This window comes from Anaerolineales bacterium (assembly GCA_003105035.1).
Taxonomy (GTDB): Bacteria; Chloroflexota; Anaerolineae; order Anaerolineales; family UBA4823; genus FEB-25.
In genome coordinates this window covers 1-197736 of sequence record PQAL01000038.1, presented here as the reverse complement: position 1 = coordinate 197736, position 197736 = coordinate 1, and the positions used below count along the sequence as shown (strand labels likewise).

Sequence of the window (197736 nt, the reverse complement as noted above, 5' to 3'; positions counted from 1 at the left end):
AGCTCATCCTGACCCAAAGAGAAATAATCATGGTCAGCTTCGAGATAGTCTCCACAGTAGACGATGTGATCGCCACCAAAATGTTGTGGGGAGATGAAATTGGTATGCTCCACCAGGGCCAGGAAAGGAAAGCCAGCCGATTTGGGCAAATTAAACCAATAGTATCCCTGTTCAGAGAGCTGGTGTTTGATGGATAAGGTCATGACCACGGCGCCCATCGATTTGAGCTCGAGCAGGCCCTTGAGATAGCTGGGGGGAAGGTTGGGGGCAAGTTGGGCGAGCAGGTTGGGTGAAGTAGTCACCAGGCATTGATCATAGGTTAGCTGCTGACCAGCGATGGAAAGCTCAATGCCGCCATTCAATGCAGGGTGGATGGCTGAAACCGGAGACTCAAGCTGGATGGATACTCCCGACTCAGTGAGCCTGGAAGCAAAGCGGTCTGCAAAAGCTTGAAAGCCACCCTGGAACGTGCCCAGGCGGGTGGTACGAGCTTTCAGGCGGGCCCACATCCAGGCCATGTTGACCTGCCTGGCGTAGAGCTCACCGAACTTACCGATCATAAGCGGCTCCCACATGAGCTCATAAACCCGATCGCCTGCCCACTGGCGCATCCAGGCGTCGACTGTATATTTTTCCAGGGTTTTCCAGTTATTGTTCAGGCGCAGGAACAGCCCAACCAATCCAAAACGCGCTTTATTCAAGCCCCAACCCAGCCCAGGGAATAGAATGGCAGAGGTGATCGAATCGAAGGGATAGAATTTCCCCTGATAAAACATCACCGTGTATGGACGAGGGAAGATCACCTGATCACTCCAGCCCAGTTCATTGATCAGTCCTAACATGTGCCGATCAGAGGCGAACCAGTGATGGTAAAACTGCTCGACAGACCACTCCCAATGAGGTTCCTTGAAACCACCTGCCAACCCACCAACCGTTGGGGAGGTTTCGTAAACCGTTACCTGGTGCCCGTGGCGGACCAGGTCGTAAGCGGCGGATAAGCCTCCAAAGCCGGCACCCAGGATGGCGATGCGTTTCATGATCGATCCGTCCCTTCGGCCGGTAGTGGTTTATCCTTGATGTGCATCGCTTCTGACCAGGATATCCCCTCCCGAACCATGTAGTACAAGCCCAAGGCAGTAACCGGGAACCACAAGGCAAAATGAAGCACAAAAGTATAGCTGGCAGCAATCTCACGCGGGATGTTGTAAGCCTGCAAAACCGCAATACCAGGCAAATCGAAAGTGCCGAGATAGCCAGGTGCAGATGGAATCGTGGTGGCCAGGTTGACGACACCATTCATCAGCATCAGGGCGAAGAAGCTAACCGAAAAACTGAATGCATGCATCACGAACCAATACTTCACCGTCTCCAGCAACCAGATCAGAAGGGAGGTAAAAAAGATCATCAACACATCAAATGGAGAGCGGAGTGATTTCAATCCTTCCAGGAAGCGGCGGATCACTCCCAGCGTCTTCTCACGGTAACGGGCAGGTATCCCATGGCTCACCAACCAGGTCACCAGGCGGTCGGTTGGAGCAGGAAACATGGCGGCGACCAGGAAGACGACCAGCGCTCCAAAAAAGGCCACACTTCCCCAGATAGCTAACTGTTGAATACCAAATTTAACCCCGGCAATTTCGATAGCAACACTGGTCACACGTGATAATTCCGCCAGGTTCACGAAGATAAAGGCCAGCATGACAATCCCGTCAAACATGCGCTCGATGATAATGGTGGCGAGTGAAGCAGATATGGCCACGTTTTCATCGCGCTTGAGGACCACGGCGCGGATAACTTCACCTGCCCGGGCTGGGAAGATATTATTGCCGGCGTATCCCATGGTGGTGATGGGAAACAAGGTCTTAGTGCTTATGGGTTTAATCGGACGCAGTAGATAATGCCAGCGCCATGAGCGGACCCACAGGGCAAGAAAATATACTGCAACGCCTGGGATGAGCCACCAGTAATTCGCCTGTACCAGTACCAGCCATAGCTGAGGATAATCAATTTTACTTAAGACCAAGTAGAGGAAAAGTGCACTGATGGCGATGCCGAACCAAAACTGCCAGCGTTTCATGGCTCTCATTCTACCATAACGATATTCACAGGCATCATAAAGGCGGAATGATGCCTGGCAGGAGGTAGTGTGCTCAGGGTAATACCCTGAAGCAATTGATGCCGTCTCCTGATGCTCCTAATAACTGTGGATTAGAGCGGTCGGGATTATAATCTTTGGCATGAAATTTAAGTTTGGGATCATTGCCATCCTGCTGATCGTGGTCATAGCAGCCGTGTTAGCAATTTATGCCTGGAACACGAAGCCAGAATTGGTGCAGACATATCCAATGGGCGGGGACGCCAATGCCCCGGCGACCACAGGCATCCGTTTGGTGTTTTCAAGACCGATGGTGGATCAATCGGTCATTGAGCGCCTGAAAATCTCCCCGGCCACCTCGGGTGGCTATACCTGGGATGGAACCAGCCTGAACTTCACCCCTGACCAGGCCTGGCCGTCTGGTGAGGTGGTTACGGTGACACTGGAGGCGGGCAGCCGGGGCGCCAGCTGGATTACATTCCCCATGGGTGGCAAAACCTGGTCATTTACGATCGGCGAATCCATGCTGGCTTATTTATGGCCGGCAGACAAGCCAGCAGATATTTATGCGCTCACTCCTTCCACAGGGAAGATTACCCGCTATACTCACGATATGGCGGTGCTTGATTTCAGCTTGAGTAATGATGGGCTGCTAATCTATTTCAGTGCCAGTAATGCTCAGGAGGGTGCTGACATCTACAAAATCGATCGCACTAAGGTTGAGAGCTCAGGCAGTGATACATATCAACCCCAGCAGGTGTTGATTTGTGGAGAAGCGCAGTGCAGGTACCCGGTAATCTCGGCAGACAAACAATACCTGGCGTACGAGTATATTCAGCCTGAGGCATCTGTCGCCAGTGGTCCAGCCCAGATATGGATGCTCAACCTGGCAAGTGCAGAACCCTCCGCACTTGGGCTGGAGGGGCATGAGACCGTGCAACCAACCTGGTCGTCCACGGGCTGGCTGGCATATTATGATAGCACTGCCAGTGGGTATGAATTTATCGAAATTTCCTCCATGAAGAGGACTTTGCTCTCCAACCTGACAGGCCAGCCTGGGGAGTGGAGCCCGGCAGGAAATGTCTACCTGGCACCTGAGGTATATTACTACCAAGCGCCGGAAAACACCGAACGGGGAACCAGCCAACTGCGAAGTTACCAGGTGCTGGGCGGCACTAGTGAAGATATCTCCAAGTCGGTGATCGTGGAAGACACGGATGGTGTATATTCACCGGATGGAAGCATGATCGCCTTTGCCCGAAAATTCCTGGATGCAGCCCAATGGACGCTGGGGCGACAGCTATGGATTATGAACCCGGATGGATCGAATGCCCATGCCATCAGCGACGAGCCGGATTATAACCATTACGACATTGCATGGAGCCAGGATGGAACCAGGCTGGCTTACGTACGCTTTGATGAGTCAAGGGTATTCAACCCACCCGAACTATGGATGGTGAATGTGGATGGTAGCAACCCAATACAGCTCGTGATTGGAGGCTATAGCCCGGTATGGATCCCTTGATTCCAATTGGAGAAATGACTTCAGATTTTGAACTGCGTGATGGATCCGGAAATGGATACTCGAAGGCTGGCATGCAAGGGCATATTGTGGTGCTGAATTTCTGGTCAGCAGAGTGCGATTGGTGCCGGCGGGTGGATTATGAATTGGTGAGCAGGCTCAATCAATGGGACCACCAGGTGGTGGTCTGGTGGATTGCCTCAAATGCTCATGAAGGGCTCGATTTGATCACCCAGACTGCTGTGGAGAGACGAATACCCTGTGTCTTGGTCGATGCGGACCATAGAGTGGCAGACCTTTATGGGGCAGAGACCACACCTCATTTTTTTATCATCGATGGCGAGGGGAGGCTGCGATATCAGGGTGCATGGGATGACATCACCTTCAGGCAACGCAATGCCACCCGTAACCATGTATCCGAAGCGATCGACGCATTGCTTACCAACCGGCAGATTGAAATACCCCAAACGCCTGCTTATGGATGCACCATCGTGAGATACAGTGCCTAAGGGGTCAGCTGGCGTCGCCACGAGCAAGCTTTTCCTGTGGCAAAAGGCTGTTATAAATTAGCGAAAATTGCGGGGTGGGGATTTTGTGGTGCTGAGCCAGGCGTACTACAGTACCGACTTGTGCTTCCAGTTCGGATGGGCGGGCATTAAGGATATCGCGTTGAAGCGATGAGATAGCCTCGGGCTGGATGCGGTCAAGAGAATCAATCACATTGGTAACACTATCCGCTGGCAGGGGGATACCGTGAGCGATCGCCACAGCGTAGCATTCCTGTACCGCATCAATAAACATCTGGCGGGTACCCTGTTGAGCACGAAAGATCCCCACTGGTACCCTGGTAACCGCACCGATGCCGCTGAAGGCTGAGATAAACAGGAATTTTTGCCATAAGGCAAGTTGGATATCAGCGGGGATTTCTGCTTCCACACCCGCATGTTCAAAGACTTCTAAAAGGTCTTGTGCACGGGCACTCAGGTGGTTGTCCAGCTCGGCGAAGGCGACCCAGGGGTGGCCCCCGGTGTGGTGTATCTGACCTGGACCTGCTACATGGCTGAAAATCCCGCACAAACCACCCAGGACATGCTCACGACCAAGTATCTCGGCCAATTGGGAAGGTGCATCGATCCCATTTTGCAGCGGCACGATAAAGGTATCGCGCTGGAGGAATGGCAAGATGAGTTTGGCTGCACCAGGGAGTTGCCAGGCTTTGACACACAGCAAGATAACATCTGGATCGGCGACTTCGATCAAGTTGTCGGTTGCATTGATTGGGTGAATGACGAAATTACCCAGGGTGCTTTCAACCTTGAGACCGTGATCAAGCATGGTGCGCAAGTGATCACCGCGGGCGATGAAGGTCACTTTTTCACCGGCAAGGGCCAGACGGCCTCCGAAGTACCCCCCTACCCCACCTGTCCCGAAAATGAGGATGTGCATACCTGCCTCCTGGGTCACTCTAAGATGATTTTACCTTACCAGTATGATAGGAGGATGAAAGTATCAATGTGCCACAAGTCCATTAAAATCGGGTAGAATCATTTGGAACCATCAATTGCCAATGAACGTCTATAGTCATTGAGGTTAATGGATCAGGGAAGCCTGCATCCAAGTATTGTGAGGAGATATACATGAGTGAAAAAGATTCACCCCAAAAGGTAATCGAGGCACACCGCAAACGGCAGCAAATGCGGCAGGGCACTCCGATGGCCATCATGATAGGGGCAGCTATCCTACTCATTGCAGGGGCAGCAGCGTTGATCTTCTGGCTGTTGGGAGGTAACTCACCTTTACGAGGACCCACACCTACACCGACCTTGACCAATACTCCCACGGCGACCAATACAGCCACACCCATGCCAGCCACCGACACCCCAACAATCACACCAACTTCACAGCCAACTAATACAGCCACCCCTACCATCACACCTACACCATCTGGACCATTCGAATATACGGTCCAACAAGGCGACACATTGGATAGCATTGCAACGCGTTTTGGGACGAATATCCCAACCTTGCTGATCCTCAATCCGAATATCACTGCCCCAGGGTATGTCATTTTTGTAGGACAGAAGATCCTGGTACCGCCCCCCAACATGCAGGCACCTACACCTACCGAAGTTTCAACTTTAGTCCCCCCAGGCACGATCATCACCTATATGGTAAAGCTGGGAGATACGCTAGGCGCAATAGCACAGACATTCCGAAGCACGGTAGATGCGATCGTCAAAGAAAACAATTTAGCCAATGCCAATGATATCTCAGCAGGTGATGTGCTAAAGATCCCGGTTAATATCGCCACCCCAGTCCCAACCGCAACGGTGGGCACGGTCTATCCTACAGTGAACGTCCCAACGAACACACCCAATCCAGCGACAGCCACACCTTAAGAGATAAATCCATTAAAAGTTGAACCACAGCAAGATGCTTTGTCTTGCTGTGGTTTTGTTTCTCCGGATGGATGTAATTCGTTTTATAGTCTCAATGAAATCCAGAGTTTGGAGTCAAATATAATAGGTTGCGTTCTACAAATCGCATCAATCCAGCCATTCGACGATGGTGGCTTCACCCTGGCCGACTCCAACACACAGGGTAGCCAGGCCATAATACGGACGCTTCTCCGAAGGCGCCCGGCGGCGCATTTCATGAAGAAGCGTGGTCAGGATGCGGGCACCGGAGCAACCCAAGGGGTGGCCCAGGGCAATGGCTCCGCCATTGACATTGGTCAGGTCGCGGGGCAACCCGAGCTCCTTGATCACCGCCAGTGATTGGACGGCGAAGGCTTCGTTCAGCTCAACCAGGCGGATGTCGGAAAGGATGAGATCGGCCCGTTCGAGAGCCTTGCGCACAGCACCGACAGGCCCGAGGCCCATGATCCGGGGAGGCACCCCGGCGGCTGCTGAAGCGATGAGGCGTGCTATGGGTTTCAATCCAAGCTGAGCTGCCTTCGCATCACTCATCAGGAGCACGGCAGCAGCACCGTCGTTCAGACCGGATGAATTCCCGGCGGTGACCGTGCCATCCTTACGGAAGGCGGGGCGTAAGCGGGATAATGATTCYAGGGTGGTATCGCGGCGCGGGCGCTCATCGGTGGTTACGAGGATTGGTTCACCCTTCTTCTGCGGAATGGACACTGGAACGATCTCCTCAGCAAATTTCCCTGAATCGATAGCAGCAATTGCGCGTTGGTGGCTGGCCAGGGCGAAAGCATCTTGCTGCTCACGGGTGATTTCCGGCATCATCTGGGCAATATTCTCTGCGGTTTCACCCATCGATTCGGTGCCAAACAGCTCCTGCATTTTCGGGTTCGGGTAACGCCAGCCCAGGGCAGTGTCCCAGGCAGTCAGGTTGCCGAAGGAAAAAGATTGTTCGGCTTTGGGAAGCGAATAGGGGGCGCGCGACATGCTTTCAACACCACCAGCGATGAACACGTCTCCTTCACCTGCACGGATAGCCCGAGCAGCCTGATTTACGGCGTTTAGCCCGGAGGCGCACAGGCGGTTAAAGGTGACTGCAGCAACCTCTACCGGAATACCTGCCAATAATGTAGTCATGCGGGCTACATTGCGGTTGTCTTCACCAGCCTGGTTCGCACAGCCAAGGTAGACCTCCTCGATCAGCGCTGGATCAAGTTTGTTGCGAGTGATGATAGCTTTTAATACATGAGCTGCCAGATCATCCGGGCGAATGGGCGACAAAACACCACCCAAAGAGCCGATCGGGGTGCGGATTGCGTCGATAATCACAGGGGAAGGCATGGAAGATCTCCTCTTTTTTGCATGGTTTAGCACGGAAACGGACATCATGATTTTACCATCTCAGCGAACAAAGGATAAACAGGCAACAGGTAGTTAAGCACTAGCTGGATTCCCTTTCAGGCTTGCATATTGGCGAGTTTTCCGGTATCCTTAGTGCATCTCAAGTGTTATTTTTTTGAGGAGAGAATAATGCAGGAACGCAGAAAATACCCACGCAAGGACTTGCTATTATTTGCCCATGTTTATGATTCCAAGAGTGAGAAGATTATCGGCACCTTGTTAAATCTCACGCTGGAGGGAGCCATGGTGTTGAGTGAAGACCGCATTGCGGCAAATAACACCATGGAGCTGCATATCAAACTGCCTGATAATTTTGTTGAAAAAAATGAGCTGGTGTTCACAGCCAGCAGCCGTTGGTGTGGGCCGGATATCAACCCAGAGTTCTTTGATGTGGGGTATCAATTTGCGAATGTCAGTGAAGAGGATGCCAAGATCATCCAAACCATCATCGAAAAATACGGATTTAAGGACTAGCCAGGGACTAGCCAGGGACTAGCTTCGGACTAGCCAGGGACCAAACAGGGAGTACCCATTACCCTGCGGGTAACCAGCCCGCAGGTTTTTATTTAAACAGCCGAATGTTCCAAGTCTAGCAACCAGGCTTTTAATTTTATGCCTCCAGGGCCACCATAGCCATGGAGGGATCCATCGGAGCCGAGCACGCGGTGGCAAGGGATAACCAATGGGATGGGGTTAGTGGCTTCAACCCGGCCGACCGCCCGGGCTGCCTTAGGTTTGCCAACCTGAACAGCCAGATCCTTATAAGTCAGCGTTTGCCCATAAGGTATCTGAGCGGTGAGCTGAAGGACCCGGCATTGAAAACTGGTCAGGCTAGCCAGATCGAGGGGTATGGTGAACTGGCGGCGAGTACCCTGCAGATATTCGGATAGCTGCTGGAGGGCGGAAGAAGTACGTGAATCGTCATAGATTACCGGTGCAGCATGAGTCGTGCTTACCAGGTTGATAAATTCAGCCACTGACATGTCCCACTCGACCCGGACAAGGCCGTGTGTCGTAACAGCTATCCATAAAGGACCGATGGGGGAGGATGAAAGTTTGCCGATAGCAATGGTTGAGAGCAAATTGCTAACTGATTGAGCTTCAGGCATTAGAATTTCTACACCGAAAAGTGATCAAACATTAATAATTCGTCACCATGTCGATCAGGCCGCGCTCACGGGCGACATGCTCACAATAGCGGAACAGATAGTAGGAGGCGATCCCAAAGGCAACGGTTAGAATGATGAGGATGCCAACGATCTGCCAGTTGCTTAAATTCTGGAAGGTCGGAAATGCCTCAGCTACTGACCCGACTAGGGAACGGCGTAAGATTTCAAGCCAGTAAGTGATAGGGTTGAGGTAGCCAACCCAACGAATCCAGGCGGGTAAGACTGATAGGGGGAAGATAGCACCGCTGAACAGGAAAAGCGCTCCAGCGACCGCATCGCCAATGAACCAAACATGCTGGACAATCAGCAAGCTGATCCCGGCGAGGATCAAGCCCATCATCGCCAGCATGAGAATACCGATGGCTATCGAACCAACAAAGAGCGGCCAATTCACTTCGGCCAGCACAATATTGACATGTAAGAAAAGCACGCCGATAAAAATGGTGATGAAAACCGAAATGGATCCGACCAGGAACTTTGCGACCCCGCGACCCATAAGATAGGCGCGCATATTGATCGGAGCAATATACATGTACTTGAGGGTCTTATAGTGCTCACGGTCGTCCAACACTGCCCAAGAGATGCCGGTCATCACAGAAGCCACATAGATATAAAAGGCATTGCCCAGGTAAATGTAAGTAAATTGGGGCGAAGCAAAGTTACCGCTGGTGATGACACTGTACATTACCACCAGGATAGCCGCACCGGCCAGAGGTTTAATAATTGAGTATATAGCGAAGAGGAAAGGGTCGGTCCAATTAGACTCGATCTGCCAGCCCAACCAGGCGGCGATGCGGAAGGAACGGGCTAAATTTAGCATTCCCTTGCTTGTATTTTGCATATCAGCTGACTGCATAGAAAACCTCGATGTTTGTTAGCGCCGGTTTTCGGTGAGACGCCCTTCCCGGATGGCCAATTTTTCCATATAGGACAGCATCAGGCGGGCGGCGATTACAAACACAACACACAAGATACACAAGATGATGATCTCGACCTTGACAGATAGAAAGCCCAGTGAAGGTCCACTGGCAAAGACCAGCTGGCGCATGGCATCCATCCCCAAGGTGAGAGGGATAAATGAGGCCGCCGCGGAGATCCAAAAGCCAAAGTTCTTGATGGGAAAATAAAAACCAGAGAACAGGAACACCGGCTCCTGGGCCAGGTTGGAGATATGCCAGGCCTCGCGGCTGAGCAGCAGGTAGAGAGAGGCAGCCATCATGCCAAGGCCATACAGGGCAACCATGGTAAGGAAAAACACGGCAAAAAGCTGAGCGAAGCTGCTGACTGAATAGCTAACCTTGAATAAAAAGCTTCCCACAACAATGATCACGAATGCGCGCAGGGTGGTAGCCAGCAAGCCTCCCAACGCCATGCCAAGCAGAATGGCCATCATCGAAGCGGGGCTGATGATATACAAGGCCAGGTTGCCCTGTTCCTTTTCCCAATAAAGCTGGCTGGACATGCTCCACAAGACATTCATCCAAAAGGCGATCATCGCTCCACCGACAACGACAAACCCGACGTAATCTTCTGGGGCGCCAATGGCGCGGTACACAAATACATAGGCAAACACGGAAAGGAGGGGCATGAAGATATCGAAGAACAGCCATGACTTTTCACGCTGCTGGCCAATGAGCCGCGGGTAAGCTCGCGCATAAACTGTCTGAAGATACAACCTCCACCCGTGATTTTTCTGCAGGCGTGTATTCAGGAACAGGTCGAGGTTATCCTGCTTGCTAAGGGTAAGCGGGGCAGGGGCAGAATTATCCTTCATCAGAGACGTCCTTCTGCTCGACTTCTTCCATACTTGCGCCGACCAGCTGCACAAAGACATCCTCCAGGGAGGGCTCGTTCTTTTTCAGATTCAGCAGCTGAATATTTGCGGAATTCAGGGTATTCACCACACCAGCCAGCGCTTGTTCCTCTTCCAAAATGAGATCGAGCGCATCACAACCTTCCTGTGGGCGGTGAACGGCGTTGCGTACCCCGGGGAGAGCCTGGAATTGGGCAGCACCCAGATTGCCGTTGAACGGAGTGACTTCCAGGTGGAAGATAGCCTCGCGTTGCAGCTGGCGCTTAAGGTTTTCAGGGGTGTCACAAGCCAGCACACGTCCTTGATTGATGATAGCCACCCGGTCGCATAGCTCATCAGCCTCCACCATGTAGTGGGTGGTTAGCATCAAGGTGCGCGTTGGATTATTATCCACCCAGGAGCGGATGAAATGGCGCACCTCACGCGAGGCACCTACGTCCAAACCAAGGGTGGGTTCATCCAGGAAGAGCACATCCGGGTCGGTCATGAAACCACGCACGATGTTCATTTTCTGGCGCAGGCCGGTGGACAGATCGGAGGATTTGGCATTCATGCGATCAGCGAGGCCAACAACCTCGAGCAAGCGTTTGATATTCTGATTGGCAACCTCGGAGGACAGGCCGTAAAATTGAGAGAACATCCATAAATTCTCACGCACAGTCAACAGGCCATAACCGGACGTTTCACCACCGGAAACCATATTGATACGCGGGCGGACCTTGTCGGGTTCTTCAGCTACATCGAAACCTGACACCCAGGCACGACCAGTGGTGGGCGCGAGCAACGTGGTGAGGATCTTGATCAGGGTGGTCTTGCCGGCGCCATTGGGACCGAGCAAAGCATGGCAGGTACCGCGGCGGATGCGGAAGGACAGATCGTCGACGACCGTCACGCCGCCGTAGACCTTGCGCAACCGGTCGACGACCAGGACATCGTCCGCAGCGGCGGCGCCGGGATTGGGCAGGGCGTTCATCGAGGTCAGAAAGCAAAAGGCCTGCCGCAGGGCAGGCCTTTGCAGTCTAGCGGGGGACGACCGTCAGCTGGCGTCGTCTTCGGCCGGCGCCGCTGCCGTCTGCGGGCGATCGACGAGTTCGACGAACGCCATCGGCGCGTTGTCGCCGACGCGGAAGCCCATCTTCAGGATGCGCGTGTAGCCGCCGTTGCGCGCCTTGTAGCGCGGGCCGATCTCGCTGAAGAGCTTGACGACGATCTCGCGGTCGCGCAGGCGATTGAACGCCAGGCGCTTGTTGGCGACCGTCGGCTCGCGCCCGAGCGTGATCAGCGGCTCGACGACGCGGCGCAGTTCCTTNNCCGGCGCCATTGGGACCGAGCAAGCCAAACAGCTCACCAGGCTGGATCTCAAGGTTGACGTCAGTGAGGGCGACCAGCGAGCGGGGTTCTGATTTCTTGCCACCGCGGATCTTATAGGTGCGACCAAGGTTTTCAGTGCGAATTGTCAGATCCATAAACTCTCTTCTCAGCTTTCAAGAATGTTGGTAAAGCGTAGGGTAATCGTAGGTTATCCGTCAAGCAGGATACAATAGAATTTGATATGATGTTAGCTGTAGGGCGATTTCTCTTCTTCTCCTCCTTTTAAAGAGAGCCGGCAGTGGCGTACCCGGCTCTCGTTTATTTAAGAGGAATCAGTCTTGCCATCTCCTTCAGATAAGTTTAGCTGGTAGCAGATCATCTGGTGAGAGTCTTTGAATCCTAACTCCCGGTACATTTTCAATACTTCCAGTTTATCGCCCCACGATTCCATCTCGATCAGAGCCTGCCCATGCTCACGCAGCCAGCGTATCCCGGTGAGGACCAAAGCCCGGTACAGGTCAAGCCGACGATGCTGCGGAACCACCCCTGGGGCATCGATATAACCGGTAGGCATGCCATTCTTTTTGGTACGCCCAGGAGAAGCCTCAACGCGGCCGATACCGACCACGCGGCCTTTTTCGGAGAAAACCAGGAAGATCCCATCCGGTACGAAATCTGGTAACCAGGCAGACATCTGCTCTTTGGTGACTTCCTGGTGTCCCCAAAGAGGGATATAGGCTAGATTCATGGCCTCGGTGAGGGTCGTGAGATTGTTCACTTCCGAGTAGGGCTTCATTGTATATCCGTAGGGCCAAATCACGGGGGGTAATTTAACATCTCCAGCGAGACGCAATTCGGTATAGGCACCCATGGCGGTAAATCTGTGCTTCTTCAGGAAACCTTGGGCGGATGGGTGTTTGGCACTGGCATAGATCTCAAGCGACCTGCCCCCGAGCTGGAGAGCACGTTGTTTAACCATGGAAAGCAGACCGGAACCAACCCCCTTGTGGCGCCAATCAGGATGAACGACGATGTTAGCGCTGACTGAAGACGATTGAGAGCCTGCTCGAAGCAGGGCAGATCCGATCATAAAGGAACCATCACCAGGTTCATCGACAACCCAGCGATCTTTAAGTGGATCGTGCCCAGGCAGGCTCAATTGCTGCGTCAGGATAGCCTCGCTGACCTGATTACCTTCCTGGTCAGTGTTTTCAATGGCAGCATAAAGTGACACGAGCCTGGGGATATCCCGGTTGGGTGCAAATGAACGGTATTCGAATTGGTCCTGCGACATACATATCCTCGATGTGATAACAGGTTCTCAATCACCGCTGTCAGGCCGAAAGCCTATGGTGAAACCCTGAAATACAAGCTAAAAGTTCGTTTCAACAGCATCCTGGTGTCCAACGGCTTGTTATTGTACCACCTTCCCGATACCTGAATGATAGGCGAGGCAGTGTAGTAAATGAATGATAAGGATTAGCAAGATAGGTCGAGAATCTCACTGTAGCGAAAGCAATCGGTGGTGTGATCATTCACTAAACCGACGGCCTGCATGTGGGCATAACAGATTGTTGGCCCCACGAACTTGAATCCGCGGTGGAGCAGATCTTTGCTCATCCGGCGGGATATTTCCGTCTCGGCGGGTATCTCATGGCCGGATGTCCAATTGTTGACAATCGGTTTACCGCCAACGAACTGCCATAAATAGGCATCAAAGCTGCCAAATTCCTGAGTGATCTTAATGAATGCCTGAGCATTCCGTATGGCAGCATTGATCTTGAGGCGATTGCGGATGATACCCGGATCAGCCAGGAGATCGGCTACTTTGCGTACATCATAGGTGGCAATTTTATATGGATCAAACCCATCGAAAGCCCGCAGATAATTCGGCCGCTTTTTTAGGATGGTGTACCAGCTGAGACCAGCTTGAGCACCTTCTAAGATCAGGAACTCAAATAATAACCGATCATCATGGACTGGCACACCCCATTCCCGATCATGGTAGTCCAGATAGAGTTGGTCGGATGTATCGGCCCAAAAACAGCGTGTTGGCATTGTTTCAACTCCTCGATAGAATTGTTCGGATGATCGCCTGCCGACGATCTACGCAGGGTTCTTCTGGTTTGGCCTGGCCGGCCAGTTTTTCAAGGATGGGATGCGCGTATTTAAGCTCACTTCTGGCCAATGGCTCGCTTAACTCGGAAAGCATCAGCAGGGTGTAGTGATAAGGAAAACCGCGCCAACGACCCTTCCCATCACGCTGAGCTTTCAAATGTTCCAAAAACTGGCTTAACCGTTCATTGGCTTCTGGAGTGTCCTGGACGATCATATAGCGCATGTAAGCGACTGTTAGAGCACGACATTCTCCTGAGGAACAGAACCTGCTGTAGCACATCCTGCTCATACGTTGATTCGCCAATTGGGTCGATTTATGGGAGGCTTCATTCTCCACGGCTAACAGGACAAGCAGCCTGGTGGCTTCGATAAGCGGCAGGTGGCGGGAGGCCAGCTCGGTGTGCAGGGTCTCCCCGGTAAACATGCGGATTTGGTCCTTGGGCTCGGCAGCAAACGGGATGAAAAATCCAGAATTTGACCCGGATAGGATCTGGCGGTTGATAAGCATTGCCGCCAGGTCCTTGCGGAGGGGCACCGGGATGGGCTTACCATAGAAGAATTCCTCTGAACATGCATCGATGGTTGCGTTCAGGCTGATTGGATGGATAAGACTCATCATTCTCCCCCTTATCTGTTCAAATCGGATATCTCATTATCGGGCGGGTCGCTGAGCGGCGTGCTACCTCAGTAAAGCCAGCCTGCTGAAATGTGGAATAAAGACCGGTGTAAACGAACACATCCGGTGCTTTGCCTTCCTTTGGGTCGACAGGATAGCCTTCGACTATGCTGGCTCCACCCCTAGCCGCATAATCAACCGCTGCTTTTAATAATAAGACGGTCAGACCCTGCCGACGGTGGGTGCGGTTTACGAAAAAACACACAACGGACCACACCGGCAGGTCATCCACGGGTTTCAAGATGCGGGAACGTGCCAGCACCGGGAACTCATCGCGCGGGGCGATTGAGCACCACCCAATGGGCTCATCCTCAACATAAGCCAGGAGGCCGGGATTTTTCCCGGAAGCAACCAGCGATTTTAATTCCTGGCGGTTCACCTCACCTTGCTGAGCCGAAAATTGCTGCCGTGAGAGGCGCCAATACATACACCAGCAGCCACCGCAGGCACCCCGCGGCCCAAATAATTTTTCAAGATCAGGCCAACGTTCAGGGGTGAGAGGATGGATGGTCGTCATGCTACTACCCCTCTTTCAAAAAAGCCAGGACGAGCTCATTGAATTTAGCGGGTTGCTCGAGCGGAATCATGTGAGCTGCGTGGGGTATACCCACCATGCGAGCCTGGGGAATCTGACACTCCAGCTCGGCGGCAGCAGCCTTGGCCCCGGTGCTATCATATTCACCGATCAGGACCAGTGTAGGTTGACGGATCTCACCAAGGCGGGCGTATGCCGGTGGGAAGAGAGGAATGGGGGTAGCCTGTCCATCCTGGCGAGAGAAGTTCGATCGAACGGTGTTTCGAACATAGGCGCGGATTTTTTCTGCAGCTCGCCCAACAGGTTGGGAGGGGCCATCAGCCCAGACATGCGCTTCAAGCTCGGCAAGCTCATCAAAAGCTTTTTTCTGCCAAAGGTCATCCATGCGGATAAAGAGCTCGTTTTCATGTTGAGCTTCTTCGCTGTCATCAGGCTGGAATTCGAATCCGCTGATACCGGCTGCAACTGGCACCAATGCTGAAACACGCTCAGGATGCTCAATGGTAAAGTCAATGGCGATCTGACCTCCACGCGAAACACCAATAATGCTGGCCTGATCTACCCCAAGGTGCGAGAACAAATCCAAGATGTCCTGGCGATTGGAGTACTCAGTATTCTCGGTGCGCGACCTGCCGTAACCGCGCGTATCATAGCGGATCACTCGGTACGATCGGCTGAATAAATCGAACTGACCATCCCACATCTTGAGATCGGCAACACCTGCATGAATTAACAGTACCGGCTGGCCTGAGCCAGCGACTTCATAATACAACTCTCCGTGATTAACCGGAGCATAACCGGAAGTAAAGTTGTTTTGTTCCATCATTTGAACCTCTAAAAAATAAATAGAAACAATATAGTTCTGATCTTGGTCAGATTGAGTAAGAACGGTGAAGGCGTTTCGATTTTCACCTCTGGACTGAGCGGAGCGCGGAGGCAATCACCAGAAATGGAAGAGAGAACTTCAGGATAGACTTGTTGCAGCGAGATGCCCGCTTGAATCAACTATCGTCATCATCCGATTCATCAGCCTCCCAATCGAAGTCTTCATCTTCTTCATCGAAATCATCCTCGTCTTCGTCGTACTCGCTCTCATCCTCATCAAGGTCAGCGTCCTCGTCTTCGTCAATTCCCTCTTCCTCGATGTACTCGTCATTTTCTTCATCTTCTTCGAGTTCTTCGTCTTCATCCATTCTTGAATTCCCATCCTCCTCGCTAAGTTCGCCTTCCTCATCATTATCCTGATCAGCATCCAGGTCGCCCTCGTCATCTTCAGAGTTTTCCTCTTCAGCGCGGTCCTCATCCCTATTATCCTGGGTTAAGGCTATTTTTATTCGAGTTGAGGATAAAAGATTGAATCCATTATCCTGGAGGAGTGTGCCTAAAACGAGGCGGGGTGACTTAGTTTCACGACCGGTGAGAGAGGCTGCACCGGAGAAGACGGATAGTATTTCCAGCTGGCTAAAAGCCTGGTTTTGGTTTGATAATGGTAAAACAGGCGCAGCCTGAGGATTCAGGTGGATGCCCATCTCTTGATAGCTGTTCACTTTCAATGTTAGGCTGTTCATAAACGTGTTCGACACATCATTATTATTATACCGAAGGGCTCAGTGGATCAGTAAAGAACCAGCTCCGGGATGAAGGCAAAAGCATCGTGGATCAAGTCGCGATAAGTTACCTTAACTGTCGACAGAAGGACCTTCCCAGGCATAGCGCTTCAGATCAACGCGATCGTGCTCGTCAAATTCGACCCCTTCCGCTTCGAGCAGCTCACGCTGCAGATTGCCCCCGACGCCCGGGCGCAGACTCACTTTGCCCTTGGAATTGATCACCCGCTGCCATGGAACATCTTCAGGACAATTCGCCATCGCACCACCAACCCAGCGAGCTCCGAAAGCCAGGTAAGACTTGGGATCCATCCCGGGTGGTGGTGGAAGGAAGGAAGCTATCTGCCCATAAGTTGATACCTTTCCAAGGGGGATTATCCGAACCAGCTTCCAAACCTGGTGATTGAATTCATCCCGCCTGGGTGGAGAGACATAACGTTGAGACTGGTGAATAGCTGAAGGTGACATAAAATCCATCCTTTCGCCCTATTCTCAATGATACCAGAACACATGTTCTAGGTCAAGGCCTGATAATGATCATTAATATAAGATCCAATTCATAAATGTCCGGCAATTTCAATATACAGCTTAGATGAATCAATCCTAAAAGAGATACATTCCATAATACATGAATAATGTACGCAGAAATATATAATAATGTTCACCCCTCCCGAAATGACCGACGTTTTGATATAGGTTACAATTGTCACAATCCGATAAACCAGACCTAGAGATCAAACCTATGGCATCAGACACCCCTGCAAGCTACCGCAACATGGTCATATATGAAATCTACGTGCGAAACCATGGAGTAAACGGCACGTTTCGAGACATTGAAAAGGATCTGCCCCGCTTGCATACGCTAGGCGTGGATGTGTTATGGTTCATGCCTATCCACCCGATTGGAGTGGTGAACAAGAAGGGCAGCCTGGGATGCCCCTACTCGATCCGCGATTACCATGAGGTCAACCCTGAATATGGCACGAAAGAGGATTTTACTCAACTGATCGAGCAAGCCCATGGACGGGGTATGAAAGTGATGATCGATGTGGTATATAACCACACAGCACACGATTCAATCCTGGTAAAAGAGCACCCAGAATACTTCCACCAGGATGAGAACGGACATCCCACCACCACGGTGCCGGAATGGAGCGATGTGATCGACCTGAAACACCCCAACCCACTGCTGGCTGATTACCTGATCGAGTCACTGAAAGGTTGGGTGAAATCAGGCGTGGATGGTTTTCGATGTGACGTGGCCAGCCTGGTGCCAATCGAATTCTGGATCAGAGCTCGCGAGGAAGTTGCCAAGGTGAAACCGAACATCATCTGGCTGGCAGAATCGGTGCACGCAAGCTTTGTAGGTGCCAGGCGGCAGAATGGATTGACAGGTCTATCCGATAGCGAGCTCTACACTGCCTTCGATATTACCTATGATTACGATATCTGGCCCATTTGGCAACTGGCTGTGCAAGGTAAGGTGCCGGTGAGGCGCTATGTGGAAATGTTGCGCTACCAGGACTGTATCTTCCCGGTTACCTATGTAAAAATGCGCTGCGTGGAAAACCACGACCAGGCACGCATCATGCGCATGGCCCCCAGCAAGAACCAGGCTATGGCCTGGACAGCGTTTGAAGCGTTCAACAAGGGACCCTTCCTGATCTATGGTGGGGAAGAGTCGGGCACCAAACATACTCCCTCCCTGTTTGATATTGACAAAATTGATTGGTCTGATTACTCCATGCAGCCTTTCCTGAGCCGATTAGCCAAGCTTAAAAAGGATCCAGCCCAGGTGGAAGGCAGGTTTGTGGTGATCCAGGCAGACCCGGCGATCCAGGCAGTGTGGGAATACCCTGAGAAAAACCTATACGGGATATTCAACACCAGTGGAAAAACAGGCTATATTATGGTCAGCCTGCCGGATGGTACATACCGCGACCTGCTAAATGATGGCCAGGTGACTGTGCGGGGCGGGAAAATACTGCTACCGGAAACAGCTGCGATCGTCCGCTGTCCTGAGAAGATGCTCCTGCGCCCGGCGTACAGCGAGCTGCTCGATTACATTTTTTCCGGGCGATAGCCCTTGAATTATTGCTTACCACCGTGAGAGCGCAGGACGGCCGCCAGCTAGTCCTGTGCTTTTTCTAATGCCATGGCAAGTGGGGTTTTACCCTTATATTTTGGGTTAGGGTTGGCACCATGCTCCAGCAGCCACTCAGCCATTTGAGGCTGGTTGAACATTACGGCCGCATGCAGAGGAGTGATACCACCAGGTGAGGCTGTATTTAAGTCCGCCCCGTGCTGCAACAGGTATTCGGCGACTTCTAGATGGGCGTGAATGACCGGAAAATACATCAGGGGGATACCATACGCACCTCGAGAATTCACAAGATCTGGATCTTCCTTCAAGAAGTAATCCATACAATCCAGGTGACCAAGCATGGCAGCAGTACAGATATCATAGTCGGCACCGTGGTGAACCAATAAGTTGACAATCTCTACCTGCCCAGTCTGGGCTGCAGCCTGGATAGCTGTTTCAGTCCAACTGGCACTGGCGCTGAGGATGGATGGGTACTTGTCAAGCAGCTCCCTGACTACGGTAATATTGCCGTGGGCATTTCCGCCAAACTGGTCAATGGTTTACTGGGATGGCGCAATGGTGATGTGCATACATTTCCTCAAATATTCAAACCAGCGATATTAGACCATAATAGTCGGCTATAACAAGGGTTTGGCGAATAAACATTAATAATCGACCCGAACGGCATTTCGGGGAGGTGGCATGCTAAAATAAGGCTCGTATTCAGCTTAAAAATCGAACATTATGGAGAGGTCTATGGCATCAAGAAAACTGAGAACCATTACGGCAGAGGACCTGTACCTTTTCAATACTGTCAGCGAGGTACGCATCTCACCTGATGGGCAGCATGTGGTCTATACGGTTCAGCGCGTGGAGCGAAAGACCGAAAAGAAATTCACCAACCTGTGGGTAGTGCCGACCCTTGGGGGCAAAGCCTGGCAATTCACCACCGGTGACCAGCACGATGGGAGTGGCAGATGGTCACCGGATGGGAAACGGATAGCCTTCCTATCAGACCGGGGCGACAAGGAGAAACCGGCACAGATCTACCTGATCCCATTCACGGGTGGAGAAGCCAACCGCCTGACCCAGATCGAGGGTGAGATTGAGGCAATGAGCTGGTCTCCAGACGGTAAACATATTTTGTGTACGGTCCGCAAGAAAGATGCTGAAGCAGTTGAGCGAGAAAAAGATGAACAAAAGAAAAAACTTGGGGTTGTCGCCAGGCACTACGATCGCCTTTTTTATAAGCTGGATGGGTATGGCTACCTGCCCCACGAACGAACCCACGTATGGGTTGTGGATGCGCTCACTGGCAAAGCCAGGCAGCTCACCGAAAGCGCGGTATATGACGAGTTTCACCCCACCTGGTCGCCAGACGGGAAATGGATCGCCTTCACTTCAAACCGGAGCGAGAACCCTGACCTGACTCCTGAGCGGACCGACCTGTATGTTATGCCACGCTCCGGCGGAGACTTCAGGAAGATTGAAACACCTATTGGTGACAAATACCTGCCCTCCTTTTCACCCGATGGGAAGTGGATCGCCTACCTGGGCGTGGAAGGGGAAGGGTTATCGTATAAAAATGTCAGCCTTTGGGTGGTGGCAACCGATGGCTTAAGCGCAGCCCGAAACCTGACCGAGAAGTATGATATTCATGCTGACTCAAGCTCAATCAACGATGTGGGAAGCCCAGAGACCATGCCTCCCACCTGGTCGAAGGATGGAAAGCGCCTGTATTTTAATGCGGTGTTGCATGGAAGCGCCAAGCTGGCATCCATCTCGGTGACCGGAAAGGATCTGCGGGATGAGATCGGAGAAGGTGGGGTGGTTGGCTCATTTTCCTTCGATAAAGCACAACGCACTCTGGCTTATTTCTACGGACGGGTCAATGACCCGGTACAGATTTTCGGGCGGGATATGGTGAGTGGTAAGGAACGCCAGCTCACCCAATTGAACCGCAAGCTTCTGGATGGAATCGACCTAGGGCAGGTAGAAGAGGTGTGGTTCAAAGGACCAGATAGCAACGATCTGCAAGCCTGGATCTTGAAGCCACCTGGCTTCGACCCCACCAAAAGATACCCGTCGATCATGGAGATCCATGGAGGGCCACTTACCCAGTACGGCAAGTTCTTCATGCACGAGTTTTATTACCTGGCGGCCCACGGTTATGTGGTGTACTTCACCAACCCGCGTGGCGGGCGGGGCTATGGAGAGGCGCATGCCAAGGGTATCTACGGCGATTGGGGTGGGGTTGATTACGCCGACCTGATGGCGTGGGCGGATTATATGGAAAAACAACCCTATATCGACCCGCAGCGCATGGGGGTGACGGGAGGCAGCTATGGGGGTTACATGACGGTGTGGATCATCGGCCACACTCAGCGATTCAAGGCAGCTGTTACCCAACGCTGCGTGAGCAACTTCGTTTCCATGTGGGGCAGTAGTGATCTAAACTGGGCATTCCAAATGGAGCTGAACAATAAGCCACCCTTTGAAGATTTACAAAATTACTGGGCACACTCACCCATTGCCCATATTGGGAATGCCCGGACACCCACGCTGGTGCTGCACAACGAGTTTGACCTGCGCTGCCCGATCGAGCAGGGTGAGCAGGTTTTCGTGGCATTGAAGACGATGGGGGTAGATACCGAAATGGTACGCTTCCCAGATGAGTTCCACGGGCTTTCGCGCGCCGGTCGGACAGACCGGCGGATTGCCAGGTTGAACCACATCCTGCGCTGGTTCGACAAACACCTGAAAGGGTAAAGAAAAACGAGGCTGTCTGTGATATTTTTCAGACAGCCTCGTTTGCGATTATGCGATTGGGCGGATTCCATCCGCTGATACACAACACAGTTCAGCAGGTTGGTAGATGGTCCAACTGCAGTAACAAAAAGAAGGGGCTGCCCGAATTACTGAATGGGCAGCCCCTTCTTGTAATTGATACGCTTATTCATTTATGGCAGGTACCCCGGCAACGAGCCGGGCCGCCCGCACCGCGCGCAGGATAGCCTGGGCGAAGACCTCGGCAGCGTAGGCTCCAACGATGTTGACATCCACATTGTGATCTCCCGTGGCGATGGCGAAGATGGTGTCGCCATCCACCATGGTATGCGCAGGGCGGATCGTGCGGGCCAGGCCATCGTGAGCCATCTGGGCGACTTTATTGATCTCTTCCTTGTCCAGCCTGGCATTGGTGGCGACGACACCGATCACGGTGTTGCCGCGGCTACCAAAGCCGAGGGCAGTACGCCCAATCAGGGTTTTCATCACCTGCAGGGTGTCAGCAAAATATCCAGGGGCGCCGATATGGAGGGGGCCAACGTCCTTTGAGCGAGCACCAGCGATAATCTGCCCACTGGTGGGATCGATCACATCGCCAAACGCATTCACTGCAGCGATCGCTCCAACAATCACACCGGCGCCGATCTCCATGCTAAAGGTACCGATGCCAGATTTCATGCATTGCGCAGGGCCGAGGATCTTACCAACAGTGGCACCTGTGCCGGCTCCCACATTGCCCTCCGCGGGAGGCTCAGCCGAGGCATTCTGGCAAGCCAGATAACCCATGGAAGCATCGGGTCGGATGTCAGATCGACCGATCCCGAGATCAAATAAGATAGCAGCCGGGACGATGGGGACTTTGACGATCCTGGTATCGAAGCCAACCCCCCTTTCCTCAAGATAGCGCATGACACCTGTGGCAGCTTCCAGGCCAAAGGCGGAGCCACCCGCCAGGACGACACCATGGACTTTGGAGACCAAATGCATGGGGTGCAAGGCATCGACCTCGCGTGTGCCTGGGGCACCGCCGCGCTGGTCCACACCTCCCACAGCTCCCTTTTCACACAAGATGACGGTACAACCGGTGAGGGCTTCGTCGTTTTGAGCGTGCCCGACGATAACGCCGGGCACATCGGTAATGGTATTGTTTAATTTCATGAATCCCTCCTATACATTAAAAAATATTATAACAGGAGGTTCAGGTTGGGATGGTTATTTTAACAGCTTGACTATCTCGGCGATAAGCCTATCCGCAACTTCTGCTTTACTCATCAGCGGCAGCTCGACTGACTGCCCGCCAGCCATCAGGAGGGTCACCTGGTTCGTGTCCACGCTGAAGCCGGAGGTGGAACTGCTGACATCATTGGCAACGATCATATCAAGGCGTTTGGCCTTAAGTTTGGTGGTGGCATTCGCCAGCATGTCCTGGGTTTCAGCGGCGAATCCGACAATGATTTTAGGGCTACCTGTCTGCTCACGCAACTTAGCCACCTCGAGCAGGATATCGGCTGTCCGTTCGAGCTCGAGGGAAGGCATGCCAGAATCCTTTTTGATCTTCTGGGTGGCTTTCCAGGCTGGGCGGTAATCAGCGACGGCAGCTGCCATGACCAGGATATCAGCCTTCTGACAAGCTTTGATCACTGCAGCTTCCATTTCGGCCGCACTGGTCACCTGAATGAGCTGCGCCCCTTGGGGTGCGAGCAAGGAAACCGGGGTAGAGACCAGGGTGACCTGAGCGCCGGCATCCAGGGCGGCCTGGGCAAGGGCGTAACCTTGTTTGCCTGAGGAACGATTGGTAAGCAAGCGGACAGGATCAACGGGTTCCTGTGTGCCTCCTGCTGTAATGACCACACAGCGGCCTTGAAGAGGTCCATGACGGGTGAGCAGGAAGCGGATGTGCCCGAGCAAGGTTGCCGGCTCAGACATGCGCCCGCGGGCTTCGAGGCCCGAAGCCAGGTGCCCCACATCGGGACCGATGATGACCGCTCCCCGGCTGCGTAAAACTTCGAGGTTTGCCCGGGTAGCGGGGTGGTTGAGCATCCCGCCATCCATCGCAGGGGCAACCAGGAAAGGCCGGTCGGTGCTGCCAGGGCCGAATGAGAGCCCAGCCAGGACAAGTAGATTGTCGGCGAGGCCGTTGGCCAGCCTGGCGATGGTATTGGCAGTGGCAGGCGCGATGACGAACATGTCGGCAGAGTGCCCGAGGCCGACATGCAGCACATGAGCTTCTGCCCCCCACAAGGCTTTGTCGGTGAAGACTGGGCGACCAGTTACGGATTGAAAGGTGAGAGGGGTGATGAACTCGAGGGCAGATCGGGTGAGGATTACATCCACAAGGGCGCCTGCCTGGGTTAATTTACTGGCCAGGTCGGCAGCCTTATAGGCAGCGATCGAACCCGTGACACCCAGCAGGATATTCTTTTGAGCTAAGTATTTTTCTGACATATGAAATTCCTGCCACATCCCGAATGATGTATCCGGGATGTGGCGGACAGACATTTATATTTTCACTCTCCTGCAAAATCTTACGGCAGGGGAGTGTTTTGCCAACTATTTACCCAGGCGCTTACGGAACGCTTCTGTAAGAGCCGGGATGATGGCATACAGGTCACCTACGACGCCATAACGGGCCAGCTTAAAGATGGGAGCTTCAGGGTCGCGATTGATAGCCACGATGACCTTACTGGTGCGCATGCCAGCTTGATGCTGGATAGCACCGGAGATACCGCATGCGACGTACAGATCGGGGGAGACAACCTTGCCGGTTTGACCGACCTGGTGTGAATAAGGGATGTATCCCGCATCCACCGCGGCACGGCTGGCGCCAACAGCTGCGTGGAGAACCTGGGCGAGATCTTCGATGAGCTTAAAGCCTTGCTGAGCTTTCCAAATTTCAGCCTGCTTTTCATCCAACCCAGCTGGTGGGGTGAGGGCAGGGTTGTTTGAGACACCACGACCGCCTGAAACGATCACAGAGGCATCCGACAGGCTGACACCAGCTTCGCCGGCGGCATACGATTCCACCTTGCTGGGGATATCGGCTTCACTGAGGACGGGACTGACCCGCGTGATCGTGCCTGTTTGCGAGGTATCGGGAGGCAGCTTGGCAAACGCCCTGCCGCGCAAGGTGACCAGCTGTGGACGGGTGAGGCAGGTAACCAGGCTCAATAGCTTACCGGCGTAAATGGGGCGGGTGGCGAGCAAAGCTCCATCTTTGACTTCCAGGGCGGTCACATCGGGCAGGACGCCAGTATTCAAATCGATGGCAGACATGGCTGCCAGCTCGCGCCCGCGGGTGGTGGTGGGGAAGAGAATCACCTCGGGCGCGGATTCTCCGGCCAGTTTAGCCAACAAAGCGGTATAAGGCTCGGGGCGATAATCGTCCAGGGTAGCATCATCCGCCAGCAGGACCTCATCGGCGCCGTAATGGAAGGCTTCCATTGCAACGGGTTCGACACCTTTTCCAAAAACCAGGGCGGTGACGCCTCCGCCGAGCTGACCGGCCAGGTTTTTAGCCTCCCCGACAGCTTCCCAGGAAGTGGGTAGGGCATTCCCTTTATATTGGTCAATGTATACCCAGATCTTGTTCATAGGATCTTCTCCGCCATGATCTTATCAGCCAGTGATTCAGCGATCTCCTGCGGGCTGCTGCCGGTGATCATTTCTGTGGTGATCTGGCGTTGAGGTGGGTTAAAGATCTCGGGCCAGCTGATATTCGCCTTGAGGCCGCTGAGCCCAAGGTCGGCTAACGACCAGATCGGGATGACCGCCCGGGAGGCTTTTCGGATACCCATGAAAGACGGGTAGCGTGGTTCGCCAAAATCCTTAACGATGCTGAGGACGGCGGGTAGCTTAGCACTCACTGTCAGGCGGCCTTCTTCAGCACTACGCAGGACCTGGATGGTGCGTGCGGCGGGATCAACATTGGCGATCACGGCCACAAGCGTCAATGCAGGCCAACCCAGCAAGCGAGCTGTCTGTGCAGCCGCAAGGCCAGTATCGGTATCAATCGCCTGCCGACCAAGGAAAGCTAGATCGACATCGCCGATCTTTTTGATGGCGCCTGCAAGGACACGCGCAGTTACCTGGCTGTCCATCTGGGCAAGCGCTTCATCTGAAATCAGGATGGCATCTGAGCAGCCCATAGCCAGGGCATGTTTGAGGGCTTCCTTGGAGTTCTCGCCTCCGATGCTGACTGCTACGACGCTGCCGTTGTGGGCTTCCGCCTGTTGAAGAGCAGCCTCTACCGCATACTCATCCCAAGGATTGATGACGAGGGGTGAATCACCCCAATTCGCCTTGCCATCCACCGCGGTGAGCTTGGCAGCTGAATCTGGAACTTGTTTTACGCAAACTGCAATTTTCAAGTCTGACCTCCTTTCGATGTTTGCATTATCTTCGTAAAATAGGTAGAGAGGATATCAATCGGATTAATTATGACTTATGATTCATTATACAGTGAAATGAAAGAAATATCACAATCCAACAGGTTCATTAAGATACTGTAGCTATATTATAATATGAGCAACGGGATGAAAATTTTGAGAGGAGGTCACGATGAACAAGGTCATTAGCTTCCTTACGGGTGCGATTTTAGGCGGGCTGGTCGGTGCTACGATTGCCATCCTGATGGCACCCAGCTCAGGAATCGAATTACGGGGGCAGATCCAGGAACGGTCGATCGAGCTACGGGATGAAATTAAATCAGTTGCCCAGGAGCGTCGAGCTGAACTGGAAAGAGAGCTGGAATCACTGAGAGCGCCTTCCAGAAAACAGCAAGGCTAACGAGCTGGCACGCAAAGAGGTATACCTGCAATTAGCTGGCTGTAGGGATTTTAGTAATTAAGGCGTTTCCGGATATGAGCTATCCGGGAAAAAACTAATAGAATTTTTCAATTAAATAAAAGTGGGGCTGTTCGCTTGCGTGAACAGCCCCACTTTTATTGATAATACTATCAGGGTTGGGTGATAGTATAACGATAAGGTGCACTCTGGCGTGTGAAACGTGTAGTCCCACTGACAACCAGCACGATATGATCCACGTCACCGCCAATGGTGAAGGGTATATTGGCGGTAATATCAGGCTGAAGGGGGATGTTTTTAACAGTAGCGGTGTGGCCCATGGTGATGAGAGCCAGGGAATAGGTTTGTGGGAGGATATTTTCGATGCGAGTCCAGCCTTCGGGCTGCCAGCCAGCCTCACAGTCTTCAAAATCAGTCTGGTAGCCGATCTCGGGGATCGAGATATCATCCAACAGGAAGCCCTCACCCGTTAAATTCGAGTCGGTGATATATTCAAAGCGGAGAGAAACTTTTTTTCCAGCGTATTGTGATAAATCGACCTGCTCCTGGATCCAATGAGGAGATGAACCGAAACCACTGGCACCGGTATACCCCCATCCATAACTATTGCCCTGGGGATTGGTAGATGAGCCGGAAGGTGTGGTCAGAATTTGCCAGTGCTCACCATCGGTAGAGGCTTCAAGGTAGACGTAATCCCAGCCATCTTCTATATCAAACCAGGTCCAATAGGATAAGGTCAAGGGACCGGTCTCAGCTGTGAAATCGAAGGTGTGTGTCAGCCTGGTATCGGATTCGTCTGTCTTATCGGACCAGAAAGCGTAGCGGCCTGAATGGGGATCCTGGGGAAGCAGGGGAGTCTGGATTGAGCCTTCAAAATGCAGGGTATAGCTACCCGGGCAGGTGACACGGATATAATCCACGCCATATTGATGGACATCGCGGGTATAACTCTCGCCTGGGCAGGAGCGAATATCATCGGTAGGGCCAGCTGGAGGTGTTCCACGGAAGCTGGTGTAGGCATAACGGCCATCACCAACCGCGGAGTCCATTAGGTAATTCGTGACAGCCCAATCGCGGAAGAAGTCATCGGCAGAAATGGGCAACCCGGTCAGGGGATCGTTGGCTTGGATGTGTTGAAGGCTGGTCTCCACGCTGTCAAGGTCGTTTTCCTGGTTGGCGACCAAGGCTTGGGTGGCTGTTTCACCAAAGCGATCGAGGAAATAAGTCATGAACAAAAAACTTGCCCCATAATGAGGCGTGGTATCTTCGATGGCATCATCCGGCCAATTGGTTAGCTGTAGATCGGTCTGGCTCGTGTACAGGGCATCAAACCCACCAGAGTAGTACTGGTTGAGCAGTACGGCAAGTTCAGAAAAACCTTCATTGATCCAAGATGATTCATTCCGATCCTGGTACCAGTGGATCATGTGTTGAAATTCATGGGCGAGAACACCAAAGGTATACTGATCATCCAGGGGGGAGTTATCGGCATTAACCATAAAGATCTCATGAGCATTGGAATACTCATTGACCTGGGGAGGATATTCATCGGACGACGAAAAATAACCGGCATTTTCATCACCGAGCTCACGAGCATAAAGGATATAGATATGCGGGTCACCATCTATCCCGGTGGTCCATTCACTGCCAAAGAAGGCTCGGTTGGTAGGGTATATCCGATCCTCAAATGCATTTGCCAGGGCTTTCAGGTCACGCTCACGGTATCTAACACCATTTTCGATCCAAAAATAAGCATGATCGGTGACATAGCGTAAGGTGGCACTGACCTTAAAATTGTCCGACTCATCGTTCCCCACCCAGAATTCCTGTTGGTCACCAACAGAAAAGAAACCAGGAGGGGGTGTGGAGGTAGTTGATAAATCATCCAAACCTAGCAAGCGATGGGCGAGATCGGCTGGGTCATTGATGGGGATCGAAGCAATCTTGAGGGCATCACGGGTTTCGGTGGTGACGCTAACAGGTCGTGAATCCACATGCGGAGCAGGGGTATTGCCTGGATTTTGAGAACCTTGAGGGATTTCCTGTAATCCAGTTGTCGGCTGTGGCTGTATTGGGGACGGACGAACAACTAACGGCGTCGAGGTTGGTAAGCTATCTTCAACCGGGAATGATGTAATATCGAAGTGGTAAGTGGGGGCGATGGAAATATACCGTGCAATACCGATCAAGCTGGCTGTCAGGCAGAAAATTGACACACACCCGAGGACAATCACAACAATAATACACGCTATCCAACCATTCTTGGGCATATTTATCCTATTAGACTTTGAGGAGGCTGCGGGCATTATAATTCAAAATGTGGTATGTCTACAAGGTGGGCAATTTTAAGCAAGCCGGTCAGTGGTTGTCCATCCTCAATGATTAAAAAAAACATGGGTGCCCGTCGAGGCACCCATGCACTGAAGGTGATTAAAAACGACCTCAGGGGTTGAACAAGAGGTCGAACGGTTGGGTATAGATGGTTTCGATATAATTCGCCAGTGATCTTGTAACGGATACCCGCCACCAGTAGGTTCCCTGAGAGATGTGGTTGCCATTATCCAACGTGCCGTCCCACATGTAGCTGGTGGAGGCCAGCAAGCTGGATGTCCAAACGGGTTGCTCGCTGCCAGATGGACCTACTTCAACATGGTATGCGCCTCCATTGCTATACAGAGACCAGGAAAACTGGAGTGGATTGGACGAGCTGATGACGGATGCAGAATATGCTGCTCCATCGACAGGTGCCTGTAAGCCGAAAAGCATATCGTTGAGATCGATACTAAGCTCAAGGTCGGGGATGTTGATGGGGTTGGCACCTATGGGAAGCGTGCCTTCAACGCGTGCCATAGAAGCGATATCCGTAAGGGAAACGAGGCTGGGATTTTGTGATTGTTTAAAGACGATGCTGAAGTTTGTCCCTGGTGCAAGGGTGACGAACATATAATGCCCACCTAAACCAGTGGTGGTTTGGCGGGGAGCGGCATCATCGGTAAAGACAAGGATCACACTCGGTAGTGGTGTGGCATTTTGAATTACTCGTCCGGTGACGCCCACCTCACCGGGTGCGAAGGTGGATGTGGCTGTAGCAGGTGTTCCAGTTGCCAATGTAGGGGTGGAGGGAGTGCGGCTCGTGGTGGGGTTAACCGTGGTGGAGACAATCGGACGAAAAGTTGGCGAAACAAGTGCTGGCGGGTAGGGTTGTGTGCCTTCCGGCAGTGGAAATGAAGAGGGCACAAAAGTGACCGGAGCTTCAGTTGGGGCAGGTAGCTGAGTGTAGGCAGCGCCAGGGGTAACAAAGGCAGCGAGGGGTGTGTAGGAGGTCTGACGGGTGGGCGGAATGGGGGTTGGGGTCAGATTCAGGCCCGAGGAGATGGTTTGGGTGGGCGAAGATGTGCTGATCAAGGCGGAGAATGGTAGCGGTGCAAGAGGATTCTGCAGGAGAAAAAATGAGAAGGCAGCCAGGAGCAACACTACTGCAGCCAGAGCAAGGAGCAAGAGCTGATTGGTAGTCAGGTTCTTGAGCATTTTTATCAGTTAATCTTCATGAACGGCGCGGGCCAGCATACTTATTGGACCTCAGGGCGTTGGCAACAAGTGAGATAAGCAGTTTTACACCCATGAGTCCATAATAAAACCAGTTGAACAGGAAGAAATAATCGCTGGCAAGATTCTTTCTGTAATATAGATAATAGGAGCGGTGCCACTCAAATATTGATTTGTAAGGTTGGGCGCGCGAACCACCCTGACCGCCAAAGTGAATGATCTGAGCCACTGGCAGGTAGACCACCTTCCAGCCAGCTTTCTTCACCTGGAAACAATAATCCGCATCCTCCTGGTAGGCAAAAAAAACCTCATCCAAGAAGCCGACCTGATCCAACACTGATCGCCTGATCAACATACAGGACCCAGAGATGCCATCCACTTCGTGGATCTCGTCTTCGTCAAGGTAGTTTAGCAAATACCCGCCAAAAAACTTACTGCGCGGAAAGAGAGCAGACAACCCTGAAAAATAGCTGAATGCAGCCCATGGGCGAGATACCCCGCGTTTACAAGCTTTTTGCAAGGTGCCGTCTCGATTAAGCACCTTTGGACCGCAGATACCCACCTCGGGGTGTGTTTCCATGTAGTCAACCAAGGCGTTTATGGCTCCGGGGAGGACAATCGTGTCGGGGTTGAGCAGGAGCATATACCTGCCCTGGCTGACCTGTAGCGCCTGGTTGACCGGACGGGTGAAACCCAGGTTGCGGGAATTCTTGACGAGCCTGGCAGCTGGAAATTCAACTGCCAGCATATCCAGCGTGTCATCTGTGGAGGCATTGTCGACGACGATGACTTCAGCAGTGAGTCTTTTATTCGCATCCGGCGTATCTACAGAGTGTTGGCTGCTTTCGTCTGAGCTGGTTTCCAACCAGGATAACCCAGGCTGCGCGCGGATCGAAACCAGACAGGACCGCAGGTATGCAGAAGCGTTGAGGGTAGGGATACAAATTGAAAGGTCGATCATCACTGAGGTAGGATGGCTATTTTCACCCGGCTTGAGTGGCTCTAATACAGGTCGAGGGCAGGTTTCAAGGCGTGGCTATTCACGCGGAGTAATCCAGGATAGCCTGCACGATACGCCCAGCAGCCTGGCCATCACCGTAAGGGTTGATCGCCTGAGCCATTTCCGTGTATGCAAGCGGGTCATCGAATAAACGGCAAGCCTGAAAGACAATCTCTGCTTGATCGGTGCCAACCAGGCGGACCGTGCCAGCTTTAACCCCCTCAGGACGTTCGGTGACTGCCCGCATGACCAGCACCGGGGTACCGAATGCCGGAGCTTCCTCCTGCAAACCACCCGAATCGGTCAGTACCAGGCTGGCATGCCGCATCAGCTGGACCATGGGGAGGTAATCGAGGGGGTCGAGCAGAATGATATTGGGAATGCCATCCAGAAGGCGGTGGACCGGTTGCTGTACGTTCGGGTTGAGGTGCACGGGGTAAACAATGCGGATACCATCCCCATAGCGGATGGAGAGCTGGCTGAGGCTCCGGCAGATATTCTCAAGGGGTTCGCCGAAGTTTTCACGCCGGTGGGCTGTCACCAGGATCAGGCGGGGAGAACCGGCCTGGTTTTTCACCAGTGGTTCGGAGGCTTGATATGGGATGCCAATGTGCTGGAAAAGGCTGAGCACAGCTGGTGTGGGTGCCAGGCGGGAGACCGACTGCAAGGCATCGATCACCGGGTTGCCGGTGACAACCACGTGAGCAGAGGGGATGTTCTCATTGATTAGATTCTGGCGAGCCCAATCGGTGGGTGCGAAGTGCAGGTCGGTGACCACGCTAGCCAGACGGCGGTTAATCTCTTCGGGGAAGGGCTGCCACTTATCATTGGTACGCAAACCGGCTTCCACATGGCCGACGCGGATCCGTCGGTAATAGGCAGCCAGGGCTGCAGCCATGACGGTGGTGGTGTCACCCTGGACCAGGATCCAATCGGGCTGCAGACTGGTCAGCACAGGGTCGATGTGGGTGAAGATCTCAGCAGTCAATGAGGCCAGGCTCTGGTCGGGTTGCATCAGGTTAAGGTCGACATCGGGATGGATATTAAACAATCCCAGCACCTGGTCGAGCATCTGGCGGTGTTGGGCGGTGACGCATACCAATGGCTCGATACCCCTAGTGCGTGCCAGAGCCTGCACCACGGGAGCCATTTTCACCGCTTCGGGGCGGGTGCCGAAGACCGACAGGACTTTTAAGCTCATAGGCTCTCCATGGCGAGTTTTAACGCCAGGCGCCAGTCTGGCAACTGAAAACCAAAAGTATTGAGGAAATTGTCACAATTTAAGGCGGAAAATGATGGTCGGGTTGCTGGCGTGGGGAACTCTGAAGTCAGGGCTGGTGAGATTTCATGGATGGTAAGTCGCTCAGGGTGCGGATATTGGCTGAGCACCTGCTGCCCCCATTCGAGCCGGCTGCAATAACCTGCTCCAGCTAGGTGGTACAAACCACGGTGATCTGAGATGTACCCAAGCGGGTCTGTATGGCCTTGAGCGATAAGCTGGCTAGTGGCTTCAGCCAGCATGCGTGCCCAGGTCGGTCCGCTGACCTGATCGGTCACCAGGCGCAGCGGGGGTTTCCCTTGAGCCCATTGTAAGACCTTGGTCACGAAGCTGTCGCGGCGCAGGCTGTATACCCAGCTGGTGCGCAAGATGAGATATGCCCCACCAACCTGCTGGATAGCCTGCTCACCGGCGAGCTTGGTCTGACCATAGACACCCAATGGATGCGGTTGATCGCTTTCCAGGTAAGGCGACCCTTTCAGACCATCAAAGACGTAATCGGTAGAATAGTGAATCAATGCAGAGTTAATGTTGCGTGCTTCCTCAGCCAGAGCGCCAGGTGCGGCAGAGTTAATGAGGTGTGCCTGCTCGGGTTCTGATTCAGCGCGATCCACGGCAGTGTAGGCGGTGGCATTGATTATCAGCTGAGGCCCGCAGGAGTGGATGAGCTGGTGGAGACTCTTGAGATCAGCCAGGTCGATAGCTGGATAGTCGCAGGCATTGAGCTCACCTAACGGTGATAGGCTGCGTTCCAATTCCCAGCCCAGCTGGCCGGTGTTTCCGAGCAGAAGAATGCGTATAGTCATTTTATAGAGGTTGTTTATGGTGCTCTGCCGGGGATTTACTGCTGATGAAAGGGAAGCTCATCCTCCAAGAGCTGGAGCAGGTAACGGCCGTACTGGTTCGTGTCCATGGAGTGTGCCTGGCGTTGAAGCTCACTGGCATTGATGAAACCCAGCCGGTAAGCAATTTCCTCCGGGCAGGAGATCATCATCCCCTGGCGATCCTGGACGGTCTGAACAAAATTACTGGCCTGTAAAAGAGCTTCATGGGTGCCGGCATCCAACCAGGCCACACCGCGACCAAGCACATCCACGCGCAGCTGGCCGCGTGATAGATATATCATGTTAAGGTCGGTGATCTCAATCTCACCGCGGGGCGAAGGGGTGAGGCTGGCAGCCAGGTCACAGACCTGCGAGTCATAAAAATACATGCCAGGGACGGCATAATGTGAGCGAGGCTGAGAGGGTTTTTCCTCAATACTGAGGGCCAGGCCATTGGCATCGAATTCGACCACGCCGTAGCGTTCAGGGTCACGCACGGGATAGGCAAAAATCAGGGCGCCTTCCAAGAGCTGTGCAGACGTGCGTAATTGTGCTGGCAGGCCATGACCGAAGAAAATGTTATCACCCAGGATCAAGCAGACTGGCTCGCCGGCAATGAACTCCCTGCCTACCAGGAAGGCATCCGCAAGACCGCGTGGCTCGGCCTGCGTGGTATAAGAAAACTGCAAACCCAGGTGTGAGCCATCCCTGAGCAGGCTGCGGAAGGCAGGCAGGGCGTCGGGTGTGCTGATGACCAGGATTTCACGTATCCCGGCTAGCATCAGCATGGACAGCGGATAGTAAACCATGGGTTTATCGTAGACAGGCAGGAGCTGCTTGCTGACCCCGATGGTGAGTGGATACAAACGTGTGCCCTTACCGCCTGACAGGATGATGCCTTTCATGCACGCCTCCTCAATTTACTGCCGTTTGTCGTAATTACGCTCCAGCCACTGCTGATAATCTTGCTGCTGGCGGATGGCTGACACCCATTCGGGATTAGCCAGATACCATTTAATAGTCTTCTGCAAGCCGCTGCCGAGGGATTCCCTGGGTTGCCAGCCCAATTCGGTTTTTATTTTGCTGATATCCAGGGCATAGCGACGGTCATGCCCCGGACGGTCGGGCACGAAACGCATCAACATTGAATGTGGCACGGAGGGTGAATCAGGCACCAGCTCGTCCATGGCAGCACACAGGTGATTGACCACCTCCAGGTTGGTCGGCTGGGAGCCAGCCGCAATATTGTACGTTTGCCCGAGGCTTCCATGACGCAGCACCTTCCAAATGGCTTCACAGTGATCCTCAACATACAACCAATCGCGAATCTGAGCACCATCACCGTAAATGGGCAAAGGTATGCCGTCCAGGGCGTTGAGGATCATCAGCGGGATGAGCTTCTCAGGGAACTGATAGGGACCATAGTTGTTGGTGCAATGGGTTATGGAATAGGGCAGGCCATAGGTGTGACCGAAGGCGCGCACGTAATGGTCTGCGGCAGCCTTGGAGGCGGAGTAGGGTGAGCTGGGTGAATAGGGGGTTCCCTCCGTCCAGGCAGACTCACTGGGCTTGAGTGTGCCGAATACTTCATCAGTGGAGATTTGGTGAAAGCGTAGCTCAGCATGCGGGATGGCTTTCTCTTGCAGCCAGTAGGCGCGAGCGGCTTCCAGCAAGGTGAAGGTGCCGATAACATTCGTCCGCAGAAAATGCTCTGGGTACAAGATCGAGCGGTCAACGTGCGTCTCAGCAGCGAAGTTTACCACCGTGTCAACCTTGAAGAAGTGGAAAAGGTGATCGACGAGTGCACGGTCGCAGATATCGCCGCGGAAAAAGGTGTGCCGCTCGGGAGCAGGCAGATCCTTGAGGTTCTCCTGGCTACCGGCATAAGAGAGCAGGTCCAGGTTGATCACCTGAATCTCTGGTTCGGCTTTAAGCAAGTAGCGAACGAAGTTCGAACCGATGAACCCCGCACCACCGGTGACAAGGATATTTTTCATCGTATCTCCTGTAGGTATACTTCCGCTTCTGAGAGAGGTTTGCCCTGCCGATCCTTGGCTGAGAGAACTGGTTGTTCACCGGCTGGGATTGGCCAGGTGATATTCAGGTCAGGGTCGTTCCAGAGTAAGGTGCGCTCCCATTCGGGGGCATAATAATCGGTGGCTTTATAGACTACTTCGGCCCACTCGCTCTGGACGTAAAAACCATGGGCAAAGCCGGGTGGGATCCACAGCTCGGATTTGTTCCTGGCAGTCAGCTCGATCCCGACCCACTGCCCGAAAGTAGGCGACCATTTTCGAAGATCGACAGCTACGTCGTAGATCTCGCCTGCCACGACACGCATGATCTTGCCCTGCGCCTGGCGAATCTGATAATGCAAGCCGCGCAACGTTCCATGCTGTGAGCCAGAATGGTTATCCTGCACGTAGATGAATGGCAAACCGGCAGCACCGAAACGCTGCGCCTGGTAGGTTTCAAAGAAGAAGCCGCGCTCATCGCCGAAAACCTTGGGTGTGATGAGGACGATATCTGGGATCGTAGTAGGTTCAAACTGCATGCTATTCATACTCCGAATGGGATGTGTGCAATTGTAATCTTAATTTCGATTCGATCTGACTTAGAAGGTGAGGATTTTTCGCAGCTTCACCCGCAAACGCAGGGGCAACCAGGCATACAATGTACGCCGGGCCAGCCAGCGAGCCTGGAGCAGCGATGGACGACGGCCACATTCGCGCTGGTACACGCGTATCATTTCCGGATAGCAGCGGTCATCGATGGTGAGCGATTTACCCCCACCGTGCAGGCGGAAATTCGCCCACAGCCCGGGTGTGTAGATCAGGGGACCGAGCTTACTCAAGCGGACCCACAGGTCATAGTCCATGGCGAAGTGGAACGACTCATCCAGTGGGGCGACCTGCTTCCAGGCAGATGCCCTGAAGAAGGTTGTCTGCTGGGGGATGTGGACCGAACCACGCAAGAGCCTAGCCAAGTCGGTCTGGTGGGAAGGGAATTGCCCGATCACCTGGCCTTGCTCATCGATCAGGTTGGCATCGGCATAAACCAATGGAGCTTCAGGATGAGCCTGCAGGTAGGCGACCGCCCTGGCTACTGCACCGTGTAAATAGGTGTCATCTGAATTGAGCCAGGCGAAGATCTCGCCACGGGCGTGACTGAAACCCTTGTTGATGGCCTCCGTTTGACCGCGGTCCTTTTCGGAGACCCACCAGGCCAGCTGGTTAGCGTAGCGCTGGATAACCTCAAGCGAGCCATCCGTTGAGCCACCATCCACAATGAGGTACTCCAGGTTGGGGTAATCCTGGGTCAGTACTGAGCGGATGGTCTCTTCTATGAAGCGGCCCTGGTTGTAGGATGGGGTAAGGATGGAAACGAGGGGCAGTTCAGGCACAGGGATTAGCGCGCTCCTGAAGAGTCGGCATTGACCAGGGTTACTCCCTGCATATCCACCCGCAGGGCCTGACCGTGGTGCTGGAAGCGGCGGCGGGTGCTGCGGTAAGCCAGGAAAAGCTTGCCCAAGCCAATAGCATTACCAGCAGCCTGGACCAGCTTGTACCATACGCGCAGGACAGCCTTCGGAGAATAGCGCCAACCCTGCCGGAAATGGGCCAGAGCCTGGCGGGATTCACCAGCATCGATCAGACGTTTGGCAGCAAATATGTGCAAGCCGGCGTAGATACTGGAACGTTGTTGGTTGAATAGGTGTTGCACCGCAGGATCAGCTTCTTGCGATTGGACGAAGTGGAAAGCTTCATCCACAAAGCGGGCAGCCTGGGCGATCGTCTTGGCATCCGAATGGGTACGTTCGACGGCCCAGGTCTCATTAACATGCAGGATCGGGAACCTGGCGGCGATCTTCACCCACAGGGTATGGTCAAGGATGAGATGATAATCAGCGGGTAGGTAACCAGCCATTTCCAACGCTTCTCGGCGCATGAAGACCGTTGGCTGGAGAAGGACGTTGAATGACAGCAAATCCACCGCATTGTACTGGGGATAGGCATGCCAATCAAGGACATTAAGGCTGGCATCGACCATGACTCCATCGGCATAGACCATGCCAATTTCGGGATGTGACAGCATGGCCTGCATGGCCTGGCTGATGGTATCGGGACGGAAATAAAGGTCGTCGGAATTTAACCAGGCGATAATCTGCCCTTGCGCCTGGTGGAAACCTTTGTTGATCGCTTCGGCCTGACCATGATCAGGCTCGGATACCCACCAGGCGAAGTGACTGCCATAACGCTCGATGATTGCGCGGCTGCCATCCTGCGAGGCCCCATCCACCAGCAGGTACTCGAAATTAGGATAATCCTGGCAGAGGACGGATTGGATGGTTTGTTCGAGGTAAAGTGCCTGGTTGTAGGACGGAGTGATGATCGATACCAGGGGGAGTTGCTGAGCGATCAATGCGGGGCAGCTTCCTTGGGCTGGGTCAAATCGAAAATGAGATAACCATCCCCTTCGCCATATACGGGATAATGCTCATACAGGTAGGATTTAAGCATGGGCAGGGCATTGAAGTCGTTCATCATGGTGACCACGAAATAATCCTGCCCATTGGCGGTGTTTTCGAATAGGGTTTGAAATTCTGCCTGGGGGTCAGAAGTGCTGCTAAGAGCTTGCTCATCAGCTGCGGTAGGTAACCAGGGGGTGACGTGGCGCCAGCCATAATAGGCTATGCGGTATCCCTGCTCATGAGTCAGGCCGATCAGGTCACCTTCCTTAGGAAGCGCTTCACCAAGCCTCTGCCAGGCGATGGCTTCAGCCCGGTAGTTCTTTCCATATAAAATTGAGCGCCCGATCCAGGCGGAATACCCGATCGAACATACGAGTATGGCGACTACCGCCCAAGAGGCAGCATGACCGCGTTGCGTGATGCGATCGAAGATCAAGGCGGCGATAGGGGCAAGAGATAAGGCAATGGCAGGGATGAGTGGAATGGAATAGTATTCGTGGGTGGTGATATGGTAGGAGAAAGCCATGCCATACAGGAAGTAACCCAGCCATAAAGCCAGGGGGATAATGCGGGCTTTCTTAGGTAGCAACCAGACGCCTACGAAGCTGATGATTGCCACCCCGAGATCCACTAGGCCACCGGTAAAGATGATCCAGCGGATATAGAAGGAAGGCTGGATCCAATTCTTAAGCAGACCTATGCTGAACGACAGCCAAAAACTCGAGCTATCAGGAATGACGAACAGATAGTAAATAGCTGGAGGAATAATCAGCAAGCCAATCATCGTCCAAACCTGCGGGTGGGTAAGGGCCTTCTTGAAACCAAGGCTCGCCAGTACCACGCCAACCAGCATCAAGAGGATGGGGAAAACCGCGGGGAGCTTAATATAAGCTGCCAGCCCTGCCAGCAAGCCGGTGAGGATGGCCCACTTCCAGCTGGGGGATTCACCCCAGCGGTACAGGGTGTAAGCCACCCACAGGGTGAGCATCACCATGATCAGGTCGGGCTGGAAGATGCGGCTGAAGATGACACTCCATGGCAGGAAGTAATAGAAGATAAGTGGGGCGATGGCAGCCAGGGCGGAGGTCATGCGACGTGCCAGGAGATACAGGGCAAGGCCACCCGACACCCAGAACAGGATGGCGTATAGGCGGGCGATCCACAAATGCTCTCCACCCGCGACCAAGTAGATGAGTGCTACCAGCCCTTCGAAGACAGAGGGCTCGCGAGGATCCATGGTGTTGGCAAGGTAAACTGCCTGAGCACGTTGAGCAGGGTCAGCGGAGGGGAGCAGCTGGTAATAGATGGAGCGGGCGATGATAGCCCCGCGCAGCTGGCGTTGGGGGAAGATATCCAACGGCGGGTCGGTCAGGTCGAGTAGGCGTAATCCCGTGCCAAGGATGAAGATGCTAACAACACAGATGTAAACCCAAATTAGTGTGCGCTGATTATTACTTTGCTGCTTATTTTCTTCTTGCATTTAATGAAAAGCCTCCGCAATTAATAGATCCAGGCTAATTATTTTGATATATTCACAAAAATGGTACTAGGCTATTCTTCATCAACGATGATTTTATTAAAACCGTACGTTTAAGTACCTAAAAGCCCTGCAATCTGCACCAGTGTCACGGGAGTAATTAATAACTGAACGTAGAGCCAATAAAAAGCAGGGGAGAAGAGATGTAATATAGAAATAGGTATTGAACTCTCTGATATGGGTTTATTATGGCGAAGGAATATCCCAACCCGGCAAATCTGCAGTGATGGTATGGACACCATAATATCCGGCAGCGCATATGTTATACCAGTAATTGGGGTCTTCACTTAGATCGCCAACCGATGGAATAATATGGTCAATTTTGATAACTTCTACATCAGAGACATTATTTTCCTTTGCTACCCTGATTGCCTGGTCTCGTTCATCCCAGAAAGATGCCCAGCGTTGATAGGTTGGAACCTCGCTAAAGATCTTGCTAGCAGTGTAAATAGGATATTGACACATAATTCCCAATATCAATACCATACTGTAACGAACAATCCTAGACAGTTGTTGAGATACAGTCAAAGATTGCTGGATAATCAAGCCGAATAGAATACCAAGCGTAATAATTGAAAGCACCATTATGTTTCGAGAGCCGATCAATGCTCGTGCTTCAGGATACGCAGATTGCGCATAAGCGCTCGGAGCAGCAGAAAACACAATTAACACAAAGCAAACAACAGGAACCAGGATGATGACAGTTATCCAGGCTGTTTTTTTTATTTGGATAGATGGCGACAGGTGCGTAAAAAATATATAGGAAATCCCAATCGAAAAGATGAATAATATTCCAATAGAAACAGGCAGATTAATAAGGGATTCAATGATAAAGCTTATCGCTGATTTGATCGAAATTGTGAAGAGCGATAGAAGATCGGCTTGAGATGTCCGGCTTAATCGTTCAACATTAGAAGGAGAAACAGCTAAAACCAGCATTGCAAGAATTGACGAAATCAATGCGGTTCCGATTACATACAGGGCACTTTTTACATGTGATTTATATCGGTTTTGTAAAAATATTACACCAACCAACATCAGGATCAGATAGCCTATCTGAAAAGCAGTTGCTGTTTCTGAAAATCCGCCTGATACAAAGGCTAATAAAAATATTATCCCCAGCATCAATGGATTGTACTTGTCCTTTCGAATACTATTAAGAATTATCGCAATTAGAAGGGTATTTGTAATTAATGGTGCCAGATATGGGAGCATTCCTGAACGCCAATATAAGCTTTGGGATATGCTAGGAGCCTGGTACAAGGTAAAAAAAATAACCAATTCGGCAATTAAAATGACCTCTATTGAATATAGAGATATCGCACTAAAACGGACAATACTATTCAAGGCAAGCATCACCACCAAGAACCAGAGTAACATTGAAACCGCTGGTAATATTCCATTCATATAAGGACCAAAAAGTCCGCTCAGGTCGGAGAAAAAGGTCGAAGAATAACGATTTCCGTTATATGCCTGTGGAACAAAATATGAAACCCATTGTGTTTTCCAAAATCCAATGCGAGTAAGCGATTCACCATAACAGTAATCATCCCCGCTATAGCGCATAAACATACCGTTTATCATGAATGCTACCAGAGGAACTGCGAAAGCAATACAAACGAAGCTCACCCCAAGCAAATATATTTTTGAAACGTTTCGAGTTTGAGTCCGCACTTTTAACTGTTATTTCTCTATTTGAATAATGTGTCGAAACTAATTTTTGGGAAGACAGTCAGCTTGCCACCCACGGTAGCATCCACAACACGCCGGCCGGCTTGAGTATAAGCCTGGCGGGCTAACGTGTAAGCCCTTTCCGATCCAGCCAGGTCGGGCAGCTGCCACTTGAAGCCCTTCCCGAAGTAGCTGGCGGAGAAGTGATTCGGGTCATCGCCATCGGATACGATGGCCAGGTTAGCGGGACCCTGGGTGACAAAATTGTGGTCCACACCGACCAGGATCACCTCGGTGAAACCCATGTGGAAAGCCAGCTGCAGGGCAACGTAAGTGACGGTGAAGCCCTCGAATATCCGGCCGGTGAGATTCGGGCAGAAGTCTTCCTGGCCGGTAAAGTCGGTATCCAGGTAGGTGAGCTGTGGATCCGGCTTGAACCAATGGCGAGCACGCCAGGTGATGAACCGGCTCAGGTTAAGGGATTGCATTTCATTGGCACATTGCTCGAGTACCAGGTCATTGACCGAGACCAGGTAGGTAGTGGGGAAGCCCAGCTCGGGAAAGAGCAGGTAAATGCGGTTCAAGCCAAAGGTGACTTCACCCTTTAGGCGGCTCATATCGGTCTGGCGCAGGCTAGGTCCGTTGCCGATAATAAAACAACGCTGGCCGGTATGGCTGTTCTCAAGCCGCTCCAGCTGGTGGCGGCTGGCACGCCAGCGACCATCCAGGGTGCGTGCAAGGTTATGGCGACCGCGGTTGTGCCACCACCAATACAGATCAGAGCCCATGCCCCAGATGGGGGCAGGAGTGATCTTCTTAAGCGATTGGCGGATGCTCATGGCAGGCTCACTCGGTGCTCAGACGGGCAGTCGCGCCACCGTCCACGATCATGGCTTGCCCGGTCATGAAGGAGCTCTGGGTATGATCAGCCAGGAAGTAGATGGCGTGAGCAATCTCCTGGGGTGTGCCAATGCGGCCATTGACTGTCTTGCGCGCCAGGTTGTCGAGGCGGGTCTGAATATCGGAACCCTCGACGTGGTCGCGCACCAGCCCAGCCCGCAGCATGGGTGTATCCACTGCGCCAGGCAGGATGGCATTGACACGGATGTTATCGGGGGCGAACTCGATGGCCATGGCGCGGGTGAGCGCCAGAAGACCACCCTTGCTGGCGGCATAAGCGGCAATATTAGCAGAGGTGGCTACGGCATGCACCGAAGATACGTTGACAATCGCACCTCCACCCGCAGCTTTAAACAGAGGGAAGGCAAGCTTGGCACTCAGGAAAACTGATCGTAAATTGGACGCCATCACGGCATCCCATTCTTCAACGCTGGTGTGGATGATGGGCTTAGCCACCTGCACGGCCGCATTGTTGACCAGGGCATTCAGGTAACCTGTATGGGCATGCACCTGGCTGAAGATCGTCTCGAGGTTGCTGCCGACGGATATATCAGATTGGATGAAGAAACCCTCCGCCGGGAAATCCTCCCCGAACGAAGAGCGGTCAACGCCTATCACGCGCCAACCCTGGGAAGCGAAGTGGTGGACCGTGGCGCGACCGATCCCACCAGCTGCGCCGGTGATCAGCACGGTGTGCGTGGACGGCTGGGTAATGTCAGATACAGGATTTTGCATGGGAACACATCCTATGGTAATGGGATTCCAAGACCTTCAAGCAGGTTGTCAATCGTATTTTGATGCACCTTTTCCCACGCCTTGGGGCTGGAATTAGAATTGTGCGAGCCCAGGAGCACGTTATCCATCTTGGTCAATGGGCTATCTGACGGCAGGGGTTCGACTTCGTAAACATCCAGGGCAGCACCTGCCAGCTTGCCTGACCGTAGAGCTTCGATCAGGGCAGGTTCATCGATGACCGGACCGCGCGAGGTGTTGATGAGCACAGCGGAAGGATTGATGTGGGTGAGGGTTTGGGCGTTGATCAGGTGGTAGCTGGTGGGGTTGAGGTCGCAGTTCAGGCTGACGAAATCAGCCTGAGAAAGCAGGTCTGGCAGGGAAGTCATCTCCACCTCGTTTTTATTGAGGAAAACAGAATCGATAGGAATGATATCGTTGGCAAGGATACGCATGCCAAAAGCGCGGGCACGGCGGATCACGGCTTTACCGATCTTGCCAACCCCGACCACGCCAAGAGTGCGTTCACTGAGCGAGTAGCCGGGGATTTTTTCCCATTGGCCAGCCTTGATGGCCCGGTCCATCCAGGGGAAATGGCGAGCGAAGGTGAGTATGTAACCCAAGACGGTATCGGCAACCGGCAGGGTGAAGGCGTTGGGAGTGTTGCATACCCGGATGCCGAGCTGCTCAGCCGCCTGGCGGTCGATTGAATCGATGCCGGTGCCCCACTTTGAAATAACCTTGAGGCGGGGTGCACAGGCTTCTAGAACACGGGAGGTGTACTTGTCGTCGCCGCAGATGGTACCGTCGAATTGGCCAGCGAACGCAAGCAGCTCAGCTTCACTCAGGCGCTCATGCACCTTGGGGACGATCAGCTGCAACCCGCGATCCTCCAACAACGGGCGGAAGCGCGGCAGGATCGGGATCAAATACGGAGCAGTAACTAATATCGTGAAGCCAGGCTTATGCATTTCTCACCTGTGCCTGTTGCAATAAAAATGCGGTGATGGCAAAATCAAGCTCCTCGTCGATATCCCAGGCTTCAGCAGCATCGATCTCGAACATCAGAGGGCGTTCCCCGATGCGGTTCAGGCGATTCGATAGTATGCTGCGGCTGAAGATATAAAGGCAGGAGTTCTCTTCATACACTGGGGGTAAATCCTGGGTTTGCAGGAGGATGGCAGGGTTGTGATTGATGGCCCGCCCAAGCTGGTCCCACAGGCGGACCTGTCGGCGGGTGACCGAGAAGAGCGAATCGTACTCTGGTGAGTGCGCCAATAGTGACTGGACAGCGCGCGAGAGCGTGGCAGGCTGCAACAAAGGGTTGGTGGAATGGGTTTGCAGGTAAAAATCGGCTTCCGCCCGGGAAGTGTCATACAGGAGGATTTCATTCATCGAAACCGCATCGCCACGAAGGTGCTCGGGGCGCTCCAAGACTACCACGGATGGGAAATGCTGTTTTAGCCCTTCCATGATTGGCGGGCTGTCGGTATCGACCACCACCTGAGCAATCTCCGGGCAAGCAAGCAGCGAACCGATAATGTGGTGGAAAAGGGGCATGCCAGCCAGGGGGCGGAAGTTCTTGCCAGGCACGCGCTGCGAATGGTGGCGCATGGGAACCAGGGCGATGATTTTCGGCATCTTACTTCTCCTCAGCAGGGTTATTTATATTCGAGGTATAGGGGATGGGTGCCACCTGGCGGCTGAGGCTGGCAGGTGGAAAACCGGTCATGCGGGGATAATAAAAAGTCTGGCGGAGCTGCCAGGTGAGCGGACCTGATTGCCGGTAGCCTCTGTAGGTGCCCCAGAACTGCATCCAACGGAACCAGCAGATTTCAGCAAAGTGAGAAGCCAATTTTTTCTGGTGGGCCGCCTGGCGGGCATCGCTGGTGATGTTGGTGACCAGGTTGTGCGCCAGGTTCCACAGGTTATAACGTTCCTGGGGGAATAGACGTTTAAAAGCCATGGCTTCACGACGGTAGCGGTTATAGACGGCAGTGGGGGTTTCGTCGTGGATATGTACCACCTCGGCCTCGGCTGTATAACTGATGGCATGCCCTTGCGCCATAATTTGGTGTGCCCAAGCCAGGTCTTCCAGTCCGGGTAAGGTTTCATCATAGTGATGGCTCTGCCAGACTGAGCGCCGGATGGCTGCGTTGGCGTTGTTGCAAAAGGGGTAGGGTTGGTGCGGTTGGGAATGCTCGGGGTACCAGTGATGAAAGATTTGCTGCTCGGAGAATTTGTTGCATGCATTACCGCGCTGTTTACCGTACGTCAGCGCTACCTGAGGGTCGGTGAAGGGTTTCAGCAGGCATTCCAGCCAATCGGGATAGACGGGGTAGATATGGGCACTGGCAATCACGATGTATTCCCCGTGCGACTCGCTGATACCACGGTTCAGTGAATAACCGAAGGTGAATTCGTCGGGTTGGATGTGTACCACCTGCACCGGGTAAGCAGCGGCGATTTCAAGGGTGTGGTCGGTGGAGCCGGAATCGACCAGGATCGTCTCAACGTCCTGGATCGACTGGTGGGCGATGCCATCTAATAATTTACCGATGTGCTGCTCTTCATTGCAGGCACGAATGACAATGGAGACAGTCATATCCGTATCGCGAGGTTATTTAATCTTACAGACGCCAACAGGCTGGTACTGGGGGTCCCATTTACCCCACGGCATACCATTATTACCTGAGGTGAAGTAGAAGCTTGCCAGATTATCACGCAGTTCTGAGCAGCTTATTAATGCGCTCATAAGCGCATCATAGTCAGCATAATTGGTAGGCATGGATGTAGGTAGGTCGAAATAATTACACAGACTGGTAGCGGTGTAGCACCAACCCTTGGATGGCTCGTGAAACCAGTCCTGGTCTCGTGCCGCTCCCAGTGTAGCTAATATGATTCCGCCAGGTTTGAGCACGCGAAAAAGCTCAATAACTACCTTTGACAACCCGGAAGGTGAATTATGCTCCAGGGCAGATACAGCGACCACTGCATCGATCGAGTTTTCCGGTATGAGCGGCATACTGGATAAATCCTGGGTATAGATGACCACCTTGCCTAGCTCACTTTTTGGCAGGACGCTTTTTACCACCCCTGCGCTGCTGCGGATTAGTGTGACAGCCTTGTTTTTTGTGCTCTGTGCGGCCTTGAAATTCTTCCTTGCCACTCTAACGGGAGAAGCCAGGTCAACCTCTGTCAATCCACTCACTGGATAACGAGCGCGGAATCGCAGGGATAACTCAGCTCGGCTTGAGCGATCGACGCTGATGACTTCCGCTCCCTGACCTGCCAGGTACCATTGCAGCAGACCCTCACCTGCCCCTGCGTCCAGGACGCGTTTTCCACGCACATCACCCAGCTTCTCAAGTATCCAGGTCCAATCCAGCAAGTAATGCCAACCCAGGCCAATCCCGAGGGAGCGAGCCAGACGCTTCAATGCCTCAACTTGCTGCTGGTGCTCATCTAGTAGGGTGACCGGGAGGATGTGGATCTCGTCAGTCAGGGGAGAGCCGAGTTTCTGCTTAATTGGCGAATCCATCAATGTCATTTTCCAACAGGAAATTTTTGTCGCGCAGAATTCCATCCAGCAGGGTGCGAATGGTTGGTGAAGCCAAACCGGATAGTTTTTGAAGCGGAAATTTGCGCAAATGGACAAACCCCGGCAGGGAATCGGCCTCAAGGTAATCCCCGAATGGCAACGATGAGCGGTAGAGCTGAAAATACAAGAAGCGGCGGGCGTTGCGTTTGAATTCAGTTGGGACAGAGATCGCCTCAGCAACCAGAAATTCAGAGAGCTGCTGCTGGAACTGTGCCTGGGTAGTGGGGAAGAAGACCGTGGGAAGCTGGGTGAAGCGGGCACGTCCGGCACACAGCACCGGTGTGCCAATGATGGAAGCTTCCAGGCCGATGGTGGAGTTGTACACCATCACGAATTTTGAGCGCTGGATCAGCTCGTACGAGCTGAGGGGCTGGGTGGAGTCAATAAAAATGAGATTGGATAACGCATCCGCATGGCATGCTGCGACCCACTGGTTGACGCTTTCCTGGCTGGCCTTCCCAGGGCGGACCTCGTCGGGGTGGGCGCGCAACACGAACAAAGTCTCTGGGTGGGCACGGACAGCTTCCAAGACCAGGTCAAGCCAGGCGAACATGTGAGGAAAGACGATATTGGAGTGGGGCTGGCTGGTATCGAAGATGACATTGGTAAAGACGGGAACAATCTGTTTAAACCCTGAAGCTTTTTTGAGAAAATCTTCGTCAAGGCCTTTCATCTCTGGCCAGAAGCGCACACCTGCCATGCTGAATGCACCCTGGAAGCGCTGGGAGAGGTAGGCATCCAGGCGCTCATTCTGAGTCTCGCTCAGTTCAAAGTCATCCGCTACGTGCAACGGGTAAGCTGTGGCTTCACCGGTGGTAAAAAAGGCACTGAAGGGTTGTAAGCCCACTTCATGCGTGATGCTACGGATACCATGCTGCAGGGCGACCCAACGGGCAGTGGCTTCAGGGAAAAACTGGCCGTTAAACAGTATCACCGCCTGGGGATTGGTTTGAGCAAGCAGGAGGGAGAACCTTTGAGCGAGGTGATAAGCGGAAAGGATGTATTGGCGGTAAAGAAAGCGGGTTGGCTCATCATCCAGCAGGTGGTGACGGCGCAGCACCCAGCGGATGGAGGGGAGCACCAGCTGACCGAGGGGGATGAACGCTAGAACAGGGCCAGTCTCTTGCGCAGCTGGTGGCAGCGGCGTTGAGAAGCCCATCAATCCTTCCAGTGGGAGACTGCTGATTGAGTCACTTAGCTTGCTATCTTCCTGGAAGGAAAATGGGACCGCCAAGATCGTGGAATATAGCCAGCGTGATTGGGAGATGCACGCTTTACAGGGAGGAAGCTTATCGAAATCATTCCGGTCAGTGCCCAAGACACAACGGCTCATGCCCGCCTGGCAGACGAACTGAACCACCGGTACTTTCTGGAGGCGAAGTGCCCAGGAAGTAAGCAAGGAAAAACCAGCGTTAAGGCTGACTCCCACCAGGCGGGTGGAAGCGTTGAAGAAGATGACCGGTTTTGCCTGAGGATCAGGTTTACCAGCTTTACTGACCTGGGTAGCAAAGCGATGCACCTGAACATTATGGCTCAGGCGCCTGAAGCGTTCGCTTATAATCTTGCTGATCTGTTCAATTTTGGGCATGAGTGAAAAAGACTGGTGGGAGTGACTACCAGGTTTAAATTACCTGATATTATTCGAGTGATAATTAGTGCCAGGTTAGCAATTAAACCAAACGAAATGCTAGTCCTTCACCCTGCGCAACCTGCGTAAGGAGGGCACCTCGCTGTCATAGACCCGTTTGACCCCATCACCCATGGATTGCTCGGTGACGCGGATGTATTTCACCAGGCGTTCCATGCCACCCGGCTCGACCGAGGCAGCCTGGTCGCTGCCCCACATGGCACGATCGAGGGTGATATGACGCTCGACCAGGCAAGCGCCCATGGAAACTGCCACTACGGTGGGGATCAGGCCAACTTCATGGCCAGAATAACCGATGGGACAATTAAATGTCTTTGTAAGGGTGCGGATCATCTTTAGATTAAGCTCAGCCGGGTCGCAGGGGTAGGTGCTGGTAGCATGGGTGATGAGCAATTTATCTTCCCCCAATGTTTTCACTGCTGCTCTGATCTGCTGCATGGTCGACATGCCGGTAGATAAGATGACGGGTGCGCCTGTTTCGCGTACATGCAGGAGCAAGCCCTTATCCGTCAGGGAGGCGGAGGGAATCTTGAAACAGACGGGATTGAACTGCTTGAGGAAATCCACTGAAGGCTCATCCCACACCGAAGCGAACCAGGGAATGTTCTTCTGCCTGCAATAACGGTCGATCTCCTGGTATTCGTTTAACCCAAACTCGAGCTTATAGCGGTAATCCAGGTAAGAGATATACCCCCAGGGGGTCTCGCGCATATGCTGCTGCTGGTCGGGAGGCACGCACAATTCAGGAGTGCGTTTCTGCAGCTTGATGGCATCCACACCGGTTTTAACCGCCACGTCAATCAATGATTTAGCGATTTCGAGGCTGCCATTATGGTTGATGCCGATTTCAGCGACGATGTAGGTTGGATGCCCTTCCCCGACTTTTCGATTTCCGATAATAAGTTCACTTGCCATGATGTTTTACCTTTCTATATAAACAAATCATCTATTGTTAAGGAAGAAGGTAACTATACCTGCCGCAGGTCATTTAATATGCGATCACATAACTCCCGTACCGCGCCTGCTCCACCTGGCGTGGTAAGCACAAGATCGGCATGGGGGATGACATCAGGATGTGCATCGGCAACGACCACCGCACAACCAACTAGCGGGAAACACGGCAGGTCGTTGACATCATTGCCGAGATACACCACGTGGGCCGGGTCTACCTGGCGTTCGTGAAGTACCTGTTGCAGGGTGGTTGCTTTATCCGACAGCCCCTGGATGAACGGTAAGTTTAGCTTGCGGCAGCGAGCAGCTACCACCGGGTTGGGCTCAGTAGAGAGCACAATCATCGGAATGCCCGCTCTGTGCATCAGCGAGATACCCATGCCGTCGCGGCGGTTGGCAACTACCGTTTCATGCCCAGTCTGGTCGACCCACACCCGATCATCCGTCATCACACCGTCAAAATCTAAGACCAGCAAGTCTACCGGCTTGGGTAAGGGGCGCCGGCCATGGCCTGGATGAACCATGGGCAGCTGGGCCTGGGTGATGATCCACTCCGCACGCTGCCAATCACGCTGGGTATCGATGTCGACCGCGTAGCGCGGGTCAATTAGCAACGGGTAGATTACTTCACCGCTGAGGGAATTCTTTTTCAGGATGGTTGCAAGACGGATGGCGTCGATATGGCCAGTTTGCCAGAAGGTTTGGGGCAACTCCTGGCGAGGGGCATTGAATGGCTCAGGCACACCTGGCAGGCTGAGCAGGGGTGTCATGTGGCCTACATCATTGATCTGCCACATCTTGAAGGGATTCTGACCGGATGGAATAACGCCGCGCACCGAATCGGAATGGGGGTGATCCAGCAGGATCTGCACAGCCTGGTCGACAATCTCGGGCGGGCGGATGGGAGAGGTGGGGCGCAGCTGCACCAGGATATCCGGCTGGTAGGATTCATTCTCTGACAGCCACTCCAGAGCATGGGTGAAGACGGGCAGGTCGGTAGTGCCATCGAGGGCAAACTCAGGCGGGCGCAGGAAGGGTGCCTCAGCCCCATAGTGCTGGGCGATGCGAGCGATCTCCTCATCGTCGGTGGAGACGATGGTGCGGGTGACCAGCTGACTGTGAAGCGCAGTGGCGATGGAGTAAGCCAAAAGCGGGTAACCGGCGAGCAGCTTAATATTTTTACGCGGGATGCTCTTTGAGCCACCTCGAGCAGGAATTAGGACTAGGATTTCCATGGGATTCTCACTGATACCGGGCTACCAGGCAGTCCAGCCGCCATCGACCACCAAGTTGGAGCCGGTCATATATGAGGAGGCCTCCGAAGCCAGGAAAAGCAAAGCGCCGTTCATCTCATCTTTATTTGCCATGCGGCCCATGACTGCCCGGGCTGTATAGGCTTTCAAAAAGGTCTCATCGTGAGCGTTGAAAATGCCACCTGGTGTGAGGGCATTAACGCGGATATCTGTTCCGGCATAGTAGGCTGCAAGATAGCGGGTGAGCCCCAATACACCGGCTTTGGTGACTGAGTAATATACCGGCTTGAACAAGGTCTGTCGGCCATCGCGCTGGTAGATGCGCTGGTCGGGAGCGACCAGGCCGTAAGTGGAGCAGATATTGATGATGGAACCCTGTTTGCCCTGGGATAGCATGGGCTTGACCGCCGCCTGGCAGCACAGAAACATGCCAGTCAGGTTGACGTCTACGCCGGCTTTCCACTGCTCCAGGGGGTATTCTTCAAATGCGCCAGAAACTGCCCCCTGTTTCGCCATCTCGTCCAGTGCTGCAGAGTCGAACTTGGGATCGAGAGCAGCCGAATTTACGAGGATATCCAGCCGACCGAAGCTGGCCAGGGTTTCCTCCACCAGGTTCTGAACCGACTCGGGCTGGGTAACATCGGTGGCTACACCCAGGCAATGATAGCCAGCCTCGATTAATTGAGTGGCCAGGGCATTAACCGCACTGGCATTAATATCAGTAACTACCACGCGGGCACCCGCTTCCGCCAACGTGCGGCAGAATTCCCTGCCGAGCAGGCCAGGTCCACCGGTGACAACCGCAACTTTGCCGGTCAGGTCGAACTTGTGCATGATACTGTCTTGTTTCATAGGGTTTCCACTATCTCGGTTATTGGTGGGAAGGATTGATTATCTATTACGCACTCAGAAGGTTGAGTCAGGCTTATTCAAAGTTGACCAGCTGCTCCTGCAGGGCAGCCAGGGCCAGGCGGAGTGCCACTTTGCCATCTTTCAGTGTGCACAGCGGCTGGGCTCTACCGTGGATCATATCCTGGAAGTTACGCAGCTCATCCAGGAACATGCTGTTACGCTCAAAACCTTCGGGGGGGTAGAATTCCTGCGTGGCGACGGCATTGTTGTTCATGGTAACTTTGCCCATGCGGACAATCCCATCGGCATTGTCCCAGCGGAGCGTGCCCAGTGAGCCGATGATTTCCAGGGTATGGGAGGCTGGGCGTTGAAGGTAATCCAGGTGGAGGCTGCCAATCGTGCCATTTTTGAAGCGCAAGGCGATCTCGGCGGAATCTTCTACGGGGAGCTGTAAACCCTGGCGGCTGGTGAAGGCAAACACGGATGCAACTTCTCCCAACAACCAGCTTAAATAATCCAGTGGATGCGACAGGGTGAGCACCACACCTCCACCCAGCTCTGCTCGGGCTGCATACCCCTGGGTGTGATCTTCCCAGGGGTGCCAACCGGGTAGATACTCTCCCCAGCTGGCGCGAACCGATAAGGGTATGCCAATCGTCCCTTCATCCAGGAGCTTTTTCATTGTACGAAGGCCAGGATGGAAGCGGAACTGGAACCCAACCAGCACCTGGCAATGGTTATCCTGGACAGCCTGCTCCAGATTGTCGAGGCGAGCTAATGAATGTGAAATGGGCTTTTCGATCAGCAAGTGGCAGCCATACTGGGCAGCCGGGATGGCGACCTCCAGGTGCATGGCGGTGGGATTGGCGATGATGACCGCATTAGGCTGGTGAGCCAGTGCGGCGCGCAGGTCGCTTTCGACAGGAAAGCCTTGCAGCTCATCGTCTGGTAGGGTGGAGTGGTGGGTATGGTAAATGACAATATCGCGCTCGTCCAGTGTTAGGAGGTTGCGAAAGTGTCGTCGACCAATCGAGCCAAAACCGGCAATCAGGTATCTCATGAGTTAATCAGCAGATGAAGACGATTATACATCCCGAGGGCCAGGCGCCTGACGAGCGGGAATTTTAGCAGACGGCTTGCTAACCCAGTGGGAGGTTTCGATACTTGCCCAGCCTGGGTAGCTAACCCCAGGCGCTGCGCTTCACCGGCGTTTTCAGTGCTGATCACATTCCCCAACAGGCGAGTGACCGGGTTCATGGTGCTCAAGCGCAGGTAGCCACGCTGGTCTACAGCATTTTCAAGCTCAACCATGCGGCCCATCAAATTGGTGTCCCAGCCTGGAAGTATGCTGAGCATGAGCTGGCGCGGGGCGATAAACTGGTGGTGCCCAGCCGAAGCCAGCGTGGTCAGGCCTTTGTAGGTGAGCCTGATATCCTGCAGACCGCTAACCTCCTGTTGGTATGACTCGGCTGTGCGACCCATGTTAGCGATGTAATGCTGTTCCAGCTCAGGCGGGATGAGGAAGCCGCGCTCAACCTGCACGTCAGGCTGCGTGGCAAAAGCTTCGATAGTCTGAGTGGCATAACGCAGGTGGGAGCGGATGTAAAAACCGGTCACCAGGCCAACCTGAGGGTAAGTTTCCATGATTTTTAGGTGGCTTTCCAGCCAACCTGGCAGGAAGAACACATCGTCATCGCTGTAGGCCACGATCTCCCCTGGAGCAGCCCGAAAGATGACCTGCAGGGCGCTGATCTTGCCGATATTCTCGCTGGATAGGATCAGGAAAGTTATTTGTCCGCTGTCGCGCAGCTGGCAAAGATAGCTAACAAGCTCAGGGCAACTACCGTTATCAAAAACGATCAAATCATATGGCTTTGGGGTGTTGGCAATCAGACTGTCCAGGCTCAGGCGGGTGACCGCCAGGCGCTCAGCAAAATAACCAGCCTGGTTAGGCAGGTAGGTCAGCATGGCCAGGGTGATTCGGGAAGGGCTGTACTGGCTTTGTTGACCACGATTCGGGTTGATACCAATTCTGGGCATAATTGACTCTTGGTTATTCCACTGGCAACCAGGCCTGGTAAGGGAAGATGCGTTGGACCAACCTACGCCTAAAAAATCCCCATTGGCGGCGCAGGTGGACATAGTGTTCTGGTTTAAGCTTGTAAGTGGATACCGGGCTGGGGATTGCCAGCAGTGTGATATATAAAGGGAGTTGTTTTGAGCGCGGCTGACCATGCTTGCGAAGCGCTGCCACCCGGTAACCAGCTTTTTCAACCACCTGTTTCAGGGTATGCGGACTGTAGGAGACCAGGTGGGCTACTTCAAAGCTGTCATGGGCGTACAGGTTAGGGACTTCCAGGAGAAGCCAGCCGTCTTGCTCAAGCCGGTGTAGACGGAGGTCAGCCAGGTAACCCACGGGGTCGGGCAGATGTTCCAATACATGCATCATGCTGACCAGTGAAAATGGCGGCGACCCTGCCTGTTTAAGCTCATCCAGTGAGGTGAATACTTCCAGCCCGGCCAGTTGCGCATACTGGCGGTACATATCGCCGGGTTCGATTCCCCAGGCACTGGCATGAAAGTATGCCGAGAATTTTTGCAGCAGCAACCCGCTCGAGCAACCAATGTCGAGCAGGCGTGAAGCCGATTTGATATGCGGCTGGATGAATTCCAGGGTCACCTCTGCCCGCTGCGATTGGACCTTGAGGTCTTTGGTGTTGGGCCCTTCCTGGCCCTGATAGAGCAGGCGGTACTCAGCCTGGTAAAAGGCCTGGCTTTCAGCTTCATCCATACGAGGGGACTGGTAAACCAGTCCACAGGACTGGCAGATCACGTTGATCACTCTATAGCCGCGAAAGTGGCGTTCATCGAAGGGTGAATGAGTGGCTGATCCACACAAGGGGCAATGCTGGACGATTTCAGGCATGAGTTGGATGTGAGTGGCTGAGCTTGTAGGCCAGGCGACCGCGAAATTCTTTCCAGGCTTTCACCGGATGAAAGACGGCAAAGCTGATATCTGCCAGGAAGCGCGAGTGCAGCTCAAGCAGGGGATAAGTCTCGACCTGGCGAAGCAACTTACGGCCACGCAGGGGAATACGCTTCAGCTGGCCATCCTGGAGACTATAGTCGGCATCTTCCAGGTGGAAGATGGAGCGCCGGCCACCTGCCAGGCGGGTATTCTCCGATGATTCGGGCAGGCGATAATGGGGCTGGCCGTTGGGGAGATGCGAATAATCATGATCCTGGTGGATCACCGGGATGGAGGCTGTAGCATCGACAACGGGCATATGTTGCAGGCGGGCGTTGTAGATCATCCAGTTATCCCACCCGGCCCGGCCGATTGAAAAGGAAGGCAGGTCAGTAAAGCACGTGCGCGGGAAAATGAAATAATCGCTGCCAGCAGGTGGGTGCAGCCGGCCCCGTCGCTGCAATTCATCCTGCAATTGAACCTCCCAACCGGCGTTGAACTCGAGTGGCTGCTGCACGTCCAGATCATAGCGCTGGCCGACGATGAGGAACTGTTTGGCCTGGCAGTATACCTGCCGGGCAATGTCCAGGATTTGCGGGGTGAGCAGGACGTCGGCATTGACATAGGCCAATAACGGTGAGGTGCTGGCTTGGCGTGCCAGCGAAAAGATCGAGCTGACCAGAGGGGTGCCTAATTGATTGCGGGTAACATTTGGCAGGTGCAGGAGGCCTGCTTCGGCAGCAAACTCAGCCATCCCCGGCTCATCACCGACCAGGAGCACGTCCACCTCATCCCCAAGGTGCAGCCAGGATTGGATGGCATTACGCTGGATCAGGCTGATATGCGGTTCGGTGAAAGGCTTGGGGGCTGTGAAGATAGTGAGGAAGGGATCAGTGGAGGGCATATGGCCGGCTAGTATCGCGCAGTACGCTGGTCAACATCAAAGGCGGTATTGTGGGCTACGCCGGCATTAATCATCGCCAGCTCAGGTTCAGCTTTCAGGAGGGCTAATACATCCTGCCAGCCGAAGACCTGGTAAGCTCCATAGTTGGCGTACACCTGTCGGACGAACTCCAGGTCGGCGGGGGTATCGACTGTCCAGCGTAAACTGCCCAGATCGGGTGCGTGGTTAAGCAGGGCCACCTTTGAGCCGTGTGGCGTCTGGCCGCTGTCTACATACCACTCCGACTGTTTTGATGAATCAGACAGGGGAAAGACCACGCCTTCATACATAGATGGCATCACGTGCTCACGATGGTAAGGCTGGTCAGCTTGATGCCAAGCTTTTTCAAGGGCTGTGAAGGAACACACCTCCACGTCCAGGCCGATGGGAATCGTCCGCTTCCAGGGAGGTGGCAGGCGGTTGGCAGCGAAATCGAAAGCGTGCTGCTTGGTAAGCGGGCCAGCCAGCGGTTGTGATAATTCTGCACCCCAAAAAGCTTTCACGGTCAGGTCGAGCACGTCGGGATCGATCAATGGGCAATCAGCGGTCAGGCGAATGATGACATCGGCGTGGTACTGACGGGCTGCCTGATAATACCGGTCGAGCACATCCGGCAGGCTGCCGCGGAAACAAGAGATGCCCAGGCGATGACAAAATTGAGCCAGCTCGTCATCGGATGGATCAAGCGTAGTGGCGACGACGATCCCATCGACCAGGCGAGCGCGCATGCTGCGTTCAATGACATGCTGGAGCATGGGACGGCCAGCAATATCTTTGAGGACCTTACCTGGCAAGCGGGACGAGGACATACGGGCCTGGATGATGGCGATTTTATGCATGGTTGGGTAGGGTGAATGATTATTGAAGGCAGCTTATGCTAGAGCCAGCTGGTAAGCTTTCTCAAGCTGGGGGAAGTTCTTTTGCCAGTCAGCCCGCTCTTCAGCCAGCTGGCGGGCTTTACGTCCCATCTCTGGTAGGCGCTGGCGTTGCTCGACGGCCAACAATATGGCAGAAGCTAAGGCCTCAGCATCTCCATCAGGGAACAGCCAACCGTTCTCCCCTGGGATGACCCACTCACGGTTGCCTGGGATATCGGGGACGATGGCAGGGGTTCCGGTGGCGAAGGCTTCCAGCAGCGAGATAGACGTGCCATCGCTGTGGGAAGCGCTGATATATAGGTCGGCCTGGTGATAATAGGCGGGCAAATCAGAATGGGGCGCCTGGCCAGGGAAGGTGACCTGATTAAAAGCCGCTCCCACCAGCAAGATCTGGCGGATGGGGGCATATTGTGATCCACCTCCCAGCAAAGTGAGCTGGAGATCGTGACGCTTTTTCAGCGCCAGGCTGAAGGCACGGGCAATCACATCGATGCCGTAGATTGGCTCCCATGAACGGGTGGAAAGCAGCTTGAACGGTGATCTGTTTGGGTTTTCACGCGGTTGAAAGGTGAAGTGCTGCAAATCGATGCCCCAGGGGAAGGTGACAATGCGTTTGGGCTGCATGCCATATGAAATTGCCAGATTACGGATAGTGTCACAATCGCCCACGAAAGCATCGCTGCGGTGAAGGGTATACCTGGTGGCCCATTTCAAAGCAATATTTAATTTCGCATCGTGGAGCAGGTCATAGCCCCACGACATGCTAACCAGTGGATGAAACCCGGCCAGGGCTGCCAGGAAGGCTGCACGCTGAATAGGGCCGGCATGAATCAGATCCGGCTTGACCTGGCGAATCACCCGGCGCAGGTCATTGAGCAGGTGCAGCCCATCACCTAATTTTGCGGGCTTTTTCCCGCCGGCCCATTCCACCGCCTCAATCCCAGGCGGCAGTGGGCGGTATTCCAACACAGGTCCGCTTCCTTCCAGGCGCAAGAAAAAAACCTTATGCTCGGTCTTTGACAGGGCAGTCAGGAAGCGATGGTCGTGGGTGGTGTAATCCCGTGAGAAATAGAGGACACGAGCCAAAGTTATTCAACCGTTTGCTACAGGATCAATCACCCAGATCGGTCCAGCGGATTTCTTTCCCCAGAGGGAAGTCAACCAACGCCCGCTTGCCGGTCACGAGGGTGATCTGGTCGGGTGTGATCGCCCCGGGGGTGGCGGGGCGCAAGACATCAATCATCTCACGCGTAAAGGTCTCGCCAGCCTTGACTTCTCGGGCAGCACGTAAGCAGCGCCTCTGGATGACGGCTGTTTCATGCTCATTGCCTGCCACGAACTTATCGGAGCTTCCCAGGCAACGCTCAAGCAGGCGGGTCTCCTCTACCATGTAGGCCCATTTTTGCGGGTTCATGGCGAACTTATGGTCCGGGCCCTGTCGGTCGTTGGAGTCGGTGAAGTGGCGCTCGATGACGCGCGCCCCCAGGGTGACTGCACCCAGCACAGGGGCAAGGGCGTGAGTATGGTCCGACAGACCCAGAATAACCTGCGGGAATATCGTGGCATACGTCTTTAGCACATTCAAGTGCAGGTGGTCATAATTAGAAGGCCTGGCAGTGTAATTGGTGTTGCACTGCATCAGCACCAGCTGGGGATTAATCTTCAATATTGCATGCACCGCCCGCTGCACCTCACCGATATCAGAAGCCCCGGTAGCCACGAAGAAAGGCTTGCCTTTGGAAGCCATGCGCTCGAGGGCCTCGATCCAATCAATCTCACCTGAACCAGCCTTGTACATCTGCACGTACTGGTCGAGCATGTCGATGGCTTCGAAATCGTAGGGGGCAGAGAAGAATTCTATACCTGCTTCGTCACAGGCCTGCTTGAGGATGGGTGTCCATTCGAAGGGGATGGAAGCTTCGCGATATACCTGGAAAACAGACTTTTTCCAAGCCGCCTGGTGAGAAACCTGGCCATCCATGTGGGTGAAACCGTAATCCGAGACGATCTTGGGAGCACGGAAATTCTGGAACTTGGCCGCATCAGCACCCACCTCTTTGGCGAGGTGGATGAGCATCCTGGCCCTGTCCAGATCGCCATCATGGTTGGCGGCAATATCGGCGATGAAATAGGTTGGATGGTCCGAACCGATGGTATGGGAACCGATTGTGATTTCCATAGTAGCTCCAATCAGTAAAATAAAACAAGCTCACAAAGACAGGGTATGCAAGTGCTGTGGATAACCCTGTTGATAAAGTGTGTAAAATCTATCCAAGCCTGTGGAAACCTGGGGGAGGGAATGTCCCAGAGCTGCAGCCACCCTGGCTGAGCTAAGTGACAGGTTGGGCGAGCGGGCGGCTTTGAGGCCGGATTTGAAAACAGAGGTGGGATTGATCAGGTGGCTGTCGAGGTCGAAGCGGTGGGCCAGACGAACGCCAAAATCATACTTGCTGAGCGATTCTGAGCTGACTACATGGTAGAGGCCACTCAGGCGTTTTTCAAACATGTGGGTGAATATATCTGCCATGTCATTAGCCAGGAGCGGGCAGAAACATATGTCGGTGAAGCCCATCACCTGTTTTCCCTGGCTCAGGTTATTGAAGAAAAACTCAGCCAGGCTACGATTGCCGGGGAGTGACCAGCCAAACAGGTTCACCCTGGCAATCATTGCAGCGGGGTTCACCTCAGCGACAGCCTGCTCACCTTCCAGCTTGGTGCGGGAATAGACACCTACCGGTGAGGGCACATCCAACTCGGAATAATTCCCGCGCAGGCCATCGAACACCGCGTCGGTGGAGATGTGCAATAGCTGTGCTCCGCCCCTGGCGACATGACTTGCCAGTTTACGGGGGAGCTCGCTATTCAGCTGTTGCGCCAGGAGGGGGTCAGTCTCGCAGGCATCTAGATTTGCCAGTGCGGCGCAGTGAATGACCCAATCAGGTTGTGTATCATCCAGCAGGCGTTCCACTGCGCCAGGGGCTAGGAGGTCAGTCTGGAGCACCGTGAAGGCATCGGTTTTGAGGGGATGTTGGCTAACCGTGCCAAAAACGGTGTGCCGGTGGGCGATTTCCATTGCCAGGTTGAGACCCAGCAGACCACTGGCCCCGGTGATGAGAATGCGCATGTCACCTATTCTTCTACATAGCCATTTACCTGGCGCCCTTCAAACGGAGCGACCATCTCACGAATCTGATTGACGGTTAACCACTGCGGGTTGTTATCACTGCCAAAGCGGAAGCCCGCTGGCAGGCTTGAGCCTTCGGATTGCCAATCATGCCCAAACCAGGCGTTCGGGCTGGGCTGGACAATGTACATATCCTGCATCTCTACGGCCGAGCGTGACTCATCTTCAGAGATGAGTACCTCGTGCAGCTTCTCGCCCGGACGGATACCCACAACCTCCAGGCTGGTGCCCGGAGCAATCGCGTTAGCCAGATCGACGATCTTCATGCTGGGGATTTTTGGGACGAATACTTCACCGCCATGCATCTTTTCGATGCAGAGAATAACGAAGCGAACTCCCTGCTCGAGGGTCAGCCAGAAGCGGGTCATGCGCTCATCGGTGACGGTGAGCTTACCGGCGGAACGCTGCTGCAGGAAGATGGGTACCACACTGCCGCGCGAGCCGACCACATTGCCGTAGCGCACACAGCTGAAACGCGTGGCCATGCCCCCGGCATAGGAATTGCTCTGGATAATCAGCTTTTCAGCAGCCAGCTTGGTCGCGCCATACAGATTCACCGGATTGACGGCTTTGTCGGTGCTGAGGGCCAGGACTTTCTTTACGCCAGCATCAAGGGCCGCCTCGACCACATTGCTGCTGCCCAGGATGTTGGTTTTGATGGCTTCCATGGGGTTATACTCGCAGGCTGGCACCTGTTTGAGGGCGGCGGCATGCACGACGATATCCACCCCATGCATGGCTCGCCGCAGGCGCTCCACATCACGCACGTCGCCTATGAAATATCGCAGGGAAGGGTGATCAAGGCCTGCAACGCGCATCTCATGCTGCTTGAGCTCATCCCGGCTGAAGACGATCAGCTTGCTGGGATGGTATTCTGCCAACATGGCTTGCACGAATTTTTTCCCAAAAGACCCGGTACCACCGGTGACGAGGACGACTTGTTCGGACCAGTTCATGTGATCTCCGTAAATAGCTTGCTCAACGAACTCATTATTTTCTCAGCTCGACCAACGGGTATTGCCCGTTGCGGCCCAGGAAGTGGGGGAAAACTTCTTCTAGCCAGTAAATCAACCTTAGCCAGGTTTTTCCACCCGATTTTGCATGGATAAAGGTGCGCAGGAAACGCACGTTCACGCTCCGCCAACACCAGATCGAAATGGGCATCAGGCTGCCGACCTCTTTTTGAAGCCAGGCCGCGTTCTCTTTACGCACGAAGGTGCCGCGTCCGGGCAGGGTTTCAGACTTGCCTGTTGAAGGTTGCTGGCTGACAGGGGCATTCGATTGGCGCTTAAATCTAGCGTATAGTCGTTCGTATAGGCGGATCCAGAAGTTAAAAAGCACGGTGAGAGGTGGATTGTCCCAGCCGTTGACAATTACACCCTTTCCGTTTTCAGCCAGGGTGCGGTGCAGCTCTTGATACCCCTGCACGTGTTCCTGGGCAGGCAGGTGGTGCAAGGTGTGGAGAGATACCAGCCCATCTAAGCAACCTGATTTAAAAGGCAGGTTGGCGATATCACAAACGACGAACAAGCCATGTGCCTTGATGCGTTTACGCGCTTCTTGCAGAGCGACAAAGGAAATGTCGGCACACACCCGGTACTGGTAGCCCTTGGAATATTCCAGGTACTCGGGATATTGAATAGGACCTGAACCCGCATCCATCAGATAGCGCCCACGGAGGTTCAGGTGGCGCAGCACACGTAGATGACACTTGTGGATGTACTCCTGCGAGACGGGGCGCAGATCTTCATACGAGGCATTCTGGTAAAAACCGTCACTCTCGGTCTGCCAACCTACCCGGTCGTAAAACTCGCGTACCTGATGCTTGACTTCGGTGTCAGACAGCATAGCTCACCAATGGATAGGCTTTCCGACGAGATAACTGAAGGTCTTCTGGAATCCGGAGAAGCCCTCACTGCTCAACAGGCGGGAAAATGGCCAGGTCTCGATATCCTGCCAGAAATGGACGAGATGCCAAGGGAAGGGCTGCGGGTAATCAAAGAAAAACCGATAGGCGTATCTCCAGGCTTGATCGACCTGTTGCTGGGAGAGGCGATATTGGCCAGGATCGGTTAAGACATTGGATAAGAGATCAAAATAGGCTTCCCAGCTGAGCGGGTCAAGGGTGAAACCTTTGAGGCGATAATGGGTGTTCCCGACCACGATCACCGGCACTCCACTCATGGCCATTTCCATGCCGACCGTGGTGGTATAGACCAGCCCCAGGTCGGCGATTTCCACGATATCGTATGTGTTCACCCTGGCATCCGCGGGAACGAGGTGAATATTCTCGGGGATGGACGGCAAGGCTTTGTGGACCACATCGGCAACGGAAGGGCCATGGGTGATGAGCTCACCGGGGTGGATACGCACCACCAGCTGGGCGTCGGGATGGGAAGCGAAGTAGCCCACGGTACGCTGCAGCCATTCGGTCATCGAATCGCTGAACACCTGGCGGCCCAGGGTGAGGCTATCACCCAGCACGTTGGTCGCCAGAAGTACGATGGGGCGTTCGTCCAAGTGTAAAGCCTGGCGCACCTTAGCGCCGCCCTCAGAAGGCACACCCTGCCAGCGGCGGGCAAAATTTTCCCATAGGCTGGCGCGTTGGCGAGCGGCAAACAGCTTGCGGACCTGCTCCAGCTCATCTTCGGAGAGGGCATCCGCATGGCGGCTCTGCCATAATTTAATTGTATCCTGGCGCATGACCTCGGCGTCTTGCGCCAGCCAGATACGCTCGCGTTGCTCACCGAATTCGTAAGTTACCGTGGGAATACCCAGGTAGTGGGCAACTTGAAACAAAACGCCGAACTCAAGGATGGTGCCGTTGGGCAGGATGATGACATCAGGGTTGTGGCGGCGCAGGTAGGAATAGGCTGCAATCGCAGCAGCCTTGTTGCGCTGGTAACGGAGCTTATACAGGTTGCTCTCTAGGCTGACATCCTCCACTTGCAGGGTGTATTGCGTATCGCGTAACGAGACCAGCTTGATTACTTGCTGCAGGGGTTCAGGGATGCGGGATTTGCCAGACTGGTTTAGCAGCGGCAGGACCTTAAGCAATGGTGAAGCTTTCGTCAGCACATTCTCAGCATAAACATTCTGGCGGCGCAGGTTGAAGGCGTCGATGGGCTCCTGCCAGCGGGCATAGGGGAGATATGATAACGTCACCGAATGACCGAGACCCGCCAGAGCCAGGCCCAGAGCAGTGGCATGCTCAAGCCAATAGCGCAGGGTGGCAAAGATAAATATACGCTTATTCCCATATGCTTGCTGGGAGTGGCTCTTGGAATTGTAAAGCTGGGAACCCAAAACCTGCCCACACCACTCCGGTATAGCAGCTTCGAGGCGGTCGAGGGTAAACTCGGGAGTAACCGGCTTGCCAGGCTGGCGCAGATACCAATATGCCTCAGCGGTGAGGGGCACGGTTCCGAGCAGACCTTTGAGAGCTTGTTTGCTGACCAGTTTCATAGACGCTCGATCACCCAATCCAGGGCTGGGCGGACTGGACCCATACGTGGCTCAGGCCAGTGCTTGCCAGGCGCGCCGGTGGCATCCACGGTGAAGGCCAACCCGTGATCGTCCCAGAAATAGCGCTTGATGCGGAAGCTGCTGGCATTGACAGCCAATACGTAACGACCTTCATTCAAGGTGTCAGCCGGGATGGTGCAGCGGCTGAGATAATGCCCTGCCGGGCGTACGCCGAGCTTTTCAAATTGACCAGGGTCGTCCAGGTCGAAGGAAGTGAAGACATATTCCCCACGCATGGTTAGCAGGTAGATGCCCACACGTAAGCCGGTGATGGGCTGGTCAAGGTGGTATTCGACCTCGACCGTAAAAGGCTCGGTTGAACGTAACGTATCCACCACCCTGGCGTTCTGGTCGCGCAAGCGAAGGGCGAAGGGTACAAATGGGGCGGCATCAGCGGGGATCTCTGCTGCTGTCCACACGCGCTCGCCGGTACCACTGAAGCCAGCTGACATATAGTAATCCACTGCCTGGGGGGTCGGGGCGTGATAGGTCAATTGACCCTTATCCAAAACCATCGTTTCTTCAGTCAGGCGTAGGACGGCGGACATGTTGTGGCTGACGAACAGCACCGTCCGGCCTGCCTGGGCGACATCACTCATCTTACCCATGCACTTACGCTGAAATTCTGCATCACCAACGGCCAGCACTTCATCGACCACCAGGATTTCAGGCTCCAGGTGGGCAGCCACAGCGAAAGCCAAGCGCAGGTACATGCCACTCGAATAGCGTTTCACCGGGGTGTCTATGAATTGCTCCACTTCAGAGAACGAGACAATCTCATCGAATTTGCGGTCAATTTCCAGCCGTTTCATGCCCAAGATGGCACCATTCAGGTAGATGTTCTCGCGGCCGGTCAGCTCTGGGTGGAAACCGGTGCCAACTTCTAACAGAGAACCCACCCGCCCATGGATCTCGGCGCTGCCTTCAGTAGGTTCGGTAACGCGCGAAAGAATTTTCAGCAAGGTACTCTTCCCGGCGCCATTGCGCCCGACGATGCCAAGCACCTTGCCACGCGGCACTTCGAAGCTGACATTACGCAACGCCCAGATCGAGCCCGATTCAGCAGAAGTGGACGTGACCGCTTTGCCGCGTTTCAAACGCTGGATGGGTGCATTTACCCCGGCAACGATTGAATCGCGCAAAGTTTTGTAGCGCTCGGGGGCAGTGCCGATGCGGTAGCGCTTTCCCAGGTCTTCCACGCGGATGGCAATATCATGCATGGCAGACACGTCCAAAATGGTGTGAGATCAAGAATGCGTTAGATCTCATCAGCGAAGGTCCGTTCCATGTTGCGGAAGTAAAACAACCCACTGACCAGGATCAGCAGTCCCACCCCAGCTGAGATGGCACAGATCTGCCAGGGCAGGCTTTGGATGCCCAGCAGGCTCCAGCGGAAACCCTCCACCACACTGGTGAGCGGGTTCAGGGCATACAGTACCTGCCATTTGCTGGAGATGGCGGAGGCAGAATAAACGATGGGGGTCAGGAAAAACCAGATTTGGGTCAGGAAGGGCAGGATATGCCCCACGTCACGGTAAATCACGTTCATCGCAGAGAACCACAAGCTGACCCCAAGCGTGACCAGGACGGCCAGGATGACGAAGAGAGGGAAGGTCAGCAGGGCAGGAGTGACCTGGTAGTTATATCCGGCATTTGGGGCAATTGTATATACCAGGATGATCACGATATAAACGACCAGGCCGATCCCAAAATCCACCAGGCCAGCCAGTACAGATGCCACCGGGATGGTGAGGCGCGGGAAATATATCTTGGTTATCATGTTGCGGTTAGTAACCAGAGAGCGGCCAGCGTCATTCATGGCCTTGGAGAACAAACCCCAGGGGAGCAGGGCAGCATAATTGAATATCGGATAAGGCACGCCTTCTGATGAAAAACCAGCTGCATTGGAGAAAATCAGGGTGAAAACGATCATCTGGATGACTGGCTGGATGACCGCCCAAGCTGCCCCCAGCACGGTTTGCTTATAGCGCACCAGGATATCGCGCCAGCTGAGGAAGAGTACCAGTTCGCGGTAAACCCATAGATCCTTTATATTTAAAGCGGCCAGGCCGCGCGTGGGGCGCAGGAAAGTCACTTCGGGGTTTGCTTTCGAGAGCTGGTCGGTGGTCATGATGAGCAGACTAAGCTTTGCGGTTTTGGCGGTACCACTCGATTGTCTGGCGTAAGCCCTGCTCGAAGGGTGTGTGTGCACGCCAGCCGAAGTAATCAGCCGCACGGGAAGTATCCAAGGCGCGGCGCGGTTGGCCGTTCGGCTTGGAAGTGTCCCACACCAGACGGCCTTCATAGCTGGTGAGGCGGGCAATCTGCTGGGCCAGGTCCTTGATGCTGACCTCCTGGCCGGAGCCGATGTTGACTGGCTCACTGCCGTTATAGAACTCGGCGGCGGTCAGGATGCCATCGGCGGCATCACCGGCATAGAGGAATTCACGAGTGGGCGAGCCATCTCCCCATAAGACGACTTCCTTTTGGCCGTGCTCCTGAGCTTCGAGACACTTGCGGATTAGCGCGGGAATGACATGCGAAGTTTCAAGGTTGAAGTTATCCCTTGGGCCGTAGAGATTTACAGGCAGCAAGTAGATGGCATTGAAGCCATATTGCTGACGGTAAGCTTGGGCCTGGACGAGCAGCATTTTCTTGGCCAGCCCATACGGAGCATTGGTTTCCTCGGGGTATCCTTCCCATAGGTTGGCTTCCTGGAAGGGAACTGGGGTGAACTTTGGGTAGGCGCACACCGTGCCAATGGCGACGAATTTACTCACCCCACGCTTCCAGGCTTCGTGCATCAGCTGCACGCCCATCATCAGGTTGATGTAGAAGAAATCGGCTGGGCGCGCCCGGTTGGCACCGATACCACCCGCCAGGGCTGCCAGGTGAATGATGATATCCGGATGGCTGACATCCAGCATTCGCTGGATATCCTGGGAGTTGACCAGATCATATTCCTCGATGAGCGGAATATACACATCCGTAGCGCCGCGGCGAGCCAGGCCTTCCTGGATGAACGATCCCAAGAAGCCTGCTCCACCGGTGACGCAGATGCGTTTAGCTTGCCAGAATTTTGGATTAGATTTTACTTCCATCGTTTCTCCTTGCAGAACCCTCACTGGACGATAAATTGGGCATTACGATAGCGAGAATCGTGAGGGTTGCTGATCAGCCCGGTGCGGACGGCATGCAGCACCTCGCGAATGCCATCATCCGGGGTGAGGCGGGTTTGGAAACCCAGGTCGTGTTGAATTTTCTCAAAGGAGACGGTAATATCTCTCATGTCTCCGCCGAAAGTCATATCTTTATATGTGACCACCGTTTCGGGCATACGTTTCAACACCAGCTCGACGATTTGGTCCTTGGTGTAATTGCCACTTTCAGAGCCCAGGTTATAGATCTGGCAACGCACCCTGTCTTCCGGGGCTTGCAAACCGAGGATGAAGCCGCGCACTGCATCATGAATATGGACGAAGGACCTTGAATAACCACGCTGATAGATGAGCAGCTCACGTTTGGTCCAGGCTTCGAGCACAAATTGGTTAATAATCAGATCAAAGCGTGGACGGGGTGAGAGACCGTAGAGGGTGGCCAGGCGATAGATTAATGGCGTGCAGGTGGTGCTGCCTTGAGCGAGGAGGAAGCGTTCCGCAGCGATCTTGGTTTCGGCGTAGAGTGATTGAGGAGTGAGGGTTGTATCTTCAGTGACGGGTTTGCCATCGGGTGAGAGGCCATAATTGCTGTAGGTGGAGGCGAATACGAAGCGGTTCACCCCCAGCTGGACAGCCTGGTCGTACACCCGCTCGGTCGCCTCGACGTTATAACGCCAGGCTACCTGCCGCCCGACAGACTGGCAGGCCGGGAAACCCACAATAGCAGCCAGGTGGACAAGGGCGGTCGGTTTTTCCCAATCAGAAGGCAGGTTGGAGCGGATGGCGCGCGGTTCGGTTACATTAGCCTTGGCGAAACGAAAATTAGGATGGGAAAGGTACGCAATCAGGGATTCACCACCGAAGATCAGGTCATCGATCACGGTGACCTTCATGCCCAGGCGCAGCAGCTCACCGGTTAGGAGCGAGCCAATAAACCCGGCTCCACCGGTGATGACGATGTGTTTTAACTGTGTTGGCTGCATATAAGCTTCTCCTTCGCTCAAACCTTTTCCTCCATGACAAGGTTCACCTTTACACCCTGCACGAGCAGGGTGGGGTTAGATGGTTCGGGGTTGATCTTGATGCCCTGCTCAAGGCAGGTCAGGCGGCAGATATCCACAATGTCATTGGTCTGGCTGGAGGTATTTGTGTCTTCCGGGCTGGTTATGGTCGTGATGTGAACTTGATCATAACCGGTGTGCCTGACTTCCACTAAAAGTTCGCGCACCCGCTGGCGAATATTGCGGTATAGCAGGAAGGATTGCTCAATATAATCGATGGTCAGGTGAGCCCGAAAGGAGATACCCTCTGGGGTGATGATATAGCGTAGTTTGCGCCTTTCAGCTCGCTTTACTTTGACATACCCCTTGGCGATCATACGCTTAATGTGCCAGTTAACCGTCCCAACTGCCACACCAAGCTGGGTGGCCAGAGAGGCCTGGGTTACATTAGGGTTGTTCTCGATCTGCTCGAGAAGGATCATTTCGCGGGTGGCTTCGGGGTTTTCTGCCATCGATGGTTACAAGCAAGTACAGGTAATCAGGGTTCTCAGATTTCAAAATTCAGTCATTGAAATTCAACGACTGAATTATAACCTATTTTTGGGTGTTTTTACGGACGAAGCATTGACCAGGTCACTAACAAAGCTGATAAGGATCAAAGCGCGTCGAACTGCCCGACGATGCGCAGGATATCGAAACCTTCGGCATATGGAAGCTCTGCCAATGCGCCGTGGCGGATGAGGGTAGAACGTAGGACATTTGCGCTGAAATAATACTTTTCATTGTAGGTGGTGTATTCAGCCAGGGCTTTGATCTTGCGCTCGACATCCGCGTCTTGCACCTCGGCCAGGAAGTGGGGGAAGAACCCATAGCTGCTGCGCAGGGCGTCGAAGCCTAGGACCGTTATGCCGCGAAAAGCGCGCAGCACCTCCTCGGTAGTCTGCTGGTGATCCTGGTGGATATCGGCTCTGGTGTGGGTAATGACAATATCCGGGCAGTACTCACGATTAAGCTGGTAGAGATATTCGAGGATCTCCTGGCGCAGCTCGGGGAAGCGGCGGGTGACAAATGATTCCAGCCTGACGTGGTCAGGCGGTACACCCAGGACGGCCATACTGCGCTGATGCTCCTCGGCCAGGTGTTTGAGGGAGGGATTCTTCTGGTTGTCCGAGAGAGTGACACACAGGATATCGGTTTTTCCCAGGATATTGGAGATGAATGCACCACAGCCCAGCTCGATATCATCGGGATGGGCGCCGATAAAGCAGACTTTTTTTCCATGAAAGAGCAACATATACAGTCCTTTAGGGTGGATTTGGGAATGGGAACAAAGGCGAAACAAAGCGGCGGATGAAGATCCAGATCTGTTTCAATAAGGTTTGAATATTCCTATGTTTTAAAGTGTACACCCCACGCTGGAGGAGGGTGGGGGTACGTTCGAAAGCCGCGCAGCTCCAAAATGGTCCAGCTGGCTTACTTTCGGCATCAGTCTCCGGTGGAAGATATTGGAATCGGAAGCGGTTAGCGCAAATTGTATTGAGGGTATCGACCAGCTGGTTTGCTCGCAACGTGGGATAGTAATGCTTCAACACGTCCTCGTAGGCATGCTTTCCGAGGACCGATCTCAAAACGAAATTATTGAGCAGCTCTGCGAGGCACGCCTCCCATTCCATAGTTGAACGCTTCAAATAACCGTTCTGACCATCCTGGATGGCATACCGGTAGGCATCGCTTGGGCTGGCGATGGTAGGCACGCGCAACAAAGCGGCTTCGATATATTTGATCTCGCTTTTCGACTGCCCAAATGGATTATCAATTTGCAGAGGTGCCAAGTTTATATCGAAGCTGGCCTGGATTGCATTCAATTTTCGCCAAGGGACGAATTCGATCACTTTTACACGATCTTCCAGAGATCCCCAATCCTTGCCAGGGTCCAGGCGACCCACCAGCCAAAGAACGACCTGTGGATTATGTTGAAGAATAGAAACCAAGGCGGGTTTGATCAGGGCGAAGTCCTGGTCGTGCGTGGGGGTACCACTGGCATAACCGATCACGATATGGCCGTCTTTAGCCTCCAACATATGCTCGGCTGTGTCAGCCAGCGAAAGCATCTCAAGGCTGAAGGCATTGCGATGGATGCTGGCAGTTTTTCCAAGCTGCTGGACTCGTTCAAGTAAATAATTACTCGAGACGATGACATGGTCACTCACATCCAGCGTCTGGCGAAAGCGATGGACATCTTCCAGATATAAGGAACGTCGCACAGGGTCAGCAAAATCGGGGCTGTGAATATACTGGATAGTGTCGGGGTCGAAGATTAAGTCATCCAGGTCATTAATCAGGATACCGCCCTGGCGATGGATTTCCTTCTCGATCCAGGCTACCTGGGAATCGAAGGCAGCCCGGTGCAGGATGATGACCGAGGCCCCAGAAATCTTTGGCCGTAAGTGAGAGTCTGTGATGTGCGTGAGCTGGCAGTTCAAGCCAGCCAGGCGCGCTTGCTCGTACAGGTGGAAGGTGCGGTAGCGTCGCGAGTCACCCTGGACACCACTGAGAATCAAGAGGGACGGATTTTCAGTTACCATTCAGCTCGAACCGGTTTATACATATATGAGCGGGTCAGGTATGAACTTTTCATATCAGACGAGAGACGATATTTTCCCACCTAATTCGAGAGCTGCTTCGGGTTCTTCAGGGCAACGATGATCATCGGCAGGGTGAATAGAAGAGAGATAAGATATACCGGGTATTGGTAGCGCACTGCCTGAAGCTGGGCGGTGAACATCACGATGATGGATTGAGAAACGATCGGCACAGCTAAGAGCAACCACCTCGCATTCCTGGTCCGGATGACCAGCAGGATTAATCCAACGAGAAAGGCGAACAGATATAAAGCATGCCGCCAAAATAGCATATAAGTATCCCTATGTACTTCAGCTTTTACTGCACGTTGGACGAGGTTATGAATCTGCGGAAGGATGGATGACTGGGTAAGCGAATCTTTATAAACGCTCCAATCGGTCATCCACTCTGGGTTGTAATTTTCGAACAGAATCGTTTCAAGGTAAACACCCAGGGGTTGGTTGGGCTGCCAGATGAAGCTACTCAAGCATAAAAAATGCCTGAACGCGTTTGATGGATCGTGTGTTGCTAATTTGGTAAAAATTTTTACTGTAGATAATGGATTTTGAACCACTGGGATTAAATTCGATTCGTAGAAGAAAATCGTTGCATCATAACAGCTGTATGGCCAGGGATTATCGAGTGGATAGATGCTATCTAAATATTCCCGGTCAGATAGTGAGAGCGAACCAAGGTCCTGGTTGGTGCTAATATAAGCAGCGACGGGATTAAGGAAAGGAATCCCATAGGTTTGCCGATAAGACCGGTCGACCTTGAATATCGAGTAAAGCGGACCGACAACCACGAGTATGATGGCAATTGTAATCAGGGCAGCGAAGGAGAATGGCTTGATGTATTTTGTATATAGAAAAAGCAAGCAGATTAAGCTGACAATAGCGACAGGAAATCCATTGACTCTGAATAAAAAAATAAAAGCAAGGGTGACACCAAAGAGAACAAAATTGACTGGCTTAGCAATCCATTCCCCTTTGGTTCTTATAATATTAAATAGAAAGGTTGAAAGTAAGAGCACGAGAAAACCATAGATAACATCCTTCCAGAGAGTTACATTGATAATAGCTACCAAGGGATCGGCGCTGATCAAAATTCCTAGCACTATAAAGATAAATCCTGGCAAACGAGTGCCAGAATACAGGGAGGTCAAGCCATATCCGATAATAATGGCGGCGAAGATCACCTGGAAGAGCGAAACAACTGCAGGCGAATACCATAGGCGGGTTAACAACCACATAAGTATTGTGGAGATTGCAGGATGCCAATTGTTGATGTGGAGCGTGGAGAGCTGATGCCATTGGCTGATTGAATCGAAACTCATTACCCCTGGATAGAACGATAACCAATACACCATCCCGATCAGCAATGGAATGAGGAAGAAGAGCGTTCTGAGAAAGAAGTCTGTTTTTGTCCTCAACGAAAGGGCATTCATATAGTTTGTCAAGGTTATTTGTGACAGGTGCGGCTTATCGTTCGTTGTTGTATTACGGATTACACATTGAAAACCAAGGTCATCCAAGATTTTACGCGCAGATAAACTACCACAACGAACGGAATATCTCGACCCAATCACCTGCCCTATGTGCCAGGATGCGACTTGAGTATAAATATTGATATGCACACTGGGCAATCTCAATGCGTAGGTCAGGTTTCTCGATGAGATTACTCAAGGCGTCTTCCCAACCCAGTTGGGTATTCTCAGTAAGCCACCCGTTTCTTTGATGCTGAACGCTAGCCGTGTAAGCTGGAACATTGCTAAAGATACTTGCTGCACCAATGGAAGCATAATCCAGGAATTTAATGTCGGATTTACAGTCATTGAATGGATCAGCTAGCAGGGGAGAAATGGCAATATCCCAATGAACATGCCCGGTAAACCATGGCATGAACAACGGGTATTCGTGCTCTTCGCGGTGGGGATAAACGAAGCGTAGTGGCAAGGAGCTCAATTCGTTTTTTATGTCCTCATTGTTTATCACACCGACAACCTGGAATTGCACCCGGTGAGGGTATCTGCGGGCGATGGACTGCAGCGCGGGCAAGATCATCATGAGGTCAGAATCGTGAGTGAAGGTACCCATATAGCCGACGACGATTTGAATTCTGTCAGCTAATTGAGCGGGAAGTGCAGGCTGGCGGATGACCAGCAAGCGCTCATCTAGCTGGTTGGGCAGGATGTAAATCTTGGGATTGAATTCCTGGAAGCGTTGGGACAGGGCAGGGGTGGTCACCAGCACTGCATCAGCCTGTTGAAGCAGGAAGGTCACGATGGAACTTGTTTCAGAACCAGGTTTAACCTGATCAAGTGATTGCAAGTCGAGATAATTATCATCCACACTATATACAAGGTGAGCGCCTTTGAAGCGAATCTTATTGACCAGGTCTTGGACAAGCTTTAAGCTGACGTTACTTCTCCATAGGCGATCAATAATAACAACGTCAGCTGGTTCGTTGTTGTAATCAAGACCGAAACTGGTGGATAGATGCTCCTGCACCAGGGGGTGGGTGAGCGGCCGGATCAGGCGCAGGAAGGAGCTGCTATAAGGGCGGTAATCAGGCCCGGATTCGTAGATTACGTGTATGTGGGGAAGCTTGCTTATCTTATTGCTCATAATCGACTGGGAAATAAAACTTTTAGCATGTTCAAGGCAGGTAGCTCGGGGTAAAACCGGGCAGCCGTGGAAACAGCGTTCAATTGGAGCCTAGCACGCAATGTAACATCTTCGACCAGCCGCTGAAGAGCTTCCAGACAAGCTTGTATATCCTGAGTGTCGACCAGCAGGCAGTTTTGGTCATGCTCGGCATAGATAGAGGTACCACCCTTGGAGGGAACGATGACAGCCAGTCCCATAGCCATGGCTTCCAGGGCGGTCAATCCAAATGCCTGGAAATCTGAGAAGTCCACAAAAATGTCTGCTCCATTGAACAAGCAAGCTACCTGGGATGAGCGTAGCTGCCCAGCCAGCTTCCAGGGGAAATCTTGCTCGAGGGATGAAAACCCTGGGTCGGAAAGATCGCAGCCAAACAGGCGGAATTCAAGCTGTGGTGCGTGGCTCTGGCTCAAGCGCTGCAAGACAGCCATGGTTCGCTGGGGATTACGCCGGGGAGTGGTGGGGCGGATCATGGCAGTGATACGCAAGGGGCGAGCGGGCCAGGCAGGTTCGAGGTTCAGCTGAGGCTGGAACAGGTCAGTATCCATATGCGCGCCGACAATCACACTATCGATGTGATGATGGCGCTGGATTTGCTCGGAAATCCAGGGTGTGGTCACCATGCGTAAGGCATTCGGGATGAGGCTGTATGAATCAGCAGCCTTTTGATATTCATGGCTGCCAGGTTCGTAGAAATATGGCTCATAATCCTGGATGTAATAGCCGATTGTTGGGGCTGGTAGCCGGCCAACCAGCGGAGCAAGCCAGGCGACGGTGGGGTTGGATGTGGCGATGACAGCCTCGAAGCCCCCGCTTATGCGTGGGATCGTATCGATATCGGAGAAGATCACCGGGACATCCGGCTGCTGGTAATGACCCTCGAACCAATTTCGATGGACATTCAGGTTGAGAATCTGGGCATCCACGCCCATACGGCGCATAGCCTGGGCAGCCAGAAAGATCAGATTAGCTCCGCCGCCCAAGACCCGGATGGGGGAGACGAAAAGGACTTTTTGCCCTGAAAACAGCTGGCGCCCCTCCTGAATCAGCGCTTCACGCTCAGGAAGGTGCTGTTCATGGATGGTGCGGGCGAGCTGGATCAAACGATCGCGGAAGGCAGGCGTTTGGGCAAGATCTGCTATATCGATATCACCTGGTCCAGCAGGTGAACCGACGGGAGCGGCGTGCATGTCTGTAGGTGTGAGATCACCGATTTCCAGGATGCGATCCTTTGGAGGTATGCTACGTCCGATATGGATGTAGCGCAGGAAGACCTTCACTTTCCAGGAGACCAGCTGACAAAAGCGCTTAACAGCAAAACCCAGTCCTTCACGGCGGATAAGGGACCAGCCATACTGGAGATAGCTGAGCATGGGAGCTGGCTTGTTAACTTCCTGGGATGTTATATCGACGAGCTGACCGGGATCAGGCACGGGAACCCCACCCCTTCATCGCTGGATATGTTGACCAATCAATAACAGCGGAAACATGTGCCGGGATGCTCATCACTTATCCCCTGGGAAGAGCGCCTGAAGGAGATTAAAAGCCGGCAACTCAGGGTAGAACTGCAGGCCGCTGGGGATGGCATTCTGTTGGAGCTTGTGGCGTAAGCTATCGTCATCGATCAGGTGCTGCAACGCTTTGAGGCACGCCTGCTGGTCGCTGGTATCGACGACCAGGCAGTTCTCTTCATGCCTGGCGAAGGTGCTTGCACCACCTTTCCCGGGGACGATAGCGGCCAGCCCACAGCACAGCGATTCCATGGCGGTCAGGCCCAACCCCTGGAATACGGAGAAATCCACGAAGATATCACACTGGTTGAGCAGGTTGGCAATCTGGGCAGGACGTAACTCGCCAGCCAGGCGCCAGGGAAAATCTCTGGGTAGGGGCAGGAAGTCAGGGTCATAAGGCTCACAGCCGAACAACATGAATTCCAGCCTGGCCCCATACAACTGGCTGGCCTGGCGCAGGATTTCCATGGTCAGGCGGGGATTACGGCGTTCGGAAACCGGGCGGATCATGGCAGCGATGCGTATCGTCTGGCTGGGAAGGCGCGGGCGGGGACGGAAAAGGTCGGTGTCGATATGACCACCCACCAGGTGGCAGTCAATGTTATGGTGCTGCCTGATCTGGTCATAGATCCACCGGGTGGTGACGCAGCGTACCTGGCCGGGAATGAGCGTGTACGAAGCGGCGGCTGTCTGATAGCCTTCGGATCCGGGTGGATAAAAATAAGCTTCATAATCCTGGATGTAATAACCGATGACGATTTCGGGGTGTAATTTTTGGACAGGCGCGATCCAACCGACGGTTACGTTGGAAGTAGCAACCACGGCGTCATAACCGGTTGCCAATTCAGGAATGTCACTGATCTCACCGAAGAAGAGAGGCACATCGATGTTCGGATAGGCTTTTTCGAATGGCTTGCGGTATGCCTGGAGGTTCATGATCTGGGCATCCACACCCATTTTCTGCATGGCTTTAACCGCCAGGAAGACTGAGTTAGACCCGCCACCGACGCCCTGGATGGGCAGGATAAACAAGACCCGGCGATGGACAAATCGAGCCTTACCAGCGCTGATCAAGCCGGTGCGCTCTATAAGAAAGTGCTCAGACCAGCGATTGCCATCCCTGACCCGCTCATCCTGTGTCAGGTCAGCTTGTCGAAGGTCGGCAGCCCGCTCACTCTGACTGACATCCTCAATCTTAATCAGACCAGCACCCTTGGGAGTGGTCAGCTTGAAACGAATCAAGGTCAGGTAAAACCTGAGCTGCCAGATGACTTTATTGAAGGCGAGCACAAAGAAACGGAGCAATCCCTCCTGCCGAATAATTTTTATCACATGGGTGACAGGGTTGGATGGGTTGCTCGCCCGGGTATTGGTAGAGATATTTGTTTTGGATGGCGAATCTGAGGCTGGCATGAGAGGCGGTCTGAACTGTCTGTCAGTTTACCCAGTAAATAGTGTTTGTAGGATATTCAACGCTGCTCGTTCAGGGTAAAAGGCGCAGATATCATGGATGGCATTATGTTGCAGCCGATTGCGTAAGCCTTCATCCTGGATGAGCCGTTGCAAAGCTGACCAGACGTTTTCGAAGGATGAACAATCCACAATCAGACTATTCTTTTCGTGGACCGCGTAACTGGACGCACCACCGTTGTGGGGGACGATCACCCCACATCCACACGCCATGGCTTCCATGGCAGTCAGACCCATTGCCTGGTGTGACGAGTAGTCAATGAAAATATCTGTCTGGCTGAGTAAATGCGCTACCTGGGAAGGGTTGAGCACACCGTACATCTTCCACGGGAACCCTAAAGAAAGCTCGAGGAAGGCCGGATTATCCGGAGGCGTGCCGAACAGGTTGGCCTCCACCTCGCCCTTATATTTTTCCACAGCTCTCTGGAGCAACTCCAGGGTCTTGCGAGGCTCACGGTATGGTGATTCGGGGCGGATCATCGCTGTCAACTTTAGGGGACCAACAGGCCAGAGCGGTGAAGTTCTCGGGCGAGGGCGGTTCAGGTCGATATCCACACTGGGTCCAATCACCCGACACTCACGACCGCTGGCGCGCTGGACCTGCTGGCGGGTCCAGTCGGTTTTCGAAATCAAACGTATGTTCTCAAGCAACGAATACGATTCAAGGGCAATGTTATAAGCTTGGCTGCCTTTCACGTACATCAGCGGCTCAAAACCCTGGATGTAATAACCAAGGATTGGGTGCGAATCCAGAGTGTCAAGCTGCTTCAGCCAGCTAACGGTGGGGTTATATGTGGCGATCACCACATCGAAATTCCGGGCGACGGCTGGCAGGTATTCTGCTTCGCCATAGATAACCGACTGAGCCAGATCAGGATAGGCCATTTCGAAGCCTGCCCGATTGGCGGGCTGATTGTAGAATGACACTTCCACACCCATCTGCTGCATGGCGATGCTTTCACTGCGGATTACATTTGCGCCTCCGCCTGAACAGTTGACAGGCAGGATGAACAGGAGCTTCTTTCCGGCGAACTGCCGGCATCTACGGATGCATTGATCACGTTCGAAAGCTACCTGGGCTCTGGCGCGGATGCCTTCCAAGACGGGTGCCTGACGGCAAAACTTCACCCCCTGGGCAATGATCTTCTCACCGTGCTTCTCGCGCAACACCTTTTGAGCGCGTTCTGCAAGAGCTATGCGCTTCTCGGTCGAGTAGGATTTTGATTGGGCATGGTAGATATATACATCGTCTGCCAGGGCCATCTTCCATCCTTGCTTCCGCGCCCGGAGTACCAGGTCATCTTCTTCTCCATACCCCTGGCTGAAACCCACGTCGTCGAAGTAACCGACCTGATCCAATAATTTTCGCCTGATCATCAAGCAGAAACCGTTTAACAGCGGCATGTCGGGGTAGAGCCTTGCTGATTTTGAGGCGACCAGGTCCGACATGCCTGCAGGCGATAGCCCGGCGGGTAAGGGATTGGATGCCCAATCGCCATCATCTTCAATCCGGGGCACGGATTGCCAGGAAGCAGTATTCGACAGAGGCCCTACCATCCCAATGGCTGGATCGGTCTGGATACAGGTTGCCAACCGGTCCAACCAGGCAGGTGTCAGGATGGTATCGCTGTTGAGCAAGACGACGAATTCGGCAGTTGAGGCTTGCATGCCGCGATTGGCTGCAGACGGGTAACCGGTGGCAGTGTCTGAGCGTAATAACAGGGCTGGGTGGGCTTCTGAAAATTCATGCAAGTATTGGGCAGTTGGAGAATCAGAACCATCATCCACCAGGATCAAGTGGTAGGGTTGAGTGGTGTTTTCGAAGAGCGATGCCAGGCAGTGTTGAACATCCTTCAGGGCATTGTGGACGCAGATGATAATATCTACGCTGCATGTGTGGGCGGTGAGTGGAGGGCGCACTTCCACAGCAGCGATGGAGCAAGACTGGCCGGTACCTGATACTTTGGCGTGCCTCAGCCGATAACGATTACGAAGCCGGCTGGATTGGATTTCAATCTTCGACTTCGACCTGGCAACGGATAAGGCAATAAAGCCTTTCACTCCCTCCCGGTGTAGCACAGAAAAACCATAAAAAATCCTGCGCATGAAAGTTTCCCGCCGGCTGCCCGGTGGAATGAGCCACTCGCGCAAGCGTTGGAAGCGTGTAATGATGCGCCAGCTGGTACTGTTGCGGATGGCATCCAGCTCCGCCTGAAGATGCTGGGGCTTCCAGGATTGGAGGTCCATCTCTTTTTTGGCGAGCTCAAGCTTGTACTCCACGGCCAGCTCGCGGCGCAGGCTCACCTCCTGGGATAGCTGCCAGAGCTTGCGCTCGTAGAGCTGGATACGGTCTTTCAAGGCAAGTTGGGTCCTGACGAAACGCATTGCCCAGGGAGCAATGAAAGAGCTATCATAATCAAGGTCATGCTGAAACCCAAAGCGGTAGAAGATCTCTGCCCAAGCTTCAGGTGGCTGGACATTGGCATGTGGTCCTGCTCCAACTTCCAGGGGAATGCAAGAAAACAAGATTTGATCGGCATGTGAGCACAGGTTTTCAACAACCTGAGCGGTATGCTCGTTGGAGACGTGCTCAAGGACATCAATGCACACGATCAGGTCATAGTGGGATTGTGGCAATGGCTCCAGTACTGAAGCTAGCTGACAGAATGCTTGGAATTCTGGAATGAAAGCCTGGATGGAGGTGCCAGGGTCATCGGTACCCCAGGCATCGACACCACGCTGGCGCAGCGCCCTGACCAACGCTCCTGAACCGCAGCCTACATCCAAGACAGACCCGGGATGCAGATCCAGGATGATCCGCTCAGCGAGTTGCTGAAATATTTCTTGGGAATCATCCAGCCGATCGCTGCCCCAGCGTTGTCGATGATAGACCAGGTTGAGGTTATCGTATAAGGCTGTCATGCGTGCTCTTCGCCCCGAATATTGATCGCATGTTGAGATATATTCATTGGCCGTCAAAGCAAATGCCACTCGCCGTTCATGGTCACGACCCCATAACGCTCACGCATACCGTGACCATGGTTGTTGATACGGAAGGTGTAAAACTGGTCATGATAGTCCAGCATGATATTACCGGCCCGGTTGACCAGAGCAGCGGATAGCTTATACATGCCCTCCATCAGAGGGATTGATGGGATCGTATAGAGCACACCGCCAACCCCTGGTTGAGCATGGATGTCAAGCCCATCAAAAGCGGTGTTCGGACCGGTTATGTGTAAGCCGTCCTGGCGGTGGATAGCGATCCCGACTTCGAGTGAGGAGATAGCCTGATGGGCGACGTATTCGACCTGCACCTGCATGGATTCGCCGGTGTGGAACACCTGCTGGTCATGGCCTTGTTGATTCAGGATTCGCACCTGGCGGATCTCGATGGGTTTGTCTGCCCGGCCTTCGGCTTGCTGCTCCAGGTGGCTGGCAGCCATCAACTGGCGGCTTTCCTCTTCAGAGACCAAGCCCAGGTAACGGTCTACGACCGGCTTGGCGTCATCGAGCGAGATCACCTGGCCGCGGTGCAGCCAGGCAGCCCGCTGGCACATCCCCTCAATCACGCTCATTGAATGGGAGACAAGCAGGATTGTGGCACCCTGGGCTTTGATTGCTTGAATACGCTCGTAGCTCTTATGCTGAAAAGCTTCATCACCCACCGACAGGATCTCGTCCACAATGAGGATATCGGGTTGGGAATCAGTAGCCACGGCAAACCCCAGGCGGGCTGACATGCCGGAGGAATAGGTGCGCAGGGGTGCATCGATAAAATCGCCTAGTTCAGAGAATTCGACAATGCGGGGGAATTTCTCCTTCATCTCCTCCTGGCTGAAACCCAGCATGGCACCATTTAAGAAGATATTCTCACGGCCGGTCAGCTCGGGGTGGAACCCGGCACCGACTTCCAGTAGAGGGGCCACCTTGCCCCTAACAATGACTCTCCCGCCGGTTGGGCGGATGACCTTCGCCACCAGTTTGAGCAGGGTGCTCTTGCCCGCCCCGTTATGGCCGATCAAACCGAATACTTCGCCGCGATTTACATTCAGGCTGACCTGGTTGAGGGCATTGAAGCTGCGATGCTTAACCTTGCCTTCCAATAAGCGGATGGCATATTCTTTAAAAGTACCGATCTGTTCCTGGGGTACGCGGTATCTCACCGAGACATTTATTAGCTCAATGATGGGTTCTTCAAGGATTGGGGAGGGTGACTGGTCGGGCATGCAATTAGATCCGGTAAGAAAATTCATCCGATTTCTTGGTGAACACCAACCAGCCAAGCGTCAGGAAGAATAAGGACAACCCGAGGGGTATCAGTAACTCGGGAGCAGTGGGTAGGCGCCCGAAATAGATGGGGATGCGGAACAACAGGACCATGTGATACATGGGGTTCAGCGTGGTGAGATAGAAGCGATAAGCCTCAGGCAGAATTGTCACTGGATACATAACTGGGGTGAGGAACATCCAGGCCATGAGCAGGATCTGGTACATCTCGGCAATATCAGGAAAATATACTGCCAGGGTGGAGATCAGTAATCCAATTCCCAGGGCGAAACCAGCCAGGATCAGCACGGAGATCGGAGTGAACAGGATCGAAAGGTGGATCTTCACACCCGTTACCAGCATCACCCCAATCAGGGGTACCATGGAAAGGGTAATGTTCACCAAGCCGGTGCCCATGGCTGCAACCGCAAAAGCCGTGCGCGGGATGTAGATGCGGTTGAGCAAGCCACCACCCCAAACCAGGTTCACCATGGAGGCGGTAGTGGTCTGGCTGAAAAAGTTCCAGGCCAGCAAGCCGTTGAGCACATATGTCGGGTAGGAAGGCAGGTCACCCGCCCGGAAGAAATGGGAAAAGGCGATGGTCCAGACCAGCATCATGCCCAGTGGGTTGAGCATGGTCCAGGCGACGCCTAAAAAAGATCTCTTATAGCGGGTCAGGATATCGCGGCGAACCAGCTGTAAGACGAGATAGCGGTAATTGAGGATCTCGCGCAGCTCTTCGATGACCACTGAGCCCCGGCGGGTGCTGTCGTATACCACGGATAGACCAGTTTGGGTTTTCATTAATTACCAGGCATTTACCTGTGAGTATTATATAACGGGATGAAATCGATTTCTGCTGTCTTTACTTTATGAAGGAGAACCATCCAGCTATTTGGTGGCGATAAAACCACCCACCACCTTGGTCATGACCAATTTTCCATCCAGGGCGAGGCGCTTTTCAGCGGCAGACTTAATAGCTTGCATTACCTTCTCAAATCCGCCGGCATCTTCGAACAGGTTCTTCCACAGCCGGCGATCTTCGGACAGGGAAGCACGGGTGTATTCCAGAAAAGGATCAACAGCCTCAAAGGTGAGGGGATTCTCGAAGATCTGGATCTCAACATTTGAAAACAGGCGTTGAACGGCTTTATAGATCAAGCTGGAGTAGCGCGAGCTGCCCGGCATAGGTGGGATGGGCTTATGGGTCGCTTCAGTGATGATCTCGTAAAACAACTGCTTGTTTTCCGGCATGGGGCCGGTCGTAAACAACCTCCCACCTGGTTTAATCACGCGCTGCATCTCAGAGATGGTGAAAGGGATATCTTCTGAGTAATAAATGGCGAAGCAGGAAGTGACCAGGTCGAACTGATTATCTTCCAACGGGAAGCGTTGGTTGAAATTCAGGTCAATGAATTTAATGCGATTACCAATTTTGGCGTTTTCCTGGCGAGCCTGTTCAAGGAGTTGCTGGTTGACATCCCCACCGGTAATATCGGCCTCGCCTTGTAATGCCTTGTAGAACAAGAAGCATTGTTTTCCGGCGCCACAACCGATGTCGAGGATCTTGGAGCCCTTTTGGGGGTTTAGCAGGTGGAGCATCCATTCATCAATATCTCGACCCCCATATTTTTTATGGATATCAATGCGGGTGAGCAGGTCGCCAGTGGTTTCTTGATAATCAATTTTCATAATTTTTCCTCACGAGATCATAGTTTTATGGTTAGTTACCATTAACGATCAAGGTGACACTTTGCAGGTGCTGACATCAACCAAGTAACGAAAATTTGTGTTGTTATCCTGTTGGCTTTTTTCGAGGAGATAAGCACATGGTTGCGAAAAATACGCATGTTGCGAAGGGCTGAGGGCATCCCACCAGATAGGGTCAATATACAGGTAGTCGAATCCGGCGGCCGCTACGCGTTTGGGTTCCGGATCGGTGATCAGAGCCTGCCACTCTGGCAGAGGGTCGTAAATACTGGAATTGGAGCGAACCGCGCGCCCGAAAATTGTAACCGCTCGCTCCGGAAGCCGGTCGAGAACCTGGGCATCTTTTGGCAAGTTGTCCCAGAAGCTTTTCGTAAAGCCGGCGTCAAGTCCATCGATGAAGTAGGCATATTGTGGAGTTCGTAAAGAATACAATTGGATTCGAAAAATGACCATGCCCCCCAAGGTGCAGATCAGAAACCCAAGCGAGAGAGCAACAACAACAGCTGGATGGATGTGCGATAACGCTCTCCATAGGACGGGGAAACTCACCACAAGGCTAAGCCATAGAGCACCGGACAGCATACGGGTGAGGTCGCGATCTACTTCATATCTCATGAACAGCGGGAATAATAATCCGATAACCACGCTAATCACCAAACCAGCAATGAGCCATTCCTTGTGCTGAAGGTTTTTCTTCAAACCCATTAATATTATTGGAACAGTCACAATCACAGGCCCTAGCTCAAATAGTAAGATTACGAGCTGCCCGGGATTAGAAAGTGAGAGGGAACCAAAATGGGCTGAAGGGTACCCCAGCGGCCAGCGAAGTGAAAAACCACCCGCGTTATAACTTTGTAATGGCACAACCAGCATTGAAGTGATCAGGTTGCGGAATGTTTCGGTGATAAAGCCGCCCTGGACCAACCCTAAGATACCTGACAGGATGAGGACACCCAGCCATTGCCTGGTCAATGAATATGGGAATAATTTGTACAAGCGCTTTCGAAAAAAGAAAGCAATTAATAATGCCAATGCAATACCTGACCAAACTATCGCAAAAATATGTTCTGCGCTTAGTGCCAGCGTGGCGAAGAGTATGCTCCAAATGATTAATCCGGTTGGTTGAAAGAGCCCATGCGGCATTAATAGCAGCATCAGGAAGATGATCATGAATGGCAATTCGCCTGATCCACCCAGGGTGAAAAATGTGGGGATAAAAATGCCATTATGGAAGGCAAACGGGAAGGCAACCGGACCTCCACCTTCAATTGCCCAAGAGCTGTGCAAGGCCTCCACTACGCTAGCAGCAGTGGTCAATCCTGAACCGGTCATTGACACTCCATGGCTTATCCAGTTCAGCCATGAAGATGGTAAGAGCAAAAGCAGCCAGCGTGCTCCACCAGCGAAGGTGAACAAAAATGTTCCCAACCAGGCAGCCAGCCGGCTGCGGGTGACTTTGCGAACCCAGATCCAACCCAGAACCACGGTTAACCCAAACACGAGCGCCCGGCTCATATCCCAGGCACTCCAGGGGAAGAAATGGGACAATTTCACCAGGCTGGCTGCGAAGACTTGAATGGCATAATGATAGGCTAAGAAGAAGCTTGGGTTGAGGTAAAAATGGGGTGGAATATCACCGGCAGCCATGATAGAGATCAATGGAAGCTGCAGATACTCGTCAAATATTGATTGCCCGCGTAAGATCAGTGTGAATAAAGCGGTGATTCCCAGAAAGGCTATCCATAGGGGGATACTACGCAGGTCAGCTTTACTGATCAAGGGCTGATTTTTCGATCGCCATGCTAGCGGAAGCCCCGCTGTCAGGATCAGGAGCGAGGCTGCCCAAAAAGCAACTGACAGGGGTACGAAGTGAGCAATAAGGTTACTGATAGAAATAAATAGCACGAAGCCGGTCGCTACTCCGATGATAATCCGTTCCACGCGGTGAAGCTTGAAGGCATACCTGACTAGCAGCACTCCGCCTAACGCCCATCCGCCTGAAAGCAAGAGGTAAAGAATAAAATCAGCCAGATCCTTACGGGAAAACCAGTACATAATTAATTATCGCATTTACCTGCATGGGGTGGAACGAGGCGTATATAAAACCACCCCGACTGATTCCAATGTGACGCCTGGTTCATAAAAACAAAGAACCGGCTCAGAAACGGACTTTACCCAGGCATCATTCTCCTCACCGAAGCTGTGACTACGGCCCTGGTACTGGATGACGAGGGGTTCTGAAACGATCAGGTCATAGCGCTGATGGCTGATATTGGCATAAAAGGCATTGAGATAATCAGCGTTGCCACCCATGGCCATTTCCATCAGGAAGACCAGCTCATCATCTGGCACCAATGGAATACCTGGGATTTGCTTGAAGGTCAGGAGCTGGCGCTGGGTGATAAATAATACTTCACCACCCTGATCGATCGCCTGCCTGGCAGCGGTTTTGATCGCCGAGAGGGCCACCTGGGCAGCAGCATAATCGCGCTTGGGGATTGGGCCGCCAGTGCTCAGTGTGAAATAAATGGGAATAATGATGGCACCTGCCAGGAATAGCGCTTCGATTGTGCGTAATGGCTTGCTGCTTCTCGGCAGAGAATCACCATCGACCTTTACTGCCGCTGGCTGATCGGGCAGGAAGCGGTCGAAGTAGATATAGCTACCAATCACCATCAACAGGGATAAGTAAGCATCCAGGTTGTGGAGGTTGCTCCCGCCACCAATTTTCACGCTGACGATTACACCACCGGCGAAGAGCACAGCCAGGATAGCCGTCAGCCCTATCAGGCGCAGAATATGGAACTCACGCCAGTGGCTGACCAGGCGTAATAAGATCAAACCCAGGATGGGCAGGGATACCAGGATGGCGCTCAGCAGGATGCCCATCGGGTATGTCGGATTAGGCAGTAGCCTATACCACAGCAGATCGGAGCTGAAGCTGGAGCCAAACCAGGATTGCGGGTTGCCGGAGTATGACTGGTAGGCAAGCTGGCTGGCATAGGCAGTGAAGGTACCAGCAACTGCCCATATGGCAGGAGGAACGAGGTAGCGAATCAGCGGTTTACCTCGTGCCTGTACTTCCAGAATGTACAATGCACTGGCTAACAATCCCGGCACCGGTAACCAGTTCACACGGCTGATGCCTGCCCAAAGCGAGGCGGCCAATACAAGGATCAGGCTGCGCCAGAAACGCTGGCTGTCGAACCCCCACAGGATCAGGATCAGCATGAGCTGTAAGTGGTAATAGACTGGCCCCTGGAACAGGAACAGAAAGCCCCACAGCAGGGTGCTGAGGATGATGACCAACGGTTTCCCGTGAACAGACAGGCGAAGCCGGCGTACCAGCAGATAGCTGGTTAATGTCGTGGTCAGCAACCATAACATCACCTGCCAGAATCTACTTAGCCAGATTGATGACTCCGGAATAAGGAGCGGCACTGCCTGGAGCAGATAGCGGCTGGGATGCAGCACAGAAGGTGGTAAGGAAATCCCATACAGCAGGTTTGAGAGCCACAAGGAGGCGTAATAATAGCGGCTGCCCTCCGACCAACCCAAGGAGAAAGGATAAGAAGACACATCGGGGATGAAGCCAGACAATTTATATGCCGTGGTATACCCCAGACATGTAATCAAAAGGGCACCTGCCCAACCGTACCTGGGCCAGGTAAGCCTGAACAGGTAAGCACCTATCAGCGAAAGCACGGCGAACAAGCCCAGGCGCACGGCTAAGCTTGTGGTCAGATTAATCGATGGCGAGAAAACCAACCAGGGTAAGATGGCAAAAGAGAGGATATAAAGTATGCCCGTGATTTTCCGGCTCATCTTACTTCTTACCCGCAACGATATCCGGTATGAACAGAGCACCCGGCAGGCTGGCAATCATCTGCAATAAGCGCATGATGATGGCCAGGGTCAGGCCGGAAGCCGGGGAAATACCGCCCATGCCGACGTAGAAAAAAGTCATGGCCAGCTCCTGTACCCCCAGGCCATTGATGGAAACAGGCAGCAGGGTGATGAAGTAAGTGGCACTCCACAAACCCATGATCAGCCAAAATGAAATCTGCTCACCCATACCGGCTAGCAACACACTGACTGTGGCGAATGTGCACAGCATGTGCACCCACGTGAAACCCAGGGAGGTTAAAAGGGAGCCGGGTTTTTTCAGCCAGATCTTGATTGCCTGCCATAGGTCACGTAAAAAAATCGAGAATTTGTCTGAAAGCTTGTTCAACCAGGGTAGAGCCAGAGAACTACTGGTGGTTGCACCAGAAAAGTATTGGATATAGGCTGAGATGCCAAATGGAAGAGCCATAGCCATACCCGTCATACCCACCAGGCGATCCACAACCAGGGAGGCCAGGCTGATGGCATTGTCAAACCCGAGGCGGACTGCTCCAGCGTAGCGAATGACATCCCCACCGATGGTAGTGGGGAGGAAATTTGAAGCGAAGAGCATGGCAAATGTGAGGCGGAGCGATTGGCGGGGTGTGATGCCTGTCCCAGCTGAATGCATCAATGTGTGCCAGCGCCCGGCTACGGCGAAGCGCGAGATCATCACGAATGCAAGAGCCAGGACGAAACGCCACCAGGCGATCTGAGTGGCAGCTGCCGCAATAGCTTTCCAACCTTGTTGGCTGAGCAGGTAAATAAGTAAACCAATCGAAAGCAGGGTTCCCAACCAGCGCAGCCAGCGTGAGTGGTTAGCCTTTGCCTGGCGATTCTTACCATCGGCGGTATTCGCGGGTGAGGCCGGAAGAGGAGTTTCTTCGCTCAGCTAATTTCCCTTCCCACGCGTTTCAGATCAGCATCAATCATCATTTCAACCAGACCAGCGAAATCTACTTTCGGTGACCAACCGAGCTTTTTTCGGGCATTGGAAGGATCAGCCACCAGCAAGTCAACCTCAGCCGGACGGAAGAAGCGCTGATCCTGGATGACGTAATCACGGTAGTCCATATCGAGATAGGCAAAGGCCTGCTCGCAAAATTCACGCACGGAATGGGTTTCACCCGTCCCAACCACGAAGTCTTGCGCCTGGTCGTTTTGCAGCATCCGCCACATGGCTTCAACATAATCACCCGCAAACCCCCAGTCGCGGCGGGATTCCAGGTTGCCCAGGTGCAGATCCTTGGCCAGGCCCATCTTGATACGCACCGCACCGTAGGTGATCTTACGGGTGACGAACTCGGTGCCGCGCCTGGGGCTTTCGTGGTTGAACAGGATACCTGAGACAGCAAACAGGTCGTATGATTCGCGGTAATTCACTGTGATCCAATGACCATAGACTTTTGCCACTCCGTAGGGGCTGCGGGGATAAAACGGGGTACTTTCTTTTTGGGGTACTTCGTGGACCTTGCCAAACATCTCACTGGAAGAGGCCTGATAATAGCGCGTCTTTGGGCTGAGCAGGCGGATGGCTTCCAGCATGCGAGTGACGCCCAAGGCTGTGACTTCACCCGTGAGCACCGGTTGGTTCCATGAGGTGGGGACGAAGGATTGAGCGGCCAGGTTGTACACTTCATCGGGCTTGTATTGTTCGATCAGGTCCATGAGAGAGCTCTGGTCGTGCAGGTCGCCCTGGATGATATCGACCTGGTCCTGGAAGTGCTGGATACGCTCAAAGGTGACCACGCTTGAGCGGCGTACCATGCCGATCACGCGATATCCCTTGGATAATAATAATTCGGCGAGATAAGAGCCATCCTGACCGGTGATGCCGGTGATGATTGCGGTTGGCAAGTGAATTCTCCTTAAAAATCAAAATTCAATGACTGAATTATAAACCAGAATCCCCCGTGGCTGGTTTTTTCTTGTGGAAGTAGTCCCAAATGACCCCACCCAGAAGGATAGCCCCACATACCACCAGGGTGAGCAACGACATCCACTTGATATCCAGATGGATGATTCCCGGGTAATACCGCCCTACGTACCATTCGGTAAACATTCCGACGAAGACTGCCTCCACGAGCAGCCAGCGCCACAGCCAGGCATCGCGGCGGGATCGAGCCCATTCCCAGGCCCACGCCGCCAGGATCACCTGCCAGGTTAGCAGGATGACCCTATAGCGCGGGTTATCCCACTGGTCAGCGCCAGCATTCAGCGCAGCAATCATGATCCAAGCCCAGTTAACCACGCTGATCCATATGAGCTGATAACGGCGGGATTCTCCCCGGCTGCGCAGTACACCCAGGGTGCCGTAGATCAGGAACAACGCCAGGGCATACCAGCCTGCGGCGCGCAGGAATCCGATCAGGCGCATGATCATAGCCGCATCGGGATCGCCAACGATGGCGGGTAGAACCGGCTGAGCTATGCCATACACCAGGACAACCAACCAGCTCCATTGTTGGCCAATGCTATCGATCAGGCTTTGGAAGATCCCTGAGCTGCGCTCCAAAATATAGCTTTGGAATGTGAAGTTATTGCGGAACCAAGTCAGGTAGGTGTTTAATGGTCCAGTCCCTTTCAGGGAAGGAAGGTTTGCCATGATTGAGCTGACCACCAGCATGGCAATCAACAGGATGCTGATCATAAAAGCGATGGTCAGGATCGTCTTGCGCTGTTTTATGGCTCCCATGGTACCTGGGTCAAAGAACCACACGCCAAGCAAGACGGCAAAGGCAATAAAACTCACTAAGGGCTGGATGAAGAACATGATGGCGGCTGAGAAAATCATCAGGAGCCAGCCTGACTTTTTACCAGCCTGGATGTTGGTGAGGGCGAATAATGATATGGCAACCATGGGAATCAGGATGGCCTCGCGCATCTGGCTGCTGCCTAGCAAGACACTCTCTGGATAGACGGCAAATATCCAGGCAGCCAACAGGGCAGTTTTACCTCCAAACCATCTGGCAGTTGCCTTCCACAGGCATAGCACACCCAGGGCAGAAACCGTAGCATTGATGATGAGAATTAAAAATGGACGATGGGCATCCGGGCTGAGCAGCCGGTAAACCAGGGCACTCAAGGCCAGCATACCTCCGTACTGATCGCCAGAGTATTGGCGGGTAAAGGCGGTGGTCAGAGAATCGCCAGAGGTTGCCAGGTTCCAGGCCTGGGTATCGCGGAAAAATGCATCGGTGTAGATATAGCCAGCCTGATGCTCCGGGCTGGTACGGTAGCCAATAACAGGAAGCAGCAAAAACAGGCCCACCCCGATGGCCAGGCGCAGGAGAAAAGATACCAGCGCAGCAGTCGCAGCCGATCTATTCGCACCTAGCCCCTTGCGGACACTGAAGAATATAACTGCCCCGAGCCCAAGTAGCAGCGCATAAGCAAGCCAGGCCCGCAGGTAGTCTGGTGATTGATCGAGGGCAGCAAATACGACAGCGATGATGGCTATGGTAATAACCGTCATCCAGAATTCCTTGGAAAGTCTGCTTATTTTCATGGTGAGCGTCATAGTGGCTAGGAAGGCAAGAAAGTTACGCAGTACCTGGAAAGGATGACTTACGGGAGATCACCCATTGAAAAATGAACGCTGCCACCCACAAGATAACTAGGGATTGCAACGGAACCAGGAAGCGGGGATTATCACCGTGATCCAGCAGGGTCTGCAGGACGGAAGCGATCCATATGTTCCCTAACAGCAGCCATAGATATGCCCGCAGGGTTGGATTTTGTTGGCGAAGGAAGAGTGGCGAAGACCTGCGTCGAACTGCAGAGAGAGATTCGATGATCACAAATGAAATCGAGCCAAGGATAAAAGCCAGGTTGGTGATGAAGATCAGGCCGCGTTCTAGGGTGATGAGCAAGCTAACCCCGCTGGACAGAGCGGGGATGCGCAGTGCTTCAGCACTCCAATAGACTGGTACGCGCCAGAACATCCACCAGCCCCCCGCAGCATTCTTCAGATACAGGAATGGATAATGCAGGATAAGGTCGATAGAAATATGAGCCAGCACCCGGGAAAGGGCATAGAAGCTGTAACCCGACACCTTGCTCATTTCGGGAATGGCATCCCAGATGGCGTTCGTTTGGGTGCCATATTGGTCGATTTGAGCATCGCGATACTTGATATAAGTGTCACGCAGCGAAGCATATTCATCGGGTACATACTCAAAAAAGCTGCCCGTATGCTGGACGAGATGATAGCCGTTCATGGTGGTCAGCGACCACTCATTGAAATTCTTGTGGATGAACGATAACCAACCACCCAGCAGTAAGACCACCGGGATCAGGAAGCCCAACACAAGGCGTAAAGCCATGCGAGGCGGAGCAGGTTGGGGTGGGTCAGGACTATCCTCTGATGGCTCAGGTTTGACCTTTGGGGTTGCCAACCTGGATTCGACCAACAGGAAGGTGAAGAGGTAGAAGGGTAGGTAAATGAATAATGGACGTACCAGGAGCGTCAGGGTTGATGCCGTGCCCAGAATTAATGCCAGCCAAAAACCACGCCATTTCCGATAAAGCAACCAGACCATAATACCTGCCATGGTTAACACCATCAGGAAGGTGGTGAGGGCTTCGGTGAGCAGATTAGCTTCAAAGAACAGCTGACCGAGGTTTAGGGTATGTGACAGTCCGATTAAACCGCCGAACCAGGCTTTACCAGTCAGCTTCAGGCCGATGTAAAAAAGGAGCAGGGTGGTGAAAAGTCCCAGCAATAGCTGGATCAACCAGGTGGTCCTGTCATTCCCCGTCAGAGCCAGGAAGACTGGATACCCGGGAGTGCGGGTACCATCGTAACCAACGAAACCCTTGAGCACCGTTTCAGCCAAGCGGAAGTAGCTGGGGGTATCACCGAAGGAGACTGGCTGATAGAAAACGACCAACAACAGCCGAACAAAAATGGCGACCGTGCTCACGATAATCAGCCATAGCGTTGGCGATGAATACCACTTCCTGTGGGGGTTTTGGATAAGCTCACTCATGATGGGAGGCTGGTTTTGATTGAGGAAAGCCTTGGAGAGCCCGGCGGGCACGCGCCAGCCAGGTGTATTGCTGGACATCAATCCAAGCTTGTTCCGCCAAAGCGCTGCGCTGGCCTTCATCGCTGATCAACTCAGAAAAAGCCTGTGACCAGGCGTCGGTATCATCAGCCGGGCAGAATATGGCACTGGTGGTATCCAACACCTCATGGATGACCGGCAGGTCGCTGGTGATGATGGCACGCCGGCTGGCCATGTACTCGAACATTTTCATCGGGCTGGCGTATGTGGCTGAGTTACCCCCGCTACTGCCAGAGATAGCCTTTTCATAGGGCATCAGCAGGATCTCACAAGCAGCCTGGTAGAGGGGTAACTGTTTGTTGCTGATGAAACCGGTCAGGGTGACGTTGGAGATGTTTTGCTGCTCAAGTTGATGACGCCAGTAGCTCACGTCAGCTTGTGTGCCACCCACCCATAAGAACTGCACCTGCGGGAATTGAATCGCAAGCTGCACCAACAGGTTTACCCCGCGGCCCGGGTAGAGGTGGCCGGTATAACCGATTGTTAGTGCAGAGGATAACCCGAGCTGTTGGCGGGCAGCCGTTGGATGGGGAAGGTCAGTGTATCGTTCGAGATCGACACCATTCGGTGATACTTGAAAGAGGTTGAGATCGACCGGGTTGAACCGGTATGACCACGAAAGTTGGTTAGCCAGGGCATGGGTAATGGGTAGCAGTCGTTTCCTGCCAGGCATTTTCAAGAAAAGCCGGAATAAGGTTGGCCCAAATCTGCCTTCGGGGGGTCCATGAAGCTCGTAGACCACGGGAAGATGATTAAGCAGAGAGAATATCCCCGCCTGGATGAACCATACGTAGGTAAGATCAGCATTCAGATGAGAGGCATGACGGGCGGCTCGCCAGGCGAGATCATAGCGGTGGTAGCCTGGTCTTGACGGCAGCCAGCTTACTGGAAAAATATCCCTGAGGCCATAAAATTCTTTCAGATTGGTGCTGTTGGGTGGCGATCCTTCACCGGGGAGGAATAGGTGAACATCGTGGCCAAGTTGGAAGAGGGCCTGGCAGGATTTCATTAGCTGCATGCTGTTGGCGGTGCTCGATGGCACACGCGAGGCGGAGATGCAGGCGATTTTCACGAGATCCACTCGTCAGTCGTCATTGCACATCTTCAGAAATTGAATGAGCAGTAAAAACATCCTGCGCCTGCTGGAGACGGATTTCCTTCCAGCCGCGCCAGACGGTGATGCCCACCGAGGCGGCCAGGTAGGCAGACAGGATGGCTGACATCATCAGATAGCCTGCCTGGGGAACCAGCCAGAGGGTGAGCAGGAGCTCGATAGCCCCGACAGCCAGTGCCACCAGCAGCGGGTAGGAAGGCTTGCCAAGAGCGAGAAGCAGGGGACGGTTCCAGTTGAAAATGTTGGCGGTCCCGTACCCAACAAGCAGGATCAGCACCACCGGGTATACAGGTGCGGCGTCAGCACCATAAACAAGAGGAATCAGCCACCAGCCAAGTAGGGCGATGCCGGCTGCCATGGCAAGCGTCCAGGCTGCCGCGATGGAGCTTACCTGTCTCAGCAGGCTGCGAGTTTTATCCCACAAGCGCAATGCAATCGTCCGGGTAATTTCGGCATATGTCGGCCAGATAAACGGGTCGATGGGCAGGGTGACGAAGTTGATGATCGACAGACCGAGTTTGAGGTAGCCAACATACGACTGAGCCACATTGGCCGGGCTTAAATATGCGAGGTAGAGGGCGGCGTTATCGCGCGTGATCAGGGTTAGCGTGCCATTGAGGTTGGTGTTGATCGCAAAACTCCAAATAACACGCCAATTACCAACCTGCTTGAGTGAAGCTCGCCACCAACCCCGCCCAAGGGTCTCATCCAGCTGCCTGAAAGCCATAAAGGTGAGAGCAATTCCGGCAAAGGCCTTCCCAGCCAGGTAGGCAGCCAGCACGGCTAATACCCCGGCTTTTAAGAAAAACGCCAGGAGGATCAGGGCAGCCGTCAGGATGCTTTGGATGGTATTGATCAGCGCCAGGCGATCGAAGCGTTTACGGGTTTGCAGCACCCCGGTGGAGGTTTCATATACCAGGTTAGCCAGCAGCATCAACCCGTAGAAAGGGATCAGAACGACTGCCGAGGGATCTTTAATAAGCACCTGGGCTGCCCAGGAAGCCAGCAGCAAGAGCACGCCGTATGCCAGAACGGAAGTAGCTGCTTCAATCAGACCGATGCCCTTCACCAGGGCAGCAGCCTGTTGGCGGGCTGCGCTGGCAGGGCTTGTGTTTTCAATTGCGCCCTCGGTTTTGCTGGCTATACCCTGCCCGTCGGCCAAGGCTTGTCCGAAAAATTTTACGACCACTTCGCTCATGCGAAAGGAAAGCAGGCGGTTAACGTTGGAAACGAAAGTCTGGACAATGGTCACAATGCCCAAACCATCCACGCCCAGCAACCGGGTGGCGAAGATCGAGTTCAGCATGCTGAGGGCTGCAGTGATGGTATTGCTGCTGAATAGGAAACCGGTGTTCTTCAATACCCCCCTGAGCAGCTTGTCATTCCACCAGGTACGCAGTGTTTTCAGCATTCGATATTGCTTTGGTTTATATTGTTAGGTGGCAAAAACTATGGGGTAAGGATCTCGCTCGCCCAGGAGCTTTCCTGCCTGTACCAATCGACCAGGTTAGCGACACCTTCCCGCAGTCCGACAGCAGGTTGCCAACCCAAGAGGCTCCTAGCTTTGGTCACATCGGCCCAATTGGTGGTCATATCCGCCGGGTGAGCAGGGTAATGCGCTACTTGCGCCTTGCGGCCGGTGAGGGTTTCGAGCAGGTCGATCAGCTGGTTGATCTTGATCACTTCGTGGCCACCCAGGTTGATGATCTCATAACCCAAAGGTTGGAGGCCTAGCAGCGTGCCGCGAGCGATATCGTCCACATAGGTGAAGCCGCGTGATTGCTCACCGTCCCCGTTCACCCGCACTTCACGGCCTTCACTCAGCCACTGTGTAAAGCGGAACATGACCATATCGGGCCGGGGGGCGGGACCATATACGGTGAAATAGCGGAATACGGTTACATCCAGGCCGTACAGGTAATGGTAGGCATGGCACAGCACCTCGGCGCTCTTCTTGGTGGCGGCATAAGCTTGTAAGGGCAGGTCACTTGAGTATTCTTCGGGGGTGGGCAGGGGGGCATTTTTCCCATACACGCTGGAGGTGGACGCCAGGATGAATTTGGGGATACCCAGCTCCCGGCAGTATTCCAGCAAGTTCAGTGTACCGGTAATATTGGTGTCGACGTAGACCCAGGGATTTTCCACGGACTGCCTCACTCCAGCCCGAGCAGCCAGGTTGATGACCGCCTCGTATCTTGCCTGGCGTAGAGGCGAATCTTTCGTAAATAGATTACGGTCGGCAATATCCAGGCGGTGGAAGCTGAAACCGGGCTGGCCGGCGAGCAGCTTGAGGCGGTACTCCTTCATGCGCACGTCGTAGGCGTCATTCAGGTTATCCACCCCAACGACGGTATGGCCTGCCTCGAGCAGCATTTTGATCACGCTGCCGGCGATAAAGCCAGCCGCACCAGTTACCAGATAATTAGCCATGGGCTGAGCCTTGTGCTATAGTCGCACTACCTTGGGATTATTCTTACCCAGTTTTCCGAGGGCGTTCCGGCTGTCAAAGATGAATTTAGACTGCTTAAGAATTGCAGCATAATCGTATGATGTGTGGTTGGTGATGATTACCACACAATCTGCAGCCTGCACGGCCTCCATCACATCCTTCACGCTTTCCATCTCGATATTATCATGGGTGCGCAGGTGGGGGATGTGCGGGTCGTGATATTCGACCACCGCACCCTTCTTTTGTAGCAAGCCGATGACATCCAGGGCGGGGGATTCGCGGATATCGTCAATGTCGGGTTTATATGCGGCACCCAACACAAGCACCTTGGAGCCCTTGAGCACCACGCCACGATCATTAAAAGCATCGCTCACCCGGCTGACCACGTAACGCGGCATGTTGGTATTGATATCAGCCGCCAGCTCAATGAAGCGGGCATTATACTGGAAGGCTTTCATTTTCCACGAGAGATACAGTGGGTCGATGGGAATGCAGTGACCACCAAGGCCTGGCCCGGGGGTGAATTTCATGAATCCGAACGGCTTGGTAGCGGCCGCATCGATCACTTCCCACACATCCACGCCTAGGCGTTCGCACATGATGGCCAGCTCATTCACCAGGCCGATATTGATCATGCGGAAGGTGTTTTCGAGCAGCTTGGATAACTCGGCAGTCTCTGCCGAGGATACCTTGACCACGGTCTTAAGCGCCTGTGAGTACCAGGCTGCCGCCACATCACTGCAGTCCTCCGTGATACCGCCGATCACCTTGGGGGTATTGAACGTGTTCCAATCCTCCCGGCCAGGGTCCACCCGCTCGGGTGAGAAAGCCAGGAAGAAATCCTTGCCCACTACCAATCCTTTTTCCTTGCCCAGCTTGGGGAGCAGCACTTCGCGAGTCGTCCCAGGGTAGGTGGTTGATTCGAGCACGATGATCATGCCGGGGTGGATATACCTGGCAAGCTCATCGGTAGCACTCAGGATGAATGACATATCAGGATCGCCGGTCTTGCGCAATGGGGTTGGTACGCAGATGCTGACAGCATCACAATCCACTAATGCGGAGAAATCGGTGGTCGCTGACAGCTTTCCCAATTTCAGATGTTTTGCAATCTGTTCACTCGCGACATCCTGCACATAACTTACACCCTGGTTGAGGGTATTAACCTTGCGCGGGTCCGGATCGATACCGGTAACTTTAAAGCCAGCCTCGACAAAGGCTGCTGCCAGGGGTAGGCCCACGTAGCCCAAGCCAAGAATTCCTATCCTTGCGGTGCGTTCATTAAGAGATTGGATCACTGCATCTTTTATGGGGTTCATAATTCCTCGTCGAGTTATTTCAGAATAGGCTCAGCTGTGTGGGTTCTGATTTATCTTCAGGTGGTTTTTCTTCTTTAATGATCGAAATTTCGGTTGATTTTGCGATCAATTCTGGAAGGTGCAAAAAATCGCGTTCAACAGCTGTTTTTAATGAAGGTTGATGCAGAGCAGCTGCCGGGTGGAACATAGGGACGACCAGCCGGCCCTTGATCTTGTACGATTGGCCGTGAACATCGCTGATCTTGGCATTGGGCAAGAAGCGGGCCATGGAGTAGCGCCCCAGGGTAACAATAATCTTCGGATTGATGGCCTGGATTTGACGTTCCAGGTAGTCGCTGCAGGCGGCCAGCTCATCGGGGAGCGGATCGCGGTTGTTAGGAGGGCGGCACTTAACCACATTGCCGATGAACACATCGGTGCGGTTCAAGTTAATCTTCGCCAGCAATTCTTCAAGGTATTTCCCGGCAGCACCCACGAACGGGCGCCCTTGCTCGTTTTCATGGAACCCCGGTCCTTCGCCGATGAACATGAGGTCCGCGTCAGCCGGGCCTTCACCTGCGACTGCCAGCTTGCGTGAGTGATGCAGCATACAACGCTGGCACACCGCAACTTCGCGAGCGATCTGTGCCAGGGTAGCTTCTGCTAGTTGCTTTCTGTCTTCATCCACGATCCGCCTCCTAGCAAATGTGGCGTAAGTATAAAGGATATCCTGACATTATCCAAGATGATTTCCGTTACAGGATACCCTTGTCATCCCACCGGGTGAGTGATTCTGGCCTCATTTTTGTCAAACTCATTAATAAGGCATCTTCGTCATTGTCCTTATAGTATTTAAAGCGCCTTCCGACGATCTCAAATCCGAATTCAAGGTACATTTGTTGGGCAATGAGATTATTTTCACGCACTTCCAGGGCTGCAAGTACAGCGCCACGCTGAATGGATTGGCGCAGGGTTTCGCGTAGCAGCTGTTTTCCATAGCCATGCCCTCGATATTCGGGGTGGATGGCGATGGTGGCGATATGGGCTTCATCGATAATCAGCCAGGTTACGGACATGCCAATAATAGTTTGCGCATCGTTGGGCGTGGTCAATTCGGCTATGAGTGCCAGCGTGGAAGGATTTTCGGTCAGTTCGAAGCGATATGAATTCTCCGGCCAGGGAAGCGAAAAAGAAAGCGCATCGATGGCGTGGACTTGGGGAATATCCGCCAGTGTCATGCGGCGGAATGTCAACGGGCGAGCCTGTTGAGAAGGGTTAGTTGGCTGCAAGTGGGTGGGAGAATTGTTTTTAAGTAATGGATCGCAAGATCCAAAGACAATTATGGATTAGGGATCGGCTCGCCGTGGTGCAAATAGGTTGGCGACAAGGTGGCAGGATCATCTACATCCCCCGCCTGCCATCGCTTCCAGGCCAGCTCGGCAAGCAGCGCAGGCCGGCGTACCGCATGGGCGGGTGAAACCAGGATGACGTTTTTGTACTTCCTTGCCAGGGTATGTTGTTGTTCTTCATCGAGCTCACCACAAATGAGGGTCGGCTCATGGATCTGGCGCGAGAGGGTGAAAGCATCCATGATCTCAACCGGCGCGTCTAGCTGCCAGCAGCCATCATCCGCCCGGTACCAGCCAACTGCCAACCGCCCGCGCCCGGCCTGGAGAATAGCTGCCATGGAGATGCCAAGCGAAACCGGTTGTGATTCTGCGACGATATCCAGGGTGGGGATCCCGACGATGGGCAGGTGGCATGCCAGGGCAAGGCCCTTGGCGACTGCCATGCCAATGCGTAGTCCAGTGAATGAGCCTGGGCCGGTTGCTACCGCCACCAGCTTGAGCTGTTGAACTTTATATCCCGCGCGGGCCAGGGTTTCAGCGATCGCCGGGGCAAGCTCAACAGTGTGGTAATCACGGCTGGACCAGATGGTTTCGCTGAGTACCTGGATGCCATCATAAACCGCAACACCCACATTGCGGGTGGAGGTATCAATGGCTAAAAGCACTCAGCCTCCATACACCAATTTACGAAAGCGGGCCAACAGGTCTTCATAGTAATCCCCGCGACCTGAAAAGATCAGATCGCGCTGCACTTCATCGATGTAATTCAAGTGCACCCATAATCCTTCAGCTGGCAACACGTCTTTGACGCGCTCCGCCCACTCGACCACCATGGGACCCTGATCGAGCATCGTATCCAGATCGAGATCAATAGCTTCTGATGAGCCGTTCAGGCGGTATGCATCCAGGTGAAATAACCGCGCACCATCTGAATGGCGATATACATTTACCAGCACAAAAGTGGGGCTGGAGACTGGGTCGAGCGTTCCCCAACCCGCAGCAATTCCTTGAACCAGCGTGGTCTTTCCGGAGCCAAGATCACCAACCAGGGCAACCAGGTCGCCGGGTTTGAGCAGTGCACCCAGCCGCATACCCACCCGTCGGGTTTGATCGGCGCTTCTGCTGATGATCTCCAGTGAGTGGGAATCGAGGATGGGCATGAGTGGATTATACAGCGGATTATTAAAAATACAACACTGTATCCACTGGAGAGAGGCTTAGGGTAAGACCGTGAGTAGTTAATGGCTATCCTTTCGTTTTAAGATTAGCCAGTGAAGCAGCTACACGTTTCATGCCGATATTCTCGAAGAAAATATCGACGATTTCATCGTCATCCTGCAGGCGGCTGGTCAGCACCATGCCATCTCCCCACACGGGATGCTGGACGTGGGCGCCGGGTTTAAATTTCTGGAAGGTCACCTTGGCTGCAGATGGTTTTTTTGATTCCCATTGGGTAGCCTTAAGGTCATATGCGACGCTCCTGGACGTACGCATGCTGCGAAGTGAGGCGGTATCTTCCAGGAGCTCGTCGGGGATATCATCCAGGAAACGGGATGGCTCAACGGGCTCGGGGTAACCAAAGGCACTGCGGTTGAACGAGTAAACCAGGTAAAGGCGGTCTTTAGCACGCGTAATGCCCACATACAGCAAGCGGCGTTCTTCCTGCATGGCTTCAGGATCGTCAAATGAGCGAGAGTGCGGGAGTGTTCCTTCGGTGAGCCCAACAATGAATACCACAGGATATTCCAAGCCCTTGGCTGCGTGCAGGGTAAGCAGGGTGGGGGCATTGGCACTCGCCTCGATGGTGTCTTGATCGGAGACCAGGGCGATGTTCTCCAGGAAGTCGCTGAGCGACCGTTCCTGATATTCAGCTGCCAAGCGGCGTAGCTCCATGACATTCTCCCACCGGTCGGTACCTTCATCCGTCCCATCATCGATGTAAGCATGGTAATCCGTTTGATCGAGGATGTGGTCCATGAGAGCCAATGGAGAAAGCTCATTTACTTGTTTGGCCCATTGACCGATCAATTCTCCAAAACCTGACAGGATTCCCAGCGCCCGATGTGGGAATGAGCTGGTGAATGCGTCTGGATTATGACCCATTTCAATTATTAAATTGCCAGGGGTCAGGCCAGCCACCTGAGCCTGGGTACGCAGGAGCTGGAGGGTCTTATCTCCGACACCACGTGTGGGTACATTGATCACCCGGATCAGGCTAAGCTCGTCATTGGTATTATGCACCAGGCGCATATAAGCAATGATATCCTTCACCTCTCGGCGCCCATAGAACCGCTGAGCTCCAACCAATTTATAGGGCAAGCCTGCATGCAGGAAAGCTTCTTCCAGAAGGCGCGATTGAGCATTCGTGCGATACATCACCGCGGCATCACCGGGCTTGATCTGTTGGCGGCTGACCAGGCTGGCGATGGTATCCACCACAAAGGAGGCTTCTTGCCGATCATCGTAGGTTTCATGCAGCATCACTTTTAACCCATTGGATCGCTGGGTGAAAAGCTGCTTGGGGATGCGGTTGGGATTGGGGTCGATCACCGCCATTGCAACATCCAGGATTTGTTGGGTCGAGCGGTAGTTCTGCTCCAGCAAGATTACGCGTGAGGCAGGGTAATCCTTTTCAAAACGCAGCACATTGCGGTAATCAGCGCCTCGCCAGCGGTAAATCGATTGATCAGCATCGCCAACAGCGAAAATATTATTATGGAATGAGGCGAGCTTCCTCAAGAGGGCATATTGAGCCAGGTTGGTATCCTGGAATTCATCCACCAGGACGTGCTCATAGCGACGGGCGTAGCGCTCACGAACGTTGGGATTATCCTCCAACATGAAGGCTGTATACAGAAGCAAGTCATCGAAGTCCACCGCGTTGTTGGTCAACAGCATCTGCTGGTAGCCAATATAGATTTTCTTAATTACTTCATCCCGGTAGGTCTGCAAGGGATATTCATCAGGTAGCAGGAGCTCGTTCTTGGCATTCGAGATGGAATTTAAGACCCCTACCGGACGGTAAAGCTTCTCGTCGATATTTAAATCTCTGATCACGCGCTTTACCAGGTTGAGCTGATCATCCTCATCGAAGATCACAAAATTGGCATTGAACGGCAATTGTTGGGCTTCTTTACGCAAGATGCGGGCACAAATGGCATGAAATGTACCCAAAGTAACTCCATGAGCACCCTCACCTAACAAGCTGATTACCCGGTTTTCCATTTCGCGAGCGGCTTTGTTGGTAAAGGTAACTGCCAGGATATGCCCCGGTCGCACTCCCAGCATGCCGATCAGGTAGGCGATACGGTGAGTGAGCACGCGTGTTTTACCAGAACCGGGTCCCGCCATAACCAAAACGGGACCCAGGCCTGCTGTAACAGCCAGCTGCTGTTGTTCATTAAGACCAACGAGGAGGTCCATCCGGCAAATTCTACCATAATTACCTGTGCGGCAATTTTTCACTGAATGGTGGTTGCTGGTTGTCAATATCATGGCTCTAGGCTAAAATCACACCATGGATTGGGGCATGGTTGGGCATGGTTGGGCGGTTGATCTACTTGCCGGGCACGCAGCCCAAGGGCGGGAGCGGCATGCCTACCTCTTTACTGGCCCCCAGGGTGTGGGCAGAAAAACACTGGCCCTACGATTCGCTCAGGCACTGAACTGCCCCAACCCCACAGCGCCCGGGCAAGCCTGCCGCAAATGCCCCAGCTGTAAGCGCCTGGAAAACATGCAGCACCCCGACTTATCCATTGTTGAAGCGGAGCGCGAGGGTGCGGTCTTACGGATAGACCAGGTGCGAGATCTGCAGCATGTGCTGGCATTAGCTCCATACGAAGCACGTTACCGTGTGGCATTGATCCTGCGGTTTGAGGAAGCCCACACGAGTGCTGCTAACGCCATTTTGAAGACCCTGGAAGAACCCCCTGGCCAGGTGCTGGTATTGCTGACCGCCCAAAGTGCAGAGAGCTTACTACCAACCATCGTATCTCGATGTGAGGTGATTCGTCTGAGGCCATTATCCGTTGAGGAGACATCAAAAGGCCTGCAGGAGATCAAGCACATACCTCAGGAGCAAGCGCAGAAACTGGCGCATATTTCTGGGGGACGCCCAGGGTATGCGATTCGTTTATTTGAACATCCTGGCTTACTCGAGCGGCACCAATCTGCCATCGACGAGCTATTCCAATTGCTGGCAAGCCCCCGGCGAGAACGGTTTGCCTTCGCACGCGAGAAAACCGATCCACGCGAGAGAATCGACAGTAAAGAAGAGCTACGCAGCATGCTGCAAGTCTGGACGAGCTTGTGGCGGGATGTGCTCATGGCTGCTTCAGGGTTACCGGACATGCTAACTAATATTGATTATGTGAATCAAATTTCCAGGCTGGCGAATAGCATTGGTCTGCAGCAAGCGCAATATCAGGTTAATTCGACGGAAAGCACCATGGAACGCATTGATAGAAATGTCAATGCCCGTTTAGCAGTGGAAGTGATGCTGATGGATTACCCGACGGTGAATCAGGCTGCATGAGAATGAATTGTGCTATACTGAGACAGGATCTCAATTTTAATGGATAACCGAACTGGAAATTCCAGGGAAGCAAGCTCGACCCGGGCTTCCCTGGAACTGCTCTACAATATCAGCCGTGAGCTGAGCTCCGCGTTGGATCTACGCACGTTACTGGAGCGCGTGCTCTCACTGTCCATGGAAAATGTAGGCGCGATCAACGGGTCCATTATTGTCGTGGATGATAATGGAACACCGATAGATTCAACTATCATCGCGGGTGATACCGTCCATAAGCACACCACAAAACGGCTGGTGGAAACCCTGGATAGGGGCTTATCGGGGTGGGTGGTGCGCGAGCGGCGGGTGGCCCTGGTGGAGAATACCAACCAGGATCAGCGCTGGATGCGGCGACAATATGAAGATGATGGAAAGCCGCTGCCAAAGTCAGCTCTAAGCGCACCTATCCTGACACGGGAAAAGCTGGTGGGGGTGATGACCCTGGTTCATCCACAGCCAGGCTTTTTCGGGACTGAGCATGTTGCCTTAATTCAGGCAATTGCTGATCAGGCCGGGATTGCTGTGTTGAACGCCCGTTTGTACGATGAAAGTCAGCGCCACGCAGAAGTAATGACAGCCCTTGCTAAAAGTGCTTCGGGAGTCTCGCCCAGCCTGAACCTGGAGGATGTTTTTTCGGGGATCCTAGACCAAACCCATCAAGCGGTAAATTCGCAAGCGGTTTTGCTGGCATTGTATGAAAATCAAAGCTCAGCCTTAGAGCTCAAGGCAGCTCAGAGCTGGCCAAAACCCCTGGTGGGTATAGCGCCTCGTAAGGTCATTGGAGGAATCTCCATGTGGGCGGCTGAACATGACCAGGGGGTGATCCTGTCTGACGCCTCTCAAGATGAGCGCTTCTCTCCGGAGGAAGACCAGCCAAAAGGGGTTAGTGCCCATGCGCTGTTGTGTGCTCCCATCCATTATCGCGGGCAGGTAATTGGCACACTGACGGCGATTAATCCGAAAGATGGGGATTTTGACCAGGATGCCTTACTCATCCTGAGCGGTATCGCCAACCTGGCTGGGACTGCCATCCGGCATGCCCAGCTATTTGAGCAGCTTCAGGCGGCGCATCAACGCTACCAGGATCTGTTTGAAGATAGCATTGATCCAATCCTGATCACCGATTGGAACGGGATGATCCTGGAGGCTAACCGAAAAGCCGTGCTGGCTTCGGATTACAGTAAGGAAACCTTGTATGGTATGCCAATTGACCAGATCCACAAGCTCAATCACGAAATGGTCGGTGTGGATTTCAGTGAGCTGCATTCTGGTAGGACTTTTTCATACGAATCATGTTTATGTACAGCCAGCGGCCATGAAGTGCCGATTCAAGTTTATGTGCGCGAGATCGAAACTGAAGAACAGCCGGGCGTGCAGTGGATCTTGCGTGATATTACCGAACAGAAAAAACTAGATACACTGCGGGATGACCTCACGGCGATGATCTATCATGATATGCGCTCACCGCTGGCGAATGTTGTCTCGAGCCTAAACCTGCTGGAGACGATGCTGCCACCCAAAGATACCGCCATGAAATCATTGCTGGCGATATCACTGCGCTCAAGCGAACGCATCCAGCGGATGATCGAATCGCTGCTAGATTTAAGTATTTTAGAGGCTGGCCAACCGGTAGGTAAGCGGTCTGCTGCCAGCATCTCTCAAATAATTTATGAATCAGTCGAGTCGATTGAATCAACGATCAACAATAAAAATCAATCCATCCAATATAAAGTTCAAGAACACCTGCCGAAAGTGCTGGTTGACCAGGATATGATCCGCCGGGTGGTAACCAACCTGGTTGAGAACGCCAGCAAGTACTCACCAGCTGATAAAGTGATTGAGGTGGGTGCCCGGAAGGATCATGACCTGGTAGTGGTTTGGGTCCAGGACCAGGGTGGTGGTATCCCGGCCTCGGAGCAAGGTCGTATCTTTGATAAATTTACGCGCTTAAAGACCAGCAATGGCCCCAAAGGGTTAGGGTTGGGATTGGCTTACTGCCGCCTGGCAGTGCAAGCACACGGTGGAAAAATCTGGGTGGAGAGCGAGCTTGGAGTTGGCTCACGCTTTATTTTTTCGCTGCCAATTATGGAAGAATGACAATTCACGGCGATATCTTAAAACACAAAGGTGATTATGCAGCAAATAGACCGCGGTATCTATCTTGAAAATTCTTATCCGGGAGTGACCGTAGGGGCAGTCCTGCTGCCGCTGGGCACGATCCTGGTCGACGCGCCTTTGCGTGCCGAAGATGCGCGCACCTGGTTGAACGTCTTGTACAATCTCGGCGCGAAGCCCAACCGCATGCTGGTGAACCTGGACGCACACCCCGACCGTACGTTGGGATCCAGGTCGATGGAGTGCACAATCATCGCCCACCAGAAGACCGCTCAGGTTTTCCGGGGTAGACCGTCGGTCTTCAAGGGTCAAAATGCCGAGAGCGGATCGATATGGGAAACTTATGATGATGTGGTAGGGACGCGATGGGCACTACCAGATATCACCTTCACCCACAATATCTCGATCCATTGGGGTGAGCAAGAAGTGATCATTGAATACCACGCCGGACCTGCACCTGGTGGTACCTGGGTAATCGTCCCATTTGCCAAAGTAGTGTTTGTCGGTGATGTTGTCCTGCTCAACCAACCACCATTCCTCACCAATGCGGATATACCAGCCTGGATCGAGACGCTTGACTTATTGACGAGCTCATATAAAGATTATTCCATTATCAGCGGGAGAGGCGGGGTAATTAACCAGGAGGATGTGAAGGCTCAGCAGCGCCACCTGAAGAACATCCTCAAAGGCTTAGATCGCATGGTGAAGCGTAATGCAGCAACCACTGAAGTCGAGCGTTTAATCCCGAGCCTGCTTTCAGACCTAACCTTCCCGGATGACCTCTATGATCAATATTATCAAAGATATCGCCATGGCTTATTTCAATACTATGCCCGACGGTACCATCCAAGTGAATCGAGCGGCGAATAAATATACTATATGATAAATACATCCTACGAGCCGATTTTTCAATTAACCAGGGGCGATATCGTAGAATCGATACATTTTGGGGCGATTGCAGTCGTTGAAGCCAGTGGACGGATGACAGCATGGTATGGTGACCCAGCGCTCGTCACATATACACGCTCATCAGTGAAACCTCTGCAAGCTTTACCGTTTTTAGAAGCAGGTGGCATGGCATATTATGGCTTAACCCTGCAAGAGGTGGCATTATTGTGCGCCTCCCATTCGGGTACGGACGAGCATTTCGCGGTGGTTAGCTCCATTCAGGCGAAGACCGGTGTGAGCGAGGCGGACTTGATGTGTGGTGTGCACACAGTATATGACCGTAAGACTGCTGACGCCATGCGCCAACGAGGTGAAGTGCCCACGCCCAACCGGCATAACTGCTCGGGGAAACACACGGGAATGCTGGCGTATGCCAAGATGTTAGGTATTCCCACGGGTGTGGATGAAATGTCCTATATCGATCCTACCCACCCTGTCCAACAAAAAATCCTGAGCACACTGGCTGAGATGGCTGACCTTCGTTCGGATGAGATTCAGGTTGGGATCGATGGATGTTCGGCACCGAACTTTGCCCTACCTTTGAAGAGCACAGCGCTTGCCTTTGCGCGCCTTTGCCAGCCTAACAAATTGCCGGAGAAACGGGCAGACACTTGCCGCCTGATCTCGAAAGCCATGATTGCCTTCCCCGACATGATCGGCGGGCCTGATAATTTCGATACCTACGTGATGCAGGCTTCTCAGGGCAGGCTGATCTGCAAGGGAGGGGCAGAAGGTTTTCAGGCATTCGGGATCATGCCGGGGACGATTAGACCCGGCTCACCTGCGCTTGGGGTGGCGTTTAAGGTTTCAGATGGAGACCTAAAAGGCCATAATTTCCCTTATGGTGATCCTCGTGGGCATGTCCGCCCAGCCGTGATGCTGGAAATCCTACGCCAGCTAGGCGTGTTTGATGCCCAGGACCTTGCCAACCTGCAGGAGTATGGGCCGGAATTTCCTGTGGAGAACTGGCGCAAGTTAAGGGTGGGTCTGGCCTCACCCTGTTTCAAAATGGTTATGGGTTAATGGACTTAAGCGAATGCGCCCTGGAGGTGCATCGTCGGCTGCTTCAAAAATATGGCGAACCAGCCTGGCACATGGAACTGCCAATTTTGGATGAGCTGATCTCGACCATCTTATCCCAAAACACCAACGATATCAATCGAGACCGGGCGTTTAGCCAGCTGACACACCGATTCAACAGCTGGGAAGCGGTGCGGGATGCTGACCAGAAATCGGTAATAGAGGCTATCCGCTCTGCAGGGTTGGCAAACCAGAAAGGACCGCGCATCCAAAAACTTTTACGCCAGATCACCGCGGAACATGGCTCGCTTGACCTTGAGTTTTTGCGTGAGATGTCCACCAAAGAAGCCTGGGACTGGCTGATTCGCTTTGATGGGGTTGGTCCAAAAACGACATCTATTGTACTGTTGTTTTCATTAGGTAAACCAGCCTTCCCGGTGGATACGCATATTTATCGGGTGACGGGCAGAGTCGGTTTACGCCCCGAAAAGATGAGCAATGAAGAAGCACATCAATACCTGGCTGGCTTATTCCCACAAGACACTTATAAAGCTGCACACCTGAACATTATCCGTTTGGGGCGGGAGGTTTGCCACCCGCGCAAGCCTGACTGTGAAGGGTGCGTGTTGAAGTCACTGTGTAAATACTATAGAATGTCACGTACTGCATTGTGAGTGTTGTCACTAGCAAATAATGACAGTTGACAATGAGCATAAAATACCACTTGATGTATCATTGTACTTGAGAAGTGAGCTTAGGAACAAACCGAACGCTTACACTCATTGCTGTTTCCTCCTTTGGCGAAAGCCTCCGCTGGGTACCTCACCACCCCAGCGGAGGCAGTCATTTAACGACCTGACAGACCCAGACCTCTTGATCAGTTAGAATTATGGAAGGGGAAGAATTACTGTAAAGGTCGTTCCGTTGGGAGAGGATTCCAGCCAGACCCGTCCGCAGTGCCGTTCGACGATCGATTTCACGATCGACAACCCCAGGCCAGTTCCAGTGGTTAACTGCGCAAGATTACTCCCCCGATAGAATTTATCGAAGATGTGCGGTTGGTCTTGCAAAGGAATCCCCGGTCCAGTATCAGCTACTTCGAGGATGAGCTGGTTGGCTTCGACCCGGCAGCGGACATCAATCTTGCCCATGGGTGGAGTGAACTTAATGGCATTTTCGATGAGATTGGAGACCATACGCTGCAGGTGTAATGGATTCCCCATGATCACGGGAAGCTCTTCCGGAGCTGACAGAACTACCTCCAGCATTTTCTCGCTGCTCTGGTATTCCAGGCTGCTGATCGTTTCCACCAGGATATCCTTCATCTGTATTTCCACCAGCTGAAGGTCATAGTCAGCTTCCAGCCGATTGAGCTCCAATAGATCATTAACTAAGGCAGTGATATGCTGCACGCTGGATTGGATGTGTTTGATAAACTCCGCCTGTTGCCGGTTGATAGGTCCAACCCGGTCGATCAATCCGATGAAGCCGTAGATGGACGTCAGGGGAGAGCGCAAATCATGCGAGATGGTGTTGATGAAGTCAGTTTTAATGCGATCCAGCTCTTTAAGGTGGGAAATGTCTTGCAGCACTACAGTGATTCCCCAACCAGGGATGAGATTGGAATGGGCGCAATAGGTGCGATTACCCTCTGTGGTTATCTCATTGTTATTGGGGAATCTCTGGTTTGGCTTAAAAATATCGAGAAAGTCCGCGTTAAAAATCGTTTCATTGACTGCTTTACCTACCAGTGGTTCATCGCCCAGGTTAAAAATCTGCCGAGCAGCAGGGTTGATCAGCTGGATCCGGTGATTCACATCCGCGTAGACGAATCCATCCTGAAGGGCGAATATCACCTGTTCTAAGCGCGTTTCAGCTTGCCTGGCTATCTGCAGGTTTTTCGCCCTCGCAATGGCTGCATGCATAGCGGACAGGTCTACCGGTGTCACCAGATAGTCTACCAGCCCAAGTTCCAAACCCCTTTTTAGTAACGCTAGATCGACTTCACTGGTTACCAAGATGACATGCAATTTGGGGTAATCTGAAAGAATCCTCGTAATGAGGTCAAGCCCGGTAGATGCTGTGGGGTGGGCAAGAATTAAAGTGAAAGGATAATCAACCGCGAGCCGGGTATTCAATTCTTCTGCCTCGGATACGAAATTAATTTCATATCCCAGGGCAGCCAGGGCTGACCGGTCGATCTGGTATGAGATTTCCGGATCTGCGTAGATCAATAATTGCTGGGCATCGGTCATAGAAGATTCTAGTCTGGTGGTTGGCCGGAATTTATCGCGGAAGAGAAAAAGTGATCTTGAAACCTTTTTCCTGCATTGGCTCCATCCAGATTTTTCCTTTATAAGTGGTGACGATTTCTTTAATCATCGGCAAACTAATGCCGATGCCTCCAAAGCGATTCGCTGTATACCCAAACAGATTGGACTTTTGTTGAAACAGCCATTCAGCTGCCTGCTCATCAATACCATTACCTTGATCGCTCACGGAGAGACTGATATCGGTATCTCTCTCGCTAATTTGAAGAATGATCTCACCATTGGGTGGGCTGTATTTTAATGCATTCGAGAGCAAACCTTCAATGACTTTGGTTATTTGCGATGGATAAACCTTCAAATTGACCGGTTCTGCAGGCGCACTGACGGTGAGGGTAATTTTTCCGAGCTGCGCAATCGGTTTAAAACGGTTGGTTATGTTGCGGACTACTTCATTGAGGTCGATCTCCACCAGACGCATGGGTTCGCTCTGGCGGCTGTTGATCATCGAATCGGCGATATCCATCAGGATTTCTGTATCTTCCTGGACGTCATCCAGGGCAATCGCCTGTTCCTGGTTCAATTGCAACTCACCTTTTTCCAGCAATACATCCACATTTTCCATCATATTTTTCAGGGGAGTGCGGATTTCCAGGCTTGCCTGGCGTAACAAGTCAGATTTGATGTTGGACTCGATCGAGGTATAAACGAAGGATTGCTGAAGTAAGGTAAGGCTTCGTTCTAATTGATGGAAACGCTGGCAGTTCTCCAGTGCCGACGAGGCAACGTTCACCACCAGCTCGAGCATCGCCTGGTGGCTATTACTGAATGGCTGGGCAAGACTACGAGCGACAATGATGATCGATTCAACCTGACCGTTAGACAAGACCGGGACTGCAAGAACTGACCCAAACTGTTCGTACCCAGTAAAACGGCTGAGGGCTTCACCATGGACGGAAACGACCTGGCCGGATGCTCCCGCCAATGCGCTGATTTCATCTTCATAGGGTAAGTGAAGGCTGGCGGTAACTTTTTCAGGTGCATTGTGGCAAGCTTGCAGGATAAATGCCGCCTGACTGCCATCGGAGGATAATAACCAGGCACAATCTGCCTCGGTGACCAGCATGGCCAGGCTGATAATTTTGTCATTTAATATCTGCAGATTCTTGGTTGATAAGGCTAGCCGGGCAAAGGAAAAGATCTGGGAAAAGTCAGCCAGCTGGTGCTCCATTGCCGATTTGGTCTGGTCAAGGTTAACCGAATAAATTTCCACCTGCTGTTTTAGCATTTGCTTATTCAGCACGTTCTCAATGACATTGATCACTTCTACTTCGCGGATGGGGCAGGTAATATAGTCAACTGCCCCGAGCCTGATAGCCTGGAGGATATCCGCTTCTTGGCCTTTATTGGCGGTAACAACGATGGGCACATCAATTCCCTCAGCTTTTAAGGCGATTAGCAAGTCTTTACCACTCAATCCAATCAGGTTTAAGCTGGTGACGATGACATCAGGAGCCAAGTCTTCGACCTCCTGCAGGATGGCAGCAGCTGATTCGTATACATCCACCTGAAAACCGAGCGGCTTCAAGGATTGTTCAGCAATCAATTTCGAGATTTGAGGGTCACTTTCGATGAGGATTACATGCTCATTGTGGCTGTCCATACGATTAATCATAGCATGTTTATAAAAATTTATGTTCGATTATCAGTGTTCACAAGCGATGAGTTAGAATTTTGTAAGAAATCTGTCTGAACGCTTGACTTTGCATGCCGGATGAGCATACAATGGTATAAGTATGGTGAAATCTTTCGCCAAATAGTGGTGGTCAGAGTATGGAATATAAAGATTATTATAAAATCCTGGGTGTTGAGCGAAAAGCAAGCAAGGAAGAGATCAAGCGAGCCTATCGCAAATTAGCAATGAAAGAGCACCCGGATCGTAACCCTGGGGATAAAAAGGCTGAAGAACGCTTTAAAGAGATAAATGAAGCTTATCAGGTTCTAAGTGATCCGGAAAAGCGAGGTCGCTACGACCAACTGGGAGAATCATATTCGCAGTGGCAACAAGGTGGTGCCCCAGCTGGTGGTTTTAATTGGGAAGATTGGTTTGCAACCTCACCCACAGGGAACGTGCGGGTAAACGTAGGTGGCTTTGAAGATATTCTGGGGGGAGATTTTTCCGAGTTCTTCCGGAGGATCTTCGGTGGCATGCCGAATATGAACACCTCCAGCAGTAGAAGAGGAGCTTATTCTCGCAGCCGCCAGATGGAAGCGCCATCCTATCAACAGGAAGTAACCATTAGCCTGACCGAAGCGTATCAAGGTACCACGCGGCGCATCGATGTGGATGGACGCAGGCTAGAGATCAAGATCCCTGCGGGAGCAAAAACCGGCACAAAAGTGCGTGTTCCAAGCACCATACCCACGGGAAATGCTGGTCAAAAGGGAGACCTGTATCTGGTGATCAAAGTTGCTGATGATCCTCGTTATCAGGTAAAAGGGAATGACCTGCACACTGAGGTGACGGTCGACCTTTACACTGCTGTTTTAGGTGGTGAGGTTTCCGTCCAGACGCTTTCAGGAAATGTCGTCCTGACCATCCCGGCAGGCATCCAGCCTGGGCAAAGTATCCGCCTGGCTGGTAGAGGTCTACCCAGATTGAATACACCCAATAACTGGGGCGACTTATATGCCCATATCAAGGTAAAAATTCCGCACAACCTGACTCAACGACAAAAAGAGTTATTCCAAGAGCTGAAACGTTCGTAAGTTAGCCATTCCATATCACCTGCGTGAAGAGAGGAGGTTTTATGTTAACTGAAGCGAACTTGCACGAATTACTTGGTTATCGGGCGGAACATCAGGTGTTGAGCGTTTATCTAAACACTGACCCCATCCAGGGCAATGCAGATGTATATAAACTAAATCTGAGGAGCTTACTGAAAGAGATTAAACTGACTGCGGATATCACAGCCATTGAAAACTTTTTTGGCCGGCAATACGATTGGACTGGAAGAAGTGTGGTCTTATTCTTGTGTGCCCAGGAGAATTTTTTCAGGGCCTACACATTAGCAATCCCCGTACGAAATCAGGTGGTATTGAATAACCGCCCCTATGTAAAACCGCTGGCAAGCCTGCTTGACCACTATGGTGGTTACGGTGTTGTATTGGTAGATAAACAGGGTGCCAGGGTATTTTCTTTTCATCTTGGAGAAATCCAAGAGCAGGAAGGTATTTTAGGCGAGAATATTCGGCACACTAAACGGGGTGGTTCCTCAGCGAAGACTGGCATGCGAGGTGGGATGTCAGGGCAAACACGATACGAAGATGAGCTCACTGAGCGTAATTTTCGCGAGGTAGCTGAGTTCGCTGGACAATTCTTTAAAGAGAACAATGTTCGCAGGGTTTTAATCGGCGGTACTGAGGAAAACATCGCCGAACTGAAGGCTCAGCTTCCGAAAAGCTGGCAAAGCCTGATCATTGGCGCCTTTCCATTGAGCATGACAGCCAGTAAGGGAGAGGTGCTTGAAAAGACAATGCAGGTCGGCAAGGAGGCTGAGTTCCGCAAAGAAGAGCAGTTATTAAAAATGCTGGTGACTGGCGCGGCTAAGGAGCAACGCGCCGTCTTGACGCTGGAGGATACCTTGCAAGCCGTTCGAGATGGACGCATCCAGGCCCTGGTAATTACCGACGGATACCGTGAATCAGCATACCGCTGCCAAGGTTGCGGGTATGCAACCACCATCGAATTGCCAGAATGCCCATATTGTGGGTCAGCTTTTGTGAAAATCCCAGATGCAGTTGAGTTGGCGGTCCACGATGTGATGAAGGCTGGTGGTGAAGTAGAGGTTCTACAGCAAGTGCATAAGGTGGACGGATTCGAAAATATCGGTGCAGTGCTGCGCTACTAGCAAGATGAACAACGAAGCGCGGCCATTACTTGAAGGCGTAAGGGTTTTGGACCTGAGCCGGGTGCTGGCAGGTCCGTACTGTACCATGATGCTGGGAGACCTGGGGGCAGATATCATCAAGATTGAAGCCCCCGGGATAGGGGATGATACCCGCCATTGGGGCCCGCCTTTCACTGCAGGGGGAGAGTCAGCATACTTTCTGTGCGTCAACCGTAACAAGCGGAGCATGACCCTGAACCTTAAAAGTGGTCAGGGACAACAGATTCTGAGGAAGCTGATAAAGCAAAGCGATGTCCTGGTGGAGAACTTTCGCGCGGGAACGCTGGAAAAATGGGGCCTGGGATACCAGGCGCTTCAAGAAATCCATCCTGGTTTGATCTACTGCACTATCACCGGATATGGTTATACCGGGCCGTACCGTGACCTGGCAGGTTATGACTTCATCATCCAGGCTCAGGGGGGCGTGATGAGCATCACCGGGCCTGAGGACGGTGAACCCTATAAGGTGGGTGTCGCCATTGCTGATATTACTGCGGGGTTGTTTGCTTGTAACGCCATCCTGGCAGCCTTGTTCGATTGCCAGAGGAGTGGTCGAGGCCAGCGCATCGACATATCGCTGCTTGATTCACAAATCGCCTGGTTGGCGAATGTCGGCAGCAACTACTTGATCTCCGGCGAGAAAACCAGGCGATACGGCAATGCCCACCCCAATATTGTCCCCTACCAGACTTTCAAAGCCAAGGATGGCTATTTTACCCTCGCCATTGGGAACGACCTGCAATGGCGTCAGTTCTGCGAGCACGCAGGCAAGAAGGAATGGGCCGAGGATAAGCGTTTTAAAGATAATGCCGGGAGGGTCAGAAACCGAGCAGAGGTCATCCCTTTGCTGGATGAGCTATTCTCCCAATTTGAGATCTCCCATTGGCTGACCATTCTGGAAGCCATTGGCGTCCCATGTGGTCCGATCAATAGCATTGAACAGGTGTTGGAAGACCCTCAGGTGAAAGCACGTGAAATGGTGGTTGAAGTTAGGCAGGGGAACTCAGAATCGATACACCTGGTGGCATCACCTCTCAAAATCCCGACTGCCCCAACTGTGCTCCACTTGCCACCACCCCTACTGGGGGAACATACGGACCAGATCCTGCATGATTTCCTTGGGTATGAGGAATCGGAAGTGTGTGAGCTGCGGCAGGCAGGAGTTATTTAAGCTGGTAAAAACGTAGTGTTGTCTTAACCAACAATTCCACCGTAAGTCAGGTGTTTTAAGTCGTTCAACGCCAGGTCAATCTCTTCGGTGGTGACAGGGCGGTTTTCCTTGATATGCAGGAGCTGACCAGCGAATGCTTTCTCAAGGGCGACCTCACGGATGGGGACATTACGCTGCAGGGCTTCCTTCACCAGCGAGGCACTGGCACTGTAGCCAATCAGCGGATTCAAGGAAGTAGCAATAATTGCGTTTTTTGCCAACCAGCCTTCAGCCTTACCCCGGTTGGCCTGAAGCCCACGCACGCATTTTTCGGTGAAGGCACGGATGGAGCCGATCATCACCTGCATCATCTCAAAGAGATTATGCGCAATAATCGGCATCATCACATTCAACTCAAGCTGTCCGGCTTGAGCAGCGAGAGCAACTACCAGATCACACCCCTGGACGTGGAACATGGACATGTTGAGCATCTCTGCCATGACCGGGTTGACCTTGCCAGGCATAATGCTTGAGCCAGGCTGAACGGCTGGTAGGTGCAGCTCATCCAACCCGGTGGACGGGCCGGAAGTCAGCAGACGGAAATCATTGGCAGTGCGGGTAAGCGTGATGGACAGTGTGCGTAGAGAAGCTGAGAAACTGGCTACATCTGCCATGGACTGCATCGATTCGAATAAGTTTTCCGAGCTGTATAAGGTTTGGCCAGTTAGATCAGAGAGACGTTCCACCATGCGCGGGTGATAATCGGGGTGGGCGTTGAGACCGGTACCTACAGCTGTGCCACCGATCCCAATGCGGCGCAGATCATTAGCCGCAATGCGAATCCGATCACCATCGTGCTGGACAGCCTTAGCATACCCACTGAATTCCTGCCCAAGACGGATGGGGACGGCATCCTGCAGGTGAGTGCGGCCTGATTTAACGACCTCATCAAATTCGGTGGCTTTCTGACCAAGGCTGAAGGCAAGATCATCGATTACGGTCAGCAATTCCTCCAGGCGCCACAGGCAGCCCAGGCGGATGGCGGTGGGGACGGTGTCATTGGTAGACTGCGACATATTGACATGATCATTGGGATTTACCAGGTACTGGCCGAGCTCGCCACCCAGAAGTACCGTGGCGCGGTTGGCAATCACTTCATTAACGTTCATGTTGTGGCTCGTGCCAGCCCCTGCCTGAAAAGGATCTACGACAAATTCGTCATCCCATTGTCCATCGATGACCTCCTGGGCAGCGGTGATGATCGCGTCAGCAATTTTTTCATCCAGCAATCCCAGGTTACGGTTGACCTCTGCCGCGGCGCGCTTAATGACCGCCATCGACCAGATAAATGCCCGCCAGGGTTTAAGACCCGAAACATTGAAATTGTCTACTGCGCGTTGGGTTTGGGCACCATATAAAGCCTGGGTGGGGACGTTAACATCTCCAAGCGTATCATGTTCTACACGGAAAGGATTCTCCATGACGATGACCCTCCTGAACAATAACCTGTAACAGGATTATACGTCTGGAAGAGTAAGTTGAAGATGAAGATTGGTTTAATGAACGGGCACGCGTTCGTTGATCTGGCTGGCCAGGGTGTTGAATTGCATGGCGATGATGCCATCTGGCTGTATGGCAACCAATGGCAGGGCACGTTCAGATGCACGATAGGCCTGCTCAACCACCGGTGGGAAACCCATCACAGCTGGATAGCCCAGAATCTGCTCCACCTGGCTGATGTTCAACACAATATCCGAGCGGGTGCGATTGACCAATACCGTGCTCATCGTCTTGATGCTGCCGAAACCTTTCAGGTGAAGCTCGCTGGCTAGTAGCTTGGAACGCTTAATGGGCACAGGCTGTGGCTCAACCACCATGATCAGCTCATCACACTTATTCAGGATCGCGTTAAATCCGGGGTGAAAACTGGTGCCGATATCCAGGATGACTATCGAAGCCAGACTGCTTAAATATCCCAGGATAAGCTCCAGCTGTGGTGTGGCAGCTGCGTATTCCACATTCTCGGTCTGGTTTGAGGCAGACAGGATTTTTATCCCAAAGTTGGTCTGGATCAGCTCCTTGGAAACCGTTTCAACGGTAAGGTCCTGCAGCTCCATGCTGAGCAGGTTTGGTAAGCCGACTGGCTCGGTGAGGTTCAGATCCAATGCCCACGAGCCCTGCCCGGGTTTCATCTCAGCTGCAATCACCTTAACGTTATATTTCTTCGCGTAGGTGATGGCCAGGTTGAGGGCGATGGTGGATACCCCTGCACCCCCGGTGGCAGAAAGCACACCAACGACGTAACCATGCTCACCCGAGGCTTCCGCCTTGGTGAGTTTTTGGGTCAGCAGGTTGCGGATATTCGCTTGCAGGTCGATCGGATGGATGGGTTTGGTCAGGTAGAGGTTCACACCAGCATCATAACCGGCCAGCTTATCTTCGATGGTAGTCTTGGCTGTGAACATCAGGATGGGTGTGGTGGCAGTCTTGGGATTGCGGCGAAGGTTTCGGCTGACCTCGTAACCGTCCATCCCGGGCATCATGACATCCAGGATGATCAAATCGGGATGCTCAACCTGTACGCGTTCGAGAGCCTCCAGGCCGGAGGTGGCTGAGATCACTTGGTAGCCCAGGCGGCTCAACATGATATTGATGAATTTGACGGTGTCGGGATCATCATCTACGACCAGGATTTTATCAGCCATGGCTGGTTCTCCTTTGCGAAATCAGGTGTATATTCAGTTTAGCACAAATTAAATATTTGGGCAATTGGAAAGCCGGGCAGGGTGAAACAAATCCCCTGGATTTGGGATGAGTTATCATTATTGTAAGTATTCTCCCCCGAAAAGCACATATCAACTACTCGCAGGTAATACCGGCAAGATCGTTCTGTAAACTCGAACCATCAGGGGGAGAGTAGTACGAATCAGGCGGGTTGCGCAAGTTTCTTTAGAAGAATGCGTTATGATTAATAGCAGAGCATTTTGTTGGCTGAACAAAGTTGAATAACACATGGTCACATGGTCACATGGTTGATGGTTGCCTGGTGTAAACTAATGAATATCCATCTATTCGACAGACGCTGCTGGTCATTTCACCCTCATTGGCGTCGAGTTTTTGTGTGCGGCTGTGTTCAGGCTGCAGGGGAACATTAAAAACATGGCTAAAAAGACAATACTCGCGATCGGTTTGATTTTGTTGGGCATCATCATTGGGTTGTTAGTCATTTCTGCTTATACTTTAAGTGGCGGAAAGACTGCGATCACCCTGCTCTTCCTTGCGCTAGCAATCATCTTCATCATCACCGGAAGCATCATGGCCTTCTCGCGGCTGCTCGATAAATTGGTCAGCCCGGTGGTGGATGAGATTAACGCGGATGTGAAGGACGATATACAGGATATCAAGGAACATCGCATGACCAACACGATCTGGATGCTGGTCCTGGTGGTGATCGGTCTGATTGGATTTTCGTTCTTAGTATTCCGGTTTCACAAGATCGAAGCCGCATGGGGAGGCATTCCGGTGGTCATTCCCACGTTTTTTGGACTGCTGGCATTAGGGTGGCTCATACCGCGCACACGCTGGTTCAAAGAATCGCAAGATTACACCCCGATGTGGATATTTTTAATCCCCACGCTTGGCTTTATCATAACGGTGTGGGTTGGTCTCGCTCGAACCGAGAACATGGCTCTCCTAAGCGGGGTACCTCAGGAACTAGTTCAGTATAATGCCATCAGAGCCGCAGGTCCGTTCATTCAGGGAATGGATGATGCGGGGGATTTTGGAATGGCTCTCGATATCCCGGATTGCGATGGAGAGGGATGTGCGGTCATCCTGGTGGTGGCTTTGGTCATCCTGGTGTTCGTGCTGATCATCGGTTCTGCTACAATCCCTCATTTCTGGTTGCTGAGTGGATCGATCTTGCTGGGTATCATGCTCATTATTGCTATTCATGACCTGCGCATTCGGCGAGAGCTAAGCAATTCACAGAGAGATAGAACAGTAAAGAAGCCTGAGCCAATCCCTGGTGATGCCAAAAAGGAAGAACGCCCTCCGGATTGGGAGTCATACTTGTCACAGATTCCCCCCAGGAATGACGGTCCTATAGATCAGGATCTATAAGGAGGTAAAAACATGAATTTATTCTCACGAATAACCCGCATCATTTTGCCTGTGATTATCCTCATCCATAGCGTCCTCTTTATTGTTTTTTGGATGACCAATAGCCTCTTCTATACCGAAACCAATGACTACCTGGCCAGGATGTTGGGATTGAGATTCGATTACATCAGCCTTTTTTTGGTGCTTTCCTGTTTAATCGCCATATGGAGTGCAGTACGCCTGATCACATATAAAAAAGGGTGGAATCACCGCTTGATGACGCTTACATCCATTCTATACTTCATTCTTGGAATTCTATACCTGGTCTTCTTCTACGGAAGTTTTTGGATGCTGTTCCAGAAATCGTCGGTGCAGATACCCCGCCTTGGCCAATTATTATCTTATTACCGGATATTCCTGGATGCGCTGATTATCCTAGGCATCAGTGTCGGATTGGGCATTTTTGTCAGAATCCTATACCGTCGTAGGAAAGAAACGGGCAAGAAAATCAACCTGTTGCCTTCCCTGCTTGCGATACTGGTCGTGGTGATTGTCTGGGGAGCAGCTACCATAAATCCACCGGGTTCGGTGTATAAAGGTGAGTTGCCCGCCAAACCACTTCTCATCGCCCACCGTGGAGCTTCTATGCTCGCTCCAGAAAATACGATGGCAGCTGCAAACCTCGCAGTAGAGTTGAAGGTCTATGGGCTGGAAACAGATATTCACATCAGCCAGGACGGGCTGCCATTCCTGCTGCATGATGACACATTCGAGCGGACTACGGATGTTGCGACGCTCTATCCGGACAGAATTAAAGAAAGAGCCGAATATTTTACACTGGCTGAAGCCACCATACTCAATGCAGGGAAATGGTTTGTGGAGAGAGACCCCTACAAGACCATCAAGAATGGCCAGGTCAGTCAAGACCAGGTTGATCAAAATATGCTCCAGACAATCCCGATCCTGGAAGATGAGCTGCAGATTGTAAAGGATAATAACCTGGCCTTTATATACGATATCAAACAGCCACCCGATGATCAAGCCTACGCTCAAAATTACTTTGAGAAGGTCATTGATATCATCCATGTGGTGGGAATTGATCCTCAAGTTTGGGTACTGGCTGACCAGCAGCAGGCGGAATTGGTGCGGACGATTGCCCCAGAGATGAAGCTAGCTTACGGGGTAAAATACCAGGCCCCACCTGCTACCGATGAGTTGCGTTCTTCTGGCTACCAGATTGTAAATTCTGAGTACGGTTTGGGTGAAGAGTGGATTCGCAAATATCGAGAGGCTGGCCTGTGGATCAACCTGTACACCATTGATGAGCCATGGCAGTACTCCCGGCTCTGGCTTTTAGGGGCAGATTCAACCACGTCAAGCAATGCCCATATGCTGGTAGCCTTGAGTAAACCAGTGAGCAGCATGAGCTATGAGTTATACCTGGTTGTTTGGGGATTGGTGGGCCTTGCCAGCCTGGGACTCTTGCTAGGGTTGATACTGCCAGCCTATAGCCAGGTGAGGAGCCCTAAAGGGTGATGTAGGTTCGTGATAATCCAATCCCTAAGGTGATGACCGGCAAGCAGCTATTCTCAGCTGCTCACCGGTCTCTTTGGATATTGCTTAACCCCCTATTTATTCAATCTACACGGCTGTTCATGCAATCCAGCTCCCATATCCGAAGGAAAGATGAGATTATAGAAATTTCTCAATTATTCCCAATATTTCCCAATTATTAACACCAAATAAATCTATAAAATCAATATAGTGTATTTTTTAACAAATCGATCCACTTTTTTGTGTAGGAGGGAAAGATGAAAAAGACATATTGGTTTGCCATCCCGATCATTTTCCTTCTCGTTACGGCAGGCTTAGCAGGTAGTCAGGTCAGGGCAAAACCAAACAACACCTTACCAATGGCACCTCCCATGGATATTGGCTATATCGTGCTTGGCTGGAACAACCTGGGGATGCACTGTTATAACCCCGATTTCAGCAACCTGGCAATCCTGCCACCCTACAATACTCTGGTTGCCCAGGTTGTTAAAGTGGGAGAACCTCCCCAAATTGTCACCTCCGGCGTGATCGTTGAATATAGTTTCCCTGAAAACACTTACTCGGTTGGGAGGTTGGGGCGACCTGATAAAACAAATTTTTGGAAGTATGAGCAAGCACTTTATGGGGTGACCACGCCTCCCAATATTGGCCTGACAGGCAAGGGTCTTTCGGGTACGATGGACCTGGCTGCAGATGGGAAATATTTCATTGCTGAAGGAATCCCACTCACCGACATACGCGACCGGGATGCTGTCACCCACAAACCCTATCCATATCAGAAAGCCCAGATTACCGTTAGAGATGCAAACAATCCAACCAAAGTCCTGGCTACGCTGACGGTTGTGGCACCTGTGTCAACTGAGCTCAGTTGTGTGAACTGCCATGATGACACGATGGATGCCACCACTACGTATCCCATCACACCAACGGGTAAAGTAGAAACCAACATCCTGGCGATACACGATTACCTGAATACCATCAGCTATACGGTGGATCTGGCGGAGTATCCTGATTTGTTAGCGAAGACTCCGCTCATGGATCACCAACCGGTGAATTGTAACTGGTGCCATGGATCAAACGCCACCGGTGCGCCGAATGTGGGTCAGATCAAGAGCCTGTCCAATGCCATGCACAGCCATCACAACCCCACGAACGCCCCTGACATCACCCCGGATACCGATGGCTGTTATAACTGCCACCCTGGAGCACAAACGCAATGCCTGCGGGATACCATGTCTCAGAATTTCTCCATGAACTGCACCAACTGCCATGGAGATATCACCGTGTTGGCCCAAAACCCAGATCCCTGGCTGACTGAGCCTAAATGCAGTAATGCCGGTTGCCACGGGGCTGGTTATGACACTACCCTGCCTTTGTACCGGCAATCCACCGGGCATGGCGGTGTGTTCTGCGAAGCATGCCACGATAGCACGCATGCCATCGCACCCAGCCGGGAGGCGAACGATACGATCAAGTTCATGGAACTTCAGGGTCACGCTGGCACGCTGAGCGACTGCACTGTGTGCCATGCTACTACACCAACCGATAGGTTCGTGCATAATCGGTAAAGACTTGAAGCAAATTTTAGGACCAGCTATTTTTCTGCCTGGTCCTATTTTTACATATTTTCACGCGTGTTGGCCGGCTGTTGATTGCGGATTAGGAACCTGCTTGTGGGGAGTTCGGATTGTTTATATGAAATATATCGGACTAATAAGATATAATATAGACAAAATAAGTCGAAATGGTGAGCATTAAGCTTAGTAAAAAGCGGAGGACAGCCAATGAGAAAACTAATCGTGAATGCATTTGTCACCCTTGATGGGGTGATGCAGGCACCCGGTGGGCCACCGGAAGATCCGACGGGTGGCTTCAACTATGGTGGCTGGTCGGTCAATTACTGGGATGAGATCATGGGTCAGACTATGGGTGAATACATGGCAAAGCCTTCTGAACTGCTGCTGGGAAGGAAAACCTACGAGATATTTGCGGCTCATTGGCCGTTCTCCCATGAAGAGCCGGCGGCTTCGGTATTGAATAGATCAAAAAAATATGTCGCATCAAAGGCCACGACTCATATGGATTGGCAAAATACAACGTTAATCAAGGGCGATGTTGTCCAGGAAATCAGGAAGCTCAAAGCAGAGGATGGACCTGAATTGTCGGTTCAAGGGAGCAGCAATTTTATTCAAACCTTATTGCAACACAACCTGGTCGATGAATTTCGCATCTGGATCTTCCCAGTTGTCATCGGCAAGGGGAAACGGTTATTTGGCGAAGGAACGATCCCATCCAGTCTCAAGCTCATCGATAGTAAAGCCTCAAGTACCGGCGTCATTATTGCCAGATATGAGCCTGCCGGTGAGATCAAAATCGGGACATTCGAATTGGAAAAACCTTCCGAGGCAGAGTTAGCCCGGCGTAAGCGACTCGCTGAAGAAGGTTAATACACCAATTCCAGGAGATCATAACCATGCAAAAAATCATTCCACATCTCTGGTTCGATAAAGAAGCCAAGGAAGCCGCGGAGCTATACGTCTCCGCTATCCCTGGCTCACGGATTACCTCGACGACCACGCTTAACAATACTCCTTCAGGATCGACCCAAATTGTGAGTTTTGAGCTTGCTGGATACGCATTCCAGGCCATTAGCGCGGGACCATACTTCAAGCTCAACCCCTCAGTATCGTTCCATATAAAGTGCCAAACGAAGGGTGAAGTGGATACGATCTGGGAAAGGCTTGCACCAGGTGGGCAGGTGCTCATGGAGCTTGGCTCATACCCTTTTAGTGAGCGGTATGGTTGGGTGCAAGACAAGTATGGGTTATCCTGGCAGATCATTTACTCCGGTGGAGCCGAGATTAAACAGAAAATTACCCCTGCGTTCTTGTTCGTGGGTGGTGTTTGTGGAAAAACAGAAGAGGCGATCAACTACTGGACCTCTGTGTTCAGTGATTCAAATATTGGTCATGTGATGCGTTACGGCAAAGGTGAGGAACCCGATAAGGAAGGCACGGTGGAATACGCCACTTTTACACTTTTCGGCCAGGAATTTGGGGCAATGGACAGCGCCTATGAACATGCTTTTGGATTTAATGAGGCGATATCATTCCTCGTGAATTGTGACACGCAGGAGGAGATCGACCATTATTGGAGAAAACTCTCAGCTGTGCCTGAAGCCGAGCAGTGTGGCTGGCTTAAAGATAAATATGGTGTTTCGTGGCAGATCGTCCCTGCAAGCATGGGTAAATTGATGAGCGGAGATGATCCAGATAGGATCCAACGGGTGACCCAGGCATTTCTGGTGATGAAGAAACTGGATATTGCCAAGCTGCAGGAAGCTTATGAAGGTAAATAAGCAGGAGATGCTGATTCCATTTTCGGGTCACTTTAGCAGGTTAGAGAACCACTTATCTCCAAACACTTGGCTTGAATGATCACGCAAATTTTCTTCGATGATAAGCAATGACAGTATTACCTGATTACTGGTTGCAACGCCCGCTGATGGAGATTGATCCCCAGACACGTTCGGAGTTTGACCGTTTGCTTGCAGAGATTAAGGCTGACGGAAAAACTACACCGATCGAATACATATTCCCTATCCCGAAATGGCAATTTTTGTGCTACCTGGCTGACCAGTGGGGAGTGGTCTTGCATGGCACGGGTGATGCAGGAATCAAAGTCTTTGAACCGCGGCCATCGAGCGACCTGACGGAATTCGGTGCTCAGACTGCAGTATATGCTGCAGGAGACGGCCTTTGGGCGATGTTCTTCGCCATCCTGGATCGGAAGCATTACCGAATGACGACCAGCAATGCATGTATCCGGTTGGTAGATGAAGCCGGCCAGATGAGTGAGCCCAGGTACGTGTTTTCAATCAGCCAACCTGCTCTTATTCAGCAACCATGGCGGAAAGGCATGGTCTATCTGCTTCCAGGCGAAAATTTCGTAAACCAACCAGATCTACGGTTCGGTCCTTATGAAGTGAGGATACCTCAGCTAGCCAGCCTAGTGCCTGTTAGACCTTTTGCTAAGCTGGAAGTCACACCTGAAGATTTTCCATTCTTGAAAAAAATCCGCGGAATTGATGAATCCCGGTTGCCAGAATACGGGCAAGCCATGCAATCTGGCGCGCCCTGGCCGGAATAAGTGGTTCGTGTAGTTTTGGATCGAGGCGAGAGGGTGAGACTCCGTCAGAAGCAAGCTTTCTAGCAGGCTATAATTCTGCTCTGTCATGCTTGTAAAACCATAATCAGATTGATAGAGCATGATAAAGCTTGTATGTGTATAGAGCTGGTTCCTGATTGCTTCAATTGGAAAAGGTTTTCCATGAGAAGAATAGATCACCTTTAAACCCAGCTGAAACGCCTTGTTGCTGCTCTCTTTTACAGCTCGCCTGTCATCGCCAAAGATCTGTAAACCTCGACTGAGCTGTATCAGGAACTTTTTCTTGTCAAAATCCCTCACAAATGCTTGGCCATTATCTGTTAGCACACTGACAGAACCTCAAAACTGCCATGGCGTGTGTACTACTTCCTTGCTACGTTGTAGGCTATAATTAACAGCATCAGTTACAGCTAAATACTCCAATTGGATACACACGGACAATGTACCTTCGCTTCATTGGCTATTGAGAAGCTAAACGGAATAATTGTAAAAGATCAACTATCCGAAAATTATTCATTACTACGCCTCTTGCCCATTTGGGAGGATAATTTTTTGTGAAAGCAAAGACATTTTTATTGATTTTACTTTCGACATCCATCCTTGCTTCGTGTGTTTCAGCAGCAGCATATACATCTTCTACTGATGTTCCGTATAAAATTGCACGTCTGGCGAATGAGGTAGTGAAACTAATCCCAGAAACTTCTGCGCCGGCGGGAATACTACCGACAACGGCACCTACTCCGACTGTGTATGCAATTTCAACGTCCGAACCCGCGCAAGTTGTGCTGTTACGAGATACGCTTATGTACAATGGACCGGGCAATATTAACTTTGATAGCGTGGCAAGCCTTAATAAAGGTGACAATCTGTCTCCCATCGGTATCTATGGAGATTTTGTTAAAGCTGAAGCATACCTGGGTGGCATTCGCTACACTGGTTATATTAATAAAAATACCATCGGGTTCTTACCAAGCAATCTTCCTGAATTAACTACCAGCAATGTTCCCTGGGAACCAATATTTTTCCCTTATTGTACAGGCGGGGCTTATGACCCGGCCTCAGACACTTTGACTTTTGTTAATCAGCGAGACAGTTATTATGATACTGAAACAAAAGCAATAAAGCTGGATGCTCCATTGAGGATAAAGCTAGATAAATTATCTGTGACGGGTTCGACATACAATATCGTAAAAATATTAGGCGTACCTGAAACACAAGAACCCTGGTGGAAAGGAATCCGCAGGTTAGACATTCTAAATAATGGGGATCATTATCTTATTGGTGTTCGCGATGGAACAGCGGGCAGTTATAACATTGTATGGGATTTGCAACTAAGCAGCTCGCAGCCATTCTATATTATTTTTGACCAGGTTGAAGGCAAGAGCTTTAATATCTATAATCAGGATGGTAATGTAATTCAACATATCGATCTGACCCAACAGCCACAATTAAATTTACCCGATGGTTTGTTTCCTCAAGGCGTTGTATACATTGGATCCAGCACTGCACCGAATTCGACATCATTCGTGACGGGCCTGAGCGTGGGGGTAATCCCCAATGGGAAATGGGTGAGCTCAGCAGTGAGTGATCCTGGGCTGGCAGAGCTGGCGAAATCCCATAACCTGACCATCGGAACAGCTTTCTCAATGTGGGAAAACGCAGACAATAGGCACTGTCGGGTAATGAAGAGGGAATATGGTGTGGCAGCGATTTATACCTTTTCCTTGAAAGGATTTTGGCTTGGTCCAGGAAAGTATGACTTTAGTGAACTTGATAGAGAAGTGGACTATGCAAACCAGATGGGTTGGCGTGTGAGAGCCATGCACCTGGTTTGGGGAGCAGTTCAATCGGATGTTATCCCGGAATGGCTTATCCACGGTGACTATGGTCGTAATCAATATATAAAAATCCTAGAGCAACACGTGAAAACGTTGGTAGGAAGGTATAAAGGACGTGTTCACGAATGGAGTATTGCAAACGAAGCACCCGGTCGATCATTCTCTACAGGGGCAGATTTTTGGAATGATAAAATTGGCCCGGACTACATCGATATGGCTTTTCGTTGGGCAAGAGAGACTGATCCGGAGGCAATATTAATCTTTAATCAAGATAACAACGAAAGCCCGCGCGATCCTGATTCGAGCAGAGTGATTGACAAGATGTATTCTACGCTCCAGCAGCTCAAAGCAAATGGCACACCCATTGATGTAGTAGGCATGCAAATGCATCTATTCTTACCGTGGTACTCAAAGATCGCTCCTGAAAAAGATGATGTGATTGCCACGATGCAGAAATTTGCCAATTTGGGTGTTCGTATTTATGTAACGGAGATGGATGTCGATCTGACGGACCAACCGGGCACACAATTGGAGAAATGGAATTATCAGGCCCAAATCTATCGTAGTATGATGGAGGCATGTATCGAGTCGCAAGTATGTGATAGTTTTTCTACCTGGGGAATTTCGGACGCAACTTCATGGATAACCTGCGAAAGGCAAGGCTGTGTAAAAGAGCCGAATGCTGATCCATTGTTATTCGACAGGGACTTCAACCCAAAGCCTGCTTACTTTGCCTTACGCGACGTACTGAGCGATTCTTCCTTCTTGATTGTTCGGTAAGATTATTAAATGCTCAAAACTGCTCGAATTTTATTTACTTTAGCTGGTAAACCTTCTGTCTGAAGTGACTTTTTTACTACGGATACCGCCAGAATGTCTTGTCAGTGATAAATTCGTCAGCAGGGGGTGTTCGCGATGGAAATGACGATCCGTGTTTTCTATTTGATATTCATCGAGTCATCACTTCATTATCAATTAACGACCGAACCTAATGCAAGGGTATCGTCCATCGGGCAAAGGTTTGGAAGTTAAGATGGATAAACAAGCTCAATTATTACTGGATACAGTCTAGTTCTTGGAAATGCATTTGGTGTTTGGGCCTATTTTTTGTACTCAAAGATTGATGGATATGCCTCCAAGGCTATGCCACCTGACACGCAATAAGCTTAACTCAAAAATAAAGTATCTCAGGAAAGCTAAGCAATCCAGCTCACGAAACAGTAATCAATTCCCCATTTGAGTAAAACCTGAACGATGGACGAAGCCAAGGGTCTTTTATTTTGAGATCTGGTTCTTCAGCACTTCAACTGGAAAAGGTTTTCCATGGGCAGGATAGATTACTTTCGCGCCTAGCTGAAACAGCTTCTGCCAGCTCTTTTTTACTACCAGCATGTCATCGCCAAATATCGGTAACCCTGGGCTGAAGCGCATGGGGAACATGTTCATGGCTAAATCACCGATAAAAGCCAGCCCATTATCCAGCAGGACACTAATAGAACCCCAAGAATGCCCTGGTGTGTAAATTACCTTGCCAGGGATCCCAAATTCTATCAGGGAGATCTAATCATCTCCCGCAATGATATCGACTGGGAAACTGGCAATATGCATATTGGATGTGATGAGCTTGAGCATTTCGATCAGCACCTTGCCCCAAAGCGTGAAACCAGGCGGCTGAGAGGGATGGGCTTCATCCAGAAAGTGCATATCCTTCTGATGTAATAGCATTTTGGCGCCGGTAATAGTTCGGATATCTTCAGCCGAGCCGATATGATCCCAATGGCCATGGGTGAGCACAATCAGCTTGATTTCTTCAGGTTTAATTGCAGCTGCTTCCAGGCCACGCTGAAAATTGGTTAGTTTACCAGGGTCTCCACCATCAATGAGAATAGCCCCTTCTGCTTTGAGTGCATAAACCGTATCGAACATCATATGAATTGGCACTATTTGCGTATCCATAGCACCTCTGGCTACCTAAAGATAAACGTGCAATTGATTATTTTCTTGCTTGTGGTATATAGGATCCAAACACGATGAGCTCGTCAGATCCGATATCGCAAGTTGCTACAGAGTCAAGGTTGCCATCCTGCGGCCTGATTGTGCCCATCTGATCGATTAGTGGGCAACCAGCATTATTCCCGGTATCAATCGCCACGCTGCCGAGTCCTAATGACACCGGGAAGCCTCCCCAGGTCAGGCGAAGCGCTTCTGCTGTAACTTGTTCAAAACCGGGTGCACATGAGGTATCGGTTGACAGGTTGTGATTGCTCACCTCGGTAAACTCATCTCCAAACTTGCAATCTCCCCCGGTATTGAAGGCAACGATGGTGTTAATCACGGTGGTTATGCTATCCGGGTTACCCAGCCCTCCGCCACCTTTATTGTTATAGAACGTGGAATTGATTACCGTCAAGGTGCTGCCTGCACCGCTATCAAGACCACCGCCTCGCGAAGCTGCTGAGTTTTCGTAAAAAGTACAATTGGTCAGTGTCACAGTGCCGCCCTCGTTCTTCAATCCACCCCCATATCTAGCATCGTTGGAATAGAAGGTGGAGCGCTGCACATCCAGGGTGCCCTGGTTGTATATCCCGCCCCCATCATTATAGGCACTATTATCTGAGATAGCGGTTGAAATCAAGGTCATGACGCCCTGGTTGTTAATCCCTCCTCCATGACCAGTTAAGTTCTGGTTATAAACAATCACCAGACCAGTGCCCTCCACTATCCCCGCATTATATATACCACCACCAGATTCTTTACCCCCAGTGATCATCACGGATGATATTGTTAAATATCCTAACGCTGTTACGTTAATAACTCGAGTGAATTGATGCCCGCTAATGGTTAGCTGATTCCAACCTGGCCCGCTGATCGATATTCGCTTATTGATACTGAGCTGTGAATTTAACAGGATGGTTCCCTTGACGCTGAAGTTGATCGTATCAACAGGGGTGGCCAGCTGGATCGCATCGCGCAGCGAGCAATCGCCATCACTGCATGAGCCATCATTTTCATCGACGAGAGTGTCAACTGTAATAGTTGCAGCAGACGCAGGTGACAAAGTACTCAGCGAAAGAATCATTACACATACCAGGCTTACAAGCATTTTAAGGCTTTGATTATTCATTCGTTCCTCCCTCTAGAAGATCACAGATGAGTTGATAGCCGGTATTTCCCCTTTGTACTGAAGCATAGAAACGACTAGAGCATTTCTCTGCTTAGCAAGATTTAAATACACTGCCAATTAAAAACCACCCATAATAGCATTGCATTAATTTATTCTGATTTGTTTTTATCGATATGAAATCGGCGTGCTAATACTATACAATAAAGAGAGCAGATAATCAAGCGTTTTTAATTTAACTATAGCTTTTGAAGAGCTATGAGGTTGATGTAATGTCTCATAACAGAATCATCAAGCAAATTGATAGCGCTTATCTACATTTTGAAGCTGGCGTAGAATCTCGATTGTTTACACCTAATTTATTATTTCCTTTCCACTTCGATCCACATCTGCTGTCCATCCGTGGTGATCTCGATCCAACCATTCTGGTCGGTGCGTAGCAGGTTGTAGCCCCGGAGAGCCTCGATCGTTTCTGGGGATGGCAATCCAGATTTATCACCCGCTCCCACGCTTAGTACAGCAAGCTGGGGGTGCAAGGATGCGATGAGCTCAGGCGGGTTGAGGGGTGCATAGCCGGATTCTGGCAGGAGCAGTGCCGAGGCATTGCGCATAGACACATCTGTGCTGAGAGATTCAAGAGCAGATAAGTCCAAACCCATTGGCAGCAGCATCCGAAAATCCTTCCACTCCAGGAGTAAAATTGCTCCCCTGGCATTGGCAGAAATCACCTTCAAGCAAGCCCCAGAACCAAGGTCAAGTGCCAGACCAGATTGCGCCGAGAGGATGGGAATAGACAACGAGCTTATGGCAGCTTGCAGATCATTCGTCGAGCGGGTTGCATCCGCGTTGCCAGACCAAAGGACCTGCGCAGGATGGAAGCGTTCCAGGTTGCCAGAAATCCCTCGCAGGTCTTCATCATCTGAATCGGCGACCACAAGCCAGTCAAGCGAACGGTTGAAGGCTGGTAAACGCCTGCCGAGATCCGCTGATAATTCGATGGTGCTCGCACCCCCGTTGATCAGAATTTCACGCCCTGTGGGTGATCGGACCAGCACCCCTTCACCCGTGCCAACGTCGAAGATGGTCACGTGCACGCGACCATCGGGAGCAGAAAAAGCTGCTTTCCAGACCAGGAGCGTGGTGACAATGAGGACCGCCAGGGGTAAGGCGGGCAATGACCGTTTGGTGAAAGGTCCAAGGCGGTTGTGAAAAAATGTGATAACGAACAGAAAAATGTAAAACACCAGGATGAGGGGAAGAGCTACCGAGGCGATGGCAATGGACCCATGGGGAACCCCAGAAAACGATTCGACAAGGCGGATGGAGTAGGTCGCCAGAGGCCAGGCAGCCCATGCCAGCAGCTGACCAAATGGGTGAAACACCAAACCGGCAAGTATGGACACACCTGCCAATATCATCAGGGCAGGTTGAGCAGGCAGGATAAGGAGGTTGGCGAGCAGAGAAGTCAGGGATACTCGTTTGAAATAATAGGCCATCAATGGTAGGGTGGTGATCTGGGCTGCCAGGGTTACCAGCAAATAGCCTCCCACCAGTCCGGCCAGGCGCCTAGCCGTAGCTTGCCCGGTGAATCGCTCAGCTAATTGGGTGAACCACTGGGTGAGGGGCTGGGCGTACAGCATGATGCCCAGGGTAGCGGCGAAGGATAACTGGAAGCTGACGTCCCAGATGATGGTTGGGGTAGCGATCGCTAGTATCGCAGCTGCAAAAGCCAGGCTGTTCACACCATTTGCTGGCGACCAAGCTGATGACCGATCAGAGTGAGCACCCCCAGGAAGGCTGCTCGGAGGACAGCAGGGTTGGCGCCCACCAACAGCGTATAAAGGATGACTCCGATAACAGCTACGATCGCACCCCGCCGGCGCCCTATAAGGGAGCTGAAAACAAACGTAAAAGCCAGAGCAATGATGGTGATATTGAAGCCACAGATTAAGAACCAATATGGATGTGGGTTTTCAATTGACAGGCTCGCTATTGAATAGTTTTAATAATTCACTTTTCGCCGCTAGATACAAAAGCTAAAAGGACTAACAAAATATTGATATTAATAATAGAGAAGTTGCAGTTCCGCAGCTATTGTTATGCATAATTCTCAACCTTATTGACTCTACCTTAGCATGCAGTACAATTAATTTGATCAGCGTATCATCAGACGAAAATATTCACACATGGTCAATTTTCCTGTGCTAAGGCCTCGCTCATGACCATGAATTACGCATACACCCCCAAAATCTGGCCAGCTTTCTTTACAGTCTTGCTGTTGATCGCCTTGGCTTTCTATAGTGGGCGCCGGCGCTCCGTGCCGGGCGCCCTGCCGTTTGCAATCGGCAGCCTGTTTGGCGCTTTGTGGGCAGCCGGCGCCTTGATGGAAATTGCCGCGCTGAATCTGCCAACTAAGATCGCCTGGTTCAAATTCCAAGCTGCCTGGCAGATCCCGCTGGTTACGGCCACAACCTGCTTTATCCTGGAATATGCCTGGCCTGGGCGCTGGCTTACTCGCCGCAACCTGATCCTGCTGTCTATTCCATGCCTGCTACCCTTAGGGATTATCCTAACGAATGATTTCCATCACCTGGTCTGGCTAAAGTTCTTGTATGATGGAGAGGTCATTCCACTCCGTGGCGCAGTCAACTGGACGTTCTTCGCCTATGCTTATGGGTTGACTATCATTAATCTGATCGTCTTTGCCTGGTTGTTTCTGCGCTCTCCGCAGCATCGCTGGCCAGTGGCGCTCATGCTGACCGGACAGATCCTGGGCCGCACTGTGTACATGCTTGGGGCAGCCCAGGCGCTTAAATCGGACCTGTCCCCTGAAGTGCTTGCCATGGTTATTGAGAACCTTATGTATGCCATCGCCCTGTTCGGTTTCCATATGTTCGATCCAATCCCCCTTGCTCGCCATACTGCCATCGAGCAACTAAAGGTCGGCATGCTGGTGCTCGATCCCCGGGGGAAGATCGTCAGCCTGAACCCGGCCGCGCAAACCATCCTTGGCTCGCCGACGAATCACCTACTAGGCTGCCAGATCCAGGAGCTGCTGCCTGCCTGCACTGATTTGAGCGGGGATTTTCAGGCAGCCGGGAAAGGCCAGGATGAAATCAGTCTGGGGAGCGGGCCGGAGCCGCGTTATTATCAAATTGAAGCTTCCGCCTTGAATGATTGGCGCGGGCTGGCCGTTGGTCGCCTGCTGATGCTGCATGACGTGACTGAGCAGAAGCGAACACAAGCGCAACTTCTTGAGCAGCAGCGAGCCCTGGCAACCCTCACTGAGCGAGAGCGTGTGGCGCGCGAGCTGCATGATGGCATCGGTCAGGTGTTGGGATATGTCAAAATGCAGGCTCAGTCCGCCCGCATCAGCCTGGCGCAGGATCAAATGGCTGACGCGGATAGCGATCTGGAGAAGCTGGTTGTGGTTGTTCAGGATGCCCATGCCGACGTACGGGAGTATATCCTGGGAGCTAAATTGGCGGCTTCGAGCCATCACGGCTTTCTTATCGCCCTCCGCCACTTCCTGCAACGTTTCCAGGAGTATTACGGCGTGCGCACTGAGTTCATTGAGCCTGCCGATTGGAGCGATGACCTCCTCGAGCCAACGGTCGAGGCACAGCTTTTACGCATCATCCAGGAGGCCCTGACCAACGTACGCAAACATGCCAAGGCGCAGTGTGTGCAGGTGCTGATCCATCTCGATGATGGCCGGGCGCAAGTGATTGTACAGGACGACGGAGTCGGATTTGATCCGGCATTGCTGTTGGACGGAGGGGAACAAAAATATGGGCTGGGCTTTCTGCGCGAGCGAGCCGAAGAGGTCGGCGGAAAGGTTGAAATTCAATCTGCCCCGAAACAGGGGACGCGAGTGGTGGTGGAAGTGCCGATAAACCGTAGCCAGTCAACAGTGAACGGAAAACAGTAAGACATATACAGTTCACTGCATACCGTTCACCTTTTACTGTCAATTGAGGAGATGCTATGAGAATCTTACTTGCCGACGATCACCCGCTTTTCTTAGACGGGTTGAAGAACCTGCTCACCCGGCATGGGGAGCAGGTGGTGGGGACGGCGCGGGATGGATTGGAAGCGATCGAAAAGGCGCGCAACTTGCAGCCGGATGTGATCCTGATGGACATCCAGATGCCGCGCTGCGACGGTTTAGCCGCCACCCGGCTGATCAAAACCGAGCTGCCTGAGATCAAAATCGTGATGCTGACCATGTCAAGTGACGACGATGACCTGTTTGAGGCCATCAAAAGCGGCGCGTGTGGCTACTTGCTCAAGACGCAAGACACCGAACAATTTTTCATCCAATTACAGGAGCTTGAGCGAGGGGAAGTGCCATTATCGCACGGACTTGCCACCCGCATCCTGCAGCTGCTAAGCCATCCACCCCTTGAGCGTCAGACTGGCACAGGCGATGTAAATGAAACGGGACAGGCCGATGAGATTCTCACCGACCGCGAGCAGGAAGTCCTTGTCCTGGTCGCCCAGGGACTGACGTATAAACAGGCCGGGGCTGCCCTGAGCCTAAGCGAGCGCACGATCAAGTATCACATGGGGGAGATCATCGCCCGGCTGCAACTGGAAAACCGGGCCCAGGTGATCGAATACGCCAGGAAGTCGGGTTTGGCGTAAGAAATACCATTTACAGACAATAAGTACAGGGCAAAGTACAGTCTCCTACTCCGGGAGACTGTACTTTTTTTGTACTTTGACTGTCCTCTACGGACATGGTGAAACAGGGGGCGATGTGTGAAGATAGGATTGCCGGGAAAATTAAAGCCGGCTGACCTGGAAAAAAAACAGATTGGATGATGCCCATGCAAACGGTTTTGCTTTATGGAAATTCGCTGACGGTCTCCACCATCGGAGCCAGCCTGCAAGCCTGCCCTGACCTGCAGGTGCTCTCCCTCGACCCGACCCGGCCCAATGTAATCTGGCGTCAGGAGGAGCTTCAACCGGGGATCGTCATTTTCGATCTGGCGACAGCTTATCCCAATTTTGCCATTGATTTGTGGAGGGCACACCCTGGCATGTTGCTGATTGGTGTGGATCCCTCCAGCGATGAAATGCTGGTCCTGTCTGACCGTCCGCAGCCTGCATTGAGCGTGCAGGACCTGGTCAACGTGATCCGTGATCATTCGCAATCTGATCCAGGAGACTAGTGATACAAAAGACAGGATTCTATTATGAAGCGCTAAGGGTAACGGGCTGAACTGCCAGCCATATGCGACAGTGGATCTTGCTTGAGCGATTGCTCAGCAGGCCACGTCCAGGTCAGAAATATCATTAGGAATGTCATATGCAGAAAAAACCGCTCCAACTCATTTCACTAGGAGGTGAAACTATGAAAGGCAAAGTATTCAAATCAATCGTGCTGATCGTATTTATCACGCTGGTGTTCGCCGGAGGGGCGAATGCCTTTGGTGTGAATGATATATCGATCCCGCCGGGACCTGAGACGTTGCTGCCCGATTACATTGGAGCGCCAGCGAAGGCGCATCCAACGGCAAACAACGGGGTGCCGCAAAATCCATTCCTGGCGCCGAATCCGTTTGCCCAAGGCCATAAGGATATCTGGATGAGCGATACCACCAATCTCGCCGGACCGCTTGGCAACAACCCGGTCACCCTGTCGACGACTCTGCCAAATACGCACGATAACTCGTGGCTGACTCCATGTGGCAATATTCTTTTCGACAGCCATGGCCGGATAATCGCGACTTGCTTTGGCAAGGACGAGGCGAGCGTTATCATGTTGGATCCGGATACGTTGGAGGTCCTGACCCACAAAGACCTAGATGTGGTTACGGGACCACCTGTTGGTGAAGGTGGCCAAGACTTTCCACCATCCATGTGGTCTATCTATGGCTACTTGGATGACCTCGATCAGATGCACATGGTTTCCGAAGGAAAGAAGATCATCACTTTAGGTGCGGCTGGTTCAGCTTCCAGCCCTGAGTTCGTAGAGGTCGGTAAAGGTTATGACCTATCGGAGCTCGTCGACCAGACCCAGGATAGTATCCGTGGGGTGATGGTGGACTTTCAAGGACGTTACTGGATCAACGTGGCGAAAGCAGCGACCGTCTACATGCTGAATCCCGCGACATATCACGGAATTGAAGACTTAAAGTCGATCAATCTCGGCGAAGGGGAGTTTATCAGAAACGGCTTCGCGCTCACAAAGGAAGGCGCTGCCTATATAGTAACCACAGAGGCCCTGTATCGGGTCGATGCCGGGGCAGATGACCAGCCGCGCATCGTTTGGAGACAGGAGTACGAAACCATCGACGAGGTCAGGCCGGGTCAGACCGAGAAAGGCTCTGGCACCACCCCGACGATCCTCGGCGAAGGCAAGTACGTTGCCATCACAGACAATGCGCCGCAGATGAACGTGGTCGTGTACCGAACCGAGCTTCAGAATGACCCGAACGATCAGGTAGTCTGCAAGATGCCAGTGTTCGAGTTCCCGGGAGGCGGCGTCGGAGCCAATTGGAACTCGCTCGTTGGGTCCCGCAATTCGATCATTATACAGAACACCGCCGATTACTATTGGGACTGGGCTAATTATGATGATGCTCATTTGGAGTTACCAAGCAAACCGGGCATCGAACGTGTCGACATCGACCCGAATGGGATGGGCTGCACCAAGGTCTGGGTTAACACGGAATCCGCCGGAGTCATGACTCTGGAGCTTTCAACGAAAACCGGGCTGATCTATACCCAGGACAGGAAATTCGACGCTGAAAATAATGTATACGTTTACTACTTCGTCGCGATTGACTTTCAAACCGGCGAAATGGTCTGGGAGAAAATGATGGGTACGGGCGACAAATTCGATTCCATCGGGATGTCCATATCCATTGGTCCAAACAAAGCCCTCTATGGATCGCCCCAGGCTGGGATCGTGATGCTTAAGGACACACCCTAACTGTCAATTCTGAATCTGGGGACCTGCGGGAAACCACTAGCAACACACAACAAGGGTCACCCTTTGGGAATTGGATGGCAGGCAAGTCAAACCAAATCCATAGGGTGACCCCTGAAGAACAATGAATATGCCCCAAAATTACTTTTTCTCCACCTGCACCCACATCTGCTTGCTATCGGTGGTGAGTTCGATCCAGCCATTTTGATCGGTGCGCAGCAAGTTATAGCCCTCCAGCACTTGAGTGGTTTCCAGCGACGGTAACCCGGTCTTATCTGCCGAGGCAACACTGAGTAGGGCAAGTTGGGGGTTGAGATAGGATATCAATTCGGGCGGGTTCAGGGGTGCATAACCCGACTCAGCCAGCAGCACAGCTGATATATTGCGCATCGTCGAGTCGTTTTGAAGAGTCTCCAGGATACCAAAATCCATTCCCATAGGAAGCAACATACGAAAATCATTCCATTCTAAGAGCAAGACGGCTCCTCGCTGATTCGTGTATAAAAATTTCAAAGAAGCACCTGAGCCGAGATCAAGGAACTGCCCGGAATGCATCATACTGACCGGGATTGATGATGAAGCAATTGTTTCCTGTAACTGGGTAGCAGAACGTGTTCCAGAAGTATTTCCTGCCCATAGGACATTAATGGGTTTGAAGCGTTCCAGATTACCAGGGATACCTGCAAGATCTTCATTGTCAATATCTGCCACCACCAGCCAATCCAAAGCACGGTTGAAGAGCGGCAGGCGCCTGCCCAGACTATCGGAGAGCGAAATTGTGCTGGAACCACCATTGACAAGGGCATATCGCCCGGAAGGTGATCGAATTAGCACAGCATCACCGGTACCGACATCCAAAACAGTTACGTGCAGCAGATTGTCTGGAGCATAAAAAGCAGCCTTCCAGGCAAAAACCGTCACCACACCTAAGGCTGCGAGTGGAATTACAGGTGTCAGGCGCTTGACCAAGGGCATAAATCGAGTGTGGAAAAAAGTGATTGCAAATAGTACGACATAGAAGGCCAATATGAGAGGTAAAGCCACCTGGCCAAGTGGAACGGAACCATGGGGGACTGCAGACAGCCATTCCACTATTCGAATTGTATAGGAAACGAAAGGCCAGGTTGCCCAGGCAAGCAATTGACCGAGCGGGTGTAAGACCAACCCGGTGAGGACAGACAAGCCTCCAAGCACCATTAATAGGGGTTGGACTGGGAGGATGAGTGGGTTGGCTACCAGGGAAGTCAGGGAGATACGTTTGAAATAGAATGCCATCAGCGGTAGGGTGGTGAGCTGAGCAGCCAGGGTTAGCAGGAAATACGCGCTTACCGGGCCAGCCATCCGCCTGGCGATCGTTTGTGACGTGGTTCGCTCTGCAAGGCTGGAAAACGATCGCGATAAGGGGTCAGCATAGAGAATGATCCCAAGGGTCGCAGCAAAAGAGAGCTGGAAACTGATATCCCAGAGAATAGTCGGGGTTATTAATGCCAGGAAAGCGGCCGCAAATGCCAGGCTGTTCAGTCCAGACTGACGGCGGCCGAGTTGGTGACCTAGCAGGGTAAGTAAGCCCAGGAAGGCAGCCCGTAACACCGCTGGATTGGCACCCACGAATATGGTATAGGCGATAATCCCGATCGCAGCAACGATAGCTCCCCTGCGTTTGCCTAATATGTAGCTGAATAAAAATGTAAATACTAAGGCGATAATGGTGATATTGAAACCAGAGATGACGATAATATGGCTCGTGCCGGTCAGCCTGAAGGCCTCCTGAACGTCTGGGGGTATCCCGGATTGGACCCCGAGCAAGATTCCAGCAACCAGAGATGATTCGGGGTCGGGATAAAGTGAGTACACCAGATTGATAGCGTGCTGCCTCAGCGCATACAGGCTGGCATAGAAGGGATTTCCGTGACCATGCGCGAGCACGGTCACAACAGGATAAGCGATGAAGCTATATATGCCATGGTTGGCGAGATAATCGCGATAGGAGAAATCCTCATTTTCCGGAGGGGTCACCAGGTGGCCTTGCAGGCGAATGCGATCACCGTAAGCAATGGGCTCACTCATGGATACCCGAGCGAGAAGGGAGCCGTGAACTCTGGCCATCAACCCTGTTGCTGATGCCTGCATCGGGTCAGTAATCTGTTCGGTCTTTATCCGCAGATTGGTATAAGAATCGCGGACATCGGGTAAGTCAACGATCACACCCTCTAGAGACAATTCGGAGGATTGGTCGTTGTAGTAGGCAATAAACGACGGATTTAGCCTGGGTTGTGCAAGCTGGTACCGTAGGCCTCCCATCGCAAGGAAAAATATTAGAAGGGGGTAAAAAGTAGCTGGGGTAAGCCGGTTGGATAGGTTAATACGATTGTAAAGAGATGGAAGATAGCCGACTATACGGCGGTGGAAAATAGGGAGAATCATTAATAAAGCCAGTACAGCTAACCCAACGAATGCCAGTACCGGCAAGCTGAACTTTTGTGCCAGCAGGATACCAGTCAGGAAAGCTAATGAAAGCCAGAGTAGTGGCATATAACTTCTTCAGATTTATGTATGGTTGATTATGAAAATAACAATAATAATAATGACAGGTTACGATTCTTCCATTTCCAGGTGGAAGCGGTGCAGGAAACGATGGTAGAGCGGGGCAAAAATTACTCCGACCACTACAAGGAAGATGATCCCGGAGTAAAGCGCGTAAAAGGATGCGAAAAGTTTACCACCGTAGGTGTGCAACTCATTCACAGGTCCCATGCCTCCTAAAAGCATGGCCGCGTTGACCAGAGAATCGATCCAGGGAAGTTGCTCCAGGGAATGGTATCCTAACATGCCCAGGAATAACGACCCGGCGATGATTAAAAATGCGACAAGCAAATAGATCAGCTGACGGATGAGGAATTGGCGAGGTGAAAGCAGGGGTTGGGTCCGGTGTTCGAACATCCTTACTACCTCCTGTCGGGGTTTTGGGGAGGGTTCCACAAATAAGTATAGCACAGCCTCAGGATAGGCTGTCTCAGCAAAACCAGATTTATGAGCGCGAAACATGGTAGCAGCCAGGCATATCGTGACAGGAATTGAAATAAGTGCCATAATGGTATAGTGATTGCCATTAAGTTAGGCGGGAGAAGCTCATGGATGCTCAAGCCTGGATAAGCAGGCCGTTGCGGGCGGGAGTGAGACTGATCGAGTACCTCGTGCGGAAAAGCCTGCACGTGTTTGAGTTCACCGATGACCCAGAGTGCATCCTCCGCATCCAACTTTTATCAGCTCCACACAGCGTGGATGTTGGGAGGGTGAAGATATCTACGGGTGATGTCATCCTGGCTATCCATGCCTGGAATGAGCGTATGCCGAAGCTGCCGGTGGAGGGTCCAACCCTTGAATGGGGTGTCAGGCTACGGCGGCTGGTGATCCACTCTTTTGAAGCTGTGGCGAGAGAGATCCAGAAGGGGGGAAAATACTCGCAAGTTCGGGCAGTGTATGGTGAATCGACCATCTTCTCGTTCTCCGAGCATACAGGCGGTCTGCGTATGATCCAGCGTCTGGGTTTTACCATCCTCCCATACCACAGCCAAACAGGGAAATTTGGAGAGTTCTGGTCGAACCTGTTTTCATGGTGGCTGATGTGGGCATTTAATGATGCCAGCCTGCGTAGCAGGAACTTCTGGAAGATGGAACGTACCGAAGCCTGGTACATGGTGGATGATTTTGTCAAACGCTTTGGGAAGAAGCCCTGATCCTGGCTTTGAAACAAATTAAGTCATACGGGTCGTGATGAACCGGTAGGTCAGGTACCCGGTAGCCATTGATCCCAGTAGGGAAATCAGGGTGGCCCACCCCAGGCCTATGCTTGGATATAGTGCCCTGACCATGATTTCATAAATCGGCACATTAATCAGGCCGCTGACCAACATGGATTTACCAACCGAACGGGAAAAATCCCCCCCACCTGTTCTGGCAGTGATGACCAGGGTGGATAAAAACATAGCGGGAAAAGAGCCAAAAATTCCGCCGAGCAATGGCCCACCCAATTTGCCCATGATGACGGCCAGGGAAATCACGCTCCCACCGAATAATGCTCGCCACACGAGCTGGGATGGTTGGTAGGAAATGGTCTGCTTACCCTGTGAGGATATTCTCATCCACCGCTCCACTGCCAGATAGCTGAAAGCTAGAAGGATTAGCCATCCAGCCAAGGAGACCAGGAAGGATTGGAGATCAAGCAGGTACAGGATAGTCGCATTGATGAACCAGACGAGCAGTGAGGTAATCAGAGCTGCGCTCAATCCGCGGCGTATGATCAGGATGAACACGAGCACAAACAATCCATTCAGCCCCTGCGCCAGTGGCATGCTTGTGGTCGCCTCGGCAGCTATGGCGGGAGATTGGGTGATGCCGATGAACAGCAGAGCAATCACCACAGTAGAGGGCAGCCCACCGATCAAGCCTCCAACTTTGCTTCCGAAACGCTCGGCACTCAGCGTGGTGAGGGTGACCCATAAGCTTCCAACTACAAAACTCAGGCTGATTTTCAACCAGAAAGATGCATCCATGATGGATTATTTAGCTGACTGATCAGGATTTGGGCTGTGAGCGATGGAACATCAACCCAGGAATAAGCATTGGGGTGCGTTGGCGGTATTCACGATAAGACTCCCCAAACTCCTGGATCAGCTTACGCTCCTCGAAATAAATCCCGATGAAAATATAAGCAGATAAACCGATGATCAAGGCGAGCAGGTTCCAGGTCATGATCGGGATCAGCCAGATGAAAACCAATCCGGCAGTATACAGTGGATGGCGGACGTAACGATAAAACCCATCCGTGACCAGCCTGGGTGGAGTGGTATCCTCCGGCAGGAAAGCCTGCCTGAGGCCAAGGAAAGAAGTAATCCCGGTCTGGCGCAGACCAATTAACAAGGCAACGATGGCGATCAACTGGAGGGTACAGGTCAGGATCAGCCAGGGAAAGGGGATGAAATACAGCTCTTCGTCTTCTAAGAGAATAGGAAGAAGCAGGATCGGTAATAGCGTAATAATGGCAATGAAGTTGTATGCCAGCCGGTATGAACGTTCAAAGGATGGCCCCATCCAATGACGCGCCCGGGCTTTTACCTGGATGGAAGCCAATAAGGTATGGAACAGCCCATATGCCAGAACCGCCAGCAGAATTAGCCAGAAGGAAAGCGTCATGGATTGCTGGTCGGCATTTGAAGAGGCCGGGTAGCATCTTTTCGGAAGCGCAGATCCCGGTCTAAGGTCAATTTCAGTCCTTCCGCCAGCGAGAATGTCGGCTGGTAGCTCAGTCTCGAGCGTGCCAGGGTGAGATCGGCACACATGCGCGAAACGCCTGGATCGGTGCGCGGGTTATACACAATCTCAGCTTTCCCACCAGTTACCTGGATAACCAGGCTCGCCAGGTCGCGCACGCAGACTTCGGTTCCACTGCCAACATTGATGACCAGGTTATCCAGGTCGGGAGCAGTGGAGGCAGCCACCATGGCACTCACCACATCGTCCACATACACATAGTCACGGGTTTGGGTGCCATCACCGTGGATGATGATGGTGCCGCTGCGCATGGCTTGCTTTAGCATGAACGGGATAACGGGTGGATGGGCAGGAGGTAAATGCTGACCTTGCCCGTATGCGTTAAATACCCTCAAGCTGACGGTTTCAATCCCCCACAAATCACCAATCGAGCGCAGGTAATATTCGGCTGCCAGCTTGGAAACGGCATACGGTGAGCGGGGGTAAGGTGAGGCAGTTTCAGATAATGGCTGATCCCCTTGATCACCGTATACTGCACCGGATGAAATCAGTACAACCCGCCGGACACCCACGTCGCGCATGGCTTCCATCAAGCTGACCGTGCCGCCAACATTTACAGCATTGTATTCTCTCGGATAGAGGACCGATTCGGGCACAGATACCCGCGCGGCTAAGTGGTAGACGCAATCCACATCCTGCAGGAGCGTCCACAATTTTGGCCGGTCATTGACGTCACCGCGGGTGAACAACACCTCGGGGTGGAGCGCGTTTGGATCCCCCGTAGAAAGATCATCCAGACCTCGGACCTGGTGCCCCTCCCATGCCAGGCGGTTAGCCAGAGCTGATCCTAAAAAGCCCGCCGCTCCAGTGATGAGAAAATTCATCGAATTGATTATAGCATGGAGATTGGAATAGTTAATCAAAACTTAATTTGACATCCTGCTCAGCTAAGGTTATTATCGCGAGCGTGTCCTTTAAAGGTGCCTTCTGGCTGACAATTTTACTGCTCATGATGGCTGTCATGTTGGGGGCGAGCAGCGTTCCTATTGCTGACCCGCTTGAGCAGGTGCGAACCCTTACCAGGCCCATTGAGTTTGACTATGTCTCCTGGACCCTGGAAGCACTGGGGTTAAAACTTGGGCAGGCTGCTTTGGATACCGCGAGTTACGTATCGGAGCAGGAGCGATCGCAAACCGTGCTGGAGGCATTGGAATTAATCCGGCGAATTAATGCTCTGGATGCCCAGATTTATCAGATTTATAGCGATCCTACGATCAGCAACCCAGACGAAGCCAGCCAAGCCTTGAGGGACCAAGGAGAAAAGCTGCAAGACCAAAGAGAGCAAATTGAACCAGTGGCGGAGGCCATCCTGCAAGATCAGATTGGAGAAATCGCCGCACAGGCTGGCTTGACTCTCGGAGGTCAGGCCTTTCCACCAGTCTTATATCACACCACGCCACCGCCTGATGCATTGATCATCTCTCCACGAGATGTTATCCGACAGGATGAGAATATTTCGATCTCCCCAGACATTAGTGTGGACCAAATGGAAGAGCTGGAAGGCAAAGTGGATAAGGCACTCGATGTATCCTCCCTGGTGGTTGGGATCGGAGGCATCGGTTTATACCCTACAATGGTCATGGAAACGACGGATATCAACAATCTGGCTGAAGTCATTGCCCACGAATGGGTACATAATTACCTGACCATCCGCCCATTGGGCTTCAGTTATGCCAATAGTCCGGAGCTGCGGATCATGAATGAAACCGTAGCTGCTATTGCTGGCAAGGAGTTGGGAAGGGCGGTGGTAAAAAAATATTACCCTCAATTTTTACCCCCTGAAACCCCTCCCCGGGCCGATTCTGCTACAAATACGCAACCAGCGACTCCTCCAGTGTTCGACTTCAATGCAGAAATGCACGCTACACGCGTGAAGGTGGACCAGTTACTGGCAGCCGGCAAGGTCAAAGAAGCTGAGACTTACATGGAGCAGCGTCGGGTGTTCTTTTGGGAGCATGGTTACCAAATCCGCAAGCTGAACCAGGCATATTTTGCTTTTTATGGTGCATATGCCGATCAGCCAGGGGGTGCCGCGGGTGCCGACCCGGTAGGCGCAGCCGTGCGTTTATTACGCCAAAAGAACTCTACCCTGGCGGACTTTATCAACCAGATCGCCTGGATGTGGAAATTCGATCAATTAACTAAGGCTGTGGGCACAAATTAGCAGCTCGTCAGCGTGGCTCCACCGTGAATTTTATGGCTGTGCGCACTTTGTCATCAATCTGAACATCCACGAATTCAGGAATGACAATGATGTCAATCCCGTCATTAGTCAAATAGCCACGAGCAAGAGCCATCGCCTTGACTGCCTGGTTTATTGCGCTTGCTCCGATTGCCTGGACTTCGGCATGTTTATGCTCACGGATTACCCCGGCAATTGCGCCAGCTACAGCGGAAGTGCGAGAGGTGCCTGAAACCTTGATTATATCCATGTTGGCTTCCCTCCTTTGGTCATTGGACGAGCACTAAGGTATCGGCAGTATATTAATTTGATTGTACAAGATTTTGAAGCCAAAGGCAAGCTACAATGGTAGAATTCCAGGTGATATTTTGTTATATTCATCTGTTTACCTAAGTTAAAGGAGCTTATGTCGCGCTGGACGAAATTCCTGCTGGTCTTGATCCTGGGCGCTGCCGCTGGATTATTTTACGGCTGGGTGGTGAATCCGGTCGAATACGTGGATATCGGACCCCAAAATCTTCGCTCGGATTACAAGACAGACTACACCTTGATGGTGGCAGAGTCATACCAGGTGGACCATGTACTTGGCTTGGCTGTCCGGAGGTTGGCAGATATTGGAAATTCAGCCCCGCAGGAGATCGTCACCGAAGCGTTGAATTATGCTTTGCAGCATGATTATGCTCCCCAAGATATGGCCCTATTACAATCTTTGGGGGATGATTTAGCTTCCTGGGATCCCAACCAAGAGGTTCCTACTCCGTGAAACACGACCGGCGCGGATCCTGGTACCTGCTCACCGGTGCGGTCTTGGGGATTGCATTGGGTCTATTCTACTCATGGATCATCAGCCCAGTTAAGTACATCGATGCACCTCCGTATGCCCTGCGAGCCGATTTTAAAGACGAATATCGCTTGCTGGTAGCTTCCGCCTTCCTCTATAGCAATGACCTGCTACGCGCACGAGATCGCCTGGTTCAGCTCAAAGATGAAGACCCGGTAGAGGCCTTGAAACGGCAGGCCCAACAGGCCTTGCAAGAAGGCCGTCCGGAAGCGGAAGGGCAGGTGTTGGAGTCCCTGGCGGAGGCACTAAGCCAGGAAATCTCGCCGACGCTTTCCAGCACAGGTGGTACCCCAATCTCAGCCGTACCCACCCTGGCCGAACCTGGAGAGCAGGCGCAAGCTCAGCAGCAGGCAGACGCTCGCATACAAGCCACGCAGGATAACCGGACTGCCCTTCCAGGTGCGTCTTTCGCTTTGCAAAACCTCCAGCTGGTTTGCAACCAGGATCAAAATGTGCCACTGATTCAGGTCGAGGTGAATGACGCTGCAGGACAACCAGTACCGGGGGTTGAGGTGGTGGTCAGTTGGGAAGGTGGTGAGGATCACTTCTACACCGGCCTGCAGCCCCAATTGGGGTTGGGGTATGGGGATTTTGGGATGACTCCGGGGGTGGTTTATTCCATCCAGGTGTCAGAAGGGGAACAGCCGGTGAACGATATAACCCCTGCCGAATGTGTTGCTGGAGATGACAGCCGATACTGGGGCTCCTGGTTTCTGATTTTTGTAGAGCCCTGAGATATATCATACTTTTCCTGCCGAGTTTTTATTACCAGAAAAGCTTCAGGAATTTACCACTCCCCCTGACATGTATATTGGAATTTTCCTCAATGCATACCCGGAAAATAATGGCATGCATGATTTTCGCAATAATCCTATTGGTACCGTTACTGGTTCAAACTGAGATGACAGGGCTAAGTAACGTCGCTAATGTTTCTCTATTTATTATCCTATACCAGCATAGAGCTTATCTCGATTAAAAATTGTGTGCTCATAGAATATCAATTTTCAATAATGGAATGATTTTAACGATGTCCTTGAAATATTTACCAACAGGTTGATCGAGGATAATTGAACTGCAAGCTATTAACTAAAACAAAAAGGGCGGAAATCTTCAGCCCATGGACTTTACGGCATAGGGTTGTTGCCCGCCCAGTCATCTCCGAGGATGACCAAGACATCCACAGGGCTGTTGGGATCATATTGCAGCGATATGCTGTATGGAGAAATCTTCATCAGATCCACCAGGTATTTGTCGGTATATGGGTTGCCTGTGTAGTCGATAATTTTGGTGTATTGGGTATATTCGGCGTTCTGGGTTGACACTACGTTAGCACCTTGGGATTGCAGATAGGCTTGCGTCTCCGAAGCCAGACCTTCGAAATAGGTGCCATTGGCAACAACGATGGTAGCGCCTTCAGCTTGCATATTTGCCAGGCTATCACCTGAGCTGAGTGCCGGGCTGGCCATGCTGGATGAGGCAAACACCTGGTCGCGGATCAGGCGAATCTGGTCTGGGACCGGGACAAGGATGTCCTGACTGCCGTCTGGCGATTTGGCAAAGCTGACCGCGTTGGGAGGGGCAATTGCGCCGCGTTGGATTCCCTCTGGGATAGGGATTTCCAAAGCCAGCCATCCAAGTTTAATCGCGTCATCCAAAGACAAATCGGTGTGGATGCCAGCTGCCAGCTGGCTGTACAGAGCAGGAATCTTGGAGGCTACCTGGGCTGGTCCAAGCTCAAAGATGCGGTCGCGAATAGCCAAGATCACCTGTTGCTGGCGTTGTGCCCGGTCGAAATCGCCTCCGTCGGTGTGCCTTGCCCGCGCATAAGCCAGGGCGGTAGGGCCATCTAGCAGGTAATTCCCGGGTTTCAAAAACACTGTATTCCCCTTACCTATCGGGTCGACACTGATCTCATTGTCCACTTTCACATTAATCCCACCCAGCTCATTGATAAACTGCTCGAATGCCGAGAAATCTATGATGGCATAGTAGTTGATCGGTACACCAAGCAGCTCCTCCACGGTATCCTTGGCCTGTTGTGGGCCGCCACCTGGCACTTCATACGCGATGCCCAGGGGGTAGGCAGTGTTGATCCGCCCATAATCAAACCCAGGGATATTTACCCACAGGTCGCGCGGGATATTCAGCATCCCAGCTGTCTTGGTCAATGGGTCAATGGTCAGGAGGATCATTGTATCCGTGCGGGGTGGGCCGTCAGCGGCTTCCCAATCGCGATAATCCAGACCCATCACCAGGACGGTCACCCGACTAGCGCCATCCCAAGGTTGGGGAGCTGGGCCATCCGATATGACGGTTGGAATTGCCGTAGGTGCCGGGGTGCCATCAATACTGGGTTGAGGTGTACTGGTTTGTTGGATCGCCAGGCCAGGAATATTGGCCACGTCAAAAGACAAGAAGAAATCCTTTGATTTATTAAAGGTAAAATAAGCCGCTATGACGGCGGCTATGACAAACAGGGCTAATAAACCTACTTTCAGTAGGGTAGGGGTTTTCTCTTTCATTATTTACTTTCTCAAGGCATGGGATTATTGTCCGCCCAGTCCGTTCCCAGAAGGATGGCAATATCAGTCTGGCTATTGGGGTCGTAGCGGCTGTAGATGCTATTCGGTTGTATGTTTAAAAGCTCAACCAGGTACTGCACAGTATAAGGTTTACCGGTGTAATCGATGATCACCGTGCTGTCTGATTTTTCATCAGCATTACCGGTGTCCACCACGTTAATCCCCTGGTTTTTCAACCACTCACTGGTCTCGGAGGCTAATCCGGCAGTGGTGGTGGCATTAAGCACCGATACGGTAGCACTTTCTGCCTGGCGTAGCTCATCTGGGTTACTAATGTATACTGTTGCGACCGGTGCAACCCCGGATGTGCTGGAAAACACCTCATCACGTACGAGGCGTACCGCGTCCATGTCGGGGAGCAGGATATCCAGCCCATCGGGTGAGAAGGTCCGGCTGGTTTCATTCGGACCGAGAATGCCCTTCTTGATGTTCTCACGTGGGATTTGGACGGCGGTCCAGGCGAGAGAGATGATCTCTTTTAATGTCAAATTCGTGTGAATGCCGTAGCGTAAATTGTTATAGATCGTAGGTGAGTTGGTAATCAGCTTGGGCAGTGTTCCCAGGGAGGTGATCTTGTCAAATATGGCCAAAATCACCTGCTGCTGGCGGTCAGCACGATCAAAATCTGCGCCCCAGGTATCGCGATTGCGCGCATATGCCAGGGCGGTTGGCCCATCCAGGTGTTGCATTCCTGCTGGTAATGTCACGGTATTGCCCGGGCCGATTGGGTCGACGGTCAGCTCATACGGTACTTCCACATCGATGCCACCGATCTCATCGATGAAGTTCTCGAACGCAGAGAAATCAATCTGAGCGTAATAATTAATATCTACTCCCAGGAGGTCTTCCGCCGTCTGGACGGCTAGACCAGGGCCGCCTCCGGGAAGGTTATACAATTCGCCCAGGTAATATGCTGTATTTATCTTCCCATAATCAAAGCCAGGTACATTGACCCACAGGTCGCGTGGGATGGAGAGCATGCCAGCCGTGCGCGAGACCGGATCCATGGTGACCAACATCATTGTGTCTGTTCGTGAAGGACCTTGACCTTCCCAATCCCGGTAGTCGAGACCCATTACCAACATTGTCACCCGGTTGGCTCCATCCCACGGGATGGGAGTCGGTCCAGTTTCCGCTTGGAGAGGCGTATTTTCATTAACTGGAGGCTGATTATTATCCGGGGCTTCAGTGATCGACAATTCAGGTGGATTGGAGGAGCCATAGCTTTGCTCGGTTGCTCCGCGGACCACCGAATAGGTTAAATAGGCAGTGGCTGATAACGTGATGACGAAAATTATCAGCAAACCCCATAGAACTGGGTTCATCCTGAAGCGAGGCGAGGCTTGTGAGCGTTGGCGTGAACGCGAGGGTGTTTGTTGTGGCTGGTTTGGATCCATCGAAATCGGATTATAACATGTAGACGGTAATTGAGTGTGCGGGGTGATGAATTGTTGTGGCATAATTATAAATCCATAATGGCAGGCACTGCCATTCAAATAAAAGATACTTTATAGAGATTCGGGGTTGCACAATCGGTGCCACTGCCCGGGGTATGATAATGACGTTTTTATTGACCTTATGGTTCCTTGAGTACAGGCAAGCTTAATTGAAACATTTATGTCGCTAATCACCGCACATGACCTGACCAAATCCTTCGGAGCGCGGGATATCTTCTCGGGGATATCGCTCAGCATTCCCTATCACGCGCGCATCGCTATCATCGGCCCAAATGGGATTGGTAAAACCACGCTGCTGCGCATCCTGGCACAGGAGGAAGAGCCATCAAAAGGAGTTGTCAGCCAGGCGCGGGGTCTATCGATTGGCCACCTGGCACAGGAGGCAGGCCTGGAATCATCGCATACTCTATGGGAGGAAAGCCTTATACCCTTCCAGGGTTTAGGCGAGCAGGAGACAGAGCTTCAACGCCTGGAGCAAGCCATGGCTGATCCTGATGCGGCTGTGCGCCTGCTGGAGAAGTATGGCCGATTGCAGGTGGAGTTCGAGCACCAAGGTGGTTACACCTATATTCACCGTATCCAACAGGTGCTTTCAGGCCTGGGTTTCAGGCCAGATGAATACCAATCTCCTCTCTCAAGGCTTTCGGGGGGCGAGCGGACGCGTGCCTTGTTGGCACGCCTGTTGCTTTCTGAGCCCGACCTGCTGATCCTGGATGAACCCACCAACCACCTGGATATCGCTGCCGTTGAGTGGCTCGAAGGTTATCTGCGCCAGTGGGAAGGTGCTACTCTGATCGTCTCACATGACCGGTATTTCCTGGACCAGGTGGTCGACACCATCTGGGAGATGACGCGCTCGGGATTTGAAATCTACCACGGGAACTATTCCGCCTATGTGATGCAGCGGAGCGAGCGTTGGGAACGGCGGCGGGAGCTTTTTGAGTCAGAGAAGGAACGCCTCGATAAGGACCTGGATTACATCAAGAAAAATATTTCCGGGCAGAACGTGACCCAGGCGCGAGGCAGGCTACGCCGGCTGACACGCCGCATACAAGCCATTGAGCAGGTAGGATTGGAAGCTACCCTGAATACCAAATGGGGTGAGCTAAGCACCAGTGTGGATACCACCACGAGCATGCTGAGCCCTGAGGAAGCCGAGCGGCATATCAGGAGTTTACGCGAACCAGCCAATCGCCCACCCCAATTGCACCTGCACCTGCACACTAGTGAGCGCTCGGGTGATATTGTCCTGCGCACTTACGATCTGCAGATCGGTTATCCTGGCAAGACGCTGTTTTATGCCGGTGATATTGAGCTACGACGGCAACAATGCACAGCCTTGATCGGCCCGAATGGGGCTGGAAAGACCACATTCCTAAAAACCATCCTGGAAAAAGTGCCTCCAGTGGCGGGTGAAGTGGAGCTGGGCTCCAGCCTGAAGGTGGGTTACTTTGCCCAGGCCCATGAAGACCTGCACCCTGAGCTTACCCTGGTGGAGGAGATTGACCTGGTGGCACCCAAGATGCTACTGGCCGATATTCGTGATTACCTGGCAAAATTCCTGTTCACCGGCGAGGATGTGTTCAAGCAGGTGGAGGTGCTATCAGGTGGCGAGCGCGGCCGGTTGGCATTGGCTAAGCTGGCTCTCTCGGGCGCCAACCTGCTCTTGTTGGATGAGCCCACCAATCACCTGGACATCCCTTCCCAGGAAGTGCTGCAGGAAGTACTGGATGCTTTCCAAGGCACCATCCTGCTTGTCTCACATGACCGCTACCTGATTGATGCCCTGGCCACCCAGATCTGGGAGATCGATGAGGCAAAAGGCATTTTACGCACCTTCAAGGGCAGCTATAGCCAGTACCACCTGCAACTAGAAGCGGAACGCCTGGCACAGCAGGCAGCCAAAGAAAATGCTCCTGCTACAAGGGATGTGGAGCGGAAACCCTCATCTTCAGGGGACGAGCGGCGAAGAAAGAAACGCCTAGCGGAGGTGGAAGGGCGGATCGACCAGCTTGAAAACGACCTGGCAGATCTGGGCCGCAAGCTGGAAAACCCTCCCAGAGATGCTGCCAAGGTGCAAAAAATGGGGAACGAATATGTGCGCCTCCAGCAGGAACTGGATACGTTGATGAACGAGTGGGGAGAGTTGCACGGATGAGATGTCGCGTTGCGAATAAGGGCTTTATAAAAAAGAAGTTATTAGAGAAATAGCAGATTCCTTCAGGTTGGGAAGAGTACCCTGCCTTTCACCCAAATAAAGTGGAATTCCGCAATGACATATCCAATGATTGCTTGTGGAAGACTGCTTCGGAAAAGAGCGCCTCGTAGTGACAACATAAACTACACCCTGATGGGTTCCATCCCCTCTTCCTTGCATACGTACGGGCGCAGGAACTTGGCTGTGTAGGATGCTTCAACCTCACAGATCTCCTCCGGCGAGCCTTCGGCAATCAACTCACCGCCTGCATCGCCACCTTCAGGCCCCAGGTCGATGATGTGGTCAGCGACTTTGATGATATCCAGGTTATGCTCAATGATCAGCACACTGTTCCCAGCATCAACCAGGCGTTGCAGCACCTCGATCAGCTTATGCACATCGGCAGCATGCAAACCCACCGATGGCTCGTCCAGTACATACAGCGTCCGGCCGGTGGCACGCTTGGAGAGCTCGCGGGCCAGCTTGACACGCTGAGCTTCTCCGCCGGAAAGGGTTGGGGCAGGCTGGCCAATGCGAATATAACCCAGGCCCACATCCTGCAGGGTTTGCAAGCGCGACATCATATTGGGGAAAGCCTCGAACACCTCCAAGGCACGGTCCACGGTCAGGTCCAAAATGTCAGCGATGCTGAGGTTCTTATAGTGCACCTGCAGGGTCTCGCGGTTGAAGCGCGCCCCATGGCACACATCGCAGGGCACATACACATCCGGCAGGAACTGCATCTCGATGCGCAGCTGCCCCTGACCCTGGCAGGCTTCACAGCGCCCACCGTGCACATTGAACGAGAAGCGCCCTGGCTTATAGCCGCGCATCTTGCTCTCGGGCAGCTCGGCAAACAGGGTGCGGATCTGGTCGAACAGGCCGGTGTAGGTGCCGGGGTTGGAGCGCGGTGTGCGCCCGATGGGTGACTGGTCGATGTTGATCACCTTGTCTACCAACTCAATGCCGTCGATGCGCTCATACTCGCCAGGCTGGGTGTGGGCACCCTGTAATTTGGCTGCTAACGCCTTGTAGAGGATCTCAATCATCAGGGTTGATTTACCCGAGCCGGAGACCCCGGTAATGCACACAAATTTTCCCAGCGGGATATTAACCTTGATGTTCTTCAGGTTGTTCTCGCGCGCCCCCACAATGGTCAGCTTTCTGCCATTGCCGGTGCGGCGCTGGCGGGGGATATCTACCTGCAGGCGGCCGGAGAGGTATGCCCCAGTGAGAGAATCGGGATTGGCCAGGATCGCCTCCACAGGTCCCTCGGCGATCACCTTGCCTCCGTGCTCGCCTGCTCCTGGTCCCAGGTCCAGCACCCAGTCGGCTGAGAGAATGGTCTCCGAGTCATGCTCAACCACGATCACCGAGTTGCCCAGGTCGCGCAGACCCTTGAGAGTGCGCAACAGCCGGGTATTATCGCGCGGGTGTAGGCCGATGGATGGCTCGTCAAGCACGTAGAGCACGCCCATCAGGTGTGAGCCGATTTGGGTCGCCAGGCGGATGCGTTGGGCTTCACCACCCGAAAGCGAACCAGCAGTGCGGTTGAGGGTCAGGTAATCCAGCCCCACATCCACCAGGAAGCCCAGCCGTTCGGCAATTTCCTTCAGGATACGCTCAGCGATGGCCTGTTGGCGGGTGTTGAGCGGTGTGCTTTCCTCACATAGCCTCCTGACCCAATCCAGGGTGTGGAGGATCGGCCACTCGGTAACTTCCACAATGTTCCGATCATCCACGGTCACGGCGGTAGCTTCGCGGCGCAAGCGTTTGCCTCCACAGGTGGGGCAGGTGCGCATGCTCATGTATGCCCCGATCTTCTCGCGCATATAATCCGAGTTGGTCTCGTTGAAACGGCGCATCAGGTTGCTGATCACCCCCTCAAACTCGCGTTCGAAGTTGTAGGAGTGATTGTCGTCACGCCGGTAGGTGATGGGGATCTCCTTACCGTGTGTGCCGTACAGGACAATATCCAGCTTTTCCTTCGATAGTTCTCGCACAGGGGCATTCAGGTCGATATGGAAGTACCTGGCCGCCGCTTCCAGGCTTTGCCAGTAATACCCACCCTCCTCCTTGGGTCCGCTCCATTCGGGTAAGGCGATGGCACCCTCGGTGAGGGAGATATCCGGATCAGGGATGAGCAAGTCGGCGTTAATTTCCAACCTGCCGCCCAACCCCTGGCAATCGGGGCAGGCACCATGGGGCGTATTGAATGAAAAGGTGCGTGGCTCTATCTCCGGTAGGACGCTCCCATGCTCGGGGCAGGCCAGGTGTTCAGAGAAATACATGTCACGCGGCGAGTTGGCATCCGTGATGTCCTGAATAATCAGGTATCCATCGCCAAACTTCAAAGCTGTCTCGATCGAATCGGTCAGGCGGCTTACGAATAGTTTCTGCTCCTGCGGATCGGGGTCGTGATGCAATAATACCCGGTCAACCACGGCCTCGATGTTATGGATCTTATAGCGATCCATCTGGATGTCCTCTTCCAGCTGATGCACAGTACCATCCACGCGGGTGCGCACGAAGCCGGCTTTACGGATCTCTTCCAGCACTGCCTGATGAGTGCCCTTGCGACCTCGGACCAGCGGTGAGAGGATCAGCAAGCGGCTGGACTCAGGTAAACCTGCCACGACGTCGACGATTTCCTGGGCACTTTGCTTGCTCACCTCACGCCCGCACTCCGGGCAGTGGGGAATACCGACGCGTGCATATAGCAAGCGCAGGTAGTCGTACACTTCGGTTACCGTGCCCACCGTGGAGCGCGGGTTGTGCGAGACGCCTTTTTGGTCAATAGACACTGCCGGTGAAAGACCTTCGATATAGTCCACATCGGGTTTGTCCATCTGACCCAGGAACTGACGTGCATAGGCTGAGAGAGACTCGACATATCGCCGCTGTCCCTCGGCAAAGATGGTGTCGAAGGCCAGTGAGGATTTCCCGCTACCGGATAAGCCGGTGATGACCACCAGTTTATCGCGGGGAATCTCGACGGTGATGTTTTTTAAGTTGTGGACGCGGGCACCTACGACCCGGATGACATTTGCTGACATAATCCCTTATTGTCCCATTTTCTGATTGTTATAACCACTTACACGCTGAGGAAAATTATTTTCTCAAACGACCAACCAATAATTATAGCACATATGTTTTATTATATGAATGCAATAGCCACTGATTTTGTACTTCACAGCGAAGTAAATCGTACGAGGAGTGAAAAACCGTCCACAATTAAAAACACCAGGACATTAATGCTCTTGGATAGATCAGGCAAGGTCAGATTTAACCTTCAATGAGCAATTACCTTTGGCTGTAATTACTCACCATAAGCCTGGTATTGCAGGCTAATGATGGATAATCCCAAAGAGATCTGATTTGCACTTGCTTATTGAAATCTTCACAGGTAGCTTACACCGGTCAGCTCCTCCGACTTTTGCCAGAGGTGTTCGGCATCGGCTTCATTGTGCGAGGCCTGGTTGGATTCGACCACGATGGGATAGCCGCTCCTCTCCCGTGGGCCACCTGGACCGTAATATTGCCCACCGCGCACCTGCGGGTCGACTGCTGCGCGGATTCCCGGCAGGGCACCCATGGAAGCGCTCTGCGCCAGGTACTTCATGTATATGTGTGAGAACCTTTTTAGGTGACCTCCCGCAAAATGGTCAGCCAGGTGAGTATCAGCAAGCCCTGGGTGGGCAGCAACTGCGATCGGATTGCTGCCGTTTCTTTCAAGCCGCCGCTCGAGCTCATATGTAAAGAGCAAATTCGCCAGTTTTGAGCGGCCGTAAGCGCTGATACGCGAATAGCCTTTACCACCCCGATACAGCAGGTTGTTGAAATCCATATTCCCCATACGATGGCCACCGCTGCTGATGTTGACCACGCGTGAACCGGGTGTCTTTTCCAGGAGGTCAATCAGCAACCCGGTAAGAGCGAAATGCCCCAAGTGATTGGTACCGAATTGCGCTTCAAAACCGTCTTCAGTCTGCCTGTAGGGCACCATCATGATCCCGGCATTGTTCACCAGTACATCCAACCGGTCATACCTAGATTTGAATTCATCTGCGAAGCTGCGGATTGAATTAAGGCTAGCCAGGTCGAGCTGCATGATCTCGGCCCTAGCTTGGGGAATCTCAGCCAGGATACTTTTAAGGGCTGCCCTGGCTTTATCCATATTACGGCAGGCCAGGATGGTGGTGGCGCCTTTGCGGGCAAATTCCCTGGCTGCCTCTAATCCAATCCCACTGTTAGCACCGGTGACAATGATCACCTTGCCGGTAAGATCGGGGATATTATTTACTGTCCAATTCTCACTCATATATCAACACCTCATCCTATATTTAAATTAGAAATACCTCATGCCAAATTAGGGTACTGCCAAGCACCCGTAATATCACTTCTTAGATGCAACCAGCCAAGCTTTCGATACAAAAACGGTCATGCCTGACTGATCACGATCCTGTAAATGGATGATCATAAGCTAGATGCGAACAAGAAATAGCAAATTATTGTGAGAAGTATCTCTATAGATTGATCAATCCAACTTAGGATTTTGAAGCGCAGAGGTTAAGCCTCAGCTGGCAGATTTGATATTGGGCTGATACCATCCACCCATACTCAACCCTGTTTGTGAAAAGGATAGTGCTGCAAGCCTCAGGTATCCAGGTGGGGCTGCCACAATCAAAAGCCGGACAGGACATCTTAGAAAACAATGATTGGCCGGGGAAGAGTGATCAAACGTCAATTTGGTTTGTGCTAAAATAAACCCATGTCCTTCTTAAAAAGTTTCAGCAATATCTTCTCTACCAAGCCAAGCGAAGCAGAACGCGCCTTATACCTCTATGTGCAGTGTAATAAATGTGGGGAAAAACTGCGCGCCAGGGTTGATATCTATAGTGAATTATCGCCCGATTACAAGGGCAGTGATAAGCCTGCATCGTATTATTGCCGCAAGGTGCTGGTTGGTGAAAAACAGTGCTACCAGCCTATCGAGTTAATTTTAAAGTTCGACAAGAATCATAAGCTGGTTAACCAGCAGATCAGTGGGGGAAAATTCGTCACTCGGGATGAGTTCGAAAGCCTGATCTAATGCAACTCGACCATCTCCGGCATGGTGATCAGGTGGAAGGCCAGCGTCTCCAGGTCATGCGCCTTGAATGAATGGTTTCCAGCTTCGCGGATTTTTTGTACATGAGCCAGAATGAGGGGTTGGTCGCCAAAATAGGATATTAATGCCTCATCATCATTGAGGATATCCTTTACCCCCAGCTGCGCGTAGATCTGGCTGACCAGACCGTAGCTCCAATCCTCCACGATGCCCATCTCGTCGGCCAGCTCACGCCGCTCCATGCTGAACAGGAAGGCCAGCCGTGACACCTCTGACTGGTGTTTTGAGAGGGTCGACTGTAGCGTCTTGCGCCCATCCATGACCACGCACGGATGTGGAATGGGGTAATGCATGGCTGCCGCAAGGGAACGCACACCTTCAGTAATCACCCATTTCCCAGTCAGGGCGATATCAATTGCCCATGCCAGGGCGAAGCTGATCTCATCCTTGAGGATGTAGCCAACAAAACAAGGATGTGCCAGGCGCGAAAGAACCTGCGGGTTGGCGCGATTCCCCGTACACAGGATGGCTGGAGGGTGTTTCAAGCCCGATATGACGCCCAGGATTTCGGGGATCCAATCCTCGCCCCCGGGAATTTCAGTGTCCATCAGGATCAGGTCCACGTTGGAGGACTTTTGGTGAAGTAAGGGGATGACCTTGAGTGGCTCGTCGAACTCACCCGCCAGGCGGGTACGCCAGTCGCGTGCGGCGAGCAACGCCATCCAATTGCGGGCGAAAGGGTCATCCTCGACGATGGCGATTTGAAATTCAGTTTTAGGCATCATTACCCTCCAGCAGGGGCGAAGCATCTTGATTGCGATGATCCTGGTTGTTAGCCGTGTGATGCTTCTCCCAAGTATTTATACGCTGAGCGATTTGAAATACCCCAGGTAATCCCTGTTCTTCTCAAACATTTGGTTCACCATGGTCTTAATATCAGCAAGCGAGAGCACGGCCGAGGTGAGCGGGTCATAAGCTATCGCCTGGAATACTATGCGCGGGTCGCCGGTCAGGGCGGCTTCAACCGCCATCTCCTCAATCTGAGCGGTCAGGTTGGTGAGTGGAGCACATTGAGGAGATAGTGCCCCCACATAGACTGGCTCGAAACCCTTGCGGCTGACCCACACCGGCACCTCCACGCACGCACCCTCGGGAAGATTGGTGACCAACCCGGTATTGGGAACGTTACCGTTAAAGGTGAAGGGATCGCCGCCCATCAGGGCATTGATGATGTATGCAGCATACTCAGCACCGCGCTCCAGATGGATAGGCGTATCGGAAGCAAACCACTTGCGGGCCTCATCCTTCCAGGTGTTCTCAGCAGCCTGGTATTCCTTCAGGATATAGGCATATTCTCCCGGGTTCCAACCTGTGCCGTGGGTGCAGTACTTATCAATCAGATCGGGGCGTTTACGGAACCAGGCATTGTACTCTGAATTATGCCCGCTGGACTCGGTCACATAATAATCGAGGTGCAAGAACATCTCATTGCGGACAATCTCCTGGTTATAAATCTCCGGGCGCTCCGTGACTGCCTTACGGATCAGCGGATAAGCATCCACGCCATTCCATTCATATTTTAGATACCAGGCCATGTGGTTAAGCCCGGCGCAGGTGTAGGTGATTTCATTGTAACGAGCGCCAATCCAATCTGCCAGCATCATTGCTGTGCCCTGCACGCTATGGCACAAACCAGTCAGGCGGATGGATGAGCGGCGTTGGAGAGACCGGCACAACATGGCCATGGGGTTGGTGTAATTGAGCAGCGTTGCATCTGGGCAATAGTGTTCCATGTCCGACACGATATCCAGCATGACGGGGATGGTCCGTAAGGCGCGGAAGATGCCGGATGGCCCTCGCGTATCGCCCACGTTGATATCCACGCCGTATTGCTTGGGGATCTCAATATCATAGCGCCAGACTTCCGTGCTCCCCGATAGGATGGTCACCAAGACGATATCGGCATCACGCAATGCTTCGATTCGATCCAGCGTGGCGGTTACCTTGGCGGGGTATTGTCCCAAGTCGATGATGCGCTGGACGGATTTCTGAGCAAAATCCAGGCGTTCAGCATCGATGTCCATCAGGGCTAGCGTGGCATCCTGAAGCAAGGGGAAGGTGAGGATATCCCGCACCAATCCACGTGTGAACCCGAGGCTGCCGGCACCGATGAAAGCAATTTTGGTCATGACTTCTCCTTGAGTGAGGGTGAGGTCTGGCTAATTATAACTTGACAAGATTAGCTTTTTCCCCCCTTGGTAATACCGGGCAGATATTATCGGGATGACATGCCAGGTTTACACCCACCTGCCAGCTTATAACTTCGGATGAGCTTGTACCACAGAGTCACCTTGGTATTACTTCCTTGCCACGACGACCAGGTTGGGGCTGCGGTCATGGTCGTATTTCGAACCACTCATATCACCAAACGCGCTCAGACGATTAAATCCAGCTTCTGTAAGGCTGAGCAGCAGCTCAAATTTCAGCATCGGACGCATGCGTGAGGAGACGATTTTCTGTGTCCACGTGCCTTCGGGTTGGCGATTCAGAATCACCATATTGAAGGTCAATAGCCCGTCGGAATCAAAATCATAAAACCGCTGGAAGATCCACTCCTCTCCTTCTTTGGAATTGGATTGGGGTTCCATCCAGCGCTGGTGGTTGGCGATCACAGCATCAAAATTGCGATTCTGGATGAGCAAAATGCCCCCAGGGGTGAGGCAATTGGCGAAATCTACCAAAGTCTTATCCAGGTCCTTCCGCGAAAGTAAATGGGGCAGCGAATTCCCAAGGCATAGCAAACCATCGAAGGAACCCCGACCGAAGGTACCTGCCAAATTTCCAAAGCCGGCTAGCTCGAAACGTACCGGTACCCCAGCTACCTGGGCATTACGGCGGGCATGTTCGATCATGCCCTGGCTTATATCTGACCCGGCTGTTGAATACCCTTGTTGTGCCAGGGCAATGGCATGCATGCCGGTGCCCGTAGCCACATCCAATATCTGCCTGGCATTGCTTTCCTTCAGCTTTTCAATGAGAAAGGGAAGCTCGACTGCCAGGCGATTCTGCCAGTTTACAAAACGGTCATAATCCGCACTCAGGGTTTCATACATGGCACACTCCATATCTCATCCAGCTCAACTCACTCGTCGCTGGAGTATTATAGAATAAATACGATTTTTAAGGGTTAGAGATCCCAGCCTCGTGCTGAGGCTATTCCATAAGCTTAACTTAAACTTATCTGAATGCATTCTTCATAAATTCTTCACAGGCGAGTGGTATGCTTGAGCAATAATAAATGGAGGCTAGATAATGAGCAAAGTATTGAAATGGATTTTGTATATCCTGCTTGGTTTGGTTTGTCTGGCAATTGTCGCAGGCATCATTTTGGCTTTTGTTGGTTTTGGCCATGGCTACAATATGATGCGGCCAGGCTTTCAGATGATGCAACCCTATTATTACTCCCATTACTACCCAGGAGGAGGCTTATTCCGTGGATTGCTGGGTTTGGGTTTTTTGGTGCTGGTCATCGTCGGTGTTGTCGCCCTGGTGAACGCCATCATAAACAGCAATCGGCGGTCTCAAGCACTTCCTCCAGCCCAGGTGCCACCTGCAACGCCTGAAGTACCTGCACGCACCTGCGCGAACTGTGGAAAGCCAGCCCAAGAAGATTGGCACACCTGTCCTTACTGTGGGAATCCCCTGACATAGATTTCGCTTGGCGGGCAGTGCCTGATATTGTCTGAGATAGCATCCTGACAACCACACACAAACAGGCATGCGGCGTTCCCATTCTTTCGGGAACGCCGCATGCCTGCTAATTTAATCACTTCATCAAGATTCGAGATGGGTGGACTATCTACAAGGTAAGCCAGGTGCCGATGCCCATATCCTTCGCGCGGCGATAAATCTCGGGGGCTACTGCCATGTCATCCATCGCCAGGCCAAGATTGATCGCCAGAGTTCGCTCCTGTGCGCTTTGCCGGCCAGGTTTCAGTCCGGCGACGATCTCACCCAGGTCGGCATACGGCGCTGGTGTTTCCTGGAAATAGCCAGCGCTTTTATAGTATTGGAACTGAGCATGGTCATCCGTGCTGATGCGGTCCATCTGCGACAGGGCTCCCCCAGTCCAATAACTGTCAAAATCGACCGCGCTGCCGAATGCGCCTGCTTGTAGCCAATCTTTTTGAATAGTAGGTGTGGGGTGCTTGAGGATCGGTCCCGAAGTCACCACCAAATCGCTATTAATTACCGCTTGTTTCGGGTCGTTCACACCGACAATCTCCAGACCTAACTTGTGTGACATCTCATCCACATAGTGCCCTTGCACTTCAGGATGGATGTCATACGCGTACACTTTCTCGATATGGAACAGGACGTTAAGAGCTTCCAGGTTGGTTCGCCCCTGTACCCCGCAGGCCAGGATACCAGCGGTCTTGCTCTCAGGCCGGGCGAGGTACTTGGCTGCCAGGGCAGAAGCGGCACCCGTGCGGTAGGCGGTGATCCAAGCACAATCCATCACGGCGTAGGGGATGCCCGTTTCGACATTGTTCAAGATGAGCAGGCCGGTGATATATGGCAGGCTGCGTTTTTGGTTTTCGGGATATCCGCTGACCCATTTTATGCCGGCTGATTTCAAGGACGGGATGAAGGCTGGCATGGCATGAATGAAAGCATCCGGCATGGTGTGGATGCCCGGTTTGGGGGGCATCTCAACCTTTCCGGCACCTTTCTCACGAAATGCCATTTCGAGCAGGTTGATTACGGTGGCCATGTCGAGGTTGACTTTGGTGACATCCGCCAGGGATAAATATAATATTTGATGATCACTCATGGTTACTCTCCGGAGTTTAATGTTTAAGCCAGGAATAGTCTACAATTATATCTGGCATTGAAAAGATATTCACCAGATATATGGGATCAAGCGCCTGGTTTTTTGGCTGTATTGGAGGAAATCGTCTCCAAATCCTGCGAATAATAGTTCCTCTTCAACATGAATCCGATAAACCAGGGCAGGCAGCATAATAAATAAGGTGGCAGCCAGGCCAAACCAACTCGAATATCCGATCGTGATCCCCACTCCCATAATCAGATATGCTGCATATGCAGGGTGACGGATGAAGCGGTATGGTCCTCGCTGTATCAGGACATGGTCATCCGTCACCCTCGCCCGGCCTGAGTAGAAATCTCCCAGTGTGATGCGTGCCCAACTGAATAAGGTTATCGACATAAAAAGCAAGACCAATGCTGCAATCTGCATACCGGTTGATCTTGGAAGCCTGTTCAGCGCATAGATATATTCGATAGGTGAAGCATAAAATACGAACAAGAATCCAGGAATGATCAGCCAGAGCGATCGGTCCTGATTCTCTCGTTGAATAAGTGATTCTTTTTTAAGGGTGCTGCGCACCAGGTAAGGTCCGCCAAATCCGTACGCAAGCGCAGTAAGGATCAGGAACCAATCGGTCAAGTTGCCCTTGCGGGTAGCGTAGCCAAGGTAAGCCATAGCGATGATCAGAAGGTAAGCTACAGCAATCAGCGCAACACGCAGGTATGGCTTATTCATCATCCACGATCAAAGTGAAAAAATTCGGCACCTTATTTTTGCGAATTTAGTTTACTTTTAATCATGACCCTGACCCACTTACCGATCTCGACCGCAATCAGTAACCCAAAGGCGATCGCGGCGATCCAGCTCCACTGCTGGAGGGAGAGTGGAACGATCCCGAGCAGGCTGCGGATATTGGGAAAGGCGAAGGCGATCACCACCATGAGTAACCCGGCAGCCACAGCCCAAATCAATGGTTTATTGCGGCTGAGCGGGCTCATGCGGAACAGCGGTAGGCGCATGGAGCGGTAGGCGAAGATATAGATCATGGAATTGACCGCAAAACTGGCAAACACTAGGCTTTGACCTTCGGCAAGATTGTTATGCGATAGATAGAAGTGACCAAATAATGTGAGTGCTGCAATCGCACTCCCAATGCTGATTACCCCGATCAAAGTTAAACCGAGGGGAGCCAGCACAGGTTCCTTGATCGATTTGGGTTTTTCGTCCATGATACCCTCCTCTTCGGGCTCGAATCCCAGGACGATATCGGATGGACCATCGCAGATCAGGTGGATCCATAAGATCTGAGCTACCGCCAGTGGGGCTGGCCAATGCAGCATCATGGCTGTAAAGATGGTGAGCACTTCCGCAAAAGAGTTTGACAGAGTGTAGGCGACCACCTTGCGGATATTTTCAAAAATTACACGCCCTTCCTCGATGGCGGCGACGATGGTGCGGAAGTTGCTGTCCAGCAGGATCAGGTCTGCGGTTTCCTTGGCAACGTCTGAAGCCGTCCCCACCACTACACCGATGTTAGCTCGCTGCAGTGCCGGGGCATCGTTCACTCCATCCCCAATCATGGCAGTGATTTCACCATTGGTTTGCAAGGCCTGCACGATACGTAGCTTATCCTGCGGGCGGATACGTGAGAAAACAGCCACGTCTTGAACCTCGTGCTGAAGCTGTTGGTCACTCATCCTGGCCAACTCTTCACCTTCCAGGCTATGCTCCCCACGCTTCATCAAACCGATCGTCCGGGCAATTTTCTCGGCAGTTTTTCGGTAATCGCCGGTGATCATTTTGATCTGAATCCCAGCATGCTGGGCAAGATCCACGGCTTCATGGACACCCTCGCGAATCGGGTCTTGCATACCGAGCAATCCCACCCAGCTATAGCCGGAGTAATCCTCAAGACTGCCCATTGAACGGTAAGCCAAGCCCAATAAGCGTAGCCCTTCACCGGCCCACTCATCTACCTGAGCGAGGATTTTATCGCGCTCCTCCTGGCTGGCGTTACACATCTCTAGCACGATTTCTGGTGCTCCCTTGAGAAAGTTGTAGTTTGCCCCGTGAAAATATACACCTGTTACAGCGGTAATCATGTATTTGGTTTCGCTGGTAAAGAGCTCCTCTGCCAAACGCTTCGAGCTGTCCAACAAATCTTTTGGATCGATGCCCAGGTTGTTTTGCGCGTATTCCCATAAGGCGATATCGACTGGGCCTTCCATATCATTGCACAGCACCATGGTTTGCATGGCACGTTGGTCATCCAGGAATTCAGTCCGTGCCACCCGCATTCGACCCTCTGTCAGGGTACCGGTCTTATCGGTGCAAATGACAGTAACCGAGCCCAAGGTCTCGACGGCCAGCAGCTTTTTGACCAGTCCCTGGCGCTTGAGGATTTTCCGCATCCCTAAAACCAAGATCACCGTCACAGCAATGAGCAGACCTTCTGGTACAGCGGCAATGGCCAGGATGATGGATACGCGCAGCATATCGAGAAATTCCCTGCCCATCAATAACCCCACCACGAGGATTGCCATGGTAAAGCCAATGACGATGTACGTCAGCACTTTGCTAAAAGTTTTTAACCTGACTTGCAGCGGGGTGTCCTCCTCGACGTGCTCACTGAGGCTGGTAGCAATTTGACCAAGCTCGGTACTGGTGCCAATTTTGCTCACCTGGATCATCCCGCGGCCGGTGATGACGGTTGTACCCATGAATACGATGTTGTGTTCATCGGTGGTATTTTTACTAACTGGTTCACTCTCGCCAGTCAGGATGGCTTCGTCAACCGCCAGCTGGGTGGATTCGCGTACCTGACCATCAGCGGGGACGTGCTCCCCAGAATTCAACATTACCAGGTCACCAGGTACCAGCTCCCAGACTTCCACTTCTTTTCTCTCACCGTCACGCAGGACGGTGGTAGTGGGTTTTAACAAGCCCTTGAGGGCGGTGTAGGTTTGCTGAGCCTGGTATTCCTGGAAAAAGCCCAAGACGACATCAATAATGACCACGGCCATGATGATGATGAAGTCGTTGTATTCCTTCACCAATAGCGATACGCCTGCGGCAACAAGGATGATATACACCAGCGGGCTTTTTATCTGATTTAGCAGGATTGTCCAAACCGTAGTCCCCTTTTCAACAGGAAGGCGGTTTTCTCCATGCTTTTTACGCAATTCCTGTATTTCTACCTGGTTCAAACCCGAGGGTGGAGTCTGGACGAATAGTGAAGTTTGATTTTCTATGGATTTGTTTGACAGTGTCATTTTCTTCCCCATTGCTTGAATGATCTCATAAATATCCCAGCGTAGACGATTAAGGAGCAGGGGTCTTAAGCAATGCTCCTATAGCGTAACCAACCAGGGCACTCAATGTACCAATCAGAGCCATTTCTAAGCCACTCTTCACAGGGTGTCCAATAGTCACACGTGCCTTATACCCACCAACGAAGAATAGAACCAGAGCGGTGACCAGCACAGATACCAGCATGCTTATGGTCACAGGTAAAAATATGAAGGGAATTAGCGGGATTAAGGAGCCAATAATTGCAGAAAAGCCTACGATGAGAGCAATCTTCCAAGCTTGCTTTCGGTCGATTGGGGTCAGCTGATGTTCTTCAGCCATCATAACCGCCACCCAAACATCTGGGTCCTTCGTAATTGTGTCAACGATGTGCTCTAATAACTCGCCTTGAAAGCCTTTTTCAGCGTAAATCTGTCTGACTTCATCACGTTCCACTTTTGGAACTTGTTCGATATGGCGCTGCTCGCGTTCGAGCTCGCTGTCATAGTAGTCTGCGTCAGCAAGGGTAGAAGTATAAGCAACTGCTCCCATGGATACTGATTCTGCAAAAGTAGCGGCAAGGCCAGCAACCAGCACGAGGTGAGGGTCACTGGTGGCAGCGGCTACACCGAGAATGACTCCAAGCACATTTACCAGACCATCTTGCCCACCAAGAATAATATCTGATAATCCTGAGGCGCTCCGGCGGTGTGGGTCCAGGTTGTTATGAATATGGTGATCGGTGTGATGCGGTGCGTGAGGGAATAGTAATGTTTTCGTCATCCTTGTCATTTCCAAAGCAAATATGTTAGTACATCATCTTTAACAATAAGCGAGTATATTTTGGAGAAGCTGTGTGCTTTATTGGTAATTTTTTCCGGTATTGGGTCTGATGATCTTTTGCTTATTTTCAGTATTCTCTGTAAACAGTACCTGGCTTATAGTTCCTTACCTGCACTGTGAATTATTTTGTGGAAATTTTTTGTATAATGGCAGGGAATTCCTGCTCAATGTTTGAAAATAAATCATGCGCTTCTTTCAACCTTTCCTTCAGAGGCTCCGGTTTATCAACCATTAACAGCATGCCCCTTTCTGTGATCTGGTGCAGTCCGGCCATCAACCCTAACCACTGACGCATGTAGATGATCCACCCCCCAGGTTTAAAACGATAATAATCGCGGCGTGGGATTGGAGAAGCCACTCTTTCAATCAGGCCGCGCTCCATCAGCAAGCGAGCCATAATGCTGATGGAACTCTTGCTGGCATGCAGCTTCTCTCCCAGATCGGTGATGGATTGAGAGATTGGATCGGAAATGAGCAACGCACCAAGGATGCGGCCGGCCATGCGCGGCAGCCCCATCTGTTCAAAGTACAATCCTATATCTTCGATAAAGTGAAGTTCTTCAATCGGTTGAAGTCCGTCCATGGGTGAATGCCTCTATTACAAGTTATTTGGTTTCCGGAATTCGATACAATACATGAAATTATTCCAGATGTTGCCTAGTTTTACATCAAGCATACTCGCTGGCACAAGATCAATGGGTGCGATAATCTCTCTCCGCTGGCCTTGAAACGCCGCCTTGAAACCCGGCAGAAATTTTTCATACCATTGGGCACCAGATTCATTCTCGTCACAGATGATGAACTTGGTACCAGGTTTCGCCACCCGGATCATCTCATTGATGGCCTTCTGCTGGTTGGAAAAAAAGTTGATGCCACCGATATGGAAGACAGAGTCAAAGCTGCAGTCTGTGAATGGCAGATCATCTGCGTTCGCCAGGAAAAGATCCACAGGCCAGCCTCTGCGGTGGATGAGCGAGCCACAACGTTTTAGCTGTCCGCGCGAGATATCCAATCCGAACACTTCACCGACCCCAGGCATGGTGAGCAGATAAGGTAAATTCACCCCACTGCCAATGGATACCTCGAGTACCTTGCCTCCTTTTGGCTCGAGCCGGTTCAGAACCTCCGTGCGGGCTTTTGCATCGGTGGTGCCAAGCAACCGAAAACCAACCTTGGAAAAAGCGGTGTAGATCAAGGAAAACCAATCATACAAGTGGGCGAAAGTTTTATCGAGACCTTCCAGCTCCGTTTCCTCTATGAATTGGGGTATCCCGTGCCGGATGGGAAACTCTACCTGGCAGGTGACGCAAGACAAACTGCCCACATCAATAAGCTGATTGGTAAGGGCAGGGAGGAGGGATAATGGACCGTGGCAGGTGGGGCAGATCAGCAGATCAAGACTGGTGCGTTTCATAAAGTTAGCACAGAAGTATACAGCGTTCCCAACGTTTTGTAAATACTAAACGTTCGAATTGATAGTTATTAACTTGAGATTATTGACACCAGAATTACCAGAGAAATTGCCGATATTCCGCTACGTGGAGTCGTCTATTGTGGAATTCCGACCTGAAATTGTAAATGAATGTATGATATCGCCGAAAAACATAAATTTTTAGGTAAAATCCTACAAAGATGTGATTTTCTAATCACACAAATTGACGAAGACTTTATTTCGTGATAACATGAAGATTAAAGCGGGATGAAATTAATCTGCCCAAATTTTGGGTAGAAAACCCCGTGATGATCGAGATTCCTTGGATGCCTGTTATTTATTTCCGCGTAAACGCAGAGGACAATTATTCAATAATATAACCGAGAAAAGTAATCGCACGCCCGACGATTATTCTTCTGTTTTAAATGTTGGATTCGATGCAGGAGGAGAGTAGTGAAGGGAATGTTGATCAAGGAGGGGGGAACTCGGCATACAGGCAATTTCAATACGCTTTCTCGACTGATGTTGCCCAGGCTGACATCACACGCTAAACACCTGGCTACTTCCCATCTTGTTAAGATTCATAATAATAAACTGCTTGATCAGAACCTGGTCGCAAAGCCAAAATCCATGCGAAAACAAGCCAGTACACAGTTCGTTTGTTTTGTAAATTTAAAAATCCTGGAGAGATGCTCAGTTTAATCTGGGCAGATACAGGTTGAGTATTCATGCGCGAATGCTCATGATCGTAGACATTTCGGATAGTGCCAATCCATCTTGCCAAGTGACCATTCAAAAGAACCATAAAATAGAACTAAGCAAAAAAGGAGAATAAGGAAATGAAAGCGAAAATGAAGTGGTTCACCTTGCTGGCGATTTTGGTATTGATCGGGTCTTCGCTTGCAGGCTGTACTACACAGACCCAGGCTCCAGCAGTTCAACCAACCACCGGCGAAATTCCGCCGGTAACCGAGCCAACTGCGGTCCCAGAAAAAACCTCGATAACGGCAGTTATCGCCGAAGACCCACCCACCTTTAATGGAGCTATCAACCAAAATGGGTTTGATGTGCTTGTTATGGAGCTGACCATGCTTGGGCTGGCAGATCTGGATGAGAATGGCAATCCATTTGCAGAGCTGGCTGTAGAGCTGCCGTCCGTCGAGAATGGGGGTGTGGTCATCGATGAGGAAAATGGAACCATGGATGTAACCTGGAAGCTTCGGCAGGACATTCAATGGGCAGATGGCACACCAGTCACTGCTAATGACGTGGTCTTCACCTATGAAGCAGTGGTGGACCCCGAGACAGGCTATTGGATTCCTGGCATTGATTATGTGGATAGTGTAGAGAAAATCGATGAATATACTGCAGTTGTGCACTACAATGCCATATATCCAGGTTACCTGATCCAATTCGGAGGCTACTTGATGGTAGTGTGGCCGGCTCATTACTGTGATGCTGAGCAGGGTTTCGCCAACTGGGACTGCGGATTGCAGCCTCTGAGCAATGGCCCGTATATCCTCAAGGAATGGGTGCAGAATGACCACCTGACCTTCGAGAAAAATCCAACCTATTTCGAACCGGGCAAACCGTCAATCGATGAGATCTTGGTCAAAATCGTCCCGGATGAGGCAGTCCGCAAGCAGATGCTGATTAACGGGGATGCTGATCTTGATATGTGGACACCTGAGCCGATTGTCTATGAACTGCAGAATTATTCTGATGCTGTCCAGGTCAGCCTGAGCCCGGTGGATCGCTGGGTGATGCGTATCTTCTTTAACCTGGCAGCCAAGGGGACAACCGACCCGGTTGCAACACCTCACCCCATCCTCTCCGATGTCCGCGTCCGTCAAGCTATCCGGATGGGCATCGATGTTGATACCATTTCGAAAACATTTTGGTACGATTATGCCAAAAAGGTCTGGACGGAGTTCTTCCGACCTCCCTACAATGTGTGTGACATCCCGGAGCCAAAGTATGATCCTGAAGCCGCCAAAGCTCTACTTGAAGAAGCTGGTTGGGTAGACATTGATGGGGATGGTATCCGTGAATGCCAGGGTTGTACCACTGGCGCCGAGGACGGCTATAAGATGGAGATGGAGTTCTATACCTATTCAGAGTATGGTGAAGCCCTCGACCTGACTCAGGAGTTTATCGCTGAAAAACTTGGAGAAATTGGCATCAAGCTCAGCATTCAAAGGGTTGAGGGGACTGTTCTTTGGGATTCATCCGAAAACGGTGGCATCGAGCAATCGGGTGATTTTGATATGGACATCTGGGACGACGGTTATTCTGGCACTGACCCGACTGATTTCCTGTGGGGTTACTATTATTCAGCGGCAGCTGTACCTGATGCTGGTTTAAACTATGGTCGTTACATTAAGCCAGAGGTGGATGAGCTGATCGATGCCTCATATACCTTGGACGAAGCTGTACGTCAGGAGAGTTTCTGCCAGCTGGCTAAGATCCTGGATGAAGACCTGCCCGAGCTGATACTATTCACCACTGTGGATGCCAATGCCCATTCCACACGGCTGCAGGGTGTGAAGTCGAACGCCAACGAGATTGTCACCTGGAATGTGGCGGATTGGACCGTAAAGTAATCATTGAGCTGATTGGGATAAAGGATTAGACAGAAGTGGGCAACTATCTTGTCAGGAGACTGCTGCAGGCGATTCCATTATTGCTGATCGTTAGCGTCGTCTTATTCGCCCTGGTTAACCTGGCACCTGGTGGCCCACTTTCTGGAAGGGGGACATCCCGGCGGTTGAATGCGGAACAGATCGCGATATTAAAACGCCAGTTCGGCCTGGACCAACCCGTGTATGTGCGTTATGTCTTCTGGCTGATCGGCAATGATTGGACAAAGATCGATGCGGATGGGGATGGCGTAAAGGAAACCCCCGGGCACGGCAAAGGCATCCTGCGAGGTGATTTTGGTAATTCTTACCGCACCAGGAAACCTGTCATCGACTCGATCAAGGAGAGTTTCAAAAATACCGCATATCTGATGTCGGTGACATTATCGGTTGTGGCAATCATCGCCATCCCTGTCGGTGTAATATCCGCCGTAAAACAATACTCCAAGTTCGATATCGTTGTCACTACATTGTCATTTATTGGCCAGGCTATCCCAGAGTTTTGGCTGGGTTTAATCTTGATTTTAATATTCTACGTCTGGCTAAAAAACCCCATCACAGGAGATTCGCTTCTCCCTGCGGGAGGGATGTATACCTTGGGCATGGGGTTCTCGCTAATCGACTGGACGAAACATTTAATCCTGCCTGTCACTATGGGAGTGGTGGGTTGGGTGACGTGGTATTCACGCTTCTTGCGCTCCAGCATGCTGGATGTTATCCACCAGGATTACGTCCGGACCGCCAGGGCTAAGGGCTTGACCTTGAACAAGGTCTATTACAAACATGCTTTACGCAATGCCCTGCTCCCATTGGTGACGATTTTTGCACTTGACCTGCCGTACATTTTTGCTGGCTCACTCTATGTAGAGATTCTCTTTTCATGGCCTGGGATGGGACGTTTGTATTACCAGGCTGCAATCGATCGTGATTATCCCACTTTGATGGCCATCCTGACCATTGGAACGGTAGCGGTGATTATTGCTAACCTGCTGGCTGATATCGTTTACTCAAGATTAGACCCCCGCATACACTATGACTGAAGCCTCCATTCAAATCGCACGCGAATCAACCATGAGTGGGATGATCTGGAAGCGTTTCCGGAAACATCCTGGCGCGATTGCAGGCAGCATCGTGTTGTCTTTAATCATCCTGGCATGTGCATTTGCCTTCCTTTCCCCATACGATCCGATCAAGTCGGATATGGCTGAGCGTTACCAGCCACCTTCATGGTCGCACCCGATGGGGACTGATGCACTCGGACGGGACTTAATGACGCGGGTTTTATATGGAGGCAGGGTATCACTTGCGGTAGGATTTTCGGTGATGATCATCACCCTCTTGATCGGGGTGCCAGTTGGGGCGATTGCGGGTTATTTTGGGGGGCGGATTGATAATATCTTAATGCGTATCACCGATGCAGCCCTGGCTTTACCATCCTTGCTGGTGCTTATCCTGTTAAGCGCCGTCCTTCGCGAGGTCGATGCACCATTTTTAAAGAGTAATCCCGTGTTGACCATCGCAGGGGTGATCGGCTTGCTGGCCTGGATGTTCACCGCCCGTATCGTGCGTGCCTCCTACCTAACGATTCGTGAGATGGACTTTGTGACCGCCACGCGGGCCTTGGGGGCCAACAACATGCGGATCATTGCCATCCACATCTTCCCCAATGCCATCGGGCCAGTCATCGTTGAGGCCACGCTGGAAGTAGCTTATGCCATCCTGGAAGAATCGGGGCTTAGCTATCTTGGATTCGGCATCCAGCCTCCCACGCCATCGTGGGGCAACCTGCTCAGCAATGCTCAGGATTATCTGGTGAAATACCCCTGGTTAGCTATCTTCCCGGGATTAATGATCTTCTTGTCGGTAATCTCGATCAATTACATCGGTGATGGCTTACGCGACGCGTTTGATCCACACAAAGTTTTGGAGAAAATGGGGGAAGTTTAATGAAAACCCAGGTGCAGGTGCTATCTTCAGATGAGTGTGACCGCATTCATGAAGAGACCTTGCGTATATTACAAAATACTGGGGTGAGGGTAGATACTCAGCGCGGGCGGAACTTGCTTGGGCAAGCTGGTGCAGATGTTGACCACGCTTCGCATATCGTACATTTTCCAAAAAATCTGGTTGAGGCCTGCCTGGATCTGGCGCCCAAGGCATTCCAGCTTGGTGCCCGCCGGCCCGGGTGCACACTGCCCATGAACAGTGGACGGTGTGGAATCATCATGGATGGCGCGGCAGTCTACACTTACGATGCGGATGCAGGTGTGCGCAGGACTGCCAACCTGGATGACTGGTACCTGGCGACACGCCTGGGTGACTGCCTGGATGATATCGATGTGTACTGGAGTGCCATCGAAGGCTGTTGGGGACATACGCCTGGTGATACGGTGGCATACTGGAAAACCATCTTTTCAAATTTTTCCAAGCATATCCAGGAATCGACCGCAACACCTGAAGCAAGCCGCTGGATGCTGGAAGTGCTCCAGGTGGTGTTTGGTAGCCCGCTTGAGTTTAAGCAAACCCTGCCGGTTTCATTCCTCATATGCCCCGCCTCCCCTCTGCTCATCGAGGGTGAATATACGGATGCCTACCTTGAGACGTTGGAGTGGGGCATCCCCGTGGCGGTGATGACCATGCCGATGCTGGGGTTAACCGGACCGGCTTCATTGATCTCGCAACTAATCCTGGCTAACTGTGAGACGCTGGCAATGCTCTGCCTTATCCAGGCTGCTGCACCAGGAACTCCATTCATCTACGCAGCCGTGCCTGTAATTGCCGATATGCACTCAGGCCGGTTTGGGAGTGGCGAGGTGGAACATGCCCTGCTAAGCGCGGCAGTGACACAGCTTGCCCGCATGTATCAGTTGCCAGTAGAAGCTAGCACGGGAGGTTCGGACCACCATGTGCCATGTATCCAAGCAGCTTATGAACGTGCATTGAATTATGCCCTACCGGTCTTAGCACAGCCCGACTTACTGGTGGGGCCGGGGTTGCTGGGGGGTTCAACCATCTTCAGCCCTGAGCAAATGATGATTGACGTGGAAGTTGTCCGGCGCTGTAAACGCCTCAGCTCAGGAATTGGCAGCAGCACCGAAAAATGGCTGGGTGAAGTGATCTCCGAGCTGGGACCGGGAGGAAATTACCTTAAACATGGCTCTACGCGCAGGATGGTTCGTTCCGATGAAATCTATAGGAGTAAATTTGGGCAGCATGGCCCGTACGAACAATGGATCGCTTCGGGTTCACCAGACATCCTGGCTGAGGCCAGGGAAGATATTCGACAGCTTTTATCACATCACCAACCCTTGCCCTTACCTGAAGATACGCTACGCGAGCTTGAACACCTCGAGAGACGGGCACGTGCGTCTCGGTGACACATCGATAAAATAACCCATTCCGTAAAAAATGACCAGCTATTCAAGGATAAATTATGCCAACCGAATACCCACCCTTACAACCATTACAGACCAATTATCACCTGCAATTCCTGACCGATAAACAGCTGGATGATTTGCAAGCCGCAACGCTGGAGATCTTAGATAAGACTGGCGTACGATTTCCATCCCAAAAAGCCCTGTCGATCTTTGCCGAACACGGTGCGCAAGTGGACTGGCAGTCGCAGGTGGTCAGAATGCAGCCGGATTTTGTTTTGAGAGCCTTATTCACGGTTCCCCGCTATTTTATACTAGGCGCGCGGCGACCGAGCTATGACTTGCAGCTGGCCCAGGGAGTGACATTCTTTACTACAGACGGGTGCGGGGTGGAGACCATTGACTTTACCACCCGGCAGCGGCGGCCTTCATGCAAGGCTGACGTTGGAACGATGGCCTTGATCTCCGATTACCTGCCATCCATTGCATTTATCTGGCCGATGGTGAGTGCCCAGGATCACGGCGAGACTGCCCCACTGCATGAAATCGATGCCGCCTGGAATAACTCGGTAAAGCATGTGCAAAGTGAAACGGTGATGGGGGAAATTCCCTGCCGGTATGCTGCTGAGATGGCTAGTGTGATCGCCGGAAGCCGGGAGGAGCTGCGCCAGCGCCCACCGTTCTCGCTAGTGGTGTGCACGATCGCTCCGTTGGTGCAAGACACGGCTGGGATCGAAGGTGCGCTGGTATTGGCAGAAGCTGGGCTACCAGTCGGGTTCCTGGCCATGCCCACCCTGGGGACGACCGCCCCCGCTACCCTGGCCGGTGCATTTGCCATGGGGGATGCTGAGATTATCAGCGCAACGGTGCTCATGCAGCTTCACGCCCCTGGTGCCCCGGTTTTTCACTCGTTGATGCAAGCCTGGGCTGACCCGCGCACGGGGGGCTATGTGAGTTATTCGCTGGATAGCCGGACGCGCTACGCACCGGTGGAAATGGCCCACCATTGGGGTATGGCTTCACTGGGAGCTTGCTACGGCACGGATGCCCATGAACCCGGCACATGGCTGGGTGCAGGGGAGGTGGCACTGGATCCATACCTGGCTGGTTTGGCCGGTGCAGATATTGTCACCGGATTGGGGCTCTCAGAGACATACACGCTGCTCTACCCTGAACAGATCATCATGGATGATGACCTGTACCAGCGGGCTCGCTACCAGCTGATGGATCTGGAGGTGAGCCCCGAGACATTAGCGCTCGACACGGTTCATGCGGTCGGTCCGGGTGGTCATTATCTGGGGCAGAGGCATACTCGCAACCACATCCGCGAATCGCTGGTTCGCGGCATTAATCACCAGATCGGTGAAGATGGAAAATATCGCGACCCTCGCCAGGTTGCGATTGAAAAGGTCGATTGGATCCGCAAGAATCATCATCCACAGGCATTGGAAGGTGAAAAACAGGCTGAGCTTAAACGGATTTTGGCGGCTGCGGATAAAGAGCTTCGCAAGGGGTAGCAACTATGGCTAGTGAAACTCCCGCCCTGCAACCGATCGTGCCCGGTTACCATGTGAATATCCTGGATGAACGCCAGCTTAATGAGCTGCAGGCGGCCACCCTGGAGATCCTGGAACAGGTGGGGGTGCACTGCCCATCGGAGATGGCACTAAAAATCTACGCCGAGCATGGCGGCAGGGTGGATTTTCAGCGCCAGCTGGTAAAGCTGCCCAGCGAGGTGGTGCTGGAGACTATGAATCATGCCCCGCGTTACTACACCATGGGGGCGCGTTCCCAGGACTTCGATTTGCACCTGGATGGCACAGCCTTGTATTGCGCAACGGATGGGTGTGGGGTTGAAACCATCGATTTTGTCACCCGCCAGAGAAGGCGCTCCAGAAAAGAAGATGTGGCTGCCATGGCCAGGGTATCCGACTACCTGAGCGCCCTGGGATTCTACTGGCCGATCGTCAGTGCACAGGATTACCCTGAGACTGCCCCGCTCCACGAAATTGAGGCATCTTTCAACAATACCATAAAGCATATCCAATCTGAGACCATCATGGGCGAATGGACGGCACGTTATGCCATCGAAATGGCAAACGTGGTGGCAGGTTCTGAGCAGGTCAGGCGCCAGCGTCCGCCCCTGTCCTTGTTGGTATGTTGCATCGCACCCCTAGCCCAGGATCGCGATGGTCTGGAATCAGCCCTAGTGTTTGCCGAAGCAGGTCTGCCGGTGGGATTCATGTCGATGGTCAATACCGGGACCACCGCACCGGCCACCCTGGCAGGCACGCTGGTCACCGGGGATGCAGAGATCATCTCCGCCCTGGTGTTGCTGCAGATGGCAGCGCCAGGTGCCCCAGTATTTCACTCCCTGATGCCCGGTATCATGCACCCACGTACCGGCGATTACCAGAGCAGCACATTCGAGGGCTCGCAGCTGTACCCGTTGGGCGCGGAGATGGCCCACCATTGGGGAGTGCCCACGTTGGCCGGTATCTTCGGGACAGATGCAGTTGTCCCAGGCTGGCAATCAGCTGCGGAAGCTGAATCGTCATTATTGTTGTGCGCGCTGGCAGGCGCTGAAACCGGCAGTGGATTAGGCTTGGTTGAGTCGTGCATGTTGCTCTACCCTGAAGCAATCTTATTGGACGCCGATGTATACCATCGTGTCAGGCATGAAGCCTCCCATTTTAACACCAGCCCTGAGGCCTTAGCCTTGGATGTGATCCGCGAGGTCGGCCCACGCGGCCAATACCTGGCTCATCGGCATACCCGCCAAAATCTACGCCAGCGCCAATACTCCAACCTGACCGGCCAGCGAAACTTGGCCGGAGACTATCGGGACGTCCTTGAAGTAGCCCGCGAAAAAGTGGAATGGATCCTGGCCAACCATTATCCCCAGCCCCTGGAAGACGCTCAAAAAGCTGAGCTACGCAATCTATTGAAAGCTGCAGACCAGGAAAAAGGTCACTAGATCGCAAGCTTTCCAGGTCATTTAGATCACCAAGACACGGAGGAATTATGCAGTTCACCGCCCAGATTCTGACAGAAGAAGAACAACACCGCGTCCACAACATGAGCCTGCACATTCTGGAGGAAGTGGGCATTCGGTTTTATGGGGACCAGGCACCGAAAATCTTTCGTAGTCATGGAATACCCATCGACCCACAAGAGAGGATTGCCAAAATACCCACCGAGCTGGTGAACCAGGCCTTGAAAACTGCACCAAGGTCGTTCGTGCTTGAGGCACGCAACCCCACCTACAACCTGGCATTACCCACCCTGCAAACTCGCTACGGGTTGGATGGGACGGCTGCCTTTGCCCTGGATTTTCAAAGTGGTGAGCGACGCTACGGCACCAGCCAGGACATCGAAATAGCTTTGAAGGTCTTTCAGCAGATGGATATGGGGGTGATGGCCTGGGCGCCCACCTGTGCGGCAGACAAGCCCGCCCACATCCGGGCATTGTACGAATTCTTGAGCATGGCTACCAATTGCTCTAAACATGGTCAGCACGAGCTGCATACGGTGGCACAAGCACCTTTCCTGATCGAAGGGTTGGCGGCAATCGTGGGCAGCGAAACCACCTTGAAGGAAAGCCACGCCTATTCGCTAATCTATTGCCCGGTGGCCCCATTGACCCATGATGGGCAGATGCTGGACGCCTACCTCGAGCTCGGTCAGGTCGACCTACCCGTGATGTGCATGCCCATGCCGGTGATTGGCACCACCGGACCGGCCAGCTTGCTATCGAACATCGCCCTGGCGAACGCTGAGATGCTCTCATCGCTGGTGATCTTCCAGTTGGCGCATCCAGGCCGGCCGATCATTTTCTCCAGCTCCACGGCTATCACCGATTTCCGGAGCGGTGCCTACCTGGCTGGTGTGCCAGAGATGGCATTGCAAACTGCCGCCCTGGTGGAAATGGCGCACTATTATGGCTTCCCATCCAGTGGGGCAGGGTTCACCTCCGATGCCAAGCAAGCCGGGCCGGAAGCAGTGATCGAAAAAATCATCACCACATTGCCGTCGGTCTTGGCTGGTGCGGATATCCTGGTGGGTTTTGGCGAAATCGAGAGTGACCAGCTGCTCGTCTTGGAGCAAATTGTGGTGGATAACGAGATCGCGCACCTGTTGCAACGCCTGGCGCAGGGTGTGGACTGCTCGGATGGAAAAGACCTGCTAGAAGATATCAGCCGGGTTGGGCCTGGGGGGCATTTCTTGGGGGCAAAAAGCACCCGTTTGGCTGCACGGGGAAATGAGCTATATACCCCGGCGTTGATAGACCGTCATTCGCTTGAGAGCTGGGTCAGTATCGGGAAACCGTCAATGTATTCGAAAGCCCGTGAATTGGTGCAGTCCATCCTGGAAGGACCGGTGATCGACCCGCTACCTGGAGAGGTGAGTGAAAAAGTGGAGAAGATTCTCCGTCGGGCAGAGCGGGAGATCCCAGAGCACTAGGCAGATTCAGCTGTTCAAAATACCTACCTGCATACTCTAGTGCAGGTAGGTTTTGTTCATAATAATTCTGATCTCCATAAAATGGGGTACCTTGAAAAAAAACGCCCCATACACGATTGACTTTTCCAAATCGTTGTTTTAGTGACTGAGAAGTTCCCCTTCCCCGACGTCAGGTCAGGGTAAAACTTTCCAATACTTCCGCATAGGCCCATCCTGCGGCTCTTCGAAGACTGACCAGGCAAAGCCTTCCTCTAGGAGAAATTCATGTGCCTGGGTCTCATTCATAGAGGTGCCCGGGCACAGGATGACCATCCCACCTGGCCTGGTCACCCGTTTCAACTCGGCATATTCCAATTCAGGTGTCTCGCCAAAAACGTGGCCCCCCATGGTGATATCGGTGAAACCGTCCGGAAAGGGTATATCGGTGATCAAGCCATCCACCGTGAAAATGTTCGAGATATTATGAGCCCGGGCTTTATCCTTTATATATCGACGCAGGTTGCTCACCGGCTCCACGGCAAAGACCACCTGGGCTTTACTGGCGGCGATCAACGCCAGCTTACCTGTGCCAGAACCAACATCGATGACAATCTTGCCTGAGAACTCCGTCAGCATGAGCAGCTCGTTCTCATCCCAGGCCATGAAGGGCCGGGCATCGTAGAGCTTAGGGTCGACCACATACACCATCAGGTCGTTGATGGTGTTCATGACGGCGATCTCTGCTGCCCTGATTTGTTCAGCAGACGGAGAGAAGGTAGGTGGATTTGCTGATAATAGCTGGTCCACCCAGGGGTTCAGCTCGGGGCACTTATGCCGCAGGTACCACTCAATATGCGGGTTGGCGCGCAGGGTAATCGCCATCTTAGCTTCAGGCACCCATCCGGGGAACCAGCTCAGCTGCACCCGTTCGAGCAAGAGCAAGGTATTGAAAGAAAGCTGGTTGGAATCGATCCAATTGAGACCCATGATCTTATTAGAACCTCAGGGACATGCAAGTCAGGCCGCCATCCATCTTCTGCACTTCACTGACATCCAAATCAATGATGGGCATATCGAGCGCAGCGAGCTTTACCCTGGTTTTGGGAAAGCCGCTCGGCACAAGCAGGCTACCATTCACCCACAAGGTGTTGGCGGCATAGGCTTCGCTGTCATCCACCAGGATTTTATGGTAGCTTGCAAAAGCCGGGATATCAAAAAGTTCCCTGGTAATTAGCAATACGCCTTCGCCTAAATGATTGACGCTGGATTTCAGGTGCAAACCGGCTGACACAGCGATTGTTTCTGCAGTGTGCCCCGCATTCCGCAGGAATGCCATGAGCTGCTCAGCACCCTCTGCATTGGTCCGCTCGGATAAGCCAATGAAGAAATGATTGCCCACCATCAGCACATCCCCGCCCTCGACTGTGCCGGGGGGCTGGATGTGGAAGATGGTACGATAATACTGCAAAAAGGGTTCCAGGCTGACCTGCTCACCTTGCCTGGGAGATGCACCTGGGTAGGTGACCACGGCGATATTGGGGGTGACGATGGCTGGGTCTTCGACGAAATAGGCATCCGGGTAATCCGGTTCGGCTGGCAGGACGATCACATCCAGGCCCAGGCTGAGCAAGGCCTGGCGGTAAGCCCGATGTTGTTCGAGGATGAGTGGATAGCTTGGTTGACCCAGGTTGGAGGTGGTGATCCCGTCGGAGAAATTACCCCCGGGCAAGCGGGTGATGGCATGGGTGAACATGGCTTAATTGTAAACCAGAATGTTATCCGAGAAAACCACTCTATGTGTGCCGATACTGTGTCATGTGGTCCACTGGTCGTGGATGAGGCCAGCAAGGTACCAGGTGCCGTCATCCTGCATGAATACTAAGCGCAGGCTGCGCCAGTCCATGCCGCCATACTGGGGATCGAAACCAGGGAAATAGAACTCAACGATCATAGAGCCGGGGTAGTACTCCTGGCTATTGTCAATCGAATTGCCCGTGCTCAGGCGGTGGTTAAGGGATAGTTGAGGGGCGTCTGCGAAGTCTACATCATAGATAAACTTGGCATAATAGTCGGCAAAAGTCAGGTTAATCGGTTCACCGGAGCCATCATAATTTCCCCACAGATACACTGTGCTGTCATCCAGCAGACCTGCCACTTGCTGAGTAGTAAATACCTGGTCGGAATCTTTGACGTAAGAATAGGGCGAGAAACGCAGACCCATCTGCGGGTGGACGTATTGAGACAATGCAACCGAATCATCCGCTTTAATCACATTAATGACCTCGAATGCCAAATCCAACACGTTTTGCTGGTCGGAGACGGGAGTCAGGGTAAGCTTCTCCACAGACGGGGTTTTTGATGCGGTAGGGTTGACGAGGGTGGCTGGAATGGGTAAGGAAAACTCCAGGGTTGGGGTGTTGGCAGGCACGTTGGTTGGAGCAATGCTTGGTGATGCATTTTTACAGCCTGCCATTAAAAACACAAAGCTGAGCAACGAAAGGAATAGCTTTACTCTCATGAGATACTCCATGAAGGAAAAAGTAGAGATCGAAATCCGGACAGCTAATTATAGACGCTCATCAGATATTAAAGGTTTCCACGGCAGAACAAACCTCATTGGTGGTATGGTTAACCGGGGTGTAATTGTAGATTCAATTGGTAGTGGCGGGGACTTGTTGGAATGATTGCTTTCAATTATTCTCTATGCTCAAAGGTTGGGCGAGAAGAAACCGGGGGAAAACAGAGACCTTAGGAAATTCCCGCGTCTTGTAAAGGTCAGGAGGGAAAGAAATGACAGCTGAAACTCATGTCGAACGCCATTTTCGAGCCAATGAAACCGTGCGTGATATCGTCATTGGCATGTCTGATGGCCTCACCGTGCCATTTGCCCTGGCGGCAGGAATTTCTGGTGTGCCGGGAGCACAGACCAAGATCGTCGTCCTGGCTGGCCTGGCAGAGATCGCCGCAGGCTCGATCGCCATGGGATTGGGTGGCTACCTGGCTGCCAAGACCGACGCTGAGCACTACTATACTGAGCAGCAGCGCGAGAATTGGGAAATCGACCACCTGCCGGAACGCGAAAAGCAGGAAGTTGCCGATGTCTTCCGCGGCTATGGCATGCAGGATGTGCACATCCAGCCCATCCTGGACGCGATGAGTGCTGACCGGACCCAGTGGCTGGATTTCATGATGCGTTTTGAGCTAGGCCTGGAAGTACCTGACCCTCTACGGGCGCGCAGAAGTGCCCTAACCATCGGCCTGTCATACATCGTGGGTGGTTTTATACCGCTAACGCCTTATATTTTGATTCCCAATTTATCCACTGCCCTGATTGTTTCGGTTGTGGTTACCTTGATTGCCTTGTTCCTGTTTGGATATATCAAGGGCCGCTTTACAGGTACCCGGCCTCTCAGGTCTGGCTTACAAACCGTCATGGTAGGCGGAGTAGCCGCTGGGGCAGCATTTTTGCTTGCCAGGCTGATTGGGTGATGGGTAATTGGATGACTGCTGCTTCATAAAGCCGAATCAGGGTGTAAAATCACGTATTGTAATACTTTGCTTCAATTTAGCTCGAAAAATTGAGGAGGCGTGATGGCACCGACACCTGTGAACATCAAACGTATCGCCTTATCTACGGGAGGCGGTGACGCCCCTGGCTTGAACGCGGTCATCCGGGCGGCTGTGTTATCGGCGATCAACCGCGGCTGGGAGGTGGTTGGTATCCGAGATGGTTACAATGGCCTGCTGATGCCCGAGCAGTACGTTGAAGGTGGCTTGATCCGCCTGACCCGCGAGCGTGTGCGGGGCATCACCCACCTGGGTGGCACGATCATCGGCACCACCAACCGGGGAAATCCTCTAAAGTATCCCATCAGCGGGCCGGATGGCGTGGTTACGGAAATCGACCGGTCTGATGAGCTCATCCGGGCCTTCAGGCTACACCAGATCGATGCCCTGATCTCGGTGGGTGGGGATGGCTCGATGTCCATCGCCAATGAGTTGTCGAAGAAAGGCATGTGGGTGATAGGGGTGCCAAAGACGATCGACAACGACCTGGACAAAACCGTGATCACCTTTGGTTTCGATACTGCCTGTGCCTTTACCGTAGACTGCCTCGATCGCCTGCACACCACGGCTGCCTCGCATAACCGTATCATTGTGATGGAAGTGATGGGCCGCTATGCCGGTTGGATTGCCCTGGAGAGCGGACTGGCTGGCTCAGCCGACGTGATCTTGATTCCTGAGATCCCCTTTGACCTGGAGAAGGTGGCTCACAAGATTCGCGATCGTGAAAAGAGCGGCAGTCTGTTCTCTATCATCGTGGTGGCCGAAGGAGCCAAGCCGAAAGGTGGCACAATTTCGGTGATCAGCCGTGAATCCGGACGGGCTGAACGCCTGGGAGGGGTTGGCGAGAAGGTGGCAGATGAGTTGCAAGCACTGACCGGGAAAGAAACCCGGCTGGTGGTGTTGGGGCATCTGCTGCGGGGTGGCTCGCCCACGCGTTTCGACCGACTGATTGCCCAACGCTTCGGGGCAGCGGCAGTGCGGGCTATTGCCGAAGGCCAACGCGGCATTATGGTGGCACTAGACCCGCCCACCGTCAAATACGTCCCCCTGGAAGCCGCCACGAAACGCATGAAGACCGTCCCGTTGAACGGGGATATCATCCATACTGCCCGGGATATGGGCATCTGCTTTGGTGATTGACACTTTGGTAGGCGGCTTAGAACAGGGTTTCAACCTGCTCGACAATTAATCGATCTAAGGTTTCCACCACAATATCCGCCTGGGTGAGAACCTCGGGCGGATTCGTGGTTGCCACGGCAATGATATGCATTCCAGCTTTACTGGCAGCTTCGATCCCGGCGAGGGAATCTTCGATCACAATACAATCCTGGGGAGTGACGCACAACTGGCTAGCTGCCAATAGGAACACAGTTGGGTCGGGTTTACCTGGCAGGTTACCTGGTGTGACCAAGGCACTGAAATACTTCCGAATCTTCAACACGTCCACTACTAATTCCACATTTTCAGCCGGAGCTGAAGACGCCACTGCCTGCCGGTAGCCCCAGGCATTGAATTGTTGCAGCCATTTACGCACACCGGGAAGTGGATTCAGATGCCCAGGCATAGCTTGCCTGAAAGCCTGCTCTTTTTGCTCCGCCACTCGATCCATCCAGGCTGCTTCCAGTGGTCTACCTGCCAATAACGGCAGCATGTCTTCATTTTTCAATCCATAGATCAGGTGAAATCTTTCCCGATCGAAGTGGATGCCTTGCGCAACTAAAACAGGTTTCCAGCTTTGAAAATGCAACTCGCTGGTGTCGGCCAGCACACCATCCATATCCCACAATATAGCTCTTGGAAAATGCATGGGCACAATTCTACCATCAGGATGGTTGTCATGCCATTCAAGTGATGCGCTGCCTTGAAAGAGGTGCCGGATGGCACTATAATATATTCAATTAATTGAATATCCTGTTTAGGTCGATGAAGGATTTTCCGTTTTAATGCCAAACCTTACTCCAACCGAAAGCATATTTAAAGCATTGATGCATCCATCGCGGATGATGATCCTTGATATCCTGCGCGATGGCGAGCAGTGTGTCTGCCACCTGGAAGCAGTGCTTAGCTGCCGGCAGGCATATATCTCTCAGCACTTGATGGTATTGCGTGATGTGGGGCTGGTTGATGACCGGCGCGATGGTACCCGGGTGTTCTACCGCGTGATTAAACCCGAAATCTACGAACTGATTGATTATGCTAATCAGATGAGTGGAGCTACATCAATAAAAGCTAATGCGAAGGTCGACAATTGCCCCTGCCCGAAATGTAATCCGACCATAGAGAAAACGAATAGTCACAAGTAGGACTCGAAAGGATCAAAAGCCTGATGAATCCCGATAGCTATAATTTTACCGTTGATAAATTCACGTTTACTATTCCGACAGACCGCCTATATAGCACTGATGGACTGTGGGTAAGGCAGGAAGGTCATCACTTCTGGGTGGGCATTTCTGATTATCTACAGCGGCGCAGCGGTGACATTGCCTTTGCCGAAGTCAAGCCGGAGGGTTCGGTAGTGAGGGGCGGTGATGAATTGGCCGCGGTTGAAACCATCAAGGTAACCATCAGCCTGCCAGCACCCATCCCTGGAAAGGTGATCCAGGTGAATCCGATGATGGGAAGCCATCCGGAGATCATCAATGAGAATCCTTACGGCGAGGGTTGGCTGGTATTGATGGAAAGCCTGGATGAGGAACCAATTTTAGAAAGTTTATTGGAACCGCTTGCCTATTATCAGAAGGTAAAGCGGGAAGCCGAGCAGGAGGCAGGGAAAGCATGAGCGAGAGCAGACTGCATGGAAAAGTAGTCATTGTGCCTTGCAGTGGTATCGGCAAGACTTATGGTTCCGTCAGCCGCGAAGCTGCTTATGTCGTCGTCGAGGATATGCGACCGGAGACCACCCAGCTGGTGGCGCTCTCCAAGCTTGTCCTCGGGGAGCCTGCAGCACAAACTTTGGTAAAAAACAGTCCTGCCATCACCATCGATGGCTGCAAGCTGGCATGTGCCTCGAAAATGGTGCGCGAGAGTGGGGGTAGGGTACATACAGAATTCGCCGTCCTGGAAGTTTACCGCCGCTATAAGCAATTTAAACCGCAGGGAATTGCTGAGCTAAATGAAGGTGGAGTGCAACTAGCTGAGGCACTGGCGAAAGAAATAGCTGAGATAGTGGATGAGATTTCCGGCCCTGCGGAAGGAGGAGACAATGGTTGACCTGCCGATGAGGAAGGTAGGCATCATCGCCTGCTCAGGAGAGGAGCTGGAAGAGGGCACCGTCACCCGACTGGCTGCCCTGCGGGTGCTTGAACATCTGCGTCCAAACGAAACCGTCACGCTTTGCCTGCCATTGTTCCTGGCGGGTGGGGAAGGTGACCGAGCATTTGCCAGGTTCCACCCCACCATCGCTGTGGATGGCTGCGAGCTACGCTGTGCCCAGAAGGCTACCGAAAGATATTCCAATCGCCCTGCCGCCAGCTATGTGGTGCGAGACGTTATCGCGGGTAACCAGCTTGGAGAGCTGCAAGGCAGGCGAAAATTAAATGCAGCTGGGCTGCAAGCGGTTGACCTGCTGGCGGATGAGATCGCCCAACGGGTGGATGAGCTGCTGGGAAAACAATGGAACCTAAGCGATGGAGAATTCATCCAGCTGGATGCAATTGGTATCGTCCAGCAAGAAGCCAGTGGCCAGCCCGTGGTGGCCACCTGTGCCTGCGGTTCAGGGATCCCCATCCAGGAGGTACTCATCTCAGGGGAGCTCATCACCCTGGTCGGTATCCCGCTCATCTTCCAACAATTTACTGAAGCCGGTAAATTTCCATCCGATGAGAACCTGAATGAGCTGATGGAAACCGTCAAGGTCTACAATCCCGTCCCCGATGGTGAAGAAATGGCATACCGGGAAGGGATTTCGCGTGCCTATGCGGATTTTTGGTTCAAGGAAAAAAACAAATGAGCCAGACAACCATATACACTACAACAGTTGAATGGACGCTGGAACATTCAGGCACGGTCAGCCTGGGGAACGGACCAGTGCTGGAGTTTTCGGCTCCGCCTGAAGCGCATGGCACGCCGGGCGTGCTCACCCCTGAGGATGCCTTCGTGGCTGCAGTGAATACCTGCATCATGCTGGTATTCCTATGGTCCTGTGAGCGATTAAGGTTGGACCTGGCAGCGTACCAATGTCGGGCTGAAGGAACGAAATTGATTGAGCTGGATCACACCGAACGTTTTACACAGGTCAGGCTTACCCCTCATATCAGGGTCAAAGCCGGGTTTGAGGCAGCGGCAGATATCCAAAATCGTGTCCAGCGGGCATTAAGAGCGGCGCAAAAATACAGCCTGGTGGCGAATTCGATCAAGTCTGAAGTAATTCTTGAGCCAGAGATTGAAATTATTTGAACTGTTTATCTTTTACTACAATGAGGAGATGAGGCATGTTAATTGTAAAAGTCTTAGGATCGGGTTGTGAAAATTGTCAGAAAGTCGAAGGCATGGCCCGTAAGGTTATTGCCAGCATGGGATTGGAAGCGAAGGTGATCAAGGTGACCGAGTGGGATGAAATCCGCAAGTACCCCATCCTGGGAACGCCGGGCCTGGTGGTTAACGAAAAGGTGGTGTGTGCGGCGCGCATCCCCACCGAAGCCGAGGTGACCACCTGGCTGGTGAATGCATTGGTGTAAATTGAGACAAAAAGTACTCTTCCTGTGCACAGGTAATTCTTGTCGCTCCCAGATGGCTGAGGCGATCGTCAACTCTCGCCTGAGCGATACCTGGCAAGCGGTAAGCGCAGGGACAAAACCGACTGGATATGTCCATCCAAAAGCATTGACTGTGCTTTCAGAAATGGGCATTCAACACGCTGGAAGTTCAAAACTGGTTGATGGGTTTCGTGGAGTGGATTTCGACCTGGTCGTGACTTTATGTGATTCCGCCGCTGAAGAATGTCCTGTATGGCTTGGGAAAGGGAAACGATTACATCACGACTTCCCCGATCCAGCAAAATCCGATGACATCAACGATTTTCGAAAGGTTCGAGACGATATGACCCGAGAAATCATTGCATTATTACAAGATTACGAACGAGGTGCTTCATGACAGCAAAAAGTTCTTCATTGCGCTCTGATGTGGGCATAACGAAACGATTATCCTTCCTTGATCGCTACCTTACCTTATGGATATTCATGGCGATGGTGATTGGTGTCGCTATCGGCTATCTATTCCCAGAAGCAGTCCAACAATTCAACCAGGCTGTATCGGTTGGCACGACCAATATTCCAATCGCCATCGGGCTTATCTTAATGATGTACCCACCACTGGCGAAGGTCCGCTATGAAGAATTGGGGGATGTCTTCCGCAACTGGAAAGTGTTGGGATTATCGCTCCTGCAAAACTGGGTGATTGGGCCTATCCTGATGTTTTTCCTGGCCGTGCTCTTCCTGCGTGATTATCCCGATTACATGACCGGCCTCATCCTGATTGGCCTAGCGCGTTGTATTGCCATGGTTATCGTGTGGAATGAGCTTGCCAAAGGCGATACCGAATACGCTGCCGGGCTGGTGGCATTCAATAGCATCTTCCAGGTGCTGTTTTACTCCGTGTTCGCCTATGTCTTTATCACCGTCCTGCCCACCTGGTTTGGGATGGCGGGGAAAACCGTGGATATCACCATCAGCGATATCGCCAAGAGTGTTTTCATTTACCTGGGTATCCCATTCATCGCTGGATTCCTGACCCGCTTTTTCCTGGTGCGAGCCAAAGGGAAAGAGTGGTACCACACTAAATTCATCCCCAAGATCAGCCCGATCACCCTAGTGGCGTTGTTATTCACCATCGTGGTGATGTTCAGCCTAAAGGGTGAGTACATCGTGCAGCTGCCACTGGATGTGGTACGCATTGCCATCCCGCTTTTGTTTTATTTTGTGATCATGTTCTTGAGCAGTTTCTTAATGGGTAAAGCCATTGGAGCTACATACGCCCAGACCGTCACCTTGTCATTCACCGCCGCCAGCAATAACTTCGAGCTGGCGATCGCCGTGGCCGTGGCGGTGTTTGGGATTGCATCGGGGCAGGCGTTTGCGGCTGTCATCGGACCCCTGGTAGAGGTGCCGGTCATGATCGGCCTGGTGAATGTAGCCTTCTGGTTGAAGAAGCGAGTGTTCTCGGGGTGATTGAGATTAAAATCCTCAGCTATCATTCCGCCCAGCGTTATGCAGTCAGGCAAACCGTGTTATCAGCGCAACGAATAATTCACGATGAGCATCCGGACGTGAATATAAACATCATGGAGCTGAAGGATTGGTTCACCATCGAGCAATATACCCCAATCCTGGCAGCCCCGAGCCTGGTGGTGAATGAAAAGCTGGTCTGTGCGGGCAGATTTCCAGCGCGTGACGAAGTGCTTGGCTGGCTGCGAGGTGCCCTGGCAGAGTGATGGATTGATCGGTTTCTGAGCCTAAGGTGAGGAGGCTGTCATGAAAAAAGGGATCAATATTGTCCTGGAAGATGCTCAGATCATACAACTGATGCGCATCCTGATTGACGATGATGCCGATGAGGCGTTGGTCTTCCTAAAGGTTCACTTCAAAGGGAAAGCCCGGGAGCTGCTCGAAGGGGGCTGACACGTAATGATTGAGGTGCCTGGTGCAGGCATCACCCAGGTTACAAGTGATATGTTTCGACCGTGAGGCGGGAATGTTTCTTGAAGCAATCACACTGGTAAAAACCTTACCCTGCCTGGCTGAGCCGGGCAAGATCATTGTCATTGGCGTGCCCTCCCGCAAGCTCGATGATGTGCTCCCTTATTTGGCGACCCTGCCAAACGTCATTTCTTATAATCCAGATTCATGCACCCTCACCTTGCGCCGCCAGCCGGGTTTCATCACTTTGTACTCAGAAAAAGCCTATATAACGAAAGTAACAGATACCGAGGAAGGCCTGGAGCTGCTCAAAGCCCTGGCAGAGGCGATCAATGCCACCTGGGATCACCGGGATGAGCTAGTGGCGATGACTGCGCGTAAGCATGCCCCGCGCCCACTGGATGTGTGGACATTACTGCCCCAAACCAACTGTAAAAGATGCGGCGAGGCTACCTGTATGGCTTTTGCCTGTAACCTGCTGCTGCAGGAGCGTGAACTTGATGAGTGCCCACCTCTTGAGGAGGACGCAGCTTTTACGGAGAGGCGGGCTACTTTAGCTGCGATGTTACCCTGACCTGTCACTGTTTCGTGATAATATCCTTACCAAACGCGATATTACACCAAATCACGTTTGAAGGAGCTCACTGATGTGGTTTAACCCGATCATGGAATCGCTGTTAAGATCTCCCTTCCATGGCATGCTCAGCAATAACATGATGATCATCTATTACACCGGTCGAAAAAGCGGGAATGCTTACCATACTCCGGTGAGCTACCAGCGCCTCGGCAACACCCTGCTCACTACCAGCTGGAAGGATAGGAAATGGTGGAAGAATCTCCGCCAAGGTGGCGACGTAAAGCTACTCCTGAAGGGTGAGCTGGTGGAGGCCCATGCCCAGGTGTATGAGGATGAAACCAGCGTATCTGAAGGCTTAAGGCAATTCGTTGGAGGCAATCCCCGCGCGGCCCGCATGTTCAAGATAGACCTGCGTGAAGATGGCCAGCTCGACCCACAGAGCCTTCAAAAGGCTGCCGGCGAGAGGGTATTCATCAGCACAGCTTTACAATGATCCAGCGCACACGCTTCGTCTGCTACCAACCCAAGACGTTTCTCAACAAGGGCAAGCGGGCTGACCACTGGTTTTGGACGCGCTATGGTGCCTACCCGTACCTGGGCTGCCAGCATGGCTGCGCCTTTTGCTACAGCCGGGAACGCAAGTACATCCCCTATAAGCCCAAGGATGACGCGCAAGCCTATGATGCAGCAGCGGATGAATTTTCACACCTGATCAAGGTGAAAGAGAACGCTCCCCAATTGTTGCGCAAGGCACTTGCCAGGTTACCTGTGGATATGATTTTTACTGGCGATTACCAGCCCGCCGAACGAAAATTCAAGCTCACGCGTCAGATGCTCGAGGTATGCCTGGAACTTGGTTTCCCGGTATTCGTACTGACCCGCTCACCGCTAGTGCTACGCGACCTGGACCTGCTCCAGGCAATCAACCAACGTGCCAGGGCGGTGGTAACCTTCAGCATCATCGTCACCCCAGAATCACAACATTATGAAAGTGTATCAAAACTGGAAGGCCTGGCACCCCGCGCTGAGAAGCGGTTCGAGGCTATGAAAGTGATTGCTGAAGCGGGAATCCTCACCGGTACAGCGGGGATGCCGCTCTTGCCTGGGTTGTGCGATGATGCGGCTAACTTACAGGCGCTCGCCAGGTGGACTGCTGAACACGGCGGGAAGTTTGTTTTGGGTAGCGGCCTGACCCTGGCGGACCAGCAGAAAGATTTCTACCTCAATGTCTTGCGCCAGTCTCATCCGGAATTGGTGAGCCTCTATTCAAGGCTGTATCCGCAGGGCAGCTATGCACAGGTGGAACCCTGGCGATACATTGGCTTGATTATCCATGAAGCCTGCATGAAGAATGGAATCTCTGATCGCATACCTCGTCCAATCATCCCCGGGGAGAAACGAGCCATGAATAAACGCATTGTGGAAAAGTTGGCCTACATGCTGCATATGCTGGAATTGGAAAATGCCAGCCAGCCAAAGATTTGGTCCTATCGTAAAGCAGCCTGGGCTGTGGAGGATGTAGAGCAGGATATTCGCTTGATTAATAATAGCCTGGGGTTGAAGGGTTTGTATAGCATCCCGGGCGTATCTTCCAGCATTGCCAGGGAGATTCAGGCCATGCTGGCTACCTAATAATTGTGGACTTATTTTGGTAATTGATACAACTCGATCAACACCCCATTGGTGCTTTTGGGGTGGATGAAGGCATATAGCTTGCCGTCTTCACCGACTTTTGGCTGATCGTTGATCAGCTGAATATCACGGCTCGCCAATTTCTGCAGCAATCCCGGCAAGTCCGCCACCTCCAGGCAGAGGTGATGCATGGCTGGTCCATGTTTCTCAAGATAGCGGCTCAACCCTGAATCTGGGGTGGTAGGCTGAACGAGCTCGATCTCAGAATCACCGACGGGAAAGAAGGCGATCTTAACTGCCTCCTGGGGGATATCCCTGACCTGGGTTGGCTCGATCCCCAGGATGGCTTGCCAGGTTCCTAAGGAAGCCTCGATATCTCCTACCAGAACGGCAATGTGGTGGATGTGTTTGATCTCGGTCATATAGAGTCCTCCGGTGACATGCTTCAAACCCAGGCTGGGGAATGATATTCGCCGAAAATGCCCCGTAAGACGGAACAAACCTCTCCAAGCGTGATCTCGTTCTCTACACAGGTGATGAATAGCGGCATCAAATTCGTATTCCCTTTGGCTGCTATCTCGAGCTGACCCAGCAGCTCATTCACTTTATGGCTATCCCGCCTGCTGCGGAGAGCCTCGAGGTGCCTGCGTTGGGAGTGTTCGACTGCCGGGTCTACCTTTAGCCGCTCGAGGGTGATCTTTTCATCACTCTGGAAGGCATTCACCCCCACCACCAGCTGCTCACCTTTTTCAACTGCCACCTGTGCCTGGTAGGCAGCATCTTGGATCTCCCCCTGGATGTAACCCTGCTCGATGGCTTTCAGGGCACCACCCATGAGGTCAATTTTTTGGATGTACTCCGTTACTCGCTGCTCGATCTCATCGGTCAGGTATTCAATCAGGTATGAGCCGCCAAGCGGGTCGATACAGTCGGCCACACCTGACTCGTGGGCGATGATTTGCTGGGTGCGCAGCGCTGTGCGGACTGATTTTTCGGTAGGCAACCACAAGGCCTCATCCATGCTGTTAGTGTGCAGGCTCTGCGTCCCTCCCAGGACCGCTGACAATGCCTGTAACGCCACCCGCACGATATTATTCTCCGGCTGCTGGGCGGTGAGGGTCGAGCCGCCCGTCTGGGTGTGAAAACGCAGCATAAGTGAGCTTTCCTGCCTGGCATTAAAACGTCCCTTCATCAGCTTTGCCCACAACCTGCGGGCAGCCCTGAATTTGGCCACTTCTTCCAGAAAGTTGTTATGGGCATTGAAGAAGAATGAGATTTGCCCAGCAAATTCATCTACATCCAGCCCAGCCCGGATGGCAGCTTCAACGTAAGCAATGGCATTAGCCAGCGTGAAAGCCACTTCCTGGACAGCGGTCGAGCCAGCCTCGCGGATGTGGTAGCCTGAGATGCTTATCGTGTTCCAATGGGGAAGCTCATGGCGGCAGTATTGGAATACGTCAGTCACCAGGCGCATCGAATGGCTGGGCGGGAAGATATACGTGCCGCGGGCAATATACTCCTTGAGGATATCATTCTGGATCGTGCCGCGCAATGATGTGATCTCAGCCCCTTGCCGCCTGGCTACAGCGATATACATGGCCAGAAGGATGGAGGCTGGAGCATTGATGGTCATGCTGGTGGACACTTTGTCGAGAGGGATCTGGTCGAACAGGGTCTGCATGTCCTCCAGGGAGGAAATCGAAACGCCCACCTTACCCACCTCACCCTGGGCCATGGGATCATCTGCATCATAGCCAATCTGGGTGGGCAGGTCGAACGCCACCGAGAGACCGGTCTGTCCCTGCTCGAGCAGGTAGCGGTAGCGCTGGTTGGATTCTTCAGCGGTGGCATACCCGGCATACTGGCGCATGGTCCACAGGCGCCCGCGGTACATGGTAGGTTGCACCCCACGGGTGAAGGGAAACTCACCAGGGAAACCCAGCTTCTCCATATAATCCGGATCCGGGTCGTCGGGTGTCAGGATGGGTGGAATGGGGATGCCCGAAGAGGTTGTAAACTCATCTTTGCGGGTTTGTGTGGGTTTTCTTTCTAGCTTGAACCTTGCCTGCCAGCGCCTTTTCTCATCTTCCAGGGTCATAAATGCCTCGCTTCAGCTTGTTGATTCACCCCAAGAGTATACCTTATGTTTCTTGAACCTGAGCACAGGCAGGCATTGGTAGCTGGGCATGGTTATGGTAAACTTTTTCGTATGAAAATCCTCGCGGTTGACATTGGCACAGGTACGCAGGACATCCTGCTATATAACTCCAGCCTGGATATGGAGAACAACTACAAGCTCATCCTCCCCAGCCCGACGATGATGGTACGCTGGCGGGTCAATGAAGCTACCCTCAAGCGCCTGCCTATCTTGCTGACCGGGGTGACCATGGGAGGGGGACCTAGCACCTGGGCGGTAGAGAACCATCTGCGGGAAGGACTGGATGTATATGCAACCGTGCAAGCGGCGCGCACATTCAATGATGACCTTGAAGCGGTGCAAGAGATGGGTATTCGCGTGGTGAGTGATGATGAAGCACAACAGCTACCATCCACTACCATGCGAATCAGACTGTGTGATTTTAACTTTACCTCCATCGCCTCAGCTTTTAATTCCTTCGGCGTTCAGCTGGATGACCTGGACGCAGTTGCGGTAGCGGTCTTCGACCATGGGAACGCACCCGCGGGAGTATCGGACCGCAAATTCCGCTTTGAGTACCTGGACGAGCGCATCCGGGCTCAGAACCGGCTGAGCGGTTTTGCCTTCCGCAGCAATGCGGTACCTGAGCGTATGACGCGTTTACAGGCGATCGTCCAGTCGGCACAGGGGGAGGACTTCCCGCTGGTGGTGATGGACACCGCCCCGGCTGCGGTGCTGGGGGCTACGCTCGACGCGCAGGTTGCCTCGCAAAAACAGGTGCTGGTTGCGAATCTGGGCAATTTTCATACCCTGGCTTTTCGCATGGGTCCGGAGGGGATCGAGGGATTGTTTGAGCACCACACCGGATTTTTAGACCGGGAAAAATTAACATCGCTACTGAGAAAACTGGCTGATGGGTCACTTCGCAACCAGGATGTTTTCAATGATGAAGGCCACGGAGCATTGATGTATACACCTACCGCGTTTCCACTTGGCAAAGATGACTTCGATGTGGTGGTCACTGGCCCAAGGCGAGGCATGTTTGGATCAACACCGCACAGTGCTGAGACGTATACTTTACGGCCATATTTCCCTGCCCCGTATGGCGACATGATGATCACAGGCTGCTTTGGCCTGCTGGCTGCTACCGCGGATGTGCTCCCTGAGCTGGCCGAACCCATCCGGGCTTCGCTGTATCATTCACACCAACCTGGTATCGCCCCCTGGGATGTAGTTTGATTATTGATTAACGGGGTATCAAGTGGACAGCGGTGGCTTTAAATGATGCCGTCACTTGCTGACCTTCGACCAGCTTCATATCCGTAGCCGAGCCGCGGGTAATCAGTGCCACGACGGGCAGTCCGCAATCGACCACGACCCTTACCAACGCACCGGTAGGGGTCATGCGGGTGATACACCCGCTCAGATGGTTGCGGGCGCTGGATATAGGCGCAGTCTCCGAGACCGACAGGGTAACATCTTCCGGTCGCAGGCAATAAAACACCGGTGTCCGAATCGGGAGCTCCCCTACAGCTTCCAGCTTAATTCCATCTGCTTCCACGACCAGCTGGCCATTATTTTCAGCGGTGACTGTACCCGCAATGACCGTCTCCACACCGACAAATGCCGCCACATCGGCGTCGGTAGGTGAGCTGAAGACATCCTGCGGGCGACCTACCTGGCGTAAGGTGCCTCCCAATAGAACGGCTACACGGTCGCCGAGCATCAAGGCTTCGTCAAGGTCGTGGGTGATGAACACCGTGGTGATGCTGGTCTGGGAGAGTAAGGTGTGCAAGTCTTGCAGCAGGCGTGTCCGGGTGGGTGCATCGAGCGCAGAAAATGGCTCATCTAAGAACAGCAGCTCGGGTTGCAAGGCGAAGGCACGTGCCAGGCTGGTACGCTGGGCCTCTCCACCCGAGAGGCGCGGTGCTGGACGCTCGCGCAGGTGATCGATTTCCAGTTTCTTCAACCATTCATCGGTACGTTGCCTGACCTCTGGTCGGGGAAGGCCCCTGAACTTTAGACCAGCGGCGACATTATCAGACACGGAACGATGTAGTAGCAAAGGTTCCTGGAGCACCAGGGCGATACGCCGGCGATAGCTCAGCTCATCTTCCTGTTCGATAGGGCTCCCTCGGAAAAAGACCTGGCCGCCTTGCGGCTCAAGCAAGCGTGCCAAGACGAGCAACAACGTGCTTTTCCCGGCTCCATTTGGGCCAATCACTGCCAGGACTTCGCCTTCCTGGATATCCAGTGCATTAACTTGTAAGACAATTTGCTCGGAGCGCCTGACGACCAGGTCGCGAATACTCAGGATTGATTCAGCCATCGGATTTACCATAGGCTTAGCCAAGGGCTTAGCTAGATGCTAGCGTGCGCCCCGCTGCTGGATCAGGGTGAGACCCAGGTTGACCAGGTAAGCCAGGATGAGCAGGATGATGCTCAGGGAGATAGCGTTTTGAAACTCACCCTTGCCGGTTTCCAATACAATAGCTGTGGTAAGCACGCGTGTCTGGTGGCGAATGTTGCCACCCACCATCATCGAAGCTCCTACTTCGGAGATCACGCTACCAAAGGCTGCCATCAAGGCAGCCAGCAGGGGAAGGCGGGCTTCACGCCAAAGTGCGATGACCATCTGGACCGGCGAAGCACCCAAGCCCAGCAGCTGCAAGCGCAGACGTGGGTCCAGCTGCTGTAGTGCAGAAGCGGTCAGCCCGGTTACAACCGGTGCAGCGATGATCGTCTGGGCAATCACGATGGCAGCTGGGGTGTAGATCAGGCGCAGGTCTCCCAATGGACCACTGCGCCAGAGGGTCATTGCCACGAAGAGGCCGACCACCACCGGGGGTAAGGCCATGCCCGTGTTGATAATGCTGAGCATAATGCTGCGTCCCCTGAGCTGATTCCGCAACGCCAGCCAGGTGCCCAAAGGTAAACCGATAAAAAGACTGATCGCGGTAGCCAGCAAGGAAACCTGGATGGAAAGCAGAGTGATTTCAAAAATATCTGAGCTCATGCTTTTTATTCTATCATGGGGTGTTAAAAACGACTGCGGAGGCGAACCTCCGCAGTCGCCGAATCACAAGCAGTTATTTATTCCCGAGCGTGCTTTCGTCTTTACCTGCATCCGGTGTGAAGAGCGGTTGGCCGAATTTTTCGGTCCCGAAGCTGCCAATCAATGCCTGTCCTTCAGGTGAGACAACGTAATCCGCGAAGGCAATCGCCCCAGCTGTGTTTTCTTTGGGGCAGTTGGCTGGATTGACCACGATCACGTGATAGATGTTTAATAAGACAGCATCTCCCTCCACCTGGTTCTCCAGCTCGAGATTATCCAGATTCGCCAGGTAGGTTGCCCGATCGGTTAATGTGTAAGCACCTTGCTCGGAGGCGATTTTCAGCGTAGCGCCCATGCCCTGCCCCGATTCGGTATACCAGCTACCTTCGGGGGTGATGTTGGCGGCTTTCCAGATAGCCAGCTCCTTGGTGTTGGTGCCTGATTGATCGGCGCGGCTGATGAAGGGTGATTGGCTGTCGGCAATCTTCGTGAAGGCCTCCGTGGCAGAGGTCAGGCCTTTAATTCCGGCTGGGTCTGCGGCAGGCCCAACGATGATGAAATCGTTGTGCATCACCAGGCGACGATCTGAGCCGTAATTACTGCTCATGAAGTCTTTCTCCGCAGCTGGCGAATGCACGAGCAGGACATCTGCATTGCACTCCTGGCCCATCTTCATAGCTTCGCCCGACCCAACCGCCACAGTCTGAACGGTGTAACCGGTGCGTTGCTCAAAATCAGGTACGAGCACATCCAGTAATCCTGAATCCTGGGTGCTGGTGGTGGTGGCCAGGATGATGTTTGGGATGGCTGGCATGGTAGGTTCTGCCGGTGCTTGCGTAGCTACAGGTGTTGCTGTGGCACATCCAGCCAGCAGGAACGCAGCCAAAAGGAAAATTGATAGTACGATACCGAGATGCTTCGATGCTTTCATTTTCTTCTCCAAAAATTAGATTAGTCAACCCCGACCATGACATTAGAGGCTTTGATGATGGCATAAGCCTCCTTACCTTCTTTTAAGCCAAGAGTATCAACCGAGCTGTTGGTGATAATGGATATTAGCTGGGGTCCGCCGGGGAGCTCGATGACCACTTCAGAGTTTACTGCTCCACGGATGATTTTAACCACCTTGCCTTTTAAGATGTTCCTTGCACTTATTTTCATGGTATTTCCTCCTATCGGTTTAATTGATTTTCCGGGTAGAGATACGGTTAGCGGCGGAATATACTACTTCCCGGCGTAGGTAGAATTTTATCTGCAACTGCTCTAAAGTGATCAGTCACTGAATCGCCCGGTAATTATTAATAGCTGTTAAATTTAATTTTAACGGCTCGGGATAGTTTAATGTTATGTGTGGGTTCTGTCAATATGATAATGCCAGGGAATTTTTACAAATTTCCTTAGAGTTATTAAAAAAAAGGAGCTGTCCCAAAAGTCATATATTTACTTTTTGGACCGCCAAAAGTGGGAGAAGTTATCAGAGTTTATGGCAAATGTGACGTTCGAAATCTTCAAATAGATCAAAATCGGTATAAAGTGAAAAAAAAAAGAAAAGGGCTGACTGCTTTTGAGTCAGCCCCTTTTATCAGGTGGAAATTTATATCGTCGGTGGCAAGGGCTCATCCGGCTTAGCAGGCTCAATCGGTTGCGCAGGTTTCTCAGTTGGGAGAGGTGCAGCGGGTTTGATGGGTTCAAAATCAGTTTTTCGGTGAAGTAACAGGTAGCTGATTAAGATGGTAATCAGCAACAGGAAGACACCGATGCATATCGCTGATAGACCGATTATATTGAAAGCAGCTGACCAGCCAGGTGCCAAGTTCAAGGGATTGTTGAATATGTATATTAGGAAGCTAGTTGACCCCAGGCAGATCAACCCCAGCCCGGGTACGCCAAATATAAAAACCACGAGAATCGTCAATACAATTGCCAATGTCCTGTCTTTCATAAAAACCTCCTGGTTCGTAAATTCAATTGTCACTCAAGTATACGGCATTCCATGGCGGGATGCAAGCATGCAGGCTGTCTGTGCCGGGTGATTCCTATGCACGTAATTTGGCACCCAGCTCCTGGTCGAGACGGCGAATGATCCGTTGGCGGATCTGGGCCACATCCGAATCAGTCAGGGTTTTATCGGACGATTGATAGGTGATCGAATACGCCAGGCTCTTTTTACCCTTTCCGATCTGGTCACTCCGGTAGATATCGAACAGAGTGATATCTCTTACAATCTTACCTGCAGCCTGACGGATCACCTCGACCACCCTCCCAGCAGGCAGATCATCATCGACGACCACGGCTAGGTCCTCCAGCACCGGTGGGTACTCGGGCACGGGCTTCACTTCATAGCGGTCAGGGATCAGGCTGATCAACAAGTCCAGGTTGATATCTGCTGCAATAACCGGGTTGGGCAAAAAATCATAACGTTCATGCACCAGCGGATGCAGCTCGCCAAACAGGCCGATCTGCTGCTCACCAACCAGGATGCGGGCTGTCTTACCGGGATGAAAGGTAGGGTGCTCAGCAGGTGCGAGGGTGAAATCTATATGCAGCTCATCCAGCATTGAGGTGAGGATACCCTTCAGGTCGTAAAAGTCCATAGGCTCATCGGAAGTCTTTTGCCAGCTTCGTAAAAAACGTGGACCGGTGATCACGATCGCCAGGCGCTGTAGCTCGTCCGGGCGGTTTCCCGCTTCACCAGTCATGAAAATCGGTCCCACTTCGAAGAGGGTGATGCGGGCGCGGATATGAGAATTGCGTTCCACGGCTTCCAGTACACTATTAAGCACGCTGTGGCGCATCACCACACGGTCGGAAGCGATGGGATTGATAATACGCAGATAAGGATGGTCATCCAATGGAGTGCCAGGTGCCAGGCGACGGGCTTCGCGCTCAGGTGTGGTCTGGCGGTGGCTGACGATCTCCTGCAACCCCAGATCCACCAGGAGGTCCACAATCTGTTCTTCTTTTTCGATCGCCCGGTTGCTGCGCTGAGGCGGTAGTTGGGAGGTGAGGCGCGTGTCAGGGACGCGGTCATAACCGTAGATACGGGCGATTTCTTCTAACAGGTCAGCCTTTCCAACCAGACCTTCTCCGATATCCAGCCGGTGGTCAGGAGTACGAGCGCGGATGAGGACTTGAGCTGGCTGGTCAGTGACCAGCTCACAGCCAAAGCCAAGGCTTTGCAAGATCTTGATGATCTCATGAACACTCAGCTTTATCCCCAAGACACGCTCAACATCCTCAGGGGTGATTTCATTCACCGTATCCTTGGGGGGCAGGGGATAATTGTCCACCAGCCCCTGGTAGACCACGCCACCTGCCAGCTGCTGCATGAGCTTTAGTCCTCGACGCACTCCACGTTCTGCCATGGCGGGATGTACTCCGCGCGAGAAGCGGAAAGCAGCCTCCGACTGGAGCCTTTGCGCGGCAGCTGTCTTGCGGATATTAATGTTGTTCCAGGCCGCGCCTTCCAGTAAGATATTCGTGGTGCTGGCCGAGCGGGTGGCCTGAGGAAGCGTGGCTGCCTCATCCGGTCTCGCTCCAGGCTCTTTGCTGGGCTCGGCACCAGGCTCTGCACTAGGCTCGGTACTAGGCTCGGGAGCAACGAAAATTTCAGACTCGGCACCACCCATCACACCGGCAATGGATAGGGACCCGGCTGTGTCACACACCAAAACAGTGAAGGGGTTAAGCACCCGATCAACACCATCCAGTGTGGTCAGGCGTTCGTCGAGCTGTGCGCTGCGGGTAATGATCGTGGGAGAATTACCTCCCGCACGCTGCACCAGCACATCATAGTCAAAGGCGTGCAGGGGCTCGCCGACTTCGAGCATGGCATAGTTGGTGACATCCACGATATTGTTGATCGGGCGCATCCCAGCCAGTTTCAAGCGCAGTTGAATCCAATAGGGGCTGGGCCTGATGCTGACCTGCTCGATCAGCCCCAGCACGAAGCGGGGGTTCAATTCTGGCTCGGTGATGCTGATGGCAGCTTTACCGGTAATATCAGGGCCTTCAGTGTGAATCTCGTAAAAATCTTGGGGGATATGTAGCGGCGAACCAGTCAAGGCGGATACTTCACGCGCCACACCAATGATATTGGCTGCCCGGGCGATATTCGGCAGGATTTTTATATCCAGGACGGCATCACCCAGGTAGTCCACCAGAGGCACCCCCACGGGGGCATCATCGTCGAAGATGATCACACCTTCATGGTCATCAGATATACCCAGCTCTTTTTCCGAACAGATCATCGAGTACGATTCAATTCCCCGAATCTTAGCCGGCTTAAGGGTGGTGATTACCTGCCCAGGCTGGTGGCCATCATAGATGCGAGAGCCTTGCTTGGCATAGGCAACTTTGAGCGGTTTCGGTAGTGGTCCAAGACCTTTGTATGGGTATAAATTTGGTGCCCCAGTGAGCACGATATGTTCCTGCTGGCCATCAAATAGCTTGCACAACACCAGTCGGTCGGCATTGGGATGCGGCATGACCTCCGAAACCGATGCGGTGACGATTTTTTCCGAATCCCAAGCCAGCCCGGCACTGCTGCCCGCGCTGCCAGGTGCAGGCTGTTCGACGTTTGGTTCAGGCTGGGGTAGGCCGATATAAATCACCTCCTCCACTTCAAGCCCTGCCATGGTCAGTCGCTGGGCGAGTTCAGGAATCGGGAGGGTGATATCAACGAAGTCTTTCAGCCAGGATATGGGTACTTTCATGAGGACCTCCTAGAATTGCTCTAAAAATCGCAGATCATTCGCCCAGAAATTGCGAATATCTTCGATGCGATGCTTCAACATCATGATGCGTTCTGTACCGAGACCGGCAGCAAACCCTGAATATTTGGCAGGATCATAGCCACCATTCTGTAACACGGTGGGGTGTACCATCCCGCAGCCTCCGATTTCGAGCCAGCCTGACCAGGCGCATACCGAACATCCCTTGCCAGCACATAAGAGGCACTCAAAGTCGTATTCTGCGCTTGGTTCGGTGAAGGGGAAGTAGGATGCCCTGAAACGGGTCCGGATTTTCTGACCAAATAGCCTATGGGCCAGGTCACCGATGGTGCCCTTGAGGTCGCTCAGGGTGATATTTTCTCCGACCGCCAGCACCTCGATCTGGTTGAATTGGGTTTCTTTGCGGGTGCTTATCTGCTCGTAGCGGTAGCACATCCCCGGCAGGATCGCCCGGATAGGCTCCGGGGCATATTGGCGCATCACGTGAATCTGGCCCGGGGAGGTATGGGGGCGGAGTGAGATATTTGGCATGTTGGTATAGAAGGTATCCCACATATCCCTGGCTGGGTGATGTGGAGGCATATTTAACAGACCGAAGTTGTAATCATCGGTTTCTGCTTCCGGCGAGCGGTAGACCTGGAAACCCATGTCGGCGAAAGCGCGCACTACATGGCGCAGGGATAAGGTGGCCGGGTGAAGACGGCCGATGGTATAGGTGCGCCCAGGCAGACTTACATCCAGCCACTCTGATTGCAACGAATGCTGTAGGGAGGCCTGGTGCAAAGCCTCCGCACGGGCTGTATAGGCTGCTTCAAGGGCACGTTTTACTTCGTTCGCCAATCTGCCTATCACGGGGCGCTCTTCTTTGGATATCGTGCCCAGCTTATCAAAGATGGACATCAAGTGTGCTGAACGGCCCAGGTAAGACACATGCCAGATCTCAAGGCTGGCTTCATTTTCGATCGATTCCAGGGCCTTGAGGGCAGATTGTTTAATATGCTCTAAGTCGGCTATCATACTCACCTCCAAATATCACGACCACCCTAATGGGTGGTTCGTATTCAAAACTTCCGTAATTAAAAATCCCGCCCCACAAAGGGACGGGAGGCGTTTCCCGCGGTACCACCCTTGTTGGTCGCATATACGACCCACTCTGTCCGACGGCATGCTGCGATCGACTCCCAATCTAACGCCTGGGGTGCGTCCCACGCTACTAGCAGCTTTGCATTCACATGGGCGGCTCCGGAGGGAACTTCGCTGGATTTTCACCCGGTGGGGTCTCAGTCTTTGCCCAACACTTCCCTGTTGGTTCTGATCCAGTTACTTTCCTCGTTCACGGCCTTTCGTGTTCTCCATATTATCGACAATTGTCATTTTCTGTCAAGGCTACGCGCTCTTTCAAATAAAATATAACTGAATGATAATCGTTCCCTCA

177 protein-coding genes and 3 pseudogenes are annotated in these 197736 nt (G+C 52.5%); 57 read left to right on the top strand and 123 right to left on the bottom strand.

Annotated features, from left to right (window positions below; genetic code table 11):
- Together C3F13_17735 and C3F13_17730 are read right to left on the bottom strand one after the other, a co-directional pair.
- Positions 1–1037: oxidoreductase (locus tag C3F13_17735; GenBank protein PWB50303.1), on the bottom strand; the 1037-nt coding region annotated here is incomplete at its 3' end.
- A complete protein-coding gene (locus C3F13_17730) occupies positions 1034–2077 on the bottom strand; it encodes a TIGR00374 family protein (GenBank protein PWB50302.1) in 1044 nt (347 codons plus the stop codon). The genes C3F13_17730 and C3F13_17735, both read right to left, overlap by 4 nt.
- A 160-nt stretch (positions 2078–2237) precedes the next feature.
- Between C3F13_17730 and C3F13_17725 the strand changes: the two genes are divergently transcribed.
- Complete coding sequence (locus C3F13_17725; protein ID PWB50301.1) at positions 2238–3620, top strand: hypothetical protein; 1383 nt, start codon at positions 2238–2240, stop codon at positions 3618–3620.
- Positions 3608–4126, top strand: coding sequence for a hypothetical protein (locus C3F13_17720; protein PWB50300.1), 519 nt, complete (start codon positions 3608–3610; stop codon positions 4124–4126). The genes C3F13_17725 and C3F13_17720 overlap by 13 nt, the downstream gene beginning before the upstream one ends.
- Positions 4127–4130: 4 nt before the next feature.
- On the opposite strand, the gene C3F13_17715 is transcribed toward C3F13_17720, so the two are convergent.
- On the bottom strand, positions 4131–5063 hold the full coding sequence (locus tag C3F13_17715) for a 2-dehydropantoate 2-reductase (protein PWB50299.1): 933 nt from the start codon (positions 5061–5063) through the stop codon (positions 4131–4133).
- A 191-nt stretch (positions 5064–5254) separates the two neighbouring features.
- Here C3F13_17715 and C3F13_17710 point away from each other — a divergent pair, with 191 nt between their 5' ends.
- Positions 5255–6016 carry a hypothetical protein gene (locus C3F13_17710; protein ID PWB50298.1) on the top strand — a complete coding sequence of 254 codons (762 nt, stop codon included), beginning with the start codon at positions 5255–5257 and terminating at the stop codon, positions 6014–6016.
- A 147-nt stretch (positions 6017–6163) separates the two neighbouring features.
- Here the strand turns inward: C3F13_17710 and C3F13_17705 are convergent, their stop codons facing one another.
- The gene (locus C3F13_17705) at positions 6164–7384 is read right to left on the bottom strand and encodes an acetyl-CoA C-acyltransferase (protein ID PWB50297.1); all 1221 of its coding nucleotides are present in this window, start codon (positions 7382–7384) and stop codon (positions 6164–6166) included.
- 189 nt (positions 7385–7573) lie between these two features.
- On the opposite strand from C3F13_17705, the gene C3F13_17700 reads away from it, so the two are divergent.
- On the top strand, positions 7574–7918 hold the full coding sequence (locus tag C3F13_17700; GenBank protein PWB50296.1) for a hypothetical protein: 345 nt from the start codon (positions 7574–7576) through the stop codon (positions 7916–7918).
- A 92-nt stretch (positions 7919–8010) separates the two neighbouring features.
- On the opposite strand, the gene C3F13_17695 is transcribed toward C3F13_17700, so the two are convergent.
- The 11 genes and pseudogenes from C3F13_17695 to C3F13_17645 all read right to left on the bottom strand — a co-directional run bounded on the left by C3F13_17695 (position 8011) and on the right by C3F13_17645 (position 15892).
- Positions 8011–8553, bottom strand: a complete 543-nt coding sequence (locus C3F13_17695) for a methylated-DNA--[protein]-cysteine S-methyltransferase (GenBank protein PWB50295.1) — start codon at positions 8551–8553, stop codon at positions 8011–8013.
- Positions 8554–8584: 31 nt separating this feature from the next.
- Positions 8585–9469: a hypothetical protein gene (locus C3F13_17690; protein PWB50294.1), complete on the bottom strand. Its 885-nt coding sequence runs from the start codon at positions 9467–9469 to the stop codon at positions 8585–8587.
- A gap of 18 nt (positions 9470–9487) precedes the next feature.
- The gene (locus tag C3F13_17685; protein PWB50293.1) at positions 9488–10387 is read right to left on the bottom strand and encodes an ABC transporter permease; all 900 of its coding nucleotides are present in this window, start codon (positions 10385–10387) and stop codon (positions 9488–9490) included.
- Entirely contained in the window at positions 10377–11399 is a 1023-nt protein-coding gene (locus tag C3F13_17680; protein PWB50292.1) for an ABC transporter, read from the bottom strand. The genes C3F13_17685 and C3F13_17680 overlap by 11 nt, the downstream gene beginning before the upstream one ends.
- Positions 11400–11462: 63 nt before the next feature.
- The gene (gene rplQ, locus C3F13_17675) at positions 11463–11747 is read right to left on the bottom strand and encodes a 50S ribosomal protein L17 (GenBank protein ID PWB50291.1); all 285 of its coding nucleotides are present in this window, start codon (positions 11745–11747) and stop codon (positions 11463–11465) included.
- A pseudogene (locus C3F13_17670) lies at positions 11738–11847 on the bottom strand (ABC transporter). The gene rplQ and the pseudogene C3F13_17670 overlap by 10 nt, the downstream one beginning before the upstream one ends.
- A 212-nt stretch (positions 11848–12059) precedes the next feature.
- Positions 12060–13031 carry a hypothetical protein gene (locus C3F13_17665; GenBank protein PWB50290.1) on the bottom strand — a complete coding sequence of 324 codons (972 nt, stop codon included), beginning with the start codon at positions 13029–13031 and terminating at the stop codon, positions 12060–12062.
- Between the two features lie 185 nt (positions 13032–13216).
- Positions 13217–13795, bottom strand: a complete 579-nt coding sequence (locus tag C3F13_17660) for a DNA-3-methyladenine glycosylase I (protein PWB50289.1) — start codon at positions 13793–13795, stop codon at positions 13217–13219.
- Positions 13796–13799: 4 nt separating this feature from the next.
- Positions 13800–14471, bottom strand: coding sequence for a hypothetical protein (locus tag C3F13_17655; GenBank protein ID PWB50288.1), 672 nt, complete (start codon positions 14469–14471; stop codon positions 13800–13802).
- Between the two features lie 19 nt (positions 14472–14490).
- Complete coding sequence (locus tag C3F13_17650; GenBank protein ID PWB50287.1) at positions 14491–15048, bottom strand: GNAT family N-acetyltransferase; 558 nt, start codon at positions 15046–15048, stop codon at positions 14491–14493.
- A gap of 4 nt (positions 15049–15052) precedes the next feature.
- Positions 15053–15892: a hypothetical protein gene (locus tag C3F13_17645; GenBank protein ID PWB50286.1), complete on the bottom strand. Its 840-nt coding sequence runs from the start codon at positions 15890–15892 to the stop codon at positions 15053–15055.
- Positions 15893–16098: 206 nt separating this feature from the next.
- Between C3F13_17645 and C3F13_17640 the strand changes: the two are divergent.
- Positions 16099–16308 (top strand): annotated as a pseudogene (locus C3F13_17640) (hypothetical protein).
- Positions 16309–16745: 437 nt separating this feature from the next.
- On the opposite strand, the gene C3F13_17635 reads toward C3F13_17640, so the two are convergent.
- Positions 16746–17141 (bottom strand): cysteine methyltransferase, encoded by a 396-nt coding sequence (locus C3F13_17635; GenBank protein PWB50285.1) that lies wholly within the window; start codon positions 17139–17141, stop codon positions 16746–16748.
- 274 nt (positions 17142–17415) lie between these two features.
- Here C3F13_17635 and C3F13_17630 point away from each other — a divergent pair, with 274 nt between their 5' ends.
- Positions 17416–18756 (top strand): alpha-amylase, encoded by a 1341-nt coding sequence (locus C3F13_17630; GenBank protein PWB50284.1) that lies wholly within the window; start codon positions 17416–17418, stop codon positions 18754–18756.
- Positions 18757–18803: 47 nt separating this feature from the next.
- Here C3F13_17630 and C3F13_17625 read toward each other — a convergent pair whose 3' ends face one another.
- Positions 18804–19160 carry a hypothetical protein gene (locus tag C3F13_17625; protein PWB50283.1) on the bottom strand — a complete coding sequence of 119 codons (357 nt, stop codon included), beginning with the start codon at positions 19158–19160 and terminating at the stop codon, positions 18804–18806.
- Positions 19161–19500: 340 nt separating this feature from the next.
- On the opposite strand from C3F13_17625, the gene C3F13_17620 reads away from it, so the two are divergent.
- The gene (locus tag C3F13_17620; GenBank protein PWB50282.1) at positions 19501–21525 is read left to right on the top strand and encodes a hypothetical protein; all 2025 of its coding nucleotides are present in this window, start codon (positions 19501–19503) and stop codon (positions 21523–21525) included.
- Between the two features lie 183 nt (positions 21526–21708).
- Here the strand turns inward: C3F13_17620 and C3F13_17615 are convergent, their stop codons facing one another.
- The 4 genes from C3F13_17615 to C3F13_17600 all read right to left on the bottom strand — a co-directional run bounded on the left by C3F13_17615 (position 21709) and on the right by C3F13_17600 (position 25928).
- The gene (locus C3F13_17615; GenBank protein ID PWB50281.1) at positions 21709–22701 is read right to left on the bottom strand and encodes a peptidase S58; all 993 of its coding nucleotides are present in this window, start codon (positions 22699–22701) and stop codon (positions 21709–21711) included.
- Positions 22702–22755: 54 nt separating this feature from the next.
- Entirely contained in the window at positions 22756–23988 is a 1233-nt protein-coding gene (gene coaBC / locus C3F13_17610) for a bifunctional phosphopantothenoylcysteine decarboxylase/phosphopantothenate--cysteine ligase CoaBC (GenBank protein PWB50312.1), read from the bottom strand.
- A 105-nt stretch (positions 23989–24093) separates the two neighbouring features.
- Positions 24094–25134 carry an electron transfer flavoprotein subunit alpha gene (locus tag C3F13_17605; protein PWB50280.1) on the bottom strand — a complete coding sequence of 347 codons (1041 nt, stop codon included), beginning with the start codon at positions 25132–25134 and terminating at the stop codon, positions 24094–24096.
- Entirely contained in the window at positions 25131–25928 is a 798-nt protein-coding gene (locus C3F13_17600; protein ID PWB50279.1) for an electron transfer flavoprotein subunit beta, read from the bottom strand. The genes C3F13_17605 and C3F13_17600 overlap by 4 nt, the downstream gene beginning before the upstream one ends.
- 172 nt (positions 25929–26100) lie before the next feature.
- Between C3F13_17600 and C3F13_17595 the strand changes: the two genes are divergently transcribed.
- Positions 26101–26328 (top strand): hypothetical protein, encoded by a 228-nt coding sequence (locus tag C3F13_17595; GenBank protein ID PWB50278.1) that lies wholly within the window; start codon positions 26101–26103, stop codon positions 26326–26328.
- A 170-nt stretch (positions 26329–26498) separates the two neighbouring features.
- Here the strand turns inward: C3F13_17595 and C3F13_17590 are convergent, their stop codons facing one another.
- The 63 genes and pseudogenes from C3F13_17590 to C3F13_17280 form a co-directional block, all read right to left on the bottom strand.
- Positions 26499–28652: a hypothetical protein gene (locus tag C3F13_17590; protein ID PWB50277.1), complete on the bottom strand. Its 2154-nt coding sequence runs from the start codon at positions 28650–28652 to the stop codon at positions 26499–26501.
- A 136-nt stretch (positions 28653–28788) separates the two neighbouring features.
- Positions 28789–29874: a hypothetical protein gene (locus tag C3F13_17585; protein ID PWB50276.1), complete on the bottom strand. Its 1086-nt coding sequence runs from the start codon at positions 29872–29874 to the stop codon at positions 28789–28791.
- A 16-nt stretch (positions 29875–29890) separates the two neighbouring features.
- Positions 29891–30853 carry a glycosyl transferase family 2 gene (locus C3F13_17580; GenBank protein ID PWB50275.1) on the bottom strand — a complete coding sequence of 321 codons (963 nt, stop codon included), beginning with the start codon at positions 30851–30853 and terminating at the stop codon, positions 29891–29893.
- Positions 30854–30932: 79 nt separating this feature from the next.
- Entirely contained in the window at positions 30933–32093 is a 1161-nt protein-coding gene (locus C3F13_17575) for a UDP-N-acetylglucosamine 2-epimerase (non-hydrolyzing) (protein PWB50274.1), read from the bottom strand.
- A complete protein-coding gene (gene rfbD, locus C3F13_17570) occupies positions 32090–32977 on the bottom strand; it encodes a dTDP-4-dehydrorhamnose reductase (protein PWB50273.1) in 888 nt (295 codons plus the stop codon). Before rfbD ends, C3F13_17575 begins: the two co-directional genes overlap by 4 nt.
- Positions 32978–33012: 35 nt before the next feature.
- On the bottom strand, positions 33013–33900 hold the full coding sequence (gene rfbA, locus C3F13_17565) for a glucose-1-phosphate thymidylyltransferase (GenBank protein ID PWB50272.1): 888 nt from the start codon (positions 33898–33900) through the stop codon (positions 33013–33015).
- A 15-nt stretch (positions 33901–33915) separates the two neighbouring features.
- The gene (rfbB, locus tag C3F13_17560) at positions 33916–34992 is read right to left on the bottom strand and encodes a dTDP-glucose 4,6-dehydratase (protein ID PWB50271.1); all 1077 of its coding nucleotides are present in this window, start codon (positions 34990–34992) and stop codon (positions 33916–33918) included.
- Positions 34989–35549: a dTDP-4-dehydrorhamnose 3,5-epimerase gene (gene rfbC / locus C3F13_17555; protein ID PWB50270.1), complete on the bottom strand. Its 561-nt coding sequence runs from the start codon at positions 35547–35549 to the stop codon at positions 34989–34991. The genes rfbB and rfbC overlap by 4 nt, the downstream gene beginning before the upstream one ends.
- 60 nt (positions 35550–35609) lie before the next feature.
- Positions 35610–36404, bottom strand: a complete 795-nt coding sequence (locus C3F13_17550; GenBank protein ID PWB50269.1) for a glycosyltransferase — start codon at positions 36402–36404, stop codon at positions 35610–35612.
- Positions 36404–37480, bottom strand: coding sequence for a hypothetical protein (locus C3F13_17545; protein ID PWB50268.1), 1077 nt, complete (start codon positions 37478–37480; stop codon positions 36404–36406). Before C3F13_17545 ends, C3F13_17550 begins: the two co-directional genes overlap by 1 nt.
- Positions 37414–38946 carry a hypothetical protein gene (locus C3F13_17540; protein PWB50267.1) on the bottom strand — a complete coding sequence of 511 codons (1533 nt, stop codon included), beginning with the start codon at positions 38944–38946 and terminating at the stop codon, positions 37414–37416. Before C3F13_17540 ends, C3F13_17545 begins: the two co-directional genes overlap by 67 nt.
- A gap of 243 nt (positions 38947–39189) precedes the next feature.
- Complete coding sequence (locus C3F13_17535) at positions 39190–40575, bottom strand: hypothetical protein (protein ID PWB50266.1); 1386 nt, start codon at positions 40573–40575, stop codon at positions 39190–39192.
- A gap of 119 nt (positions 40576–40694) precedes the next feature.
- Complete coding sequence (locus C3F13_17530; protein ID PWB50311.1) at positions 40695–41462, bottom strand: hypothetical protein; 768 nt, start codon at positions 41460–41462, stop codon at positions 40695–40697.
- 58 nt (positions 41463–41520) lie between these two features.
- Complete coding sequence (locus C3F13_17525; protein PWB50265.1) at positions 41521–42309, bottom strand: NAD(P)-dependent oxidoreductase; 789 nt, start codon at positions 42307–42309, stop codon at positions 41521–41523.
- 11 nt (positions 42310–42320) lie between these two features.
- On the bottom strand, positions 42321–43277 hold the full coding sequence (locus C3F13_17520) for a dihydrofolate reductase (GenBank protein PWB50264.1): 957 nt from the start codon (positions 43275–43277) through the stop codon (positions 42321–42323).
- Entirely contained in the window at positions 43270–43947 is a 678-nt protein-coding gene (locus C3F13_17515) for an acylneuraminate cytidylyltransferase (GenBank protein PWB50263.1), read from the bottom strand. The genes C3F13_17520 and C3F13_17515 overlap by 8 nt, the downstream gene beginning before the upstream one ends.
- 1 nt (position 43948) lies before the next feature.
- The gene (locus C3F13_17510; protein PWB50262.1) at positions 43949–44911 is read right to left on the bottom strand and encodes a family 2 glycosyl transferase; all 963 of its coding nucleotides are present in this window, start codon (positions 44909–44911) and stop codon (positions 43949–43951) included.
- A gap of 15 nt (positions 44912–44926) precedes the next feature.
- Complete coding sequence (locus C3F13_17505; GenBank protein ID PWB50261.1) at positions 44927–45847, bottom strand: hypothetical protein; 921 nt, start codon at positions 45845–45847, stop codon at positions 44927–44929.
- Positions 45831–47495 carry a hypothetical protein gene (locus C3F13_17500; GenBank protein PWB50260.1) on the bottom strand — a complete coding sequence of 555 codons (1665 nt, stop codon included), beginning with the start codon at positions 47493–47495 and terminating at the stop codon, positions 45831–45833. The genes C3F13_17505 and C3F13_17500 overlap by 17 nt, the downstream gene beginning before the upstream one ends.
- Before the next feature lie 99 nt (positions 47496–47594).
- Positions 47595–48470, bottom strand: coding sequence for an N-acetylneuraminate synthase (locus C3F13_17495; GenBank protein PWB50259.1), 876 nt, complete (start codon positions 48468–48470; stop codon positions 47595–47597).
- 557 nt (positions 48471–49027) lie between these two features.
- Positions 49028–49741, bottom strand: a pseudogene (locus tag C3F13_17490) (acylneuraminate cytidylyltransferase family protein).
- Positions 49742–49762: 21 nt separating this feature from the next.
- On the bottom strand, positions 49763–50593 hold the full coding sequence (locus C3F13_17485) for a short-chain dehydrogenase (GenBank protein PWB50310.1): 831 nt from the start codon (positions 50591–50593) through the stop codon (positions 49763–49765).
- Positions 50594–50684: 91 nt separating this feature from the next.
- Positions 50685–51671, bottom strand: coding sequence for a hypothetical protein (locus C3F13_17480; GenBank protein ID PWB50258.1), 987 nt, complete (start codon positions 51669–51671; stop codon positions 50685–50687).
- Positions 51668–52846 (bottom strand): hypothetical protein, encoded by a 1179-nt coding sequence (locus C3F13_17475; GenBank protein ID PWB50257.1) that lies wholly within the window; start codon positions 52844–52846, stop codon positions 51668–51670. The genes C3F13_17480 and C3F13_17475 overlap by 4 nt, the downstream gene beginning before the upstream one ends.
- On the bottom strand, positions 52665–53537 hold the full coding sequence (locus C3F13_17470) for a hypothetical protein (GenBank protein ID PWB50256.1): 873 nt from the start codon (positions 53535–53537) through the stop codon (positions 52665–52667). The genes C3F13_17475 and C3F13_17470 overlap by 182 nt, the downstream gene beginning before the upstream one ends.
- Entirely contained in the window at positions 53530–54483 is a 954-nt protein-coding gene (locus tag C3F13_17465) for a hypothetical protein (protein PWB50255.1), read from the bottom strand. The genes C3F13_17470 and C3F13_17465 overlap by 8 nt, the downstream gene beginning before the upstream one ends.
- 8 nt (positions 54484–54491) lie before the next feature.
- Complete coding sequence (locus C3F13_17460; protein ID PWB50254.1) at positions 54492–55361, bottom strand: hypothetical protein; 870 nt, start codon at positions 55359–55361, stop codon at positions 54492–54494.
- A gap of 33 nt (positions 55362–55394) precedes the next feature.
- Positions 55395–56486 (bottom strand): hypothetical protein, encoded by a 1092-nt coding sequence (locus C3F13_17455; GenBank protein ID PWB50253.1) that lies wholly within the window; start codon positions 56484–56486, stop codon positions 55395–55397.
- Positions 56487–56511: 25 nt separating this feature from the next.
- The gene (locus C3F13_17450) at positions 56512–57579 is read right to left on the bottom strand and encodes an N-acetylneuraminate synthase (GenBank protein PWB50252.1); all 1068 of its coding nucleotides are present in this window, start codon (positions 57577–57579) and stop codon (positions 56512–56514) included.
- 30 nt (positions 57580–57609) lie between these two features.
- Positions 57610–58524, bottom strand: a complete 915-nt coding sequence (locus tag C3F13_17445) for a hypothetical protein (GenBank protein PWB50251.1) — start codon at positions 58522–58524, stop codon at positions 57610–57612.
- Between the two features lie 5 nt (positions 58525–58529).
- On the bottom strand, positions 58530–59540 hold the full coding sequence (gene pseB, locus C3F13_17440; GenBank protein PWB50250.1) for a UDP-N-acetylglucosamine 4,6-dehydratase (inverting): 1011 nt from the start codon (positions 59538–59540) through the stop codon (positions 58530–58532).
- Positions 59541–59574: 34 nt separating this feature from the next.
- Positions 59575–60432 (bottom strand): hypothetical protein, encoded by an 858-nt coding sequence (locus C3F13_17435; GenBank protein ID PWB50249.1) that lies wholly within the window; start codon positions 60430–60432, stop codon positions 59575–59577.
- A gap of 3 nt (positions 60433–60435) precedes the next feature.
- On the bottom strand, positions 60436–62049 hold the full coding sequence (locus C3F13_17430) for a hypothetical protein (GenBank protein ID PWB50248.1): 1614 nt from the start codon (positions 62047–62049) through the stop codon (positions 60436–60438).
- Positions 62046–63329, bottom strand: coding sequence for an ABC transporter ATP-binding protein (locus C3F13_17425; protein ID PWB50247.1), 1284 nt, complete (start codon positions 63327–63329; stop codon positions 62046–62048). Before C3F13_17425 ends, C3F13_17430 begins: the two co-directional genes overlap by 4 nt.
- Positions 63330–63367: 38 nt before the next feature.
- On the bottom strand, positions 63368–64240 hold the full coding sequence (locus tag C3F13_17420; GenBank protein ID PWB50246.1) for a phosphate ABC transporter permease: 873 nt from the start codon (positions 64238–64240) through the stop codon (positions 63368–63370).
- Between the two features lie 10 nt (positions 64241–64250).
- Positions 64251–65210, bottom strand: a complete 960-nt coding sequence (locus tag C3F13_17415) for a GDP-fucose synthetase (protein ID PWB50245.1) — start codon at positions 65208–65210, stop codon at positions 64251–64253.
- A 20-nt stretch (positions 65211–65230) separates the two neighbouring features.
- A complete protein-coding gene (locus C3F13_17410; GenBank protein PWB50309.1) occupies positions 65231–66250 on the bottom strand; it encodes an NAD(P)-dependent oxidoreductase in 1020 nt (339 codons plus the stop codon).
- Between the two features lie 17 nt (positions 66251–66267).
- Positions 66268–66780: a hypothetical protein gene (locus C3F13_17405; protein ID PWB50244.1), complete on the bottom strand. Its 513-nt coding sequence runs from the start codon at positions 66778–66780 to the stop codon at positions 66268–66270.
- 143 nt (positions 66781–66923) lie between these two features.
- The gene (locus tag C3F13_17400; GenBank protein ID PWB50243.1) at positions 66924–67562 is read right to left on the bottom strand and encodes a hypothetical protein; all 639 of its coding nucleotides are present in this window, start codon (positions 67560–67562) and stop codon (positions 66924–66926) included.
- Positions 67563–67572: 10 nt separating this feature from the next.
- Entirely contained in the window at positions 67573–68853 is a 1281-nt protein-coding gene (locus C3F13_17395; GenBank protein ID PWB50242.1) for a hypothetical protein, read from the bottom strand.
- 80 nt (positions 68854–68933) lie between these two features.
- Positions 68934–70259 carry a hypothetical protein gene (locus C3F13_17390; protein PWB50241.1) on the bottom strand — a complete coding sequence of 442 codons (1326 nt, stop codon included), beginning with the start codon at positions 70257–70259 and terminating at the stop codon, positions 68934–68936.
- 184 nt (positions 70260–70443) lie between these two features.
- Positions 70444–71517 carry a hypothetical protein gene (locus C3F13_17385; GenBank protein PWB50240.1) on the bottom strand — a complete coding sequence of 358 codons (1074 nt, stop codon included), beginning with the start codon at positions 71515–71517 and terminating at the stop codon, positions 70444–70446.
- Positions 71514–72929, bottom strand: a complete 1416-nt coding sequence (locus C3F13_17380; protein ID PWB50239.1) for a hypothetical protein — start codon at positions 72927–72929, stop codon at positions 71514–71516. The genes C3F13_17385 and C3F13_17380 overlap by 4 nt, the downstream gene beginning before the upstream one ends.
- Before the next feature lie 132 nt (positions 72930–73061).
- The gene (locus tag C3F13_17375; GenBank protein PWB50238.1) at positions 73062–74480 is read right to left on the bottom strand and encodes a hypothetical protein; all 1419 of its coding nucleotides are present in this window, start codon (positions 74478–74480) and stop codon (positions 73062–73064) included.
- Positions 74481–74507: 27 nt separating this feature from the next.
- Positions 74508–77459, bottom strand: coding sequence for a hypothetical protein (locus tag C3F13_17370; protein PWB50237.1), 2952 nt, complete (start codon positions 77457–77459; stop codon positions 74508–74510).
- A gap of 53 nt (positions 77460–77512) precedes the next feature.
- A complete protein-coding gene (locus tag C3F13_17365) occupies positions 77513–78790 on the bottom strand; it encodes an ABC transporter ATP-binding protein (GenBank protein ID PWB50236.1) in 1278 nt (425 codons plus the stop codon).
- Complete coding sequence (locus C3F13_17360) at positions 78768–79607, bottom strand: hypothetical protein (protein PWB50235.1); 840 nt, start codon at positions 79605–79607, stop codon at positions 78768–78770. Before C3F13_17360 ends, C3F13_17365 begins: the two co-directional genes overlap by 23 nt.
- An 87-nt stretch (positions 79608–79694) precedes the next feature.
- Entirely contained in the window at positions 79695–80495 is an 801-nt protein-coding gene (locus tag C3F13_17355) for a hypothetical protein (protein ID PWB50234.1), read from the bottom strand.
- Between the two features lie 48 nt (positions 80496–80543).
- Positions 80544–82568, bottom strand: a complete 2025-nt coding sequence (locus C3F13_17350) for a hypothetical protein (GenBank protein ID PWB50233.1) — start codon at positions 82566–82568, stop codon at positions 80544–80546.
- A 15-nt stretch (positions 82569–82583) separates the two neighbouring features.
- Positions 82584–84338, bottom strand: a complete 1755-nt coding sequence (locus tag C3F13_17345) for a hypothetical protein (GenBank protein PWB50232.1) — start codon at positions 84336–84338, stop codon at positions 82584–82586.
- A gap of 1 nt (position 84339) precedes the next feature.
- Complete coding sequence (locus tag C3F13_17340; GenBank protein ID PWB50231.1) at positions 84340–85290, bottom strand: hypothetical protein; 951 nt, start codon at positions 85288–85290, stop codon at positions 84340–84342.
- Positions 85287–86255 (bottom strand): GDP-mannose 4,6-dehydratase, encoded by a 969-nt coding sequence (gene gmd, locus C3F13_17335; protein ID PWB50230.1) that lies wholly within the window; start codon positions 86253–86255, stop codon positions 85287–85289. Before gmd ends, C3F13_17340 begins: the two co-directional genes overlap by 4 nt.
- Positions 86256–86292: 37 nt before the next feature.
- Positions 86293–87918, bottom strand: a complete 1626-nt coding sequence (locus C3F13_17330) for a hypothetical protein (GenBank protein PWB50229.1) — start codon at positions 87916–87918, stop codon at positions 86293–86295.
- 22 nt (positions 87919–87940) lie between these two features.
- Positions 87941–89389, bottom strand: coding sequence for a hypothetical protein (locus C3F13_17325; GenBank protein ID PWB50228.1), 1449 nt, complete (start codon positions 89387–89389; stop codon positions 87941–87943).
- Positions 89382–90539 (bottom strand): hypothetical protein, encoded by a 1158-nt coding sequence (locus C3F13_17320; GenBank protein ID PWB50227.1) that lies wholly within the window; start codon positions 90537–90539, stop codon positions 89382–89384. The genes C3F13_17325 and C3F13_17320 overlap by 8 nt, the downstream gene beginning before the upstream one ends.
- A 19-nt stretch (positions 90540–90558) precedes the next feature.
- A complete protein-coding gene (locus C3F13_17315; protein PWB50226.1) occupies positions 90559–91992 on the bottom strand; it encodes a hypothetical protein in 1434 nt (477 codons plus the stop codon).
- 38 nt (positions 91993–92030) lie between these two features.
- Positions 92031–93011, bottom strand: coding sequence for a nucleotide sugar epimerase (locus tag C3F13_17310; protein PWB50225.1), 981 nt, complete (start codon positions 93009–93011; stop codon positions 92031–92033).
- Between the two features lie 15 nt (positions 93012–93026).
- Positions 93027–94349 (bottom strand): UDP-N-acetyl-D-glucosamine dehydrogenase, encoded by a 1323-nt coding sequence (locus C3F13_17305; protein ID PWB50224.1) that lies wholly within the window; start codon positions 94347–94349, stop codon positions 93027–93029.
- Positions 94350–94368: 19 nt separating this feature from the next.
- Positions 94369–94938, bottom strand: a complete 570-nt coding sequence (locus tag C3F13_17300) for a uracil-DNA glycosylase (protein ID PWB50308.1) — start codon at positions 94936–94938, stop codon at positions 94369–94371.
- A 145-nt stretch (positions 94939–95083) separates the two neighbouring features.
- The gene (gene rimI / locus C3F13_17295; protein PWB50223.1) at positions 95084–95566 is read right to left on the bottom strand and encodes a ribosomal-protein-alanine N-acetyltransferase; all 483 of its coding nucleotides are present in this window, start codon (positions 95564–95566) and stop codon (positions 95084–95086) included.
- Between the two features lie 101 nt (positions 95567–95667).
- Positions 95668–96342, bottom strand: a complete 675-nt coding sequence (tsaB, locus tag C3F13_17290) for a tRNA (adenosine(37)-N6)-threonylcarbamoyltransferase complex dimerization subunit type 1 TsaB (protein PWB50222.1) — start codon at positions 96340–96342, stop codon at positions 95668–95670.
- Positions 96343–96837, bottom strand: coding sequence for a tRNA (adenosine(37)-N6)-threonylcarbamoyltransferase complex ATPase subunit type 1 TsaE (locus tag C3F13_17285; GenBank protein PWB50221.1), 495 nt, complete (start codon positions 96835–96837; stop codon positions 96343–96345).
- A gap of 85 nt (positions 96838–96922) precedes the next feature.
- Entirely contained in the window at positions 96923–99100 is a 2178-nt protein-coding gene (locus tag C3F13_17280; protein PWB50220.1) for a hypothetical protein, read from the bottom strand.
- A gap of 94 nt (positions 99101–99194) precedes the next feature.
- On the opposite strand from C3F13_17280, the gene holB reads away from it, so the two are divergent.
- From holB to C3F13_17255, 5 genes are read left to right on the top strand one after another with little or no spacing between them, the layout of a single operon-like run.
- Positions 99195–100211, top strand: a complete 1017-nt coding sequence (holB, locus tag C3F13_17275; protein PWB50219.1) for a DNA polymerase III subunit delta' — start codon at positions 99195–99197, stop codon at positions 100209–100211.
- Positions 100212–100250: 39 nt separating this feature from the next.
- A complete protein-coding gene (locus C3F13_17270; GenBank protein ID PWB50218.1) occupies positions 100251–102344 on the top strand; it encodes a hypothetical protein in 2094 nt (697 codons plus the stop codon).
- Positions 102345–102380: 36 nt separating this feature from the next.
- Entirely contained in the window at positions 102381–103232 is an 852-nt protein-coding gene (locus tag C3F13_17265; protein PWB50217.1) for a hypothetical protein, read from the top strand.
- Positions 103233–103241: 9 nt separating this feature from the next.
- Positions 103242–104333, top strand: coding sequence for an asparaginase (locus tag C3F13_17260; protein PWB50216.1), 1092 nt, complete (start codon positions 103242–103244; stop codon positions 104331–104333).
- Entirely contained in the window at positions 104333–105004 is a 672-nt protein-coding gene (locus C3F13_17255; GenBank protein PWB50215.1) for a Fe-S cluster assembly protein HesB, read from the top strand. Before C3F13_17260 ends, C3F13_17255 begins: the two co-directional genes overlap by 1 nt.
- Before the next feature lie 213 nt (positions 105005–105217).
- On the opposite strand, the gene C3F13_17250 is transcribed toward C3F13_17255, so the two are convergent.
- On the bottom strand, positions 105218–106585 hold the full coding sequence (locus tag C3F13_17250) for a hypothetical protein (protein ID PWB50214.1): 1368 nt from the start codon (positions 106583–106585) through the stop codon (positions 105218–105220).
- A 31-nt stretch (positions 106586–106616) separates the two neighbouring features.
- A complete protein-coding gene (locus tag C3F13_17245) occupies positions 106617–108272 on the bottom strand; it encodes a hypothetical protein (GenBank protein ID PWB50213.1) in 1656 nt (551 codons plus the stop codon).
- A 158-nt stretch (positions 108273–108430) separates the two neighbouring features.
- Here C3F13_17245 and C3F13_17240 point away from each other — a divergent pair, with 158 nt between their 5' ends.
- Genes C3F13_17240 through C3F13_17230 form a run of 3 tightly spaced genes read left to right on the top strand, consistent with a single transcriptional unit; the run spans position 108431 to position 111718 of the window.
- Positions 108431–109366 (top strand): hypothetical protein, encoded by a 936-nt coding sequence (locus C3F13_17240; GenBank protein ID PWB50212.1) that lies wholly within the window; start codon positions 108431–108433, stop codon positions 109364–109366.
- Positions 109367–109407: 41 nt separating this feature from the next.
- Positions 109408–110508: a hypothetical protein gene (locus C3F13_17235; protein PWB50211.1), complete on the top strand. Its 1101-nt coding sequence runs from the start codon at positions 109408–109410 to the stop codon at positions 110506–110508.
- Between the two features lie 4 nt (positions 110509–110512).
- Positions 110513–111718, top strand: coding sequence for a formyl-CoA transferase (locus C3F13_17230; protein ID PWB50210.1), 1206 nt, complete (start codon positions 110513–110515; stop codon positions 111716–111718).
- A 23-nt stretch (positions 111719–111741) separates the two neighbouring features.
- Here the strand turns inward: C3F13_17230 and aspA are convergent, their stop codons facing one another.
- Positions 111742–113178 (bottom strand): aspartate ammonia-lyase, encoded by a 1437-nt coding sequence (gene aspA, locus C3F13_17225; GenBank protein ID PWB50209.1) that lies wholly within the window; start codon positions 113176–113178, stop codon positions 111742–111744.
- 75 nt (positions 113179–113253) lie between these two features.
- Positions 113254–114402: a hypothetical protein gene (locus tag C3F13_17220; protein PWB50208.1), complete on the bottom strand. Its 1149-nt coding sequence runs from the start codon at positions 114400–114402 to the stop codon at positions 113254–113256.
- Positions 114403–114856: 454 nt separating this feature from the next.
- Between C3F13_17220 and C3F13_17215 the strand changes: the two genes are divergently transcribed.
- From C3F13_17215 to C3F13_17185, 7 genes are all read left to right on the top strand, one after another.
- Complete coding sequence (locus tag C3F13_17215; protein ID PWB50207.1) at positions 114857–115819, top strand: hypothetical protein; 963 nt, start codon at positions 114857–114859, stop codon at positions 115817–115819.
- A 12-nt stretch (positions 115820–115831) separates the two neighbouring features.
- The gene (locus C3F13_17210) at positions 115832–117334 is read left to right on the top strand and encodes a hypothetical protein (GenBank protein ID PWB50206.1); all 1503 of its coding nucleotides are present in this window, start codon (positions 115832–115834) and stop codon (positions 117332–117334) included.
- Between the two features lie 275 nt (positions 117335–117609).
- Positions 117610–118920, top strand: coding sequence for a hypothetical protein (locus C3F13_17205; protein PWB50205.1), 1311 nt, complete (start codon positions 117610–117612; stop codon positions 118918–118920).
- Between the two features lie 216 nt (positions 118921–119136).
- Positions 119137–119799 (top strand): riboflavin biosynthesis protein RibD, encoded by a 663-nt coding sequence (locus C3F13_17200; GenBank protein PWB50204.1) that lies wholly within the window; start codon positions 119137–119139, stop codon positions 119797–119799.
- Positions 119800–119825: 26 nt separating this feature from the next.
- Complete coding sequence (locus C3F13_17195; GenBank protein PWB50203.1) at positions 119826–120710, top strand: hypothetical protein; 885 nt, start codon at positions 119826–119828, stop codon at positions 120708–120710.
- A gap of 107 nt (positions 120711–120817) precedes the next feature.
- The gene (locus C3F13_17190) at positions 120818–121501 is read left to right on the top strand and encodes a hypothetical protein (GenBank protein ID PWB50202.1); all 684 of its coding nucleotides are present in this window, start codon (positions 120818–120820) and stop codon (positions 121499–121501) included.
- A gap of 821 nt (positions 121502–122322) precedes the next feature.
- Entirely contained in the window at positions 122323–124137 is a 1815-nt protein-coding gene (locus C3F13_17185) for a hypothetical protein (protein PWB50201.1), read from the top strand.
- 780 nt (positions 124138–124917) lie between these two features.
- Here C3F13_17185 and C3F13_17180 read toward each other — a convergent pair.
- The 3 genes from C3F13_17180 to C3F13_17170 all read right to left on the bottom strand — a co-directional run bounded on the left by C3F13_17180 (position 124918) and on the right by C3F13_17170 (position 128439).
- The gene (locus tag C3F13_17180; protein PWB50200.1) at positions 124918–125313 is read right to left on the bottom strand and encodes a hypothetical protein; all 396 of its coding nucleotides are present in this window, start codon (positions 125311–125313) and stop codon (positions 124918–124920) included.
- A gap of 37 nt (positions 125314–125350) precedes the next feature.
- The gene (locus tag C3F13_17175) at positions 125351–126481 is read right to left on the bottom strand and encodes a hypothetical protein (protein ID PWB50199.1); all 1131 of its coding nucleotides are present in this window, start codon (positions 126479–126481) and stop codon (positions 125351–125353) included.
- 359 nt (positions 126482–126840) lie between these two features.
- Positions 126841–128439, bottom strand: a complete 1599-nt coding sequence (locus C3F13_17170) for a hypothetical protein (GenBank protein PWB50198.1) — start codon at positions 128437–128439, stop codon at positions 126841–126843.
- A gap of 257 nt (positions 128440–128696) precedes the next feature.
- On the opposite strand from C3F13_17170, the gene C3F13_17165 reads away from it, so the two are divergent.
- From C3F13_17165 to C3F13_17150, 4 genes are all read left to right on the top strand, one after another.
- Positions 128697–130409 (top strand): hypothetical protein, encoded by a 1713-nt coding sequence (locus tag C3F13_17165; GenBank protein ID PWB50197.1) that lies wholly within the window; start codon positions 128697–128699, stop codon positions 130407–130409.
- Between the two features lie 56 nt (positions 130410–130465).
- The gene (locus C3F13_17160; protein PWB50196.1) at positions 130466–131125 is read left to right on the top strand and encodes a DNA-binding response regulator; all 660 of its coding nucleotides are present in this window, start codon (positions 130466–130468) and stop codon (positions 131123–131125) included.
- A 185-nt stretch (positions 131126–131310) separates the two neighbouring features.
- Positions 131311–131655, top strand: a complete 345-nt coding sequence (locus tag C3F13_17155) for a hypothetical protein (protein ID PWB50195.1) — start codon at positions 131311–131313, stop codon at positions 131653–131655.
- 182 nt (positions 131656–131837) lie between these two features.
- On the top strand, positions 131838–133421 hold the full coding sequence (locus tag C3F13_17150; GenBank protein ID PWB50194.1) for a hypothetical protein: 1584 nt from the start codon (positions 131838–131840) through the stop codon (positions 133419–133421).
- A gap of 138 nt (positions 133422–133559) precedes the next feature.
- Here C3F13_17150 and C3F13_17145 read toward each other — a convergent pair whose 3' ends face one another.
- Positions 133560–135950, bottom strand: coding sequence for a hypothetical protein (locus C3F13_17145; protein ID PWB50193.1), 2391 nt, complete (start codon positions 135948–135950; stop codon positions 133560–133562).
- Between the two features lie 60 nt (positions 135951–136010).
- The gene (locus C3F13_17140) at positions 136011–136358 is read right to left on the bottom strand and encodes a hypothetical protein (protein PWB50192.1); all 348 of its coding nucleotides are present in this window, start codon (positions 136356–136358) and stop codon (positions 136011–136013) included.
- A gap of 191 nt (positions 136359–136549) precedes the next feature.
- On the opposite strand from C3F13_17140, the gene C3F13_17135 reads away from it, so the two are divergent.
- Entirely contained in the window at positions 136550–137155 is a 606-nt protein-coding gene (locus C3F13_17135) for a hypothetical protein (protein PWB50191.1), read from the top strand.
- Positions 137156–137173: 18 nt separating this feature from the next.
- Here C3F13_17135 and C3F13_17130 read toward each other — a convergent pair whose 3' ends face one another.
- The 3 genes from C3F13_17130 to C3F13_17120 are packed head-to-tail and all read right to left on the bottom strand — an operon-like array spanning position 137174 to position 139573.
- Entirely contained in the window at positions 137174–137971 is a 798-nt protein-coding gene (locus tag C3F13_17130; protein ID PWB50190.1) for a hypothetical protein, read from the bottom strand.
- Positions 137972–137993: 22 nt separating this feature from the next.
- A complete protein-coding gene (locus C3F13_17125) occupies positions 137994–138611 on the bottom strand; it encodes a hypothetical protein (protein PWB50189.1) in 618 nt (205 codons plus the stop codon).
- On the bottom strand, positions 138608–139573 hold the full coding sequence (locus C3F13_17120; GenBank protein ID PWB50307.1) for an epimerase: 966 nt from the start codon (positions 139571–139573) through the stop codon (positions 138608–138610). The genes C3F13_17125 and C3F13_17120 overlap by 4 nt, the downstream gene beginning before the upstream one ends.
- 47 nt (positions 139574–139620) lie before the next feature.
- Between C3F13_17120 and C3F13_17115 the strand changes: the two genes are divergently transcribed.
- Positions 139621–140913, top strand: a complete 1293-nt coding sequence (locus tag C3F13_17115; protein ID PWB50188.1) for a hypothetical protein — start codon at positions 139621–139623, stop codon at positions 140911–140913.
- Between the two features lie 7 nt (positions 140914–140920).
- Here C3F13_17115 and C3F13_17110 read toward each other — a convergent pair whose 3' ends face one another.
- On the bottom strand, positions 140921–141181 hold the full coding sequence (locus tag C3F13_17110; GenBank protein PWB50187.1) for a stage V sporulation protein S: 261 nt from the start codon (positions 141179–141181) through the stop codon (positions 140921–140923).
- 156 nt (positions 141182–141337) lie between these two features.
- Here C3F13_17110 and C3F13_17105 point away from each other — a divergent pair, with 156 nt between their 5' ends.
- Entirely contained in the window at positions 141338–141694 is a 357-nt protein-coding gene (locus C3F13_17105; GenBank protein ID PWB50186.1) for a hypothetical protein, read from the top strand.
- On the top strand, positions 141691–142506 hold the full coding sequence (locus C3F13_17100) for a hypothetical protein (protein ID PWB50185.1): 816 nt from the start codon (positions 141691–141693) through the stop codon (positions 142504–142506). Before C3F13_17105 ends, C3F13_17100 begins: the two co-directional genes overlap by 4 nt.
- A 390-nt stretch (positions 142507–142896) precedes the next feature.
- On the opposite strand, the gene C3F13_17095 is transcribed toward C3F13_17100, so the two are convergent.
- A complete protein-coding gene (locus C3F13_17095) occupies positions 142897–144294 on the bottom strand; it encodes a hypothetical protein (protein PWB50184.1) in 1398 nt (465 codons plus the stop codon).
- 11 nt (positions 144295–144305) lie between these two features.
- Entirely contained in the window at positions 144306–145814 is a 1509-nt protein-coding gene (locus C3F13_17090) for a hypothetical protein (GenBank protein PWB50183.1), read from the bottom strand.
- A gap of 157 nt (positions 145815–145971) precedes the next feature.
- Between C3F13_17090 and C3F13_17085 the strand changes: the two genes are divergently transcribed.
- Positions 145972–147969, top strand: a complete 1998-nt coding sequence (locus tag C3F13_17085) for an ABC transporter ATP-binding protein (GenBank protein PWB50182.1) — start codon at positions 145972–145974, stop codon at positions 147967–147969.
- A gap of 182 nt (positions 147970–148151) precedes the next feature.
- On the opposite strand, the gene C3F13_17080 is transcribed toward C3F13_17085, so the two are convergent.
- Positions 148152–151064 (bottom strand): excinuclease ABC subunit UvrA, encoded by a 2913-nt coding sequence (locus tag C3F13_17080; protein PWB50181.1) that lies wholly within the window; start codon positions 151062–151064, stop codon positions 148152–148154.
- 344 nt (positions 151065–151408) lie between these two features.
- A complete protein-coding gene (locus C3F13_17075; GenBank protein ID PWB50180.1) occupies positions 151409–152329 on the bottom strand; it encodes a short-chain dehydrogenase in 921 nt (306 codons plus the stop codon).
- Between the two features lie 450 nt (positions 152330–152779).
- On the opposite strand from C3F13_17075, the gene C3F13_17070 reads away from it, so the two are divergent.
- Positions 152780–153100: a hypothetical protein gene (locus tag C3F13_17070; protein ID PWB50179.1), complete on the top strand. Its 321-nt coding sequence runs from the start codon at positions 152780–152782 to the stop codon at positions 153098–153100.
- On the opposite strand, the gene C3F13_17065 is transcribed toward C3F13_17070, so the two are convergent.
- From C3F13_17065 to C3F13_17055, 3 genes are all read right to left on the bottom strand, one after another.
- Positions 153097–153927 (bottom strand): hypothetical protein, encoded by an 831-nt coding sequence (locus C3F13_17065; protein ID PWB50178.1) that lies wholly within the window; start codon positions 153925–153927, stop codon positions 153097–153099. The genes C3F13_17070 and C3F13_17065 overlap by 4 nt on opposite strands.
- Before the next feature lie 51 nt (positions 153928–153978).
- On the bottom strand, positions 153979–155307 hold the full coding sequence (locus C3F13_17060; GenBank protein PWB50177.1) for an alpha-glucosidase/alpha-galactosidase: 1329 nt from the start codon (positions 155305–155307) through the stop codon (positions 153979–153981).
- Positions 155308–155475: 168 nt separating this feature from the next.
- Complete coding sequence (locus tag C3F13_17055; GenBank protein PWB50176.1) at positions 155476–156243, bottom strand: hypothetical protein; 768 nt, start codon at positions 156241–156243, stop codon at positions 155476–155478.
- A gap of 187 nt (positions 156244–156430) precedes the next feature.
- Between C3F13_17055 and C3F13_17050 the strand changes: the two genes are divergently transcribed.
- Positions 156431–156829: a hypothetical protein gene (locus C3F13_17050; protein ID PWB50175.1), complete on the top strand. Its 399-nt coding sequence runs from the start codon at positions 156431–156433 to the stop codon at positions 156827–156829.
- 148 nt (positions 156830–156977) lie between these two features.
- Here the strand turns inward: C3F13_17050 and C3F13_17045 are convergent, their stop codons facing one another.
- The 6 genes from C3F13_17045 to C3F13_17020 all read right to left on the bottom strand — a co-directional run bounded on the left by C3F13_17045 (position 156978) and on the right by C3F13_17020 (position 163494).
- A complete protein-coding gene (locus C3F13_17045; GenBank protein PWB50174.1) occupies positions 156978–157952 on the bottom strand; it encodes a peptide transporter in 975 nt (324 codons plus the stop codon).
- A 69-nt stretch (positions 157953–158021) separates the two neighbouring features.
- Positions 158022–158687 (bottom strand): hypothetical protein, encoded by a 666-nt coding sequence (locus tag C3F13_17040; protein PWB50173.1) that lies wholly within the window; start codon positions 158685–158687, stop codon positions 158022–158024.
- Positions 158688–158716: 29 nt separating this feature from the next.
- A complete protein-coding gene (locus C3F13_17035; protein ID PWB50172.1) occupies positions 158717–161233 on the bottom strand; it encodes a hypothetical protein in 2517 nt (838 codons plus the stop codon).
- Positions 161234–161270: 37 nt separating this feature from the next.
- On the bottom strand, positions 161271–162029 hold the full coding sequence (locus tag C3F13_17030; protein ID PWB50171.1) for a hypothetical protein: 759 nt from the start codon (positions 162027–162029) through the stop codon (positions 161271–161273).
- A 172-nt stretch (positions 162030–162201) separates the two neighbouring features.
- A complete protein-coding gene (locus C3F13_17025) occupies positions 162202–162663 on the bottom strand; it encodes a MarR family transcriptional regulator (GenBank protein ID PWB50170.1) in 462 nt (153 codons plus the stop codon).
- Positions 162664–162678: 15 nt separating this feature from the next.
- On the bottom strand, positions 162679–163494 hold the full coding sequence (locus C3F13_17020) for a hypothetical protein (protein PWB50169.1): 816 nt from the start codon (positions 163492–163494) through the stop codon (positions 162679–162681).
- A gap of 471 nt (positions 163495–163965) precedes the next feature.
- On the opposite strand from C3F13_17020, the gene C3F13_17015 reads away from it, so the two are divergent.
- The 8 genes from C3F13_17015 to C3F13_16980 all read left to right on the top strand — a co-directional run bounded on the left by C3F13_17015 (position 163966) and on the right by C3F13_16980 (position 173989).
- On the top strand, positions 163966–164214 hold the full coding sequence (locus C3F13_17015) for a hypothetical protein (GenBank protein ID PWB50168.1): 249 nt from the start codon (positions 163966–163968) through the stop codon (positions 164212–164214).
- Between the two features lie 137 nt (positions 164215–164351).
- Positions 164352–166115 carry a hypothetical protein gene (locus tag C3F13_17010; protein ID PWB50167.1) on the top strand — a complete coding sequence of 588 codons (1764 nt, stop codon included), beginning with the start codon at positions 164352–164354 and terminating at the stop codon, positions 166113–166115.
- A 35-nt stretch (positions 166116–166150) separates the two neighbouring features.
- On the top strand, positions 166151–167191 hold the full coding sequence (locus C3F13_17005; protein ID PWB50166.1) for a diguanylate cyclase: 1041 nt from the start codon (positions 166151–166153) through the stop codon (positions 167189–167191).
- A 31-nt stretch (positions 167192–167222) separates the two neighbouring features.
- The gene (locus C3F13_17000; GenBank protein ID PWB50306.1) at positions 167223–168098 is read left to right on the top strand and encodes a peptide ABC transporter permease; all 876 of its coding nucleotides are present in this window, start codon (positions 167223–167225) and stop codon (positions 168096–168098) included.
- Positions 168098–169528 carry a hypothetical protein gene (locus C3F13_16995; protein PWB50165.1) on the top strand — a complete coding sequence of 477 codons (1431 nt, stop codon included), beginning with the start codon at positions 168098–168100 and terminating at the stop codon, positions 169526–169528. Before C3F13_17000 ends, C3F13_16995 begins: the two co-directional genes overlap by 1 nt.
- A 56-nt stretch (positions 169529–169584) precedes the next feature.
- Positions 169585–171042, top strand: a complete 1458-nt coding sequence (locus tag C3F13_16990; GenBank protein ID PWB50164.1) for a hypothetical protein — start codon at positions 169585–169587, stop codon at positions 171040–171042.
- Positions 171043–171047: 5 nt separating this feature from the next.
- Positions 171048–172502 carry a hypothetical protein gene (locus C3F13_16985; protein ID PWB50163.1) on the top strand — a complete coding sequence of 485 codons (1455 nt, stop codon included), beginning with the start codon at positions 171048–171050 and terminating at the stop codon, positions 172500–172502.
- Positions 172503–172549: 47 nt separating this feature from the next.
- Positions 172550–173989, top strand: a complete 1440-nt coding sequence (locus C3F13_16980) for a hypothetical protein (GenBank protein ID PWB50162.1) — start codon at positions 172550–172552, stop codon at positions 173987–173989.
- A 174-nt stretch (positions 173990–174163) separates the two neighbouring features.
- On the opposite strand, the gene C3F13_16975 is transcribed toward C3F13_16980, so the two are convergent.
- The 3 genes from C3F13_16975 to C3F13_16965 are packed head-to-tail and all read right to left on the bottom strand — an operon-like array spanning position 174164 to position 176486.
- Positions 174164–174955, bottom strand: coding sequence for a hypothetical protein (locus C3F13_16975; GenBank protein ID PWB50161.1), 792 nt, complete (start codon positions 174953–174955; stop codon positions 174164–174166).
- Between the two features lie 7 nt (positions 174956–174962).
- Entirely contained in the window at positions 174963–175721 is a 759-nt protein-coding gene (locus C3F13_16970) for an amidinotransferase (GenBank protein PWB50160.1), read from the bottom strand.
- A 60-nt stretch (positions 175722–175781) separates the two neighbouring features.
- Positions 175782–176486 carry a hypothetical protein gene (locus C3F13_16965; protein PWB50159.1) on the bottom strand — a complete coding sequence of 235 codons (705 nt, stop codon included), beginning with the start codon at positions 176484–176486 and terminating at the stop codon, positions 175782–175784.
- 272 nt (positions 176487–176758) lie between these two features.
- Here C3F13_16965 and C3F13_16960 point away from each other — a divergent pair, with 272 nt between their 5' ends.
- Positions 176759–177457: an iron transporter gene (locus C3F13_16960; GenBank protein PWB50158.1), complete on the top strand. Its 699-nt coding sequence runs from the start codon at positions 176759–176761 to the stop codon at positions 177455–177457.
- Positions 177458–177574: 117 nt separating this feature from the next.
- Complete coding sequence (locus tag C3F13_16955; GenBank protein PWB50305.1) at positions 177575–178675, top strand: 6-phosphofructokinase; 1101 nt, start codon at positions 177575–177577, stop codon at positions 178673–178675.
- Positions 178676–178691: 16 nt separating this feature from the next.
- On the opposite strand, the gene C3F13_16950 is transcribed toward C3F13_16955, so the two are convergent.
- On the bottom strand, positions 178692–179342 hold the full coding sequence (locus C3F13_16950; protein PWB50157.1) for a hypothetical protein: 651 nt from the start codon (positions 179340–179342) through the stop codon (positions 178692–178694).
- 136 nt (positions 179343–179478) lie between these two features.
- On the opposite strand from C3F13_16950, the gene C3F13_16945 reads away from it, so the two are divergent.
- The 12 genes from C3F13_16945 (at position 179479) to C3F13_16890 (ending at position 186376) form a co-directional block, all read left to right on the top strand.
- Complete coding sequence (locus tag C3F13_16945) at positions 179479–179838, top strand: ArsR family transcriptional regulator (GenBank protein PWB50156.1); 360 nt, start codon at positions 179479–179481, stop codon at positions 179836–179838.
- Between the two features lie 23 nt (positions 179839–179861).
- Positions 179862–180314, top strand: coding sequence for a glycine cleavage system protein H (locus C3F13_16940; protein PWB50155.1), 453 nt, complete (start codon positions 179862–179864; stop codon positions 180312–180314).
- The gene (locus C3F13_16935) at positions 180311–180745 is read left to right on the top strand and encodes a hypothetical protein (protein ID PWB50154.1); all 435 of its coding nucleotides are present in this window, start codon (positions 180311–180313) and stop codon (positions 180743–180745) included. The genes C3F13_16940 and C3F13_16935 overlap by 4 nt, the downstream gene beginning before the upstream one ends.
- A 1-nt stretch (position 180746) precedes the next feature.
- Positions 180747–181484, top strand: a complete 738-nt coding sequence (locus C3F13_16930; protein ID PWB50304.1) for a hypothetical protein — start codon at positions 180747–180749, stop codon at positions 181482–181484.
- Positions 181481–181930 carry an osmotically inducible protein OsmC gene (locus tag C3F13_16925; protein ID PWB50153.1) on the top strand — a complete coding sequence of 150 codons (450 nt, stop codon included), beginning with the start codon at positions 181481–181483 and terminating at the stop codon, positions 181928–181930. The genes C3F13_16930 and C3F13_16925 overlap by 4 nt, the downstream gene beginning before the upstream one ends.
- Before the next feature lie 35 nt (positions 181931–181965).
- Complete coding sequence (locus C3F13_16920) at positions 181966–182211, top strand: thioredoxin family protein (protein PWB50152.1); 246 nt, start codon at positions 181966–181968, stop codon at positions 182209–182211.
- 1 nt (position 182212) lies between these two features.
- Complete coding sequence (locus tag C3F13_16915) at positions 182213–182626, top strand: low molecular weight phosphatase family protein (GenBank protein ID PWB50151.1); 414 nt, start codon at positions 182213–182215, stop codon at positions 182624–182626.
- Complete coding sequence (gene arsB / locus C3F13_16910) at positions 182623–183699, top strand: arsenical-resistance protein (GenBank protein ID PWB50150.1); 1077 nt, start codon at positions 182623–182625, stop codon at positions 183697–183699. The genes C3F13_16915 and arsB overlap by 4 nt, the downstream gene beginning before the upstream one ends.
- The gene (locus C3F13_16905; protein PWB50149.1) at positions 183696–183962 is read left to right on the top strand and encodes a hypothetical protein; all 267 of its coding nucleotides are present in this window, start codon (positions 183696–183698) and stop codon (positions 183960–183962) included. Before arsB ends, C3F13_16905 begins: the two co-directional genes overlap by 4 nt.
- 260 nt (positions 183963–184222) lie before the next feature.
- Positions 184223–184741, top strand: coding sequence for a hypothetical protein (locus C3F13_16900; GenBank protein PWB50148.1), 519 nt, complete (start codon positions 184223–184225; stop codon positions 184739–184741).
- A 73-nt stretch (positions 184742–184814) separates the two neighbouring features.
- A complete protein-coding gene (locus tag C3F13_16895) occupies positions 184815–185237 on the top strand; it encodes a hypothetical protein (GenBank protein ID PWB50147.1) in 423 nt (140 codons plus the stop codon).
- On the top strand, positions 185234–186376 hold the full coding sequence (locus C3F13_16890; GenBank protein ID PWB50146.1) for a hypothetical protein: 1143 nt from the start codon (positions 185234–185236) through the stop codon (positions 186374–186376). The genes C3F13_16895 and C3F13_16890 overlap by 4 nt, the downstream gene beginning before the upstream one ends.
- Positions 186377–186387: 11 nt before the next feature.
- On the opposite strand, the gene mce is transcribed toward C3F13_16890, so the two are convergent.
- Positions 186388–186798 (bottom strand): methylmalonyl-CoA epimerase, encoded by a 411-nt coding sequence (mce, locus tag C3F13_16885; protein PWB50145.1) that lies wholly within the window; start codon positions 186796–186798, stop codon positions 186388–186390.
- A gap of 23 nt (positions 186799–186821) precedes the next feature.
- Positions 186822–188474, bottom strand: coding sequence for a methylmalonyl-CoA mutase (locus C3F13_16880; GenBank protein PWB50144.1), 1653 nt, complete (start codon positions 188472–188474; stop codon positions 186822–186824).
- Between the two features lie 45 nt (positions 188475–188519).
- Here C3F13_16880 and C3F13_16875 point away from each other — a divergent pair, with 45 nt between their 5' ends.
- Positions 188520–189752, top strand: coding sequence for a pyruvate formate lyase-activating protein (locus tag C3F13_16875; protein PWB50143.1), 1233 nt, complete (start codon positions 188520–188522; stop codon positions 189750–189752).
- A gap of 7 nt (positions 189753–189759) precedes the next feature.
- On the opposite strand, the gene C3F13_16870 is transcribed toward C3F13_16875, so the two are convergent.
- The 7 genes from C3F13_16870 to C3F13_16840 all read right to left on the bottom strand — a co-directional run bounded on the left by C3F13_16870 (position 189760) and on the right by C3F13_16840 (position 197318).
- Positions 189760–190854 (bottom strand): ABC transporter ATP-binding protein, encoded by a 1095-nt coding sequence (locus tag C3F13_16870; GenBank protein PWB50142.1) that lies wholly within the window; start codon positions 190852–190854, stop codon positions 189760–189762.
- A gap of 27 nt (positions 190855–190881) precedes the next feature.
- The gene (locus tag C3F13_16865; GenBank protein PWB50141.1) at positions 190882–191529 is read right to left on the bottom strand and encodes a tungstate transporter permease; all 648 of its coding nucleotides are present in this window, start codon (positions 191527–191529) and stop codon (positions 190882–190884) included.
- Positions 191530–191602: 73 nt separating this feature from the next.
- Complete coding sequence (locus tag C3F13_16860) at positions 191603–192499, bottom strand: tungsten ABC transporter substrate-binding protein (protein PWB50140.1); 897 nt, start codon at positions 192497–192499, stop codon at positions 191603–191605.
- Between the two features lie 20 nt (positions 192500–192519).
- Positions 192520–192729, bottom strand: coding sequence for a transporter (locus C3F13_16855; protein ID PWB50139.1), 210 nt, complete (start codon positions 192727–192729; stop codon positions 192520–192522).
- 433 nt (positions 192730–193162) lie between these two features.
- Positions 193163–193510, bottom strand: a complete 348-nt coding sequence (locus C3F13_16850; protein PWB50138.1) for a hypothetical protein — start codon at positions 193508–193510, stop codon at positions 193163–193165.
- A gap of 94 nt (positions 193511–193604) precedes the next feature.
- Positions 193605–196283 (bottom strand): phenylalanine--tRNA ligase subunit beta, encoded by a 2679-nt coding sequence (locus tag C3F13_16845; GenBank protein ID PWB50137.1) that lies wholly within the window; start codon positions 196281–196283, stop codon positions 193605–193607.
- Between the two features lie 9 nt (positions 196284–196292).
- Positions 196293–197318, bottom strand: a complete 1026-nt coding sequence (locus C3F13_16840) for a phenylalanine--tRNA ligase subunit alpha (GenBank protein ID PWB50136.1) — start codon at positions 197316–197318, stop codon at positions 196293–196295.
- Positions 197319–197736 lie beyond the last annotated feature (418 nt).

Bases quoted from the DNA above. Each gene is read 5' to 3' on its own strand.
- C3F13_17595 (PWB50278.1), top strand. From the start codon at position 26,101: ATGAACAAGGTCATTAGCTTCCTTACGGGTGCGATTTTAGGCGGGCTG.
- C3F13_16990 (PWB50164.1), top strand. From the start codon at position 169,585: ATGCCAACCGAATACCCACCCTTACAACCATTACAGACCAATTATCAC.
- C3F13_17400 (PWB50243.1), bottom strand. From the start codon at position 67,562: ATGTTGCTCTTTCATGGAAAAAAAGTCTGCTTTATCGGCGCCCATCCC.
- C3F13_17000 (PWB50306.1), top strand. From the start codon at position 167,223: ATGAGTGGGATGATCTGGAAGCGTTTCCGGAAACATCCTGGCGCGATT.
- C3F13_17695 (PWB50295.1), bottom strand. From the start codon at position 8,553: ATGCCTGAAGCTCAATCAGTTAGCAATTTGCTCTCAACCATTGCTATC.
- C3F13_17470 (PWB50256.1), bottom strand. From the start codon at position 53,537: ATGCCTGAAATCGTCCAGCATTGCCCCTTGTGTGGATCAGCCACTCAT.
- C3F13_17270 (PWB50218.1), top strand. From the start codon at position 100,251: ATGGATAACCGAACTGGAAATTCCAGGGAAGCAAGCTCGACCCGGGCT.
- C3F13_16935 (PWB50154.1), top strand. From the start codon at position 180,311: ATGAGCGAGAGCAGACTGCATGGAAAAGTAGTCATTGTGCCTTGCAGT.
- C3F13_17500 (PWB50260.1), bottom strand. From the start codon at position 47,495: ATGCCCAAAATTGAACAGATCAGCAAGATTATAAGCGAACGCTTCAGG.
- C3F13_16960 (PWB50158.1), top strand. From the start codon at position 176,759: ATGACAGCTGAAACTCATGTCGAACGCCATTTTCGAGCCAATGAAACC.
- rimI (PWB50223.1), bottom strand. From the start codon at position 95,566: ATGACACTGGCGGATATTCCCCAAGTCCACGCCATCGATGCGCTTTCT.
- C3F13_17395 (PWB50242.1), bottom strand. From the start codon at position 68,853: ATGGTAACTGAAAATCCGTCCCTCTTGATTCTCAGTGGTGTCCAGGGT.
- C3F13_17010 (PWB50167.1), top strand. From the start codon at position 164,352: ATGAAAGCGAAAATGAAGTGGTTCACCTTGCTGGCGATTTTGGTATTG.
- C3F13_17720 (PWB50300.1), top strand. From the start codon at position 3,608: ATGGATCCCTTGATTCCAATTGGAGAAATGACTTCAGATTTTGAACTG.
- C3F13_16900 (PWB50148.1), top strand. From the start codon at position 184,223: ATGTTTCTTGAAGCAATCACACTGGTAAAAACCTTACCCTGCCTGGCT.
- C3F13_17480 (PWB50258.1), bottom strand. From the start codon at position 51,671: ATGAGATACCTGATTGCCGGTTTTGGCTCGATTGGTCGACGACACTTT.
- C3F13_17590 (PWB50277.1), bottom strand. From the start codon at position 28,652: ATGCCCGCAGCCTCCTCAAAGTCTAATAGGATAAATATGCCCAAGAAT.
- C3F13_16845 (PWB50137.1), bottom strand. From the start codon at position 196,283: ATGAAAGTACCCATATCCTGGCTGAAAGACTTCGTTGATATCACCCTC.
- C3F13_17315 (PWB50226.1), bottom strand. From the start codon at position 91,992: ATGCTGAAAACACTGCGTACCTGGTGGAATGACAAGCTGCTCAGGGGG.
- C3F13_16870 (PWB50142.1), bottom strand. From the start codon at position 190,854: ATGGTAAATCCGATGGCTGAATCAATCCTGAGTATTCGCGACCTGGTC.
- rfbC (PWB50270.1), bottom strand. From the start codon at position 35,549: ATGCAGTTTGAACCTACTACGATCCCAGATATCGTCCTCATCACACCC.
- C3F13_17685 (PWB50293.1), bottom strand. From the start codon at position 10,387: ATGAAGGATAATTCTGCCCCTGCCCCGCTTACCCTTAGCAAGCAGGAT.
- aspA (PWB50209.1), bottom strand. From the start codon at position 113,178: ATGGAGAATCCTTTCCGTGTAGAACATGATACGCTTGGAGATGTTAAC.
- C3F13_16950 (PWB50157.1), bottom strand. From the start codon at position 179,342: ATGCATTTTCCAAGAGCTATATTGTGGGATATGGATGGTGTGCTGGCC.
- C3F13_17375 (PWB50238.1), bottom strand. From the start codon at position 74,480: ATGCCAGCCTCAGATTCGCCATCCAAAACAAATATCTCTACCAATACC.
- C3F13_17410 (PWB50309.1), bottom strand. From the start codon at position 66,250: ATGCAGCCAACACAGTTAAAACACATCGTCATCACCGGTGGAGCCGGG.
- C3F13_17160 (PWB50196.1), top strand. From the start codon at position 130,466: ATGAGAATCTTACTTGCCGACGATCACCCGCTTTTCTTAGACGGGTTG.
- C3F13_16880 (PWB50144.1), bottom strand. From the start codon at position 188,474: ATGACCCTGGAAGATGAGAAAAGGCGCTGGCAGGCAAGGTTCAAGCTA.
- rfbA (PWB50272.1), bottom strand. From the start codon at position 33,900: ATGAAAGGCATCATCCTGTCAGGCGGTAAGGGCACACGTTTGTATCCA.
- C3F13_17415 (PWB50245.1), bottom strand. From the start codon at position 65,210: ATGGAAGTAAAATCTAATCCAAAATTCTGGCAAGCTAAACGCATCTGC.
- C3F13_17255 (PWB50215.1), top strand. From the start codon at position 104,333: ATGGACTTAAGCGAATGCGCCCTGGAGGTGCATCGTCGGCTGCTTCAA.
- C3F13_17645 (PWB50286.1), bottom strand. From the start codon at position 15,892: ATGATGGAACAAAACAACTTTACTTCCGGTTATGCTCCGGTTAATCAC.
- C3F13_17040 (PWB50173.1), bottom strand. From the start codon at position 158,687: ATGATGAATAAGCCATACCTGCGTGTTGCGCTGATTGCTGTAGCTTAC.
- C3F13_16975 (PWB50161.1), bottom strand. From the start codon at position 174,955: ATGGGTCTCAATTGGATCGATTCCAACCAGCTTTCTTTCAATACCTTG.
- C3F13_16920 (PWB50152.1), top strand. From the start codon at position 181,966: ATGTTAATTGTAAAAGTCTTAGGATCGGGTTGTGAAAATTGTCAGAAA.
- C3F13_16995 (PWB50165.1), top strand. From the start codon at position 168,098: ATGAAAACCCAGGTGCAGGTGCTATCTTCAGATGAGTGTGACCGCATT.
- C3F13_16925 (PWB50153.1), top strand. From the start codon at position 181,481: ATGAGCCAGACAACCATATACACTACAACAGTTGAATGGACGCTGGAA.
- C3F13_17505 (PWB50261.1), bottom strand. From the start codon at position 45,847: ATGGATTCGCCAATTAAGCAGAAACTCGGCTCTCCCCTGACTGACGAG.
- C3F13_17450 (PWB50252.1), bottom strand. From the start codon at position 57,579: ATGGAAATCACAATCGGTTCCCATACCATCGGTTCGGACCATCCAACC.
- C3F13_17165 (PWB50197.1), top strand. From the start codon at position 128,697: ATGACCATGAATTACGCATACACCCCCAAAATCTGGCCAGCTTTCTTT.
- C3F13_17710 (PWB50298.1), top strand. From the start codon at position 5,255: ATGAGTGAAAAAGATTCACCCCAAAAGGTAATCGAGGCACACCGCAAA.
- C3F13_17240 (PWB50212.1), top strand. From the start codon at position 108,431: ATGGAATATAAAGATTATTATAAAATCCTGGGTGTTGAGCGAAAAGCA.
- C3F13_17245 (PWB50213.1), bottom strand. From the start codon at position 108,272: ATGATTAATCGTATGGACAGCCACAATGAGCATGTAATCCTCATCGAA.
- C3F13_17665 (PWB50290.1), bottom strand. From the start codon at position 13,031: ATGTCGCAGGACCAATTCGAATACCGTTCATTTGCACCCAACCGGGAT.
- C3F13_17530 (PWB50311.1), bottom strand. From the start codon at position 41,462: ATGGGCTCTGATCTGTATTGGTGGTGGCACAACCGCGGTCGCCATAAC.
- C3F13_17650 (PWB50287.1), bottom strand. From the start codon at position 15,048: ATGACGACCATCCATCCTCTCACCCCTGAACGTTGGCCTGATCTTGAA.
- C3F13_17485 (PWB50310.1), bottom strand. From the start codon at position 50,593: ATGCACAAGTTCGACCTGACCGGCAAAGTTGCGGTTGTCACCGGTGGA.
- C3F13_17135 (PWB50191.1), top strand. From the start codon at position 136,550: ATGGATGCTCAAGCCTGGATAAGCAGGCCGTTGCGGGCGGGAGTGAGA.
- C3F13_17525 (PWB50265.1), bottom strand. From the start codon at position 42,309: ATGCAAAATCCTGTATCTGACATTACCCAGCCGTCCACGCACACCGTG.
- C3F13_17075 (PWB50180.1), bottom strand. From the start codon at position 152,329: ATGAGTGAGAATTGGACAGTAAATAATATCCCCGATCTTACCGGCAAG.
- C3F13_17635 (PWB50285.1), bottom strand. From the start codon at position 17,141: ATGTCACCTTCAGCTATTCACCAGTCTCAACGTTATGTCTCTCCACCC.
- C3F13_17660 (PWB50289.1), bottom strand. From the start codon at position 13,795: ATGCCAACACGCTGTTTTTGGGCCGATACATCCGACCAACTCTATCTG.
- C3F13_17655 (PWB50288.1), bottom strand. From the start codon at position 14,471: ATGAGTCTTATCCATCCAATCAGCCTGAACGCAACCATCGATGCATGT.
- C3F13_17020 (PWB50169.1), bottom strand. From the start codon at position 163,494: ATGAAACGCACCAGTCTTGATCTGCTGATCTGCCCCACCTGCCACGGT.
- C3F13_17205 (PWB50205.1), top strand. From the start codon at position 117,610: ATGAAAAAGACATATTGGTTTGCCATCCCGATCATTTTCCTTCTCGTT.
- C3F13_17630 (PWB50284.1), top strand. From the start codon at position 17,416: ATGGCATCAGACACCCCTGCAAGCTACCGCAACATGGTCATATATGAA.
- C3F13_16875 (PWB50143.1), top strand. From the start codon at position 188,520: ATGTTTCTTGAACCTGAGCACAGGCAGGCATTGGTAGCTGGGCATGGT.
- C3F13_17585 (PWB50276.1), bottom strand. From the start codon at position 29,874: ATGCTCAAGAACCTGACTACCAATCAGCTCTTGCTCCTTGCTCTGGCT.
- C3F13_16865 (PWB50141.1), bottom strand. From the start codon at position 191,529: ATGAGCTCAGATATTTTTGAAATCACTCTGCTTTCCATCCAGGTTTCC.
- C3F13_16965 (PWB50159.1), bottom strand. From the start codon at position 176,486: ATGAGAGTAAAGCTATTCCTTTCGTTGCTCAGCTTTGTGTTTTTAATG.
- C3F13_17370 (PWB50237.1), bottom strand. From the start codon at position 77,459: ATGACAGCCTTATACGATAACCTCAACCTGGTCTATCATCGACAACGC.
- C3F13_17125 (PWB50189.1), bottom strand. From the start codon at position 138,611: ATGACGCTTTCCTTCTGGCTAATTCTGCTGGCGGTTCTGGCATATGGG.
- C3F13_17330 (PWB50229.1), bottom strand. From the start codon at position 87,918: ATGACGCTCACCATGAAAATAAGCAGACTTTCCAAGGAATTCTGGATG.
- C3F13_17575 (PWB50274.1), bottom strand. From the start codon at position 32,093: ATGAGCTTAAAAGTCCTGTCGGTCTTCGGCACCCGCCCCGAAGCGGTG.
- C3F13_16860 (PWB50140.1), bottom strand. From the start codon at position 192,499: ATGAAAGCATCGAAGCATCTCGGTATCGTACTATCAATTTTCCTTTTG.
- C3F13_17060 (PWB50177.1), bottom strand. From the start codon at position 155,307: ATGACCAAAATTGCTTTCATCGGTGCCGGCAGCCTCGGGTTCACACGT.
- C3F13_17445 (PWB50251.1), bottom strand. From the start codon at position 58,524: ATGCGCATTCTCATCACCGGGGCCAGTGGTCTGCTGGGTCTCAACCTG.
- C3F13_17405 (PWB50244.1), bottom strand. From the start codon at position 66,780: ATGGCAGAAAACCCCGAAGCCACCCGCGAAATGATCCTTCTCGAGCAG.
- C3F13_17465 (PWB50255.1), bottom strand. From the start codon at position 54,483: ATGCCCTCCACTGATCCCTTCCTCACTATCTTCACAGCCCCCAAGCCT.
- C3F13_17035 (PWB50172.1), bottom strand. From the start codon at position 161,233: ATGGGGAAGAAAATGACACTGTCAAACAAATCCATAGAAAATCAAACT.
- C3F13_17495 (PWB50259.1), bottom strand. From the start codon at position 48,470: ATGGCAAGTGAACTTATTATCGGAAATCGAAAAGTCGGGGAAGGGCAT.
- C3F13_16940 (PWB50155.1), top strand. From the start codon at position 179,862: ATGAATCCCGATAGCTATAATTTTACCGTTGATAAATTCACGTTTACT.
- C3F13_16945 (PWB50156.1), top strand. From the start codon at position 179,479: ATGCCAAACCTTACTCCAACCGAAAGCATATTTAAAGCATTGATGCAT.
- C3F13_17095 (PWB50184.1), bottom strand. From the start codon at position 144,294: ATGAAAGAGAAAACCCCTACCCTACTGAAAGTAGGTTTATTAGCCCTG.
- C3F13_17520 (PWB50264.1), bottom strand. From the start codon at position 43,277: ATGCATAAGCCTGGCTTCACGATATTAGTTACTGCTCCGTATTTGATC.
- C3F13_16850 (PWB50138.1), bottom strand. From the start codon at position 193,510: ATGAAAGACAGGACATTGGCAATTGTATTGACGATTCTCGTGGTTTTT.
- C3F13_17540 (PWB50267.1), bottom strand. From the start codon at position 38,946: ATGCAAGAAGAAAATAAGCAGCAAAGTAATAATCAGCGCACACTAATT.
- C3F13_17365 (PWB50236.1), bottom strand. From the start codon at position 78,790: ATGAATTTTCTTACCGGATCTAATTGCATGCCCGACCAGTCACCCTCC.
- C3F13_16855 (PWB50139.1), bottom strand. From the start codon at position 192,729: ATGAAAATAAGTGCAAGGAACATCTTAAAAGGCAAGGTGGTTAAAATC.
- C3F13_17355 (PWB50234.1), bottom strand. From the start codon at position 80,495: ATGAAAATTGATTATCAAGAAACCACTGGCGACCTGCTCACCCGCATT.
- C3F13_17285 (PWB50221.1), bottom strand. From the start codon at position 96,837: ATGCCCATCCTCGATTCCCACTCACTGGAGATCATCAGCAGAAGCGCC.
- C3F13_17085 (PWB50182.1), top strand. From the start codon at position 145,972: ATGTCGCTAATCACCGCACATGACCTGACCAAATCCTTCGGAGCGCGG.
- C3F13_17140 (PWB50192.1), bottom strand. From the start codon at position 136,358: ATGTTCGAACACCGGACCCAACCCCTGCTTTCACCTCGCCAATTCCTC.
- C3F13_17615 (PWB50281.1), bottom strand. From the start codon at position 22,701: ATGAAATTAAACAATACCATTACCGATGTGCCCGGCGTTATCGTCGGG.
- C3F13_17260 (PWB50216.1), top strand. From the start codon at position 103,242: ATGATAAATACATCCTACGAGCCGATTTTTCAATTAACCAGGGGCGAT.
- mce (PWB50145.1), bottom strand. From the start codon at position 186,798: ATGACCGAGATCAAACACATCCACCACATTGCCGTTCTGGTAGGAGAT.
- C3F13_17680 (PWB50292.1), bottom strand. From the start codon at position 11,399: ATGAACGCCCTGCCCAATCCCGGCGCCGCCGCTGCGGACGATGTCCTG.
- C3F13_17730 (PWB50302.1), bottom strand. From the start codon at position 2,077: ATGAAACGCTGGCAGTTTTGGTTCGGCATCGCCATCAGTGCACTTTTC.
- C3F13_17030 (PWB50171.1), bottom strand. From the start codon at position 162,029: ATGACAAGGATGACGAAAACATTACTATTCCCTCACGCACCGCATCAC.
- C3F13_17220 (PWB50208.1), bottom strand. From the start codon at position 114,402: ATGGCTGATAAAATCCTGGTCGTAGATGATGATCCCGACACCGTCAAA.
- C3F13_17345 (PWB50232.1), bottom strand. From the start codon at position 84,338: ATGAGCCGGAAAATCACGGGCATACTTTATATCCTCTCTTTTGCCATC.
- C3F13_17145 (PWB50193.1), bottom strand. From the start codon at position 135,950: ATGCCACTACTCTGGCTTTCATTAGCTTTCCTGACTGGTATCCTGCTG.
- C3F13_17300 (PWB50308.1), bottom strand. From the start codon at position 94,938: ATGCTGCATCACTCACGCAAGCTGGCAGTCGCAGGTGAAGGCCCGGCT.
- C3F13_17130 (PWB50190.1), bottom strand. From the start codon at position 137,971: ATGGATGCATCTTTCTGGTTGAAAATCAGCCTGAGTTTTGTAGTTGGA.
- C3F13_17215 (PWB50207.1), top strand. From the start codon at position 114,857: ATGGCTAAAAAGACAATACTCGCGATCGGTTTGATTTTGTTGGGCATC.
- C3F13_17050 (PWB50175.1), top strand. From the start codon at position 156,431: ATGAGCAAAGTATTGAAATGGATTTTGTATATCCTGCTTGGTTTGGTT.
- C3F13_16970 (PWB50160.1), bottom strand. From the start codon at position 175,721: ATGTTCACCCATGCCATCACCCGCTTGCCCGGGGGTAATTTCTCCGAC.
- C3F13_17120 (PWB50307.1), bottom strand. From the start codon at position 139,573: ATGAATTTTCTCATCACTGGAGCGGCGGGCTTTTTAGGATCAGCTCTG.
- C3F13_17235 (PWB50211.1), top strand. From the start codon at position 109,408: ATGTTAACTGAAGCGAACTTGCACGAATTACTTGGTTATCGGGCGGAA.
- C3F13_17090 (PWB50183.1), bottom strand. From the start codon at position 145,814: ATGCCACAACAATTCATCACCCCGCACACTCAATTACCGTCTACATGT.
- C3F13_17070 (PWB50179.1), top strand. From the start codon at position 152,780: ATGTCCTTCTTAAAAAGTTTCAGCAATATCTTCTCTACCAAGCCAAGC.
- C3F13_17425 (PWB50247.1), bottom strand. From the start codon at position 63,329: ATGCATGATATTGCCATCCGCGTGGAAGACCTGGGAAAGCGCTACCGC.
- C3F13_17385 (PWB50240.1), bottom strand. From the start codon at position 71,517: ATGAGCAATAAGATAAGCAAGCTTCCCCACATACACGTAATCTACGAA.
- arsB (PWB50150.1), top strand. From the start codon at position 182,623: ATGACAGCAAAAAGTTCTTCATTGCGCTCTGATGTGGGCATAACGAAA.
- C3F13_17715 (PWB50299.1), bottom strand. From the start codon at position 5,063: ATGCACATCCTCATTTTCGGGACAGGTGGGGTAGGGGGGTACTTCGGA.
- C3F13_17475 (PWB50257.1), bottom strand. From the start codon at position 52,846: ATGGTCAGCCGCGCTCAAAACAACTCCCTTTATATATCACACTGCTGG.
- C3F13_17230 (PWB50210.1), top strand. From the start codon at position 110,513: ATGAACAACGAAGCGCGGCCATTACTTGAAGGCGTAAGGGTTTTGGAC.
- C3F13_17430 (PWB50248.1), bottom strand. From the start codon at position 62,049: ATGAAACTGGTCAGCAAACAAGCTCTCAAAGGTCTGCTCGGAACCGTG.
- C3F13_17150 (PWB50194.1), top strand. From the start codon at position 131,838: ATGAAAGGCAAAGTATTCAAATCAATCGTGCTGATCGTATTTATCACG.
- C3F13_17310 (PWB50225.1), bottom strand. From the start codon at position 93,011: ATGGCTAATTATCTGGTAACTGGTGCGGCTGGCTTTATCGCCGGCAGC.
- pseB (PWB50250.1), bottom strand. From the start codon at position 59,540: ATGAACTGGTCCGAACAAGTCGTCCTCGTCACCGGTGGTACCGGGTCT.
- C3F13_17280 (PWB50220.1), bottom strand. From the start codon at position 99,100: ATGGACCTCCTCGTTGGTCTTAATGAACAACAGCAGCTGGCTGTTACA.
- C3F13_17080 (PWB50181.1), bottom strand. From the start codon at position 151,064: ATGTCAGCAAATGTCATCCGGGTCGTAGGTGCCCGCGTCCACAACTTA.
- C3F13_16985 (PWB50163.1), top strand. From the start codon at position 171,048: ATGGCTAGTGAAACTCCCGCCCTGCAACCGATCGTGCCCGGTTACCAT.
- C3F13_17390 (PWB50241.1), bottom strand. From the start codon at position 70,259: ATGGTGTATTGGTTATCGTTCTATCCAGGGGTAATGAGTTTCGATTCA.
- C3F13_17105 (PWB50186.1), top strand. From the start codon at position 141,338: ATGTCGCGCTGGACGAAATTCCTGCTGGTCTTGATCCTGGGCGCTGCC.
- C3F13_17435 (PWB50249.1), bottom strand. From the start codon at position 60,432: ATGCTGTCTGACACCGAAGTCAAGCATCAGGTACGCGAGTTTTACGAC.
- C3F13_17185 (PWB50201.1), top strand. From the start codon at position 122,323: ATGTACAATGGACCGGGCAATATTAACTTTGATAGCGTGGCAAGCCTT.
- C3F13_17515 (PWB50263.1), bottom strand. From the start codon at position 43,947: ATGCCGAAAATCATCGCCCTGGTTCCCATGCGCCACCATTCGCAGCGC.
- rfbD (PWB50273.1), bottom strand. From the start codon at position 32,977: ATGACTATACGCATTCTTCTGCTCGGAAACACCGGCCAGCTGGGCTGG.
- C3F13_16895 (PWB50147.1), top strand. From the start codon at position 184,815: ATGTGGTTTAACCCGATCATGGAATCGCTGTTAAGATCTCCCTTCCAT.
- C3F13_16840 (PWB50136.1), bottom strand. From the start codon at position 197,318: ATGATAGCCGACTTAGAGCATATTAAACAATCTGCCCTCAAGGCCCTG.
- C3F13_17155 (PWB50195.1), top strand. From the start codon at position 131,311: ATGCAAACGGTTTTGCTTTATGGAAATTCGCTGACGGTCTCCACCATC.
- C3F13_17510 (PWB50262.1), bottom strand. From the start codon at position 44,911: ATGACTGTCTCCATTGTCATTCGTGCCTGCAATGAAGAGCAGCACATC.
- C3F13_17180 (PWB50200.1), bottom strand. From the start codon at position 125,313: ATGGATACGCAAATAGTGCCAATTCATATGATGTTCGATACGGTTTAT.
- C3F13_17350 (PWB50233.1), bottom strand. From the start codon at position 82,568: ATGTACTGGTTTTCCCGTAAGGATCTGGCTGATTTTATTCTTTACCTC.
- C3F13_17360 (PWB50235.1), bottom strand. From the start codon at position 79,607: ATGAAAACCCAAACTGGTCTATCCGTGGTATACGACAGCACCCGCCGG.
- C3F13_17700 (PWB50296.1), top strand. From the start codon at position 7,574: ATGCAGGAACGCAGAAAATACCCACGCAAGGACTTGCTATTATTTGCC.
- C3F13_17535 (PWB50266.1), bottom strand. From the start codon at position 40,575: ATGTTTATGCGCTATAGCGGGGATGATTACTGTTATGGTGAATCGCTT.
- C3F13_17265 (PWB50217.1), top strand. From the start codon at position 102,381: ATGCAGCAAATAGACCGCGGTATCTATCTTGAAAATTCTTATCCGGGA.
- C3F13_17110 (PWB50187.1), bottom strand. From the start codon at position 141,181: ATGGATATAATCAAGGTTTCAGGCACCTCTCGCACTTCCGCTGTAGCT.
- coaBC (PWB50312.1), bottom strand. From the start codon at position 23,988: ATGTCAGAAAAATACTTAGCTCAAAAGAATATCCTGCTGGGTGTCACG.
- C3F13_17175 (PWB50199.1), bottom strand. From the start codon at position 126,481: ATGAATAATCAAAGCCTTAAAATGCTTGTAAGCCTGGTATGTGTAATG.
- C3F13_17200 (PWB50204.1), top strand. From the start codon at position 119,137: ATGAGAAAACTAATCGTGAATGCATTTGTCACCCTTGATGGGGTGATG.
- C3F13_17025 (PWB50170.1), bottom strand. From the start codon at position 162,663: ATGGACGGACTTCAACCGATTGAAGAACTTCACTTTATCGAAGATATA.
- holB (PWB50219.1), top strand. From the start codon at position 99,195: ATGGATTGGGGCATGGTTGGGCATGGTTGGGCGGTTGATCTACTTGCC.
- C3F13_17190 (PWB50202.1), top strand. From the start codon at position 120,818: ATGACAGTATTACCTGATTACTGGTTGCAACGCCCGCTGATGGAGATT.
- C3F13_17580 (PWB50275.1), bottom strand. From the start codon at position 30,853: ATGATCGACCTTTCAATTTGTATCCCTACCCTCAACGCTTCTGCATAC.
- rfbB (PWB50271.1), bottom strand. From the start codon at position 34,992: ATGAAAAATATCCTTGTCACCGGTGGTGCGGGGTTCATCGGTTCGAAC.
- C3F13_17195 (PWB50203.1), top strand. From the start codon at position 119,826: ATGCAAAAAATCATTCCACATCTCTGGTTCGATAAAGAAGCCAAGGAA.
- C3F13_17605 (PWB50280.1), bottom strand. From the start codon at position 25,134: ATGAACAAGATCTGGGTATACATTGACCAATATAAAGGGAATGCCCTA.
- C3F13_17725 (PWB50301.1), top strand. From the start codon at position 2,238: ATGAAATTTAAGTTTGGGATCATTGCCATCCTGCTGATCGTGGTCATA.
- C3F13_17380 (PWB50239.1), bottom strand. From the start codon at position 72,929: ATGCTCAGCTATCTCCAGTATGGCTGGTCCCTTATCCGCCGTGAAGGA.
- C3F13_17325 (PWB50228.1), bottom strand. From the start codon at position 89,389: ATGAGTGAGCTTATCCAAAACCCCCACAGGAAGTGGTATTCATCGCCA.
- C3F13_17055 (PWB50176.1), bottom strand. From the start codon at position 156,243: ATGGAGTGTGCCATGTATGAAACCCTGAGTGCGGATTATGACCGTTTT.
- C3F13_17250 (PWB50214.1), bottom strand. From the start codon at position 106,585: ATGACCGATGCCCAGCAATTATTGATCTACGCAGATCCGGAAATCTCA.
- C3F13_17420 (PWB50246.1), bottom strand. From the start codon at position 64,240: ATGACCACCGACCAGCTCTCGAAAGCAAACCCCGAAGTGACTTTCCTG.
- C3F13_16980 (PWB50162.1), top strand. From the start codon at position 172,550: ATGCAGTTCACCGCCCAGATTCTGACAGAAGAAGAACAACACCGCGTC.
- C3F13_17460 (PWB50254.1), bottom strand. From the start codon at position 55,361: ATGCATAAAATCGCCATCATCCAGGCCCGTATGTCCTCGTCCCGCTTG.
- C3F13_17210 (PWB50206.1), top strand. From the start codon at position 115,832: ATGAATTTATTCTCACGAATAACCCGCATCATTTTGCCTGTGATTATC.
- C3F13_16890 (PWB50146.1), top strand. From the start codon at position 185,234: ATGATCCAGCGCACACGCTTCGTCTGCTACCAACCCAAGACGTTTCTC.
- C3F13_17305 (PWB50224.1), bottom strand. From the start codon at position 94,349: ATGAACCCCATAAAAGATGCAGTGATCCAATCTCTTAATGAACGCACC.
- C3F13_17065 (PWB50178.1), bottom strand. From the start codon at position 153,927: ATGCTTCGCCCCTGCTGGAGGGTAATGATGCCTAAAACTGAATTTCAA.
- C3F13_17620 (PWB50282.1), top strand. From the start codon at position 19,501: ATGGAGAGGTCTATGGCATCAAGAAAACTGAGAACCATTACGGCAGAG.
- C3F13_17045 (PWB50174.1), bottom strand. From the start codon at position 157,952: ATGAGTGATCATCAAATATTATATTTATCCCTGGCGGATGTCACCAAA.
- C3F13_17690 (PWB50294.1), bottom strand. From the start codon at position 9,469: ATGCAGTCAGCTGATATGCAAAATACAAGCAAGGGAATGCTAAATTTA.